The 228,081-nt window shown below is 59.4% G+C and carries 206 protein-coding genes, 1 pseudogene and 1 riboswitch (2 of these 208 cut by a window edge); of the genes and pseudogenes, 92 read left to right on the plus strand and 115 right to left on the minus strand.

Features of this window, described 5'->3' with window-relative positions:
- From AAHA39_RS05185 to AAHA39_RS05195, 3 genes are all read left to right on the plus strand, one after another.
- Positions 1–212 carry the end of a Bax inhibitor-1/YccA family protein gene (locus AAHA39_RS05185; protein WP_033113039.1) on the plus strand. The gene continues 445 nt to the left of window position 1, outside the view, so only the last 212 of its 657 coding nucleotides appear in the window; its start codon lies beyond the left edge, outside the window; the stop codon is at positions 210–212.
- Between the two features lie 164 nt (positions 213–376).
- On the plus strand, positions 377–2,530 hold the full coding sequence (gene yccS / locus AAHA39_RS05190; protein ID WP_320657186.1) for a YccS family putative transporter: 2,154 nt from the start codon (positions 377–379) through the stop codon (positions 2,528–2,530).
- Between the two features lie 24 nt (positions 2,531–2,554).
- On the plus strand, positions 2,555–2,905 hold the full coding sequence (locus AAHA39_RS05195; RefSeq protein WP_005347582.1) for a TusE/DsrC/DsvC family sulfur relay protein: 351 nt from the start codon (positions 2,555–2,557) through the stop codon (positions 2,903–2,905).
- 113 nt (positions 2,906–3,018) lie between these two features.
- Here the strand turns inward: AAHA39_RS05195 and AAHA39_RS05200 are convergent, their stop codons facing one another.
- Positions 3,019–3,933 carry a Gfo/Idh/MocA family protein gene (locus AAHA39_RS05200; RefSeq protein ID WP_320657187.1) on the minus strand — a complete coding sequence of 305 codons (915 nt, stop codon included), beginning with the start codon at positions 3,931–3,933 and terminating at the stop codon, positions 3,019–3,021.
- 128 nt (positions 3,934–4,061) lie between these two features.
- Positions 4,062–4,943: a LysR family transcriptional regulator gene (locus AAHA39_RS05205; protein ID WP_320657188.1), complete on the minus strand. Its 882-nt coding sequence runs from the start codon at positions 4,941–4,943 to the stop codon at positions 4,062–4,064.
- Between the two features lie 105 nt (positions 4,944–5,048).
- Between AAHA39_RS05205 and AAHA39_RS05210 the strand changes: the two genes are divergently transcribed.
- The gene (locus AAHA39_RS05210; protein ID WP_005347588.1) at positions 5,049–5,657 is read left to right on the plus strand and encodes a short chain dehydrogenase; all 609 of its coding nucleotides are present in this window, start codon (positions 5,049–5,051) and stop codon (positions 5,655–5,657) included.
- 184 nt (positions 5,658–5,841) lie between these two features.
- A complete protein-coding gene (locus AAHA39_RS05215) occupies positions 5,842–6,345 on the plus strand; it encodes a DinB family protein (protein WP_320657189.1) in 504 nt (167 codons plus the stop codon).
- Positions 6,346–6,446: 101 nt separating this feature from the next.
- Here AAHA39_RS05215 and AAHA39_RS05220 read toward each other — a convergent pair whose 3' ends face one another.
- Positions 6,447–7,628: a M28 family metallopeptidase gene (locus AAHA39_RS05220; protein WP_320657190.1), complete on the minus strand. Its 1,182-nt coding sequence runs from the start codon at positions 7,626–7,628 to the stop codon at positions 6,447–6,449.
- A gap of 643 nt (positions 7,629–8,271) precedes the next feature.
- On the opposite strand from AAHA39_RS05220, the gene AAHA39_RS05225 reads away from it, so the two are divergent.
- On the plus strand, positions 8,272–9,360 hold the full coding sequence (locus AAHA39_RS05225) for a DUF4297 domain-containing protein (RefSeq protein WP_320657191.1): 1,089 nt from the start codon (positions 8,272–8,274) through the stop codon (positions 9,358–9,360).
- On the plus strand, positions 9,357–11,009 hold the full coding sequence (locus tag AAHA39_RS05230) for a hypothetical protein (RefSeq protein WP_342690003.1): 1,653 nt from the start codon (positions 9,357–9,359) through the stop codon (positions 11,007–11,009). Before AAHA39_RS05225 ends, AAHA39_RS05230 begins: the two co-directional genes overlap by 4 nt.
- Positions 11,010–11,093: 84 nt before the next feature.
- Here AAHA39_RS05230 and AAHA39_RS05235 read toward each other — a convergent pair whose 3' ends face one another.
- From AAHA39_RS05235 to AAHA39_RS05245, 3 genes are all read right to left on the minus strand, one after another.
- Positions 11,094–13,505, minus strand: coding sequence for a YgiQ family radical SAM protein (locus tag AAHA39_RS05235; protein WP_320656628.1), 2,412 nt, complete (start codon positions 13,503–13,505; stop codon positions 11,094–11,096).
- A 194-nt stretch (positions 13,506–13,699) separates the two neighbouring features.
- On the minus strand, positions 13,700–16,828 hold the full coding sequence (locus tag AAHA39_RS05240; protein WP_320656627.1) for an efflux RND transporter permease subunit: 3,129 nt from the start codon (positions 16,826–16,828) through the stop codon (positions 13,700–13,702).
- Positions 16,828–17,877, minus strand: a complete 1,050-nt coding sequence (locus tag AAHA39_RS05245) for an efflux RND transporter periplasmic adaptor subunit (protein ID WP_320656626.1) — start codon at positions 17,875–17,877, stop codon at positions 16,828–16,830. The genes AAHA39_RS05240 and AAHA39_RS05245 overlap by 1 nt, the downstream gene beginning before the upstream one ends.
- A gap of 200 nt (positions 17,878–18,077) precedes the next feature.
- On the opposite strand from AAHA39_RS05245, the gene AAHA39_RS05250 reads away from it, so the two are divergent.
- On the plus strand, positions 18,078–19,631 hold the full coding sequence (locus tag AAHA39_RS05250) for a sensor domain-containing diguanylate cyclase (protein WP_320656625.1): 1,554 nt from the start codon (positions 18,078–18,080) through the stop codon (positions 19,629–19,631).
- A 33-nt stretch (positions 19,632–19,664) separates the two neighbouring features.
- Positions 19,665–20,531, plus strand: coding sequence for a patatin-like phospholipase family protein (locus tag AAHA39_RS05255; RefSeq protein WP_033115730.1), 867 nt, complete (start codon positions 19,665–19,667; stop codon positions 20,529–20,531).
- 78 nt (positions 20,532–20,609) lie between these two features.
- On the opposite strand, the gene AAHA39_RS05260 is transcribed toward AAHA39_RS05255, so the two are convergent.
- Positions 20,610–21,971 (minus strand): sodium-dependent transporter, encoded by a 1,362-nt coding sequence (locus AAHA39_RS05260; protein ID WP_320656624.1) that lies wholly within the window; start codon positions 21,969–21,971, stop codon positions 20,610–20,612.
- Between the two features lie 204 nt (positions 21,972–22,175).
- Positions 22,176–22,442, minus strand: a complete 267-nt coding sequence (locus tag AAHA39_RS05265) for a helix-turn-helix domain-containing protein (protein ID WP_026456659.1) — start codon at positions 22,440–22,442, stop codon at positions 22,176–22,178.
- 259 nt (positions 22,443–22,701) lie between these two features.
- On the opposite strand from AAHA39_RS05265, the gene AAHA39_RS05270 reads away from it, so the two are divergent.
- The 4 genes from AAHA39_RS05270 (at position 22,702) to AAHA39_RS05285 (ending at position 26,958) form a co-directional block, all read left to right on the plus strand.
- A complete protein-coding gene (locus AAHA39_RS05270) occupies positions 22,702–23,298 on the plus strand; it encodes a hypothetical protein (RefSeq protein ID WP_320656623.1) in 597 nt (198 codons plus the stop codon).
- 303 nt (positions 23,299–23,601) lie between these two features.
- Positions 23,602–24,627, plus strand: coding sequence for an OmpA family protein (locus AAHA39_RS05275; protein ID WP_041208197.1), 1,026 nt, complete (start codon positions 23,602–23,604; stop codon positions 24,625–24,627).
- Between the two features lie 338 nt (positions 24,628–24,965).
- Positions 24,966–25,964, plus strand: a complete 999-nt coding sequence (locus tag AAHA39_RS05280; protein ID WP_043849401.1) for a porin OmpA — start codon at positions 24,966–24,968, stop codon at positions 25,962–25,964.
- 208 nt (positions 25,965–26,172) lie between these two features.
- Positions 26,173–26,958, plus strand: coding sequence for an alpha/beta fold hydrolase (locus tag AAHA39_RS05285; RefSeq protein ID WP_320656622.1), 786 nt, complete (start codon positions 26,173–26,175; stop codon positions 26,956–26,958).
- Positions 26,959–27,021: 63 nt separating this feature from the next.
- On the opposite strand, the gene AAHA39_RS05290 is transcribed toward AAHA39_RS05285, so the two are convergent.
- Both AAHA39_RS05290 and AAHA39_RS05295 read right to left on the minus strand, forming a co-directional pair.
- Entirely contained in the window at positions 27,022–28,716 is a 1,695-nt protein-coding gene (locus AAHA39_RS05290) for an NAD-dependent malic enzyme (protein ID WP_320656621.1), read from the minus strand.
- Between the two features lie 69 nt (positions 28,717–28,785).
- Complete coding sequence (locus AAHA39_RS05295; RefSeq protein WP_320656620.1) at positions 28,786–29,643, minus strand: helix-turn-helix transcriptional regulator; 858 nt, start codon at positions 29,641–29,643, stop codon at positions 28,786–28,788.
- A 120-nt stretch (positions 29,644–29,763) separates the two neighbouring features.
- Between AAHA39_RS05295 and AAHA39_RS05300 the strand changes: the two genes are divergently transcribed.
- A complete protein-coding gene (locus AAHA39_RS05300; RefSeq protein WP_320656619.1) occupies positions 29,764–31,143 on the plus strand; it encodes an MATE family efflux transporter in 1,380 nt (459 codons plus the stop codon).
- 138 nt (positions 31,144–31,281) lie between these two features.
- The gene (locus AAHA39_RS05305; RefSeq protein WP_033115738.1) at positions 31,282–31,530 is read left to right on the plus strand and encodes a YciN family protein; all 249 of its coding nucleotides are present in this window, start codon (positions 31,282–31,284) and stop codon (positions 31,528–31,530) included.
- A 33-nt stretch (positions 31,531–31,563) separates the two neighbouring features.
- On the opposite strand, the gene AAHA39_RS05310 is transcribed toward AAHA39_RS05305, so the two are convergent.
- Positions 31,564–32,685: a GGDEF domain-containing protein gene (locus AAHA39_RS05310; RefSeq protein WP_071912107.1), complete on the minus strand. Its 1,122-nt coding sequence runs from the start codon at positions 32,683–32,685 to the stop codon at positions 31,564–31,566.
- A gap of 246 nt (positions 32,686–32,931) precedes the next feature.
- Here AAHA39_RS05310 and AAHA39_RS05315 point away from each other — a divergent pair, with 246 nt between their 5' ends.
- Entirely contained in the window at positions 32,932–34,329 is a 1,398-nt protein-coding gene (locus tag AAHA39_RS05315; RefSeq protein WP_042032987.1) for a nucleobase:cation symporter-2 family protein, read from the plus strand.
- 78 nt (positions 34,330–34,407) lie between these two features.
- Here the strand turns inward: AAHA39_RS05315 and AAHA39_RS05320 are convergent, their stop codons facing one another.
- The gene (locus AAHA39_RS05320; protein WP_320656618.1) at positions 34,408–35,784 is read right to left on the minus strand and encodes an alanine/glycine:cation symporter family protein; all 1,377 of its coding nucleotides are present in this window, start codon (positions 35,782–35,784) and stop codon (positions 34,408–34,410) included.
- A 106-nt stretch (positions 35,785–35,890) separates the two neighbouring features.
- A riboswitch (glycine riboswitch) is annotated at positions 35,891–36,001 on the minus strand.
- A gap of 507 nt (positions 36,002–36,508) precedes the next feature.
- Between AAHA39_RS05320 and AAHA39_RS05325 the strand changes: the two genes are divergently transcribed.
- Positions 36,509–37,675, plus strand: a complete 1,167-nt coding sequence (locus tag AAHA39_RS05325) for a type III PLP-dependent enzyme (protein WP_182927462.1) — start codon at positions 36,509–36,511, stop codon at positions 37,673–37,675.
- A gap of 70 nt (positions 37,676–37,745) precedes the next feature.
- Here the strand turns inward: AAHA39_RS05325 and AAHA39_RS05330 are convergent, their stop codons facing one another.
- On the minus strand, positions 37,746–38,714 hold the full coding sequence (locus tag AAHA39_RS05330) for a calcium/sodium antiporter (RefSeq protein ID WP_320656617.1): 969 nt from the start codon (positions 38,712–38,714) through the stop codon (positions 37,746–37,748).
- Between the two features lie 125 nt (positions 38,715–38,839).
- On the minus strand, positions 38,840–39,313 hold the full coding sequence (locus tag AAHA39_RS05335) for a peroxiredoxin (RefSeq protein WP_320656616.1): 474 nt from the start codon (positions 39,311–39,313) through the stop codon (positions 38,840–38,842).
- Between the two features lie 142 nt (positions 39,314–39,455).
- On the opposite strand from AAHA39_RS05335, the gene AAHA39_RS05340 reads away from it, so the two are divergent.
- Entirely contained in the window at positions 39,456–40,382 is a 927-nt protein-coding gene (locus AAHA39_RS05340) for a phenylacetate--CoA ligase family protein (RefSeq protein WP_219270006.1), read from the plus strand.
- A 53-nt stretch (positions 40,383–40,435) separates the two neighbouring features.
- On the opposite strand, the gene yfcD is transcribed toward AAHA39_RS05340, so the two are convergent.
- Positions 40,436–40,918, minus strand: a complete 483-nt coding sequence (gene yfcD, locus AAHA39_RS05345; protein WP_236764988.1) for an NUDIX hydrolase YfcD — start codon at positions 40,916–40,918, stop codon at positions 40,436–40,438.
- Positions 40,919–41,115: 197 nt separating this feature from the next.
- Here yfcD and AAHA39_RS05350 point away from each other — a divergent pair, with 197 nt between their 5' ends.
- Positions 41,116–41,334 carry a DUF1107 family protein gene (locus tag AAHA39_RS05350; protein WP_033115747.1) on the plus strand — a complete coding sequence of 73 codons (219 nt, stop codon included), beginning with the start codon at positions 41,116–41,118 and terminating at the stop codon, positions 41,332–41,334.
- A gap of 53 nt (positions 41,335–41,387) precedes the next feature.
- On the opposite strand, the gene AAHA39_RS05355 is transcribed toward AAHA39_RS05350, so the two are convergent.
- From AAHA39_RS05355 to AAHA39_RS05410, 12 genes are all read right to left on the minus strand, one after another.
- A complete protein-coding gene (locus tag AAHA39_RS05355) occupies positions 41,388–41,702 on the minus strand; it encodes a DUF2845 domain-containing protein (RefSeq protein ID WP_041208180.1) in 315 nt (104 codons plus the stop codon).
- 195 nt (positions 41,703–41,897) lie between these two features.
- Positions 41,898–42,509, minus strand: coding sequence for an FKBP-type peptidyl-prolyl cis-trans isomerase (locus AAHA39_RS05360; protein WP_033115749.1), 612 nt, complete (start codon positions 42,507–42,509; stop codon positions 41,898–41,900).
- A 171-nt stretch (positions 42,510–42,680) separates the two neighbouring features.
- Positions 42,681–43,403: a copper homeostasis protein CutC gene (locus AAHA39_RS05365; protein ID WP_320656615.1), complete on the minus strand. Its 723-nt coding sequence runs from the start codon at positions 43,401–43,403 to the stop codon at positions 42,681–42,683.
- A gap of 41 nt (positions 43,404–43,444) precedes the next feature.
- Positions 43,445–44,347 (minus strand): ROK family protein, encoded by a 903-nt coding sequence (locus AAHA39_RS05370; RefSeq protein ID WP_320656614.1) that lies wholly within the window; start codon positions 44,345–44,347, stop codon positions 43,445–43,447.
- A gap of 103 nt (positions 44,348–44,450) precedes the next feature.
- Positions 44,451–44,957, minus strand: coding sequence for a GNAT family N-acetyltransferase (locus tag AAHA39_RS05375; RefSeq protein ID WP_320656613.1), 507 nt, complete (start codon positions 44,955–44,957; stop codon positions 44,451–44,453).
- Positions 44,945–45,751, minus strand: coding sequence for a M48 family metallopeptidase (locus AAHA39_RS05380; RefSeq protein ID WP_042032971.1), 807 nt, complete (start codon positions 45,749–45,751; stop codon positions 44,945–44,947). The genes AAHA39_RS05375 and AAHA39_RS05380 overlap by 13 nt, the downstream gene beginning before the upstream one ends.
- A gap of 178 nt (positions 45,752–45,929) precedes the next feature.
- Positions 45,930–46,904 carry a PstS family phosphate ABC transporter substrate-binding protein gene (locus AAHA39_RS05385; protein ID WP_033115754.1) on the minus strand — a complete coding sequence of 325 codons (975 nt, stop codon included), beginning with the start codon at positions 46,902–46,904 and terminating at the stop codon, positions 45,930–45,932.
- Positions 46,905–47,081: 177 nt separating this feature from the next.
- Complete coding sequence (gene phoR / locus AAHA39_RS05390) at positions 47,082–48,377, minus strand: phosphate regulon sensor histidine kinase PhoR (RefSeq protein WP_041208174.1); 1,296 nt, start codon at positions 48,375–48,377, stop codon at positions 47,082–47,084.
- A gap of 8 nt (positions 48,378–48,385) precedes the next feature.
- Positions 48,386–49,075, minus strand: coding sequence for a phosphate regulon transcriptional regulator PhoB (gene phoB / locus AAHA39_RS05395; protein ID WP_033115756.1), 690 nt, complete (start codon positions 49,073–49,075; stop codon positions 48,386–48,388).
- A 95-nt stretch (positions 49,076–49,170) separates the two neighbouring features.
- Positions 49,171–49,590 (minus strand): VOC family protein, encoded by a 420-nt coding sequence (locus tag AAHA39_RS05400; RefSeq protein WP_320656612.1) that lies wholly within the window; start codon positions 49,588–49,590, stop codon positions 49,171–49,173.
- 62 nt (positions 49,591–49,652) lie between these two features.
- The gene (locus AAHA39_RS05405; RefSeq protein ID WP_320656611.1) at positions 49,653–50,933 is read right to left on the minus strand and encodes a GGDEF domain-containing protein; all 1,281 of its coding nucleotides are present in this window, start codon (positions 50,931–50,933) and stop codon (positions 49,653–49,655) included.
- Between the two features lie 132 nt (positions 50,934–51,065).
- A complete protein-coding gene (locus AAHA39_RS05410) occupies positions 51,066–51,893 on the minus strand; it encodes an AraC family transcriptional regulator (protein WP_320656610.1) in 828 nt (275 codons plus the stop codon).
- Between the two features lie 214 nt (positions 51,894–52,107).
- On the opposite strand from AAHA39_RS05410, the gene AAHA39_RS05415 reads away from it, so the two are divergent.
- Complete coding sequence (locus AAHA39_RS05415) at positions 52,108–53,007, plus strand: DMT family transporter (protein ID WP_320656609.1); 900 nt, start codon at positions 52,108–52,110, stop codon at positions 53,005–53,007.
- 81 nt (positions 53,008–53,088) lie between these two features.
- Here the strand turns inward: AAHA39_RS05415 and AAHA39_RS05420 are convergent, their stop codons facing one another.
- From AAHA39_RS05420 to AAHA39_RS05440, 5 genes are all read right to left on the minus strand, one after another.
- The gene (locus AAHA39_RS05420) at positions 53,089–53,781 is read right to left on the minus strand and encodes a response regulator (RefSeq protein WP_041208165.1); all 693 of its coding nucleotides are present in this window, start codon (positions 53,779–53,781) and stop codon (positions 53,089–53,091) included.
- Positions 53,782–53,784: 3 nt separating this feature from the next.
- Positions 53,785–55,350, minus strand: coding sequence for an ATP-binding protein (locus AAHA39_RS05425; protein ID WP_071912140.1), 1,566 nt, complete (start codon positions 55,348–55,350; stop codon positions 53,785–53,787).
- Between the two features lie 17 nt (positions 55,351–55,367).
- Entirely contained in the window at positions 55,368–56,918 is a 1,551-nt protein-coding gene (locus tag AAHA39_RS05430) for an NAD-dependent malic enzyme (protein WP_320656608.1), read from the minus strand.
- Between the two features lie 23 nt (positions 56,919–56,941).
- Complete coding sequence (locus tag AAHA39_RS05435; protein ID WP_320656607.1) at positions 56,942–58,258, minus strand: 2-hydroxycarboxylate transporter family protein; 1,317 nt, start codon at positions 58,256–58,258, stop codon at positions 56,942–56,944.
- A gap of 500 nt (positions 58,259–58,758) precedes the next feature.
- Positions 58,759–58,941 carry a hypothetical protein gene (locus AAHA39_RS05440; protein ID WP_225628274.1) on the minus strand — a complete coding sequence of 61 codons (183 nt, stop codon included), beginning with the start codon at positions 58,939–58,941 and terminating at the stop codon, positions 58,759–58,761.
- Between the two features lie 307 nt (positions 58,942–59,248).
- Between AAHA39_RS05440 and slyA the strand changes: the two genes are divergently transcribed.
- The 5 genes from slyA to AAHA39_RS05465 all read left to right on the plus strand — a co-directional run bounded on the left by slyA (position 59,249) and on the right by AAHA39_RS05465 (position 63,221).
- Positions 59,249–59,755, plus strand: a complete 507-nt coding sequence (gene slyA / locus AAHA39_RS05445; RefSeq protein ID WP_041208161.1) for a transcriptional regulator SlyA — start codon at positions 59,249–59,251, stop codon at positions 59,753–59,755.
- A 1-nt stretch (position 59,756) separates the two neighbouring features.
- On the plus strand, positions 59,757–60,812 hold the full coding sequence (locus AAHA39_RS05450) for an HlyD family secretion protein (RefSeq protein ID WP_320656606.1): 1,056 nt from the start codon (positions 59,757–59,759) through the stop codon (positions 60,810–60,812).
- Positions 60,802–61,869, plus strand: coding sequence for a DUF2955 domain-containing protein (locus AAHA39_RS05455; protein ID WP_320656605.1), 1,068 nt, complete (start codon positions 60,802–60,804; stop codon positions 61,867–61,869). The genes AAHA39_RS05450 and AAHA39_RS05455 overlap by 11 nt, the downstream gene beginning before the upstream one ends.
- Before the next feature lie 99 nt (positions 61,870–61,968).
- A complete protein-coding gene (locus AAHA39_RS05460) occupies positions 61,969–62,727 on the plus strand; it encodes a substrate-binding periplasmic protein (protein ID WP_043849375.1) in 759 nt (252 codons plus the stop codon).
- Between the two features lie 137 nt (positions 62,728–62,864).
- On the plus strand, positions 62,865–63,221 hold the full coding sequence (locus tag AAHA39_RS05465) for an MliC family protein (protein ID WP_042032947.1): 357 nt from the start codon (positions 62,865–62,867) through the stop codon (positions 63,219–63,221).
- Between the two features lie 49 nt (positions 63,222–63,270).
- On the opposite strand, the gene AAHA39_RS05470 is transcribed toward AAHA39_RS05465, so the two are convergent.
- From AAHA39_RS05470 to nrdD, 3 genes are all read right to left on the minus strand, one after another.
- Positions 63,271–63,663, minus strand: a complete 393-nt coding sequence (locus AAHA39_RS05470; RefSeq protein ID WP_320656604.1) for an energy transducer TonB — start codon at positions 63,661–63,663, stop codon at positions 63,271–63,273.
- A 190-nt stretch (positions 63,664–63,853) separates the two neighbouring features.
- Complete coding sequence (gene nrdG / locus AAHA39_RS05475; RefSeq protein WP_320656629.1) at positions 63,854–64,363, minus strand: anaerobic ribonucleoside-triphosphate reductase-activating protein; 510 nt, start codon at positions 64,361–64,363, stop codon at positions 63,854–63,856.
- A gap of 130 nt (positions 64,364–64,493) precedes the next feature.
- Complete coding sequence (nrdD, locus tag AAHA39_RS05480; protein ID WP_320656603.1) at positions 64,494–66,611, minus strand: anaerobic ribonucleoside-triphosphate reductase; 2,118 nt, start codon at positions 66,609–66,611, stop codon at positions 64,494–64,496.
- Between the two features lie 445 nt (positions 66,612–67,056).
- Here nrdD and AAHA39_RS05485 point away from each other — a divergent pair, with 445 nt between their 5' ends.
- A complete protein-coding gene (locus tag AAHA39_RS05485; protein ID WP_320656602.1) occupies positions 67,057–68,031 on the plus strand; it encodes an ABC transporter substrate-binding protein in 975 nt (324 codons plus the stop codon).
- Between the two features lie 61 nt (positions 68,032–68,092).
- On the opposite strand, the gene ligA is transcribed toward AAHA39_RS05485, so the two are convergent.
- The 3 genes from ligA to AAHA39_RS05500 form a co-directional block, all read right to left on the minus strand.
- Complete coding sequence (gene ligA / locus AAHA39_RS05490) at positions 68,093–70,099, minus strand: NAD-dependent DNA ligase LigA (RefSeq protein WP_201911822.1); 2,007 nt, start codon at positions 70,097–70,099, stop codon at positions 68,093–68,095.
- Positions 70,100–70,198: 99 nt separating this feature from the next.
- Positions 70,199–71,347, minus strand: coding sequence for a cell division protein ZipA (gene zipA / locus AAHA39_RS05495; RefSeq protein ID WP_033115774.1), 1,149 nt, complete (start codon positions 71,345–71,347; stop codon positions 70,199–70,201).
- Between the two features lie 15 nt (positions 71,348–71,362).
- Positions 71,363–74,737 carry an AAA family ATPase gene (locus AAHA39_RS05500; RefSeq protein WP_320656601.1) on the minus strand — a complete coding sequence of 1,125 codons (3,375 nt, stop codon included), beginning with the start codon at positions 74,735–74,737 and terminating at the stop codon, positions 71,363–71,365.
- Positions 74,738–74,847: 110 nt separating this feature from the next.
- Here AAHA39_RS05500 and cysZ point away from each other — a divergent pair, with 110 nt between their 5' ends.
- Positions 74,848–75,612 carry a sulfate transporter CysZ gene (gene cysZ / locus AAHA39_RS05505; protein WP_320656600.1) on the plus strand — a complete coding sequence of 255 codons (765 nt, stop codon included), beginning with the start codon at positions 74,848–74,850 and terminating at the stop codon, positions 75,610–75,612.
- A gap of 144 nt (positions 75,613–75,756) precedes the next feature.
- Positions 75,757–76,371 carry a trimeric intracellular cation channel family protein gene (locus AAHA39_RS05510; RefSeq protein WP_033115777.1) on the plus strand — a complete coding sequence of 205 codons (615 nt, stop codon included), beginning with the start codon at positions 75,757–75,759 and terminating at the stop codon, positions 76,369–76,371.
- Positions 76,372–76,455: 84 nt separating this feature from the next.
- On the opposite strand, the gene AAHA39_RS05515 is transcribed toward AAHA39_RS05510, so the two are convergent.
- The 3 genes from AAHA39_RS05515 to AAHA39_RS05525 form a co-directional block, all read right to left on the minus strand.
- A complete protein-coding gene (locus AAHA39_RS05515) occupies positions 76,456–76,707 on the minus strand; it encodes a lipoprotein (protein ID WP_041208149.1) in 252 nt (83 codons plus the stop codon).
- Positions 76,708–76,756: 49 nt separating this feature from the next.
- A complete protein-coding gene (locus AAHA39_RS05520) occupies positions 76,757–77,302 on the minus strand; it encodes a YcbK family protein (protein WP_033115779.1) in 546 nt (181 codons plus the stop codon).
- A 163-nt stretch (positions 77,303–77,465) separates the two neighbouring features.
- Positions 77,466–78,950 carry a L,D-transpeptidase family protein gene (locus AAHA39_RS05525; RefSeq protein ID WP_104015431.1) on the minus strand — a complete coding sequence of 495 codons (1,485 nt, stop codon included), beginning with the start codon at positions 78,948–78,950 and terminating at the stop codon, positions 77,466–77,468.
- Positions 78,951–79,608: 658 nt separating this feature from the next.
- On the opposite strand from AAHA39_RS05525, the gene AAHA39_RS05530 reads away from it, so the two are divergent.
- The 5 genes from AAHA39_RS05530 (at position 79,609) to AAHA39_RS05550 (ending at position 85,091) form a co-directional block, all read left to right on the plus strand.
- Positions 79,609–80,154: a hypothetical protein gene (locus AAHA39_RS05530; protein ID WP_033115781.1), complete on the plus strand. Its 546-nt coding sequence runs from the start codon at positions 79,609–79,611 to the stop codon at positions 80,152–80,154.
- A gap of 53 nt (positions 80,155–80,207) precedes the next feature.
- Positions 80,208–81,215 carry a glycosyltransferase family 2 protein gene (locus AAHA39_RS05535; protein ID WP_320656599.1) on the plus strand — a complete coding sequence of 336 codons (1,008 nt, stop codon included), beginning with the start codon at positions 80,208–80,210 and terminating at the stop codon, positions 81,213–81,215.
- Positions 81,215–81,586, plus strand: a complete 372-nt coding sequence (locus tag AAHA39_RS05540; RefSeq protein WP_033115783.1) for a GtrA family protein — start codon at positions 81,215–81,217, stop codon at positions 81,584–81,586. Before AAHA39_RS05535 ends, AAHA39_RS05540 begins: the two co-directional genes overlap by 1 nt.
- Positions 81,586–82,752, plus strand: a complete 1,167-nt coding sequence (locus AAHA39_RS05545; protein WP_320656598.1) for a hypothetical protein — start codon at positions 81,586–81,588, stop codon at positions 82,750–82,752. The genes AAHA39_RS05540 and AAHA39_RS05545 overlap by 1 nt, the downstream gene beginning before the upstream one ends.
- Before the next feature lie 227 nt (positions 82,753–82,979).
- Positions 82,980–85,091: an alpha-amylase gene (locus AAHA39_RS05550; protein ID WP_320656597.1), complete on the plus strand. Its 2,112-nt coding sequence runs from the start codon at positions 82,980–82,982 to the stop codon at positions 85,089–85,091.
- Between the two features lie 68 nt (positions 85,092–85,159).
- Here AAHA39_RS05550 and AAHA39_RS05555 read toward each other — a convergent pair whose 3' ends face one another.
- Positions 85,160–85,786 carry a glutathione S-transferase gene (locus AAHA39_RS05555; protein WP_320656596.1) on the minus strand — a complete coding sequence of 209 codons (627 nt, stop codon included), beginning with the start codon at positions 85,784–85,786 and terminating at the stop codon, positions 85,160–85,162.
- 168 nt (positions 85,787–85,954) lie between these two features.
- Here AAHA39_RS05555 and AAHA39_RS05560 point away from each other — a divergent pair, with 168 nt between their 5' ends.
- The 4 genes from AAHA39_RS05560 (at position 85,955) to AAHA39_RS05575 (ending at position 89,476) form a co-directional block, all read left to right on the plus strand.
- Positions 85,955–86,599: a response regulator transcription factor gene (locus AAHA39_RS05560; RefSeq protein ID WP_033115787.1), complete on the plus strand. Its 645-nt coding sequence runs from the start codon at positions 85,955–85,957 to the stop codon at positions 86,597–86,599.
- Between the two features lie 87 nt (positions 86,600–86,686).
- The gene (locus AAHA39_RS05565) at positions 86,687–87,268 is read left to right on the plus strand and encodes a TetR/AcrR family transcriptional regulator (RefSeq protein WP_320656595.1); all 582 of its coding nucleotides are present in this window, start codon (positions 86,687–86,689) and stop codon (positions 87,266–87,268) included.
- A gap of 71 nt (positions 87,269–87,339) precedes the next feature.
- Complete coding sequence (locus tag AAHA39_RS05570; protein ID WP_263084409.1) at positions 87,340–88,218, plus strand: alpha/beta hydrolase; 879 nt, start codon at positions 87,340–87,342, stop codon at positions 88,216–88,218.
- Between the two features lie 112 nt (positions 88,219–88,330).
- Positions 88,331–89,476 carry a patatin-like phospholipase family protein gene (locus tag AAHA39_RS05575; protein WP_320656594.1) on the plus strand — a complete coding sequence of 382 codons (1,146 nt, stop codon included), beginning with the start codon at positions 88,331–88,333 and terminating at the stop codon, positions 89,474–89,476.
- Between the two features lie 6 nt (positions 89,477–89,482).
- Here AAHA39_RS05575 and AAHA39_RS05580 read toward each other — a convergent pair whose 3' ends face one another.
- Positions 89,483–91,435 (minus strand): monovalent cation:proton antiporter family protein, encoded by a 1,953-nt coding sequence (locus AAHA39_RS05580; RefSeq protein ID WP_165791375.1) that lies wholly within the window; start codon positions 91,433–91,435, stop codon positions 89,483–89,485.
- A 120-nt stretch (positions 91,436–91,555) separates the two neighbouring features.
- On the opposite strand from AAHA39_RS05580, the gene AAHA39_RS05585 reads away from it, so the two are divergent.
- Positions 91,556–92,458 (plus strand): GGDEF domain-containing protein, encoded by a 903-nt coding sequence (locus AAHA39_RS05585; RefSeq protein ID WP_033115791.1) that lies wholly within the window; start codon positions 91,556–91,558, stop codon positions 92,456–92,458.
- Positions 92,459–92,513: 55 nt separating this feature from the next.
- Here AAHA39_RS05585 and tilS read toward each other — a convergent pair whose 3' ends face one another.
- The gene (tilS, locus tag AAHA39_RS05590) at positions 92,514–93,872 is read right to left on the minus strand and encodes a tRNA lysidine(34) synthetase TilS (RefSeq protein WP_320656593.1); all 1,359 of its coding nucleotides are present in this window, start codon (positions 93,870–93,872) and stop codon (positions 92,514–92,516) included.
- Positions 93,873–94,093: 221 nt separating this feature from the next.
- On the opposite strand from tilS, the gene AAHA39_RS05595 reads away from it, so the two are divergent.
- The 4 genes from AAHA39_RS05595 (at position 94,094) to AAHA39_RS05610 (ending at position 97,341) form a co-directional block, all read left to right on the plus strand.
- A complete protein-coding gene (locus tag AAHA39_RS05595; protein ID WP_320656592.1) occupies positions 94,094–96,127 on the plus strand; it encodes a M13 family metallopeptidase in 2,034 nt (677 codons plus the stop codon).
- A gap of 50 nt (positions 96,128–96,177) precedes the next feature.
- The gene (locus tag AAHA39_RS05600) at positions 96,178–96,429 is read left to right on the plus strand and encodes a hypothetical protein (protein ID WP_320656591.1); all 252 of its coding nucleotides are present in this window, start codon (positions 96,178–96,180) and stop codon (positions 96,427–96,429) included.
- Positions 96,426–96,848 (plus strand): hypothetical protein, encoded by a 423-nt coding sequence (locus tag AAHA39_RS05605; RefSeq protein WP_320656590.1) that lies wholly within the window; start codon positions 96,426–96,428, stop codon positions 96,846–96,848. The genes AAHA39_RS05600 and AAHA39_RS05605 overlap by 4 nt, the downstream gene beginning before the upstream one ends.
- A 61-nt stretch (positions 96,849–96,909) precedes the next feature.
- The gene (locus AAHA39_RS05610) at positions 96,910–97,341 is read left to right on the plus strand and encodes a PliI family lysozyme inhibitor of I-type lysozyme (protein WP_156852321.1); all 432 of its coding nucleotides are present in this window, start codon (positions 96,910–96,912) and stop codon (positions 97,339–97,341) included.
- A gap of 81 nt (positions 97,342–97,422) precedes the next feature.
- Here the strand turns inward: AAHA39_RS05610 and pdxY are convergent, their stop codons facing one another.
- From pdxY to cadC, 5 genes are all read right to left on the minus strand, one after another.
- Complete coding sequence (pdxY, locus tag AAHA39_RS05615; RefSeq protein ID WP_320656589.1) at positions 97,423–98,286, minus strand: pyridoxal kinase PdxY; 864 nt, start codon at positions 98,284–98,286, stop codon at positions 97,423–97,425.
- Positions 98,287–98,357: 71 nt separating this feature from the next.
- Positions 98,358–100,490 (minus strand): lysine decarboxylase CadA, encoded by a 2,133-nt coding sequence (locus tag AAHA39_RS05620; RefSeq protein ID WP_043849356.1) that lies wholly within the window; start codon positions 100,488–100,490, stop codon positions 98,358–98,360.
- Positions 100,491–100,566: 76 nt separating this feature from the next.
- The gene (gene cadB, locus AAHA39_RS05625) at positions 100,567–101,901 is read right to left on the minus strand and encodes a cadaverine/lysine antiporter (RefSeq protein ID WP_041208134.1); all 1,335 of its coding nucleotides are present in this window, start codon (positions 101,899–101,901) and stop codon (positions 100,567–100,569) included.
- 155 nt (positions 101,902–102,056) lie between these two features.
- A complete protein-coding gene (locus tag AAHA39_RS05630; RefSeq protein ID WP_320656588.1) occupies positions 102,057–102,299 on the minus strand; it encodes a hypothetical protein in 243 nt (80 codons plus the stop codon).
- Positions 102,300–102,712: 413 nt separating this feature from the next.
- Positions 102,713–104,245, minus strand: a complete 1,533-nt coding sequence (gene cadC / locus AAHA39_RS05635; RefSeq protein ID WP_320656587.1) for a lysine decarboxylation/transport transcriptional activator CadC — start codon at positions 104,243–104,245, stop codon at positions 102,713–102,715.
- Between the two features lie 630 nt (positions 104,246–104,875).
- On the opposite strand from cadC, the gene AAHA39_RS05640 reads away from it, so the two are divergent.
- Together AAHA39_RS05640 and AAHA39_RS05645 are read left to right on the plus strand one after the other, a co-directional pair.
- Positions 104,876–106,636, plus strand: coding sequence for an ABC-F family ATP-binding cassette domain-containing protein (locus AAHA39_RS05640; protein WP_320656586.1), 1,761 nt, complete (start codon positions 104,876–104,878; stop codon positions 106,634–106,636).
- 68 nt (positions 106,637–106,704) lie between these two features.
- A pseudogene (locus tag AAHA39_RS05645) lies at positions 106,705–107,241 on the plus strand (GNAT family N-acetyltransferase).
- A 41-nt stretch (positions 107,242–107,282) separates the two neighbouring features.
- Here AAHA39_RS05645 and yjeH read toward each other — a convergent pair.
- Both yjeH and AAHA39_RS05655 read right to left on the minus strand, forming a co-directional pair.
- On the minus strand, positions 107,283–108,560 hold the full coding sequence (gene yjeH, locus AAHA39_RS05650) for an L-methionine/branched-chain amino acid transporter (protein ID WP_320656585.1): 1,278 nt from the start codon (positions 108,558–108,560) through the stop codon (positions 107,283–107,285).
- Positions 108,561–108,661: 101 nt separating this feature from the next.
- Positions 108,662–109,561: a LysR family transcriptional regulator gene (locus AAHA39_RS05655; RefSeq protein WP_320656584.1), complete on the minus strand. Its 900-nt coding sequence runs from the start codon at positions 109,559–109,561 to the stop codon at positions 108,662–108,664.
- A 156-nt stretch (positions 109,562–109,717) separates the two neighbouring features.
- Between AAHA39_RS05655 and AAHA39_RS05660 the strand changes: the two genes are divergently transcribed.
- Both AAHA39_RS05660 and AAHA39_RS05665 read left to right on the plus strand, forming a co-directional pair.
- The gene (locus AAHA39_RS05660; RefSeq protein WP_320656583.1) at positions 109,718–110,740 is read left to right on the plus strand and encodes an MBL fold metallo-hydrolase; all 1,023 of its coding nucleotides are present in this window, start codon (positions 109,718–109,720) and stop codon (positions 110,738–110,740) included.
- Positions 110,741–110,831: 91 nt separating this feature from the next.
- Positions 110,832–111,551 (plus strand): substrate-binding periplasmic protein, encoded by a 720-nt coding sequence (locus AAHA39_RS05665; protein WP_320656582.1) that lies wholly within the window; start codon positions 110,832–110,834, stop codon positions 111,549–111,551.
- 79 nt (positions 111,552–111,630) lie between these two features.
- Here AAHA39_RS05665 and AAHA39_RS05670 read toward each other — a convergent pair whose 3' ends face one another.
- Positions 111,631–112,923, minus strand: a complete 1,293-nt coding sequence (locus AAHA39_RS05670; RefSeq protein WP_041208124.1) for an HAAAP family serine/threonine permease — start codon at positions 112,921–112,923, stop codon at positions 111,631–111,633.
- Positions 112,924–113,417: 494 nt separating this feature from the next.
- Here AAHA39_RS05670 and AAHA39_RS05675 point away from each other — a divergent pair, with 494 nt between their 5' ends.
- Both AAHA39_RS05675 and AAHA39_RS05680 read left to right on the plus strand, forming a co-directional pair.
- Entirely contained in the window at positions 113,418–114,356 is a 939-nt protein-coding gene (locus AAHA39_RS05675) for a LysR family transcriptional regulator (RefSeq protein ID WP_320657297.1), read from the plus strand.
- Between the two features lie 73 nt (positions 114,357–114,429).
- Positions 114,430–115,842: an MATE family efflux transporter gene (locus AAHA39_RS05680; RefSeq protein ID WP_320657296.1), complete on the plus strand. Its 1,413-nt coding sequence runs from the start codon at positions 114,430–114,432 to the stop codon at positions 115,840–115,842.
- An 86-nt stretch (positions 115,843–115,928) separates the two neighbouring features.
- Here the strand turns inward: AAHA39_RS05680 and alsS are convergent, their stop codons facing one another.
- A complete protein-coding gene (alsS, locus tag AAHA39_RS05685; RefSeq protein ID WP_320657295.1) occupies positions 115,929–117,599 on the minus strand; it encodes an acetolactate synthase AlsS in 1,671 nt (556 codons plus the stop codon).
- Between the two features lie 18 nt (positions 117,600–117,617).
- Positions 117,618–118,412 carry an acetolactate decarboxylase gene (gene budA / locus AAHA39_RS05690; RefSeq protein ID WP_033115811.1) on the minus strand — a complete coding sequence of 265 codons (795 nt, stop codon included), beginning with the start codon at positions 118,410–118,412 and terminating at the stop codon, positions 117,618–117,620.
- A gap of 108 nt (positions 118,413–118,520) precedes the next feature.
- On the opposite strand from budA, the gene AAHA39_RS05695 reads away from it, so the two are divergent.
- Positions 118,521–119,432, plus strand: coding sequence for a LysR family transcriptional regulator (locus AAHA39_RS05695; RefSeq protein WP_071912202.1), 912 nt, complete (start codon positions 118,521–118,523; stop codon positions 119,430–119,432).
- A 22-nt stretch (positions 119,433–119,454) separates the two neighbouring features.
- Here AAHA39_RS05695 and tyrS read toward each other — a convergent pair whose 3' ends face one another.
- On the minus strand, positions 119,455–120,654 hold the full coding sequence (tyrS, locus tag AAHA39_RS05700; RefSeq protein ID WP_024941863.1) for a tyrosine--tRNA ligase: 1,200 nt from the start codon (positions 120,652–120,654) through the stop codon (positions 119,455–119,457).
- A 109-nt stretch (positions 120,655–120,763) separates the two neighbouring features.
- Between tyrS and AAHA39_RS05705 the strand changes: the two genes are divergently transcribed.
- Together AAHA39_RS05705 and AAHA39_RS05710 are read left to right on the plus strand one after the other, a co-directional pair.
- Positions 120,764–122,101: a peptidoglycan DD-metalloendopeptidase family protein gene (locus AAHA39_RS05705; protein ID WP_320657294.1), complete on the plus strand. Its 1,338-nt coding sequence runs from the start codon at positions 120,764–120,766 to the stop codon at positions 122,099–122,101.
- Positions 122,102–122,225: 124 nt separating this feature from the next.
- Entirely contained in the window at positions 122,226–123,344 is a 1,119-nt protein-coding gene (locus tag AAHA39_RS05710; protein ID WP_320657293.1) for an anhydro-N-acetylmuramic acid kinase, read from the plus strand.
- Between the two features lie 81 nt (positions 123,345–123,425).
- Here AAHA39_RS05710 and AAHA39_RS05715 read toward each other — a convergent pair whose 3' ends face one another.
- Positions 123,426–123,887: a GNAT family N-acetyltransferase gene (locus AAHA39_RS05715; RefSeq protein WP_033115814.1), complete on the minus strand. Its 462-nt coding sequence runs from the start codon at positions 123,885–123,887 to the stop codon at positions 123,426–123,428.
- Positions 123,888–124,475: 588 nt separating this feature from the next.
- Positions 124,476–124,628, minus strand: coding sequence for a hypothetical protein (locus AAHA39_RS05720; RefSeq protein ID WP_320657292.1), 153 nt, complete (start codon positions 124,626–124,628; stop codon positions 124,476–124,478).
- 188 nt (positions 124,629–124,816) lie between these two features.
- Between AAHA39_RS05720 and AAHA39_RS05725 the strand changes: the two genes are divergently transcribed.
- The gene (locus AAHA39_RS05725; RefSeq protein ID WP_320657291.1) at positions 124,817–126,082 is read left to right on the plus strand and encodes a RidA family protein; all 1,266 of its coding nucleotides are present in this window, start codon (positions 124,817–124,819) and stop codon (positions 126,080–126,082) included.
- A gap of 72 nt (positions 126,083–126,154) precedes the next feature.
- On the opposite strand, the gene AAHA39_RS05730 is transcribed toward AAHA39_RS05725, so the two are convergent.
- The 3 genes from AAHA39_RS05730 to AAHA39_RS05740 all read right to left on the minus strand — a co-directional run bounded on the left by AAHA39_RS05730 (position 126,155) and on the right by AAHA39_RS05740 (position 128,755).
- Complete coding sequence (locus AAHA39_RS05730; protein WP_139735691.1) at positions 126,155–126,877, minus strand: PA1136 family autoinducer-binding transcriptional regulator; 723 nt, start codon at positions 126,875–126,877, stop codon at positions 126,155–126,157.
- Positions 126,874–127,737 carry a glyoxalase III HchA gene (gene hchA / locus AAHA39_RS05735; protein ID WP_320657290.1) on the minus strand — a complete coding sequence of 288 codons (864 nt, stop codon included), beginning with the start codon at positions 127,735–127,737 and terminating at the stop codon, positions 126,874–126,876. The genes AAHA39_RS05730 and hchA overlap by 4 nt, the downstream gene beginning before the upstream one ends.
- Positions 127,738–127,882: 145 nt before the next feature.
- Positions 127,883–128,755 (minus strand): LysR family transcriptional regulator, encoded by an 873-nt coding sequence (locus AAHA39_RS05740; protein WP_320657289.1) that lies wholly within the window; start codon positions 128,753–128,755, stop codon positions 127,883–127,885.
- A gap of 134 nt (positions 128,756–128,889) precedes the next feature.
- Between AAHA39_RS05740 and AAHA39_RS05745 the strand changes: the two genes are divergently transcribed.
- Complete coding sequence (locus AAHA39_RS05745) at positions 128,890–129,918, plus strand: NAD(P)H-quinone oxidoreductase (RefSeq protein ID WP_320657288.1); 1,029 nt, start codon at positions 128,890–128,892, stop codon at positions 129,916–129,918.
- Between the two features lie 196 nt (positions 129,919–130,114).
- On the opposite strand, the gene AAHA39_RS05750 is transcribed toward AAHA39_RS05745, so the two are convergent.
- Positions 130,115–130,573 (minus strand): hypothetical protein, encoded by a 459-nt coding sequence (locus AAHA39_RS05750; protein WP_320657287.1) that lies wholly within the window; start codon positions 130,571–130,573, stop codon positions 130,115–130,117.
- Positions 130,574–130,686: 113 nt separating this feature from the next.
- Complete coding sequence (tkt, locus tag AAHA39_RS05755) at positions 130,687–132,678, minus strand: transketolase (RefSeq protein WP_320657286.1); 1,992 nt, start codon at positions 132,676–132,678, stop codon at positions 130,687–130,689.
- Positions 132,679–133,028: 350 nt separating this feature from the next.
- Between tkt and metK the strand changes: the two genes are divergently transcribed.
- From metK to gshB, 5 genes are all read left to right on the plus strand, one after another.
- Positions 133,029–134,180 (plus strand): methionine adenosyltransferase, encoded by a 1,152-nt coding sequence (gene metK, locus AAHA39_RS05760; protein ID WP_342690004.1) that lies wholly within the window; start codon positions 133,029–133,031, stop codon positions 134,178–134,180.
- A 68-nt stretch (positions 134,181–134,248) separates the two neighbouring features.
- Entirely contained in the window at positions 134,249–134,788 is a 540-nt protein-coding gene (locus AAHA39_RS05765) for a SprT family zinc-dependent metalloprotease (protein WP_320657285.1), read from the plus strand.
- A gap of 73 nt (positions 134,789–134,861) precedes the next feature.
- Complete coding sequence (locus AAHA39_RS05770) at positions 134,862–135,566, plus strand: endonuclease (RefSeq protein WP_320657284.1); 705 nt, start codon at positions 134,862–134,864, stop codon at positions 135,564–135,566.
- A 119-nt stretch (positions 135,567–135,685) separates the two neighbouring features.
- Positions 135,686–136,417 carry a 16S rRNA (uracil(1498)-N(3))-methyltransferase gene (gene rsmE / locus AAHA39_RS05775; RefSeq protein ID WP_005343824.1) on the plus strand — a complete coding sequence of 244 codons (732 nt, stop codon included), beginning with the start codon at positions 135,686–135,688 and terminating at the stop codon, positions 136,415–136,417.
- 114 nt (positions 136,418–136,531) lie between these two features.
- On the plus strand, positions 136,532–137,485 hold the full coding sequence (gshB, locus tag AAHA39_RS05780) for a glutathione synthase (protein WP_320657283.1): 954 nt from the start codon (positions 136,532–136,534) through the stop codon (positions 137,483–137,485).
- A gap of 108 nt (positions 137,486–137,593) precedes the next feature.
- On the opposite strand, the gene AAHA39_RS05785 is transcribed toward gshB, so the two are convergent.
- Positions 137,594–139,219, minus strand: a complete 1,626-nt coding sequence (locus AAHA39_RS05785) for a methyl-accepting chemotaxis protein (RefSeq protein ID WP_320657282.1) — start codon at positions 139,217–139,219, stop codon at positions 137,594–137,596.
- 118 nt (positions 139,220–139,337) lie between these two features.
- On the opposite strand from AAHA39_RS05785, the gene AAHA39_RS05790 reads away from it, so the two are divergent.
- Both AAHA39_RS05790 and ruvX read left to right on the plus strand, forming a co-directional pair.
- On the plus strand, positions 139,338–139,892 hold the full coding sequence (locus tag AAHA39_RS05790; protein ID WP_043849418.1) for a YqgE/AlgH family protein: 555 nt from the start codon (positions 139,338–139,340) through the stop codon (positions 139,890–139,892).
- Between the two features lie 41 nt (positions 139,893–139,933).
- Positions 139,934–140,356 (plus strand): Holliday junction resolvase RuvX, encoded by a 423-nt coding sequence (gene ruvX / locus AAHA39_RS05795; protein WP_033116074.1) that lies wholly within the window; start codon positions 139,934–139,936, stop codon positions 140,354–140,356.
- 56 nt (positions 140,357–140,412) lie between these two features.
- On the opposite strand, the gene dtpB is transcribed toward ruvX, so the two are convergent.
- The 7 genes from dtpB to ampC form a co-directional block, all read right to left on the minus strand.
- Complete coding sequence (gene dtpB, locus AAHA39_RS05800) at positions 140,413–141,918, minus strand: dipeptide/tripeptide permease DtpB (protein WP_201909547.1); 1,506 nt, start codon at positions 141,916–141,918, stop codon at positions 140,413–140,415.
- Positions 141,919–142,398: 480 nt separating this feature from the next.
- Positions 142,399–143,364, minus strand: coding sequence for an HTH-type transcriptional regulator YidZ (gene yidZ / locus AAHA39_RS05805; protein ID WP_041208097.1), 966 nt, complete (start codon positions 143,362–143,364; stop codon positions 142,399–142,401).
- Positions 143,365–143,538: 174 nt separating this feature from the next.
- Positions 143,539–144,486 (minus strand): hypothetical protein, encoded by a 948-nt coding sequence (locus AAHA39_RS05810; protein WP_139396303.1) that lies wholly within the window; start codon positions 144,484–144,486, stop codon positions 143,539–143,541.
- A 19-nt stretch (positions 144,487–144,505) separates the two neighbouring features.
- Positions 144,506–144,856, minus strand: coding sequence for a Bor/Iss family lipoprotein (locus AAHA39_RS05815; protein WP_320657281.1), 351 nt, complete (start codon positions 144,854–144,856; stop codon positions 144,506–144,508).
- A gap of 415 nt (positions 144,857–145,271) precedes the next feature.
- The gene (yidZ, locus tag AAHA39_RS05820) at positions 145,272–146,243 is read right to left on the minus strand and encodes an HTH-type transcriptional regulator YidZ (RefSeq protein WP_041208095.1); all 972 of its coding nucleotides are present in this window, start codon (positions 146,241–146,243) and stop codon (positions 145,272–145,274) included.
- Positions 146,244–146,261: 18 nt separating this feature from the next.
- Positions 146,262–147,434: an MdtL family multidrug efflux MFS transporter gene (locus AAHA39_RS05825; RefSeq protein ID WP_342690005.1), complete on the minus strand. Its 1,173-nt coding sequence runs from the start codon at positions 147,432–147,434 to the stop codon at positions 146,262–146,264.
- Positions 147,435–147,728: 294 nt separating this feature from the next.
- Positions 147,729–148,877 carry an FOX/MOX family class C beta-lactamase gene (ampC, locus tag AAHA39_RS05830; RefSeq protein WP_320656721.1) on the minus strand — a complete coding sequence of 383 codons (1,149 nt, stop codon included), beginning with the start codon at positions 148,875–148,877 and terminating at the stop codon, positions 147,729–147,731.
- 212 nt (positions 148,878–149,089) lie between these two features.
- On the opposite strand from ampC, the gene AAHA39_RS05835 reads away from it, so the two are divergent.
- Genes AAHA39_RS05835 through AAHA39_RS05845 form a run of 3 tightly spaced genes read left to right on the plus strand, consistent with a single transcriptional unit; the run spans position 149,090 to position 152,947 of the window.
- Positions 149,090–150,010, plus strand: coding sequence for an AAA family ATPase (locus AAHA39_RS05835; protein ID WP_320656720.1), 921 nt, complete (start codon positions 149,090–149,092; stop codon positions 150,008–150,010).
- Positions 150,007–150,990 (plus strand): DUF58 domain-containing protein, encoded by a 984-nt coding sequence (locus AAHA39_RS05840; RefSeq protein ID WP_320656719.1) that lies wholly within the window; start codon positions 150,007–150,009, stop codon positions 150,988–150,990. The genes AAHA39_RS05835 and AAHA39_RS05840 overlap by 4 nt, the downstream gene beginning before the upstream one ends.
- Positions 150,977–152,947, plus strand: coding sequence for a transglutaminase TgpA family protein (locus tag AAHA39_RS05845; RefSeq protein ID WP_320656718.1), 1,971 nt, complete (start codon positions 150,977–150,979; stop codon positions 152,945–152,947). Before AAHA39_RS05840 ends, AAHA39_RS05845 begins: the two co-directional genes overlap by 14 nt.
- A 71-nt stretch (positions 152,948–153,018) precedes the next feature.
- Here AAHA39_RS05845 and AAHA39_RS05850 read toward each other — a convergent pair whose 3' ends face one another.
- Positions 153,019–154,449, minus strand: a complete 1,431-nt coding sequence (locus tag AAHA39_RS05850; RefSeq protein ID WP_041208088.1) for an alanine/glycine:cation symporter family protein — start codon at positions 154,447–154,449, stop codon at positions 153,019–153,021.
- Between the two features lie 711 nt (positions 154,450–155,160).
- Here AAHA39_RS05850 and tal point away from each other — a divergent pair.
- Together tal and AAHA39_RS05860 are read left to right on the plus strand one after the other, a co-directional pair.
- A complete protein-coding gene (tal, locus tag AAHA39_RS05855) occupies positions 155,161–156,111 on the plus strand; it encodes a transaldolase (protein WP_320656717.1) in 951 nt (316 codons plus the stop codon).
- Between the two features lie 159 nt (positions 156,112–156,270).
- A complete protein-coding gene (locus AAHA39_RS05860; RefSeq protein ID WP_005338547.1) occupies positions 156,271–156,453 on the plus strand; it encodes a DUF3545 family protein in 183 nt (60 codons plus the stop codon).
- Between the two features lie 155 nt (positions 156,454–156,608).
- On the opposite strand, the gene accA is transcribed toward AAHA39_RS05860, so the two are convergent.
- The 17 genes from accA to rpsB all read right to left on the minus strand — a co-directional run bounded on the left by accA (position 156,609) and on the right by rpsB (position 175,941).
- Entirely contained in the window at positions 156,609–157,559 is a 951-nt protein-coding gene (gene accA, locus AAHA39_RS05865) for an acetyl-CoA carboxylase carboxyl transferase subunit alpha (protein WP_033116084.1), read from the minus strand.
- Between the two features lie 15 nt (positions 157,560–157,574).
- Entirely contained in the window at positions 157,575–161,054 is a 3,480-nt protein-coding gene (dnaE, locus tag AAHA39_RS05870; RefSeq protein ID WP_320656723.1) for a DNA polymerase III subunit alpha, read from the minus strand.
- A gap of 68 nt (positions 161,055–161,122) precedes the next feature.
- A complete protein-coding gene (gene rnhB, locus AAHA39_RS05875) occupies positions 161,123–161,713 on the minus strand; it encodes a ribonuclease HII (protein ID WP_042030268.1) in 591 nt (196 codons plus the stop codon).
- Positions 161,714–161,866: 153 nt separating this feature from the next.
- Positions 161,867–163,006, minus strand: coding sequence for a lipid-A-disaccharide synthase (gene lpxB / locus AAHA39_RS05880; RefSeq protein WP_320656716.1), 1,140 nt, complete (start codon positions 163,004–163,006; stop codon positions 161,867–161,869).
- The gene (gene lpxA, locus AAHA39_RS05885; protein ID WP_320656715.1) at positions 162,999–163,790 is read right to left on the minus strand and encodes an acyl-ACP--UDP-N-acetylglucosamine O-acyltransferase; all 792 of its coding nucleotides are present in this window, start codon (positions 163,788–163,790) and stop codon (positions 162,999–163,001) included. Before lpxA ends, lpxB begins: the two co-directional genes overlap by 8 nt.
- Before the next feature lie 5 nt (positions 163,791–163,795).
- A complete protein-coding gene (gene fabZ, locus AAHA39_RS05890) occupies positions 163,796–164,257 on the minus strand; it encodes a 3-hydroxyacyl-ACP dehydratase FabZ (RefSeq protein ID WP_005338559.1) in 462 nt (153 codons plus the stop codon).
- Positions 164,258–164,281: 24 nt separating this feature from the next.
- Positions 164,282–165,301 carry a UDP-3-O-(3-hydroxymyristoyl)glucosamine N-acyltransferase gene (gene lpxD, locus AAHA39_RS05895; protein WP_005343790.1) on the minus strand — a complete coding sequence of 340 codons (1,020 nt, stop codon included), beginning with the start codon at positions 165,299–165,301 and terminating at the stop codon, positions 164,282–164,284.
- 3 nt (positions 165,302–165,304) lie between these two features.
- Positions 165,305–165,817, minus strand: a complete 513-nt coding sequence (locus tag AAHA39_RS05900; RefSeq protein ID WP_033116088.1) for an OmpH family outer membrane protein — start codon at positions 165,815–165,817, stop codon at positions 165,305–165,307.
- A gap of 149 nt (positions 165,818–165,966) precedes the next feature.
- Positions 165,967–168,498 (minus strand): outer membrane protein assembly factor BamA, encoded by a 2,532-nt coding sequence (gene bamA, locus AAHA39_RS05905; protein WP_320656714.1) that lies wholly within the window; start codon positions 168,496–168,498, stop codon positions 165,967–165,969.
- Positions 168,499–168,532: 34 nt separating this feature from the next.
- A complete protein-coding gene (gene rseP / locus AAHA39_RS05910; protein WP_320656713.1) occupies positions 168,533–169,885 on the minus strand; it encodes a sigma E protease regulator RseP in 1,353 nt (450 codons plus the stop codon).
- Complete coding sequence (ispC, locus tag AAHA39_RS05915) at positions 169,885–171,081, minus strand: 1-deoxy-D-xylulose-5-phosphate reductoisomerase (protein WP_320656712.1); 1,197 nt, start codon at positions 171,079–171,081, stop codon at positions 169,885–169,887. Before ispC ends, rseP begins: the two co-directional genes overlap by 1 nt.
- Complete coding sequence (locus AAHA39_RS05920) at positions 171,081–171,938, minus strand: phosphatidate cytidylyltransferase (protein WP_320656711.1); 858 nt, start codon at positions 171,936–171,938, stop codon at positions 171,081–171,083. Before AAHA39_RS05920 ends, ispC begins: the two co-directional genes overlap by 1 nt.
- Positions 171,939–171,965: 27 nt before the next feature.
- Positions 171,966–172,742, minus strand: coding sequence for a polyprenyl diphosphate synthase (uppS, locus tag AAHA39_RS05925; protein WP_320656710.1), 777 nt, complete (start codon positions 172,740–172,742; stop codon positions 171,966–171,968).
- A gap of 72 nt (positions 172,743–172,814) precedes the next feature.
- The gene (gene frr, locus AAHA39_RS05930; RefSeq protein ID WP_033116094.1) at positions 172,815–173,372 is read right to left on the minus strand and encodes a ribosome recycling factor; all 558 of its coding nucleotides are present in this window, start codon (positions 173,370–173,372) and stop codon (positions 172,815–172,817) included.
- 48 nt (positions 173,373–173,420) lie between these two features.
- A complete protein-coding gene (gene pyrH, locus AAHA39_RS05935) occupies positions 173,421–174,155 on the minus strand; it encodes a UMP kinase (RefSeq protein ID WP_041208077.1) in 735 nt (244 codons plus the stop codon).
- Positions 174,156–174,226: 71 nt separating this feature from the next.
- Positions 174,227–175,108 carry a translation elongation factor Ts gene (gene tsf / locus AAHA39_RS05940; protein WP_041208076.1) on the minus strand — a complete coding sequence of 294 codons (882 nt, stop codon included), beginning with the start codon at positions 175,106–175,108 and terminating at the stop codon, positions 174,227–174,229.
- A gap of 104 nt (positions 175,109–175,212) precedes the next feature.
- Entirely contained in the window at positions 175,213–175,941 is a 729-nt protein-coding gene (gene rpsB, locus AAHA39_RS05945) for a 30S ribosomal protein S2 (RefSeq protein WP_005303470.1), read from the minus strand.
- Positions 175,942–176,312: 371 nt separating this feature from the next.
- Here rpsB and map point away from each other — a divergent pair, with 371 nt between their 5' ends.
- The 4 genes from map to AAHA39_RS05965 all read left to right on the plus strand — a co-directional run bounded on the left by map (position 176,313) and on the right by AAHA39_RS05965 (position 181,336).
- The gene (gene map / locus AAHA39_RS05950) at positions 176,313–177,101 is read left to right on the plus strand and encodes a type I methionyl aminopeptidase (RefSeq protein ID WP_320656709.1); all 789 of its coding nucleotides are present in this window, start codon (positions 176,313–176,315) and stop codon (positions 177,099–177,101) included.
- Positions 177,102–177,187: 86 nt separating this feature from the next.
- Entirely contained in the window at positions 177,188–179,824 is a 2,637-nt protein-coding gene (gene glnD / locus AAHA39_RS05955; protein WP_320656708.1) for a bifunctional uridylyltransferase/uridylyl-removing protein GlnD, read from the plus strand.
- Positions 179,825–179,997: 173 nt separating this feature from the next.
- On the plus strand, positions 179,998–180,825 hold the full coding sequence (dapD, locus tag AAHA39_RS05960) for a 2,3,4,5-tetrahydropyridine-2,6-dicarboxylate N-succinyltransferase (protein ID WP_033116099.1): 828 nt from the start codon (positions 179,998–180,000) through the stop codon (positions 180,823–180,825).
- Positions 180,826–180,952: 127 nt separating this feature from the next.
- Positions 180,953–181,336 (plus strand): DUF3461 family protein, encoded by a 384-nt coding sequence (locus tag AAHA39_RS05965; RefSeq protein ID WP_033116100.1) that lies wholly within the window; start codon positions 180,953–180,955, stop codon positions 181,334–181,336.
- Between the two features lie 172 nt (positions 181,337–181,508).
- On the opposite strand, the gene ptsG is transcribed toward AAHA39_RS05965, so the two are convergent.
- From ptsG to AAHA39_RS05995, 6 genes are all read right to left on the minus strand, one after another.
- Positions 181,509–182,939: a PTS glucose transporter subunit IIBC gene (ptsG, locus tag AAHA39_RS05970; RefSeq protein WP_041208073.1), complete on the minus strand. Its 1,431-nt coding sequence runs from the start codon at positions 182,937–182,939 to the stop codon at positions 181,509–181,511.
- 420 nt (positions 182,940–183,359) lie between these two features.
- Complete coding sequence (locus AAHA39_RS05975) at positions 183,360–184,355, minus strand: MalM family protein (RefSeq protein WP_320656707.1); 996 nt, start codon at positions 184,353–184,355, stop codon at positions 183,360–183,362.
- A gap of 77 nt (positions 184,356–184,432) precedes the next feature.
- The gene (locus AAHA39_RS05980) at positions 184,433–185,683 is read right to left on the minus strand and encodes a maltoporin (RefSeq protein WP_041208072.1); all 1,251 of its coding nucleotides are present in this window, start codon (positions 185,681–185,683) and stop codon (positions 184,433–184,435) included.
- Between the two features lie 526 nt (positions 185,684–186,209).
- Positions 186,210–186,644 carry a flavodoxin gene (locus AAHA39_RS05985; RefSeq protein ID WP_198506482.1) on the minus strand — a complete coding sequence of 145 codons (435 nt, stop codon included), beginning with the start codon at positions 186,642–186,644 and terminating at the stop codon, positions 186,210–186,212.
- Between the two features lie 77 nt (positions 186,645–186,721).
- Complete coding sequence (gene truC / locus AAHA39_RS05990) at positions 186,722–187,495, minus strand: tRNA pseudouridine(65) synthase TruC (protein WP_320656706.1); 774 nt, start codon at positions 187,493–187,495, stop codon at positions 186,722–186,724.
- On the minus strand, positions 187,492–187,827 hold the full coding sequence (locus AAHA39_RS05995; protein WP_033113715.1) for a YqcC family protein: 336 nt from the start codon (positions 187,825–187,827) through the stop codon (positions 187,492–187,494). Before AAHA39_RS05995 ends, truC begins: the two co-directional genes overlap by 4 nt.
- Positions 187,828–188,086: 259 nt before the next feature.
- Here AAHA39_RS05995 and AAHA39_RS06000 point away from each other — a divergent pair, with 259 nt between their 5' ends.
- The 5 genes from AAHA39_RS06000 (at position 188,087) to AAHA39_RS06020 (ending at position 191,294) form a co-directional block, all read left to right on the plus strand.
- Positions 188,087–189,127, plus strand: a complete 1,041-nt coding sequence (locus AAHA39_RS06000) for a DUF3549 family protein (RefSeq protein WP_320656705.1) — start codon at positions 188,087–188,089, stop codon at positions 189,125–189,127.
- Positions 189,128–189,237: 110 nt separating this feature from the next.
- Positions 189,238–189,537 carry a DUF3301 domain-containing protein gene (locus AAHA39_RS06005; protein ID WP_041208068.1) on the plus strand — a complete coding sequence of 100 codons (300 nt, stop codon included), beginning with the start codon at positions 189,238–189,240 and terminating at the stop codon, positions 189,535–189,537.
- Between the two features lie 341 nt (positions 189,538–189,878).
- Complete coding sequence (locus AAHA39_RS06010; protein WP_043849317.1) at positions 189,879–190,115, plus strand: DUF2789 family protein; 237 nt, start codon at positions 189,879–189,881, stop codon at positions 190,113–190,115.
- A 93-nt stretch (positions 190,116–190,208) separates the two neighbouring features.
- Positions 190,209–190,505 (plus strand): DNA-binding protein, encoded by a 297-nt coding sequence (locus tag AAHA39_RS06015; protein WP_320656704.1) that lies wholly within the window; start codon positions 190,209–190,211, stop codon positions 190,503–190,505.
- A gap of 3 nt (positions 190,506–190,508) precedes the next feature.
- A complete protein-coding gene (locus tag AAHA39_RS06020; protein WP_320656703.1) occupies positions 190,509–191,294 on the plus strand; it encodes a Zn-ribbon-containing protein in 786 nt (261 codons plus the stop codon).
- A gap of 127 nt (positions 191,295–191,421) precedes the next feature.
- Here AAHA39_RS06020 and syd read toward each other — a convergent pair whose 3' ends face one another.
- On the minus strand, positions 191,422–191,970 hold the full coding sequence (syd, locus tag AAHA39_RS06025; RefSeq protein WP_215803222.1) for a SecY-interacting protein: 549 nt from the start codon (positions 191,968–191,970) through the stop codon (positions 191,422–191,424).
- 182 nt (positions 191,971–192,152) lie between these two features.
- Between syd and queF the strand changes: the two genes are divergently transcribed.
- From queF to AAHA39_RS06060, 7 genes are all read left to right on the plus strand, one after another.
- Positions 192,153–193,001: an NADPH-dependent 7-cyano-7-deazaguanine reductase QueF gene (queF, locus tag AAHA39_RS06030; protein ID WP_320656702.1), complete on the plus strand. Its 849-nt coding sequence runs from the start codon at positions 192,153–192,155 to the stop codon at positions 192,999–193,001.
- Positions 193,002–193,136: 135 nt separating this feature from the next.
- Positions 193,137–195,410, plus strand: coding sequence for a tetratricopeptide repeat protein (locus AAHA39_RS06035; protein WP_320656701.1), 2,274 nt, complete (start codon positions 193,137–193,139; stop codon positions 195,408–195,410).
- 88 nt (positions 195,411–195,498) lie between these two features.
- Positions 195,499–197,115: a GGDEF domain-containing protein gene (locus AAHA39_RS06040; protein WP_320656700.1), complete on the plus strand. Its 1,617-nt coding sequence runs from the start codon at positions 195,499–195,501 to the stop codon at positions 197,113–197,115.
- 150 nt (positions 197,116–197,265) lie between these two features.
- Positions 197,266–198,621 (plus strand): nucleotide 5'-monophosphate nucleosidase PpnN, encoded by a 1,356-nt coding sequence (gene ppnN, locus AAHA39_RS06045; RefSeq protein WP_033114234.1) that lies wholly within the window; start codon positions 197,266–197,268, stop codon positions 198,619–198,621.
- A gap of 130 nt (positions 198,622–198,751) precedes the next feature.
- Positions 198,752–199,552: a flap endonuclease Xni gene (gene xni, locus AAHA39_RS06050; RefSeq protein WP_320656699.1), complete on the plus strand. Its 801-nt coding sequence runs from the start codon at positions 198,752–198,754 to the stop codon at positions 199,550–199,552.
- A gap of 158 nt (positions 199,553–199,710) precedes the next feature.
- Positions 199,711–200,718, plus strand: a complete 1,008-nt coding sequence (locus AAHA39_RS06055) for an isocitrate dehydrogenase (protein WP_043849310.1) — start codon at positions 199,711–199,713, stop codon at positions 200,716–200,718.
- A 116-nt stretch (positions 200,719–200,834) separates the two neighbouring features.
- Positions 200,835–201,290: a hypothetical protein gene (locus AAHA39_RS06060; protein ID WP_320656698.1), complete on the plus strand. Its 456-nt coding sequence runs from the start codon at positions 200,835–200,837 to the stop codon at positions 201,288–201,290.
- A 74-nt stretch (positions 201,291–201,364) separates the two neighbouring features.
- Here AAHA39_RS06060 and rlmM read toward each other — a convergent pair whose 3' ends face one another.
- The 6 genes from rlmM to dinB all read right to left on the minus strand — a co-directional run bounded on the left by rlmM (position 201,365) and on the right by dinB (position 207,969).
- Positions 201,365–202,459, minus strand: coding sequence for a 23S rRNA (cytidine(2498)-2'-O)-methyltransferase RlmM (gene rlmM, locus AAHA39_RS06065; RefSeq protein ID WP_042030238.1), 1,095 nt, complete (start codon positions 202,457–202,459; stop codon positions 201,365–201,367).
- Complete coding sequence (locus AAHA39_RS06070) at positions 202,452–202,838, minus strand: DUF423 domain-containing protein (RefSeq protein ID WP_320656697.1); 387 nt, start codon at positions 202,836–202,838, stop codon at positions 202,452–202,454. The genes rlmM and AAHA39_RS06070 overlap by 8 nt, the downstream gene beginning before the upstream one ends.
- Positions 202,839–202,869: 31 nt before the next feature.
- Positions 202,870–203,508, minus strand: a complete 639-nt coding sequence (locus AAHA39_RS06075; protein ID WP_320656696.1) for an alpha/beta fold hydrolase — start codon at positions 203,506–203,508, stop codon at positions 202,870–202,872.
- On the minus strand, positions 203,501–204,421 hold the full coding sequence (locus tag AAHA39_RS06080) for a transcriptional regulator GcvA (RefSeq protein ID WP_005338622.1): 921 nt from the start codon (positions 204,419–204,421) through the stop codon (positions 203,501–203,503). Before AAHA39_RS06080 ends, AAHA39_RS06075 begins: the two co-directional genes overlap by 8 nt.
- A gap of 283 nt (positions 204,422–204,704) precedes the next feature.
- Positions 204,705–206,846: a methyl-accepting chemotaxis protein gene (locus AAHA39_RS06085; protein WP_201907837.1), complete on the minus strand. Its 2,142-nt coding sequence runs from the start codon at positions 206,844–206,846 to the stop codon at positions 204,705–204,707.
- Positions 206,847–206,913: 67 nt separating this feature from the next.
- Positions 206,914–207,969 carry a DNA polymerase IV gene (gene dinB, locus AAHA39_RS06090; protein ID WP_320656695.1) on the minus strand — a complete coding sequence of 352 codons (1,056 nt, stop codon included), beginning with the start codon at positions 207,967–207,969 and terminating at the stop codon, positions 206,914–206,916.
- 132 nt (positions 207,970–208,101) lie between these two features.
- Between dinB and AAHA39_RS06095 the strand changes: the two genes are divergently transcribed.
- Positions 208,102–208,308, plus strand: coding sequence for a hypothetical protein (locus tag AAHA39_RS06095; protein ID WP_320656694.1), 207 nt, complete (start codon positions 208,102–208,104; stop codon positions 208,306–208,308).
- A 111-nt stretch (positions 208,309–208,419) separates the two neighbouring features.
- Here the strand turns inward: AAHA39_RS06095 and AAHA39_RS06100 are convergent, their stop codons facing one another.
- Together AAHA39_RS06100 and AAHA39_RS06105 are read right to left on the minus strand one after the other, a co-directional pair.
- The gene (locus AAHA39_RS06100; RefSeq protein ID WP_320656693.1) at positions 208,420–208,980 is read right to left on the minus strand and encodes a DJ-1 family glyoxalase III; all 561 of its coding nucleotides are present in this window, start codon (positions 208,978–208,980) and stop codon (positions 208,420–208,422) included.
- A gap of 31 nt (positions 208,981–209,011) precedes the next feature.
- Complete coding sequence (locus tag AAHA39_RS06105) at positions 209,012–209,953, minus strand: ketopantoate reductase family protein (RefSeq protein ID WP_320656692.1); 942 nt, start codon at positions 209,951–209,953, stop codon at positions 209,012–209,014.
- A gap of 199 nt (positions 209,954–210,152) precedes the next feature.
- Between AAHA39_RS06105 and AAHA39_RS06110 the strand changes: the two genes are divergently transcribed.
- Positions 210,153–210,635, plus strand: coding sequence for a YajQ family cyclic di-GMP-binding protein (locus AAHA39_RS06110; RefSeq protein WP_005303589.1), 483 nt, complete (start codon positions 210,153–210,155; stop codon positions 210,633–210,635).
- A 99-nt stretch (positions 210,636–210,734) separates the two neighbouring features.
- Here AAHA39_RS06110 and AAHA39_RS06115 read toward each other — a convergent pair whose 3' ends face one another.
- The 5 genes from AAHA39_RS06115 to AAHA39_RS06135 form a co-directional block, all read right to left on the minus strand.
- Positions 210,735–211,580, minus strand: coding sequence for a nucleoside-specific channel-forming Tsx family protein (locus AAHA39_RS06115; RefSeq protein ID WP_320656691.1), 846 nt, complete (start codon positions 211,578–211,580; stop codon positions 210,735–210,737).
- A 156-nt stretch (positions 211,581–211,736) separates the two neighbouring features.
- Positions 211,737–213,110 carry an AmpG family muropeptide MFS transporter gene (locus AAHA39_RS06120; protein WP_320656690.1) on the minus strand — a complete coding sequence of 458 codons (1,374 nt, stop codon included), beginning with the start codon at positions 213,108–213,110 and terminating at the stop codon, positions 211,737–211,739.
- A gap of 164 nt (positions 213,111–213,274) precedes the next feature.
- The gene (locus AAHA39_RS06125; protein WP_033114219.1) at positions 213,275–213,850 is read right to left on the minus strand and encodes a peptidylprolyl isomerase; all 576 of its coding nucleotides are present in this window, start codon (positions 213,848–213,850) and stop codon (positions 213,275–213,277) included.
- 2 nt (positions 213,851–213,852) lie between these two features.
- A complete protein-coding gene (locus AAHA39_RS06130; RefSeq protein ID WP_033114218.1) occupies positions 213,853–214,437 on the minus strand; it encodes a YajG family lipoprotein in 585 nt (194 codons plus the stop codon).
- Positions 214,438–214,449: 12 nt separating this feature from the next.
- A complete protein-coding gene (locus tag AAHA39_RS06135) occupies positions 214,450–215,583 on the minus strand; it encodes a methyltransferase (protein WP_320656689.1) in 1,134 nt (377 codons plus the stop codon).
- A 206-nt stretch (positions 215,584–215,789) separates the two neighbouring features.
- Here AAHA39_RS06135 and AAHA39_RS06140 point away from each other — a divergent pair, with 206 nt between their 5' ends.
- From AAHA39_RS06140 to nqrM, 9 genes are all read left to right on the plus strand, one after another.
- On the plus strand, positions 215,790–216,104 hold the full coding sequence (locus AAHA39_RS06140; RefSeq protein ID WP_042032116.1) for a BolA family protein: 315 nt from the start codon (positions 215,790–215,792) through the stop codon (positions 216,102–216,104).
- Between the two features lie 437 nt (positions 216,105–216,541).
- On the plus strand, positions 216,542–217,885 hold the full coding sequence (locus AAHA39_RS06145) for a Na(+)-translocating NADH-quinone reductase subunit A (protein ID WP_041208046.1): 1,344 nt from the start codon (positions 216,542–216,544) through the stop codon (positions 217,883–217,885).
- A gap of 3 nt (positions 217,886–217,888) precedes the next feature.
- Positions 217,889–219,118: an NADH:ubiquinone reductase (Na(+)-transporting) subunit B gene (locus AAHA39_RS06150; RefSeq protein ID WP_041208045.1), complete on the plus strand. Its 1,230-nt coding sequence runs from the start codon at positions 217,889–217,891 to the stop codon at positions 219,116–219,118.
- Positions 219,108–219,896 carry a Na(+)-translocating NADH-quinone reductase subunit C gene (locus AAHA39_RS06155; RefSeq protein ID WP_320656688.1) on the plus strand — a complete coding sequence of 263 codons (789 nt, stop codon included), beginning with the start codon at positions 219,108–219,110 and terminating at the stop codon, positions 219,894–219,896. The genes AAHA39_RS06150 and AAHA39_RS06155 overlap by 11 nt, the downstream gene beginning before the upstream one ends.
- Entirely contained in the window at positions 219,889–220,521 is a 633-nt protein-coding gene (locus tag AAHA39_RS06160) for an NADH:ubiquinone reductase (Na(+)-transporting) subunit D (RefSeq protein WP_033114212.1), read from the plus strand. The genes AAHA39_RS06155 and AAHA39_RS06160 overlap by 8 nt, the downstream gene beginning before the upstream one ends.
- A 3-nt stretch (positions 220,522–220,524) precedes the next feature.
- The gene (gene nqrE, locus AAHA39_RS06165; RefSeq protein WP_041208043.1) at positions 220,525–221,121 is read left to right on the plus strand and encodes an NADH:ubiquinone reductase (Na(+)-transporting) subunit E; all 597 of its coding nucleotides are present in this window, start codon (positions 220,525–220,527) and stop codon (positions 221,119–221,121) included.
- A gap of 32 nt (positions 221,122–221,153) precedes the next feature.
- Positions 221,154–222,377 carry an NADH:ubiquinone reductase (Na(+)-transporting) subunit F gene (gene nqrF / locus AAHA39_RS06170; protein WP_033114210.1) on the plus strand — a complete coding sequence of 408 codons (1,224 nt, stop codon included), beginning with the start codon at positions 221,154–221,156 and terminating at the stop codon, positions 222,375–222,377.
- Positions 222,378–222,380: 3 nt separating this feature from the next.
- Entirely contained in the window at positions 222,381–223,418 is a 1,038-nt protein-coding gene (locus AAHA39_RS06175; RefSeq protein WP_203977306.1) for an FAD:protein FMN transferase, read from the plus strand.
- 9 nt (positions 223,419–223,427) lie between these two features.
- The gene (gene nqrM, locus AAHA39_RS06180) at positions 223,428–223,652 is read left to right on the plus strand and encodes a (Na+)-NQR maturation NqrM (protein WP_041208041.1); all 225 of its coding nucleotides are present in this window, start codon (positions 223,428–223,430) and stop codon (positions 223,650–223,652) included.
- 75 nt (positions 223,653–223,727) lie between these two features.
- Here nqrM and AAHA39_RS06185 read toward each other — a convergent pair whose 3' ends face one another.
- The 7 genes in view from AAHA39_RS06185 to AAHA39_RS06215 are tightly spaced (at most 14 nt apart) and all read right to left on the minus strand, a layout consistent with a single transcriptional unit that may run on beyond the window.
- Entirely contained in the window at positions 223,728–224,291 is a 564-nt protein-coding gene (locus tag AAHA39_RS06185) for a DUF3833 domain-containing protein (protein ID WP_320656687.1), read from the minus strand.
- Positions 224,292–224,305: 14 nt separating this feature from the next.
- Positions 224,306–224,848, minus strand: coding sequence for a chalcone isomerase family protein (locus tag AAHA39_RS06190; RefSeq protein WP_320656686.1), 543 nt, complete (start codon positions 224,846–224,848; stop codon positions 224,306–224,308).
- Entirely contained in the window at positions 224,805–225,023 is a 219-nt protein-coding gene (locus tag AAHA39_RS06195) for a TIGR02450 family Trp-rich protein (protein WP_033114239.1), read from the minus strand. The genes AAHA39_RS06190 and AAHA39_RS06195 overlap by 44 nt, the downstream gene beginning before the upstream one ends.
- The gene (locus tag AAHA39_RS06200) at positions 225,023–225,499 is read right to left on the minus strand and encodes a DUF2878 domain-containing protein (RefSeq protein ID WP_320656685.1); all 477 of its coding nucleotides are present in this window, start codon (positions 225,497–225,499) and stop codon (positions 225,023–225,025) included. Before AAHA39_RS06200 ends, AAHA39_RS06195 begins: the two co-directional genes overlap by 1 nt.
- A 2-nt stretch (positions 225,500–225,501) precedes the next feature.
- Positions 225,502–226,758 (minus strand): cyclopropane-fatty-acyl-phospholipid synthase family protein, encoded by a 1,257-nt coding sequence (locus AAHA39_RS06205; protein ID WP_320656684.1) that lies wholly within the window; start codon positions 226,756–226,758, stop codon positions 225,502–225,504.
- On the minus strand, positions 226,758–227,540 hold the full coding sequence (locus AAHA39_RS06210) for a DUF1365 domain-containing protein (protein ID WP_320656683.1): 783 nt from the start codon (positions 227,538–227,540) through the stop codon (positions 226,758–226,760). Before AAHA39_RS06210 ends, AAHA39_RS06205 begins: the two co-directional genes overlap by 1 nt.
- Positions 227,537–228,081 carry the final stretch of an NAD(P)/FAD-dependent oxidoreductase gene (locus tag AAHA39_RS06215; protein WP_320656682.1) on the minus strand. Its footprint extends 715 nt past the window's final position, so the window shows 545 of its 1,260 coding nt (coding positions 716–1,260); its start codon lies beyond the right edge, outside the window; the stop codon is at positions 227,537–227,539. The genes AAHA39_RS06210 and AAHA39_RS06215 overlap by 4 nt, the downstream gene beginning before the upstream one ends.

The following is a 228,081-nucleotide window of genomic DNA, read 5'->3' on the forward strand; positions in this document are numbered from 1 at the left end:
TGATTGCCAACATCTTCCTGCAGATGAGCGCCCTGAGCCTGGCTCTGTCCGCCATGTTCATGCTCTTCTCCTCCGGGGCCATCCTGCTGACTACCCAGCAGATCGTGCGCGGCGGCGAGACCAACTACATCTCCGCCACCGTCACCCTGTATGTCTCCATCTACAACATTTTCCTGAGCCTGCTGAGCCTGCTTGGCGGCAACCGCAACTAATCAAAAACCCCGCTTCGGCGGGGTTTTTATTGGCTCCTGTTTCTGTCAGGATAAGTTGCAAATCAAGGATATGATGCGAAGCGGCCCTGATCCAAATCAGGGCCGCTTCTCGCTTGGCGGGGTAACATCCTGCCCTCGTTTCGTTCAAGGGTTGTTCCTGTTTCATGCCGATGGATCTCTCTGGCCTGCTGCGCCGACTGCTGACCGATAGTCACATCTACTTCGCCCTCAAGGTGCTGCTGGCCATTCTCGGTCTGCTCGCCTTCACCCTGGCCACCGGCAATATCCAGCTCACCGTGCTGCTCTCTCTCGGGGTAGTGGCGGGCGCCATCGCCGAAACCGACGACAGCCTGTGGGGACGCCTTAAAAACCTCGCCATGACGCTCATCTGCTTCATGTTTGCGTCCCTGTGCGTGCAGTATCTCTACCCCACCCCCTGGCTGTTTGCCATCGGGCTCGCCAGCTCCACCTTTATCTTCGTGATGGTGGGGGCGCTCGGCGCCCGCTATGCCACCATCAGCTTCGGCTCGCTGCTCATCGCCATCTACACCATGCTGGGCGCCGCCAAGGCGCCGGATCTCTTCTACCAGCCGCTGGCCCTCGGCGCTGGCGCCCTCTGGTACGGGCTGGTCTCTTTCATCTGGCTCTGGCTGCTGCCCTACAAGACTCTGCACGAGCAGCTGGCCCAGAGCTACTTCGCCCTTGGTCGCTACCTGCTGGAAAAGTCCCGCTTCTTCCCGGCAGACGAGCATGGCGCCCAGGCCATTCGCCACAATCTGGCCCAGCTCAACATCAATCTGGTGAACGCGCTGACCCTCACCAAGTCGGCCCTCAACGCCCGTCTGAGCCGCCGCCATCCGGCCAGCCCCGAGCTTGCCAGCCTGCTGCGCCTCTACCTGCTGGCACTGGAAATTCACGAGCGCGCCACCTCCAGCCACTACCCCTACAGCCGGCTGGAAGCAGAGCTCAAGCAGGGCATCGTACTGGAAGGATTTCAGGAGGTGTTCCTGCAACTCTCCGAGGCGTGCCAGCGGCTCGGTTACGCCATTCTGGTGCACAAGCCCTATGCCCATAACAAGCGCATCCACTGGACGCTGGAAGCCCTCGGCGATCAGCTGGAGTTCACCAATCTCAAGCAGCACTACCCGAAAACCCTGCTGACGCCGATGAAGTTCCTGCGCCGCAATCTGGCCAGCATCAACCAGCTGCTGGGCAACGCCGAAGTGCTGCAAAACCCCGAGCAGCCAGAGCAGGAGCTGCCCGCGCTGGCGCGGCCGCCCCGCCTGCCGCTGCTGACCCAGCTCAAGCAGCACCTCACCTTGCACTCCATGGTGTTTCGCCACGCGCTGCGCCTCTCCTTGGGGCTGGTGATCGGCTACGGCATACTGCAAGCCTTTGATCTGGAAAAGGGCTACTGGATTTTGCTGACCGTGTTGTTTGTCTGCCAGCCCAGCTACAGCGCCACCCGCCGCCGACTGGTGCAGCGGATGCTCGGCACCTTCGCCGGTATTCTGGTGGGCATTCCGGTGCTCTGGCTCTTCCCCGAGCTGCACGTTCAGCTGGTGGTGATGGGGCTGGCCGCCTTCCTGTTTTTCACCCAGGTGCGCAACAACTACAGCGCCGCGGTCTGCTTTATCACCCTCTACGTGCTGATGGCGTTCAACCTGCTCGATGGCATCGGCTTTGCCATTCTCGGGCCACGGCTGCTCGATACCCTGCTCGGCTGCCTGATCTCTTACGGGCTGGTAGCCTGGCTCTGGCCGGACTGGCAGTACAAGCGGCTGCCGACCCTTATCGCCAATTCGCTCTCGGCCAACGCCCGCTACCTCTCGGCAGTGCTGGCAAGCCTCAAGCAGCAGCGGGACGAGTCCATCGACTATCGGGTGGCGCGCAAGAGCGCCCATCTGGCGGACAGCGAGCTGGCCACCGCCTGGCAGAGCATGCTGGTGGAGCCGCAAAAGCGCCGCCGCTTCCTCGATCTCTGTTTTACCCTCACCTGGCGCAACCACGCCCTGCTCTCCTACATCTCGGCGCTGGGGGCCCATCGCGACAAGCTGGAGGCCATCAGCGGGCTGGATGAGGTGCGCCACCACATCTGCCACACCCTGGAGCAGGCCGCTGGCCATCTGGCGGGCAACCCCTCCAGTTCCATCGGTGGTCAGTGTCCGGTGATAAGTCCAGACAGCAGCGAGGAGCAGCTGATGCTGACCCAGCAGCTCAACCTGATCAGCGAGCTGGCGGATCAGCTGCTGCATCTGGCCAACGAGAGCCGGTTGCTCACCGGGGATCAAGGCGCTACCATGCCCGCCCAATCCTGATAGCCCCATTAGCGAGGAGCCCTCATGTCTGCGTCCGAAAAACATCAGCTGGAATTCAACGGCCAACTCATCGAGACCGATGCCAAGGGCTATCTGCTCAACAGCAACGACTGGAGCGAGGAGCTGGCGCTGGTGCTGGCCGCGCAGGAGGGGATCGAGCTGGAGGAGCCGCACTGGGAAGTGGTGCGCTTTGTGCGCGCCTTCTATCTGGAGTTCAACACCTCCCCCGCCATCCGCGCGCTGGTCAAGGCGATGGAGAAGCAGTACGGCCCCGAGAAGGGCAACAGCCGCTACCTCTACAAGCTGTTCCCGGAAGGGCCTGCCAAGCAGGCAACCAAGATTGGCGGCCTGCCCAAACCGGTGAAGTGCATCTGATCCCATGCATCTCATCCCATAACAACGGGGGGCCGCAACTGCGGCCCCCCGTTGTTTTTGGTGCGCTATCTTCGCGCACCTCGTCTTCATATCCCTCAGGCTTCCAGCCAGCCTTAAATCCGCTTATCAGCCAGCGCCACCAACAGCTCCGCCAGCCGATGACCGTGCAGGTAGGAGGCGATCAGCTCACTATCGGCACGGCCCAACTCAATCTGTTGATACCAGTGCTCCAGCATGGCGGCAAAGCCGCGCTGGGCCAGCACCGGCTGCCAGTCGCTGGGGGCCAGCATCTGCGCTGCCTTGTCGCGGGCGATGCTGCCGCGGGTGCAGTTCTCAAGGTGCAGGGAGAGGTTATCGCCGTAGGCATCGATGCGCTCCTCGGTGATCCCCACGCTGCGGTTCATGCTGCCGCTGATGGCGCGATCGCCGCTCTGCCAGCTGACGCTCACCCCGGCCAACAGGCTCTTGTCCTGCGCATCCGGTCGCAATACCGCGTGAAAGTCGCCGTCCGGCGTGCCGCCATAGAAGCAGAGGCTGTCGAGCACATGGATAAAGTCGTCGAACATAAAATCCCGCGCCTTGCCCGGCAGGGCGAAGCGGTGTTTCTGCCAGTTCAGCTCGGTGAGCGGCTGAGCCCGCGCCTCGGCCATGGCGGGCAGATAGCGGCGGTTGAAACCGGTAAAGAGGGGGCAATCTTGCTCGATGGCGAGGTTGGCCAGCGCCTCGGCCTCGGCCAGATTGTCGCACAGCGGCTTGTCGACAAAGGTGGGGATCCCTGCCCGCAGGCACTGCTCGGCCAGCTCGCGGTGAACGGCGGTGGCGGCGTGGATCATCACGGCGTCGGGGCGGCTGGCCAGCATGGCCACCACATCGGTAAAGTACTCGGCGACCCGATACTGGCGGGCCAGCTTTTCCAGCACCGCTGGATTACGGGTGCAGAGCAGCGGGGTGACCCGCTCATCGCTGGCAAACAGCGGCAGATAGGCTTTTTGGGCGATATCCCCCAGACCAATCATGGCAATGCGCATCTCAACTCCTTTTCACTCGATAACGAGACAAGCGGATAACAGCCCGCACCATCGCAGGATTTACCCCGCAGATCCAGCCTGCCGTTAGCGCACGGGCTGGTGTGTGCAGCACTCTGCAAACGGCAACGTTATCCGGGCATGGCTGGAGTGCAGACCGACTTGATCACCTCGGCCAGCCACTCGATGGCGAGATTGCCCTGACTTTTGCGGTGTCTGCCGACCACCACCTCGAACTGCTGCGGCGCCCCAGCCAGCTCCAGCACGCGAAAATCCCCGAGGGCGGCGATGGCCGACGGAATGCAGGCCGCCACGTCATTGACCGACATAAAGGCTTGCAGCGAGGTGTAACAGGGGAGCGTCGCCACCGCCGCGCTGGCGACCTGCTGCGGGCTCATCTGCCCTTCGAAATTGCCGACGCTGTTGGCGAACTGCACAAAGGGGATGGCTGCCATATCCTGCGGAGCGTTGTCCGGAAGATATCGGGAGTCGCGGCGCAGCACGCAGCAGTAGTGATCCCGGCGCAGGGTGGCGCGCAGCAACCCCGGGTCGAGATAGGCATCAAAGCCAATCACCAGATCGACCTCGCCGCTGGCCAGCGCCTCCAGATGCTGCTCGGCCTGAAAGTCCACCACATCGAGCCGGATGGAGGACGCCTGAGTGCGCAGGGCGCTCGCCAGCCTTGGGATAATGGCGAGTTGGGCATACTCGTTGGCCATCACCCTGAAGGTACGCTCGCTGCTGGCGGGATCGAAGGGGGTTGCCACAAAGACCCCGTCGATATCGGCCAGGATCTGCTCGAACCTGGCGGCCAGCTCGCAGGCGTAATCGGTCGGCTGCAACCCGGCGCTCTGGCGGATAAAGAGCTCGGCGGGAAAGAGGTCGCGCAGCTTTTTCAGATGGCTGCTCACCCCCTGCTGGGAGATCTCCAGCAGCTCGGCCACCCGCGACACACTCTTGTATCTCACCAGCAGCACCAGCACCCGCATCTGCCTGATATCGATCCTCTCCACTCTCACCTCACCAATTTAAGTTGTATCACATACAAATCACCCATGATTTACATTGTATCAGTGGCTCTCTAACCTTGCAGCTCTTCCAGCAAAGCGAGGTTAACGATGAAAACTGTCATTCTGATTGGGGCTCAGGGGAAAATGGGGCAAGCCGCCCTCAGTGGTCTGGGCAAGCACAAAGTGATTACCGCCAGCCGCTCCGGCGAGGGGTGTGATTTTCAGGTGGATATCACCAGCCGAGAGTCTATCGAGCGGCTCTACCAAAACGTGGGCTCCTTCGATGCAGTGGTCAATACCGCAGGATTTTGCGAATACGCCCCCTTTGGCGAGATGAGCGACGAGCAGTGGCAAACCACCATCCAGAGCAAGCTGATGGGGCAGATCAATCTGGTCAATATCGGCCTCAACTACATCAATCAGGGGGGCTCCTTCACCCTGATCTCCGGCATCCTCAATATCAAGCCGATCCCGCTGGCCATTGCCGATGCCACCACCAGCGGCGCCATCGATACCTTTGTCCAGTGCGTGGCCCACGAGCTGCCACGCGGTATCCGCATCAATGTGGTCAACCCGACCGTGCTGGAAGAGGCGTGGGATGTATATGGCGAGATGATGCCGGGCTTCCAGCCGGTGCCGGGCGCTTTGGTCGGCAAGGCGTTTGAGCGCTCCGTCGATGGCTTTATTAGCGGTCAGGTGCTCTATGTCGATGCCTGATCCGGTTCAGGTGTGACCCCAATGCCTTTGCAATACCTTGTCGATGTTTTTCCTCTTCCCCGAAAGCGCCAGCTCTCGGGGCTTTTTGTATGGCGGGGGGCAGAACAGCAGCAGAACGGGTTTCGTATTGAACCCATTTTGGCTAACATGCCGCACTTCACGAAGCGATAAGGGCAAGGACGCGATGAGCAACGAGACACTGCAATCCCTCTTTCACTACAAACGCTGGGCCGATGACGAGCTGCTGGATGCCATCGCCACGCTCGATGCGCAGCAATATGGCGAGGCCCACCACACCTGCCTCAGGATCTTCAACCATATCCATGTGGTCGATGCCATCTTCAAGGCCAATCTGCTGGGGGAACGCCACGGCTTTACCGCCACCAATACCCCGGAGACGCCGACCCTCACCGCCCTGCACAGCGCAGTGACCGAGCTGGATAACTGGCTGGTGGATTACGTCGCGGCTCTGGGCCCGCAAGAGGGAGCAACCCCGCTCTCGTTTCGCTTTGTCGATGGTGACAAGGGGCAGATGAGCCGCGACGAAATGCTGCTCCATCTGGTGACTCATGGCGGCTATCACAGGGGCGCCATCGGGCGGATTCTGGTGCAGTGCGGCATCACGCCGCCGCGCGATACCCTGACCACCTTTCTGCATCGCAGCGAGCCGCAGCGGCGCAACCGCTGATCCCGACACCGGTTGCCACCACAGCTCACAGGTTTATGGAGATAGAAAAAAGGAAGGGAGTCGAGACTTCCTTCCTTTTGGCTTGCGCAGCGGCCTGTGACTCAGTTGATCTTGCCCATTTCGACGGCAAAGCTGGTCGCCAGCTGGGCAAACTTGAGAGCGTGGCCAGCCGAGGGATCCGAGTTTTGCAACGTATCCTGCGCCGTGTGGATCCTGGGGTTGTATTCACTAAAGCGTGACTCGAACGGCATGGCGGCGGGGTAGCCCTGATTGTGCCAGGAGGCGTGATCCGAGCAACCATAGCCACAGCTGTCATAGCCATAGCTGACTTGCGGCAGATAGGCATCGATCAGCTGGGTGAGATAGCCGGTCAGCCCCTTGTCGGTGTAGTCGGTCATAAAGACGATGTCGTTCGCCGAGCCCTTGTAGTTGGTCATGTCCAGCTGGAGCGCGGCCAATACTTTGGTGTTGGCTGCCTTGTAGCGGCTGGCGATATCCTTGGAGCCTCGCAAGCCCACCTCCTCTGCCGCATAGCCGATAAATTGCAGGGTGCGCTCCGGCTGGCGGCCCTGTTCGGCGATGACCCGCAACACCTCGGTCAGGGTGGCGATGCCGGAGGCATCATCATCGGCGCCGGGGGCCAGCGTCTTGCTGTTGGGGGCCGAGCCTGCGGTGGAATCGAGATGGCCACCGAGCACCACCACCTCGTCCGGATAGCGGCTCCCCTTGAGGGTCAGCACCACGGACTGTTGCGGGTAGCCGCTATGTTTGACCCGGCTGACGCTGGCCCATGGCAGGGTGCTGCCGAGGCTCTGCCACTGGCTGGCCACCCAGTCGGCGGACTGCGTGCCGGTGGGGGTGGTGTAGTAGCGGTTGCGCCAGCCGGACAGCTTGCTGATGGTGCTGGCGATATTGCCTTGATCCAGATGGGGCAGCAGCCGGTTGACACTGGCCCCCTGGGTCAACGGCGGGGCGCTGAACAGGTTTTGGCTAAGGGGCTGGGCCATGCTCTGCAGCGCATCGGCCAGGGTCGTGTGCACCACATAGCCACCGCAGCGCTGGTGCCCTTCGTGCATCAGGTGCGAGAGGGAGCCAAGCTCGCTTGCCTCAATCTGGGCCAGCTGGACGGGCGCCCCGCTGGCACTGAACAGGGGTGAGAGCTTGGCATTGACCTGCTTGAGTTCAACCCCGCTATCGGCCCCAATGGTGATCCACACGGGCGTCCCCGCCTGAACGGCAAGGGGGATCAGGGGGAGCAAAAGGGCTGCAGTCATCGCTTTCATGTCGGATCCTTCCGGTTATGGTTAACAGTAAACAGGCTTAATGGGTCTCATAAGAAGACCAAGCTAGTCTAGTCACCCATTGCCGTTAAATCGACCACTTCCTGCACCAAATGGCACCACCTGATGTAAAGCGCGCCAGCCGGGGGTTTTATCTCTAGCGGGCCTCCTGCTTTTCCCTCCCCGCCCCTGTTGCCCTGCCCGTACCGCCCCTTGATTGTTCCGCCTGCGCAACAGCTGCTCGCTGATTCGTTGCACCAGTAAAACAATTTAAGGGTGCCAGCATCCGGCCATAGCCGCAGGATGGCCAGCAGCCAGCGCCCGATCACTATCCGGTTGGCGGCAAGGCCGCAGAGCAAGAAGAGTTTGATAGAGGTCAAAAAACGAGACGTTTCTGATAGTTACATCACTTTAAGGCTCGCCTAAGCAGTTTCGTTTGGCTTACCATGGCCATCCAGAACCTGTTGAACTGCGATGGGTTACTGCCAGCGCGGGTCAAGGGAGCATATTGGAAGCTGTAATCCACGGGCGGTAGCATGGGATTTGGCTGCACTACACCTTGTTAAGAAACATAAGTGTCCCTGATTCTTCCTTATGCCTTTAATCCAAGATGAGCAAGTCAAATTAACAATAAATAAGGAAGTCTATGGGTTTAGCTGAAGCCTTAGTTGATATTCCACAATCTGAAAGAGGCGGAGAAATTGCTCAGCGCGGTTTTGATTATCAAGCTTGCTGGGCTTTATCTGAGATGCTGGAATATGAGCTAAATGGTAAAAATTATGTTTTTATTTTTGAGTATCACGATGATGTCCTTATTCTTGATGATCACTCAACCCCCCAAAATTTGACATTTGCACAAGTAAAAACAAATGAAAATCACTGGACAGCATCGTCACTGAGCAATAGCACCAGCAAAAAACCTATATCTATTATTGGAAAACTATTTGTTCATTACAAAAATTTTATTGAGTATTCACCGAAACTTTTGTTTGTTACAAACGCATCATTAAATTTATGTGGTAGTAATGGTGGAAAATCTTCTTTTAGGGCTAATGAAATAAAGAATGAATACCAGATAAAATTTAAAAAAGCAATAAAGAACCAGGTTAAGCTCGATGATTCATGTATTGACCTTTCAGTAATGAAGTTTATTCAGTCATCATTGAGCCTAGATGATCACATTATCCATCTCAAAGGTAAACTATGTGACTTCATTAGTAGGAAGTATGGTGATAGCTCTATTCTTAATATTAATGCGCTAGCATCATTACTGGATCAGGAATGTCGTAAAAAATCTAAGGTTAAGTCAGCAGATATAATTGACTTTTCAGATTTAATCGCAAGAAAAGGATTTTCATCTCAAGATTTCAACTCTGTTCTAGAAGAGTTGAATGCTATTAATAAAACTATACCTACTTGGGAAATGGCAAGGCAGGTATTTCATGACCTTCATAAGACTTCAATACAGCTCATTCTATTACAAGCAAACTTCTCACAGATTTGCATAGAAATAAACCAAGATGTAAATAATCCGACACGCACTTATCAAAAGTATGCCATTGCATTTTACGACGAATCAAAAATCAATTTAAATCTAGAAAAATATATACTTACAACCATAAACAATATTGATGCACGTTGCCCTGACTACAAATTGGCTTTAACATCAGGAAAAAAAGAATGCATCGTTGTTTATTCCATAATTCAGAAGTTGCTAGAAGGGAATAAGACATGAGACACATCTACTTTAAAAGTGCCCATATATTATCCCTTCGAGATAAAAAAGGCTTCTCTTATGAATTCTCACCCGATATAAATATTATTACTGGAGAGAATGACACAGGGAAGTCCAGTTTTATAAAGAATCTATATTATACATTAGGAGCCGATATTCGCTTAGATCAGAAGTGGAAGAAAGATAGCTTTGTTTCAAAGGTTGTCATTTGCGTAAAAAATCGAGACTATGCATTTATTCGTCACGGAAAACGTATTTCCATATTTGATATTACTGATGACAATGAACATCTCTTAGTGACTTCTAATTCTCGTACAGAGATCGCTTTGACCGTACGAGATATATTTGACTTTAATTTAGAGCTGGTTTTAAAGGATGCCTTGGTTCAAGGGCAAGCACACCCAGCAAGCCTTTATCTTCCGTTCTATATTGATCAGGATGACGGATGGGCGACAGTATTAGATTCATTTAGTAGCTTGAAGATGTACAAAGACTGGCAGAAAAACATCCTTAATTTTCATACTGGGATTAAGCCAAAGGAATATTATAGGCTTCAAGGTAAAATTAGTTTAATAGATATTGACCTTAAAGAAGCACGAGCAACATTAAAAGCTCTAGAAACTGCTAAGAAGCGCTTCGAAGATTCATTCGGAAGAGTACTATTTGATATTGATATTGAATATTATGAAATGTTATTGGAACGATTTCTGAGTAAGTGCCAGCATTTACATCAGGAAGAAACAGAGTACAGAATTAAACTCATAAAAGCTCTATCTCAACGAGATGAATTAGTAGCAGAGATAGACTCATCCAAAAGACAGCTTGATGACAGTAATATAGATTTTTTATCTCCGTCTGCAAGCTTAGAAGCCAAGTATGCCATCCTTGCAAACAGAGAAAATCTGTTGCAAATCATCCCTGAGTTGTATGATCAAAAATCATTATATGATGATCAAATTTCTAAAATAAAAGAAGACTTGAGAAACGCTCAAAAATTAAGCTCAGAACTTAAATGTATGCTTCAAGAAGTTAAAGAGCAACTGACACTTCAAGATGTTATAAAATCTCAAGCAAGTAAACAGGTTGAGTCAACATTCGATGAACAGATCGATGAACTACTAAGAAAAATTGGAGAACTAGATCAATCCAGAACTAAATTATCAGAGCGTTTAGCAGAGTTCGATGATAAAAAACGCACCCGTGAAATTAATGAAATATTTAAAGAGTCATTGATTTTTGCACAAACCGAACTAGGTATAAAAGACCCAAAAGTTGGAACTATTCTCCAATACGGTTCTATATCAAAAAGCGAAACTGGTAGCCGTGCTCCAAGAGCAATATTAGCTTATCATTATGCTCTTCTTAAAACGATAGAAGCTAAATCAACAAACCCGATGCTCCCAGTTATAATTGACTCACCTAAACAACAGGATCCTGATCCGCATACTACAAAAAAATTATTTGACTTATGTATTAATGGCCTATCTACTAACAATCAGCTTATTATCGGTTCTGTTTCTTTCGAAAGAGAAACTAATGCATTTAAAACACTTACAATGACTGAAAAATACAGCTTATTAAAAGCACATTTATACAGCGATGTTTATCAGCAAATCATGCCGTTATACCAAAAAGCATCTTTGTCTTAATCAGATTGCTTAGACAGCACAGCCTGTAAAAAGGCGACCATCCGGTCGCCTTTTTATTTCTATCGCTCTGCTAATCAGCAAATATCACCGAGCCGGTCGCTTGGCACCATTTCCTTTGGCCGCAGGCTTGCCGCCCTGAGCGGCGGGTTTGGCAGAGCCGGCACGGGTCGGCGCCTTGCCCTTATGGGCGGGTTTGCCGGTCGGTTTGCCCTTACCTGCACTCTTACCAGCACTATGACCTGCGCCTTGTCCGGCGGGCTTGCCGTTCCCCAGCTTGAGCTCGGAACCCAGCGGCTTGCCATTGCCCTTGCCGCTCTTGTTGGCGCTGCTGTTGGCGTGCTGGCCGTTGCTCTGGCCCGCCCCCTTGTTGCCTGCGCCGTTGCCACGCTGATGGGCAATGTTACTGTGGCGAGTCAGGGCCGGTTTCAGCCCCTTGCCAGTGGCGGCGCGCTCATTGCGCCGCTCATTCCTACCTTCTGCCGGCACCAGACAGCCCGGGCCGTTGCCAATCAGGTGGCCCTTGCCCATGGCGAGCAGGGCTTCGCGGATCATCGGCCAGCCAGCGGGGTCGTGATAGCGCAGCAGCGCCTTGTGCAGGCGGCGACGGCGCTCGCCCTTGGCGACAAACACATCGCCCCCTTCGCGGCTCACCTTGTTTAACGGGTTTTTCTCCGTGTAATACATGGTGGTGGCGTTGGCGAGGGGCGACGGGTAGAAGTTCTGCACCTGATCGAGCTTGAAGCGGTTCTCTTTGACCCAGAGCGCCAGATTGACCATGTCTTCATCTGTGGTGCCCGGGTGGGCGGAGATGAAGTAGGGGATCAGGTACTGCTGCTTGCCCGCCTCTTTGGAGTATTTGTCGAACAGCTCCTTGAACTGGTAGTAGCTGCCCATGCCCGGCTTCATCATCTTGGAGAGCGGCCCCTCCTCGGTGTGTTCCGGCGCGATCTTGAGGTAGCCGCCGACGTGGTACTTGGCCAGCTCCTTGATATAGCGGGGATCTTCGACCGCGATGTCGTAACGCACGCCGGAGGCGATGAGGATCTTCTTGATCCCCTTGAGGTCGCGCGCCTTGCGATAGAGGTTGATGGTCGGGCTGTGGTCGGTGTCCATGTGCGGGCAGATGGTGGGCCAGACACAGGAGGCGCGACGGCAGGTCTGCTCGGCCTTGGGGCTCTTGCAGCGCAGCTTGTACATGTTGGCGGTGGGGCCGCCGAGATCCGAGATGACGCCGGTAAAGCCCGGCACCTTGTCGCGGATATCTTCGATTTCTTTGAGGATCGACTCTTCCGAGCGGCTCTGGATGATGCGCCCTTCGTGCTCGGTGATGGAGCAGAAGGAGCAGCCGCCAAAGCAGCCGCGCATGATGTTGACCGAGGTCTTGATCATGTCGAAGGCCGGGATCTTCTCCTTGCCATAGGCGGGGTGCGGCACCCGCTGGTAGGGCAGGCCGAATACGCCGTCCATCTCCTCGGTTTCCAGCGGGAAAGCGGGCGGGTTGACCCAGACGATGCGATCGCCATGAGCCTGCGCCAGGGCGCGGGCACAGCCGGGGTTGGTCTCGTGGTGCAGAATGCGCGAGGCGTGGGCGTAGAGCACCTTGTCCTCTTTGACCCGCTCATAGGCGGGCAGCTTGACGTAGGTCAGCTCCCACGGCTTGGGCTTGGCCGGTTGCACCAGCACGGGCTTGGCCTCTTGCGCGGCGGGTGCCGCTTCGCTGGCGTCATCCGCGCAGGGCGCCCCTTCCATATAGGGGTTGGGGATGGGATCGATGCGGCCAATCTGGTCGAGTTTGCTCGAATCCACCCCTTTCCAGCCCGGCAGCGGCTCCTTGCGGATAACGGCGGTGCCGCGAATATCCTGCATGGTGTCGATGGTCTCCCCCGCTGCGATGCGGTGAGCCACTTCCACCAGCGGCCGCTCGGCGTTGCCGTAGATGAGGATATCGGCCTTGGCATCGAGCAGGATGGAGCGGCGGATGGTCTCGGACCAGTAGTCGTAGTGGGCGATACGGCGCAACGACGCCTCAATGCCGCCGATGACCACCGGCACCTCTTTGAAGGCTTCTTTACAGCGCTGGGTATAAACCAGAGTCGCGCGATCCGGCCGCTTGCCGCCCACATCCCCCGGGGTGTAGGCGTCGTCGTGGCGCAGCTTTTTGTCGGAGGTATAGCGGTTGATCATGGAGTCCATGTTGCCCGCGGTCACCCCGAAGAAGAGGTTCGGTTTGCCCAGACGCATAAAGTCATCCTTCGATGACCAGTCCGGCTGGGCGATGATGCCGACCCGAAAGCCCTGCGCCTCCAGCATGCGGCCGATGACCGCCATGCCGAAGCTCGGGTGATCCACATAGGCATCCCCTGTCACCAGAATGACGTCGCAGCTGTCCCAACCCAGCTTGTCCATCTCTTTGCGGGACATGGGCAGGAAGGGCGCCGTGCCGTAGCACTCGGCCCAATAGCGGGGATAGGAGAAAAGGTTGGTAACCGGCTGCATTTTAACCACCTGGAACAATTCGGGTCGCGCATTATACCGGTTGCGGCCAAGGGGGGCGATGGCTTTTTGCCCCCATAGTTCGCACGGGATAAGGGCTTGTTCCTCAATTCAGCTAGCCACTCTGCCTGCGATCAGCCAAAAGCAAGGGCGCCCGCAGGCGCCCTTGTTGGCAACAATCACCCTGACGACGGCTGTCAGTGGGCCGGGGTCTGTTCGTCCCCCTCCCCTTTGGCGGTCAATTTGGCGGCCAGCGCTTCGTCCACCTGCTGATCCCGCTGCCCGGTCATGCCGGCGTGGCGGGCAATCAGGTGGTAGGTGGCGGGCACCACCAGCAGGGTAACCAGGGTCGCCAGCGACAGACCGAAGAAGACCACTGTACCGACCGCCATCCGGCTCTCGTAGCCCGCCCCCATGGAGAGCATCAGCGGCACCGCACCGATAATGGCGGTGAGCGAGGTCATCAGGATCGGCCGCAGGCGGCGCACCGAGCCTGCGATGATCGCCTCCTCGAACCCTTCCCCGCGCTGGCGCAGCTGGTTGATGAACTCGACGATGAGGATGCCATTCTTGGTCACCATGCCGATCAGCATGATCATGCCGATCTGGCTGTAGATGCTCATCTCCTGCCCCGTCAGCCAGAGGCCGAGCAGGCCGCCGAAGATGCCGAGCGGCACCGTCATCATCACCACGGTCGGAGTGAGGGTGCTCTCGAACTGGGCCACCAGCACCAGATAGACCACCAGCAGGGCGAGGCCAAAGACCATCGCCATCTCCCCCTGATTGTCGCGGTAATCCTTGGAGTCACCGGCGTAATCGACCGTCATGCCGCTCGGCAGATGCTCGTTGGCCCAACCATCGAGGAAGTCGAGCGCCTCGCCCAGAGTGTGATCCGGTGCCACGTCGGCGGTCAGGGTCACCGCCTTCTGGCGCTGGTAGTGGTTGAGCCGATTGGCGGTCGCCACCTGCTTGACCGTCGCCAGGGTCGAGAGGCTCACCATCTCGCCATTGGCTGCCTTCAGGTAGATGCGGCCGAGATCGGAGATGCCGTTGAACTCCTTCTGGTTGGCGCGCAGGTAGACGTCATACTCCTCGCCCCTGTCCACATAGGTGGTCTTGCTCACCCCGCCCAGCATCGCCTGCAAAGTGCTGGCAACGGTGGAGACCGGAATGCCGAGCTGGCTGGCGCTGTCGCGCGAGACGGTCACTTGCAGCTCCGGGGTCTTCTCGGCGTAGTCGAGATCCGGGCTTATCATCAGACCGCTGGCCTGCGCCGCTTTTTGCAGCTCCAGCCCCTGCTGGTAGAGCTCGGCATAGTCGTTGCCCTGCAGCACGAACTGCACCGCGGCGGTGGAGCCGCCCCGGAAGCCCGGCTGGAAGGTGCGGATCATCACGTCGGGAATATCGGCGAGCTTGGCCCCGAGCGAGCGGGAGAACTGGGTGGCGGTGATGTCGCGCTCGGCCCAGTCGGTGAGCTGGATGATCACCATGCCGGTCTGATCGCCGCCACGGCCAAAGGCGGGGGTACTGAAGCTCATCGCCTTGACTACCCCCTTGCCCAGCATCGGCATGATGGCGGACTCCACCTGCTGCATGTTGCGCTTCATCCGCTCGATACTGGTCCCCTCCGCCCCCTTGACGAAGACGAAGACCACGCCGCGATCCTCGGTCGGGGTGAGGCTGCTCGGCAGCTGGGTAAAGAGGGCGCCGATACCGGCGAGACAAAGCAGCAGCGCCAGCGGCGTCCAGCGCGAGCGGCGCAGCAGCCCCAGCAACAGGCGGCGATAGTGCCCTTCCACCCAGCCAAGGCCGCGATCGAGGGCTGCCGTCAGCCGGTTCGGTTTATCCAGCGGGCGCATCAGCCAGGAGCCCATGGCCGGCGTGAGGGTCAGCGCCACCAGCGAGGAGCAGAGCACCGCCAGCGAAAGCAGAATCGCAAACTCGGTAAAGAGCCGACCCACCATGCCATCCATAAAGGCGATGGGGATAAAGACCATCACCAGCACCGCAGTGGTGGCGATGACCGCAAAGCCCACCTCGCGGGTGCCGTGCCAGGCCGCCAGCAGGGGGGGCTCACCCCGTTGCAGATGGTGGTGAATGTTCTCCACCACCACGATGGCGTCATCCACCACCAGACCGATGGCGAGAATAAGGGCCAGCAGGGTGATGAGGTTAATGGAAAAGCCGAGATACCAGGCGCCGATAAAGGCAGAGATAAGGGAGACCGGCACCGTGATGGCCGGAATAAGAGTGGTGCGCCCCTGGCCGAGGAACAGATAGAGCACCGCCACGACCAGCACGGCGCAGATGGCCAGGGTTTCATATACCTCGTCGATGGCCTGCTTGATAAAGATGGTGGAGTCGTAATCGACCTCCAGCTTGGCCCCCTCCGGCAGGAAGCGCTGCATCTCCACCAGCTTCTTCTCCACCCCCTGCGCTACCGCCAGCGGGTTGGCGGTGGACTGGGCGACGATGCCGATACCCAGACTCTCGCGGCCATTGCGCTGGTAGGCGCTGTCTTCGTTCTTGGCCCCCACCTCCACATCGGCGATATCGGAGAGATAGACGCTCTGGCCGTTGGCGGCGGTGCGCACTTGCAACTGCTGGAAATCTTCAGCTGTGTGGTAGAGCCGGGCAATCTGCACCGACATGGTCATGGAGTTGTTGCGGATCTCGCCGCCCGGCAGCTCGATGTTCTCGCGCTTGAGGGCATCCTGCACATCCGCCACCGTCACACCGCGCGCCGCCATGTCAGCCGGGCGCAGCCGCACATACATCACCTGGGTGAGATCGCCGGAGAGCTCCACTTCGCTCACCCCGTCCACCAGACTCAGGGGGTCTACCAGCACCCGGTTGGCGTAGTCGGTCATGGCGGTGCGATCCATCTGGCTGCTGCTGAAGTTGAGCCAGACCGCCACATCGCCGCTGCCGCTATCCTTGGTCACCAGCGGATCGTCGGCATCCTCCGGCAGCTTGCTCTTGGCACGGGTCAGGGCATCGCGCACATCGGAGACCCCCTCCACCATGTTCCAGCCGAGCTTGAACTCCACCGTGATCATCGAGCGCCCCTTGCGGGTCACCGAGTTGATGTTCTTGATGCCGCTGATGCCGGAGAGCTGATCCTCGATGGGTTTGGTGACCTGACTCTCCATCACCGCCGGGGCCGCCCCCTCATAGGTGGTGGTGATGGTGACCGACGGGGTCTGCACATCGGGCATCTCCCGCACCGTCAACTTGCTGAAGGCGACCAGACCGAACACGGTGAGCAGGGCGCTGAGCACCACCGCCACCAGCGGGCGGCGTACTGAGATATCGGAGAGCCACATCAGCCGTTTACCTCCGCCAGATCGTGGACTTTGGCGCCATCACGCAGATTGACCAGCCCCTCGACCACGATGCGATCGCCGACTTTCAGCCCCTCGGTGACCCAGACGGTCTCCCCTTCGGTCTCGCCGAGCACCACCGGCACCCGCTTGACCCGGCCATCGGCCTCGAGGCGATAGACGAAGCGCTGCTCGCCGGCATACTCCACCGACTGAGCAGGAATAAGGGTGAGCTGGCGGGAGGGGAGCGAGAGCTCGACGTTGAGCAGCATGCCCGGGCGCAGCTGGCCGTTGTGATTGGGCAACTCGACCCGCGCCTTGATGTTCTGGGTCTCGTTGGAGATGCGGCTGTCGAGGGTGGTGAGGGTACCGTTGAAGTGCTGATCCGGCCAGGCAGCGCTGGTGGCGGTGACCGCCATGCCGGGGCGCAGCAGGGCGAGGTAGCGCTCCGGCACCGCCAGATCGAGGCGCAGGGTGTCGATATCGTCGAGGTGCAGCAGGGTATCGCCGCTATTGACCAGCGCCCCTTCGCTCAGATCAATCAGGCTGACGGTACCGGCAAACGGCGCCTGCAAGTTGCGCAGGGAGAGCTCGTAGCGGGCGGCATCGACGCGCGCCTGCACCTGATCGACGGTGGCCTCCTGCCCCTCCAGCACCGACTGGGTGACGGCGCCACGGGCGACCAGCTTGCGCATCTCGTTAAGCTTGCGGTGCTCGTCGCGCAGGCTGGCGCTCTGCTCGGCCAGCTCGGCGCGCTGCTTGCCGTTGTCGAGGGCGATCAGGGTCTCCCCTTTGGCAACGCCCTGCCCGGACTTCACGGCGATATTGATGATGCGGCCGGTCACCTCGGGACTGATGACGACGGAGCGGTTGGCTTCCAGCTTGCCCACCAGCTTGAGGGTTGGCTCGGCCAGACTCTGCTTGACGGTCTGGGTGCGAATATTGATCTCGCGGGTCGGGACCTTGGCTGCCGGTTGAAAGTGACCCACCGCCCACCAGATGGCAGCCACCAGAGAGAGCAGGCCGAGGCCCAGCCAGATACGCATTTTCATCGAGCAATCCATGAAGAGTTGAGAGAGGGAAATCTGATTGGGGGCCATTTTAGCCCCAGACTATGCCGTGACTATGTATAAATGTGACAAAACGTAACAGGAGTGGCGCAAGATCACTGCAATCAAGCCTTTTCGATCCCTTTTTCAGCAGAGTCGCATACACTAGCGACAGTTTTCTTCGCAATATAGCCAAATCGCCTATGCCAAATGTGTCTGACCGACGTTTCCTCTCACGCCTGACCTGGCTGCTGTTTGCCTCCGTCATCCTGCTGGTTGGTCTGACCCTGCGGCAAAGTCTGAAACAGATAGAGGATCTCTATCTTAGCGATACGGCCAACAGCGCCATTCGCCTGCGCGATCAGTTCAAGCAGACCGAGATCTTCCTCGAGGCGATGCGCGGTCAGGCCGAAGAGCGACTGCGCAGCGATCCCCAGTCGGTACTGACCCGCCAGCTCTATCGCCATCTCGAACAGCTGCCGGAGGGACTGGCACTCGATCGCCCGCCAGCCGACCTGCCCGCGGGGCTGGTCGGCAACCTCACCGGGCTGGGGCCCCTGCCCCCCCGTGGCAGCGAGCGGGAGGCTCGCATTCATCTGGCCCTGAGTCTCTCGCCCCTGCTCTCCACCGCCAGCCAGCGCCTCGGCAAGGAGATCGCCTGGGTCTACTTCACCGGCGCAGACAACTTTGTCTACCTCTACCCCTGGCGCCCCTCCAGCCAGTACCGTTTTACCAATGCCATCTATGAGAAGTCCTACTGGCAGGATGCACAGGCGACCCCCAATCCGGGCCGCACCACCATTCTCTCGCGCCCCTATGAGGACTTTGCCGGCCTTGGCACCATGATCACCATGTCGCAACCCCTCTACAAAGGCTCGACACTGGTGGGGGTCATCAGCATGGATGTGCTGCTCTCGCGCCTGCACCAGCAGTTGCAGGCGCTCACCCCAAAGCTCGGTGGTTACCTGCTCATCAATCAGTACGATCAGGTGCTGGCCTGCAGCAACTCGGATCCCCATCCACAACAGCATCTGGCACCGGACGATCAGTACCGCTGGAATCAGGGGGGCTTTCAACTCACCCAGGCGCTGAGCGATACACCGCTGCGGCTGGTGCATCGCATCCCCCTGTTTGAGCTGCTCGTTGCGCTGATCTGCCAGTCGGCACCGACCCTGCTCGCCATCGCCTTCATGTTGCTGGCGGCCCTCTCCAGCCTGAGATCTCGCCGTCTCAACCTGCAGCTCAACTACCTCTCCTGCCATGATGCGCTCACCGGTGCCTTCAATCGGCACTATCTAAGCCAGCAGGAGCAGAGTGGCCAGCTGGCAAAACAGATGCCTGTCGGGGTGATCCTGTTCGATGCGGATCACTTCAAACGGGTCAACGACCGCTTCGGCCACGGAGTGGGTGATATCGTACTGATCCGGCTGGTGCAGATCTGTCAGGAGCAGATCGGCCCATCGGATTGCCTGATCCGCTGGGGTGGCGAGGAGTTTTTGCTGCTGGCCGCCCGCAGTGACGATGCTCGTCTCGCCGCGCTGGCCGAGCAGATCCGCATCGCGGTCGAGCATTATGACTGGCGCAGCATAGTGCCCGAGCTGGCCGTCACCATCAGCCTCGGTTACCACCCCCACGCAGACTCCATCCCGCTGCACGAGGCGATCCGCCGCGCCGATGTCGCCCTCTATCAGGCCAAAGGCAATGGCCGCAACCGCTCGGAAAGATGGCAGGGTGACGAGGCCCAGCTCACAGAGTAAGCTGGGCCCTCCACACTTTTCAGGAGTCACTTCGTGCCACGAAAACCCCGCGTAGGGCTCGCTCTGGGGAGCGGCGCCGCCAGAGGATGGGCCCATATCGGCGTCATCCGCGCTCTTGAACGACTCGGCATCAAGCCCGATCTCATCGCCGGCTGCTCCATCGGCAGTTTTGTCGGCGCCGCCTATGCCGCTGGCGAACTGGACAGACTGGAGAGCTGGGTGCGCGGCTTTACCCGCCTGCAGGTGGTGAGCCTGCTCGATCCGGCCCTCTCCGGCGGCCTCTTTCGCGGCGAAAAGGTGTTTGGCATTGCCGCCAACCATCTCGGGGATCCCGAGCTGGAGAGCCTGCCCATCCCCTTCGCCTGCGTGGCGACCGAACTCGATACCGGCCGCGAGATCTGGCTGCAACGGGGGCCGCTGCGCCAGTCGGTGCGCGCCTCCTGCGGCATGCCGGGGATCCTCACCCCGACCCGGGTCAACGACCGCTGGCTAGTCGATGGTGCCGTGGTCAATCCGGTGCCCATCTCGCTGGCGCGCGCCATGGGGGCCGAGGTGGTGATCGCCATCAACCTCAACACCGACATGCACCAACCCTGGACCGACGAGCCGGATCAATCCGGCGGCGGCCTGCTCAGCCAGTGGCTCAATCGCGGTGAAGCAACTCCGGCCACGCCCGGCATGTGGAGCGTGATGAGCGGCTCCATCAACATCATGCAGGAGCGGATCACCCGGGCGCGGATGGCAGGGGATCCCCCGGAAATCCAGCTCTGTCCGCGCCTTGGCAGCTTCTCCATCATGGACTTTCATCGCGCCAGCGATGCCATCGAGGAGGGTGAGGCCTGCGTCGAGCGCAACCTCGACCAGCTCAAGGATGAACTGGGTCGACTCGGGGTGATCTAGCCCGAAGTCCCATCGCCAAAACCACCAAAACAAAAAGAGCGCCTTGCGGCGCTCTTTTGCTATGCGGGAACAGTTGGCTTAGAAGAGCCCCAACCCCTTGAGCATCACGATCAGGATCAGCAACGGCGATACGTAACGGATGATGAAGAAGAGCGGCTTGAGGATCGGCAGCTCCAGCTCGCCACCATTGGTCAGGGCATCGCGCAGCTTCTCCTCGCCCCATACCCAGCCCACAAACAGGCAGAGGAAAATACCGCCCAGCGGCATCAGGATGTTGGAGGAGAGGTAGTCGAACAGATCGAAGAAGGTCTTGCCCGCAATATGGACATCCGCCATGGCGCTGTTGGAGAGCGCACAGGTGGAGCCGACGGCGCCCAGCACCAGCAGGTTGAGCAGGGTCGCCTTGGGGCGGCTCATCTTGAAGCGCTCGGAGAGCACGGATACCGGCACCTCCAGAATAGAGAGCATGGCGCCGGTGGCGGCGATGGCCGACAGCACGAAGAAGAGCACCATAAAGAGGTGGCCAAACGGGATGCTGGCAAAGACTGCCGGAATGGTGATGAACAGCAGCGACGGGCCGGCGGTCGGTTCGAAACCGAAGGCGAACACCGCCGGGAAGATGGCGATACCGGCCAGCATGGAGACGAACAGGTCGGCACACATCACCCGAAACGCAGTGACCGGGATGTTCTGGTCATCACGGAAGTAGCTGCCGTAAGTCATCATGCAGCCCATCCCGATGGAGAGCTTGAAGAAGGCGAGCCCCATGGCGGTGAGCACCACGGCACCGGTGATCTTGGAAAAATCTGGCGAGAAGAGGAAGGAGAGCCCCTGACTTGCCCCCGGCAGGGTCAGGCTGCGCACGCCAATCACCAGCAGCAGAATGAAGAGCACCGGCATCAGCTTCTTGGTGACCGCTTCGATCCCCTTGGAGACCCCCATCAGCAGGATGCCGCCCATCAGGGCCAGCACCAGCCACTGCCACAGCAGACTCTGCAACGGATTGCTGATCAGCGCGTTGAAGGCGTCGCCGGTGACCTTGGGATCGGTCGAAAGAATGGAGCCATCAACCGCCTTGAAGATATAGGCGAAAACCCAGGCTGCCACTTCCGAGTAGAAGGACATGATAAGGAAGGCGGCCAGCACACCCATGACGGCGATCAGCCACCAGGGTTGCCCTTTGGGCGCCAGCTTGCTCAGGGTGGTTACCGCATCGGTTTTGCTTTTGCGGCCCAGCATGATCTCGGAGATCATCACCGGCAGACCGACCAGCAGGGTCGCGATCACATAGACAAGCAGAAAGCCGGCACCGCCGTTCTCACCCGTCAGATAGGGAAATTTCCAGATGTTGCCAAGACCGACGGCAGAACCTAGGGTGGCGGCGAGTACGCCGAATTTGCTGGTAAAGCCGTCTCTGGCCTTGGGGGTGGTTTGACTCATGCTTGTCTCACTTTCTTTCGCATCATGCGAGATGAACCGGGTTTTGAGGGTCGGAATTTTCTGAGGTTTGCTGTGGTTTGCCAAGATGTTTTGCGTAAAAGCTCTATGCAGTGCACAGATACGGGAAACGTCTGGCCGGGCACTGTTTCAGGGACAAAAAAATGCCGCCCAGGGGCGGCATTTCTCTATCTGTCACAGTGACGATTACGCCTTGGCGAGATCGTCCGGACCAATCTGGCCGATTTCGGCGACTTTTTTGTCAGCCAGCAGCCAGAGAGTGAACTTGTGCAGTTCCGGGTGATGAGCCAGGGCAACCAGGAAGGCACCACCGACTTCACGATAACCCAGTTCGTAGTTCTTCAGGGTTGTGGGGGGAACACCCAGCAAATCAGCAAACTTCGGACGGCTCAAACCAACCGCTTCACGGATCTGACGGATCTTCTTGCCAACAGTGACGATATTTGAATTCATATTGTTCCATACTCCGTTTGGCGGATTTAATCCGCCTTTTATTTTTCGCGACGACTCGTAGTCAAGTGTATCAGTTTTGTTCGGACTCGTTATGGTCGAGCCTCTATCTTTATGAGCGCCTTTCGGCGACAACCCTTGCCTTCAAGGGGGGATGGTAATCGCTCAGCAGCCTCAGGTAAACAGTCTCGAAAAGAAACCTTTATTGTTGCCATCCCAATAAACCGTATAATTCGCCGGCTACCCATTAAGAGGAATAAGTATGGCGTTTCCCGGCATTATCTCTCGCCTGCACACGGTTTCCAGCGACATAGAATTGCAACTGCAGCTCCAGCAGGGAGCGCAATATCGCGCCGAAGCATTCTGGCTTCCCGCCTCACTGAGCGATCAGAGCGGCACCATTCTGACAACCCTGTCAGAGAAATGTTCACTCTTTCTGGAACAGGATGAACCAGCCCTTCAACTGCGCACTCATGACGGCGTGTTGCAGCAAAATGGTCTGCTGCTCACCGGTAATGGTCAGGAGATGATGCTGGCCGTCACGCCGGGAGATAAAGGTGTAGTGCCGGAATCAGAATTGGCTGACATGGCCAAATGGCTGGAAGCGGGCCACCAGCACTTTGTCTGCCCGGCTGCTATCCAGCCGGTCGCCCGTGCCATCCTCAATATCTGGCCACTGGATCCCTATCTGGCCCGCCATTTTCTGACCAGCCTCACTCCGCTGCTGCAAAACGCGACCGAGCAGGATTATCTCGCCGTCTTTGCCGCCAGGGCGAATCCGGCCAACCCGCAGCCAGACTGGGTTCAGGCCTATATGAAGCTCGAAAAGCGCCTGCACAGGGCCTATCTGGATCACTAATTAATCTGGATAAACAGCCAGTTATCGACACGACACAATTTGCCATCAGGTTCATTTGTGAGCTTGATCATGTTTCAAAATCGGCATAGAGTGCGCCTCGTCATCGGAATGACATCGTTGCTTGGCTGCGGTTTTTCACGCTCAGCGTGCCCTGCCAGCGCATCTGACACACCAGGAGAGTGTGCGACCCGACACCGGGTCACTGCCAGACTCGACGCCAGCAGTACGGCGGAGCCTGCAGCTTACATAAATTCAATAGTGCGAAGCATGTGAACAACGTGCGATCTCAACGAGGATTTTTTTATGATGAAAATGGCTCCTTCCCTGATTGCCATCACCATGGCTGCTCTGGGTGCCACCGCTGCTCACGCCGCTGACGACATCTACTTCGGTGCCGGTGTTGGTGCTGCTCACTTCAACGGTCTGAACAAGATCGAAAGCACCAACGTTGGTGAAGAAGATGCTGCTGCTGCCAACGCATTCGTAGGTTACAACTTCACCGAAAACTTCGGTACCGAGTTCGGCTACCAGTACGCTGGTCGTGGCAACACTGACGGCAACCGTTACGAGAACCAGGGTGCCACCCTGTCCGGTATCGCTCGTCTGCCGCTGGGCGGCGACTTCTCTGCCTTTGCTGAAGGCGGCGCCTACTGGGCTCACACCGATGGTCTGGGCGTAAGCGACACCAAGGTTTCCCCGCTGGCTGGCCTGGGCGTGACCTACAAGGTTAACGACGCGCTGGATCTGCAAGCTCGCTACCGCTACATGTGGGACGTGGCTGACCTGCACGCTGACAACGGTGACCGTTACAAGTCCAACCAGAGCGTTGCTACCCTGGAAGCCGTATACCACCCGTTCCGTTCTTCCTACGTAGCTCCGGCTCCGGCTCCGGTTGTTGAAGAAGCTCCGGCTCCGGTTGCTCCGCAGATCGTTGAGAAAAACTTCGCTCTGAACTCCGACGTTCTGTTCGCCTTCGGCAAAGACAGCCTGAAGCCGGAAGGTGTTGCTGCCCTGAACGCTCTGTACCAGCAGATCGTTGAGTTCCAGCCGAAAGATGGCAACGCTGTTGTTGTTGGTTACACCGACCGTATCGGTTCCGACGCTTACAACCAGAAGCTGTCTGAAGCGCGTGCCCGCACCGTTGCCAACTTCCTGGTCAGCAAAGGTATGGCTGCCAGCAAAGTTGCCATCGAAGGTCGTGGCGAAGCCAACCCGGTTACCGGCACCAAGTGCAACGGCGTGAAAGCTAAAGCTCAGCTGATCTCCTGCTTGGCTCCGGATCGTCGCGTAGAAGTTCGCGTATCTGGCGTACAAGAAGTTCAGAAGTAATCTGACTCTTGTGTGCGGAAAGGGGGAGCCAAGGCTCCCCCTTTTGTTTATCCCCAGTCATTTTTCCCCGCTTCATACTTCCCTGTTCTGCTTCTGACAATCCTGTCACCTTTTCCTGTGAACTTGCCTGCTCAGAGTCAAAGGCATACAGTAGTTGCGCCTGTAAGGGATTGGATAAGCGCGAGATAACGCTTCCCTTCCGGCCTGTTGTCCATGATGCCAATGCCTCATGAGTGTCCCGAAGCCATCCGCTATCCACTTTGCTGGCGAATTTTTCGCAGCTAATAAAAACGACTGTTTCGAATGCCCGCAAGGGCTGATGCAACGAGGATAATTCGATGAAAATCAACATGGCACCAACTCTGATCGCACTGGCGCTCGCCGCCGCAGCTACCACGGCACAGGCCGCCGATGACTGGTACGGCGGTATGGGCGCAGGCTGGGCCTATGCCCACAATCTCGATGATTTCGGCAAAGATGCCGACAAGGATGCTACCGCACTGAACCTGTTCGGTGGCTACAACTTCAACCAGAACTTCGCCGCCGAGCTGGGCTATCTCTACGCTGGCAAAGCTGGCGTAGACGGTACCGACTTCAAAACCCAAGGGGGCACCCTCTCAGGCATCGCCCGCCTGCCGCTGGGCGATATCTTCTCCGTCTTTGCTGAAGGTGGCGCCTACTTCAACCACGTCAACGGCAACGGTAACGACGCCAACGGCACTGCGCCGCTGGCAGGCCTGGGGCTGACAGCCAAGCTCTCCGACCTCATCGATGTGCAGGCTCGCTACCGCTACCTGTGGAATCTGGGTGACGAGCAGAAAACCTGGGAGAGCGACATGAGCGTCGCCACCCTGGAGCTGGTGCTGCACCCCAACCGGACATCTTATGTCGCACCGGTTGCCGCTCCAGCCCCCGAGCCCGTTCCCGAGCCCGTAGTCGTCGACAAGAACTTTGCCCTGAGCTCTGACGTGCTGTTTGCCTTTGGCAAATCCAGCCTCAAGCCAGAAGGTGTCGCAGCGCTCAATACCCTGTATCAACAGATCGTCGACGTGCAGCCGAAAGATGGCAGCGCCGTGGTGGTCGGTTATACCGACCGCATCGGCTCCGATGCCTACAACCTGAAGCTCTCCGAAGCCCGTGCCCGCACCGTGGCCGACTTCCTGGTGGGCAAGGGTCTGCCGGCAGGCAAGGTCTCCATCGAGGGTCGTGGCGAGGCTAACCCGGTTACCGGCACCCAGTGCGACGGCATCAAGGCCAAGGCCAAGCTGATCGCCTGTCTTGCCCCGGATCGCCGCGTCGAAGTACGCGTCACCGGCGTCCAGCAAGTAACCAAGTAACCAAGTTCTGTTTGCGTAGCGAACGCTGTATTACCTGAATCAAGGGGGATGTCTGGGCATCCCCCTTGTCATTTACCCTTCGCTTCCACACCACTCAAACCAGCTTGCCGTAGTTGCCTTGCCAGCATAAAGTCTGCACTCCCCGACCGGTTCAAGTCATAGATAAATACACAATGCATGACGTGCGTTATACCCCTCCCGCATTCGCATGAGATGCGTCTCGCGCTCGGCAGGCAAATACAACTGGCTGCTGCTTCCAGGTGGCCCGGGGCTCGGCTCGGAAAGCCTGCAGATGCTGGCAGAGCAGCTGACGGTCAACGGCACAGTCTGGCTAATTGATCTGCCCGGCGATGGCAGCAATACCGACATGATCGATCATACGACTGCGTACGAGCGCTGGCCGGATGTACTCATAGAAGCTGCCGATGCACTTCCCAACCCCGTTTTCATTGGTCATTCAACCGGTGGCATGTATCTGCTCTCGGTATCTGAACTGGCTACGCGGCTGGCTGGGCTGGTGTTGATAAGCTCGGCCCCCTCTGCTCGCCGGCAGGCCGACTTTGCAAGCATGTGTGAACAGCACCCCTTGCCCGAGAGCGAGACTGCCGCGCAAGCTTTTTCCCGCGAACCAAATATCGCGACCCTCAGGGCGCTCGTCATGGCAAGTGCTCCCTGGAACTTTTCGACGCACACATTGGCCATGGGGCGGGCCATGCTGGCGAGCCTCCCCTTCAACCTTGCGGCCATGAGCTGGTCGGCAGACCACTTTGATGAAACGTACGAGGCCCGCTGGTGGCCAGCGACTATCCCGGTGCTTATTATTTCCGGTGGTGATGATCGAGTCGTCGCTCAGCAGCAGTGGCAGGATCCCCGCTATCAGGGGGATAACGTTCGACAGGTAACCATCCCCAACGCAGGCCATTTTCCTTGGTATGAAGCACCAGATGAGGTCATGGAAGCAATCATTCAGTTCGATCGCTCACTATCGCAATAACTCACCGGATGCAAAAAGGGATGCCGAGGCATCCCTTTGTTTTTATGGATATTTAGCGCTGTATCAGAAGGAGGTGCGGCGGTAGCGGCGATACTCCGGATGCCAGAAGTTCACTTCGATGGCCTGATCGATCACCTCGTCCGGGGTCTGCACCGCCTTGCCCTGCAGCATGGCGGTCTTGGCCACCATCTTGGCGATGTAGCGGGAGACCTGATGGATATCCGCCAGATCCGGCAGCAGGGAGCCCTCCTCCCCTTTCACCAGCGGCGAGCACTCTGCCAGCGCACGGCTGGCCGACATCAGCATGGCGTCGGTCACCCTGGTGGCGCCGGAGGCGATGACGCCAAGGCCGATCCCCGGGAAGATGAAGGAGTTGTTGCACTGGGCGATGACGTAGCGCTTGCCCTTGTACTCCACCGGAGCAAACGGGCTGCCGGTTGCCACCAGTGCCTGACCGTCGGTCCAGCGAATAAGATCTGCCGGTGTCGCCTCGACCCGGGAGGTGGGGTTGGAGAGCGGGAAGATGATGGGACGGGCACAGTGCTTGTGCATGGTCTTGACCACCTCTTCGGTGAACAGACCCGGCTGGCCGGAGACCCCGATCAGAATGTCCGGGCGACCGTGCTCCATTACCTCCAGCAGGGAGATATTGTCCCCCACCGGCCAGTCGGCGATACGCTCCACCGGCTGGGAGAGTCGGCGCTGGAAGTCGAGCTGGTTGGGGATCTTGTCGGTGATAAGACCGAAGCGATCAACCATAAAGACCCGGCTGCGCGCCTGGGCATCGGTCAGCCCTTCGGCCTTCATCTGCGCCACGATCTGCTCGGCGATGCCGCAGCCGGCGCTGCCTGCGCCGAGGAAGGCGACTCGCTTCTCGGAGAGCTTGGCACCGGAGGCCTTGCAGGCGGCGATCAGGCTGCCCAGCGTCACCGCCGCAGTGCCCTGAATGTCGTCGTTGAAGCAGCAAAGCTCGTTCTTGTAGCGGTTGAGCAGCGGCATGGCGTTGTTCTGGGCGAAGTCCTCGAACTGCAACAGGATATCGGGCCAGCGGCGCTTGACCGCCTGAATGAAGGCATCGACGAACTCGGCATACTCTTCACCGGAGATGCGAGGATTGCGCCAGCCCATGTAGAAGGGGTCGTTCAGCAACTGCTGGTTGTTGGTGCCGACATCCAGTACCACCGGCAGGCAGTAGGCAGGCGAGATGCCGCCACAGGCGGTGTAGAGCGACAGCTTGCCGATGGGAATGCCCATGCCGCCGATGCCCTGGTCACCCAGACCCAGAATCCGCTCACCGTCAGTCACCACGATCACCTTGACGTTCTGCTTGGTGGCGTTTTGCAGCATGTCATCGATCCTCTCCTTGTCCGGATAGGAGATGAAGAGGCCACGGGCGCGGCGATAGATGTTGGAGAACTCCTCGCACGCCTTGCCGACGGTCGGGGTGTAGATGATGGGCAACATCTCGGTCAGATGGTTGTGCAGCAGCCGGTAGAACAGCGTCTCGTTGGTGTCCTGGATGTTGCGCAGGTAAATGTGCTTGTCCATGTCGTTGCCGAACGCCATAAACTGACGATAGGCACGCTCGGCCTGCTCCTCGATGGTCTCGATATTCTGGGGCAGAAGCCCCTCGAGGTTGAAGTTGCTGCGCTCTTCGCTGGTGAAGGCGCTCCCCTTGTTGAGCAGCGGAGTCTCCAGCAGGGCGGGACCGGCGTAGGGAATGTAGAGAGGACGTTTCTGGTTATTATCTTCAAACATGGATCTTGATACCTAAACGGTTAGCTAGACGCAGGAACCCGCCGATCCTAGGGGCTTGTGTCATTAATTTCAAAGAGTTTGCATGTCCGTTGCAAAAGGTTTGCGACCGAGTCGACGAAATGCTCCCGGGGTCTGACCAGTCAGGCGTCGAAACGAGTTGGCAAAGTTGGCGCCATCGCTATAACCGACCCGGGCGGCCAGCTCGCTGAGCGGCCAGTTGGTATAAAGCAGCAACTGGCGCGCCTTGTTCATTCTGAGCTCGGTCACCCTCGCCATTGGCCCCATACCAAAGTGCTGCTGACAGAGGCGGTGCAGATGGGGCACCGAGCAGGCCATCTGGTCGGCGAGCCGGGCCACACTCCAGGGCTCGTCGAGGCGCGCCTCCACCCGGCGAAACAGCGCCTGCAAGCGCAGCTCCGGTGTGCCGCGGACCTCTCCCTGCAGGGTGCGCTCCAGCAGTGCCAGCAGCAGAGTGAGCAACTGGGGCTGGAGCGGGGAACGAACCCCTTCGAGCTGGATCAGGTTGAGCAGATGATGAAGCTGATCGCCGCCATCCCCCTGCCAGATACGGTGACCAAGGCGATGCAGATGCTGCCAGCGCGGCACGTCATCGAGCAAAATCCAGCTCATCTGCCACTGCTCCCCCACCAACTTGAGGCCGCCGGGCACGGCGGCAGGCAAAAAGATGAGCGAACCATTCGGGACAGGCTGCTCACCCCGCTCGGTGAGCAGCGCCCCCCCCTCGCTGTGGCTCGCCATCAGGATGTGAAACTCGGGCCGATTGCGGCGAATGAGGTAGTGCTCCCGAATGGTCGAGAGGCCGGTCAGAAAGATACCGGCCTCGCCAAGCAGCGGCAGCCCTTCGCGCCCCAGCATTCGCTCATCGCAGGAGGGCGCTATCTCCAGACACTCGCTGACAAAGGGCATAACACCTCAACAGGATAGTTTCACACAATAAACCCGAGAGAGACTCACAGTGAAGCCGCTCGCCACTCCCCCTATCATACCCATGACAAACCTTGCTTTTCTCATACCCGGTTAACACTAATGAATTATTGGCAAGCGATTTTAAAACAAACCACCGATCGCGAGTTCATGACCCGATTGTGGCGGCTGGCCCTGCCGGTTTCGCTGCAATCAATGATGTTCTCCCTGCTTGGTCTCATCGATATCATGATGGTGAGCCAGCTTGGCACCACGGCTGTGGCGGCGGTCGGCTTGGGTAACCGGGTCTTCTTCTTCAATCTGCTGGTGACAGCGGGCCTCGCAGGCGGGGTCTCGGTGTTGGCAGCACAATATTACGGCCGCGGCGAGATGGCCGGGGTACGCCGGTCACTGGCGCTGGCACTGGTTGGTGCCCTGCTGGTGGCGCTGCCGTTTGCCCTCGTCTATGTGCTCGCACCGGGCGACGTGCTCGGATTTGCCAGCCAGGATCCCGAGCTGCGCGCGCTGGCCGACCAGTTTCTGATGATCACCGGCGCCACCATCCTCTGCACCGCCGTGGTGGTGCCGCTGGAGTCGGCGCTACGCTCGGTCGGCAATGCCGCCGCCCCCACCCGGATCGGCATCATCGCCATCATTGCCAACGTCATCCTCAACTACGCCCTTATCTTCGGCCACTTTGGCTTCGAGGCGATGGGGGTGGCCGGCTCGGCTTGGGGCACCACTATTTCCCGGCTGCTGCAGACGGTGCTGCTGCTCATCTATGTGCAGCGCAATGAGGCTCGCCTCGTGCCGCGCAAGGCTGACTGGCTGGCGGCATTTCGGCGCAAGGAGGTGGTGCGCTTTACCCTGATCGCCCTGCCACTGCTGTTTCATGACGGCCTCTGGGCGTTCGGCATGCTGCTCTACGGCTTTCTCTATGCCCATCTTGGCACCGATTCGCTGGCCATCATGACGACCCTGGGCACGCTGGAGAGCATCCTCATCTCCCTCTTCTTCGGGCTGGCGGTGGCCTGCTCCACCCTGCTCGGCCACCGGCTTGGCGCCGAAGAGTACGAGGTCGCCTGGCTGCACTCCCAGCTCTTCCTGCTGCTCGCCCCCATCGGCGCCCTGCTGGTGGGGATCGCTGTCTGGCTCTTGCAGACCAACCTGCTGCAGTGGGTCGGCAACCTGCCTCCCGAGCTGATGGCCGAGGCGGGTCAGGTGCTCGGCATCATGTGCTTTGGCATGCTACTCAAGGTGTTCAACATGGTGGGGATCATCGGGGTGCTGCGCTCGGGCGGCGACGTCAACTACACCATCTTCATCGATATCGTCGGCATGTGGTGTATCGGCCTGCCGCTGGCGTGGGTGGCAGTCTCTCTGCTCGGCTGGCCCCTCTCCTGGGTGGTGGCGGTGGTGCTGCTGGAGGAGATCAGCAAGATGGTGCTGGTGCAGCGTCGCATTCGCCAGCGCCGCTGGCTGAAGAATCTGGTGATGGGCTAATACGCGACAAAGCGGGGTCATATCAATGACAGAAAATCCCCATTTGCAGTATGCTAGCCCCCTCTTCAATCAGAGGCAGGGCGCCGCCACATGCAATGGCTCAATGCCCCTGCCCAGTAGTCGTTTAAGGAGACGAGCATGCAACCACAGAAAGAGCTGATCACCGAGACTGCCCTGCTGGAGATGGCCAACAAGATCATCAAGGAACACGAAGATTTCATCCACGGCATGCGCGCCGACTCGGTGGAGCAGAAGGGGGATATTCTGGTGTTCAAGGGGGAGTTCTTCCTCGCCGAAGATGGCACCCCGACCGGCAAGACCATGGCAGTGTTCAACATGTTCAAGCTGCTGGCCCAGCAACTCTCCGGCAAGTACAAGCTGAGCTGATTTCGTCAGCACCTTGCCAACAAGATGCCGCCCTCAGGCGGCATCTGTTTTTCCACTGTTCTGCCCCTCGACCACCACGCAGTTGCGCCCCGCCATCTTGGCCTGATAGAGGCACTCGTCGGCGCGGTTGATCAGAATATCAATGGTGTCGTCGGCACGAGCCATGGCAATCCCGATACTCACCGTCACCTCCAGCAACTCGTCCGAGGTGGGACTCTTTACCAGCCGCGCCTCGACCGCAATACGCAGCCGCTCGGCCATTCTGGTCGCCTGCACCGGATCGGCGTGGTTGTGCATCAGGATGGCAAACTCCTCGCCGCCGTAGCGACCCAGTACCATATCAGGTTCCAGCTGCTCACCCAGCGTGGTGGCCACCTCCTTGAGCACCGCATCCCCTGCCAGATGACCGTAGATATCGTTGATCCGCTTGAAGCGATCGAGATCCAGCAGCATTACCGCAAAGGGCTTCTTCTTGGTCTGCAGTCGGACTCTAGCCTGCTCCAGCTGCTTCATCAGCAGGCGGCGGTTCATCATGCCGGTCAGCTCGTCGGTGGTGGACTCCCGATAGAGCCGCAGCAGCATATTGAGCTGACCACACTGCACCCAGCAGCTGGCCAAGGTAAACATGCCGAGCACCCAGATCTGGTTCAGGGTGGCCTGGCTCCAGAGGCTCTGCCCCACCAGCAGCCAGTACCCCAACAGCATGGTCACCAGCACCACGCCAGCCAGCTGCAATCCGAGGGAGAGCGGGATGGGAAAGATGGCAAACAGGGTGATGAGCAGATAGGGGAAGACGGCATAACCGGCCTGCAGCTCCTGCTCGCTGCCAAAGCTGTGCAGGCAGAAGAGGGAGAAGATCATCATCACCATCATCAGATAGCCGAGAGCGAGCTTCATCCGCTCGCGACGAAAGTGAATAAGGTAAGAGAGGGGGATCAGCGGAGAGAGTGCCAGAGTGCAGAAGATGCGGGCCTGAAACAGCTGCTCGAAATGGGGGGCAGGCAGAGTAATCCAGTCCACCACGGCCCAGGCTGGCAACCCGGCCATCAGCAGACAGGTGAGCAGGCGCAACCGAACCGTCATAAAACCCATACGGGTACGGGTAAAGTCTTCGGAGTGAACCCTCGCACTCCAGAACTCTGACAACTTAAGCATCCAGAGTCTCCACGATTAATTACCGAGGGCTCATTCTACACCTACAAAGTGGTAAAAATGTCATTAACGAGGGGAATAAAAAGGAGAGGACGATCACACAAACCGACAGATGATAACGACACCGCGCAAACGTTTCAATACACAGAAAAATAAACCTTTTTTCTCTTCATTAACGCTGGCCATCCCCCTCTCGATCACTACAATAGCGCCCAATTTTTCCCCTCCCCCCACACAGTCGAGGTACATATGGAACAGGCAGCAGTCACACGCGCCAATCGAGAGGCACATCCACCCAGGCGAGCCCATAGCGAACTGGTCTATGGCATAGAGGATGTCCCGCCTCTGCCCCAGACGCTGTTCGCCGCCCTGCAGCATATGCTCGCCATGTTTGTCGCCATCATCACTCCCCCTCTCATCATCGCCAATGCCCTCGGCCTCCCTGCCGCCGACACTCGCTATATCGTCTCCATGTCGCTGGTCATGTCCGGCATCGCCTCCTTCATCCAGACCCGCCGCTTCGGCCCCATCGGTTCCGGCCTGCTCTCGGTACAGGGCACCAGCTTCAACTTTCTTGGCCCCATCATTGCCTCCGGTCTCGCCCTCAAGCAGGCGGCCATGCCCACCGACGATCTGCTGGGCACCCTGTTCGGCACCATGCTGGCGGCCGCCCTCACCATCGTAGTGATGAGCCGCTTCCTCCATCTGGTGAAACGGATCATCACCCCGCTGGTGACCGGCATCGTCGTGCTGCTCATCGGCCTGACCCTCATCAAGGTGGGGCTCATCAGCATGGGCGGCGGCTACGGCGCGCTGGCGGACGGCAGCTTCGCCAGCCATACCAACCTCTTCCTCTCCCTGCTGGTGCTCGGCCTTATCGTGTTGCTGCAGCGCAGCCGCAACCCCTGGTTGCGCCTATCCGCCATCATGATCGCCATGCTGGCGGGCTATGCCGTCGCGCTGCTGCTGGGCAAAGTGAGCGCCCCCACCTTCGATGGCCCGCTGGTGATGGTGCCCATTCCGCTCCACTACGGTCTCGGCTTTGACTGGCAGCTGTTCGTACCGCTCGCCATCATCTTCGTGGTGACGGCGCTCGAGGCTATCGGTGACATGACCGCCACCTCGGACATCTCCGGCGAACCGCTGGAAGGGCCTGTCTATATGGAGCGGATCAAGGGCGGTGTGCTGGCCGATGGCGCCAACTCCATGCTGGCGGCCCTCTTCTCCACCTTCCCCATGTCCACCTTCGCCCAGAACAACGGCGTTATTCAGCTGACCGGCGTCGCCAGCCGTCATGTCGGCCTCTTCATCGCCGCCATGCTGGCCCTGCTCGGCCTGTTCCCGGCTGTCGCCAGTCTGGTACAGCAGATCCCCGAACCTGTGCTGGGCGGCGCCACCATCGTCATGTTCGGCACTATTGCCGCCGCTGGTGTACGCATCATCTCCCGCGAGGAGCTGGATCGCCGCGCTCTGATGATCCTGGCGGTGTCGCTGGCCATGGGCCTCGGGGTCGCGCAGGTGCCGGAAGTGCTGCAACACCTGCCGGAGCTGGCCAGAAGCGTGCTCTCCTACGGCGTCGCCACCGGCGGCATCACCGCCATCGTGATGAACCTGCTGCTGCCCAAGCGCAGCAAACAGCCTCTCTGATCCCGCGACGAACAGAGCGCAATAAAAAAGCCACGACCCGGGTCGTGGCTTTTTTCGTTTGGATAGATTGTTGCGGGATCAGGCGGTCTGAGGTTCCGGCTCTGCTTCGCCATCCTGTTCGCGGCTAAAGTAGGCGCGGGTCTCGGCAATCACCACGTGGCGCAGGCCAATCAGACCGATAAGGTTGGGCACTGCCATCAGGCCGTTAACTATGTCGGCCAGCAGCCAAATCATATCCAGATGGAGGAAGGCACCGCTCGCCACCAGCACCAGATAGATGAGGCGGTAGGGCTTGATCGCCTTCACCCCGAACAGGTACTCGGTGCAGCGCTCACCGTAGTAGTTCCAGCCAAGGATGGTGGTAAAGGCGAAGAACAGCAGGCCGATGCTCACCAGATACTGGCCGATATGGGCATCGAGCCCCTGGGCAAAGGCCAGACTGGTCATGGCCGCGCCGCTCACATCGCCGCTCCACACCCCGGTGACCACCAGGGTCAGCCCGGTCATGGTGCAGATGATGATGGTGTCGATGAAGGTACCGGTCATGGAGACCAGCCCCTGCTCCACGCACGAATCAGTCTTGGCCGCCGCTGCCGCGATAGGCGCTGAGCCCAGTCCCGACTCGTTGGAGAAGACCCCGCGCGCCACCCCGGACTGAATGGCCAGCATGATGCCGGCACCGACGAAGCCACCGGTCGCCGCATGGCCGGTGAAGGCACTCCCGATCACCAGCGCGATCGCCTCCGGCAGGGCACTGGCATTGTTCATCAGCACACCCAGACAGGCGACGATGTAGAAGATGGCCATGAAAGGCACCACCTTGCTCGACACGCTGGAGATGGACTGGATGCCCCCCAGGGTCACCAGCGCCACGATCAGGGTCAGCACCACGGCCGTCGCTTCACGGGGCACCGAGAAGGAGAGGCTCATGGCGTCACTGATGGCGTTCACCTGCGGGAAGGTACCTATGCCGAAGAAGGCGACGCCGATGCCAAACAGGGCAAACAGCTTGGCGAGCGGCCTGGAGCCGAGCCCCTTCTCCAGATAGTACATGGGGCCGCCAGCCATCTGGCCGTTGGCATCCTGCTCGCGATATTTGACCGCCAGCAGGCACTCGGCGTACTTGGTGGCCATACCAAACAGCGCTGCCATCCACATCCAGAACAGGGCTCCCGGGCCCCCCAGCTTGATGGCGGTGGCCACCCCGACGATGTTGCCGGTGCCGATCGTTGCCGAAAGCGCGGTACAGAGGGCACCGAAGCTGGAGACATCCCCCTGCTTGCCCTGGCCCTGATCGCGGCCAAAGACCAGACGCAGAGCGAGCGGCAAGCGCACGACCTGAAGCAGACCCAGACGAAGAGTGAGGTAGATACCGGTCCCGACCAGCAGGATCAGCAGGGGGGGCCCCCAGATAAAGCTATCGATGGCGGTTAACGCCGATTGAATTGATGACATGCATCCTCCTTAAGAAACAAAAATTAAGGAGGAGAAGGATGATCTTCCCATAGGTGTCGCGATCCCCAGAGGCGATCGGATGCGGGCCAAGCCCAGGTACAACCATCCCATCCCCTCTGTCCTTTTGCCTGAGAGTTTCCGGCGCCAGATTGCGATGCAATCATGGTGCCTTGCTCCTTCGGCGCCCGATTCAACGGGTCTCTCCAGAGTATCGTCCAGTAGCAGTCCACACCGGTTGCCCGGTACCTGAAAGATTCACTTCTTCGGTGGATGGTTGCCCATCGCTCTCCTGCTACCTTCATCCGAACTAATTTGGATTAGGAAGCGGGCATGTTAATCCAAAAAATGTGAGCTGTCTCGCACTTGGAACCCCGCTGCCGCACTTTTTTGCCCTGCGCTCAAACCCTCACCAAGATGTTAAATGTTAGTTAACTATCAACAAGTTAAGCCCGAACAGCAGCGAAACGGTTCGATCAGGAAAGTGGCTGAATTGATAGCAATCCTCTCAATCGTTTCGGCCAGAAAAACTTGCCAACATATCCAATCAAATAGCTTGCACACAGAGTCAATAAGCAGATAATCCGACGCATAACCAAGCACTTTGCCATCAATTTATGCACTGTGTTCGGTTGGTCCCACCGGACCGCTCGCCTGACCCGGCCGTCGCCGGTTCAATCGCATATGGCTTGGGCATATCACGCCCCCTAAGGACTTTCAAAAGAGAATGAACGACGCCCTGGTTGCAAAAGATGTGGTCGCACAAGATTACCGTCAGCTGGTTGAACAATTCGGCTCCCCCCTGCTGCTGCTCGACAAGGCAGCCGTCCGCAAACAGTATCGGGCCCTGGCCGCCGCCCTGCCCGATGTACGATTGCACTATGCACTCAAACCCCTGCCCCATGAGGCGGTGGTCTCTGTCTTGAAGGAAGAGGGGGCCTGTTTCGATCTGGCCACCAATGGCGAAGTGGATCTGGTGCGCAGTCAGGGGGTTCGCCCGGGACGCTGCATTCATACCCATCCCATCAAGCGCGACAGCGATATCCGCTATGCGCTGGAGTTCGGCTGCACCGTGTTTGTCTACGACAACCCGCTGGAGCTGGAGAAGTTCATTCCCTACAAGGACGAAGTGAAACTGCTGCTGCGGGTCAGCTTCCCCAACCCCGAGACCAAGGTCGATCTCTCCAAGAAGTTCGGCTGCACCCCCGAGCAGGCGCTGCCACTGTTGCAACTGGCTCACGCCAAGGGGATCAAGGTGATGGGGCTGTCGTTCCACGTCGGCTCGCAGGTGCCTCACGCCCGTCGCCATGTGCAGGCCATCGACGCCTGCCGCGAGATCATGGAGCAGGCCTGGGCGCTCGGCCTCAAGCCCTGGGTGCTGGATATCGGCGGCGGCTTCCCGGTCGATTATGAGGGTGGCGAGTTCGATATCGACGGCTTCTGCGCACCGATCCGCGAGGCGCTGGCCAAGCTGCCCGCAACCGTACAGAAGATTGCCGAACCGGGCCGCTTTATCAGCGCACCGGCCATGACCTCGGTCGCCAGCGTGATGGGCAAGGCCCACCGCGGTGACAAGATCTGGTACTACCTGGATGACGGCCTCTATGGCAGCTACAACGGCCAACTCTACGACCACGTCACCTATCCGGTGAGTACGCCCTATGCCAGCGGCGAGCTGCACAACTCGGTACTCTCCGGCCCCACCTGCGACAGCGTGGATGTGATCCGCGAGGGCATCATGCTGCCGGATCTCGAGCTTGGCGAGCTGGTAGTGGGCAAGGTGATGGGCGCCTACACCTGGGCCTCCGCCTCCACTTTCAACTTCTTCCCCAAGGCGAGCATCCTCATTCTGGACAGCAGCCAGAAGGGCCAGAAACTGGTGGCTGTCGCTTAAGCGCCGTCAACCGAATGCAGAGAGGGGAAGCCATGGCTTCCCCTCTTTCGTTGCATCTTGCCCGATATGGCTAGACAAACTGGCTGCCCAGCAACCAGCCGGTGTAGGCGACGAAGCAGGTCAGCAGCACGCCCCCCTCCAACCGGTTGATACGGCCCTGCCCCTTGCGGCCCAGACACATCACCAGCAGCAGCAGGGTCAGCCCCATCATGATGCTCCAGTCACGGGTGAGCACTTCCGGCGCCACATCCAACGGATGAATACCCGCCGCGATCCCCACCACCGCCAGGGTGTTGAACAGGTTGGAGCCGAGCACGTTGCCAAGGGCCAGGTCATGCTCATTCTTGCGAATGGCGATAAGGGACGAGGCCAGCTCCGGCAGGGAAGTACCGATCGCGACTATGGTGAGACCAATCACCAGATCGCTGATACCAAGCGCCTGAGCGATGGTCACCGCTCCCCACACCAGCAGGCGGGAGGCGCCGATCAGCAGCACCAGCCCGACCACCAGCCAGAAGATGGCGCTCTTGAGGGACATCCCCTCACTCGCGATATCCTCTTCGGTCTCTACATCCAGCGCATCTCCCTTGCCATTCATGCCAGCCCAGATGGACCAGCCCATCAGGCCAACAAAGACGACACCCAGAATGGCGGCATCCATCCGGCCAAGATGGCCATCCAGCAGCAGGGCACCGGAGAGCAGGGTAATGCCGAGCAGGATCGGGATCTCCTTGCGCACCACCTGAGAGGCGACCGCGATGGGGCTGATAAGGGCCGTCAGACCCAGGATCAGCGCGATATTGGTGATGTTGGAGCCATAGGCGTTGCCAAGGGCCAATCCGGGATTACCCTGAGAGGCAGCCAGCGCAGAGACCACCATCTCGGGGGCCGAAGTACCGAAACCGATGATCACCATGCCGATCAGCAGCGGCGGCATGCCGGCATAACGGGCGGTTGCCGCCGCCCCGTCCACAAACTTGTCAGCACTCCAGACCAGCAGCGCCAGTCCGGCAATCAGGGCAACAAAAGCCAGGGTCATACAGTCTCTATCCCATCGCCAGTAAACAGGAGCGCCAGCAAAAGCTGCTGGCGCCATTGGAAAGTGGCGCCCAGTGTAACGGCGCCGCTTGTCAATTCAAGGGAAAATCAAACAACGATTAATCGCTACAGTCTGCTCAGCAGACTCGCCGCATCGGAGACCTCGAACTTGCCGGGCTCCTCCACAAACAGCTGCTCTACCACGCCATCGTTGGCGATCAACGCAAAGCGCTGGGCACGCACGCCGCCAAAGGCACCGGTCTCTTTGGCAAGTCCCAGCGCCCGGGTCCAGCTGCCATCACCATCGGCCAGCATGGTGATGGCTCCGGCGTTCTGGGCATCCTGCCACGCCTTCATCACGAAGGCGTCGTTGACCGACAGACAGCAGATGGTATCGATCCCCTTCTCCTTGAACTTGTCCGCCAGCACCACGTAACCCGGCAGATGGGCGTTGGAGCAGGTGGGGGTAAAGGCGCCGGGCACCGCAAACAGCACCACCCGCTTGCCGCCAAACAGGCTTTGGGTATCTCGCTGCTGCTTTCCCTCGGTGGTGATGAAGGTGAATTCGCCCGCAGGCAGGGTCTGACCAATCGCGATCATCGTGCTCGTCCTTTAGTTAAGGGGGGATCTGTGGATGAAAAGAGCCCCAGTCTACCTCACACCTGCCATGTGACACAGGCCCCTCTCTGCCGGGACCATTTGAACTAACCTTGAGCAGGATCTGCCGACTCAGGAGGCCTTCATGCATAACCATTACGACGGGCTGGAAATTCGTCCCCCAGCCCTGCGCGCACAACAGCAGCTGGACCAGCTTAATCATCAACTCGCCCATGTCAGCCAGTATTGTTCCGGCTACTCCAGCGCCTATCGCCACTGCCGTCTCGACGATTTGGAGCAGCTCGCCTCCCTGCCGCTGCTCGACAGCACGGATCTCTTTACCGCCCAGCAAGCCTATCCCCCCTTTGCCGGACTCACCGGTCGACCAGCCAGTCAGGCGTTGCGGGTCTTCTCCTGCCCCGGGCAGCTGGCCATTCCAGAATATGCCGGGGCCGACTGGTGGGGCGCCGCTCGAGCGCTCTTTGCCGCAGGCTTCAAGGCAGGAGAGGTGCTGCTCAACTGCCACGACTATCACGCCGGCCCCACCGCCTTCATCTTTGACAACGGGGCGCGCCAGCTTGGCTGCCCCGTGGTACCCTGCGGCCCCGACGACACCCAGCGCCAGCTCGAAGCACTGCGGCGCTATCAACCCACCGGGTTCGTCGGCCCGCTGGTCACCCTGCTCGATCTGCTGGAAGCCGCCGAGCTGGCCGAGACCCCCACCGAGTGTCTGCGCCACGCCCTGCTATGCGAGGTGACCCACCCCGAGACAGCACCGCTCGAAGCTATCCACGGCATTGCCGCCTTCAACTGTCTGGTGTGGCAGGATGTCGGGGTGGTTGCCTACGAGAGCCGCCCCGGTCAGGGCTTTATCGTCAACGAGAGCTGCATCGTCGAGATCATCGACCCGGCCAGCGGCAAGCCGGTAACGGGGGAAGATCCGGGACAACTGGTGGTGACCAGGCTCGATCTGGAGTATCCGCTGCTGCGCCTTGCCACCGACTGGCAGGGCTACTGGCTGGCCAGACCCAGCCGTTGCGGGCGCACCAACCGTCTGCTCAAGCTTGTCTAGCCCGCAACAAAAACGGGCAGCCCAAAGGCTGCCCGTTTTTTGTGGCGGCGCTCTTAACGCCGCGCCTGCCAGGTGGCGATAGCCAGCAGGGAGTCGGGGGTAAACTCGGCGGCGCGGGCCGCTATCTCGGCCAGGCTCATCCACTGCACCTCGCTCACCTCTTCGGCCTGCAGTTGCAGCGGCCCCTGATAACGGCAGCTGAAGAGGCCACCCCAGACCCGATATCCCTCCCCTTCGGCATAGAAGTCACCGAATGCCTCAAGCGGCACATCGCGGATCCCCAGCTCCTCGGCCAGTTCGCGCCGCGCCGAGGGTTCCATCTCCTCCCCGGTAGTGACCACGCCGCCGGCGCAGGCATCCAGCATACCGGGGCAGAAATCCTTGCTGAGGGTGCGCCGCTGCACCAGGATGCGGTTCGCCTCGTCGAGCACCAGAATGTAGCTGGCCCGATGGCAGAGATTCTCGCGCCTCACTCTGGCGCGCTCGGCCACGCCAATCACCCGGTTATCCGCATCCACTACATCAACCCATTCCACGCGCAGACCCTTTTGCTCATCCAGTCAAAGTGCTCGCAGTATATCGGGGCTGGGCCGCTGCACCGCACAACTTTTTCATGGCCGCATTGCCGCGCGTGATCGTGACCGGATTAATTGAACGCGTACAAAACCGTCATCAGCATGTCATATACGAGTCCCATCATCTCCCCCGTCCGGTTCAATCAGGGTTTGTTGTGATGAAGGTGTTCAAGCAGTTATCCCCGCGCCAGATCGCTCGCTACATCAAGAGCTTTCACCGAGGTTACTTTGCCATCGAGGCATTGGGGACATTTGAATTCAACGCCGGCAGGATCAGCCTTCACGGCCTGACCTGTCGCCAGCGACTGAGGCTGGCCCGCCAGATCAATCTGGCGGTCAGACAACTTGGTCACCGCGACCCCTTGCCGGACATGTGAGTCAAGGGACTTGCCCTTCTGTCTGTTGTGCATCCATGCCTTTCGCCCGCCGGCTACTCGCCGCGCGGGCCATTTTCGATGTCAATCACCTTGCCGTTGCGCACGGTGACAAAGCGCATGAACTCGTTCTTGCCGAAGTTGTAGGTCCAGCGTTCGCCATATTTGACCTCGACCACGTTGCCGTACTGATTCTCCTCGTTACGGGTAATATCTTCCCGCAACATCGGCTCGCCGCACTTGAGCAGCATCTCGGCGGTGCTGTCCCCTTCGGTTATGAGCGCATTCTTGCAGCGCATGGCGTCGGCGCTGGCCGGAATGCTGAGCAGCAGCAAGGCGGTTAGCACGGCGTTGTTCATATATCTGTTCATCCGGGTTCCTCGATTTGATCTGACGGTTTGCAGTATGCCTGCTGCCAGAGTGAAAAAATCAATCAAGAGTCGAAAAAGATGGCGGCTATCGTCCCCGATTTCATCTGGCCGCGACAACCGGTGTCTATTGAGGGGCCCCAAAAAACAGACGGCGACCCGAGGGTCGCCGTCTGCATCAAGATCAAGCCAACCGGATTACAGGATATCCAGCAGCTCTACTTCGAATACCAGCGCGGAGTAGGGCGGGATGGAACCGGCACCACGGGCACCGTAGGCCAGATCGTGCGGGATGTAGAGCTTCCACTTGGAGCCAACCGGCATCAGTTGCAGCGCTTCAACCCAGCCAGCGATAACGCCGGTCACCGGGAACTCGGCCGGCTGACCGCGCGCAACGGAGCTGTCGAATACGCCACCGTGGGTGAAGGTACCGTGGTAGTGCACGCGTACGGACTGACCCGCTACCGGCACAGCGCCATTGCCCTCTACCAGCACTTCGTACTGCAGACCGGAATCGGTCACAGTCACTTCGTCGCGCTTGGCGTTGTCGGCCAGGAAAGCTTCGCCAGCAGCGGCAGCGGCTTTGGCAACCGCTTCCTGCTCTTCCTGCATGCGAGCGGTGATGACCTGGAAGGCATCGTTGATATCGTCACGGCTGACCGCGAACTCCAGACCGTTCAGGGCATCTGCCAGACCTTGCTGCAGGGCCGGGATATCCAGACCGGCGAAGGCTTGCTGCGCCAGCTGATCACCCATGTTGCGGCCGATGCCATAACTGGCTTTCTGTTCGATAGAGTCGTATTGGGACATTGAGATGTGCTCCGGGTCCAGATGATAAAAGAGACGGGATGATATCAGACTTTTTCGCGAGGTGCTGCCGACCTCGCACCTGATTTCCCCGAGCGTGGGAGAGAGTTCACACAAGCAAAAAGAGGGTCGCCAGCAAGTGGCGCCCCTCTTTTGTCCGTTTTGTCCGAAAGGCTATCGATCCAGCAGGGCGCGAACTGCCGCGACCTTGGCACCATCGGTGATATTGACCCGGCCATCATCCGAGGTACCCATATTGACGCCATGGGGCACCATGCCGCCGCGCCAGCCCATGCCGGACATATGCACTTCGCTCACCCCGGTAAACTCGATGATGGTGCGCACGTTATCGGCATTGACCCCCGCCCCCGGCATCAAGCTGGCTCGCCCTGCCAGCGCCTGTTGCATCGCCTGCAGATTTTCCAGTCCGGCCAGCGCGGTCGGTGCATGACCGGAGCTGAGAATGCGCTCGCAGCCGGCAGCGACAATGATCTCCAGATCGAGCCGCCAGTCAGAAGAGAGATCGATGGCACGGTGGAAGGTGACTCCCAAGGGGCCAGCAGCATCCACCAGTTGCTTGAGCTTGGCAGCGGGGACCCGCCCCTCTTCGTCCAGCAGACCGACCACCACCCCTTGCAGACCGGCAGAGCGGGCCGCCGCGATATCTTGCAGCATCATCCCGAACTCACCGTCGTTGAAACAAAAATCTCCGGCGCGCGGCCGGATCATGGCATAGACAGGAACGGTGGCGTGACGAGCGGCCAACTGCATGAAACCATACGAGGGGGTCAGCCCCCCAAGCCCCAGCGCAGAGCAGAGCTCGATACGATCGGCGCCAGCCTCCTGAGCGGTGAAGAGGGATTCCAGATTGTCGATGCAGATTTCAAGAGAGGTCATGAGGACTCCTTTTATCGGGGAGATCAGACCTGCATCTGATCTCATAGATTGAGCAAGGCTGCGCCCCGCACTCCACCGGCACCGCCAAAGCGGGCTTCGCGGATTTCGGGCACTGCCACCCCGGGCAGCAGATGTCCGGGCAGGCGCAGCGGCAACTGTTCGTAAAGGGCTGGCAGGCCGCTCAGGCCGCCCCCCAGCACCACCACCTCGGGATCCATCACCGAAATGGCGGTAGCAAGTCCGGCCGCCAGGATCTCCAGCCAGCAGTCGATGGTGGCAACGGCATGGGGCTCATGAGCCTCGAAGCGCGCCACAATCTGATGGCCGGTGGCCCGGTGGCCGTGAAAATGGTAGTAGAGGCGCTCAAGGCCTGTACCGGATCCATAGGTTTCAAAACAGACCAGACGGCCACAGCCGCAGCGGGGACGAGGCAAGTCGGGATACTTCATCAGAATGGTGGCCGGCAGCGGATAGTGACCGATTTCGCCAGCCAGCCAGTTACGCCCCTGGATCAGGGTGCCTGCCAGATAGATGGCACCACCGATGCCAGTGCCAATGGTCATACCAAGCGCACTGTCGGCCCCCTCGGCCGCTCCCTTGTGCACTTCCGACCAGAGGAAGCAGTTGGCATCGTTATCGACCTTGACCGGCCGCGCCAGCAGCTCGGCCAGATCAGCCCCCAGATGGCGACCATTGATGGAGGGGAGGTTCGCCGCCACTATGCTCTGGTCGTGACGGTTTAGAATGCCGGGAAAACCGATGCCGACCGCCCCTTTGACGCCAAAGCGGGTATCGGCCTGCTCGACCCGGGAGCGAACCAGCTGCAACAGCCCCTGATAGTCATCACCGGGCGTACTCATGCGCTCTTCATGGCAGAGGTTCAGGGCGCCGTCGTAGACAGCGAACGCAATCTTGGTACCACCGATATCAAAGCCGTAATACATGCCGCACTCCCTGTCAGCGAGTTCTCATCCCATCTGTTTCGGGTGACATTGTATTAATTCGCTAAAAAAATAAAGTGACCGGGGGCGAAAAACGGGAGAGAGATCAGAGCAAACGGGACATTTCCCGCTGCAGACAGGGGTGGCCAAGGCTCATCAGGGTGCGCTCCTGACCATCAAACATGAAACCGCGGCGCAGGTAGAAGCCCTCGCCGATGTGATTGCCATCGAGCAGCCACAATTTGACGCAACTGCAACCGGCGCGGCGCATCTGCATCGCCACCGCCTGCCACAACCGCTTGCCATAGCCCTGCCGCCAGTGATCGGGGTGAAGATAGAAGGCGCGGATCCAGGCGATGGTCTCATCACCCTCCTGCACCGGTTGCCAGTAGAGCAACCCGATAACGACTTCGTCGAGACAGAGCAGCATGGGCCTTGGCCCAGCGTCAGCCAGCCGCTGCTGCCAGATCTGCAGATGGGAGGTCACCGCCAGCTGCTCCAGCAGATCCGGGCCCAGCACCTGACCATAGGCAGCGAGCCAGCTGGCTCGCTGCATCACCGTCATGGCGGCAGCATCCTCGGGCCGCGCCATGCGCAGGCTTATGCCTTGCATTGGGGCACCAGACCCGACGCGCGAGCCTGTTGATAGAGCGGCTCGACCTCAGCCTGCTGCGCCTGCAACTCGGCAATCCGGCTCTCGTTGCTCGGGTGGGTGGAGAGCAGCTGGGGCGGATTGTTGCCACCGGAGGCTGCACTCATGTTTTGCCACAGCGGAATAGCTTCAGCCGGGTTGAAACCGGCACGCGCCATCAGCTCCAGACCCAGCCGATCCGCTTCGCTCTCCTGGGTGCGGCCATAGGGGAGCATCACCCCCACCTGCATGCCAAGGCCAAGCGCCGCCATGGTGGCGCCACGGTACTCGCTGCTGCCGAGGGCAACATCGGCGGCCGCCATACCGATCCCGGCTAGCTGGCTGCGGGAGAGGCGCTCGTTGGAGTGCTGGGCCAGCACGTGGGTCAGCTCGTGACCGATAACGGTCGCCAGCTGATCCTGATTCTTGGCCACCTTGAGCAGGCCGCTGTAGACCCCGATCTTGCCGCCGGGCAGCGCAAAGGCGTTGACCTGCTTGGAGTCAAACACCACAACTTCCCAGTTGGTGATGCCGTAGCTGGCGGGCACCTGGGCTGCGACCGCCTTGGCGACGCAGGAGACATAGGCGTTCATTTTGGCATCCGTGCTCACCTTCTCCTGCTGCTTCATCTGGGCAAACGAGTCGGCACCCAGCTGGTTCATCTGCTGGGGAGAGTAGAGCAGCATCTGGCTGCGGCCGGTCGGCGACTGGGCACAAGCGACCAGCAGGGAACTGCAGAGGGCTACCAGGCCAAACTTGGAGAGAGACGCAATCATGAAGGGGTCCTTTGCCATAACGTTGCCCTATTCTCGGAAATGCCGCCCTGCTCTGCAAGGGAGCTGGCGCCATGCCGATGCAAAAAGATCCCGCGCCAACTATTAACAACATTGACAGTCACCAAAAACAAAACGAGCCCCGCAGGGCTCGTTTTTACACTCTCTGGATATCGAACTGTCAGTTGATGCCCAGCTTCTTCAGGTCAGCTAACGCGACCTTGGCCGGAACCGGTACGTAGCCATCTTTGGCAACGATATTCTGACCCGCCTTGGAGAGGATCATCTTGAGGAACTGTTGCTCCATCGGGGAGAGCGGCTTGTTCGGGTGCTTGTTCACGTAAACGTAGAGGAAGCGGGAGAGCGGATACTTGCCGGTGATGGCGTTGTCAGCGTTCGCTTCGATAAAGGTCTTGCCATCCTTGGAGAGCGGAACAGCACGCACGCCGGAGGTGACGTAGCCGATGCCGGAGTAACCGATGCCGTTCAGGGAGGCGGAGACGGACTGCACCACGGAGGCAGAACCCGGCTGCTCGTTCACACCGCTCTTGAAGTCGCCGTTACACAGGGCGTGCTCCTTGAAGTAACCGTAAGTACCGGATACGGAGTTGCGACCGAACAGTTGCAGATCCTTGCCAGACCAGTTACCGGTCAGCCCCAGATCAGACCACTTGGTGGCCGCCTTGGCTTCACCGCACTTGAGGGTGCTGGAGAAGATGGCGTCGATCTGCGGCATGGTCAGCCCCTTGATGGGGTTGTCCTTGTTGACGAACACGGCCAGGGCATCGACTGCGACGCGGATGGCAGTCGGCTTGTAGCCGTAGCGCTTCTCGAATGCCTCCTCTTCACCGGCCTTCATGGCGCGGCTCATCGGGCCAAACTGGGCAACACCCTCGGTCAGGGCAGTCGGCGCGGTAGAGGAGCCGGCAGCCTGGATCTGCACGTTGACGTTGGGATACATGCGCTTAAATTCTTCAGCCCACAGGGTCATCATGTTGGCCAGGGTATCCGAGCCGACAGAGGACAGGTTGCCCGAGATGCCGCTGGTCGGGGTGTATTCCGGCAGGTTTTTATCGACACCATAGGCCAGGGTGCTGGCAGAAAAGAGGGTTGCTGCGGTGAATCCGATTACACCAGCCAGTTTGTTGAGTTTCATCCAATCTCTCCAAAGTTACAGAAGGTCCGTTCTTAAAACGGCGCCAGTATCTGACCTGGCAGTGACAAATTTATGGATTTAATGTGACACTTTAATGACATGGCGGCGCTTTTGTCTAAATGGCAAAGGGCTGCCAACGCAGCCCTTCCCCTATATCTAACACCTTGTCATAAAAGACTATTTTATCACCACCATCCGGCCGGGGATGAGAAAGCTGAAGCGGCTGCCAAAGCCGACCCGGCTCTCGATATCGAGCTGGCAGTCGTGGTGACTCAAGGCATGCTTGACGATGGCAAGGCCGAGGCCGGATCCACCGGTGTGGCGCGAGCGCGCCTTGTCCACCCGATAAAAACGCTCGGTGAGCCGTGCCAGATGCTCGGGCGGGATCCCCTCCCCTTCATCACTCACTGCAAACAGCGCCATTGCCCCCTGCTTGCGCCACTCAACAGTCACCTTGCGCCCCGGCGGCGTGTAGTGAATGGCGTTGTAGACCAGGTTGGAGACGGCACTGCGCAGCTGCTCCTGATCCCCGCGTACCAGAAGATTGGGCTGCACCACGAACTCGATCTGATGGGCCCGCTCGCCCGAGAGCGCCCTCGCCTCCTGCTCCAGCAGCCCCAGCATGGCGGGCATGTCCACCAGATGGGAGAGATCAACGCTCGGAGCCGCCTCGATGCGTGACAGGGTGAGCAGCTGATTGACCAGATTGTCCATCCGGATGGTCTGCTCCATCATCACCCGATGTGCCTTGGCCCACATGGCGGGCGGCGGCGGCTCCTCGGTCATCTCCAGATAGCCCTTGAGCACGGTGAGTGGCGTGCGCAGCTCATGAGAAACGTTGGAGACAAAGTGTTTGCGGGTCTTCTCCAGACTGCGCAAGCGGGTGACATCGCGCACCACCAGCATCGCCTGATCGGAGGCGTAGGGCATGATGCGAAACTCGAGAAACTTCTCCTCGTTGACCGGGGAGTGCATCTCCAATGGCTCATCAAAGGCCTGTTTCGCCAGATAGGCGGTGAAGGCCGGATTGCGGATCAGGTTGCCGATATGCTGACCGGCATCTTCCGGCCAGCGAAAACCGAGCAGCTGCTCGGCCAGCCGGTTGCACCAGAGGATGCTGCCATCATCGCGCAATACTACGGCCGCGTCAGGCAATGCCTCGGCCCCTTCCCGAAAGCGGCGGATCAGACCCGCCAGCTCGCGGCGCCGGGCGCGGTGGCGCTGCTGCAACTTGTAAATGCCGTTGAAGATGTGCTCCCAACTGCCTTTGCCGTTGGGAGGAACCAGGCTGCGATCGTGCCACAGCCAGTCCGACAGCCGCTTCTGGAAGCGGTAGTGCCAGCCAAGATGGAGCAACGCAGCAACCAGCAGAGTGAGCGAGAGGTGATCAATCAGCCAGCCAACCAATGCGAAGGGCGCGTAAAAAAATGCCATTCGCCACAACTGTCGCCGCCAGGCGTAGGGTTGCAACATAACAGCCTCTAGAGACGGGTTGAGAAGCGGTATCCGGCTCCACGCACCGTCTGGATCAATCTATCGTGCCCTGTCTCTTCGATCGCCTTGCGCAGGCGTCGAATATGGACATCCACTGTTCTGTCCTCGACGTACACATTGGTACCCCAGACATTGTTGAGCAGCTGCTCGCGGCTGTAGACCCGCTCCGGGTGGGTCATGAAGAAGTGGAGCAGCTTGAATTCGGTTGGCCCCATGTCGAGGGCCCTCTCTTCGGCGCTGACCCGGTGGGAGACAGGATCGAGTTTCAGCCCCTGCACCTCGATTACCTCGTCCACCGAGGTGGGAGAGACGCGGCGCATCACCGCATGGAGGCGAGCTGTCAGCTCCTTGGGAGAGAACGGCTTGGTGATGTAGTCATCGGCCCCCGCTTCGAGGCCGCGGACCTTGTCCTCCTCCTCGCCGCGGGCGGTCAGCATCACCACCGGGATCTGGCGGGTCACTTCATCCTGCTTGAGCTGCTTGATGAACTGGATGCCGCTGCCACCGGGCATCATCCAGTCGAGCACGATGAGTTCCGGGTAGGGTTCGCGCACCTTCGCCAGTCCATCGGCAAAATCTTCCGCTTCAATCGTCTCATATCCCTTCTGTTCCAGCACGAAACAGAGCATTTCGCGGATCGGTGCTTCGTCCTCGACCACCAGAATTCGCTTAGCCATTCCCTTCTCTCTCCTCTGTGAAGATGGGTGCGCCAATTATTAGAATTTTCTGTGACACTTTTATGACTTTGTGACAGACGGGATGATAAACGTTTTCAAATGCCACTGGCAGATATCCGTTGCAGCAGATCCCAGCGGTTGCCACTGATATCTTCAAATACCACTACGGTGCCGTAAGGCTCTTCACGGGGCTGTTCACAAAAATGGACACCATACTGCTGCATCCGCCGGTAATCCCGCCAGAAGTCATCGGTCTCGAGAAACAGAAATACCCGCCCGCCGCCCTGCTTGCCGATGGCGGCACGCTGCTCTTCACTGGCGGCGCGGGCCAGCAGCAGCGCGGAACCCGTGCTACCCGCCGGAGCGACCCGCACCCAGCGCTTGCCCGGTTTGCCCGGCTCGTCGAGCCGGGTATCTTCCAGCAGCGCAAACCCCAGCCCCTCGGTGAAAAAGGCGATGGCCTCGTCGTAATCGGCCACCAGCAGGGTCAAGGCCCCGATGGTTTGTCCTGTCATAGGGTTTTTCCCGTTTTATTAGAGATTGTTGAATAGCGGTCTACACGGCGTGCAGCCCGCTCTCACTGCGCTTCCACCCGATTGCGGCCACGCTTCTTGGCTTGATAGAGCGCCTCATCGGCCCGCTTGAGCACCCGCTCCGGGCTATCTCCCGCCCGTTCGGCCACCCCGAACGAGGCGGTCACCTGCAGGGAGGCGGGCCAGTGGGGATACTCTTCCAGCCTGGAACGCAGCCGCTCGGCCAATGCACAGGCTCGCAGCAGGTCGTAATGAAGGCAGAGCAGCACGAACTCCTCGCCCCCCCAGCGCACCAGATGGCAGAGCGCATCGCTGTTTAGCTGGATTTCGCTGACCAGATGTTTGAGCACTTCGTCCCCCACCGGATGACCGTGGGTGTCGTTGATCTGCTTGAAGTGATCCACGTCGACATAGATGAAGGCAAACGGCAGATCGCCGATATCGGCCAACAGCCGCTCCCCGCCCAGACGGTTGAGGGCACCGGTGAGCGGATCGTAACAGGCCAGCTCGCGGGAGCGGCGGCTCTCTTCACTCAGGCTACGGTTGAGCGCCTCCACCTCCTCTTTGGCACGATTGGCGTGGCGCAGCCGCTGCTTCATATGCAGGTGGTTGACCATAAAGGTGGCGCAACCATAGAGAAACCAGACCAGCAGGATCAGGCGGTAGAAGAGAGTCGCATCCAGCCAGTCGCCATGAAACTGCAGCTCTTCGATCACCACGCCGTGCTCGCCCGGTGACATGTCGGACCCCGCCGCAATCTCGATGGCGTAGACCCGGCTCAAATCTGGCCCCTGCAACTGCAAGGGCACCTTGTAGCGCTTGATCCACCATGTGGCCGGGGTAAACACGTCGAGCGGCACCTCGTGGCTTCTGCCGTAGTCGGCGGGACGGAAGATGATCTCGTTGAACTTGGGCGACATGGGATCGCCGGGGATATTGAATGCCCGGTTGTAGTTGCGCAGATAGAAGCGCCAATCCTGCTGGCCATCGCCGGTCACGCTCAGACGCACATGGAGCGTCTTGAAACGCCCGAGGTTGAGCCCCTGCTCGGGAGCAGAAAGCGTCAGGATCAAACCGCAGCCGGGATAGGTACTGTGCTCTGCGGAACGGATACAGCTTACGCCGGGCTCCCCTTCCAGCGAGGGGGCATAGCGGGCCGATGCTTCGCTCGCACCGGGAGCCCGCGTCACCTCGACGGTGTGGGGCCAGTTTTTGATATCCAGTACCCGCTCGGGGCCGAATTCGAACAGCAGAATGGAACAACCTGTCAATGCCAGCAGATACCAGAAAACGGACTCGGCAAAACGGGAACCGGAAGCGAGCATGCTTACCCCATGGCATCAGGATGGATACACAAACCTCAGGATCAAGCCGGGCAACATAGCCCGCACCTCATCGTGGAATCTCGAAACAAGCCACTATGATACCCTCGATAACGACAATAAACATGTAGCTTATCAAGATGTTCGCGACTCTTTGTCCGGCACTCCCGCCAGCGAACTGCCTCGCGATTGCTGCCGATAGCGCTGAGGCGAGCAGCCCAGTTCCCGGTTGAACATGGCAATGAACGCGGAGGTGGCGCCATAGCCGAGCCGCCAGCTGATCTCCTGAATGGGCAACTCCCCCTTGAGCCAGGCCAGCGCCTTGATAAGCCGCAGCCGCGCTCGCCACTGGCCGAAGTTCATCCCGAGCTCGCGCAGACAACGGCGCGCCAGGGTGCGCTCTGTGGTGTGCAGCTGCTGCGCCCACTGGGCCAGGGTGCGGGGATCGGCCGGATCGTTGTGCAGCACCGCCAGCATGGGGGCCAGCAGTTTGTCCTGACTCATCGGCAGGTAGCTCTCCTGACAGCGGGTACGGCTCAGCTTGGCCACCAGCAGCTCGGCCTGACGCTGATCCCACTCATCCACCATATGACCCACCTTGCGCTCGCAAAAATCGGCGAGCAGGGCGCGGATGAGCGGCGTCATCAGCAGCAGGCGTGGCTCGGCCGGCAAGCGGGCGGCCAGCTCGTGACTGACATAGATGGAGGTGTAGTCGAGGGCCTGCTCGTTGTAGGCCGCGTGCTCCAGATCCGCCGGCACCCAGATCAGGTAGTCGGCGGGCACCTGCAAACGCTGGTTGGCCAGTCCCATCTCCATCACCCCCAGACTGATCATGCTGAGCTGCCCCCAGGGGTGGGAGTGCATCGCCATGACGTTCTCCGCCTGCAGCTGCTGGTAGCGAAAGTAGAGGGGATTGGGCGCTGGCAGCTCGCTGTCTGCCGGATGGTAGTGCCGGTTTGTCATGGTCTCTTCACTCTCCTCTCGATGTCCGCCTCTATACCTGCCTGATGTTCAATCTCGGCCCGTATCAGGCCAGCGCCATACCCTAACCGGTGGCGGTAGCCTTGCAACAGATAACGGGGAGTTGTCTTTTCTGCGGGATAGTTTGTCAGTTTTGCGCTACTTGACAATATACAGACAAGGTTAAACTTGTCGCATCTACTCCAAGGAGCCTTTGATGCGACTCTTCTCCCCCCTCCTGTTTCCGCTGATGGCGGTGCTGATCTGGGCCACCAATACCGTGGTCTCCAAAGCGGCGGCCAGCGTGCTCGACCCCGCGGCCATCTCCTTCTATCGCTGGGTGATTGCCGCCCTGGCGCTGACCCCCTTCTGCCTGCCCACCCTCTGGCGGCGACGCAGCGAGGTTCGCCCCTGGCTCGGCAAGCTGCTGGTGCTGGCGGCGCTCGGTATGGTGCTCTACCAGTGTCTGGCCTACTACGCCGCCCACAGCACCTCCGCCACCAACATGGGGGTGATCGGCTCCCTCATTCCGCTGCTCACCCTGCTGCAAGGGGCGCTCTTCTTCGGCCAGCGTCCAGGCAAACAGGCGCTGCTCGGCATGAGTCTCTCCCTGTTCGGGGTGCTCTGGCTGCTTGGCAAGGGCGAGCCGCTGGCCCTGCTGCACAACGGCATCAACCCGGGGGATGGCATGATGCTGCTCGGCTCCGCCAGCTATGCCCTCTACGGTCTGCTGATCCGCCGCTGGCAACCCCCCTTCGGCCCCTGGCTCAACCTCTACATGCAGATCCTGCTGGCCGTACTGCTGCTGGTGCCGCTCGCTCTCAGCGCCGACTCGATGACGGTGCCGGCCGAAGGGTGGGGACTGGTGCTCTTCGCCGGGCTCGCATCTTCCCTGCTGGCAGCCTACTGCTGGATGCGCGGCCTCGCCTGCATGGGCGCCGAACGCACATCGGTCTTTATGAACCTGATGCCACTCTGTACGGCGCTTATCGCTGTCGTCGGTCTGGGCGAGCCGATCCACGGCTACCACCTGCTGGGCGGCGGCCTCATTTTGGGGGGCGTGATGATCTCCCAGCTGAAAAAGCGTGTCCCACTGCCGGAGCGCAATGCGGCCTGACGGGCAACATGCCAAAAACAACAAGGGAGCCGCTGGCTCCCTTGTTCATTTCTATCGTGTTTGAGCGACGGTGAACCGACTTCACCCCGCCCGGCGCCAGCGGTAGCGCCGCTCCGGCCGCCCTCGCTGACCGTAGTTGAGATCCACATCCACCCGATCTTCCGACTCCAGATACTCCAGATAACGGCGCGCCGTGGTGCGACTCAGCGACAACCGCTGCGCCACCGTATCGGTCGAGAAGACGCTCTCGGGCTCGGCGGCAAGCAGGTCAAGCACCTGACGCAGGGTAATGCTGTCGATCCCCTTGGGAGTGGTACGCACCTCCTTGGGTTGGGCACGGCCCTTGCCGAGCAGGCGATCGAGATCCTCCTGCTCCAGCCGTCCCGGCTCGGAGAGCTTCTGATGAAGTTGCAGGATTTCGTCGAGACTCTGCTGGATGCGAAACAGCCGCAGCGGCTTGATGATGTAGTCATGCACCCCGAGATTGAGCGCCTGCTGGATGGTCTCCACATCGCGCGAGGCGGTCACCATGATCACATAAGCCTCGCGGTTGTGGCTGCGCAGTCGGCTCACCCACTCAAGGCCGGAACCGTCAGGCAGGGAGATATCCACCAGCAGCAGCTGCGGCACCACGCCGGCCATCATGGCATCGGCCTGGGCCAGCGTACCGGCCCGCCCCAGCAGGGAGAAACCGGAGGTGGAGGCCACCAGCTCGGACAAGATGGCACCAATCCGATCGTCATCTTCAATAACAAGGGTGAGTATTGGATCCATGGCTCACATTAATTTGTTTTTATTCAGGTAGATGCCAAACAAGGTGGTCTGCTCGACAGTTCGGCGCCATTCTATCACACCCTCGTAGCGCCCCACGGTTTCCTTGACCAGAAAGAGTCCTACGCCATGATCGCCGCTCTGGCGGCTCACCCCGTAATCGAACAGGTGATCGGCCAGATCCTCGTCCACCCCCTCGCCGCTATCCTCCACCTCGATCACCAAGCGGCGCCCCACATCGCAGAGCGAAAGCAGTACCCGCGGCGGACACTGCTGACGATTGCGCCAGGCCGCCTGCAGACCATTATCCAGCAGGTTGCCGATGAGGGTGATGAGATCGGCCGAGACGGCGGCCGGATACTCGCCAAGCGCCGAATCGGGATCGAGCTCAAGTGTGACCCCCAGTTCGCGGGCCCGGCTGAACTTGCCGAGGATAAGGCCGGCCACCGGCTTGTTGTCGATAAGTTCCAGCAGCTCCTGCAGCAGAGTCTGGCACGCCTCGTTCTCCTGCTGGATAAGCTCCACCGCCTGATCCACATGGCCCAGTTGCAGCAGGCCGGAGAGACTGCTCAGCTTGTTGGCAAACTCGTGGCTCTGCATCCGCAGCATCTCGGCGTACTGGCGCAGGTGGGTGACCTGCACCCCCAGACTGGTCGCCACTTCGGGACGACTGAAGATCAGGAGACGCCCGGGCTCCTTGCCATGCACCACCTGCCAGCGACCGACGAACGATTCGCCCTGAATGGTGAAGGCAACCTCGCCCTCCTGCTCGAGTACGGGCGCGAGCGGTGGCACAAGCTCGGCCAGCGCCTGCCCCTGCAGGGCGTGGCGACCGGTGGCAGGCAGCCGCAGCTGATAGATGGCGGTGCTGTTGATCATGGCGATGTGGCCGCGGCCATCCAGCGCGATCACCCCTTCGGCGATCTGCTCGAGCACCAGATCCTGCAGGGTGAAGCGGCGGACGATCGCCTCCGGCTCCAGATCGAGCAGAGTCTTGCGCAGCAGATATTGCACCCAGAGCGCCAGCAGCAGGCCGCAACCAAAGACGGCCCCGATGGCGCTGATGAGCAGGGCAATTCGCTCCATGTAGATGCCCTCCACCTGCTGCATCAGGTAGCCGACCACCACGGCCCCCATGGCGCGCCCGTCAGCCCCCACCACCGGAGAGAAGCAGCGGATCGCCGGCCCCATGGTCCCCATGTCGCGCGAGCAGTAGCTGCGCCGCTCGTGGATCGCGGGCCAGAGATCCTCACCGCGAAACTGTCCCCCCACCAGAGCGGAGTTGGGGTGGCTGAGGCGACGGCCATGCTCGTCGGTCACCACCATATAGGCGGCATCGGTACGGCGGCACACCTCCTCCATGTAATCGCGCAGCGCAGGCTCGCTCCCCTGATGCAGCGCCGCCACCACCCGGCTGTCAGCCGCCATGATGCGGGCCAGATCGCCCCCCTTCTCCTCCAGATTGCTCTCCAGCAGGTGGCGGATAAAGAGCGCAAGCAGGCTGCCCAGAATGATGATGAGCAACAGGGAGAGCCCAAGGGAGAGGGTAACCAGCTGGTGGCGAAGTTTCATGCACGGACCTTGCAACGTCAGGAAGCCACCCAATAGTGCGGATGCCACCAGGTCTGGTCAATCAAAGGTGCCGGATCACCGTCAAAATCGGCCACACCCTCCTCACGGGCGCAGAGCGCTACCGCTCTGGCGACGGCGCGAGCCACCTCCCCCACCTGTTCGATGGGAGGCAGCAGCCGACCCGCCAACAGCGGATAGGCACCGACTGCCCGTACCGCGGCCAGCAACATGCCATCGCTGATACGGCGGGCCTTGACGGCGCAGGCCCCGAGACCAATCCCCGGGAAGACATAGACGTTGTTGCACTGGGAGACCACCCGCCGCTCGCCCGCCACCGTCACCGGCGCAAAAGGGCTGCCGGTGGCCAGCAGGGCGCGGCCATCTGTGGCGGCCCACACCTGCTCGGGCGTCGCCTCGGCGCTGCGGGTCGGGTTGGAGAGCGGCAGGATCACCGGCTGATCGCACACCTCCCCCATCGCCTGCAACACCTCGCGGGTAAAGAGGCCACCCTGACCACTCACGCCAATCAAGACCGCCGGTCGCACCTGGCGGATGGTCTCCAGCAGCGAGCTGTTGGCCTCCTCCACGGCGCGGGCAAAGGGCTGTTGGGCGCGGGTCAGATTGGGACGATCGGCGCAGACTACCCCATCCTGATCAAACAGCCAGACGCCGTCGTGACTCCCCGCCAGCTGGGCCAGCATGGCAGCAATGCCGCAACCGGCAGAGCCCGCCCCGACGATCAGCACCGGGGCATCGCACAGGGCCGTGCCCGCCTGTTGCAACCCGGCCAACACGCAGGCCGAAGCCACTGCCGCCGTACCCTGAATGTCGTCGTTGAACATGCAGAGCTCGTCGCGATAGCGGGCCAGCAGGTTGGCGGCGTGCTTGCCGGCAAAGTCTTCAAACTGCAGCACCACCTGTGGCCAGCGCTTGCGAATGGCGGCCACCACCTTGTCCATGAAGTGGTAGTAGCTCTCGCCGTCAATGCGCGGGGATTGCCAGCCGAGGTAGGAGTCATCCTCCAGCAGCTCGGGGTTGTTGGTGCCCACATCGACGCAGAGCGGCAAGGTACGTGCCGGATTGATGCCACCCGCGGCAGAGTAGAGCGCCAGCTTGCCGATACAGATCCCCATGCCGCCGATACCGAGATCGCCGAGCCCCAGCACCCGCTCACCGTCGGAGATGACTATCACATCCACCTCCTGCTCCACCGACTCGAGGATGTCGTCAAGATCGTCCCTGTCATGCCAGGAGAGGTAGAGCCCGTGGCTGCGCAGATAGAGATCGCTGTGGCGCTGGCACGCCTCCCCCACCACCGGGGTGTAGATGATTGGCAGCAGCTCCGGCAGGTGGTGGCGCACCAGATCGTAGAAGAGCACAGGGTTGTCCTCCTGCAGCTGGCGCAGCAGCAGATGCTGGTCAAACGGACTCTGCATGGCGCTGACCAATCGGTAGATCCGGCGCCGCTGCTGGGAGAGAGACTCCTCCTTGTGCGGCATGCGGCCGCGTACCCCCTGACGCTTGCGTTCGGCATAGGGCAGGCTGGTGCCCATCATGATGTCGTTCATCTTGTTTGTTCCTCAATCCGGTATCAGGCAAGCAGGGAGATAAGCGCGGTCGCCAAAATCAGCATCACGGCACCGCCGAGACGGGAGGAGATCTGGGCAAAGGGCATCAGCTTCATGCGCTGGGCCGCCGAGAGCACGGCCACATCGCCGGTGCCCCCCATGTTGGCCATACAGAGCCCGCCTGTGATGGCCGCCTCGATGGGATAGAAGCCGATCAGCTTGCCGACCAACGCCGCACCGAGGGCGCCGCCAATCACGGTGACCATGACCAGCACGAAGTAGCTGATGGAGAAGGCGCTGATGAGCTCGGGAATACTGGTATAGGCGACGCCGATCCCCACCAGCAGTGAGGGGGTCAGGTTGCTCACCACAAACTGATACCAGTCGGCTGCCGCCTGCTCATAACGGCGCGGCAGCAGACCACTCACCTTGATAAAGGCGACTGCCAAAATCATCAGGGCGAAGGGGTGCATGGGGATAAAGTTGCCAAGCAGGGAGCCCAGCACAAACATGCTGGAGCTGATGAAAAGGCCCATGCCCAGGCTCTGCAGGGTCGGCGCTTCGGCCTGCTCGTCAGCAATGCTCTGGCTATTCTCTTTGACCATCAGCTTGCCATTGCCGGTCAGGGAGGGGTAACGGCGACCAAGGCGCGCCAGCAGGGAGCCCACCAGAATGGCCAGGGTATTGGCGATCACCACCGCCGGTACCATGCGTGACAAGAGATCCGCACTGGACATCTGCATCGGGCCGGAGAGGATCTCCACCAGAGGCACCGCGCCAGCGCCCATGCCACCGCCCATGATGGGCAGGCCAATCAGCAGCACCGCATTCTTGAAGCCATACCCCATCAGGGAGCCGACCAGCCCCACGCTCAGCAGCGCCAGTGCGACGCCACCGAGAATGACCGGCAGGTAGCGCATGGCGGCATTTTTCAGCAAAGCGCCGCTCATGCCAAACACCGAACCGGTCACCAGACTGGCGATGAAGAAGTTGAGAAAGCCCCCCTCCTTCATGAAGTTGGTGATGACCTGTCCGGCCTGTACCGGCAGCAACTGATATTCAAACAGGGCGGCACCGCCGAAGATGGCAAGGATGGTGCCGCCACCCAAATATTCGCGGATCGGCATGATCCGCTCGCCCAGCTCGGTCAGCAGGGTGCCCAGCACAAACATCAGCGCCAGCGCACCGACCATGCCGAGCGGCAGCGAGCCATTCCAGCCGGAAAAGAGAACGCAGGTCGCCAGCCCGAGAAATATAAAGAGCGGCATACCGGCAATTTGGTTGCCACCCATAAAAGCGGCCTTTTCTTGTGTGGTTGGTAGGGTAGAGAGGTTTTTCATTGTTATGGACTCTGCGTGTGATTGTGGCCGCTACTTTATTGATCCCCCTAGCCCCTGTCGGTTAGCCAGACTGCAAAGCCATATAAAAACATTAAAAACTTAAACGTCACGCCTCGAACAAATGTCATACATCCTGTATGGCAAGCGGGCGTTATATGAAGCTCAATCGAACAAACCGGACAATTATTTTCCAGCCAATCCCGGCTTGTGGATCGGGATAAGCAGAGGAGTCGGTAAAAATAGCAGAACCGGATGACAAACCCTGTGGGCAAATAATCTACGCTGGCAGCGAAACATATTGTAGGGGTCGGTGCCTGTCGACCAGCCGCGCCGCAGCCATCCGTGGCTATGGCCACAGAGACGCAGCAAGAGCAAGGCATCGCAAAAAACTGGCGGCTTGGCCAACATCAGGAAAGGGGAATATCGATATAGAGCGATGAGCCAAGCCAGTGCATACATCGGCACCGGCTTGAACTCACAAGGACTACACGTGGTCAGATCTATTCCATCAGCAGCAATGGAATATTGGCAGGGTCAAAATCATGGCAGATATCGGCATGCTTGCTGGCGCCCTTATTGGGCCCCTCCCGACTCACACCATAATGGGACTCTGCACCATATTCTCCATCACTCAGCAGAGCTTCTATTGCCAGATATACACATCCACTGTCATAGCCATCCACAACCCGTCTCTCCCTGTTTTATAACCTCATCAATATTAGCGGATAAAAAATAAGCTGCGCGAGCGATACAGATATTTTCTGAAAATAGCCTCGAAATTATTACGGTATTTCGTCACATATTCCCGCTCTTCCCTTTTTCCCCCGGACCTGGTCACGCCACAGCCAAGAAGTTCCAATCAAGCCCCACCCGTTCACGATTTGCTGCCACCTGCTGAAAAAGAGATCTGCATCACGCTATTTACTTAGCCTGCTAAACAAATGATAATAGTTAGCAGGCTAACAAATTTATGTGAGTGAGGAACAAGGGATGACGGATCTGGAGAGGTTGCGCGAACTGTCGCTCGCCGAGCAAATCGCACGCATGCACCGGTTGTGGCGTACCGCCGCCGATCTGGAGCTGGCCCCCCTTGGCCTGACCCACCCGCGCTGGACTGCGCTCTGGAAGCTCTCCCGCATGGGCAACCATGTCAGCCAGAAGACCCTGGCCGACGCCCTCGAAATCGAGCTCCCCTCCCTGATGCGTACCCTCGGCCAACTGGAAGAGCAGGGGCTGATCGAACGCCACTGCTGCAGTCAGGACAAACGGGCCCGCATCGTCTCGGTCACTCCCACCGGCCAGACCCTGCTCGACCAGATCGCCAACCGCATCATGAATATTCGCAGAGAGCTGCTGGCCGGTATCGACGAAGAGACCCTGAGTCTGTTTGAGGCGACGGTGCAGCGCATCTCGGCCAATGCCCTGAGCAAGATTGAAACACACAACGAGAACGGTGGGCAGAGCACCCCGCCCGATGCACAACCCGCAGAGGAATAAGATGACCCCGGATCAACAATTCAGCCGCTGGATCAAATGGTCTATGGCCGGCTTTACCGCCCTCTTTGCCTACTTTCTGATGGCAGACCTGCTGATGCCCCTCACCCCGCAGGCCATGGCCACTCGGGTTGTCACCAAACTGGCCCCGCAAGTGAGCGGCAAGGTGGTCGAAGTAGCGGTACACAACAACCAGCAGGTCAAAAAAGGTGACCTGCTCTTCAGGCTGGACCCGGTTCCCTTCGAGCTGGCGGTCGAGCAGGCCCGTCTTGCCCTGGCGCAAGCAGAGCAGCAGAACAGCGAGCTGGATGCGGCCCTCAGTGCCGCCAATGCCGAGCTCTATGCCAAGGAGACGCTGGCCAGCCAGAAGTGGCGTGAGGCTGAGCGGATCAATGCTCTGTTCCAGCGTCGCATGGTCTCGCTGCAGCAAAAAGATGAGGCGGATAGCGCCCTGCGCAGTGCCCAGGCCAGTCTGCGTGCCAGCAAGGCGAAGCTGAGCCAGCTTGAGGCCAGCCGTGGCTTGACCGGGGATGACAACCTGCTGCTGCGCCAGGCTCGCAACAAGCTGGCTCAGGCCGAGCTGGCACTGGCTTACAGCCAGGTACATGCGGATCAGGACGGCACCATCACCAACCTGCAACTCAAGCCGGGCAGCATCGCCAGTGCAGGCAATCCGCTGCTGGCGCTGGTGTCGGAACAAGTGGATGTCATTGCCGATTTTCGTGAAAAGAGTCTGCGCCACGTTGGTGACCAGACCAGGGCGCTGGTCGCCTTCGATGGTGAACCGGGCCAGCTCTATCCCGCCCGCGTCAGCAGTCTTGATGCAGGTGTGAGCGCCGGTCAGTTCGATGCCAACGGTCGGCTGGCCGCCCCGGTCGAATCGGATCGCTGGGTACGGGATGCCCAGCGGATGCGCCTGCATCTGGAGCTGGATGATCTCCCGTCCCACCTCCCCGCCGGTGCCCGGGCCACGGTACAACTGCTGCCGGACAACCCGCTGACCGCCATGCTGGCTCGTGCCCAGATCCATCTGCTCAGCCTGCTGCACTATGTCTACTAACCAAGCTGCGTCACCCAGTCCAGCCACAACCCATCTGTGGCATCGGCCCCTGACCGGTAACGAGCTGCGCCAGTGTCTGCGTATCGCCTTTGGCTGCACCACCGGCTTTCTACTCTGCAAGCTGTGTGGCTGGAATTACGGGGTCTTTTACACCGTGACCCCCGTGCTGCTGCTTGGCATGGTGCCGGTGATGAATGGTCATGCCGCGCGCCAGCTGATCGCCGCGGCAGCCATCTGCGGGGTGGAAGTGGGTCTGTTGGGGGGGCTGTTCGGCAGCCACCTCGGGCTGATGACCCCAATAGCCTTTCTGCTGTTTCTCTACCGCTTTGCCGCCATGTCGCGGGGCAGTCTGTTCCTGTTTGGTGCCAACGGTGTGCTGAGCCTCAGCATCATGCTCCACTTTGCCAGCTATCCGCAGACCGACCTCAACGACCTCATCTTCAATAACCTCTGGGCCAGCGTGCTGTCGGTGCTTATCGCCTACCTGATGATGGCCCTGATACCGGATGTGGAGGCGCGCCCCAAACCAACCCCAGCCCCCAAGGCACCGCACCGGATGCGCCATGAGGCTCTGCTGGGAGCAACGGTCGCCACCCTCTCGTTTCTGGTGTTTCAGGTGTTTGATCTGCGTGACTCCATGTCGGCGCAAGCCACCACCCTGCTGGTGCTCTTTCCCATGCACTGGAACGGGGCGCTGAACTACGCCCGCAAACGGGCCATGGGCACCTTGCTCGGGGTCACCTTCGGTCTGCTTGGCCAGCTGCTGCTCTATGACTGGTCGGGTCAACTGCTGCTGGTGGCTCCGCTGCTCTGGCTCGGCGCCATGCTGTTCAGCCATGCCCATGTGAAGGAGGCGAGCGGTTCCGGCGTCGGTTTTGGCGCCCTGACCACCCTCGGCATCCTGTTCGGTCAATATCTGACGCCGGGAAACGATCTGGTATTCAGTGCGCTCTACCGGGTCAGCAGCATCCTCTTTGCCATCGTGGCCACCCTGCTTATCTGCTATCTGGTGCACCAATTACTCAACCGCTTTGAGGCAACCCGCTTCGGCTGCTGACGGTTGGCGTACTCGAACGCCACTAACCACCTTGACCAGGCGGAGCAAGGACGCTAGCTATGCTTGTAGAGCTGCAATGTATGGGTGAGGAGCCGCGCTATGGTCGCTGAGTGGGGAAAATGGTTGGCAGGGGTGCTCTGGCTGGCGGCAAGCCAGACCGGCGCAGCACCATTGCTGATTGGCGCCGAAGATGACTGGGCCCCCTACAGCGTGCTGAACAGGGAGACGGGTCAGCCGCAAGGGCTGGCCCCCGAGCTGGTTCGGGCGGTATTCGCCGCCGAAGGCATCGAGGTCGCCTTTCGTACCCTTCCCTTTGCCCGCTGCATGCACGATGCCAAGAGCGACCAGCTGGCAGGCTGCTTCGATGCCACCATCACGGATGAGAATCACGACCAGTACTTTTGGCACAAGACCCCCATGTTCAGCGAGGATCTCGCCATCTTTGCCCTTGCCAGCGAGCCACGCCGGGACCTCGACCTCGCCTCTCTCAAAGGCAAGCGGGTCGGCATCACTCTTGGTTACACCTACCCCACCAGCTTTATGACAGATCCGCAGATCGCCCGCTTTCAGGCCAAATCCGACGCCCAGATCCTCGATATGCTGGCACGGGGCCGAGTCGACTACATCCTGATGAACGGCATGCCGGGCTATCTCAAGATCCGGGAGAAAGCGCTGACGGGGCAGGTGGTCAAGGTTGGCAAGCTCTCTACCGATGGCTTCTGGGTCGCCTTCTCTCGCCAGCACCCTCAAGGGGAAGAGATGGCCAGACGGTTCGAGAAGGGGCTACAGAAGATCAAAATGAACGGCACCTACGATGCGCTGATGCAGCAGTTTGAAACCCGGCTCGGGGCACGCTGAAAGGCGCTCCGGCCACATTCTCCCCCCGTCAGACATCAATCGACGCAACCCTCGCACAAAGTGATTACAGCAGAGCGTTGAGCTGTTAGGCTCACGCCCGTATGACACCACCGTATAACATCAGGAGAGCTGTAACCATGAACAAGGTCCATATGATGAGCGCGGGGGCACTGGCTCTCTCGCTGCTTGCCGGCTGCAATCAGGGCAATACCCTCACCGTTACCGGCGGTAACCCCGTCAGCTATCAGTGCGAGCAGGGCAAGAAGGTGCAGGTGCGCTACTTCTCCCTCTCCGACGAGAGCCTCAGCTTTATCAAGTTGTCTCTACCGGACGGCAAGGATTACACCCTGCCGCAGGCCATCTCGGCCTCTGGCGCCCGCTATACGGATGAGCGTGAAGCCGTCTGGTGGAACAAAGGGGATGAAGGGTTTGTCGAGATGCGCGGTCAGGACGATGATTGGCAGATCGTCTACAACAACTGCAAACAGCAGTAATAGAAGAGACCCCGGCCAAGCCGGGGTCTCTCTTTTGGTTGTTCTGGGATCAGTTGAGCTCTATTTCGAAGCGGTTGGTCACCACCACGGGAATGGCATCCGGATTGCTGTCCGCCGGACTGTAGCGCAGCCGCGAGAGGGTTGCCAACGCGCTCTGCTCCAGCTCTCCGGGCGGCTCGGCTGCGACGATCTCTGGTTTTATCGGGTTACCATCGGCATCGATCTGGTAGCGTACATCCACATGTCCCCTGACCGGTTTGGCAGGCACAACGACAGGCACGTCATCACCAAAGAATGAACGGCGGTTTTCCTGAATCCAGTAACTGGAGAGCTGCTCGAGGGGAATCGCGATCGGTGTACGGTTAACGGCGACCTCCTGCCGGGAGCTGCATCCTGCCAGCAGCAACACGGCACACCCCAACCACAATGCTTTCCATCCCATGCCAAGCTCCTTTTCGTCTCTTATGCTGGTTGTTTCTTGTTCTGCTCTTGGTCAGCAGACTGGCCGTCCACTGGTCAGTGACCCATCCTAGCGAAAAAGACCCGAGCTGGACATAAACAAAGGGCCAATCTGTGAAGATTGGCCCTGAAAACATCAAGTTGACGAAAGTTAACCCGGCAGAATGCCGGACTCAGGAGGCAAACAGACAAGGGATACGCTCCCCGCCCTCACGCCAGGCATTGAGGTCATGGATCCGCTGGTTGCTGCTGCCACGCCAAAGCAAGCCGGGATCCGCCAGCTCCTTCTCGAACTTGCCATCCACCAGCACATCAAGCAGAGCTACCAGCTCCCGTTGCGGTGCGGTGAGCTCGCCCAGCAGGTAGCCGGTCCAACACCAGATATCCTTGCCGGGACACTCGGCACGCACCCGTTTCACCAGCGCCAGCACATGAGGAACGTTGGCCGGGTGGAGCGGATCGCCGCCGGAGAGCGATAGCCCGCGCCGCTTGATGCGGCTGTCGTTGAGATCCGCAATGACGCGATCGCTCATCGCCTCATCGAACAGCTTGCCTCCGTCAAGGCGCCAGGTGCTCTGGTTGTAGCAGCCGGGGCACTGATGTTCGCAGCCCGAGACAAACAGGGTGGCACGGGTGCCGGGGCCGTTGATCACATCGACCGGGTAGTATTGGTGGTAGTGCATCATCTCTCTCTATTACGGCCCCCTCATCCCCGACCCTTCTCCCGCGAGGGGAGAAGGGAGCAAAGCAGCGCAAACATTACATCGGCCGGTTCCCTCTCCCCTTGGGAGAGGGCTAGGGTGAGGGCTCGGCTTACATATGTTTGACGCGGCGCTTCACCTCTTCCTGCTTGCCCGCATTGAAGGGGCGGGCATCCGGGCTGCCGAGGTAGCCGCAGACACGGCGGGTCACCGACACCTTGGCGGGGTCGTGGTTGCCGCAGCGCGGGCAGGTAAAGCCCTTGGAGGTGCACTCGAACTCGCCGGTAAAGCCGCAGTCGTAGCACTCGTCGATTGGGGTATTGGTACCGTAGTAGGGCACCTTGTCATAGCTGTAATCCCAGACGTTTTCGAGCGCTTCCAGATTGTGCTGGATGTTGGGGTACTCGCCGTAGCAGATGAAGCCGCCGCTGGCGATGGGCGGATAGGGCGCCTCGAAGTCCAGCTTGTCGTAGGGGTTGACCTGCTTCTCCACATCGAGGTGGAAGCTGTTGGTGTAGTAGCCCTTGTCGGTCACACCCGGCACCACACCAAACTCTTTGGCATCGATGCGGCAGAAGCGGGAGCAGAGGTTCTCGCTCGGGGTCGAGTAGAGGCTGAAGCCGTAGCCGGTCTCCTCCTTCCACTCATCGGTCGCGGCCTTGAGGCGCTCGATGATGGCGATGGCCTTCTGTTGCAATTCGGCGCTGTCGAACAGGTGTACCGAGTCACCAAACAGAGCGTTGATGGTCTCGTGTACCCCGATGTAGCCAAGGGAGATGGAGGCGCGGCCGTTCTTGAAGATCTCGCTGACGTTGTCGTCGGCCTTGAGACGCACACCGCAAGCACCTTCCATATAGAGGATGGGAGCGACCCGAGCCTTGACCCCGTCAAGACGTTCGATGCGATACATCAGCGCCTTCTTGGCCACCCGCAGGGCTGCGTCCAGCTTGTCCCAGAAGTCCGCTTCATCGCGGGATTTCAGGGCTATGCGTGGCAGGTTGAGGCTCACCACGCCGAGGTTGTTGCGACCTTCGTGGATCAGCTCGCCATTCTCCTCGTAGGCACCGAGGAAGGAGCGGCAGCCCATGGGGGTCTTGAAGGAGCCGGTCACCTTCACCACCTGGTCGTAGTTGAGGATATCCGGGTACATCCGCTTGGAAGCGCACTCCAGCGCCAGCTGCTTGATATCGTAGCTGGGATCGCCCTGCTTGTGGTTGAGGCCATCCCTGATGGCGAACACCAGTTTCGGGAATACGGCGGTCTTCTTGTTCTTGCCAAGGCCGGCGATACGGTTGCTGAGGATAGCGCGCTGGATCATCCGCGACTGCCAGCTGTCACCCAGGCCAAAGCCGAAGGTAACGAACGGGGTCTGGCCGTTGGCGGTGTGCAGGGTGTTGACTTCGTACTCCAGCGACTGGAAGGCGTCGTAACACTCTTTCTCGGTGCGGGCCATGGCATAGGCTTCCACATCGGCAATGCCCCACTCTTCGGCCACTTCACGGTGCTTCTGCCAGCTGATGGTCACATAGGGGGCCAGTACTTCATCGATGCGGTTGATGGTGGTGCCACCATAGATGTGGCTCGCCACCTGAGCGATGATCTGGGCGGTGACCGCAGTGGCGGTGCTGATCGATTTCGGGGTATCGATCTCCGCATTGCCCATCTTGAAGCCGTGAGTCAGCATCCCCTGCAGGTCGATCAACATGCAGTTGAACATGGGGAAGAAGGGAGAGTAGTCGAGATCGTGGAAGTGCAGATCGCCGCTCTCGTGGGCCTGAACCACATCACGGGGCAGCATGTGGCTGGTAGCATAGTGCTTGGCGACGATACCGGCCAGCAGGTCGCGCTGGGTCGGGATCACCTTGGAATCCTTGTTGGCGTTCTCGTTGAGCAGGGCCGCGTTGGTCTGCTCGACCAGACCGCGGATCTCCTGCGCCAGACGACCGCGCGCCTCGCGGGCCTGATCCCGATCGTGACGATATTCGATATAGGCGCGGGCAATGACCTTGTCATCGGAGGCCATCAGGTGGTTTTCAACCAGACGCTGGATCTCGTGGATATCAACCTCACCACGCCCTTCCAGCTCCTGACTCACCGCGCTTGAGATACGCTGTGCCAGTACCGGATTGGCCTGATTGACCGCTTCCGCAGCACGACTGACCGCCTCGCTAATCAACTGGGCATTGAATGGTGCGCGACAGCCGTCACGTTTGATCACAACCGGTTTCATGAATTTTCCCCGTTAAAAGGCCAGGCAATCTGCTCTGGGCTTACCCTTGTTGGTTCCCCTCCAACGTCTCGTCCTGGACGCAAACAAATTCAGCCGAGGCTTGACAAGCCTGGGCTGAAGAGAGGAAGGGAACAGCTTATACACAGCTTAATAACACAACATATAGGTATTAAAAATGAATGCAGCCCTATATGTGGTGTCTATTAGGCACCAAAGCAGGTAGCCATTTATTGATCCAAAACAGGTTTTACAGCGAGTGGGACAGTTCACGACCAACCAACAAAAGCCTCAAACAAGGCCATCCTCAACGGTGGTGCGGGCTGGCGTCCGATCTGCCCAAGCAGAAAAAAATTCGCAATAAACAGTCTGGATGGCGGAGTGACAGTGCCAAGCAAAACCACTCATACTGAACGGGTAGAGACGACGGTTCGACACAGGATACCCCATGCGTAAATCCCTCTTGCTGCTACTGCTGACTACCCTATCCCTGCCTGTGTGGGCAGCCCGCATACTGGTGATCAGCAGCTACCACCCCGACTATCTGTGGGACATCAGTTACAACCAGGGGCTGGTGGATGGTCTCAAGGAAACGCACCAGATCAGCCACTTCTACATGGATACCAAGCGCCGGCCACGGGAAGAGTTCGACGGGATCGCCCAACAGGCCATCGCTTTCTACCTCAAGAGCAAACCAGATATTGTGGTGCTCGGCGATGACAACGCCATCAACTATCTCGCCAGCGAGATATCGTCCCTCGGTACCCCCGTCGTCTTTCTTGGCATGAACGAAAATCCCCGGCTCAAGGGCTTTGTCGGCCACCCCAAGATCACCGGCGTGCTGGAGCGCCCGCTGCTCAAGCGCAATATCAGCGAGATGAGCCAGATGATGGGCGGTCTCAACAAAGCACTGGTACTGTTTGATTCCAGCAATGTGGCCCTCACCGCCATCGAGGATGAGTTCAAAACCCAGACCGAGCTGCGCGTTGGCCAGACCCGGGTCTACAGCCAGCTGCTCGGCGAGTATGACCTCTGGCAGGAGACGGTGCTCAACAGCAAGAAAAACGGCTATGGCGCCATCTTCCTCGGCCTCTACCACACGCTGCTGGATGAAAATGGCAAACATGTAGATGAGAAAACGGTACTGGAGTGGACCAGCAAGCACAGCCCGGTGCCAGTTTTCTGCTTCTGGGAGTTCACCGTGGGCAAAGGGATGGCCATCGGTGGTCTGGTGCTCGATGGCAAGGATCAGGGGCTGCAGGCGGCGGCGCTCATCAACAACATACTGGCAGGTGCATTGCCTAAAACCCTCTCTCCACGGGCAGCCCTGCGTGGCGAGTATGTCTTCAGCAAGAGCGAAGTCGCCCGCTGGCACCTCACAGTGCCGGAGAAGTGGCGCAACAAGATCCTCTGGCGTGAATAACAGCCAATAAAAGAGAACCCGGCCATGCCGGGTTCTCTTTTTATCTCAGCCTGCGGGCCACTCAGCCCTGCAACGCCTGTTGCAGCTCCTCTTCGCTCCAGACGGTGATACCCAGCTCCTGCGCCTTGGCGAGCTTGGAACCAGCCGCCTCCCCCGCGACCAGCACATCGGTTTTGGCTGACACAGAGCCAGCCACCTTGGCTCCCAGCGCCTGCAGTGCCGCCTTGGCATCGTTGCGCGACAAGGTGGTCAGGGTGCCGGTCAGCACGAAGGTTTTGCCGGCAAAGGGTTGCTCCGCGGCCTCTTTCTTCTCGATGGCCGGCCAGTTGATGCCGGCAGCCAGCAAGGCTTCAAGCACCTCCACGTTATGGGGCTGACGCAAGAAGTAGTAGACATGCTTGGCCACCACATCGCCTACGTCGGCCACTTCGAGCAATTGCTCCACCGAGGCTGCACGCAGGGCATCCAGGGTGAGGAAGTGGTTGGCAAGATTGAGCGCAGTCGCCTCCCCCACTTCGCGGATCCCCAGGGCAAACAGGAAGCGCGGCAGGGTGGTGCTGCGCGCCGCATCGATGGCGGCTACCAGATTGAGTGCCGATTTTTGCCCCATCCGCTCAAGCCCGGCCAGCTGGAGGGCATTGAGGCTGAACAGATCAGCGGGAGTCTTTACCAGCCCCTTGTCTACCAGCTGCTCAACAATCTTGTCGCCAAGGCCGTCCACATCCATGGCACGACGGGCGGCGAAGTGCTTGATCGCCTCCTTGCGCTGCGCCTCGCAGAACAGACCGCCGGAGCAGCGGGCAACCGCCTCTCCTTCCAGCCGCTCCACTGCCGAGCCACAGACCGGGCACTCGGTCGGGAAGAGAATTTCGCGCGCATCAACAGGGCGCTGCGCCTCTACCACGGCCACGATCTGCGGGATCACGTCCCCTGCCCGGCGCACGATCACGGTATCACCGACCATGACGCCAAGGCGCTCGATCTCGTCGGCGTTGTGCAAAGTGGCGTTGGAGACAGTCACGCCGCCGACAAACACCGGTTTGAGCTTGGCCACCGGCGTCACGGCGCCAGTACGGCCAACCTGAAACTCGACATTCTCAAGCAGAGTCATCTCTTCCTGCGCCGGGAATTTGTGGGCGGTCGCCCAACGCGGCGCGCGTGCCACAAAGCCGAGCTCCTCTTGCAGAGCGATGGCATCCACCTTGTAGACCACGCCGTCGATCTCGTAAGGCAGCTCGCCACGGCGGGCCAGAATGTCGTCGTGGAACGCCTGACAACCGGCAGCCCCCTCTTTGAGTTTCACCTCGGGACTAAGCGGTAGCCCCCACTCTTTGAGCTGATTGAGGCGACCGAAGTGAGAGCCACCGAGCTGCTCGCCGCCGACACCGACGCCGTAGGCGTAAAAGCTCAGGGGACGGCTGGCAGTGATACGTGAATCGAGCTGACGCAGGCTGCCGGCGGCGGCGTTACGCGGGTTGACGAACACCTTCTCGCCTGCGGCCAGTGCCTTGGCATTCATCGCCTCGAAACCAGCCTTGGGCATAAACACTTCGCCACGCACCTCAAGCCGCTCGGGCCAACCAGAGCCCCGCAATGCGAGCGGAATGGCCTTGATGGTACGCACGTTCTCGGTGATCTCCTCGCCGGTTGCGCCATCGCCCCGGGTAGCGGCCTGCACCAGCTGACCATTCACATAGAGCAGGCTCACCGCCAGGCCATCAAGCTTGGGCTCGCAGCAGAACTCGAAACGCACTTCACGCTTGAGGCGATCGCTCATGCGCAGTTCAAAGGCCAGCAGCTCTTCGCTGCTAAAGACGTTGTCCAGACTCAGCATGGGGATCTCGTGACGCACCTGCCTGAAGGCAGTCAGCGGCTGTCCACCCACCCGCACGCTCGGGGAAGCCGGGGTTTTCAGCTCGGGGTGGTCAGCCTCCAGCGCGATCAGTTCGCGCATCAGACGGTCGTATTCGGCGTCCGGTACGGTCGGGTTATCCAGCACATAGTACTGATGACCATATTCGGTAAGCAGTTCACACAGTTGACGGTGGCGGGAGAGGATATCGCTCATGAAAAAGTCTCGAAGTGTGATTGAAAATCCGGTCGGGGGTAGAAACAAAAATGCGGTACCTGGGTACCGCACTTTGATTCATTCGACCCGCATGGCGTATTAGTCGCGGCTGGCCTCGTAGGCAGCCAGCTCATGACGGTAACGGGCGATAGTCTCGTCACTCAGTGGGCTGCGCTCCATATCGGTCAGCATCGCATCGAGATCACTGGCCAGCTGATCGGCTGCCTGCAGCATGTCCTCGAAGGCAAACGCGGCATTGCTGCGCAGGGGCAGCTGCATGAACAGGGAGACACCCGGCGTGGTGAACTGCTCCATCCGATAGGGATTGAAGGTGCCCGGCTTGACCATGTTGATCATGGAGAAGAGCACCTCACCCTTGCCGTTGGCATCTTCGTGACGGTGGAAGATATCCATCTCGCCAAACTTGAAGCCAAGCGCCATCAGGGAGGAGAGCAGGGTCGCCCCTTGCAGCTCGTGGCCCGGACGTCCCATCAGGTTGATGACATAAACATCCTGCCAAATCTTCTCGACCGGCTGGGCAGCAACGCGCGGCTCTTCGACCGGCGCTTCGTAGACCGGCTCCTCATACACGGGCTCGGGAGCAACGTGACGGGGCTGCGGCTTGTATTCGGGTTCGGCAGCGCGCACCGGCTCGGCACGCACGCTCTCGTTGCGCACGCCAAAAGTCGGCGCAGTTGCATAGGCTGGCTCGACCAGCGGCTCGTCATCCTGAACCTGCATGACAGGCTCGCGCTGGGGACGGGAGCGGTAAACCGGGGTACGACGATTGACCTGCGCCGGCTTGCGCACGGGTGCAGCAGGCTCTTCCTCTACCACTTCGGGCTGAGGCTCATCGTATGCTTCCTCTTCTTCATAGACAGGAGGCGGCGGGGGAACCGGACGGGCAGCAGGCTTGCGCACAACGGGTGGCGGCAGATCGTCCTCGTCATCTTCATCATCAAAGGCGGGCAATGAGGAGCGACGGCTGAGTTCCGGCTGGCGGCTCTCTTCGTCACGATGGAGCTTGGGCTCGGCGCGACGACCACTGCTGACCACACGCACCTGACCGATACCATCGCTGTCGAACGCATCATCGTCACGATTACGTGACTTGGACTCCATCCGGCCAAGCGGTTTCTCTTTGATCGGTGCCTGACGATTCTTTTTGTTGCTCCACAACCCGTGAATGAGCAATGCCGCAATAGCAATACCGCCCAGGGCAACCAAGATGTAACGCAATTCCTGCATTAGCTGCTTCTCTTTCTAGTTTTGCTCAGCCAAAGCGACGGCTTCACCGATATCGACCGACACAATGCGAGAAACTCCAGGCTCTTGCATTGTGACGCCAACCAGCTGCTCAGCCATCTCCATGGAGACCTTATTATGACTGATGTAAACGAACTGTACTGTGCTCGACATCTCTTTGACAAGAGAACAGAAGCGACCGACGTTCACTTCATCGAGCGGTGCATCCACCTCATCCAGCAGACAAAAAGGTGCTGGATTGAGTCTGAAGATGGCAAAAACCAGCGCAAGTGCGGTTAACGCCTTCTCCCCCCCGGAAAGCAGGGCAATGGTAGCATTCTTCTTACCCGGAGGTCTCGCCATGATGCTCACTCCGGCCTCCAAAAGATCATCGGAGGTGAGCTCAAGCCAGGCACTGCCCCCACCAAACACTTTTGGAAAGAGGGATTTTAAATCTTCATTGACCTTATCGAAAGTGTCCCGGAAGCGTATTTGTGTCTCTTTATCAATTCTTTTAATGGCTTGGCTCAAGGTTTCCAGCGCTTGCTCAAGATCCTGGCACTGGTTTTCCAGATAAGTTGCTCGCGTTTTCGCCTCTTCGTACTCTTCCAGCGCAGCCAGGTTGATGGCGCCAAGTGCCTCCACTTGCGTCTCCAGCGTCTGGATCTCCTGGCGCAGCTTGCCGCGATCAGCGGCAATCAGCACAGCCTGATCGAGATCCACCAGTCGAACCCCCAGCTCTTCGAACTGTTCGTGCAGCCCTTGCCGGCGGGTGAGGTTGCGCTCGCGTTCAAGGCGCAGGGTCGCTAGCTTCTCCTGCAGCACCACCAGCTGCTTGTGATCGGCGCTGCGCGCCTGATCCAGCTCGCTCAATTGACGTTCCAGCTCCGCCAGCCGTTGATGGCAGGCCAGTTGCTGCGCCTCCAGATTGCGCTGCTCTGCTAGCAAAGGGGCGAGATCAGGAATCGCTTCGTTCTCCGGGTTCTTGAGTCCGGCCAGCTCCAGCCCGAGCCTTGCCAACTCCTCCTCACCAAGCGCAATCAGTTGGCGCAGGTTGCCAAGCTCAAGCTGCAAACGCTGACAGGTCGCCTGCTGCTGCTCGCGCCGCCCGCGTGTCTCTTCCTGTGCTCGCTCGCAGCGCCCCATCAAATCCTGAGCCGCCTGCAACGCTTCGCTCAGGGGCTCGCCCTGCTCCTGCAATTCGGCCAGACGCGCCTCTTCGAGCGCCAGCTGTTGCTCGGTCTCGGCCAGCCGCAGCGCCTCTTCGGCCTGCTCTTTATCGAGGCGGATCAGCTCTTCGCCAAGCTGGCCGAGCCGCAGCAGCCGCTCTTGTCTCTGACCTTGCTGCAAGCTCCAGGCTTCGCGCAGTTGCTGCCATTTTTGTTCCTGCCCGCGCAGGGTTCGCTGCGACAACTCCTGCGCATTAACGATGCGAGCCCGCCGTTCATAGGCGGCTGCCAGCTGCTCGCTCAATTGTGCCAGTGCGTCGGCTGCAGCGCGTTGCTCGGTGTGCAACCGCTCACGTTCACCCAGCAGCGCCATGGTACCGAGCGCAGCGCCCTGTCCAATATCCGCCCAGTTCGGCCCCAACCAATCGCCGGCAGGAGTCAGTACCGACTCACCGGCCAGCAGGGTTGGCTGGCGAGCCAGTGCCTCTTCCCTGTCATCGGCCAGCCAGATGGCGTTGAGGAAGGCGGGAACGTGATCACCGCTGATCAAGGAGGCTAGCGTGCCGGCAACGGCTGGCAGTGCCGGGCCAATCCAGAGTCCGTCCAAAGCCGGATTGCACTCGTCCGCAGGGGTCGCGGTGAGCCAGCGACCCAGCACCTTGTCGAGCGCCTGTGCCCATTCGGGGACAACTTGCAGCCGATCAGCCAGAGTCGCCCCCTCCATCTGCTCGCCAAGGATCTGATCCAGCGTCGTTAGACGCGCCTCCAGTTCCCGCAGCAACCCCTGTTGCTGGCTGTGGGCGAGTTTGAGCGCTTCATGCTCCTCAATGGCCTGCGCAAGCTGCGCGGCCAGCTCCCCGGCCGCCGCCCGGCCCAACTCCAGTTCGCCCCCCAGCATATCGAGGGCCGGTTGCAGATCTGCATCCTCTGCGCCGATGGGGCCGGAGCGCTCATCCTCCAGCTTGAGGCGGGCAAGTCGGGTTTTGGCTTGCAGCTCATGCAGGCCACCGAGCCGGGCCCGGGTCTGGTTTAGCTCGCCCTGCAGTCGGGTCACCTGCTGCTGCCACTGTTGCTGCTGCTGGCGGGTCTGCTCAAGCTGCTCGCTGGCCCGCAGTCGCGCTTCCTGTTGCTCGGTGAGCAACTGCTCACACTGCTCCAGCCGCGCCTCTTCCAGCTCGCTTCTCAACACGCCTTCAGTCAGCTGCTCCTGCTGGCTGGCCAGCTGCGCCTTGCGGCTGGTGATGCGCTCCCCGAGAGCCTGGGTTCGTGCTTGCAAGTCACGGCCAAGCTCGCTCTGGTGCAGCTGTTGCTGTTCAAGACGGGCGATGGCCTGCCCGCCAAGGAAAATCTGTTGTTGCCGATTGGCTTGCTCGGCCTGCGCCTCTTGCCGGGCCACCGAGAGGGTGACGTGGCGTCCCTCGTCGGCGGTACGCTTGGCATCGAGCGCCGCCAATGCCTGTTCGACCTGCGCCAGCTCGCTCTTGGCCTCGCCAAGACGATTCTCCAGCGCCCACAGCTCGGAGCCAATCAACTCGGCGCGAGCGGCGCGTGAACGGCTCTTGAGCTGTTTGTAGCGCTCTGCGGTTTCGGCTTGGGCCTTGAGGTGGTCGAGACGGGAGCCCAGCTCGCCGCGGATATCGCCCAGACGCTCCAGATTCTCCTGGGTATGGCGAATGCGCTGTTCGGTTTCGCGGCGCCGCTCCTTGTAACGGGAGACGCCGGCCGCCTCCTCCATAAAGAGCTTGAGATCGGCGGGACGGGACTCCACCAGCCGGCTGACAGTACCCTGCTCGATGATGGCGTAGCTGCGGGGCCCAAGGCCGGTACCGAGGAAGAGGTCGGTCACATCCTTGCGACGGCACTTCTGGCCATTGATCTGATAGTGGTTGGTGCCGTCGCGCAGCACTTCGCGACGCACCGAGATCTCGGTAAAGCGCCCGAACTCGCCGGGCACCCGGTTATGGGGATTGTCGAACACCAGCTCGACCGAGGCGCGGGCATGGGCGGTGCGGTTGACGGAGCCGTTGAAGATGACATCCGTCATGTTCTCGCCGCGCAGATGGCGGGCCGAGCTCTCGCCAAGCACCCAGCGCACTGCGTCGATCACGTTGGATTTGCCACAGCCATTGGGCCCGACCACTGCGGTCATGTCGGCATTGAGCTCGATGCGGGTCGGCTCGACAAACGACTTGAAGCCGGCGAGTTTGATCAGTTTCAGACGCATGGCGACCTGTATCAGTGGCTAAATAAAGGGGAGGCGGGCAGGCGACTTTACCAAATCAAAAGCTTGTTTGTAATATGCTGACTGTCTTCCCATGCACAGATGGAGCTCATATGAGCCAATCACCCCATATGGTCAAAGCATCAATCAGCGGTGCAGATTACTTCCTGCGCGGTTTTTCCCTCATCCGCCAGCCCGGCATCCGCACCTTCGTGCTGATCCCCCTGCTGGTCAACTTCGTGCTGTTCGCCGGCGCCTTCTATGCTCTGCTGTTGCAACTCGACGACCTGTTCGCCTGGCTGCACCAGCAGATCCCGGCCTGGCTCAACTGGCTGGACTACCTGCTCTGGCCAATCGCCCTCATCACCATACTGGTGGTCTTCTCCTTTATCTTCAGCTCGGTCGCCAACTGGATTGCCGCACCCTTCAACGGCCTGCTGGCTGAAAAGGTGGAACAGATCCTGACCGGCGAGGCCCCCAACGACAGCGGCATGCTCGATATCGTCAAGGATGTGCCGCGCACCTTCGGTCGAGAGTGGAAGAAGCTCAAGTATTACCTGCCCAAGGCGATCGGCTGTCTCATCCTTTTCCTTATTCCCGTGGTCGGCCAGACTTTAGCCCCCGTGCTCTGGTTCCTGTTCAGCGCCTGGATGATGGCGCTCCAGTACATCGACTATCCGTTCGACAACCACAAGATCGACTTCATCACCATGCGCGATGCCTTGAAGCAGCGCCGTGGCCAGTGCCTCAGCTTTGGCGCTCTGGTGACCCTCTTCTCCGCCATTCCGGTGGTGAACCTGTTCGTGATGCCGGTCGCCATCTGTGGCGCTACCGCCATCTGGGTCGATCACTATCGGCAGGAGCAGCTGCGCCGCTGATCCTCAAACGGTGATTAAAAAGGCACCTTTCAGGGTGCCTTTTTGCTTTTTCGCATGAATTAAAATAATGGATATATTGCTTTGCTTGTCCCATATAGTCCGAGTTGTTAGGATGCTCGCCTTTCTCGTACCCTGGGATATCTCATGTTACATGCACTCTTCTTGCTGGGCCTGGTGGCCGAAGGGATGACTGGTGCGCTGGCAGCGGGCCGGCGACGGATGGATCTGTTTGGTGTGGTGATCATCGCCTCGGCAACCGCCATCGGCGGCGGTACCATTCGCGATGTGCTGCTGGGGCACTATCCCCTGCTCTGGGTCGAGCATCCGGAATATGTGCTGCTGGTTGCGGGCTCGGCCATGGCCGGGGTCATCTCGGCGCCGCTGATGCGCTACCTCGGCAAGCTCTTTATGGCGCTCGATGCGCTGGGTCTGGTGGTCTTCTCCATTTTCGGCGCAGCAAGAGCGCTGGAGATGGGACATGGCGCCGGCATCGCCTGCATCATGGCGGTAGTGACCGGGGTCTTTGGCGGGGTGCTGCGGGATCTGCTCTGCCAGCGCATTCCACTGGTGTTTCGCCGCGAGCTCTATGCTGCCATTTCCCTCATCACGGCAGCCCTCTACTGCCTGGCGCTGGATCAGGGGCTGCCGACCAACTGGGCGGCCTTTGGAGCGATTGGTATCGGCTTTGTGTTGCGCCTCCTGGCAGTTCGCTTCAAGTGGGGATTGCCCACCTTCAACTACCAGTACGCAACCCACTGAATACGCCAGCTTTTGACGAGAGCGTCCGGATTGCGGACAACAAAAAAGCGCCGGTATGGCGCTTTTTCATGGGCTCTTGCAGCCTCAGTTAATCCCTTCCGAACTGAAGAAGGTCGCCTTGTCGGCGATGAAGCGGATCTTGATGTTCTTGCCATCACTACCCCAGATACAGCTGGTGGTTCCCAGTGCATCGTCACAACGCTCGGCTTTGCCCAGAATAGCGCTGGCCTCGGCGTAGCTCATCCCCATCTTCAGCTTGTCGTAGTTGTCGCGGTTGAGCTTGCTGCAACCGGTCAATGCCAGGGCGATCAGGATCCCCGTTACCAGACGTTTCATCTGTCTCTCCTCTCTCAATCATTGGAGCCTAACAGGTTGGCCCGGGTGATCACCAGCTTCGTACAGGGCCAGTGTCGAGGTGAACAAAGTTGTCATGGGGGTAGTAGCCGACACCACCGACCTTGAGATGGAGCGCAGCCTTGCGTAGATTGGCCAGCTGCACGCCGGGAATGCGCACATCCACCGCCTGCCCCAGGGTGTGGTAGCTATGCTTGGCAACCCCGCGGCTTCTGCGGCGCTTCTGGCGATTGGTCGCCGGCGCCCGATAACCGGAGATGAGCTGGATCTCTCCTCGCCGCCCCAGCTTGTGCTGCAGCAGGAAGAGCTGATCGAACAGCTTGGTATCGATGTCGAACACTTCGTTACGACGATAGTCGCGGAAGATATGGTTCAGTTCGGCCAGCCCGTCATTCAGATAGCGGCCATTCTCCCAATAACTGACCCTTGCCCGCTCACCGGTGTTGAGATTGAAAAAACTCAGTTCACGACCGGTAGTACTGCGGCTTGCCAGTGCAGGGAAAGAGACCAGCGAGCTGCCCAGCAGGCAACCGGCTCCCAGCAACAGGCGACGACGACTTATCTCTTGTTCCAGCATAAGGGGTCCGTCCATCGCAGATTCAAGCGACATGGTTGAATAAAGATTGTTCAATGAATTCGGTTCAGGCGCTTGAAACTACCTCCCGACCGGGATCATGTCAAACCTCTCTCGCCCATGAAAAAGCCCGGCCATGGCCGGGCTTTTCACTCTGTGGCAGGGATCACAGCAGACGGCTCTGGAAGCTGACCCGATCAAATCCGTAGATGTCATTGCGCAGTTGCTGGCGACCATCTTCGTCGATCCAGCTGCTCCAGTAGACAGTAAACACCGGAATTGGCTTGGTCAGCGGCAACCACTTGGTCTCGCTCTCCTTGAGGATCGACGCCACCTTGTCCGGCTGGTAGCGGGAGTCCGCCAGCAGCAGTTCGGCCAGATCATCGGCATGTTCGACCCGGATACAACCCGAGCTGAAGGCGCGAGCCCCCTGCTCAAACAGGGATTTGCGCGGAGTCGAGTGGAGGTAGATGGCCTCGTTGTTGGGCAGGTAAAACTTATAGCGACCGAGCGCGTTGTGATCGCCCGGTTTTTGCCGCAGACGATAAGGGAAACCGGCGGCCAGCGCCTGACGCCACCCCTCTTCGGTAAACTGGACCGGATTGCCCTCACCATCGATCACATCGAACTGCTCACGACTCAGATAGGCAGGATCGCGACTCAGCTTGGGCAGAATATCCTTGCTCAGAATGGAGCGCGGCACATGCCAGGAGGGGTTGAGCACGATGGAACGAATTTCGCTGGCGAGGATGGGCGTAGCACGCTGCTCCTTGCCGACGATGACCCGGCTGGTAAAGACCTCGTTACCGGACTCCACTACGCTCAGGCGATAGTCAGGAATGTTGACCAGCACATAACGGGGCTTGCTCAGCTGATCGACCAGATCACGGCGCCAGAGGTTACGCAGCAGCAGGCTGGCACGTACTTGCGGCCCGGTATTGAGCCAAGAGCGGGTCTGACGGCCGATCACGCCGTCGGCGGTCAGGCCGTGACGACGCTGGAACTGCTTGATGGCCTGCTCGGTATCTGCGTCATAGATGGCATCGCCGTGCCTGGGCGCGCTATCTCCCAGCTCGTTGAGCATGGTACGGATCTGGCCAAGCTCGTCCGAGCTCTCGCCGGCACGCAGGGTCGGCATGTCGAGGGTTGGCCACTTGTTGGCCATCGGCATCGCCAAAAGCTTGTGGACCTTCTCCCGAACCGCATCATATTCAGCCACCTGAGGGCGCAGCGATTTCACCTGAGTGAGCAGGTCATCATCGCTTGGTTTGGTGACCACGGGACGATTCAGATCGAACTTCAGCGTCTTCATCTGTTCCCGGGAGACCAGATCCATCGAGCGCCAGGCATACTGAAAGCGACTCAGCTTGGCGAACGCTTCATCATAGATAGCGCCCCGCGCCGCAGCAGGAGTTGCCTGCATCCGTCGCCAGAGCTTGAAAAAATCGGGATGGAGCTGGGCAAGTACCGCTTCCTGCAGCTGCTGCTCCAACTCGATACGGGCCTGTTCGGCCTTGCTGCCCTGATACCAGTCATGCTGGGTTTTGCTGGCAGCGACTACCACCTGTGCCTCGGCCGCATGCACTACTCCGGCAGGCAAACAGCCAAACCAGACCAGATTGGCAAGGGCCAGCCAATACTTCATCCCCATGGATACCTCAAAACGATGTGTTCACTCTGTCAGACCCTCTGGTCCGGCTGCTCATGATGCGTGAATGGCTATCACTTTGCCAGCACCCCGGAACATAGCGCCACCAGATAATTTCATTGTCATTGATTGAATCGCAATCGGCCAATTCACCCGCTGCTGCGAGCGGAAGAGCCAGCATCCGGCCGCCAATCGCCATATAAAAGCAAGGTGCTCACCAGTGCTGCACCGACATGCGTAAAGCCGCTACAGAGCAGGTGGTCAGCCGGTGTGTGATAACCACGCCCTGGCTAATGAGGTCAGCCCGCAACGCTCCAGGTTTATCGACTGCCACCTCGACTGACTGAAGGGGTAAACCGGTAAAAAAGGGGCTCGTATCAGTGCTATTGGAACTATCAGTAACGCCAGTGACGCCATCCGCAAGAAAATGACGCAGCAAACAGCACCCTTTTCTTATGCCAAAGAGAAGCATTCCTTTGTAATCAGCCACTTCCATAATGTTTGTTTTATCAACAAACAGTCGCGTAGGGTTTGGAGCATCGAGCAAAAGGGGTTAATATGTGACCAAATATTTTTTTGTGATCCACTATGCTTTTTTTGCAATTGGATTAGCATATGCGCGAGATCTGCCTACCAATTTCAGTCAGGCGTAGAGAGTGATATGACGTATAAAAAGTTTGGTTTTCTGACCGCCATCCTGGCGCTGAGCGGTTTCTATCTTTACACCCTCTATCTGGCGGCTCACCCCAACGTGAGTCTGGCCTACCGACTCTATTATCTGGAGGGGAAAACCCGTTTTTGGGAACACAACTCCAGCATGACCTATCTGCCGGGCAACGAGCTCAACCTCACCAAGCCGAGCCGTTTCCTGTCGAGCGAAGGCTGGGCTAAAAAGCCGAGCGAGGAAGGCACCCAGCTGAGCGGCAAGGGCGGCCTCTACTTCGTGCTGCCCAAGCAGGCTGCCAATCCGGAAGAGCTGACCATCCACGCTCGCGTCAACAGCCCGCAAGCGGGGGCTCTGCTGCAGGTGGCGCTCGGTCACGACTTTACCACCACGGTCAAACTGGCCAAGGCCGGAATTAACGAAATCCGCCTCAGCCTGCCGGGGGATTCACTCACCGCAGATCCCAAGCGCCCCAATTTTCTGGCGCTCTCGGCACCAACCCCCATCAACGTTCAATCAGTGCGCCTGACCGTTGCCCAGTGATATTTGCCCTGAACACCGTTTTATAAAAACTACTATCCAATAAGGACGTTCTTATGTCGTATCCAGATTTTCGACTCTCTCTGGTCGTTCCCGTTTACAACGAGGAAGAGAGCATCGATGCCTTCATCAACGCGATAGACAACGAACTGGCCCCGCTGAAAGACCAGCTTGAAATTGTATTCGTCAACGATGGCAGCCGTGATCGCACCCGTGAAGTGGTCGAGCAGGCCATCGCCCGCGATCCCCGCGTAACCCTGGTCAACCTGGCCCGCAACTTTGGTAAAGAGGCAGCCCTCACCGCCGGTCTGCATCAGGCCAAAGGGGACGCAGTAGTGCCGATGGACGTGGATCTGCAAGACCCGCCCGCCCTGATCCTGGAGTTCGTCAAACTGTGGCAGACCGGTGACTACGACACCGTCTATGGCATCCGCGTCGATCGTAGCGCCGATACCCCGATGAAGCGCCTGACTGCTGGCGGCTTCTACCGCTTTTTCAACGCCCTCTCCACCAGCACCAAGCTGCCGGAGAACGCCGGTGACTTCCGTCTGATCGACCGCAAGGTGGTTGAGGCGATCAAGCAGCTGCCGGAGCGTAACCGCTTCATGAAGGGGCTGTTTGCCTGGGCCGGTTTCCGCGCTATTGGCGTTCCCTACGAGCGTCCCGCCCGTCATGCCGGCGAGACCAAGTTCAACTACTGGAAACTGTGGAACTTCGCTCTCGACGGTCTGCTCAGCTTCTCCAGCTGGCCGCTGCGGGTGTGGAGCTACGTGGGCGTGAGCGTCTCTCTGGTTGCCTTCCTCTACATCCTGAAAATCATCACCCAGGTGCTCTTCTTCGGTATCGACGTACCGGGTTATGCCTCTCTGATGTCAGTGGTGCTGTTCCTCGGCGGTATCCAGCTGCTGTCCCTCGGTATCATCGGCGAGTATATCGGCCGCATGTTCGTGGAGGTGAAACAGCGCCCTGTCTACCTCATCGAGGGAGTCTACGGCCAGTACGCCAAGGAGGCGGGCAACAAGCAGGATGACGAGCAACAAGAGCAGCAGGAGCAAGCGTCCTGATGATCTCCCGCGAGGAATTCTGGCGGCTGGTTCGTTTCGGTTTTGTCGGCGGGGGGGCTACCCTCGTCGATCTGGGCACCTCCATCGCCCTGTTTCACACCTGGCCAACCATCTCCGAACATCTGGTGACGACGCTGGCTTTCGCCGTCGCCTTCTGGTTTTCGTTCTTCGGTCACCGTTACATCACTTTCCAGAAGCAGGGAGCCGCCAGCAAGTTTCTGTTGGTCGCCCTCTTCTCGCTGGCGGTGCGTAACCTGATCCTGAGCGGTCTGCTGTTTGCGGGTCTCTCCGGTCTCGTCCCGGTGGTCATTGCCACCCTGACCGTTACTGTACTCACCTACATCCTCTCTCGCGTCTGGGTTTTTGCCTGATGAATGACATGACCAATACCGCTTCCCTGCCCGGGGACAGCCTCCCCTATCGCCCGTCACTGCGCATCAGCGGTCGTGACTGGCTGATGATCATTGCCGCCTTCGTGCTGAGCCGCGTTGTCCTCTATGGCATGGGTTACTTCGGTGTCCAGCTCTATGGCACTCCCGGTATCGGGCCACTGCAGGCCTATTGCCAGTTCGACTGCGTCTGGTTCCAGCGCATCATCGAAAACGGCTACGACCTCTACCCGCGCTGGCTGAGCAAGGGCAATGCGGCCAACTGGGCCTTCATGCCGCTCTATCCGATGGTCTCCGGCGCCATCTCCAACCTGCTCAATGTCGAGAGTCTGATCGGCCTCATCATTGTCGCCAACGCCTCCTTCTTCGCCAGCCTGCCGCTGATGCTGCTGGTGCTGCGCCAGCTCAAGCTGGGTGACGATACCGCCCGTTTCGGCGTCTGGCTGCTGGCCTTCTCCCCCTTCTCCGCCTACTTCGTCTCCGGTTATACCGAGTCAACCTTTATGGCGCTGATGCTGGGGATGTTCCTGTTTGCCTACCGGCAGCAGTGGCTGATGGTGGCACTGCTCGGGGTGTTCATCTCCGCCACCCGCAACCTGGGTGTGATGATGGTCTTCCCGGTGCTAATCCTGGCGCTGCAGGCTTACGGCTGGCGCGAGTTCTTCCGCTTCACCGAGCGCGCCTTCAAGGTGGTCTTCACCCTCTGGATGATCCCTTTTGGCCTGTTTGCCTACATGCTTTACCTCTATCACCTCACCGGTGATGCGATGGCCTTCAAGCACATTCAGGTGGCATGGGGCCGTTACATGGACAGCCCGCTGGACTGGTGGCTAAGCGGTTTCGAACTGGGCGGTCGCAAGGCCTACCTCTCCATCATGGTGATCTTCGGCTGGGGTCTGAACCTCTACCTGTTCAGCCAGAAGCGCTGGGCCGAAGCGACCCTGATGTTCATCTGCTGCACCATTCCGCTGATGACCGGCCTCAACGCCATGCCGCGTTACATGTTCGGTCTCTACCCGACCATGCTGGCGCTGATCCTGCTGACCCATCGCTGGCCCGCCATGCGCCCGGCTGTGCTCTGCATCAGCGGCATGGTTGCCTCCTTCATCGCGGTGGCCTTCGTCAACTTCAAGTTCTTCACCGTCTGATATGACGGCGATGGCTGAAACTCAAATGCCGGTCAACTGACCGGCATTTTTTATGGCCGCTCTTTTTATCGGCTGCGTTCCCCTGCCACTCCCCGTCACACTTTGCTCGGCTTGAAAACGTAACCATTTGAACTGATGTCACAAATCGGCATTTTGTCGATCCAAGGCTCTCTTTGCTCCTCCTAGAATGGGCCCTTATCCGAACTGCCCTGCTCAAGGAATGGCTTATGCGTCGCGCTCCCAACTTATCCCCTCTCTGGCTCGCCCTGCTTGCCAACCCTCTGCTGATCGGTCAGGCCATGGCCGCTCCCGAGGTTCACCTCTATGTGGATGGCCAACCGGTAGCGACCCCGATCGCGCTGGACAAGGGGGCGGTCGAGCTGACCCACACCCTCGCCAAGGGGAGCCACCAGATCCGCATCAGCGACGCGGGCAACAGTTGCGGTACCAGCTTTGGCCCGAGCGAGAGCAAACCGCTCCCCTTCGGCACCGCCCAGCCCATGGACAAATGCAGCAAGGGGCAAAGCTTTAACCTGCGAGTGATGCTGGCGGGGGACTATCAGTTCACCTTCAACCCGGATACCCCCAGCCTCAAGGTGCTGCGGGCGACCAAAAAGAGCGAGTTCAAACGCCAGCCGCCAGAGGAGCCCTGCATCAGCTGGGATGGCGGGCCGGTCACGGTATCGCTGAAAGGAGTCTGGCCCGACGGCACCCAACTGCGGGATGCCTACTCCGGCCAGCAAGGGGTGGTCAAGGGCGGTAAGCTGACCCTGACGCCGAGCAAAGAGAGCGGCGGCCTGCTGCTGCTTGAGCCAATCAAGGCGGCCAAGCCAGCACCGTTCAGCTGGGATCAGGCGAGTGTCTATTTCCTGCTGACCGACCGCTTCAACAACGGCGATCCCGCCAATGACCACAGCTTCGGGCGCCAAAAGGATGGTCAGGACGAGGTGGCCACCTGGCACGGTGGTGACTTCAAGGGGCTGACCGCCAAACTCGACTACATCAAGCAGCTCGGCATCAACGCCATCTGGATCACCCCCATGGTGGAGCAGGTGCACGGCTTCATTGGCGGCGGCGAGCAGGGCAACTTCCCCTTCTACGCCTATCACGGCTACTGGGCGCTCGACTTCACCAAGATAGACCCCAACTACGGCGACGAAGAGAGCCTCAAGACCCTGGTGGACGAGGCGCACAAGCGCGGCATGCGCATCATCCTCGACGTGGTGATGAACCACGCCGGCTACGCCACCCTTGCTGACCTGCAGGATTTGGGGCTCACCGATCTCACCCGGAACACAGACAAGCTGCCGACCGTCTGGAACCAGTGGCACCCGAGCGGCGGCCTCAACTGGCATGGCTACAACCAGTTCATCGACTACCAGTCGCCAAAGTGGGACAAGTGGTGGAGCGGTGACTGGGTGCGCGCCGGGCTGCCCGGCTACCCGCAGCCCGGCACTGACGACGTCACCGGCTCGGTGGCGGGGCTGCCGGACTTTCTGACCGAATCGACCAAGCCGGTGGGGCTGCCGCCGCTGCTGACGGCGAAAAAAGATACCAAAGCCAAGCCGCTGCCCGACGCCACCGTGAGCGACTACCTCATCGCCTGGCACACCGACTGGGTGCGCCGCTTTGGCATCGACGGTTTTCGAGCCGATACCGTCAAACATCTGGAGCCCGAGGTCTGGGCCCGCCTCAAGCAGGCTGGCACTGCTGCTCTCAAGGAGTGGAAGGCCGCCAACCCGACCAAGAAGCTCGACGACCTCCCCTTCTACATGGTGGGTGAGGTGTGGGATCACGGGGTGGCCAAGGATTTCTGGTATCAGAACGGCTTCGATTCGCTGATCAACTTCGACTATCAGCGCGAGTTCGCCCTGCCCCAGGCCCAGTGTCTGGCCAGCGCCGAGCCCACCTATGCCAGCTACGCCAGCCGCATCAATCAGGACCCCGAGTTCAACGTGCTGAGCTACATCAGCTCCCACGACACCAAGCTGTTCTTCGGCGACTATCAGGACGTACCGCTGCAGCGCCGGGTCGCCAGCAGCTTCATGCTGCTGCCGGGCGGCATCCAGATCTACTACGGCGATGAGTCAGGGCGCGGACTCGCCAGGGATGGCGGCGTGTTCGATCAGGCACTGCGCTCGGACATGAACTGGCAGGAGCTGGCCGGCGGCGACAAGGCCGAACTGGTCAAGCACTGGCAGCGGCTCGGCCAGTTCCGTGCCGCCCACCCGGCGGTAGCGGCGGGCAGTCACAAGAAACTGGCCGACAGCCCCTATGCCTTCGTGCGGGAGAAGGGGGATGACAAGGTGGTCATCGTGTTCGCCGGCCGGGAAAAATAGAGGCGAAGAGGCTGAGAAAACAAAAGAGGGGAGCCAGTGGCTCCCCTCTCTTTTGCACGTCTATCGGCTTACTGCGTCTGGCGTACAGCCGCTGGCCACTGCAGGCGCGCTTTGACCAGGGTCTCCTGCCACAACGGCCAGGCCAGCAGTGCCTGCTGATAGACCCCCGCCTGACCGGGCAACTGGATACCGTAGCTGGCCAGCCGATAGGCCATCACCGCATAGAAGGCGTCGACAATGCCCGCCTCGCCAAAGTAGAAGGGGCCCCGCGCCTGCGACCAGATCTCCTGCAAACGGGCCAGTTCGCCCACCGCCTCAACCGGCGGCTCGCTGCGGGTGGGAGCACCAAGAAAGAAGGGCAACAGAGTGCGGATCTGGCGAAAACCGGCGTGCAGCTCGGCGCAGAGGCTGCGAGCCAATGCCCGCTCGGCCTGAGATGCGGGATAGAGTTGGCGATCGGGGCACAGCTCGTGAACATATTCGGCGATAGCCAGCGAGTCGTGTACCCGCACGCCATCGTGTTCGAGCAAGGGCACCAGCCCGGCCGGCGCCACCCGCTTGAGCCGCACCAACGACTTGGCATCTTCCAGATCGAACACCTGCTCCTGCCATGTCAGGCCGCTCATGGCCAGCACCAGTGCCGCCCGCATCGCCCAGGTGGAGCCCGTGCCCACCGTCAATACCAGAACTCCCATCTTTGCCTCCTGCAGGGACTTGCGCTTTACGCCCCGTCGGCCTCTTGGCACGACATCCGGCGCCCGCTTCACATTTGCGCACAGGCAGGTTTGACCCTCCCGATGAGCGATGCTAGTTTGATTTTTCAAAACAATCAGTTAGCAACCATGTGAGCCATTAACTGAGATATGGACAGCCAATTTACCATCGTCATCGCAGATGACCACCCCCTGTTTCGGGGCGCCCTCTATCAAGCGGTGCACATGGCCATCAACGATGCCCATCTGCTGGAAGCGGACTCCATCGACAGCCTTACCCACCTCCTCGGCGAGCATCCGGAGGTCGACCTGCTGCTGCTCGATCTCAAGATGCCGGGCGCCAACGGCTTTGAAGGGCTGGCTCACCTGCGCGGCCAGTATCCCGACCTGCCGGTCGTGGTGGTATCTGCCTCGGAGGACCCCGCCATCATCCAGCAGGTGCTGCGCCTTGGCGCGCTCGGCTTCATCCCCAAATCGGCGCCGATGAAGGAGCTGGTCACCGCCCTCAATACGGTGATCGGGGGCGATAACTGGGTGCCGGAGGGGATCTCGCTCCATCCCGAATCGGAAGATGGTCCCGATTTCGCCAGCAAGCTGGCCAGCCTCACCCCCCAGCAGTACAAGGTACTGATCATGCTGCGCGACGGCAGCCTCAACAAGCAGATTGCCTGGGAGCTCAACGTCTCCGAGGCCACCATCAAGGCCCATATCACGGCGATTTTCCGCAAACTCGGGGTCAAGAACCGAACTCAGGCGGTCATCGCGTTGCAGCAGATGGATATCAAGGAGGGTTGAGCCCTCCCATCCAGCCAGCAACTTATCTGCCGCTCGACAAATAGCACGATCGTACTTTATGCTGCCACCAGCCATGAGGAGATCGTGATGAGCAAGGGGCGCCTGACCCGAGAAAACATTTTGCAGACAGCCTTCGAGCAGGCGAGCCAGCAAGGGCTGGAGAGCCTGACCATCGGCTCGCTGGCCAATGCCTGCGAGATGTCGAAAAGCGGCCTGTTCGCCCACTTCCACTCTCGCGACAATCTGCAGATCGCCGTGCTGGAGTACGCTGCCGAGGTGTTTCGGGCGCGGGTGATCCAGCCGGTGCGCCAGCAGGAACACCAGAGCCAGCACGACAAGCTGATCGCCCTGCTGCAGGCCTGGCTGGCCTGGAACCAGAGCTTTGCCGGACGCTGCATGTTTCTCGATGCCTGGACTTCGGCGCAGGAGGGTGAGGTGCAGCAGGCCGCCCGCCAGCTGGTGCGCTTCTGGCTCGACTATCTGGCTCGTCAGGTCGCACAGGGACAGCTGGAGGGGGAATGGCGCGAGGGGATGGATCCCTGGCGTGCCGTCTACCGCCTCTATGGCCTCTATCTGGCGGATCAGGTGTTCAACGCCCTCAATCTGTGTCAGGATCCGGCCCGCCACTTCTGGCCCGAAGTGGAAGATCTGCTCGCCAGCTGGCGCTGATCTCCTGGCAATCCTTTTTTAAAACCGACAAAAAAGCACGACCGTTCGAACATAAAAACGACAGGATGACCATGAGCAGCAAGATCTACTTCAACACCCGCCGCTTCAGCCCGAGCAAATGGCTGCTGGGGATCGGCACCCGATTGCACCATACCCTGGCCCCCGGCCATGCCAAGCGCACCGCCAGCAAGTTGCTGCTGACCCCCCAGCGCAACCAGCGGGACAACGCAGCGCCAGCCGGTCTGGTCAAGCAGGCCGTCCATACCAGCGAAGGGACGCTGATGAGCTACCGGCTCGGTCAGGGGCCGCTCTGGCTGCTGATGCACGGCTGGTCAGGCAGTGCCAGCCAGTTCTACCCGCTGATGAGCCATATCGCCGCACAGGGTTTTACGGCAATAGCCTACGATCACCCGGCCCACGGCCACAGCGCCGGTCATACCGGCCACCTGCCTCGCTTCGTGCGCGCCTTCGACGAGTTGACCGCCCGGCTGGCAACGGAAGTGGGCCCTGTCCATGGGGTTATCGCCCACAGTATGGGGGGCGCCGTCACCCTCTCCAGCCGCCAGCAGCATCTTGACGGGCTGCCGCTGCTGCTCATCTCGCCAGTGCTCGACTATGTGCCCCAGCTCTACGGCATGGTGGCACGCTCCGGCTACTCCATCCGGCTGTTCGATGCGGTGGTCAAGGAGATTGAACAGGAGTATCAGCACCCCTTGAGCACGGTCGATCCACTGGGTCGCCTTGCCAGTCGCAACGGCGAGGCCATCATAGTGCACGATGAAGAGGACAGATTCGCCCCCCATAGCGACTCCCTGCGGGCCAGCCAGGATGGGCATACCCGGCTGGTGAGCACCCGGGGTCTGGGCCACGGTCGAATTCTTGCCAGTGCGCCGGTATTCGCCGCCTTCGATCAGCTGGCACGACCGGAAAATCCTCTCCGGGCCCTTTGACCGGGGGCCATGAAAAAAACGGGCAAGCGCCCGTTTTTATATTTGATACAGCGCCTTATAGTTAATTTGTCAGTGGGAGCATCCTTATCAGAACACTATAAGGCGTCAGCATATGGCCAGACCCAATACAGCGTTGTTGCTCACCGGAGGCGGAGCGCGCGCCGCCTATCAGGTCGGTGCCCTCAAGGCCGTGGCGGAGCTCTATCCGCGCAATCTCGGCATCCCCTTTCCCATTCTGTGCGGCACCTCTGCCGGGGCCATCAACGTCACCGCACTCGCCTGCTACGCCTCCAGCTTTCATCTGGGGGTGCGCAAGCTGGAGTGGGTCTGGCGCCGCTTCGAAACCCACCATATCTTCGATTTTCACCCGGGGCGCCTGCTGTGGCGACTGATGTACGAAGGCTCGGCCGGCCTCATCAATCCCGATACCAACCACGCCTTTCATCTGTTTGACAATGCGCCGCTGCGCCGCCTGCTGGATCAGCTCATCGACTATCACCGCATCGATGACAACATCCTCTACGGCAGTCTGGAGGCGCTGGCCATCACGGCATCCGATTACGACGACGGTCTCTCCACCACCTTCTTTCAGGGACGGGCCGACCACCATCCCTGGGAGCGAGCCAGACGGCGCGGGGTGCGCACCCTGCTCACCTCGGATCATCTGCTCGCCTCCTCGGCGCTCCCCTTTGTCTTTCCGGCCACCCATATCGGCGACAAGTTCTACGGCGATGGCTCCATCCATCAGCTGAGTCCGCTCAGCCCCGCCATCCATCTGGGTGCGGAGCGGATCCTGCTGATCACGCTCGATCCGCCGGCGCACTCGGCACCGACTCACCACCATGGCCACCTCACCAGCTCCAATATCGCCAGCCATCTGCTCGATACCGTCTTTACCGACACCCTCAACTCCGATCTGGAGCGGCTGTGGCGCATCAACCAGACTCTTGACCTTATTCCGGAGCGGGAGCGCAATCGCCTCAAGCTGAAGCGGGTGGAGACCTGCGTGCTCAAGCCAAGCGAAGATCTCGATGCCATCGCGCTGGCCTATCTGCGCAAGCTGCCGGTGCAGTTGCGCCGTCTGTTGCGCGTGTTGGGGGTGAAGGGGGATGAGACCAGCAGTCTGGCCAGCTTTTTGATGTTTTATCCGGGCTACTGCCAGCAGCTGATCAAGCTGGGCTATCGGGAAACCCTGAGAGAGCAGGCCCGGGTGATCGACTTTCTCGGTATCGAGCCTCAGCCGAGGGAGAGAGAGTAACCCTTCTCAGCGCCCCTCCAGCAGGCGCTGCTCCGCCTGCTCGATGGCGACCGCGGTACCAAACAGGATCAGCCGATCACCAGCCTGCAGGGTCAGCTCATCTCGAGGCTCCAGCATCTGATCGCCACGCTGCACCTCCTTGATCCTCACCTCATCCAGCGGCAGCTCACGCACTTCGCGCCCCACAGCCCACGCCTGATCATGCAGCATCAATGGGTGGAGGCGCTCCAGCAGCTGATCAGCTTCCAGATTGTTGGCGCTCTGATCCCCCCAGTAGAAGCCGTGCAGAAAGCGATACTGGCTGCTGCGCTCATGCTCCATGCGCCGGATCACCCGCCCGAGGGGAATATCGCAATTGACCAGCAGATGGGAGACCAGCATCAGAGCCCCCTCCTGGGATTCCGGGATCACCTCAAACGCCCCCGCCTGCTTGTACTGCTCGAGAAAGCTGTCATCCCGGGTGCGTACCAGCACCTTGAGCTCCCCCGCCAGCTCGCGGATCAACGCCAGCATCGCCTCCACCCGCTTGCGATCGTCGAAGGTAATGATCACCAGCCGGGCCCGCAACAGACCGGCCGCCAGCAGGATGTCGCGCCGGCTGGCATCGCCAAAGGCCACCTGCTCCCCTGCCTGCTTGGCCTCGCTCACCCGCTCCGGGTCAAGGTCGAGCGCCAGAAACGGGATCTCCTCGAGCTTGAGAAAACGGGCGCAGGTCTGCCCCGCCCGGCCAAACCCGGCGATGATGACGTGCTGGCTCTTGCTGAGCCCCGACTGGGCGACTTCGGAGCGGGTCAACAGCGCCGGGTCGGTCAGACTGCGGGCCAGCGAGTGGGCCTGAGTGACCAGCCAGGGGGTCATGGCAATGGAGATGATGCCGATGCCGATCAGCCGGGAGACCAGTTGCGGATCCAGCAGGCCGTGGTGGAGTGCCAACGCCAGCAGCACAAAGCCGAACTCCCCCACCTGACTCAACATGATGCCAGCCGCCATGCTGTCGCGCTTGCGCTCTCCCATCAGCCGGCCGGCCAGCAGCACCAGCAGGGATTTGCAGAGCACCAGCACCACCACGCAGAGCAACACCTGCCACCAGGCCTGAGCCACCAGCACCCAGTCCATGTTCATCCCGATGGTGATGAAAAAGAGCCCCATCAGCACGTCGCGAAAGGGCTTGATGTCCACCTCAAGCTGATGGCGATAGTGGGACTCCCCCAGCATCATGCCGGCCAGAAAGGCTCCCAGCGCCATCGAGAGACCGAGCGAATAGGTCATGAAAGCGGCCAGCAACGCCACCAGCAGGGCGCTCAGCACGAACAGTTCATCGGAGCGGGCCCGCGCCACCTCGTGAAACAGCAGCGGCAACAACCACTTGCCCACCGCCAGCAGGCTCAACAGGGCGAAGAGCCCCTTGAGAATTGCCCAGGCGATCTCGGCAGCCAGCGCGCTGCCCTGCACCTGTGGCTCAGCCAGAATGGGGATCATCACCAGCAGAGGCACCACCGCCAGATCCTGAAACAGCAGCACACTCACCCCCAACTGGGCACGACGGGTGTGGAGCTGCTTCTGCTCGCCCAGCTGCTTGATCACCACCGCCGTCGAGGAGAGCGCCAGCGTGCCCCCCACCACCAGCGCCTGCGCCAGACTCAGCCCCAGATGCCAGCCAAACCAGAAGAAGAGCAGCGAGGTGAGCAGCACCTGCAAGCCGCCCACTCCCAACACCAGATAGCGCATCGCCAGCAGCTTGGGGAGGGAGAACTCCAGCCCCAGCGAGAACATCAGAAAGACGATCCCGAGCTCGGCGATGGTCTGCATGATCGACTGGCCGGTGATCACCGCCAGTCCGTGCGGGCCCAGAAGTACGCCGGCAATCAGGTAGGCGAGGATCACCGGCAATCCAAAGCGTCGGAAAATTGCCACCAGCAGGACGGCGGCGAAGAGCAGGATCAGCAGGTCTGTGTACAAATTTTCCCCTCCTTTTTATCAACTTAAGTCTAGTCAGCCGATCCTTGGCTCAGGAAACATATATTGGGCATGCCAATTGCAGGTGAAGGGGAGCAGTCAAGTGGTTACAGGTGGAAGACCATGGAAAACAGATCGTCACTCAATGGCTTTAGCCATGGCATCGAGCAGTGGGTTCGCCAGATGGAGCGGCTCACGCCCTTGCCCAGCGTAGAACGCAATCAGTTGCTGGAGCAGTTGCTGGGGCAGCACGAGCTCGGCGGCCTGCTGACAACTTTTGCCGATCGAGCGGCAAAAATTGTCAGGATCCACAGTCTCTATATGGACGGTAGCCACCCCCATGTACTGATCCAGCACCCACCGATGGCCACCCTCAACCTGCACAGCTACCTGTTCGAGCTGCGCGGCCAGCATGAGCAGCTGCTCGGCCAGCTCCACTACGAGCTGGAACACCCGCTGAGCGGCAGCCAGCAGCGTGTGCTGCTGCAGTACCATCAGCTGCTCAGCCTGTTGCTGCCCCTCTACATGCGGCTGGAGAAACTGGATCAGCAGGTACGCCTCGATCACCTGACCGGCCTTGGCAACCGCTCCTATTTTGACGAAGCCATTGGCCGCGCCATCGAGCAGCACAGCCGCGAGCCCCATGGTCTGGTGCTGGTGCTGCTGGATCTCGACCGCTTCAAGCAGATCAACGACACCTGGGGCCACCCGGTCGGGGATCTGGTGCTGAGCCGCTTCGCCCAGCTGCTCAAGGGGTGCATCCGCAGTACGGATCAAGCCTTCCGGCTCGGGGGGGATGAGTTCGCCCTGCTGCTGCAACCGGCCGAACCCGAAGCCTGGCGTCCGGTCTGGCTGCGCCTGCAACACATGCTGATGACCAACAAGGAGCTCAGCACCTTCTCGGTCGGTTGCAGTCTGGGGGCAGCCAGCTGGCAATCAGGCGTCAGTGTACAAGCTCTTTACGAGGCGGCAGACAGCCACCTCTACGCCCGCAAAAAAGCCGGCAAAGCCGGCCTCGCGGAATAACCGGGTACTCTTCTTTGCTCCGGCACATGAAGCCATGTGACCGGAGCCCTTTTTTTCACTCCGATTCCTGCTCAGGCAACAGCAACCCCTCTTGCGTTGGCAACCATTGGCATGAGAGCCCCCCCTGCTCTGCCATAAATCCGTCGCAGACAAAGAGTCCGACCACAGCCGCCACCTGCTCGCCATAGTAGAGGATAGGGATCCGCCCCCGCTGCCACGAAGGAACGCCGTACTCCTGCAGCAGCTTCTTCAAGCGGCGGCTGCCACCACGTCCCACCGGCTTCAGCATGGCCCCCGGCACCACGCCAAAGCGCACCGACAGAGGCTCCTCCGGTCTGGGCAAACGCAGCAACCCCTCTCCCGCTTTTTCCATACGTACCACCAGTTCACCCAACCCATCCGGCAGGGTCAGCGGCTCGCCCACGGTGAGCGGCAACAGCTGATGGCAGGGTTGCAAGTCCGGGCTCACCAGATAGAGGCGCTCCTGAAAACGGCGGCAACTCAGGTCGCCCCAGTTGAGCTGCGGATTGGCATCGGGCCGCGCCAGCGCTACCTCCTGCCACAGCCGGGCAAGCTGCTCGCGCGATGGCATCTCGCCCCCCTGACGGCGGATCCAGTAGCGCAGCAGGTTGTTGCGCCGGGTCGGCGAGAGTGCATGCAGCGGGCCGATATGGAGCGCCTCCCCTTCGCCAGCCAGATGCCAGTCGCTCTCGGCCAGCTCGTCCAGCAGCGCTTCCTGCTCGGCGCACAGTGCCATGCTGCGGACGGCTGTGCGGGCAATGGCAGGCCAGCGCGCCTTGAGTTGGGGGATAAGCGTCTGGCGCAGAAAATTGCGGTCATAGCTCACGTCCTGATTGCTCTCATCCTCGACCCAACCATAAGGCAGGGTGGCGGCAACCTCGGCCAGTTCGGCTCGGCTGATATCGAGCAGCGGCCGCAGCAGCAGACCGCCAGCAAAGGGCTGGCTTGGCAAGATGCCGGCCAGACCGCGCAGACCGGCGCCGCGCTTGAGGGCCAGCAGCAGAGTCTCCAGCTGATCGTCCTGATGGTGGGCAGTGAGCAGCCACTCCCCCTCCGTCATGTGCGCCATCAGCCGCTGGTAGCGGGCGGTGCGTGCCTGCGCTTCCAGACTCTCGCCATTGCCGCGGGCAAGGGTTACCCGCTCGACAATGAGCGGCACCGCCAGCTGCTGGCAGACCGACTCGCAGTGAGCCACCCACTCATCGGCATGGGAGCTGAGACCGTGGTGCACGTGCAGCGCCCGAAGCGGCAAGCCGTGCTCACGGGCAAACTGCGCCGCCAGCGCCAGCAGCAGGGTTGAGTCGAGGCCACCGCTGAAGGCCACCAGCAGGCGAGTGGAACCTTCCGGCTCTGGCAGAGTCTGACAAAAGCGAGAATAAAGATGAGAAATCATAGGCTTCCCCAAAACGGACCGGCCGATCTTAGCAGAGTCGCGGCTGGCAAGCTGCACTGTGGCAACTCGGGGCTCGTTCGGGAGCATTCATCCTGACGACGCCGCTTGCGCCGGCACGGCAACCCACCCTAGAGTAGGGCTCGCCTGCGCAGACCCGAAAGTCACCAGTTCAGAAGAGGCGCAGGCAGGGAAGCAAACAACCCGATGTGGAATCAGATCCCATGAACAACAAGAAAAGCATTCTGGTCGGCCTTATCGGGCTGGCCCTGTTGGCTGGTTGCAGCCAGGCGCCCGAGAGCGCGCCGAAACACTCCGGACTGGCGCTGGCCAATATGGACACCCGAGTCAAACCCGGCGATGACTTCTTCCGCTACGTCAACGGCAAGTGGCTCGCCACCGCCAAGATCCCCGACGATCGCCCCGCCGATGGCGCCTTCTACATGCTGCGGGACAAATCCCTTGCCGACGTGCGGGTGCTGGTCGAGGGGCTGGCCCATCAGCAGGCCACTACCGGCACGCCAACCCAGCAGATCCGCGATCTCTACGCCAGTTATCTGGATCAGGCTGGCCGCGACGCCAAGGGGCTCACCCCGCTGGCGCCAGCGCTGGCCGACATCGACCAGATCCGTGATCAGGCGGCGCTGGCCCGCGCCTTTGCCCAGTCAGGCCGCATGGGCGGCGGCGCACCGTTCGGCATCTGGATAGATGCCGATGCCAAGGCGCCGGATCGCTATGCAGTCTACCTCTATCAGGGTGGGCTGGGGCTGCCGGATCGCGACTACTACCTCAAGCAGGATCCCGACAGTCAGGCGCTGCGCCAGAAGTACCAGCAACATATCGCCGCCATGCTGAGCCGCCTCGGTGAGTCTGACCCGAGCGGCAAGGCCAAGCGGATTCTGGCCCTCGAAACCCGGCTCGCCACCATCCAGTGGGACAACGTCGCGCTGCGGGATCGGGAGAAGAACTACAACAAACGCCCCGCCAGCGAGCTGGCACGCCTTGCCCCTCACCTCGACTGGCAGGCCTATCTCGATGCGGCCGGCATTGCCGCCCAACCGGATCTCGTCATCGGTCAGCCGACCTATCTGAGCGCGCTGGATCAGGTTGTGGCCCAGACCCCCATCGCCGACTGGCAGGCCTACCTCAAGTGGCAGCTGCTGACCGACTACGCCCCCTATCTCGACAGCGAGACCGACCGCGCCAACTTTGCCTTCTACGGCACCACGTTGAGCGGCACGCCCAAACAGCGCGCCAGCTGGGAGCGTGGACTGGGGGTGTTGAACGATCATCTGGGTGAAGCGGTTGGCCAGCTCTATGTGGCCCGCTACTTCCCGCCTGCGGCCAAGGAGCGGATGGAGCAGCTGGTTGAGAACCTGCGCACCGCCTATCGCCAGAGCATTGAAGAGCTCGACTGGATGTCGCCGGAGACCAAGACCCAGGCGCTCGAAAAGCTGGCCAAGTTCCGACCCAAGATCGGCTATCCGGACAAGTGGAAGGATTACAGCGCCATCGCCATCAAACCGGATGATCTGGTCGGCAACCTGCAGCGCTCGCAAGCCTTCGAGTATGCCGACAATCTGGCTCGCCTCGGCAAGCCGGTCGATCGGGACGAGTGGCACATGTCGCCGCAGACGGTGAACGCCTACTACAACCCGAGCAACAACGAGATCGTCTTTCCGGCGGCCATTTTGCAGCCCCCCTTCTTCGACATGACAGCGGATGACGCAGTCAACTACGGCGCCATCGGCGGGGTGATCGGCCACGAGATGGGTCACGGTTTTGATGATCAGGGGGCCAAATCCGACGGTGACGGCATGATGCGTGACTGGTGGACACCGCAGGATCTCAAGGAGTTCCGCTTCCGCACCAGCCGGCTGGTGGCCCAGTACAACCGCTTCGAGCCCATCAACGGCCAGTTCGTCAACGGCCAGTTCACCCTGGGCGAGAACATCGGCGATCTGGGCGGCCTCACCATAGCCCACAAGGCCTACGAGCTGTCATTGGATGGCAAGGAGGCGCCGGTGCTGGATGGCTTCACCGGCGAGCAGCGCTTCTTCCTCGGCTGGGCGCAGGTGTGGAAAGGAATGTATCGCCCCGAGCTGATGCAGATGTTGCTGCGCTCCGACCCCCACTCGCCGCCCGAGTACCGGGTCAACGGCGTGGTGCCGAACATTCCCGCCTTCTACGAGGCATTCAACATCCAGCCGGGGGACAAACTCTATCTGCCGCCCCAGAAACGGGTGAAGATCTGGTAATGATAAAAAAGCAGGGCCCAATCATGGGCCCTGATACAAAAGAGAAAAATATGAACAAGACGCTTCTGGCTCTGGGACTTCTTTCCCTATGTGCGAGTGCTACTGAAGCTTGGGCCAGTACCATAAAACAGCGAGAGTGCTATCCCTCACAGGATCTTCGTATTTGTCTGTATCAGGATTCTCGCGTTGCATCGGATCCAAATGCGGGTTTTTATTCTGAAGCAGAAGGCCCCTGGGAACCACCTCTGGTCAACGCAGAAATACGCATTTTTGGCAAAAAAATGAACAACTTGCTCGATTGAAAGTATTTCGTTTAGCAAAAATCCGTCCTACCAAGTTGATAGATCAAACAAAACCAGTTTTTCTTCTGGATGAAGATCGCTCTATGGGAGCCGGAGGATTTAATGGTGTGGAATCACGACCTTTTACTGCATCACCCAAAGGCATCCATTTTTTACCGCTAAAAGGATCTGATATAAACAAAACCTGGACACTTTTATCAGCACTCAGGGCTAATTGGCGCGAAGTTCCCTCCGGTTTTTTGGTAGTAAGTTCTTTCCCAGATATCCCTAAACAAGGTGAGTGGGATGGCGAGTCGACCAAAACCACATTTAGCAGACTAACTCTCGACAAAGGCATATTTACTATTTCAAGTAGAAGCGAACCCATATATTGGGAAAGCGAAAGTGATTTTCCAGAAGAACAGTTGTTTCCAAAGTAGTGAACTCAAGAAACAAATGAATACCTTTCATCCAAATAGCCAACACATGACAGGAGCTGCCATGAAGCGAGCATTATTATTTCTTTTGGTTATTGGTACATCAGTTCAAGCCGAAGAGGGATTTAGCAAACAGCTGACACTCCCCTCCGGTCAGGTGATCACGGTGGCCGAAGGACGCGGTGAACCCGCCTCCATAGGCAGCTACGATGTGCGCCTCTACTCCGGCGCCAATCCCCAGTTCCCGCTGGATCAGTTCATCGACGGCAAGGTGCTGCCGCGCGATGGCTCTATCAAGGAGCTGAAATTGCTGGATCTCAACGGTGACAAGCAGCCCGAGCTGGTGGTCATCATGGAGAGCGCCGGCAGCGGCAGCTACCTGAGCGCCGACGCCTTTACCATCAGTGCGCAGGAGGGGCTCGACACCTTCAACCATGTCGAGGGACTCGGCCCCAAGGAGGATGTGATCGAGGCGCTCAAGGATCCCAAGGATTAAGGCGCGACTGCCCCACATCCTTCAGAAATAGAAAAAGCCCTGACCAGCAGGGCTTTTTTGTATCCAGAATCGGCGACGCTGCTACTCAAGGCGAGTGGCCTTTGTGCGCACCAGCGGCAACGCCATTTCGTGCTGGGCCGCCACCAGTTGCAGCTCGTAGGCCCCCGTCAGCCAGGTGCGAGCCAGCACCGCATCGACACTGGCATTGGTGCGCTCGAACGCCACCACCGGAGTGAAACCGGCCAGCAGATTGGCCAGCATGGTGGCACTCAGCAGATCCCCGACCCCGATGGGGTGGCGGGCAAAAGGGTAGAGCGGACGCGAAAGGTGAAACGCCCCCTCCTCGCACACCAGCAGCATTTCGAAGCGGTCCATGGCAAAGCCGGCTTTGCCCAGATGTTTCACCAGTACCATCTTGACCCCCTGCTCCCGCAGCTGCTGGCACGCCGCCTGCGCCTGCGAGACATTGCCGATATCGCGACCGGTCAGCTGCTCCAGCTCCAGCAGGTTGGGGGCCAGGAGGTCGGCGCGGGGCAAGGCCCGCTCCCGGAAAAAGTCGGTGACGCCGGGCGCCACTATGCACCCCTTGTCCGGGTGACCCATCACGGGATCGCAGAAGTAGAGGGCGCCGGGATTGCACGCCTTGAGCCGGGCCACCGCTGCCAGGATCTCCTCCCCCTGCTCGGCCGAGCCGAGATAGCCGCTGAGCAGCGCATCGCACTGGGCCAGCACGCCAATCTCCGCCAGCCCATCCACCAGCTGGGCGATATGGCCCGCCGGCATCACCATCCCCTGCCACCCCTCACTGTACTGGGTGTGGTTGGAGAACTGCACCGTGTTCATCGGCCACACCTCGATGCCGAGGCGACGCATGGGAAAGACGGCGGCACTGTTGCCGGCACAGCCAAAGACCACATGGGATTGAATGGAGAGCACTCGCTTCATGATGACTCACGCAAGAAAAGAGAAATTCCGGAGGGAAAAACGGGCCTTGCGGCCCGTTGTTGTCACTGTGATTAACGCAGCACCTTGACGGTGTAGCTGCCATCGGCCTGACGATAGAGGCCGTGGATGTCGGTCTCGAAGCCCGGGTAGTGGGCACCGATCTCGCACAGCATCTCGAGGAACTCGAGCACCGGCAGAGAATCCTGGGTCACCATCTCGCCCGGCAGAACCAGCGGTACTCCCGGCGGGTACGGCAGGATCATGTTGGCGCTGATGCGGTCAACCATGTCACGCAGCGGTACTTCCACCACGTTGCCGGCCAGCTCTTGCTGCCATGCGGCGTGCGGAGTCATCTTCATCTCCGGCAGTACGTCGAACGCCTTGAACATCAGCTCCGGCAGACGGTACTTGCTGGTCAGCTCGTGAATACGCTGCGCCAGCTCCTGGATACGCATCCCTTCGTAGAAGCTCGGGTCTTCACGATAGAGGCTCGGCAGGATGCTCTTGATGGTCAGGTTCAGATCGTAACCACGCTTGAACTCGGTCAGGGCGCGCAGCAGCTGCATCGCCTTGGACTGATCGATACCGATGGAGAAGAGGAACAGCATGTTGTAGGGGCCGGTCTTCTCGACCACGATGCCGCGCTCGTCCAGGAACTTGGAGACCAGTGAAGCAGGAATGCCCTTCTCCAGCAGTTGGCCGTCACGACCCATACCCGGAGTCAGCAGGGTGACCTTGATCGGATCCAGGTACATGTGGTTGTCATCGATGTCCTTGAAGCCGTGCCAGTCATCTTTCGGATCCAGCTTCCAGCACTCGACGGTGTCGATATTGTCCGGCTGCCATACGTCGAAGAACCAGCCTTCGCTCTGATCACGCAGACGCTTGATCTCTTTGCGGAAGGAGATGGCGCGATCGATGGAGTCCTTGATCAGACGCTTGCCGGTGTTGCCACGCATCATGGCAGCAGAGATCTCGGTAGAGGCCACGATGCCGTACTGCGGCGAGGTGGAGGTGTGCATCATGAAGGCTTCGTTGAAGGTCTCTTCCTCCACGTCCCCCTTGATGTGGATCATCGACGCCTGGGAGAAGGCCGCCAGCAGCTTGTGGGTGGACTGGGTTTCGTAGAACACCTTGCCCGGCATCGCTTCACCGCTCATGCCGCACTTGCCTTCATAGATCGGGCTGAAGTTGGTGTAAGGCACCCAGGCACTGTCGAAGTGGATGTAAGGAGTATCCAGACTCTCCTTGATGAAGCCGGTGTTGTAGAGCAGGCCATCATAGGTGGAGTTGGTGACTACGGCGTAACGGGGAGCCTGGGCACCCGGTGTCGCGGCAACCTTGGCAGCGATGGTCTCGCGGCTGAATTCGCTCTGCGGGATACCACCCAGAATGCCGTAGGCGTTGCGGGTCGGACGGAAGTAGATCGGCGTCACGTCGTTCATCATCATCAGGTGAGTGAGCGACTTGTGGCAGTTACGGTCAACCAGCACTGTGCTGCCGGCCGGCGCGGAGTACATGCCGACGATCTTGTTGGCAGTGGAGGTGCCGTTGGTAACGATATAGGAGCGATCGGCGTTGAAAGTACGGGCGATGTACTCTTCGGCTTCCTTGTGCGGACCTGAGTGATCCAGCAGGGAGCCCAGCTCCGGCATGGAGATGGAGACGTCAGCCTTGAACGCGTTCGGGCCGTAGAAGTCATAGAAGATGCTGCCGGCCGGGCTCATCTGGAAAGCGGTACCACCCATGTGACCTGGAGTACAGAAGGTGTATTTACCCTCTTCCACGTACTTGAACAGTGCCTTGGTGAACGGCGGCAGGATGGCGTCCTGATACTCCTGAGTGGCCTGACCCATCTTGAGGGCGATGTCGTCAGCCATGCCGAGACGGTACTCAAAGAAGTGCACGTTCAGACGCAGGTCGGTCAGGTGAATATCCAGGGTAGATTGGTCGTTGGCGAAGGCGAAGATCGGCAGCTTCTCGTTGCGATCGTGGATCTCCTTGCACAGACCCAGAGAGTATTTGTCCCAGTCGAAGATGGCGCCGCAAACGCGGGGGTTCTTCTCAATCAGTTTCAGCAGGTCGGCGACGTCGACCGGATAAACAACCTCGAAACCCTTGCGCTCGAGGGAGGCTTGCAGCTGGCGAATGGGTTCTTCTTTAAAGAAAACGCCGAGGTGGTTGAGGATGGCAATGATATTCATCGTAATGCTCCACACGTAAAGGGGCGCTCTCCATCAGGGATGGTGAGTGAAGAGCGCTCGGAAGATAAAGGGGAAATCAGTTGCTGGGTTGTTCGTTCAGCAGGGCATCGTGCTGACGCAGACCCAGTTTTTTGGCGTAGAACATCAGGATGATGAGCGACACCACGAAGGTAGCTGTGAGGTTGGAACCCTTGGCACCCATCAGGGCTACCAGACAGAAGACGCAGGCCACACCGGAGAAGATCATGGCGCCGATGCTGCGGGAGGTCATGCCTTCAAAGCGGATCAGGTTAATGCTGGAGTAGAAGTAGGGCAGCATGGTCAGCAGCACCGCATCGGTAGTCAGCACATTGAAGAGGTCGGCAGCGTGAGCGGACTGGGAGGTGAAGGCGGTCAGGCCAATCATCAGAGCAGTCATCTTCAGGGAACCCAGGATCAGACCCTTCTTGGCCACGCCGTTCTTGTCCACTTCGCCGTAGATTTTCGGGAAGTTGCCGTCGTTGGCGGCACGCTTGCCCGCCTCGCCTACCAGCATCATCCAGGAACCGAGCGAGGTGAAGCAGGCCAGAGCGGTGAAGGCAGAAACGAACGGTGCAGACCAGCTACCGAAGATGGCGGAAGAGGCCATGGCAAACGGGGCGCCGGAAGCAGCCACTTCACCGGCCGGGAACATGCCGCTGATCACCTGGGTAGAGAGGATGTAGATAACACCCGCGATACCGGTACCCAGCATGGTGGCGAGCGGTACGGTGCGCTTCGGATTCTTCACCATGCCGGAAGAGACGGCGGCAGATTCAACACCGACGAAGGACCAGAGGCAGATCAGCACGGCGCTGATGACCGCATGCAGGTCGCTGCCACTGGTGGTGTTCCAGTTCTGGCTGTAGACGGCGCTGTCAAAGTGAGTCCAGCCTACCAGAGCGGTACCCACCACCGGCAGCAGGATCAGTACCAGACCCAGAGTACAGAGTCGGCTCACCCAGCTACCGCCAAGCAGGTTGACAAAGGTGAAAATCCAGACGGCGGCGATGGTGGCTGCAGCGGCCGGGATCGGGCTGTTGAGAATGGGGAAGAAGACCGAAAGGTAGGAGACGCCGGTAATGGCGATGGCCAGGTTACCGATCCAGTTGGCGTGGTAGTAGAGCACACCGGTCTGGAAACCGAATACCGGAGAGATTTCACCGGCGTAGGCAATGGGGCCACCCTCTTGCGGGTTCTTGGTAGCGAGGCGGGCGAAAACGAAGGCGAGGCCCATGGCGCCTACCAGACAGATAGCCCAGCTGAATACAGAAATGGAACCTATGTTGGCCAGTGCCGAAGGCAGCAGTGCGATACCGCTCCCCATCATGTTGCCGGCCACTACACCTGTACAGGCGATAAGGCCGATCTTCTTGCTCGTATCTAGGGACATAAGATCTCCGGGTCTTTAAAAAGGTCGGGTCGTCACATACACAGTTGGCACAACGTCCGGCCAACGAATGGGCACAGACTAGGCCTCTCGTCCCCGAAAAACATAAGGAGCAGCTAACGGATAAAAATATGAGGCAACTTTTTTCACCCTCCTCGCTAAATCGATAAAAAACCTTTAAAAACAGTAAATTGATGATGACCAACCGAGCTTTCTTGATAAAACCTTGATATCCGACAGCCCGGTTTTTTCGCCTTGATAACCCCTTTATCTCGCCGTCTTGATATTTTTCCCGCGATAACCCCGGGATAAAGGGGCTCGCACAGAACCTCCCCGCTCTCGCCTACCCTGTCCATCTCATCGACCCGGCCAATCCCATCGCCATAAGCACTATCCGGCATGCACTTCACTCTCTCCTTTCATGGCTGCCGCTCCTCAGATGAAGGTGCATCTGCCTGCTCAATGCACTGTTGGCAACCCGTGCGGCGCCAAGGCCACACACGCTAAAAGACGTAATCGGAAGAAGTTCGCTCCGGCTGGGCATAGCTGGAGGCACGGGAATTCAGGAACGCAGGAATGCAGGAATGCAGGAATGCAGGAAATGGATGATGCGAAGAAACGACTAGAACCAACGGTGTACCCGGCACGGTTCGCCGGAAGATCACCCTGGGTAGCTCACCACGATATGGCTTGCAGATAACCTCTTTCAGGAGTCGCAAGCCTGATGAAAGGCGGCCAGAAACGGCTCAGGCCACCCGAAGGTGGCCTGAGCGAAGGGCCGGATGTCATGCCGGCAGCAACAAAGGGCGCGGAATTAGAAGAGCTTCACCTTGCTCTGACCCAGTGCATCGAACAGCGCCGGGGTGAGGGTCTCCATATTGCTGTAGAAACCGAGCTGCTGGCAGAGCAGATAGGTCTGCTCGGTCGCCTCCATCAGAAAAGCCTGACTGTAGGCGTCCCCCGCCTCTTCCGGACGGCCATCCAGCTCCGCCAGCTTGCCCTGCAGTATGTAATAGAGCACCGAGCGGCCGCGTTTTGCCGCCTGCTCCAGCAGATAGTTGGCCTGCTGCTGCTCGCTGTTGAGCACCGCCTGCAGCGCCAGCGCCTCCCACACCCGGGATGGCAGGGCACCGCCAGTTTGCACCACGCGGGCGAGATGGGTTCCCACCTCCTGCAGCCGCTCGCTCTCGGACTTGCCAGCCAGGGTAGCCAGCACCTCACCGGCCAGATAGCGCTCCGCCAGCAGCAACGGCTGATCAGGCTGGAGCGCCAGCGCCTCCTCCAGCAGCTCGATACCGCGCTTGAGAGCGACCGGATCCCGGCTGTTGGTGTAGTAGTGAGCCTCCATCATCGCCATCAGGGAGGCATCATCGGTGGGCCACCCCATCCCCGGCTCGGCATCCGGCTGGTCGAGGGCGCGCAGCAAATCCTGACTGCTCTCTTGCAGCACGCCGTGCACGTTGTGGCGGCTCAGCTGGTACTGGTGGCTGAACAGCACCCGGTTGGTGTTGATATTGCGGTATTCCAGATCGAGGTAGGTGCCGCGCGGCTGGCGCGAGACCCGCACGCTCAGCTCCTTGCCGGGCATGATGCCCCCCATCAGGGTGGTGGCGCCATACTGCACCCGCAGTGGCGTCGCCGCCGCCACCTCGGCCATCAGGGCGCGAGTGATGCCGTCGGCAAGGCGGACGTTCTCGTTGTTGTCATCCATACCGGAGTGGAAACGGAACACCAGCAGGTTGGGATCCAGCATGGAGTGCACCTGCGGCGCCGTGTGCTGGTAACTGAGCAGGCTGACGATGGCAACCAGAATGACGGCCACGAAGATATCGAAACTCACCATCTTCCAGCGGCTGCGGGCATCCTTGGCATGGTTGGAGATGGCGCGGGTCAGGGGCCCGGCGGGAAAAGGGGCCACATTGGCGAGTGGCTCATCCTCAGCGGGCGGACTGAGATCGGAGAGGGTCGGATTGAGTTGGGAATTGGCAGAGGAGACTGCATGCTCATCGGCAGCGACCAGCTCCTGCTGCGGCCGTACCGGCGCAACCAGCTTGTAGCCACGCTTGGGCACGGTGACGATATAGTCGGTCGCATCGGTGCGACCATCTTTGAGGATCTTGCGCAGTTCGAAGATGGACTGGGTCACTACCTGATCGGTCACCTCGGCGCCATCCCACACCTCGTTGATCAGGGCATCGCGACCAAACACGGTGCCGGCATTGCGGGCCAGAAACCGCAACAGGTTGACCAGCCGGGGTTCGAGGTAGACCTCGCGGTCGGGACGGCAGAGCGTGTTGTCGTCAACGCTCAGGGTCCAGTCATGGATCTCAAAAACCGATTCGCTCATGATTCACTCGCAGCAGATGGAGACAATGCTCGATGAGAGTGACGCAGGACCTGGGCTGACTGAACGGAACGAAGCGCTGTCACGCAAGGGCGACAGAGAAGAAGAGAACCGAAGCAGTAACATCTCTGTGAGCCAGTCTGGCCAGGCCATCCTGTTGACGTCTGAAGGGCATCCTTGCGGGCATTCCGGGCTGAGCCGGAAAAGAGTCACTTTAAGCAAAACGAGAGCCGGATCCCACTTTTTTTGCCGACAAATCACCGATGAGTTGATCCAACAGGGGGTTTGGGGCCTGGGATAAGAGAATAGAGGGCCCATATGGGCAACCTCTCCATAGCCCCTTCCACAACGATGATGAATTGTTGAACTGGATCCGGCTCTCTTCTTATAATCGCCGCACCGTGCCATAACGAAACACAAGGAGGTAAAACATGGTTATCCAAGCGTGCCCGATCATTTCGGCCCGCCTGTTCGGCACATTTGCCTGCTCTTGCCTGCATACCATCGCGCTGCGATAGCGGGTTCGAGCAAAGCCGACTCCCCTCCATACCGAGACCTTTCTCGACTCTGCCGTTGTCGCCAGCGCTCCTGATGACAGGGATTTCCGATCCCGCGATTTAAGAGAGCAAGAGCATGACAACCCTGATGAGTACCCATTCCCTGCAGATGAGTGCGGGGCACCTTCCGTTATTTGACAATCTCGAACTCGGCATCCGCGCAGGCGACAGGCTCGGTCTGATTGGCGCCAACGGCTGCGGCAAGAGCACCCTGCTGGCGCTGCTGGCGGGCGAGCGCACGCCTCAAGCCGGCCGTGTCGTGCAGGCCGCAGCCTGCCGCTGCGAGTTCGTGGCCCAGCAACTACCCGCCGGGCTCTCTACCCTCAGCACCCGCGCCGTGCTGTTTGACGTGCTGGGCAACGACCCCGCCGCCGAATGGCAGGTGGACAAGCTGCTGACCGAGTTGCAGCTGGAAGCTCAGGCCACGCTGCCGGTCAGTGCACTCAGCGGCGGCCAGCACAGCCGACTGCAGATAGGCCGTGCCCTGCTGCGCCAACCCAACCTGCTGCTGCTCGATGAGCCCAGCAACCACCTTGATCTGCCCGCCCTGCTATGGCTCGAGCAGTTTCTGCTGGGCTGGCGCGGCGCCTTCGTGCTGGTCTCCCACGATGGCCGCCTGCTGGATCGGGTCACCGAGCAGACCCTGATCCTGCGCGATGGCGAGCTGCACCGCTTCGCCCTGCCCTGCAGCGAGGCGCGAGCGGCGCTGGCCGCCGAGGATGAGCAGGCCCTCCTGCGCCGGGCTGACGAGCAAAAAGAGATAGACCGCCTGAGCGCCAGCAGCAAACGCCTCGCCATCTGGGGGCGAGAGCATGACAACGAGAAGCTGGTGCGTCAGGCCAAATCCATGGAGAAGCGCATCGCCCGCCTGCAGGAGGAGCAGAGCCAGGTGGCAGCGCTGGCCCCCTGGCGGCTCGAGCTGCGCGGAGTGAGCCTGCCTGCCGACACGCTGCTGCGACTGGAGACCCTCGACGTATCGCCAGCGCCAGCATTGCCGCCGCTGCTGCGCGCCGAAGGACTCTGGCTGCGGGCGGGAGACAAGGTCGCGCTGCTCGGAGCCAACGGCACCGGCAAGTCCTCCCTGCTGCGCCAGTGCTGGCGCGAACTGGCCGCGCAGAGCCCGCAGGCGGGCTGGTACTGCCACCCCGGCGCCAGCATCGCCTATTACGATCAGTCCCTGCAGCAGCTGGCTGACGACGCCGCCCTGAGCGATGCCCTCTACCCGCTGGCTCCTCTGCCGGAGACGACCCGGCGTCAGGCGCTGATCCGGGCGGGCTTCCCTTATGCCCGTCACGGCCAGCAGGTACGTACCTTGAGCGGGGGCGAGCGGGCACGGCTGCTGTTTCTCGCCCTGTCGCTCGGCAGCCACCACATGCTCTGGCTCGACGAGCCCACCAACCACCTGGATCTGGCAGGCAAGGAGGAGCTGGCCGAGGCGATTGCCACCTTCCCGGGCGGCGTGCTGCTTGTCTCCCACGACCGGGAGCTGATCGAGCGCAGCTGCAACCGCTTCTGGCTGATCAGGGACGGGCAGATCCGGGAGGCCCACAGCGCCGAGCGGGCCTATGCCGAACTGCTCGGCGATGCCCCCTTGCCGGCAGCAGACAAGGCAAGCAGGGCCCTCCCCGCAACAGCGCAGGCACTGGCCGACCCCGCCATGGGGAAGGCCCCGGCTGGACAGGCAGATGACGAAGAGGCGCTGCTGGCACGCTGGTATGAACTCGATGCCCTGCTCGCCGCCGATCTGGCCCGCAAGCCCAGACACCAGACCCCGCGCCTGCAGCAGCAGTGGCAGAGCGAGCTGGCGCACCTTGCCGAGCGGCTCGGCTTTGTCTGATGCCAGCATCATCCATCCCGCATTACTCAACTAACGCGGCCAACCCGGGTTGGCCGCAAGGAGTCATCATGACAGCAACACAACCCGACATCAGGCTGGACCCCGTTACCGATGCCGACCTGCCCCACATCTTCCGCGGTCTGTCGGATCCGCGAGTCGTCGCCTACTACGGCGTCAGCTACGACAGCCTGACGGCGTGCCAAGTCCAGATGACGTGGTATGCAGAGTTGACCCGTACCGGCAGTGGCGCCTGGCACCTCATTCGTGACCGGCACACGGGCGAACCACTCGGCGCCATCGGTTACAACGATGCCGACCCGACTCACCAGCGGGCCGAGCTGGGCTACTGGCTCTATCCCGAGCATTGAGGTAAGGGGGTGATGAGTGCGGCGCTGCAACTGTGGCTGCCGCTCAATTACCGCACTACCGACCTGCACCGGCTGCTGGCGGTGGTGGAGGAGCCCAACGTCTCCTCCGCCCGCCTACTGGAGCGGGTGGGTTTTCACTACGAGGGCACGGCGCGGGAGTGTGAACGCAAGGGGGATGACTTCATCTCCCTGCGCCACTACGCCATCTTGCGCAGCGACCTGCCCGCAAGCCGCTGACAGGCAACAACAAGCCCCGCACTGCGGGGCTTTTTCGGGGGCTACTTGATGGCGCAAATATCGTCAGAGGTCAGCAGGCGGCGTCTGCGCCGCCACAGGGAGAAGCAGCCGTAGCCAAGAGTGAGCACTACCGCATAGAGCACCTGAGTGGCGAGCGCCACCAGCACCAGAGCACAGAGCAGCACGCTCACCCCAGCCAGCCCCTTGCCGACCCCACCGAGCAGGCGCCAGCCCGCCGCCATGCAGAGCAGGTAGACCAGCACGAAGTTACCGTTGGCGTAGCGGATCAGCTCATCGAGCGGCAGTCGCAGCCAGATGATCAGGGTGATGCAGAGCAGACAGATGGCGAGCACCAGAGTAAGCGCCCGCAGCGGTGCGCCGCGGGCGGTGAGCACGGCCAGCGAAGCGGGCAGCTTGCCTTCGCGCGCCATGCTCCAGATCAGCCGGGCAAAGCCCTGAATGTAGATGTTGATGCTGGCAAAACAGGAGAGGTAACCGAGCACCGCCACCAACCACTTGGCGGTGGGGCCGAACAGCAGCGCCAGCAGGGAAGGGATAGCAGTGGCGTTTTTCGCCTCATCGCCGTAGAGGCCATATTTGAGCACCACCAGCGAGTGGATCCAGTAGATGAGCCCCGCCAACAATACCCCGCCGAGCAGGGCGATGGGGTAGTCCCGCTCCGGTCGCTTGAACTCCTCCCCCATGTGGGCGAAGGCTTCCAGCCCGACGAAACACCAGAACATCACCGCCAGCGCGGTGGCCATGGCGGGCCACTCGTCCGCGCTCGGCAAGGGCCGCGCTGCGTCACGCCAGCTCACCTCCCCTTTGAACCAGATAAGCAGGGTGAGCCCCAGAATGGCCAGCGCAATCAGCAGTTGCAGATTGCCGGAGGATCGCGCCCCGCGTAGCCCCAGCAGAAAGACCCCGAGCAGGGTCAGCAGCTGGATGGCCCAGAGGGTCCACTCCCCCATCTCGAACAGGGCGTGCCAGAAACCGGCGGCAATCATCAGGGCGGCGGGCAGCCCCACCGGCAGCACTGCCAGAAACAGGAAGGCGGAGAAGCGCTCGGCGCCGTTGCCAAAGGCGAGGCCAATCAGGTGCGGCGCCCCGCCCGCATGGGGATAGCGGCGGCCGAGGCGGGCGAAGGTAAAGGCGATGGGCAACACCAGCGCAATCAGCAGCAACCAGGCCCAGAGCGAGGCCCCGCCCGCCAGCGAGGCGGCGGTCGCCGGCACCACGAAGATCCCGGTGCCGAGCAGCGAGGTGGCGAGCAGCCCCATCCCCTGCCAGAGCCCGAGATCCTTTTTCAACCCAGACATATCCTTTTGTCCCGACTAGAAAAACATCCCGCCATGTTAGGCCTGCCCCGCCCCTTTGTTAAGTACGATGGTTAAGCGCGGTGGCGAAAATATGCAGCCTTTTATTCAGGCTCGGGCTCAGCTTGCAGGGATTCGGCCAGAAAATCCCCCAGCAGGGTGATCTTGAGCACCTGCCGCCGCGCCGCCGGATAGATGAAGTAGAGGGTCTTGGCCGGGCTCTGATAGTTGCCAAGCAGCGGCAGCAGACGTCCCGCAGCGATATGGTCACGCACCTGTTCGGCGGGCTGCAAGGTGATGCCGGCCCCCGACAGCGCCGCCGTCAGCAGCGCCGGCCAGTGGTTGATGCGCAGGCGCGAGGCGACCCGCACCTCCTCGCTCTGGCCATCCTCGCCGACAAACTGCCAGCGCTCGTGCTCGCCCCAGTTGCCGTGCAGACACTGGTGGCGGGCGAGATCGGCCGGATGACGGGGCACGCCGTGACGATTGAGGTAGTCGGGCGCCGCGCAGAGGCGGTAGTGCTGGGTCAGCAGCGAGCGGGCAATCAGCGCCTCATCCTGCGGGCGCAGGGTACGGATGGCGGCGTCAAACCCCTCCTCCACCAGATCGACCCAGCGCGGGGTAAGCTGCAGATCCACCTCCAGCTTGGGATAACGGTCGAGAAAAGCGGGCAACAGCGGCACCAGCCGGTGGTGGCCAAAACTGAGGGGGGCGGTGATGCGCAGCCGTCCGGCCGGCTCGGCCAGCAGATTCTGGGTGAGTGACTCGGTCAGAGCCAGCTCCTCCAGCACCCGCTGGCAGCGAGCGAGAAAGAGCTGGCCCAGCTCGGTCAGGGTCTGCTGGCGGGTGGTCTTGTGAAACAGCTTGCCCCCCAGCCACTGCTCCAGCCCCAGCACATGCTTGCCCACCATCTGGGCGCTGATCCCCTCTTCGCTCGCCACCGCGCTGTAGGAGCCGAGATCCACTACCCGGGTGAAGATACGCATGCTGGTCAGTCGGTCCACAACCCCTCCTTTTTGCCCGTTTCAAGCCCGTTTGGCCCGCGACAAGGGCTCTGATTCACAACCAAAAGTTTAGTAAGAAATGATTTTTAGCCAATTTATCGCACTTTTGGTTACCAATATAGTGGCCAGCAACGCCACCAAACAGGACATATCCCCATGAAAAACACCTATCTGGCCGCCCTGCTGGTCGGTCTGCTGGCCACCGGTGTCAGCCAGGCGGCCGAAAGCAGCTTTATCAGCAACCTCGATCACGCCCCGGCCACAGCAACTCAAGCCCGGCCCGATATCTTCCGGGTCAGCCTGCTCGGTACCGGCACCCCGGTGCCCCAGATCAGCCGCGGCGGCTACAGCACCCTGGTCGAGGCGGGCAACCAGAAGCTGGTGTTCGACTTTGGCCGCAACTCCGCCACCCGCCTGTGGCAGCTGCATATTCCCATCGGCCGGGTCAACGCCTTCTTCCTCACCCACTTCCACTCGGATCACACCAACGGACTGGCGGATCTCTGGCTGACCGGCTGGCTGCAACCGGCCTATGGCCAGCGCCACGCACCGATGGAGCTTTACGGGCCCAAGGGCACCGATGCCCTGGCTCACGGCCTGCAGCAGGCCTACGCCACCGATATCGCTACCCGGGTCAAGGATGAGGGGACGCCGCTCGACGGGGTAAAGATCAACAGCCACGAGGTGACTGCCGGGGTGGTCTACGACCGGGATGGGGTCAAGGTGACCGCCTTTGACAACGACCACGGGGTCAACATCAAGCCGTCGTTTGGCTATCGCATCGACTACCACGGCCACAGCGTGGTGCTCTCCGGCGATACCCGCTACAGCCCGCAGGTGGTGAAAGAGGCCAAAGGGGCGGATCTGCTGGTGCACTGCGTCTCCATGACCTCTGCCGAGCAGATGCAGGCCAACCCGGGTTACAAGGCGATCGCCGGGCACCTCGCCTCCCCCGAGCAGGCCGCCCGCGTTCTGAACGAAGCCAGACCGGCCCTGACCGTGTTCAGCCACATCGGGCTCAACGGCAAGATCACGGTCAAAGATCTGGCGCAAGATCTGCGTGCCCGCTACACAGGGCCGTTCGTCATCGGCAATGACCTGATGCAGATTGACCTGCCCACCACGCCCTCCGGCAAGGGCTACGCCCTCTGGCAGGCGGAGAATATCGACAACAAATAGGTGACATGGATGGCGGTCAGTCATGACCGGCATCCGCAATCGGCACCACAGGGCTATCTTTAAGAGGTGTTTGACCACAAGGAGTTATCTCATGAGTCTGAAATGGAAGCACCTCGCCCTGGCCACCCTCCCCCTGCTCGGCATGTCGGCCGCTCAGGCGGCGCAGTTGACCAGCCTTGAATGGCCACCCTACACCAGTGCCAGCCTGCCTGAACAGGGCAAGACCAGTCAGGTGGTGACCGCAGCCTTTGCCCTGGCCGGCGACCCGCTGACCATCAAGTTCTACCCCTGGCAGCGGGCGGTGGACGAGGCGACCAACAACCCCGAGGTGCTCGGCTACTTCCCCGAGTATCTCGATCCCAAGAGCAGCTGCCTCTTCTCCGATCCCATCGGCCACGGCCCTCTCGGCTTTGCCCAGCGGGCCGATCAGCCGGTGAGCTGGCAGACTCTGGACGACCTCAAGGGCAAGAAGATCGGGGTCGTCACCGGTTACGTCAACACCACCGAGTTTGACCAGAAGGTGGCCAGCAAGGAGCTCTCGGCCGATGCCACCACCTCGGATAGCCAGAACCTGCTCAAGCTGGGCAACGGCCGGCTCGATCTGGCGGTCATCGACCAGAACGTAATGACCTATCTGCTGGAGAGCGATCCCCATCTCAAGGGGGTCGCCGCCAACCTCGCGTTCAACAGCAAGATCCTCGAGGACAAGTCGCTCCACGTCTGCTTTACCAACTCCGCCAAGGGCAAGGAGGCGCGGGACAAATTCAACAAGGCGCTGGCCAGCGACGAGGTGAAGAAGCTGATGAAGTAACGCGCTACGCCGCAAACAGCCATAAAAAAAGCCGCCTCTTGCGAGGCGGCTTTTTCATTCAACAGATTGACCGGCGTTATCAGGCAATCAGCTTGTAGATGATACCGGACATGGCGATCAGGCCGATGATGGTCACGAAGCCGTTGCTGATGTTGCCAGCGTATTTGCGCATGGCCGGAACCTTGGCGATGGCGTACATCGGCATCAGGAACAGCAGCATCGCGATGATGGGGCCGCCCAGATCTTCGATCATGCCGAGGATGCTCGGGTTGATGGTAGCGATGGCCCAGGTGGTCAGGATCATGAAGATCGCGGTCACTTTGTTCAGCTGCTTGACGTCAACGTTCTTGCCCTTTTCACGCAGAGCCTTGGCCATCAGGCCGTTCATGCCCTCTTGCGCACCCAGGTAGTGACCCAGGAAGGATTTGCTGATGGCAACCATGGCGATCAGCGGAGCCACAGTGGCGATAACCGGGTTGTCGAAGTGGTTGGCCAGATAGGACAGGATGGAGATGTTCTGTTCTTTGGCAGCAGCCAGGTCAGCCGGGGAGAGGCTCAGTACGCAGCTGAATACGAAGAACATAACGGTCATCACCATCATGACGTGGGCGCCCAGCAGGATGTTGCTGCACTTCTTCTCGGCGTTCTCACCGTAGCGACCTTTGTTGTCCACCGCGAAGGAGGAGATGATCGGGGAGTGGTTGAAGGAGAACACCATTACCGGGATAGCCAGCCACAGGGTCTTGATGAAGTCGCCGTTGAAGGCATCACCCAGCGCCGGAGCTTCAGTGATGATGGCGCCGTTCCAGTGCGGGATCAGGTAGAGCGCCAGGCCCATCAGGGTGATCACGAACGGGAATACCAGCACGCTCATCGCTTTGACGATAACCTGGCCGCCGAGGCGAACGATCGCCATCAGACCGAGGATCAGCGCCAGAGACAGGATGGCACGGGGAGGTGCAGTCATGCCCAGCTGGTGAACCATCAGGCTCTCGACGGTGTTGGTGATGGCTACTGAATACATCAGCAGGATCGGGTAGATGGCAAAGAAGTAGAGCAGGGTGATGAACTTGCCTGCGGTCTTGCCGAAGTGCTCTTCTACTACTTCGGTGATGTCGCCATCACGGGTAGAACCGGACAGCACGAAGCGGGTCAGGCCACGGTGGGCGAAGAAGGTCAGCGGCAGGGCCAGGATCAGCATGGCAACCAGCGGCCACAGGCCACCTACACCGGCGTTGATCGGCAGGAAGAGCACACCGGCACCGATTGCGGTACCGTACAGGCCCAGCATCCAGACCACATCGGCCTTGTTGATGCCACGAGCGGCGTTGCTGGCTACACGACCATCAGCTGCAATATTCATGTCAGACATAAGTTGTTCCTGTCATCTAGGAAAAATGGGATTCTTGTTCATTCGGGCCTTGGCCCGGTTCCATCTCCCTGGAACGCCTGCTCTTCTTCCCTGTAGCTCTCACGCCCCGGCAATCTGGTCATCACTCCATGTAACAACAAGAATGCAACAAACAACGGCATGAGTTTTTGACTCTGAGGGGGGACACCTGCTCGCCTTAACAACTCGACAACATGCGTCTCTCTCGATGGGGTGACTTTAATTAAATGACCTTATTAATCACAGCGTTTTTTTGAATTAATCAACCAAAGTTTGATTCGAGTCGCCTTTCGGACGACTAAGATCACACTCAAGGCGCCTTGTTGTGAGTTTTTTTTAACATTTAAAATTAGTTTCACTGGATTCAATGAATTTTGATAATTTACATTTTTAAAACAAGCGGCCATTTCCGGGTGGATTGTATGCAACATCCCCTTGGCGTACCCTTGTGATTCACGCCTTTTTGTTGACTCAAGATGACCATAACCCGTACCGATCTCGCCGAACTGGCGGTGTTTGCCGCCGTCGCCCGCCACCGCAGTTTCAGCAAGGCCGCTCTCGAACTCGGCGTCTCCGCCTCCGCCATCAGCCACAGTCTGAAGGGGATGGAGGAGCGACTGGGGGTGCGGTTGCTCAACCGCAGTACCCGGGCCGTGGTGCCGACCGAAGCGGGCCAACGGCTGCTCAAGCAGCTGCTCCCCACCCTCAATACCCTCGAAGAAGCGCTTGCCGAGCTGGCCCGCAACAGCGATGAACCGGTGGGCAGGCTCAAGCTCTGCGCCCCGCGCAATGCCATCGACAGCCTGCTGGCACCGGTGCTCATCGACTATCTGGCCCGTTATCCGCGGATGCAGGTGGAAGTAGTGGAGCAGGAGCTGATGCCGCGCATGATCGAGGATGGCTTCGATGCCGCCCTCTTTTACGGGGATCTGCTGCCCAAGGAGATGATCGCCATTCCGCTCGGGCCGCCACAGCGCTATCTGGTGGTAGGCTCCCCCGCCTATCTGGCGCAAAACGGCACGCCGGAGCACCCGAGCGAGCTGAGCCGCCACGCCTGCATCGGCTATCGCCTCACGCCACACCACCACTACCGCTGGGCCTTTGCCGCCGATGGCAACCTGCTGGAGATAGAGGTAACAGGGCCGCTCACCACCAGTACGCCGGCCCTCTATCTGGGCGCTGCCGAGGCGGGGTTGGGGCTGGCCTACTGCCTTGAGGAGGAGGTGAGCCAGAAGGTTGCAGAGGGGAAACTCATCACGGTGCTGGAGCCATGGAGCCCCACCTTTGCCGGCTTCTATCTCTTCTATCCGAGCCGCCATCAGCTTGGCAGCGGGCTGCGCATCCTGATCGACATGCTCAAGGCGCACTATCAAAACAGCGGATTACTGAGTAACATTCAGCAATTCATCAAGTAGAAACCAGATTATCACCAAAAAAGTATTAATCTAGACTAACTGTTCGATAACCGAGCACATCGAGAGAACAGATATGTCTGCCTACTTCACATTACGGCAACGGGCCATGACCCGTCGCTTCTGGGCCTATGCCCTCCCTTCGATCCTTGCCATGCTGGTGTCCGGTGCCTACTACCTGGTCGATGGCATCTTCGTCGGCCACTATGTGGGGGCGGCCGGTCTTGCCGGCATCAATCTGGTCTACCCGGTCATCATGGTGCTGCTCGGTCTGGCCGCCATGATCAGCATGGGTGCCGCCACCGGCATCTCCTACCAGCAGGGTGCCCGCAACTTCGCACTGGCGCGCAAGACGCTGGTCAATGCCCTCTGGCTGCTGCTGGTGCTCGGTATTACCGCCCCCATCCTGCTCTATTACCTCCACACCGATATCCTGCTGGGGCTCGGCATCGAGCAGGGCACCGAGACCTGGAAGCAGGCGAGTGACTATCTGCTCTGGATTGGCGGCGGTACCCTGCTGCTGGCAAGCAACCTGGCGGTGCCCTATCTGCTGCGCAACGACGGTCGCCCGAAACTGGCCATGGTGCTGGTGAGCAGCGGCGCCGTGCTCAACATCCTGCTCAACTACGTGATGGTGGCCAGACTGGGGCTGGGACTGATCGGTACCGCCCAGGCGACCCTGATGGCGGAAGGGGCAGTGAGCCTGATCGGCCTTGGCTACTTCTTTACCCCCTGGGCCCGACTGCGCCTCGGTTGGCGCGACATGGTGCCGAGCCTGCCCACGGTGCCGAACCTGCTCTTTACCGGTCTGCCGAGCCTGATTGCCCAGTTCAACCTCGGCCTGCTGCTGATGCTGCACAACAGCCAGCTGATGGTGTATGGCAATGTGAAGGATCTCGCCGGCTTTACCGTGGCCGGTTACACCGAGGCGGTCTTTATCGTCATCCTGCAGGGGCTGGCCTTCGGCATTCAGCCGCTCATCAGCAAGGCGGCGGGGGCCAAGCGCAATCGCGACCTCAAGTACCTGATGGAGATGGGGCTCAAGTTCACCTTCATCTACGGCATGCTGGTCTGGATCACCATCCAGCTGCTGCCCCAGCAGGTAGCCATGCTCTATACCGGCGATGACGACCCCGAGCTGCTGGCCGCCGCCGTCAGCAGTCTGCTGCTCAATCTGGGCGCCATTCCGCTGGAGGGGATCATCATGTTCGGCATCGTTCTGCTGCAATCCATGGCCCGTACCCGTCAGGCGCTGGTCATCTCGATTGCCAAGACCTTGCTGCTGCTGCCGCTCATCTTCCTGCTGCCGCTGCTGTGGGGCCGTGATGGGGTGCTGATGGCCCAGCCGGCCACCGTTCTGCTGCTCACCCTGCCGCTCTGCTGGCTGCTGTGGCGTGAATGGCTGCGCCTCAAGCGCGCCTGCGCCCCCACAACCAAGCGCCGCGCCAAGCCGGTCAGGGCCGACGGGGCCATTCAGCTGGCTCGCTAAATTCTGCCCAAACCCTGCCTGCAATCGGCATAAAAAAACCGGCATCCCTGATGCCGGTTTTTTCATCTCTCACTGCCCGAGCCAACTCAAGCCATCACTTCCGGCCTGAGCTGAGCCATCAACCCGGGGTTGTCGCTGTAATCCACCGGAATGGCCACCACGGCCGGCCCCTCCACCGCCAGCGCGGCACGCAGGGTGGCGCGCAGCTCGTCGGCCGAGCGCACCGCAAAACCGGCCGCCCCGAACGACTCGGCGTAGCGCTTGAAGTCGATGGCACCGAACGACACGCCCGAGGTACGGCAATACTTCTGCTGCTCCTGGATCGCCACCATGTTGTAGCCGTTATCGACCCAGATGATGTGGACGATATTGCTCTTGAGCCGTACCGCCGTCTCCAGCTCCATGCTCGACTGCATAAAGCTGCCATCCCCCGATACCGAGATCACCTTCTCCCCCGGCCGTACCAGCGCGGCACCGATGGCCCACGGCAGGGCGACCCCCATGGTCTGCTGACCGTTGGAGATAAGCACCTGACGGGCGCGGAAGCTGTAAAGGTAGCGGGCGATCCAGATATGGAAGCTGCCCATGTCGACGCAGAGGGTCATGTCATCGCGCACCAGATCCTGCAGCTCGCGCACGATCCGCAGCGGGTGCACCGGCGTGCCGTGCAGATCGTCGGCCCGCATCGCCAGCCGCAGCCGCTGCTGGCGCACCCCTTGCAGCAGGCGATCCACCTCGGGGATACGCAGCTTGGGCGAACCCATCCGGCGGGTCAGTTGCAGCAGGTTGGCACGGATCGACCCCAGCAGCTCCGCCGCCGGGCAGTAGCAGCTGTCGATATCGGCGGGCAGCACATCGATATGGAGGATGCGGCGCACCCGGTCGCCATTCCACAGCACGGGGTCGTACTCGATGGGGCTATAGCCGATGGCGATCACCAGATCGGCCCCCGCCAGCAGCTGATCCCCCGGCTGGTTGTTAAAGAGCCCCACCCGCCCGGCGAAATCATCGAAGTGGCAACTGTCGACCACCCCGGCCGCCTGATAGGTACCTGTCACCGGCAGCCGCGCCTTGTCGAGGAAGGCGCGCACCGCCTCGGCGTTCTCCGGCCGGCTCGCCATCAGGCCGAGCAGCACTACGGGATTGTCCGCCTCGCGAATGAGCTCGAGCGCCTGGGTCATGCTCGCCTCGTCGGCGGTGCCAGGCTCCGGCATCTCGCGCGGCACCAGCACCTCCCCCAGCACCGGCTTGTTGATGATGTCCATCGGCAGGCTGACAAAGGCAGCACCCGGGCGGCCAAACTCGGCGGCACGAAAGGCGTTGGCCATCACCTCGGAGAGGGCGGCCCCGCTGTTGACCTGAGCGCTGAACTTGGTCACCGGACGGCAGAGGTTGACCGTATCCATGCTCTGGTGGGTGAGCTTGAGGCAGTCGGCGCGGCGCACCGCACCGCCCAGCGCCACCATGGGATCCCCCTCCGAGGTGGCGGTCGCCAGCCCGGTAATAAGGTTGGAGCAACCGGGACCCGAGGTGACCAGCGCCACCCCCGCCTTGCCGGTCAGGCGCCCCACTGCGGCAGCCATAAAGGCGGCGTTGGCCTCATGGCGCACCACGATGGTCTCGATGGGAGAGTCCTCCAGCGCATCGAACACCCGGTCAATCTTGGCACCGGGAATACCGAACACCTGCTTGACCCCCTGCGCCTCCAGATGGCGCACCACCAGCTCGGCGCCGCACTTCCACTGTCTGTTTTCCATGATATTGCTCCTTCTATATCAGCCTTCTGCGGCCTGAATGGCGCGATCGAGATCGGCGGGGTTGAGGTCGGCCTGCCGGAAAGCGGGATCCGATGGCAGGGCCAGATTGAGATGACGCACCACCGAGAGACGCAGGGTGCCGTGGGCCATGGTGTAGTCGAGCAGATGGCCGCCGCCGCTGCGATCGGCGGTGATCATGTGTTCGTGAAAACCCGCCACATTGATCCCCTGCACAAACGGCGGGCAGCGAAAGCCCACCAAGGTCCCCGCCACCGCGGCAAAACGGAACAGCGGCTGCTGCTCGATGGCCTCCAGCATGGGGCGATAGGGCGGCTCCTGACGCGGCACGGTGCGCACCTTGGCCGACTCGAACTGGCCGTCGAGGCGCATGGCGACGAAGACGTTGTCGGAGCCCACCAGCCGATCGACCCACTGGTGAATTTCGTCGCGGCTGAGCGGATGGTCGAAGCGGCGCTCCAGACAGGGGCGAAAGTGGGTCATCACCGCAAAGGGGGTCTTCTGATCGGCGCGGGCGGGCCGGGCCGAGCCATCGGCCCGCAACTGGTGGATCTGGCGCTCGAAGGCGATCAGCTCGCCATCGAGGTGGTTGAAGGTACCGAGACCAAAGTCGCCGTGGCGCAGCAGCTCGCTCATGGTGGTCTCCCCTTCGTAGACCCCCGCCAGCAGGGCGCTCATCAGCGAGCTTTGGTAGATCTCGCCGCCATCGTGCTGCCTGCGCCAGCGGGAAAACTGCTGGCTAACTTCGAGGGCACACGCGCATCCGGCACTGTCAGATGTTGCAATACGTTCCATTCGGGTTTCACCTCCGGCCTGAATCCTGTTAGCGTTCGGATTCAATGGTGACCCGGATCACATTTCAACGCCAATACACCGATCCCGCGACTTTGAGACTCTTTCGATATGGAACTGCGAACCCTGCGCTACTTCATGGCGGTCGTCGACAAACAGAACTTCACCCGGGCAGCCGAGGTGCTCAACATGGCCCAGCCGCCCCTGAGCCAGCAGATCCGCAAGCTGGAAGAGAGCCTCGGCACTCCGCTGCTGCGCCGTCTCACCCGCGGCGTCGAACTGACCGAGGCGGGTGCGAGCCTCTATCGGGATGCCACCCAGATCCTGACGCTGGCCGATGCCGCCAAACAGAAGGTGAAGCGGATCGCCCGCGGCGAGCAGGGGGCGCTGCGTATCGGCTTTGCCGGCTCTACCGTGCTCCACCCCGCGGTGCTGACCCTGTTGCACGACTATCGCGAACGCTACCCCGAGGTGGCGCTCACCCCGCAGGAGGGCACCATGCCGGCACTGGTGGAGGCGCTGCGCCACGACCGGCTCGATGCCGCCATCCTGCGCCTCCCCTGCAGCGGCAGTCAGGGGCTGGATCACCACCTCATCGAGCAGGAGCCGCTGCTGATCGCCCTGCCCACCAGCCACCCCAAGGCCAAGCTCGGCCCCATCGCCCTCGCCAGCCTGCGCGATGAGAGCTTTATCCTGTTCCCCCGCGAGATTGGCCCGGGCCTTCACGACGGCATCATGGCCCTCTGCCGGGAGGCGGGATTCGAGCCGCAGCTCGGCCCCGTCTGCCCGCAGGTGATCTCCACCGTCGGCATGGTGCAGGCGGGTTTTGGCGTGACCCTGGTGCCAAGCTCGGTGGCTGCGTTGCGTCCGGTCGGAGTGAGCTATCACCCCATCGCCGGCAGCGGCCTGATGACCGCCATCAGCCTCGCCACCCGCCCCCACCCCGGCAGCGCCGTGTTGCGCCGCTTTATCGCCCAGATACAAAAAAGGCCTCCCGAAGGAGGCCTTTTACGGCAATCTTGATGCCTTGCTTGACAGTCGCGGTTTACTTGACGGTCACGCGGGCAAACTTGCGCTTGCCGACCTGATAGACGGCGGTACCGGCACCGATGAGCGCCTTGCCATCTTCCAGCTTCTCGCCATCAACCTTGACCGCGCCCTGCTTGATCATCCGCAGCGCTTCGGAGGTGGTGGCCACCAGATCGGCATCTTTCAGCAGGTTGGCAATGGCCAGACCTTCGCCTTCCAGAGCCAGCTCGACTTCCGGCATTTCGTCCGGAATGGCGTTCTTGGAGAAGCGCTGGGTGAAATCTTCGTGGGCCGCTTCGGCTGCCGCTTCGTCGTGATAACGGGCGATGATCTCTTTGGCCAGCCAGATCTTCACGTCGCGCGGGTTGAGAGTGCCGGCAGCGATGCCCGCCTTGAACTCTTCAATTTCAGCCAGCGGACGGAAGGAGAGCAGCTCGTAGTAGTTCCACATCAGATCGTCGGTGATGGACATGATCTTGCCGAACATCTCGCCCGGAGCGTCGTGGACGCCGATGTAGTTGCCTGCGGACTTGGACATCTTCTTGACGCCGTCCAGACCCACCAAGAGCGGCATCATCAGCACGCACTGGGTCGCCATGCCGGCATCTTTTTGCAGCTCGCGGCCCATCAGCAGGTTGAACTTCTGGTCGGTACCGCCCAGCTCAACGTCCGCCTTCAGCGCGACCGAGTCATAGCCTTGCAGCAGCGGATAGAGGAATTCGTGAATCGCGATGGACTGGCCGTTGCTGTAGCGCTTCTTGAAGTCGTCGCGCTCCATCATGCGGGCCACGGTCTGCTTGGCCGCCAGCTTGATCATGCCGGTCGCACCCAGCTCGCTCAGCCAGGTCGAGTTGTACTCGATGCGGGTCTTGGCCGGATCGAGGATCTTGAACGCCTGCTCGGCATAGGTGAGGGCGTTGTGCTTGATCGCCTCTTCGGAGAGCGGCGGACGGGTGGCGTTCTTGCCGGAGGGGTCACCCACCATGGCAGTGAAGTCACCGATCAGCAGGATCACTTCATGGCCCAGATCCTGGAAGGTTTTCAGCTTGTTGAGGATCACGGTGTGACCCAGGTGAATGTCGGGGGCCGTCGGGTCCATGCCCAGCTTGATGCGCAGCGGGCGCCCTTCCTTCAACTTGGCAACCAGTTCCTCTTCAACCAGAATTTCTTCCGCTCCGCGCTTGATCTCGGCTAGCGCCACCTCGAGCTGGGACATTTTTTGACTCTCCATCACGATTCCACAGGGCCAAACATATTACTGGAATGGCGGGCCAATTGGAAAGGCTGTAAAATCCGTCCATTCTGCCCGACTTCATCTGCATCTCATGGTTATTTGGCACGCCTTCAACTCTCTCCCTCACTGGCACCGCAAGATGGTGCTGATTTTGAGCATCATGATCATGATGCTGGCGGCCTGGCCCAGCGAACAGGCGGTCGCTACCCGGGTCGATGAAAACGGCAACGAGATTGCCCTGCGACAGCAACAGGAAGAGAACAGCGACGACAATCTGCCCCAGGACGACATCACCGCAGATGCCGTGCAACCGGCCACCCCGCCCAAGCCGAGCTATGTCACTAAGCATGTGAAGGTGCGCCGCGGCGACAACATGGGGGTGATCTTCCAGCGTCTGGGGCTCAGCACCACGGATCTGCACCTGATCGACCAGCTCGATGACAGCAACCCGCTGCGCATGTTGCAGCCGGGGCAGGAGCTCACCTTCAAGCTGACCGAAGATGGCCAGCTGCACAGCCTCTACTACCCCCACAGCCTCGAACAGGCGCTCAAGGTGAGCCGCAAGGATGACACCTTCGTCGCCCGCAGCGTCAAGATCGCCCTCGACACCCGTGAACAGGTGACCAAGGGGGAGATCCGCTCCAGCTTCTGGGGCTCCGCCGTCGAGGCGGGCATGACCGAGGATCAGATCATGGACTTGGCCGCCATCTTCGGCTGGGACATCGACTTTGCTCAGGACTTGCAACCGGGCGACAGCTTCCGGGTGGTCTACGAAGACAAGTTCCGCGATGACGAGCGGGTAGCCTCCGGCGATATTCTGGCCGCCGAGTTCGTCAACCAGGGTACCGCCTACCGCGCCGTGCTCAATGAAGATGGCAACTACTACACCCCGGAAGGCAAAGCGATGCGCAAGAGCTTCCTGCGCGCGCCGGTCAACTTCAAATACATCAGCTCCAACTTCAACCCGCGCCGCCTCCATCCGGTGACCGGCAAGATCCGCCCCCACAACGGCATCGACTATGTGGCGCCGGTGGGCACCCCAATCATGGCGGCGGGCTCCGGCAACGTGGTGGCGGCGGGCTACAACCAGTTCAACGGCAACTACGTCTTTATCAAACATGCCGGCAACTATGTGACCAAGTACCTGCACCTCTCCAAGCGCACCGTCAACAAGGGGCAGCGGGTCAAGCAGGGGCAGACCATCGGCCTGTTGGGGGGCACCGGTCGCGTCACCGGCCCTCATCTGCACTATGAATTCGTGGTGGGCGGCGTACACAAGAACCCGCGCACCCTCAACCTGCCGCAGGCGGAGTCCCTGAGCGGACGCGAGCTGGCCAACTTCAGAAAACTGGCGACACCGCAACTGGCCAAGCTCGACAGCCCCGAGCTGCAGCTGGCCCAGAACAAGCGAGAGAGTCGCGGCAACTAAAGCCTTCGGGGCTGGCGGGGTAGCGGCCCCGTCAGCCCTTTTTATTTTGCCTGCGCATGGCTCTGCGCCATGTTGCATCGGTGTCGGGAAGCGGACTATCCCGACCAGCGAGTGAGGAGAGCCAATGGCTGAACGCTATATCGGATTGATGTCAGGCACCAGCATGGACGGCATCGACGCCGTACTGGTGGTGATCGACGGGGATCAACTGCGGGTCGAGGCGGCCCTCAGCCACCCCTGGCCCACCGCCCACGAGCTCCATGAGCTCTGCACGCCAAGCGACAACGAGATCGATCGCATGGGGGTGGCCGACAATCTGGTGGCGCGCGAATTTGCCGCCGCCACCCACGCCCTGCTGGCCAAGACGGGCCTCACGCCCGCCGATATTCGCGCCATTGGCAGTCACGGCCAGACCATCCGCCACCGCCCCCAGCTTGGCTTCACCCTGCAGATTGGCAACGCGGCCCTGCTGGCGGCGCTGACCGGCATCGATGTCATCGCCGACTTTCGCACCATGGACATGGCCCTCGGCGGTCAGGGAGCGCCGCTGGTGCCCGCCTTCCATCAAGCCTTTTTTGCCCGCCCCGGCGCCCTGCGGGTGGTACTGAACCTCGGCGGCATCGCCAATATCTCGGTACTGCCGGGTCATGCCAACGGGGTCTATGGCTTCGATACCGGCCCGGCCAACACCCTGCTCGACGGCTGGTATCGCCGCCATCACCCCAAGGGAGCCGGTTATGATGCCGGCGGCCAGTGGGCAGCCTGTGGCCAGATCATTCCCGAGCTGCTGGAGCAGCTCTTGGCCCACCCCTACTTCGCCGCCTCCCATCCCAAGAGCACCGGACGGGAGATGTTCACCCTGGCGTGGCTCGATGGTGAGCTGGCTGGCCGCCCCTATGCTCCGGCGGACGTGCAGCGCACCCTGCAGGCGCTCACCTGCCACAGCATCGCCCGCCAGCTGCCCGCGACTCCCGAGGCGTTCGGGGCCAGCCAGCCCAAGACCGAGCTCTTTGTCTGCGGCGGGGGTGCCTACAACACCCCGCTGCTGGCGGAGCTGGCCAGCCTGCTGCCCGGCTGGCGCATCGCCAACACCGCCGAGCTGGGGATTGCTCCCGACTGGATGGAAGGGGCTGCCTTTGCCTGGCTGGCGGAGCGCTTTATCAAGCGCAAACCCGGCAACCTGCCCGCCGTCACCGGCGCCAGCCGTCCGGCGGTGCTCGGCGCCCTCTATCCGGCGGGCTGACGGGCCCATATCCAACCTTGCTATCGCCTGTCAGCACGCGGCTGGCAGGCTTGTTCCCCCTCTTCGATTCACCTGCGCCAGTTAATGCAGCCCCTCGATATTGAGGCTGTAGTAGTGTTCATCCTTCTCGATCTTGCCGGTAAAGCGAAAACCGAACGAGGCGTAGAGCTCTTTGGCAATCCGGTTATCCTCGTCGATCATCAGCAGCACCTCCCGATACCCCTCGCGGCCAAAATGGGCCAGCAGCTCGCCAAAGACCTGCCGCCCCAGCCCCTGCCCCATAAAGCGGGCATCCAGCATAAAGCGGAAGATCTCGACCATGTCGCCCGGCGCATCACACCCCTTGTACATGACAAAGCCCACCAGCTCCTCCCCGCGATAAATCGCTCTGGGCTCAAAGCCCGGGAAGTAGGCCGCCTCCACCAGCGAGATGGCATTGCAGCAGAGATACTGCTCGAACAGGGTGCCCACCCCGTCCTTGTTGGTTGTCAGCTCGCACACCTCGAAGCAATTCGAGGCGTCGATCTTCTCGATCCTGATCATCTACATCCTTCCGTTGTATCCGGCCCGCTGGCCGCGCTAAATAAGCCCTCTCCTCTCTTTGCAGTGTCATAACGCGGCACAGTCATAACGCTTGCACCGTCATCACGGGCAAAACCGGAGGGGTCGCCTGCCACAACAACACAGGGTTGTGCGCCCGATGGCAGGCTCAAATTGTTTCACCTGAGTAACAAAGAACAGAAACACCATTTCACTGGTGCAAAAATAGCGGGGGGCTCTGACGGCAACCGGTCGGGAAACCGCGGTCAGGGCCGGTGGCCGATCCTGACATGCAGGGGTGAAGGGAGTCTGAACGAGCCCGTTTGCCCGGCTCGGCGCCGCTGAAAATTCATGGCATACGGCTGATGCGCTGGGCTCCTTGCAGCGGCGTGCCATGGGATATTCAGAAAACCTTTTCACCGGCCCCATGCAAAAGCGCTGAATTATATTCCCGTTACATCTTTGCAGGGGCCTGAATATCCCGCGGCTACCATATTTTCGCTCTGCCAGATAGTGCTTATAAAAAAGCAAAAATAGATATTTATGCGGCAAAAAATGAATGCACTGCCAGCAAGCCTGAATAATTGACAATTATCCTGAGTGCCAGCCACCCATATTTCTGGCGCCAATACCGTTGGCGCGGGCCTCGCCCTGCAGGGTGCTAAAGATGGCCGCCAGATGCTTCTTATCATCCCTGAATTGATCCGCACCGGAGATATATTTCAGGGCGTTGAGCCATCTCATAGAAACGCGATCCCGGTTTGCATCGCTATTTTGCGGTTCATAGAATCGCGCTTGTCTGAACCCTCTCCCCCTCTGGTGTCGCAATGGTTGCCGGGCGCGCTATATCGCCGCGCCCTGCCCACATTTTTTGTCGCTGGCGGGAGGAACCCCTGACCCCAATAACGATGATTACAACGAGGTGTATCCCAATGAGTGGCACTATTATCAAGTCGGCCCGCAATACCCCCAATGCTCCGCAGCATATCGGCCCCTATACCCAGAGCGTGGCCTTTTCCCACTACAACAATATCTCCGCCCAGCTGCCGGTCGACCCGAAAAACGGCGCCCTGATCGAGGGTGATATCAAGGCGCAGGCCAGACAGTGCCTCACCAATATCAAGGCCATCGTCGAGAGCATCGACCATGTGATGGACGACGTGGTGAAAGTGACCCTCTTCCTGCAAGAGATGGCCGACCTCGAGGCAGTCAACGAGGTCTATCGCGAGTTCTTCCCCCGCAACCTGCCGACCCGCACCGTGCTGGCCGTGGCGGGTCTGCCGCTGCACGCCAAAGTGCAGATGGATGCGCTCATCTCCAACGGCGAAGGCACCTTCCCGCAAGCTCCGTGCCCGCTGGTGAAGCTCGCCCGCAACAGCGCCCGTGCGCCGCAGGACTCGCTCTCCACCCAGACAGTCGCCTTCTCCCACTACAACAATATCGGCGCCCAGCTGCCGGTTGAGCCCGCATCCGGCGCCCTGATTGGCGGCGGCCTTCGCGAGCAGGCGGCCCAATGTCTGCACAATATCAAGGCGGTGCTGGAGGGGATCGACGTGCCCTTCGACGATATCGTCAAGGTGACCGTCTACCTGACCAATCTGGCCGATCTGGATGCCGTCAACGAGGTCTACACCACCTTCTTCCCCGACTCCGCCATTGCCCGCGCCGCCGCCTATATGCCGGCCCGCAGCGTGATTGCCGCCTCCGCCCTGCCCATGGGTGCGCTGGTGCAGATGGATGCGGTCATCTCCCACGGTGACGGCACCCCGCCACAACTGGTGGAAGACAGACACAATCTGGTGATCCGCCCGCGCAATACCGACAAGGCACCGCGCAGCCCGCTGCATACCCAGACCGTCGCCTTCTCCCACTACAACCATATCGCCGGTCAGCTGCCGGTTGATCTGGCCACCGGCAAGATCCTGACTGGTTGCGTGCGGGAGCAGACCGCCCAGTGTCTCAGCCATATCAAGGCGATTGTGGAGAGCATCGGCCATGTGATGGACGATATCGTCAAGGTCAATATCCAGCTCGCCGATATCGCGGATCTGGCCGAGGTGGATGCCATCTATACCAAATACTTCCCGGCCTACCTGCCGGCCCGCACCGTGATCGCGGTGCGCGAACTGCCCGCCGGCGCGCGAATCCAGATGGATGCGGTGATGTCCAACGCCGAAAGTACCCCGCCGCAGGCGTAAGGTTTGCGGAAATAACAAAGAGACCGGCTATATGCCGGTCTCTTTTTACATGCCAGACAAAGGGATGGCCCCTCAGCCCTCGATATCGCGGTTCCTGATCGCCACTCTGACCGCCTCCGCGGTGGTGGCCACCCCCAGTCGACGGCGGGCACTGCGCAGATGGTTCTCGACCGTGCGCACCGAGAGCTTCAGGGTGGTGGCGATATCGGCATGGCGCCAACCCCGGGAGACCCACTCCAGCACTTCGCGCTCACGCCCAGTGAGGCCACGCTCGTGACCCGCTACCGGCATCTCCATCAGGCGACGGGCTGCATGAAAAGCCGCTGCCGCGATCAGCGCAAGGCCAACCCGAGTGTGGGCACTGGCATCGATCTGATCGCCGCCAAAGCTCATCGCCCCTTCCAGCCCCAGCGGCCCATAGACGGGTACCTGCAAGCCATGTCGGCCCGGCCCCTCAGGCTGGCGAACGATACGGTACTGCTCACCAACGGCACCAACCGTTTTGCTCCAGAAGAAGGGCTGGTCTCGCTCCCTGATATGCATCGCCATCGGGCACTCGCGCATATAGGCATGCAGGTCGACCACCTCACCGCTCTCCAGCCACTCCCCCTCCAGCCAGTAGAGATGCTCGACCACCCCCTCCTCGCTGGCGCTGATGGAGAAAAGCGCAAAGCGGTGATACCCCAGCGGAGTGGCAAAGGCGCGCACCAGTTGCTGGATCTCCTCCAGCCGCTGGCACCCTTCCAGCGCCACCGCGACCTGCAACGCATTCGCTGGCGATGACGACAACCTCATCGCTTGGCAACCGCCTCCAGCAAGGTGGTGGCGGCCAGCTTGCCGAGGTTATTGCCCGCCAGCGGGCTGTCACCGGTCAGCAGATTGCGATCCCGGCACACCTCCCCCGAGATGCCGTTGTTGACGATCTCAAAGCCAATCTCTTTGAGCTTCTCGCCAAACTTCCAGGTGAGGTGGCCCGGCATATAGCCAATTGCCGGGGTCTGGGCATCCAGCTCGTCGGGGAAAGCGCAGACCTTGTAGCCCGCGAAGGTCTCTGGATTGGCCACCGCCAGCAGCGCAGCAGGCCCGTGACAGAGGGAGATGATGAAGCGATCGTTGGCCATCGCCCACTCCAGCAGCGCTTTCACCTCGGCACTCTCCGGCAGCCCCATCAGGGCGCCGTGCCCGCCGGGAATAAAGACGCCGATATAATCCGAGTCGGCGGCCAGCGCCTCTTTCAGCAGATCGGCCAGCTTGGCCGGTTGGCGGAACTGCGCCTGATATTTGGCATAGAGCCCCAGCACCTCTTCATCTTCGCCGGGCATGGCCCACCACTCGAACTTGACCGAATTGCCGGAAAGGGTAGCCACATCAAAGGCAAAGCCCGCCTTGTCGAGGTGATACATGGGCAGCAGGGTTTCGACCGGATGGTTACCGGTAGAAAACAGGGTGCCGTTGTCGGTGGGCAGATAGCGCTCATCGGCCCCGATCAGCAGGATCTTCCAGCGCCCCTCCCGATAGGGAGCGGGATAGTCAGCCCCGGCAAGGTCAGATTTGCGCGAGGTGAACTGGCTCAGGGAGTAGGGCGACGGGAAGAAAGCATTCTGCTCTGCCGGATCCGGGGTCGGTTGTTTATCGTCAACAAGCATATCGGTCATGGGTCAGGCTCCAGTAGTGGTGGACTCGGTCTCACAGTATTGACTGTCAGAGACCAAGTAAATGAGGGTTTTCCCTCAACCGCCATGACTATGGCAAGGGATGTGACAGCGCTGCGACAAAACCTGAACAGAGCGCCCGCCAGACTTAGGCCACTGCGGCAAATGCCCTGACGATGGCATCCATGACCGCCCTAACCCGCGCAGCATGTTGCACATCCTGATGGGTCACCAGCCACACATCGTAGGATTGCTGTAACTGCCGCTCGGGCCAGACCCGCATCAACCCGGCTTGCTCGGCGAGCGGAACCGCCACCTCGCCAAGCCCCAACCCCATCAACAGGGCCTGACGCAGCATCAGGCTGGTATTGACCCCCGCGGCGACCGTGGCCCCCTCGGCCGCCTCTTCGAGCATCATGGGCGAGCGCGCGCTCTGCCAGTGGGGCTCATACACCACCAGCGAATGGCCCGCAAAACCGGTGCCCGCTTCGGGAATGCCATGGCGAGCCAGATAGTCGGTGGAGGCATACAACCCGACCGGCCAGGAGGCCAGCTTGCGAATAATCAGGTCGGGATTGTCCGGCTTCACCGTCCGGATCGCGATATCCGCTTCCCGCAGAGACAGATTGACCACCTGGGTCGAGGTATTGAGGATGACCCTGATATCGGGATAACGCTGATGCAGATCGGTCAGGGCCGGTATCAAAAAATCCATCCCCAGGGTGTCTGTGGTCGCCACGCTGACCTCCCCGACCAGACGGTTGTCGACCCCTTGCGCCGCCCGCACGAAATCAATAGCTGCCAGCTCCATCTGCTGGGCGCTGGCCAGCACTATCTCTCCGACATTAGTCAGCACATACCCTTTGGATGTACGGAGAAACAGCGTGGCCGCCAGACGATGCTCCAGTGCGGCAATCCGTCTGCCAATGGTGGCCTGATCGACCCCGACCACACGGGCAGCGCCCCTCAGGCTACCTTCCCGATGCAACGCCAGAAAAATTTTCGCATCATCCCAGTTCATCACGACTCCCGGTTGAAATGCATTTTTGCATTACAGGTGAGGGATAATACTGCGTTTATTCATCAGCAATCTCCACTATCTTGGTGCTCATCCCACTAGGGGAACCTCATATCACCTCGTTACAGGAGCAGCTGATGTCTCATTCTCATTTCATTCCCGCCACCATGAACGCGGTAGAGATTACCCAGCCCGGTGGCCCCGATGTCTTGCAACTGACCACCCGCGCCACACCAGCGCCCAAGCCCGATGAGGTCTTGATCCGGCACTATGCGACCGGCATCAATGGACCGGATGTGATGCAGCGCAAGGGGCTCTACCCGCCTCCGGCAGGGGCATCGGATATTCCCGGGCTGGAGGTCGCCGGGGTCGTGGTCGCCAAGGGGGAGCAGGTGGAGCATCTCAAGGTTGGCGACAAGGTCGCCGCGCTGATTTCGGGTGGCGGCTATGCCGAGTACAGCGTCGCCCACCAGAGCAATGTCCTGCCCCTGCCGCCCGGATTGAGCTTTGTCGAAGCCGCGGCACTGCCGGAAACCTTTATGACGGTCTGGTCAAATATGTTTGAACGGGGTCAGTTTAAAAAAGGGGACATTATCTTGATCCATGGCGGCGCCTCCGGCATCGGCACGACCGCCACCATGCTGGGCAAGGCATTTGGCGCCGCAAAAATCATCACCACGGTCGGCTCACCCGAGCAGCAGGCCGCCAGCATCAAGCTGGGCGCGGATGTGGCCGTGCTCTACAAGGAGGAGGATTTTGTCGAGGCCGTGCATGCCGCCACCGATGGCCATGGCGCCGACATCATTCTCGATATCATTGGCGGGGAGTATGTCGCGCGCAACTATGCTGCAGCTGCCATCAATGGTCGCATAGTCCAGATCGGCATAATTGCGGGCGCCGCCCCCAATCTGGATCTGTTTCCCATGCTGCAAAAGCGGCTGACCCATATCGGCTCTACCCTGCGCTCGCGTACTCCGCAGGAAAAAGCCGATCTGATCGCCCAGCTGCAAACTCATGTCTGGCCATTTATCGAACGCGGTGAGGTCAAACCGCAGGTTTACCAGACCTTCCCGCTGCATGAGGCCGCCGCCGCCCACCATTTGCTTGATTCAGGCCGTCATATCGGCAAGCTGGTATTAACCATGGAGCCGTTGTCGTCAGATTGATAAAGCCCATAGTGGAGCAGGCCTAGGTGGATGCGGTGATATCCAACGCGGAAAGTACCCCGCCGCAGGCGTAAGGGGTGCGATAAATAAAAAGAGACCAGCTGAGAGCCGGTCTCTTTTTATTTAACATGTGAGGCATTATTTTTATGGCATCGTCTTAAAGAACGCGAATGTTCAATTACGCCTAACTAATCTACTAAATGTTGTCACCATCACCACATTCATCAAGTTGTTTTAAAATTTCCTGATGTGCACTCATCAGTTTTTCATATGTATTAGAATCATATATTTCATAATCAGCATCACTTACATCCTCAACCGTAAAGGTAGAATGAAACGAAGATCCCATACCAACAAATACCTTGTGTGAGAAATCTGAAAACTGATCTGCTGTAATATCAACAATTAACCCTTGACGTTCTAACCAAACATGAGAACACCAAGAGCCGTCCTCTTTATCCCCTCGACAAGCTAATACATATTTAAACCCACCATAGCCTAAATCCTTCAAATGCCTACCTAAAATTAGGGCTGTATCTCCACAAGCTCCAAAAGGGAAATCATGAAAAGTAATTGGCAAGCGTTCTCGAAGCGTTTTTTCTATTGCATATCGTATATTTATAGCGATCAATTCTATTTTTTCATTAGCTGTCATAATGTCATTTCCTTCATTTTATACTTTTTAACAAAAATAAAACGCCCCCCATCTTGCGATGGAGGGCGTTTTATTTTCCGGCTATTGGGCCAGAGTGGCCCAATGGTCAGCTATTACAGGGATTCAGCGGTCGCAACCACGTTTTCCACGGTAAAGCCGAATTCCTTGAACAGCAGCTCGGCCGGTGCGGACTCACCGAAGGTGGTCATACCGATGATCTTGCCGCCAAAGCCCACGTACTTGTACCAGTAGTCGGCGATACCCGCTTCGATGGCCACACGCTTGGTGACGGACATCGGCAGGACGGACTCTTTGTACTCGGCAGACTGGGCGTCGAACACGTCGGTAGACGGCAGCGAGACCACGCGCACGGCACGGCCCTTGGCAGTCAGCTGCTCATAGGCGGCAACGGCCAGTTCCACTTCGGAACCGGTGGCGATCAGGATCAGCTCCGGAGTACCGGCGCAATCCTTCAGCACGTAGCCACCCTTGGCGGTGTCGGCCAGCTGCTGGGCAGTACGATCCATCTGGGCAAGGTTCTGACGAGAGAAGATCAGAGAGGTCGGGCCGTCGGTACGCTCGATGGCGTGTTTCCAGGCGATGGCAGATTCAACCTGGTCACACGGACGCCAGGTGCTCATGTTCGGAGTCAGACGCAGGGAGGCGATCTGCTCAACCGGCTGGTGAGTCGGGCCATCTTCACCCAGACCGATGGAGTCGTGGGTGTAAACGAAGATGGAACGCTGCTTCATCAGGGCGGCCATGCGCAGTGCGTTGCGGGCATACTCCATGAACATCAGGAAGGTGGCGCCGTAGGGGATGAAACCACCGTGCAGGGCGATACCGTTCATGATGGCGGACATGCCGAACTCGCGGACACCGTAGTGGATGTAGTTGCCGGAGGCGTCGTCGTTGGTCAGGGACTTGGAACCGGACCACATGGTCAGGTTGGACGGAGCCAGGTCAGCGGAGCCACCCATGAATTCCGGCAGCAGCTTGCCGAACGCTTCCAGTGCGTTTTGGGACGCTTTACGGGTTGCGATCTTGGCCGGGTTGGCTTGCAGGGTTTCGATGATCTTGGCGGATTCGGCAGCCCAGTTGGCCGGCAAGTCGCCTGCGGTGCGGCGCTTGAATTCGGCAGCCAGAGTCGGGTGAGCGGCTTCATAGGCGGCGAACTTGGCAGCCCAGTCGGCTTCCAGTTTGGCGCCCTTCTCCTGACCGTTCCACTCGGCAGCGATGTCGGCCGGGATAACGAACGGAGCGTGGTCCCACTTCAGGAACGCGCGAGCAGCGGCGATCTCGTCGTTGCCCAGCGGTGAGCCGTGGCAGTCGTGAGAACCGGATTTGTTCGGGGAGCCGTAACCGATGATGGTACGGCAGCAGATCAGGGTCGGCTTGCCGGTCTCGGCCTTGGCGGCTTCGATGGCAGCATTGATCGCTTCCGGGTTGTGGCCGTCAACAGCCGGGATAACGTGCCAGCCGTAGGCTTCGAAGCGCTTGACGGTGTCGTCGGTGAACCAGCCTTCTACGTGACCATCGATGGAGATGCCGTTGTCATCCCAGAACGCGATCAGTTTGCCCAGTTGCAGGGTACCGGCCAGAGAGCAAGCCTCGTGGGAGATACCTTCCATCAGGCAGCCGTCGCCCATGAAGGCGTAGGTGTAGTGGTCAACGATGTCGTGACCCGGCTTATTGAACTGGTCAGCCATGGCCTTCTCGGCGATCGCCATACCAACGGCGTTGGTGATGCCCTGACCCAGCGGGCCAGTGGTGGTTTCAACGCCCGGCGCGTAACCGTACTCCGGGTGACCCGGGGTGCGAGAGTGCAGCTGGCGGAAGTTTTTCAGATCGTCGATGGAGAGGTCATAACCGGAGAGGTGCAGCAGGGAGTACAGCAGCATGGAGCCGTGGCCGTTGGAGAGGATGAAACGGTCGCGGTCGGCCCACTTGGGGTTGTTCGGGTTATGTCTGAGGTGGCTGCGCCACAATACTTCGGCGATATCCGCCATTCCCATGGGGGCGCCCGGGTGACCGGAGTTGGCTTTTTGAACGGCATCCATACTCAATGCGCGAACGGCATTGGCAAGCTCTTTACGAGAAGGCATCTGTATCTCCTGCGATTGCTTCATTTGATGGCCAAGATGTAAGGCGCGTTATTGTCCCAGCAGGGCGCGCGGCGTGCAAATGTTATCTGGACGAATAAAGCCGCTTTGGGAGGACAATCGCTTTTCTTGGCAGCGTTTGACCAAACAGAACAGCCGCAAACGTTTGATTTCCATCCCCTTGGGGATAGTAAGGAGCCAATGGTGGCCTTCTTGCGACACAGCGACAAAATAGTGCTGGCAATCGGGGGGGGCGCTAACTAAAATAGACGTCCAGATGTAGATACCTCTACACCGTCCTATTCATCCGGTTATTGCCGTGGCGATAACCCAGACAAGCTGAGATTAAAATCATGGCAAAGCTGTTTACTTCCGAGTCGGTCTCCGAAGGCCATCCCGACAAGATTGCGGACCAGATCTCCGATGCGGTACTGGACGCCATCCTCAAGCAAGATACCAAGGCACGTGTTGCCTGTGAGACCCTGGTCAAGACCGGTATGGTCATGGTGGCCGGTGAAGTAACCACCTCTGCCTGGGTAGACATCGAGCAGATCGTGCGCGATACCGTGCGTGAAATCGGCTACACCCACTCCGACATGGGCTTCGATGCCGACTCCTGCGCCGTGCTGAACGCCATCGGCAAGCAGTCCCCGGATATCAACCAGGGTGTTGACCGCAGCGATCCGCTGGAGCAGGGCGCTGGCGACCAGGGCCTGATGTTCGGCTACGCCACCAATGAAACCGACGTGCTGATGCCGGCCCCCATCACCTACTCTCACCTGCTGGTGAAGCGTCAGGCTGAAGTGCGCAAGAACGGCACCCTGCCGTGGCTGCGTCCGGATGCCAAGAGCCAGCTGACCTTCGCCTACGACGATGCAGGCAAGATCATCGGTGTGGATGCCGTGGTTCTCTCTACCCAGCACGCCGAATCCATCAGCCACAAAGATCTGGTTGAAGCGGTACGCGAAGAGATCATCAAGCCGGTGCTGCCGGCCGAGTGGGTCAACAAGGACACCAAATACTTCATCAACCCGACCGGCCGTTTCGTTATCGGCGGCCCGATGGGTGACTGCGGTCTGACCGGTCGCAAGATCATCGTCGACACCTACGGCGGCATGGCCCGTCACGGTGGTGGCGCCTTCTCCGGTAAAGATCCGTCCAAGGTTGACCGCTCCGCTGCCTACGCCGCCCGTTACGTTGCCAAAAACATCGTCGCCGCAGGTCTGGCCGATCGTTGTGAAATCCAGATCTCCTACGCCATCGGCGTGGCCGAGCCGACCTCCATCAGCGTCGAGACCTTCGGTACTGCCAAGGTCGCCGAGGAGCTGCTGGTCAAGCTGGTACGCGAGCACTTCGAACTGCGTCCGTATGGCCTGATCCAGATGCTGGATCTGAAGCGCCCGATCTACCAGGCTACCGCTGCCTACGGTCACTTCGGTCGCAACGAGTTCCCGTGGGAGCAGACCGACAAGGCCGAGCTGCTGCGCTCTGCCGCTGGCCTGTAAGGTTCACGGTTGTGATAAAAGGGGAGCCTGGCTCCCCTTTTGCTTATCCGCCATTTGACGAGAACCCGATGTCTGCCACCTCTACCCGCCTCGACCCCGCCCTGCACCAGCAGCTGCTCGCACGCGTCGACGCCTGCTTTGTGCAGGCCGAAGCGCGCCTTGGCCGCACCTTCCCCCGCCCGCAAGTCCATTGCAACATGCGCGGTCGGGCGGCGGGATCGGCGCGGCTGCAAACCTGGGAGCTGCGCTTCAATCCCGCCCTCTGTCAGGCCAACCAGCAGGCGTTTCTGGCCGAGGTAGTGCCCCACGAGGTGGCCCATCTGCTGGTCTATGCCCTGTGGGGGGAAGGTCGCGGCAGATCGCGGGTGCTGCCTCACGGCCGCCAGTGGCAATCGGTGATGCGGGAGGTGTTCGGCCTTGAGCCCAGAACCACCCACAGCTTCGACCTGGCGGTTCTGGCCCAGCGCACCATCCCCTATCGCTGCCTCTGCCAGCAGCATCAGCTCTCTATTCGCCGCCACAACAAGGTGGTGCGCGGAGAGGCCCGCTACCACTGCCGCCGCTGCAAGCAGCCGCTGGAGCGGGAACGGCCGGAGCCCGAACAGTAAGCCAGCCGGTGTCGCGCTCTTGTGATAGGGTGCCTGCCATCGTTCGTCAATCATCCCGTTTGCAAGGAATCCCATGCGTTTCATCTCCTCCCTCGCCCTGACCCTGCTGGCCGGTTTACCGCTGCTCAGCTCGCCTCTGCACGCCCAGACCTTTCGCGAAGCCAAGCAGGATCTGGTCAAGCTCTACCGCAGCCAGCCAGACGCGACCACCTTCTACTGCGGCTGTGACATCAACTATCAGGGCAAAAAGATGAGCCCTGATCTCGCCAGTTGCGGCTATGAGCCGCGCAAGCAGCCCAAACGCGCCGCCCGCATCGAGTGGGAGCACGTAGTGCCCGCCTGGGAGTTCGGCCACCAGCTGCAGTGCTGGCAGGATGGCGGTCGCAAGAACTGCGAGAAGGTGAGCCCGGAGTTCAACAAGATGGAGGGGGACATGCACAACCTCTTCCCCGCCATCGGCGAGGTAAACGGCGATCGCGCCAACTTCCGCTTCTCCGACTGGAACGGCAAGCCGGATCAGTACGGCCAGTGCCAGATGCTGGTGGATTTCAAGGAGCGTCGGGTGCAGCCGCCCAAGGGGCCGGTACGGGGCCAGATCGCCCGCGCCTACCTCTACATGAGCGAGCAGTATGGGCTGCGTCTGGCAGCGCAACAGCGTAAACTGTTCGAAGCTTGGGATCGCCAGTACCCGGCAGAAGGCTGGGAGTGCGAGCGCAACCGCCGCATCGGCAAGCTGCAGGGCAATACCAATCCCTTTATTGAAAAGCAGTGCCAATAACCCCATTTGACCAAGGAGGGGGATCGCCCCTCCTATCATGAAACTCTTTCCTTCTGCCGCGTGAGCCTTGCTCGCCGCAGGATATGAAGGGTTTCCAAGCAAGAGACTGACTAGCAGACATGCGCATTCCACGTATCTATGAACCGGCCACCCTGCAAGTTGGCCAGACCATCGCCCTGTCGGAAGACGGCGCCAACCATATCGGCCGGGTACTGCGCATGCAGCCGGGCCAGCAGCTCGAGCTGTTCAACGGCGATGGCAATCAATATCCCGCCACCATCGCCAGCGTCGGCAAGAAGTCGGTGGAAGTGACCATCGACAGCTGCGACGTCCAATCAGTGGAGTCACCGCTGGCCATCCACTTGGGTCAGGTGATCAGCCGCGGCGACAAGATGGACTTCACCATCCAGAAATCGGTGGAGCTGGGCGTCACCTGCATCACCCCACTCTTCTCCGAGCGCTGCGGCGTCAAGCTGCCGGCCGATCGGCTGGAGAAGAAACGCGAACAGTGGCAGAAGGTGGTGATCAGCGCCTGCGAACAGTGCGGCCGCAACGTGGTGCCCGAGGTGCGCATGCCGATGGAGCTCGACGCCTGGCTCGCGGAAGAGACCAAGGAGCTCAAGCTCAACCTGCACCCGCGCGCCGAGTACAGCATCAACACCCTGCCCGTTCCCGAGCATGGCGTGCGCCTGCTGATTGGCCCGGAAGGGGGATTGTCGAGCGACGAGATCGCCCGTACCGTGCAGGAAGATTTCAAAGAGATGCTGCTGGGGCCGCGGGTGCTGCGCACCGAAACCGCCGCCCTGACTGCGATCACTGCGCTGCAGTGCCGCTTTGGCGATCTCGCTTGATACTATCGGCCGCATCAATCAGCCCCATGGCTGCATCGACGCAGCCGCAAGCGGCCGATTACGCTGCGCTAATCGACCCTACAACCCTATCGAGCCATTAAGAAGGAACAGCGGATGACCATTAAACTCGGCATCGTGATGGACCCCATCTCGGCCATCAACATCAAGAAAGATTCCAGCTTTGCCATGCTCGAAGAGGCGCAAAAGCGCGGCTATGAGCTCTTCTATCTGGAGATGAAGGATCTCTACATGGAAGCCGGTCGCGCCTTTGGCACCATGCGCCCGCTCACTGTCAAATATGACTATGCCGACTGGTACACCCTGGGCGAGGTGGTGGACCAGCCCCTCTCCAACCTCGATGTGATCCTGATGCGCAAGGATCCGCCGTTCGACACCGAATTTATCTACGCCACCTACATGCTGGAGCGGGCCGAGGATGAGGGTTGCCTTATCGTCAACAAGCCGCAGAGCCTGCGTGACGCCAACGAGAAGCTCTATACCGCCTGGTTTGCCGAGCACACCCCGACCACACTGGTGACCCGCCGCGCCGACAAGCTGCGCGCCTTCCACGCGAAACACAAAGACGTGATCCTCAAGCCGCTGGACGGCATGGGCGGCGCCTCTATCTTCCGCATGAAGGAAGATGACGCCAACGTCGGTGTCATCATCGAAACCCTGACCGCCCACGGCAGCCAGTACTGCATGGCGCAGACCTATCTGCCCGCCATCAAGGATGGCGACAAGCGGGTACTGGTGGTGGATGGCGAGCCGGTTCCCTACTGTCTGGCCCGTATTCCGGCGCAAGGCGAAACCCGTGGCAATCTGGCTGCCGGTGGCCGTGGTGAAGCGCGTCCCCTGAGCGAAGCCGACTGGGCCATCGCCCGCGCAGTGGGCCCGACGTTGAGAGAGAAAGGGCTCATCTTCGTCGGCCTCGATATCATCGGCGATCGGCTGACCGAGATTAACGTCACCAGCCCGACCTGCATTCGCGAGATTGAAGCAGCCTTCGACGTGCACATTACCGGTATGCTGATGGATGCCATCGAGCGCCGGCTGGCCAAGGCCTGAGCCAGCCACAGTTAAATTACTGCTCGATGTAGTGAGCGAGTGTTAATGCAAAGAGGCGGCCCCGGGGCCGCCTCTTCTATTTCATGCCTTGCTCATTGGTATGAAGGCTTAACAACGGAACTGCCCCACCTTCAGCTTGAGATCGCTCGATAGCTGCTCCAGCTCGTGACAACTCTGGTTCATCTCGGAGGCAGCCGACGTCGACTCGGTCGCAATCTGGGCGATATTGACTACGTTGCGGGTGATATCTTCAGCCACCTTGCTCTGCTCCTCGGCGGCGGTGGCGATATGGGTATTGAGCTCGTTGATCATCTCCACCGAGGTGACGATCTCGCCGAGCGCCTTGCCGCAAGCGAGCACGGTGCGATTGGACTCCTCGACCTGCTCCAGCCCGTGCATCATGCTGTTGGCGGCCTCGCTCGCCCCCTGCTGCAGCTTGACGATGGTCTTGCCAATCTCTTCGGTCGAGCGCTGGGTACGCTGGGAGAGTGTACGCACCTCATCCGCCACCACCGCAAAACCGCGTCCCTGATCCCCTGCCCGAGCCGCTTCGATGGCAGCATTGAGTGCCAACAGGTTGGTCTGCTCGGCAATGCCGCGAATGGCATCCATCACGCTGCTGATATCGCGGCTGTCATCGGCCAGCTGGGTGATCATCGCCGCCGTACTCTGGATATGGGAAGAGAGGGAGGACATGTGCTGGATGGCATCTTCCACCACCTCATGACCGTGACGGGCACTCTGGTCGGCCACCCTGGCCGCATCGGCCGCTCCGGACGAGCTGTTGGCCACCTCGGCCACGGTCGCGCTCATCTGGTTCATGGCCGTCGCGCTCTGATCGGTCTCGGCCTGCTGCTGGGCAAAGCGCTGGCGGCTTTCTACGCCGATATGAGCAAGACGAGCGGACTCCTTGGCAAGGTGCTCCGCCATCTCGTTGATCTGGTTAATCAAACCGCGGAAGTGGCTGATCACCTGATTAAGCGATTGGGCCAGCGCCCCCATCTCGTCCTTACGCAATACCGGCGCCTGTTGGCTCAGATCGAGCTCGGTCTGCATGCCGCGCAGCACCTGACTCATGGCCGCCAGCGGCTGACTCACGCTGCGGCCGGCCCACATGCCGAAGAAGAGCACGCAACCGCCCCCGATCAGAAACAGCAGGAGAAAGAGCTGGAAGAGGCGATCCTTGAGCTGGGTCAGCTCGGTCATGCTCTGTTCGGCAGCGGTCAGCTGATACTGCACCAGAGTGCTGACCGCATCGCTGAGGGGGTCGATGGCACCATAGAGGAGCATGATCCGGGCACCAAGATTCGCGCGTACCTCGTCCGGCCCGCCATCAAGCACCTGCAATACGGCGGCAATCTGCTGATCGGCCGCAGCGAAGAGCATCTGCACCCGATCCGCCTCCTGCGTCTCCCCCTGACCCATCGCCATGTTGCGGTAATTCTGCCATCCCTGGGTCACATCGTGCTGAGCCTGCGTGATGGCCGCTTTCGCTTTCTCCGGCGTAAAGCCGCCCACATTGGCCTTGTTGGTGGCATCAATGACGTTGACGGCGTAGAGATCGGCAATGTGCTTGAGCTCTTTCAGTTGCACCACCTCCCCCTGATACATGGCGTTCATGCCTGCCATCAGCTGGGACATCGCCTGGGTTGCCCCCACCAGCAAGGCCAACAGTGCCAGCAGAGGCACCACGCAACCCAGAATCAACTTCTGCCTGATTGAAATCCCTTCCATGGTTTTCTCTCCCTACCCGGATAAATGGCGGGCCGGCACGCCTTCGATAAAAAGCGGTTTTGCCCACAGAGGCGAGCTGCCATAATTGCCGCAAATACCTTTGCAATATCTGGCCCATATGCAAACACTGCAAAATCACTTTCTTCTTGCCATGCCAAGCCTCTCGGACCCCTACTTCGAGCGTTCGCTGGTCTACTTGTGCGAACACAACGAAGAGGGCGCCATGGGGCTGGTCGTCAACATCCCGGTCGACATGTCCGTTGAGGCCATGCTGACCCAGCTCAAGCTCACTCCCCCGACCGTTGCGGAACTCAAGCAGCCGGTGGTGCAAGGGGGGCCGGTGCACGCCGATCGTGGCTTTGTACTGCACAGCTTCCGCCCCGGTTTCGGCTCCACGATGCAGGTGGGGGACGAAATGATGGTGACCACTTCAAAGGATATACTGGAAACCCTGGGTACGAGTGAGGCTCCCGATCATTGGCTGGTGGCACTTGGTTACGCTGGCTGGAGTGCCGGACAGCTGGAACAGGAGCTGGTTGATGGCGCCTGGCTGGTGATCCCTCCCAATCCTGACCTTATATTCAAAACCCCCATCCACAAGCGGTGGCAGCAAGCTGCGGCCAGCATCGGGGTTAACCCGATCCACCTATCAAGCGATGTCGGCCACAGCTAACCCCTGCGACGCATATTGCGTTGTATTTCGAGGATTTTTTCATGTCATCACGCAGTATCATGGGCTTTGACTACGGCACCAAGAGCATTGGCGTTGCCATCGGCCAGGAGCTGACCGGCACTGCCCGTCCCTTGCGCGCCCTCAAGGCCAATGACGGCATCCCCAACTGGGACGAAATCGAGAAGCTGCTCAAGGAGTGGCAACCGGATCTGCTCATTGTCGGCCTGCCCCTGAACATGGATGGCACCGATCAGGAGATCACGGTTCGTGCCCGCAAGTTTGGCAATCGCCTGCACGGTCGCTTCGGCAAACCGGTCGAGTTCAAGGATGAGCGACTCACCACCACGGACGCCCGTGCCCGCCTCTTCGAGCAGGGTGGATATCGCGCGCTGGAGAAGGGCAGCGTGGACGGCGTATCGGCGCAGCTGATCGTTGAAGCCTGGATGGAAGAGCAGTACAACTAAGCCATCAACAACAAGGCAGGGGATGTGCCCCTGCCTTGTTTGCATCTCTCTCCCCGTCACGCCTGTGACTGCGGCGCCAGCAACCCCTCTTCCTCCTGCGGTGCGGCGTTCATCATCCGGTTCAGCCATGGCACCATCAGGCCCATCACCACGGCGATAATCAGGGTCGCTATCCCAATCTTGCCAAACACGCCGGTGTAAATGGGCAAAGTCAGCAGCGGATCCGTGACCCCTTGCGGTACGGCGGTGAAGGTGGCGACATAGCCCCCGAGCAGCGATGCCATCGCCTGAGTCAGGAACCACATCCCGAGGATAAAGCCCATCAGGCGTTGCGGCACCAGTGCAGCCACCATGGCCAGACCCAGCGCACTGATCATCAGCTCGCCGATACTCTGGAACAGGTAAATAAGCACCATAAACCAGGGCGAGGTGAGCCCCTGCTCATCGGCAAACCACCAGCCGGAAGCAGCGGCGGTCAGGAAACCGAGCGAGCAGAAGAACATCCCGAGGGTAAATTTGAGCGGCATGGTGAGATCCCGCCCCTTGCTGCCCATCCGGGTATAGATCACCGCCAGCACCGGGCTACCAACCACCACCCAGAAGGGGTTGAGCGCCTGGAAGCTGACCGGGTTGACGCTCATGCCCAGCATCTCGTGATGCATGTTGTTGATGGCAAAGAAGTTCAGTGAAGTCGGCATCTGGGCGTACAGCACATAGAAGAGCACCGCCTCCAGCATCAGCACGAAGGCCACATACATCTTGTTGCGACCCACGCTGTCGAGCTTGAACGCCTCGCGAAAAAAGACAATTACCACGGCGATAGTCACCGTCATCAGCACCATGTTGGCGATCACCACGTGGTGCATCAACCAGGCACAGAAGAAGACCATGACCACCGAGCCAGCCAATACCATCAGCAACTTGCCGTAGTTGAGGGGCAGATGATCCGGCTCTGAGCCGATATCTTTCACCATATTGCGGCAAGCAAAGAAGGTGAGCAGCGCAATCACCAGCCCGACACCGCAGAGGTTGTAGGTGACGGTATAGCCGTAGTGATCGGCGATGACCGGAGCCAGCGACAGGGAGATAAGCGAGCCGATATTGATCGACATGTAGAAGAGGGTAAAGGCACCATCCAGCCGCGGATCCTTCGGGGCATAACATTTGGAGAGCAGACTGGCCGGGTTGGCCTTGAACAGGCAGTTGCCGACCGCGATGGTACCGAGCGCATAGAAAATCAGGTCAGGATTGTAAATCGACATGCCGGTCATGAAATAGCCGATAACCAGTACAACCGCCCCCAACACCATGGTGCGCTTGGTCCCGAGAATATGGTCGCCAACATAACCACCGATCGAGATAAGGCCATACACCAGCGCCGAGAAAGCGCCGAAGGTGATAAACGACTGCTCCTGGGAAAAACCCAGTTGCTGTACAAAGAAAACTGCCAGGATCCCCTGCACGCCGTAATAACCGAAGCGCTCCCAGAGTTCGACAAAAAATATCATGAAGAAGGGTTTGGGCTGTTGTAACAACCCGGTCGGTGCTGTTGCTGGACGCATAGTAACCTGCCTTGATAGCTGCTTATTGTTATTAATCTGATGGCGGTGAGCCCATGAAATGAAATACCTGCCAAGCCACCCGGCTGCGACCTTGCCCTGTGCCGGCAAGCCGCCGCTCGATATCTGGCAACAGATGTTTCATTCGTCATCTTCAAGGTGCTAAGTGGGGCAAGAAGCGACACTGATGCACCGCAAAGGGGCGAGCAGAAATAAGGGGGCACGCCCCGTCATTTCAAGGTGAGGCATGTTATGTCACTGGCAATTAACTGACTTAATGGTTGATCACACTTTAAAACCCGACTTTCATGATGTTTTCTAATGAAACAGGATTACAAATTCTCTTGCAAAGAGTGTCACTCGAGACGTGATTTATCTTCAATTCTGTGTATTGAACGACAGCAAATGGCTCTCTGTGCTGCTATCGCAGACTCAGGACAACTGGCAGGCACAAAAAAGCCGGCGCAGATCCGCCGGCTGAATTCAGGTAGCCCCCCGGGCTGGCGCTCGCTGATAGAGCCGCCTTATCTCCTGCAGTAACCACCTAACCTTTGAGTCCTGATTATGCCGCTTGTGCCAAAGCAGAATAAAAGTGAGTTCCAGCTTGCTGTAGAGGCGCTCGGGCAGAGGTAGCGGCAAGGTAACGAGATTGGGATGATATTTGGCCGCAAACGCGGTGCAGTAGGAGGGCGCAACCGCAATAAGCTCCTGCTGCGACTGGGCTGCCATATACAGCGCCTGCTCAAAGCTGGATACCATCACGGATACATTTCGCTTGAGCCCTTCATCCTCCAGCAACATATCCAGACTCCATGTCTCTTTGACCTCCAGCACCACGCTGCAATGGGAACAGGCCAAAAAGTTCTCCAGCGACCACAGTTGCCGAAGCAGCGGATGATCTCTGCGCAGGAAGACTACGGGCCTGTCGCAAAAGAGCTCTTCATGATCGATGTAGTAGGGAAGATTACCCAGTTTGAGCAGAGAGCGGTCGTAACTTTCGCGCACACAGACACCCAGATCTGCGTCGCCATTGACAAGGTCGCCAAGGGAGTGGCGATTCCATGCCAGCATCTTGACTATCGAGTTGGGGTACTTTTCATGAATTTTGATGGGCAGGTCACTGAGTAGATAGAAAGGGGATTGCACCATCAGACTGAAGCGAGCCCCATCGGGGATAGCATCACGATTAAGCGAGGCGATCACCCCGGTAAGCTGGAACCAGAGTTCCAGCTCATCCCCCAACGTCAAGGCAAGATTGGTAGGTTGCAACCCCCTGCGCCCTCTCACAAAAAGCGGATCGGCAAACCACTCCCGCAACTTGGCCAATCCCTTGCTCACAGTGGAAGGCGTCACATTGAGCAGCTTGGCCGCACCGGCCACACTGCGCTCAGCCAGCAGGTATTTGAAAAGCACCAGCAGATTCAAATCAAGATCTTTGAGCGCACGCATATCTCTTCTCGTCAGGCATTAGCCATAGCTGCCTTGATACAATAGCGGCCCGTCATAACGCTTGCCATCGCAGCGTAATGACGGGCCGATAGAATGGCTTGCCGTTGAACCTCAACAGCAAGAGACTAATTCCCGTACTGCCATCAACCTGATTTGTGACGACTCAAACTTTGCCTAGCTCTTTGGCACCACAAAGAAGAGACCTTCCAGATTCGGGAAACCAATCACCAGCATCTCTGCCCCCCCGTCATTTTTAAAGGTTGCCATATAAGCGACCACACCATCCATGGCCTTGGCTAACGCGTCGTTATTGTAGTAATCATTAGGCGTCCAGTTAGCCCCCTTTGCCGGGTCAAACTGGCATTGTTCAAATCCACTAAAATATATTATGTCACGACGAGAGCGTGGTACATTATTACGGCCAAATAATGTACATCCGGCAGCAGGCAACTCCAGGGTAACTGTCACCATATCCCCATTGCGGGTAGTCTCTACATTCCCCAGCATATCGGTTGCAAGCCCATTATTGGGATGCCAGCTGGCTGTATTAACAAGGCTGGTTTCTATCGGTGTTAACTTTATTTTACCAGACCAGTTGGCATAACTGGCCGTCCCAATCAAAGATAAATTAAGCCCATTAGTGGCCTTTTTCACCTCATCAACCATGCTCAACTTATTGGATGCAATAGATATTTTTTGCCTGCTCTGTTCGACTGATGGTGCGCTATGACTTCTGCTCACCCTATTCACAACCAGCTCGCCCGGCACCTTGGTTACTTGATTAAAACCAGTAAACCATGAACTAAATATTTGACCGTCGTCCACCATAACTTGCCAATTATATTTCTGTCTTGACCCAAAGTTATAGTTTAAAGCTAAACCTGCCAAACCTAATGTACTATCACTATTTATTAGTTCAGACTTATAAAAAATGGCCGACTTGGGATCGATGTTTTTAACATCGTGGGGGGTTATTTTACCATCGATATTAACCAATTGTTGCGGAGTGTCTGGATTACTCTGCTTTACTACAGTGACTTTGGATTCTTCGGAGCCACCGCCACAACCATACAAAGCCCCCACACAGCTCACAACCAACAATATACTCTTCAGTTTCATCACACCTTGTCTCCTCTCTTTGTCATCCTGCGCAATCAATTCTTGTCGTACGAGGCGCATACAGGCCTGCGCTCAAACTGCCAAACACAGAGTCCCAAAATCCCCGTTTTGTCTCTATCTGCACGACATTTTCAACACCATGACAAATAGCTGCTGCATCAATTTTGTCATTTAGACCGAAGTCGACATCAGAAAAGAAGAAATGGCTGGTAATCTCTTCTGAATGGATAATCGCACCTTTATTAAGTGCAATAGTCTGTGAGCCATCAGAGTGAACAGTATTCTTGGCACAGCCACAGAGTAATACGGTCAATAAACTGGTGACCATTATAGTTTTGCAATTAATCATATAAACAACCTTTTTCAGTTCCACTCACCAACTACATCGAACCTTTACTGCCATAACCAAGGGGTCAAATAGAGCTTCTCTGGTAAAATAAAAGTCGTAATGATTTACTTCATGAGAGTTCAAATACTAATAGACGCTCCCCTGAATAAACATCCAGATGTAAAACAGGGTAATAATGTCAAAAAAGCCAATATTATTAATGTTGTAATTACTGCGTAGCCTCTGGCATACACAGAAAACAATATTTTCAGTGCAATGCAGAGGCGTTTATTATAAGTGGCAGTATCTAACAGAGGGAGGTATAGAGTCTATAGCAAAACAGGAAGTCAGAACGTTCCATTACGGAATCAGTGTTAAGATAATGTATCAATATAAATACATTTTTATCAGTATCAGCTATTCAGCGCGCATAAAAAAACCGGAGCAAACGCTCCGGTTTTTATCCATTCGATTGTTCCGACTCGCGATTGTAGAGCCGCCTTATCTCGTTGCGCAGCCACATTACCTTGGCATCCTGATTGTGCCGCTTGTGCCAGAGCAGGATAAAAGCGATCTCCAGCTGCTGATAGAGTTTCTCCGGCAGTGGCAAGGGCATGGCAATCAGGTTGGCATGGTGCCTGGCCGCATACCCCCCGCAGTAGGAGGGCGCCACCGCGATAAGCTCGTGACTAGACTGGGCGGCAATATGCAGCGCCTGCTCGAAGCTGGAGACCATGATGGGCACCTCCCGCTTCAGCCCCTCGTCCTCCAACAGACTATCAAGAGCCCAGGTATCATTCGCTTCCCACACCATGCTGACCTGGGGACAAGCCAGAAAATTCTCCAACGACCACTTCTGCTGCAGCAGGGGGTGATCCTTACGCAGAAAAGCGACTGGACGATCGCTGAACAGCACTTCGTGATCGATGTAATAGGGCAGCCGGTTTACCTTGGCCCGGGAGCGGGAATAGGTCTCCCGGGCACAAAAACCGAGATCGGCATCGCCATTGACGATGTCGTTGAGCGAGTGATGATCCCAACCCAGCATCCTGACCACCGAGTTGGGATACTTTTCGTAGATGGTCATCGGCAGATCGCTCAGGAAGCTGATGTAGAAGGGGGACTCCATCACCAGACTGAAGCGGGCACCATCAGGGATCGCCTCGCTGTTGAGCGAGGTGATGCTGTCGGTCAGCTGATACCAGACCTTGAGCTCCTCTTCCAGCGTCAGGGAGAGATTGGTCGGCTGCAGCCCCTGTCGTACCCGGACAAAGAGGGGATCGTCAAACCACTCCCGCAGCTTGGCCAACGCCTTGCTGACCGCCGACGGGGTGACGCAGAGCCTCTTGGCTGCACCGGCGACACTGCGCTCCTGCATCAGATACTTGAAGACGATCAGCAGGTTCAGATCGAGCTCAACCAACGTACGCATATCCCTCCTCATTCCCGTTTATCCCCGCGATTGCGCTTCGCGAGCAGCAAGCCATGGTACCAGCCCTTTCACTCCCAGGTAACTGAGCAACGTCAGCAGCAGGGAGCAGAAAAGCATAGCCAGCGGGGAAAAGCCCAGCTGCCCCGTCAGCCAAATATAGAGGCCGGACAGGCTGATCTGCATGACGCAGAGCACCGCGCTGGCGAAGGCCACATTGTGCTGGCAGCCATCCAGCGCTTTTCCCATGGCCACCCCGAAGCCGCAGGAGAAGCCGACACAGACCAGTGCAAAGCCGGCCAGCAGCAGTGCGACATCATTGCCCCGCAACCAGCTGCCCAGCAGCAGGCATGCCGCCATCAGATAGGCAAGGTGGGAGATCGCCAGCACTCGCTGTTTGCCCAGCCAGCGCAACAGCAGAGGCGTCAGGAAGGAGGTCGACATGCTCACTCCCGCCATCACCATCATGACGACGGAGTACTGCTCGGGGGAGAACCCATACTCCTGCATCAGGATCAGGGGAGAGACGCTGACGTAGACCAGAATGGCGGTCACGCTGGTGCTGGTCAGCAGCGAAATCAGCATAAAGCGCGGGGAGCGCAACAAGGCAAATGGCAAACCTCCAGCGCTCTCCTGCCTGTTTGCCGGCCGGGTCTCCTTGAGCATCAAGAAGTTGATCAGACCGGTCAATACCGCCACCAGAGCCATCGTGACGAAGATCCCCTGCCATTGAAAACGGGAGAGGATGAGGTAGCCCAACACCGGCGCCAGTACCGGAATGACGCAGATAACCCCGTTGATCATGGAGAGGGCCATCGCCAGCCGCTCTTCGCTCAGCACATCCCGTAACACGGTAAAAGTCATGATATAGAGTGCCCCCGCCCCGACCCCCTGCCAGAATCGCCCCAGATAAAACTGGGTGACATCGGTTGAATGGGCTGCCACCAGCGAGGCGGCAAGAAAGATGATGGCTCCGCCCAGCACCACGGGGCGACGGCCATAACGATCGGCAATCATGCCTCCCAGCAGGACTGTCGCAGCCATGCCAAAGAGATAAATGGAAAAGGCGGTGTGGATCTGCGCCTCATTGGCCTGCAGGCTCTCGGCAATCCGGGGGACGGCGACCAGATAGAGATCAATGCCGACCGGATAGAGGATGATCATCAGAAAGGCGCACAGCAGAAAAGTTCTCATGGAGGCTCCGTAACAGAAATCTGGCCCCTGTTCTGCCAAAAGCGCGGCAAACAGCAGGCAAGCAAGTGACTATGCGGAGCACTATAGGGGGGGCTTACCACCACACCTAGTGAAGAGATGGCGATCGATACATTCCAAAATGGAAATATTGTTTCTGCCAATGTGCGATTAAGGCAACTGAATGGACAAGCCGCCGGGCAGAAGAAAACTATGAGCTGAGTAAAAATAAACGCGATAAAAAGTGCGCCGGGCAATCCCGGCGCACTTGCTTACGGTAAAACGCTATCCCCGTGATCAGTCGGCCAGCTTGCTCAAAATGGCGTAAGCCGCCTTGACCCGGGCATCATTGGGATAGTTGCGGTTGGCCAGCATGACGATGCCAATCCCCTTGGCCGGGACAAAGGCAACATAGGCACCAAAGCCGTTGGTCGAGCCGGTCTTGTTGTAGAGTCGCGCCCCCCCCGTCTCTTGGGACGCGGCAACAGGTTTGACCGGGTTGGCATTGTAAATCACCGCCGAGGAGTTGCCCGCCAGCAGCGCCTGCTCGGTGACAGGATAGGCATAACTCTCCCAGCCCAGCCCCTGAGTCATCTCTCCTACCGAGAAGAAACCGGTGTGAGTCATGGCAATGGCCTGCTGTATGACGACGTCACTCTGCTTGGTCATGTTGGCCTCGACAAACTTGATGAAATCCGCCGAGCTGGTCTTGATGCCATAGGCCTCGTCCGCCAGCACTCCCGGATTGACCCGGATCGGTTTCTCCTCTTTGGCATAGCCGTAGGCGTAATCACCCATGGCTGCCGCAGGCACCTTGAGGTAGGTGTGGGCAAGGCCTAGCCCCGGCAACAGAGTCTGGCTCATCAGTTGCTCGAAGGGTTGGCCCAGAGAGCTCGCAGCCAGATAGCCGAACAGACCTATGCTGGGGTTGGAGTACTCCCGCTGGGTACCGGCGGCAAAGAGCGGCGTCCACTGGCGGTAGTAGGCTTGCATCTTCTCCGACGAGTCGAGCGCATCGGGGAACTGCAGGGGCAAGCCGCCTGCACTGTAGGTGGCAAGATCGGCCATGGTTACGCCATCGAAGGCAGACCCTTTCAGCCAGGCTGCGTGCTGGCTCACCTTGTCATCCAGCTTGAAGCCCCCCTTGACCACGGCGTAGGCACCGAGGGTAGCGGTCAGGGTCTTGCTGACCGAGCCGATTTCAAACAGGGTCTGCTCGCTGACGCGCTGACCGCTCTCCCGGTTGGCAACGCCATAGTTGAAATAGTGGGCCTTGCCATCTTTCAGTACAGCAACCGCCATTCCCGGGATCCGGTACTCCTTGAGCACGGGTTGAATGGTGCCGTCCACGATGGTAGCGAGCGGAACATCCTGCGCGGCAGAAGCGAATGAAGAGATCAGCAGGGAACCCAGCGCCAACCGCGAAAGAGTTGTTGGTTGTTTCATGACATCTGTCTTGTGGTGAGTTGAGAAGTGCATCATAAGGACGCTTGGTGAGCTGAGCGTGAACAACTGTGAAGTCGGTGTGAAGTCATTGAAAAAATGGGCCATTTCAATGGTTTTACGGCGTACTGAGCCCTACCAGAGCGACTCGCGTATAAGCTGTAGGTGCCAAAAGAGAGAAGCAAGATACGGACAAGCCGAAAGCGGGAGGAATAGTGAAATCACAGGAACAGATCACGGCGGTGCTGAGAGCGCTGGAACAGGTGATTCTGGGTAAACCGCTGCAGCTCAAGGTTGCACTGGTCACCCTGCTGGCCCGTGGCCACCTGCTGATCGAGGATCTGCCCGGCATGGGCAAGACCACTCTGGCTCAGGCGCTGGCACAGGTATTGGGACTGAGCTGCCGCCGGATGCAGTTTACCGCCGATCTGCTACCCGCCGATTTGCTGGGCCTGCAGATCTTTGATCCCCGCCAGCAGCACTTCACCTTTCACCCCGGCCCCATCTTCACCCAGGTGCTGCTGGCCGACGAGATCAACCGCGCCAGCCCCAAGGTGCAGAGCGCGCTGCTGGAGGCGATGGCCGAGCAGAAGGTGAGCATCGAGGGCCACACTCACCCGCTGCCAACACCCTTCTTCGTCATCGCCACCCAGAACCCGGCCGATCAGGCGGGTACCTATCCCCTGCCCGAATCCCAGCTCGACCGCTTTGCCGTGCGGCTTTCACTCGGTTTTCCTCCTCGCGAGACGGAGCGCAGACTGCTGCGCGGCCAGCAGCTGAGCCAGCCTCTCCCCTGCCTGCTGGACGCCGATGCCCAGGCCCTGTTGCAAACCGAAGCCGAGGCCATTCACCTCTCGGATGCCACCCTCGACTACCTGCTGGCACTGGTACAGCAGAGCCGCTTTGATGGCGAGCTGCCACAGCCCCTCTCCCCCCGGGCGGCCCAGACCCTGCTGGCGGTGAGCCGGGCTTGGGCGCTGGTGGCCGGACGACGCTTCGTCACGGTGGAGGATGTGCAGGCGGTCTTTCCCTATGTGGCGGAGCATCGGCTGCGGGGCAGCTTTGGCGTGCAGCACGGCGAAGCCTGCCCCCTGAGCCAGCGGCTGCTGGCCAGCGTCGATCCGGATCGGCCATGACTGACTGGCGCCGGCTAAGGGATCGCTGGCAGCTGCGCTGGCTTGATCGCCGCATCCCTCCGGCACGCCAGATCACGCTGGGGCCGCGCAGCCTCTTCATCCTGCCCACCCGCATGGGGTTGCTCTATCTGCTGGTACTGCTTGCCATCTACCTGCTCGGCACCAACTACCAGAACAATCTGGTGCTGCTGGTCGCCTACTGCCTCGGCAGCCTGTTTATGACGGCCATGTGGCTCACCCATCGCAACCTGCTGGGTCTGGCCTTGATGGGCGGGCCCACAGCTACCGGCGAGGCGGGCAGCCAGCTCCCCATCAGAATACGGGTACAGAGCCCGCGCCCGCTCTACGGCGTTCAGTTCACCCTGGGTGACGGCGTGCTCTGGCAGGCCGAGATAGGCTCCACGCCCCTCGACCTGCTGTTGCCGGTCACAGGTCGGCGCCGCGGTCGCCTCCCCCTTGGCCGGCTTAAAGTCGAGAGCCGCTATCCCCTCGGCCTCTTTCGCTGCTGGTCGTTGCCGGATCTGCAACTGGAAGGGTGGGTCTACCCCAAGGCTGTCTATGGCCCGCTGCGGGAAGGTGAGAGCACCACAGCCGACGAACAGCAGGGGGATATGTTGCCAGCCGCCATTGGCGACTTTGATACTCTTCGGGTTCACCAGCAGGGTGAAGCCATGAGCCGGATCGCCTGGAAACAGCTGGCACAGGGGCGCGGCCTGCTCAGCAAACAGTTTTGTGAGCCGCATCGGGCTGGCCGCCATCTCACTCTGTCGCGGGTAGCTGTCGGCAATCTGGAGCAGCGGTTAGCGGTACTCGCCTGGTGGTGCTGCAACTATGGCAAACAGGGGCTTCCCTTCTCCCTGACGCTGGCCCGGGAGACGTTGGGGCCTGATAGTGGCCCCGCATTTGTGCAGCGCTGCCTGCTGGCACTGGCGCAACTGGATAACCCGGCAGACGAGGGCAGAACGGATGCTGCTCGATAACCGGCGCCTGCTGCCCCTCATCGCCCTGCAACAGCTGCTGATCATTGCCGCACTCTGGCCCCAGCTACAGCTATGGGTCATGGCGGTGGGCGCCATCACCCTGTTTACCCGCGCCATGATGCTGTGGCGCGGATGGCGGCCTCCACCGGCACGAGTGCTGGCGATACTGGCCATCGGCTGTTTGCTGATGCTCCTGCTGCAGTGGCGGGGATTGGGCACCCTGCCCGCGCTGGTCAACCTGCTCTGGCTCGGCTATAGCCTCAAGCTCATCGAGGTTAGGCGCGATCGGGATGTCGAACAGGTGCTGCTGCTCGCCTTCTTTCTGATTGCGCTGGCACTGGTGCAGCGCCAGAGCATCGGCTGGGCGCTGTTGCTGGCACTCTCGCTCTGGCTGGCGGTCACGGCACTGGTCAATGCCGCGGCCCCGCAGCAGAAGCACCCATGGCGCAGCGCAGGCGGCGCAATGCTGCTCGCCCTTCCCCTGCTGCTGACCCTCTTTATCGTGCTGCCAAGGTTGCCACCACTCTGGCAGATGCCGACCGCAAGTCGAGCCCTGACAGGCCTCTCGGAAGAGGTGGCCCCCGGCGACATCAACGAGCTGGTCAGCTCCTCCGAGCTGGTGTTTCGCGTCACCTTTGCCGATGGCCCGCCGCCGGCGCAGGAGCGCTACTTTCCAGTTATGCGGCAGGAGTATTTTGACGGACGGCGCTGGCAACTGAGCGCCGAGGTGAAAAGATGGCAGCAAACAGTCCCCTTGCTGAACGTGACATCCACGTTGTCAGATAGCCCCCTGCCCGCGGGGAGCTATGAGGTGCTCGCCGAGCCGCAGCGCCATCGCTGGGCCTTCGCCATGACGGCGCCCCGTGTGGTGGCGGGGCCGGTACAAACCACTCCGATCGCGACCCTCTATCGACAGGGGAGCAACGAGCTGGCCATCCGCTATCGGGCAAGCACAGCGACGCTCCCCGACGCTACGGAGCGTGAACGGCAGCGTAATCTCCAGCTAGCTGCCGAAGGCAACCCGCAGGCGCGGGCCTATGCCCGGGAGCTTGCCACCCGTTATCCCGAACCGAGCGCGCTGGTCGGCGCCCTGATGGCCCGATTTCGCAACCAGCCTTACACCTATACCCTGACGCCACCACGACTGGGCCCGGATGGGGTGGACGATTTTCTGTTCGATACCCGGCGGGGATTTTGTGGCCACTACGCCATGGCAACTACCTTTGTGCTGCGGGCAGCCGGTATTCCGGCACGACTGGTTACCGGCTACCTCGGTGGCGAGTGGAATCCGCAGGGCAGCTATCTGGCAGTCCGCCAGTTCGATGCCCACGCCTGGGTGGAGTATCTCGACCGGCAGAAGCATTGGCAGCGCATCGACCCGACCGCAGCCGTCGCACCGGAGCGGATCGAGGGCAATATGGCGCAGGCGCTAGGCGAGCAGTTTGCCGCCGCCGACCCCCTCTCTTTGCAGCGCTATCGCAGCTGGGCCCTGCTCAACCAGTTGCGCTGGTGGGGCAACAATCTCGACTACCAGTGGAGCCGCTGGGTATTGGGACACGATGCCAGCCAGCTCTGGCAACAGGTTGTGCTGCGCTGGCCATCGCTGGCCGGGCAGATCCCCTGGCTTATCCTGCTCAGTTTGCTGCTGGTCGCTCTGATGGTCAGCCTGCCGCTCCTCTGGCCTGCCCGTGAACCCGCAACCCTGCGGATCTGGCAGCCACTGCTGCGCCGGGGCAACGCGGCCGGCTGCACAGTGCAAGCGGGCGAGACGCTGGGCCAGTGGTGTGAACGACTGGCAACGCTGCGCCCCGCTCTATCCCGCCCCTTGCTGCAGGCGGCCTGGCTCTACCGGCGCTGGCGTTATGGGCCGCTCACCCCCCATCAGCAGAAACGCTGCCTGCGACAGCTGAAACGGCGAGTGCGCCAGATTTGCCAGAGCTGGGATCGCCAGCCATAAGCGCATCACACAAGGCATAAAAAGAGAGGGGAGCCACCGGCTCCCCTCTCTTGCACATCATGCAACACGGATTACTTTTTGACGGGATTATCCCAGATACCCTCTTCCAGCTGGGAGCGGATCTCGGGGTACTTGTTGGCATCAAAGGTAGGCACCTTGCCCAGCCTGAGCTGATCGTTGTAATCCTTCGCCAGCTTGATGGCAACGCCGGAGAGCAGCAGGATGGCCACCAGGTTGACGATGGCCATCAGCCCCATGGAGACATCCGCCATCGCCCAGACGGTCGGCAACTCTCCTACCGAGCCGAACATCACCATCCCCAGCACAAACATCCGGAACAGCATCAGGCCGCCCTTGTGGTTGTGCTCGAGGAACACCAGGTTGGTCTCGGCATAGGAGTAGTTCGCCACGATGGAGGTAAAGGCGAAGAAGAAGATGGCCGCCGCGATGAAGATATTGCCGCCATGACCAATCTGGGAGGAGAGCGCACGCTGGGTCAGCTCCACCCCGGTCACGCCGGAGCCCGGCTCAAACTGGCCTGACATCAGAATGATGGCTGCGGTACAGGTGCAGATGATGATGGTGTCCATAAAGACCCCCAGCATCTGCACATAACCCTGTGAGGCCGGGTGCGGCGGATAGGGCGTGGCAGTAGCCGCTGCGTTGGGAGCCGAGCCCATCCCCGCTTCGTTGGAGAAGAGACCGCGCTTGATACCGTTGATCATCGCCTGGGAGATGGCATAGCCGAGCGCCCCCGAACCTGCCTGCTCAATGCCGAAGGCAGATTTGAAGATCAGCATCATCACGTGGGGCAGCTCGCTGATGTTCATGGCCACGATGACCAGCGCCAGCAGGATGTAGGCCAGTGCCATAAAGGGTACCACCAGCTCGGCAAAACGGGCGATACCGCGAATGCCGCCGAAGATGATGAGACCGGAGAGCGCCACCAGTGCCAGACCGCTGACCCAGTCAGGAATGCCGAAGGCCACCTTCATCGCCAGACTGATGGAGTTGGCCTGCACCGCATTGAACACCAGACCAAACGCCAGAATGAGGCAGAGCGAAAAGAGCACCCCCATCCAGCGCATGCCAAGCCCCTTCTCCATGTAGTAGGCAGGGCCGCCACGGTAGTTGCCATCCTCATCCTTGACCTTGTAGAGCTGGGCCAGAGTGCTTTCGACGAAGGCGGTCGACATGCCGATAAAGGCGATCAGCCACATCCAGAAGATGGCACCGGGGCCACCCAGATAGATGGCAACGGCCACACCGGCCAGATTGCCGGTACCGACCCGGGCGGCAAGGCTGGTGCAGAGTGCCTGGAAGGAGGAGATGCCGGCGTTGTCCGATTTGCGGCTGTTTTTCAGCACGGAGAACATGTGGCCGAAGTGGCGGATCTGGATAAAACCCAGGCGGAAGGTGAAGAAGATACCGACCCCGATGAGCAGGTAGATGAGCACGGCTCCCCACATCAGGTCGTTTAGCATCGCAATCAAGGTGTCCATAATTCTCTCGTTGTTATTCACATCCATGGCCAGTGCAAATCTGCGTACACAGGCCGCTTTCTGTCTGTTGTTTAATTATCGTGTCGCTAAAGGGGCGGAATCTAGCACAGCGGAAGAACCCGGAATAGTGATCCCGATCACGCTGGACACAAAAAACGAACGGAAAACGCCACTAAAGCTCCATTTAAATCGCAAACTTTCAACAAATCCAATAATTTAATCAGACAAACGCGAATATAGCTCCATAGGAGTATTTTTCTGCCGGCCTATTTCTCTCCGTCAGAAACAGGCAAACGCTTGCATGAAACGCCTTTCAAGAGGGGATATTTCGCAAAACGTTTTCGCTGTAAGAAAATTTCAAGTGCGCAACTCAATAATTTATGTGATCGGCCACGCAAATATGAATATTGGCTAAAAAAAATGGCTTGGCGGCAAACCGGAAACAGTCCGCCGAAAAATATAAAAAACCTTATTAATCAGTATGTTTTGTGCATTAAAACGGAACTTCTCAACAGCCTGAATATTTAACAGCCAAGTGCCCCTATTGCAGGAAGCACCACATAAGTATTAATTAGGCAGGCAATGATGATGGGTCATACCCATCGCGCTTTTCTGAGCCTGAGGCATCAAGATCCTGTAATTTTATTTCAGAACCACCGTCTCAAGCCCGCAACCCAGGGATTACTCCCTCATTAAGAGATGACATTCGCTATGGCCGATAAATTAACCCAGCTGAAAGCCCTGACCACTGTTGTTGCCGACACCGGCGATATCGAAGCGATCAAACGCTATCAGCCCATCGACGCCACAACCAACCCCTCTCTGGTACTGAAAGCCTCCGAGATCCCCGAGTACGCACCGCTGATCGAAGATGCCATCAAGTGGGCCAAATCCCAGAGCCAGGACAAGGCACAGCAAATCATCGACGCGGGCGACAAGCTGGCAGTCAACATCGGTCTGGAAGTGCTGAAGATCGTTCCGGGCCGGATCTCCACCGAAGTGGATGCCCGTCTCTCCTTCGATACCGACGCCAGCATCGCCAAGGCCCGCAAACTGATCCGTCTCTACAACGAAGCCGGCATCAACAACGACCGCATCCTGATCAAACTGGCCTCCACCTGGGAAGGGATCCGTGCCGCCGAAGTGCTGGAGAAAGAGGGTATCCAGTGCAACCTGACCCTGCTGTTCTCCTTCGCCCAGGCTCGCGCCTGTGCCGAAGCCGGCGCCTTCCTGATCTCCCCGTTCGTGGGCCGCATCCTCGACTGGTACAAAGCCAAAAATGGCCGTGATTACACCGCCAGCGAAGATCCGGGCGTGGTCTCCGTTACCTCCATCTACAACTACTACAAGCAGCACGACTACCCGACCGTGGTCATGGGCGCCAGCTTCCGCAACACCGGCGAGATCCTGGAGCTGGCAGGCTGCGACCGTCTGACCATTGGCCCGGCCCTGCTGGAAGAGTTGAGCAAGGCTGAAGGCGCTGTGGTACGCAAGCTGGACTACACCGGCGAGCGCAAAGCGAAACCGACCCCGATGACCGAGGCCGAATTCCGCTGGGAACTGAACCAGGACGCCATGGCTCACGAGAAGCTGGGTGAAGGTATCCGCATGTTTGCCATCGACCAGGGCAAGCTGGAAACCATGCTGGCTGGCCGCCTGTAATCGGTTAATTTTTCTACGAAAAACCGGGCCCTCTCAGGGGAGCCCGGTTTTTTTGTACCCGACTTTTAGCACGGTCATAGAGCTGTAACGAAAACGTTTTATTTTCAACCTCGTTATGTTATACGGATGGTGAAAACGATAAAAACCAAGGAGGGAGCCATGGAAATGTTCAACTTCGATTATGACGAGGTAGTTGAGCTCGGTTCACGTAGCCGCGGGACAACGGGAAAAAAACGCAAATGGCGCGAGATTGAGGCGTTGAAAGACAAGCACCGCCTGCAGAAGGAGCTGCAATCAATCGATATCGCCTATGAAGGTCTGACCGACGAGATTGAGCTGTAATCGAGCCAATCTTGGTAAAAGCGCCCCGCTCACCCGGGGCGCTTTTTTGTTGCCTCCAACCGGCGTTCAGAAACACGCCTGACTGCTTGTTAAAGGGCCATAAAACAAAAGCCCCCGTATCGACGGGGGCTTGGTGCAGAGCAGAGCAAGTGGACTTAGCAGTAGCCGTAGCCCAGCAGACGCTGGTAACGCTGCTCCAGCAGCTGCTCGCTATCGAGCGGGCGCAGGGCATCCAGATCCTGCTTGATGCGCGCCTTGAGGTTTTTGGCCATCTTGGCGACATCGCGGTGAGCGCCACCAAGCGGCTCCTCGACGATGGAGTCGATGAGCTTGAGCTCTTTCAGGCGCTGGGCAGTGATGCCCATCGCATCGGCCGCCACGGAGGCCTTGTCGGCACTCTTCCACAGGATGGAAGCGCACCCTTCCGGCGAGATGACGGAATAGGTGGAGTACTGCAGCATGTTGACGCGGTCACCCACGCCGATGGCCAGTGCGCCGCCGGAGCCGCCTTCACCGATCACGGTGCAGACTACCGGCACGGTCAGACCGGCCATCACCTTCAGGTTGCGGGCAATCGCTTCGGACTGGCCACGCTCCTCGGCACCCACGCCCGGGTAGGCGCCCGGAGTGTCGATAAAGGTGATGATCGGCATCTTGAAGCGCTCGGCCATCTCCATCAGGCGCAGGGCCTTGCGGTACCCTTCCGGGCGCGGCATGCCGAAGTTACGCTTGATCTTCTCCTTGGTCTCGCGACCCTTCTGGTGACCAATCACCATCACCGGCTCGCCGTCGAGACGGGCGATACCGCCGACGATGGCCTTGTCGTCGGCATAGGCGCGATCGCCAGCCAGCTCGTCAAAATCGGTGAAGATGTGCTCGAGGTAGTCGAGGGTGTAAGGGCGCTGGGGATGACGCGCCATCTGGGATACCTGCCAGGCACCCAGATCACCGAAGATCTTCTTGGTCAGCTCTTCGTTTTTCTTCTCCAGCCGATGGATCTCGTCTTTAAGATCCACGGCACGATTGCCTTCACTCACATGTTTGAGTTCATCAATCTGCGCCTGCAACTCGGCAATCGGCTGTTCAAAATCCAGAAAAAGACTCATAGGGCCTTAGAACCTCTAATCAAAAACCAACTCGACCCGCTCTCGCCCAAGCAGGACGCGCAAGTCATCTAACAGTTGATCGGTGGGCGTCACCCGCCACTCGGTACCGAGCGTCAATCGCACCCGGGAACCGGGGCGACGATAGTTTACCTGAACCGGACAGACTCCGGCACGGGCGGGCTCCAAAATCTCGCACAAACGCGGAAAAAAGCGATCATCGATACGCTGTTCATCAAGGGAGATGCGAATTGCTCTGGCAAAACGCTCCCTCGCATCGTTGATATCCAGTAATTCACGGGCCGACATTTTAAGGCCACCGGAGAAGTCATCAAAGCTGACCTGTCCAGAAACCACCAAAATACGGTCTTTTTGCATCAACTCTTCGTACTTTTCCAGCGCTTCGCTGAAAAGTGTCACATCGAGACGGCCGGAGCGGTCGTCCAGAGTGAAGATCCCCATCTTGTTGCCGCGCTTGGTCACCATGCTGCGGGCGGCAATCACCAGCCCCGCCGCCGTGGTCACCGTATCGCGGGAAGTAGGATGCAGATCGCACAACCGGCCCGACGTATAACGACGCAGCTCGCCGCTGTACTGGTTGATGGGGTGGCCGGTGAGATAGAGCCCGAGGGTCTCGCGCTCCCCTTCCAGCCACACCTTGTCAGGCCAGTGCGGCACATTGGCGAACGCCTTCTTGACGTCGTCAATCTCTTCGGTAAGCACGCCGAACATGTCGACCTGCCCCACAGCCTGCGCTTTGGCATGCTGCTCGGCGGCGCGCATCGCCTCTTCCAGGGTCGCCATCAGGGCAGCTCGGTGGGGGCCGAGCCGATCCATGGCACCGGAGAGAATAAGCTTCTCCATCACCCGCTTGTTGAGCTTCTTGATGTCGACCCGGTTGCAGAAGTCGAACAGATCGCGGAACGGGCCATCCCGATCCCGCGCGTCCAGAATCGCGTCGATGGGGCCTTCACCCACCCCCTTCACCGCGCCGATACCGTAGACAATGTGACCGTCTTCGTTGACCGAGAAGCGATAGCGGCCGGTGTTCACATCAGGCGGGATCACGGTCAGCCCCATCCGCTGGCACTCGTCCACCAAGGTCACGATCTTGTCGGTGTTGTCCATATCGGCGGTCATGACCGCCGCCATGAACTCGGCCGGGAAGTGGGTCTTGAGCCAGAGGGTCTGGTAGGAGACCAGCGCATAGGCGGCGGAGTGCGACTTGTTGAAGCCGTAGCCCGCAAACTTCTCCACCAGATCGAAGATCTTCATCGCCAGTTCGCCGTCGACGCCATTTTTGATGGCGCCCTCTTCGAAACCGGCTCGCTGCTTGGCCATCTCCTCGGGCTTTTTCTTACCCATCGCCCGACGCAGCATGTCCGCGCCACCGAGCGTGTAGCCCGCCAGCGTCTGGGCAATCTGCATCACCTGCTCCTGATAGAGGATGATGCCGTAGGTAGGCTCAAGGATGGGCTTGAGGCTCTCGTGCTGCCACTTCTCATCCGGGTAGGAGATAGCTTCATTACCGTGTTTACGGTCGATGAAGTTATCCACCATGCCTGACTGGAGCGGGCCCGGTCGGAACAGGGCCACCAGTGCGATCATGTCTTCGAAGCAGTCGGGCTGCAGCCGCTTGATGAGGTCCTTCATGCCGCGGGATTCAAGCTGGAATACCGCTGTGGTCTCGTAGCGCTGCAGCAGATCGAACGAGCGCTTGTCATCGATGGGGATGGCGGCGATGTCGACCGGCGGCTTGCCCTCTTTGGCAAGACGCGGGTTAATCATGCCGAGCGCCCAGTCGATGATGGTGAGCGTTCGCAGACCGAGGAAGTCGAACTTCACCAGACCGGCGTATTCCACGTCGTTCTTGTCGAACTGGGTGACCGGGTGATGACCCTCGTCATCGCAGTAGAGCGGCGCAAAGTCGGTGATCTTGGTGGGCGCGATCACCACGCCACCGGCGTGTTTACCGGCGTTGCGCACTACCCCTTCCAAGCGGCGGGCCATGTCGATGAGGTCTTTGACCTCCTCATCCTGCTCGTAGAGCTCGGGCAGCTTGGGCTCGGCCTCGAACGCCTTGGCCAGCGTCATGCCGGGATCCGGCGGGATCAGCTTGGAGATGCGATCGACAAAACCGTAGGCGTGGCCCAGCACCCGGCCCACGTCCCGCACCACCGCCTTGGCCGCCATGCTGCCGAAGGTGATGATCTGCGACACCGCCTCCCGACCGTACATATCGGAGACGTGCTCGATCACCTCGTCGCGCCGATCCATGCAGAAGTCGACGTCGAAGTCGGGCATGGATACCCGCTCGGGGTTGAGGAAACGTTCGAACAGCAGGTCAAATTCCAGCGGGTCGAGGTCGGTGATCTTGAGGGCGTAGGCCACCAGAGAGCCCGCACCCGAACCCCGGCCCGGGCCAACGGGAATACCGTTGTCCTTGGACCACTGGATAAACTCCATCACGATGAGGAAGTAACCCGGGAACCCCATCTGGTTGATTACTTTCAGCTCGATATCGAGACGCTCATCATACTCGGGACGGCGCTCGGCCCGCACCGCCGGATCCGGGAACAGGAACTCGAGACGCTCCTCCAGACCCTCTTTCGATTTGGCCACCAGAAAATCTTCGGTGGTCATGTCGCCGGTCGGGAAGTTGGGCAGGAAATATTCGCCAAGACGCACCGTCACGTTGCAGCGTTTGGCGATCTCCACCGTATTCTCCAGCGCCTCGGGGATGTCGGCAAAGAGCTCGCACATCTCCTCCTGACTGCGCAGGTACTGCTGCGGGCTGTAGCGACGGGGACGGCGTTTGTCCATCAGGGTATAGCCATCGTGGATGGCGACCCGGATCTCGTGGGCGTCGAAGTCATCGGCGTTGAGGAACACAACCTCGTTGGTGGCCACTACCGGCAGCTCGAACTCGGTGGCAATGGCCACCGCCATGTGCAGATAGACCTCCTCGTCAGAGCGGCCGGTGCGCAGCAGCTCGAGGTAATAGGCATCCGGGAAGTGGGTCTGATAGAAGGCGACACACTGCTCGGTCATCTGGCGGTTACCCTTGAGCAGGAACTTGCCCACATCCCCCTCACGCCCGCCGGAGAGGACGATCACCCCCTTGGCGTGTTCGGCAAGCCAGGCCTTGTCGATGACCGGACGCCCCTGCACATGGCCGCGCTGATAACCGCGGGAGATGAGCAGGGTGATGTTCTGGTAGCCCTCGTTGTCCATGGCAAGCAGGGTGAGGCGGAACTGTTCGTCGCCAAGCTCGTCACTCTGAACCCAGAGGTCGGCGCCGACGATGGGTTTGATCCCCTTGCCGTGGGCGGCACCATAGAAGCGCACCAGACCGCACATGTTCATCTGGTCGGTCAGGGCAATTGCCGGCATGTTGTCGGCCGCGGCAGCCCCGACGATGGGATTGATCTTCTGCAGTCCATCCACCATGGAGAAGTCGGTGTGGACTCGCAAATGGATAAAACGGGGGTCAGCCATCGTCATGCCCTCTCATTACGCAAGCAGAACCAGCCAAGGCAGAAATCGTTCTGACAGATCAGCATGGATTATTCGAGCCCCAGTGCGCGGCGCACCGGCTTGAAGCTTTTGCGATACTCCGGCAGTGGGCCGCGCTCGGCCAGAATGGCGAGGTGCTCCGCAGTCGGATAACCCTTGTGGCGGGCAAAACCGTACTCGGGGTGACGGCTGTCCAGCTCGGTCATCTCCGCATCACGGGTCACCTTGGCGAGGATCGAGGCGGCGCTGATGGCGGCCACCAGACTATCGCCCTTGACCACGGCACGCGCCTCCATCGGCAGAGCCGGGCAGCGGTTGCCATCGATAAAGACCAGCTCGGGGGTCACCTTCAGCCCCGCTACGGCGCGCTGCATCGCCAGCATGGTAGCATGCAGGATGTTGAGCTCGTCGATCTCCTCCGGGGTGGCGCGGCCGATAGCGAAGGCCAGCGCCTTCTCTTTGATCTCATCAAACAGGGCGAGTCGCTTCTTCTCGGAGAGCTTCTTGGAATCCGCCAGCCCGGCAATCGGATTGGCCGGGTCGAGAATGACCGCGGCGGTGACCACGTCACCCACCAGCGGGCCGCGGCCCACTTCGTCCACACCGGCAACCAGCTTGTCGTCAGGAATATCGATCATCATCTTGTAGCCTTGAATCAAAACAAGGAAGGTAGGTTCGAATAGCGAAGCGTATTCGAACGTTCCCTGGGCATCTATTAGTTAGGTGAGCGTTCGGTGACACAGTGACGCGATCGTCCGATTACGCCGCAGCGCGGCTAATCGAACCTACCGCTGCTACCTGCCGAGCAACTCTGCTACCGCCTCGGCAGCCTGCAGATCGGCGTTGCAGCGAATGAGTTGATGGAGCTCGGTGAAGGTGTTGACCAGCGCACTGTTGTCGTGCTCGAAATATTTGCTCACCTCTTCCACCAGATTCTCCGGGGTGCACTCGTGCTGGATGAGTTCCGGCACCAGCATGCGCCCGGCCAGCAGGTTGGGCAGGGAGACAAATTCGGTCTTCACCAGCCGCTGGGCCAGCCAGTAGCTGAAGGGCTTGAGCTTGTAACCCACCACCATCGGCTTTTTCACCAGCATGGCTTCGAGCGCTGCGGTGCCGGAGGCGAGCATCACCACATCGGCTGCGATCATCGCCTCGCGGCCCTGCCCTTCCAGCAGCACCATCTCGAGATCCGGCGCCACTTCGGCCTTGATAGCCATGAATTGCTCACGTCGTTTCTGGTTGACCAGCGGCACGATGAAGCCGAGATCCGGATAGCGCACCGTCAGGTGTTTGCACGCTTCGAGAAACAGAGGGGACATAAAGCCCACTTCCGCCGTGCGGCTGCCCGGCAGTACCGCCAACCAGCGGCGGTTGGCATCGATACCCAGCTTGCGACGCACGGCAGCCTGATCCGGCACCAGCGGAATGTCATCCGCCATGGTGTGGCCAACAAAACGGCAAGGGGCCTCGAAGCGGTCGTAGAAGGCTTTCTCGAACGGCAGGAAGGCGAGCACCATGTCGGTGGCGCCCTTGATCTTGTGAATGCGGTTCTGACGCCATGCCCACACCGAGGGGCTGACATAGTGAACCGTCTTGATACCGGCGCGGCGCAGTTTCAGCTCCACCCCGATATTGAAATCCGGTGCATCCACACCGATGAAGATATCGGGCGGATTGGCGATGAAGTGGCGCAGCAGTTCGCGACGAACCTTGAGGATACGCGGCAGACGGCCCAGCACCTCGGTGATCCCCATGACGGAGAGCTCTTCCATCTCGAACAGGGCCTTGACGCCCAGAGCCTGCATGCGCGGCCCGGCGATCCCTTCAAACTGCGCGTCCGGGTAGCGGACTTGCAGCTCGCGCACCAGACCGGCAGCCAGAATGTCGCCGGAGACCTCTCCGGCGACGATACCGATACGAACCGGATCAGGCACGGATGATCCCGCGCTCGTTGTCTTTGAGGAAGTCCACATAGAGCTGGACGGCCGGCTCGGCTTGCGCCATCTCGATCAGCACCGGCAGCACCTCTTCGATGGTCTTGCCAGAGCGGAAGATCTCTTTGTAGGCACGCTTGACGGCGGAGATAGCATCGGCGCTGAAACCGCGGCGACGCAGACCTTCGGAGTTTACCCCGAACGGCTTGGCGTAGTTACCGGCGGCCATCACGTAGGGCGGCACGTCCTTGTTCAGGGCGGCACAGCCACCGACGAAGGCGTGGGAACCGACACGGCCAAACTGGTGAATGGCAGAGAGACCGCCGAAGATCACGAAATCGCCGATCACCACGTGGCCCGCCAGGGTCGCGTTGTTGGCGAAAATGCAGTTGTCACCGATGATGCAGTCGTGGGCAACGTGAACGTTGACCATGAACAGGTTACCGCAGCCCACCTTGGTCAGGCTCTGATCCTGGATGGTGCCACGGTGCACGGTGCAGTTCTCGCGAAAGACGTTGTTGTCGCCAATCTCGAGGAAAGTGCGCTCGCCGGCGTACTTCTTGTCCTGGCAATCCTCACCGATGGAGGTGTGCTGGAAGATCTTGTTGCCGCGACCAATCTTGGTCGGGCCCTTGATCACAACGTGGGAGCCCACCCAGGTGTTGTCGCCGATTTCTACCTCGGCGCCGATGACAGAAAAGGGGCCGATTTCAACCCCTTTACCGATCACGGCAGACTCATGGACGATAGCAGTATCGTGAATGGTGGCAGTCTGGTCGATCACGTGTGTTAAACCTCGCGTTTGGCGCACATCAGCTCGGCGGTACAGACCACTTCACCGTCGACGGTGGCGACACCGGTGAACTTGGCAATACCGCGACGCTCTTTCAGGAACTCCACGTCGAGCACCAGCTGGTCACCGGGGCCGACCGGACGCTTGAAACGAGCGTTGTCGATTGAGGCAAAGTAATAGAGTTCATTGGGGGACGGCTTGCCCACCATGGTAAAGGCCAGGATACCGGTGGCCTGCGCCATCGCTTCGAGGATCAGTACGCCCGGGAACACCGGCTTGGCCGGGAAGTGCCCCTGGAAGATCGGCTCGTTGAAGGAGACGTTCTTGATGGCGCGCAGGGTTTTGCGCTCATCGCTGATCTCGTAGTCGTCTACACGATCCACCATCAGGAACGGATAACGGTGGGGCAGCAGATCCATGATTTCCTGGATGCCCAGGCTCTTCTTTTCAGTAGTCAAAACAGTACCCTATACCAATCGTGATTATTCTTGATCCAGCTTCTTCTCAAGCTTGCTTAACCGCTTGTGCATCTCTTCGATACGCATCACCCGGGCGGCGGTCTTGCGCCACTCTTTATTGGTTTGCAGAGGGATGCCGGAAGAGTAGACACCGGGCTCGGTAATGGGTCGCATCACCATGGCCATACCGGTAACGGTGGCCTGGTCGCAGATCTCCATATGCCCGTTAAAGACGGAAGCGCCGCCAATGATACAGTATTTGCCGACCTTGAGACTACCTGCCATCACGGTGGAGCCCGCCACGGCGGTGCCGTAGCCGATCTCGACGTTGTGGGCGATCTGGCACTGATTGTCGATGATGACGTTGTCAGCGATGCGGGTATCTTCCAGCGCACCGCGGTCGATGGTGGTGCAGGCACCGATCTCGACCCGGTTGCCAATAGTCACGCCGCCGAGCTGGGGGATCTTGATCCACTCGCCACGTTCGTTGGCATAACCGAAACCATCGGCACCGATCACAGTACCGGATTGAACCAGACAGTCGGTACCCATGGTCACATTGTGATAGAGGGTGACGTTGGCCCACAGCCGGGAGCGAGCTCCCAGCCGGGTATTCTTGCCAACGAAACAACCCGGGCCAATGCGGACATCGTCACCCAGCACAACGCCGGATTCGATCACTGCATTGGCACCGATGGCCACTCTCTCACCCAGCTGGACGTCGGCTGCGATGACGGCACTCGGATGGATATCCATTGCCGGCTGCGGGGTAGTATCCAGCAGTTGGGCTACCCGGGCAAAACCCACGTATGGATCCTTGAGCACCAGTGCATTGGTGGGACAGAAAGGGAGATCCGCCTCTGTGATAAGCACGGCAGTCGCCTTGCTCTGCTCCAGATAAGAGCGGTACTTCTTGTTGGACAGGAAGGTAATCTCACCCTCCCCGGCCTTTTCCAGTGTCGCTACCTTGCGGATTTCCAGGGTTCCGTCGCCATGGACCTGGGCCCCCAGTTGCTGGGCCAGCTGTGCGAGAGTAAATGCCATCAATTAGTTGCTCTTGCTTACCTGAGAAATAACCTGGCCGGAGATGTCCAGCTTGCTGGCGGCATACGGGGCAGCGTTACGCTCCAGCACCAGATCGTAACCATTGCTCTTGGCGATGGAGTCGATGGCAGCTTGCACCTTGGTCAGGATCTTGTTGCGCTCTTCAGACTGACGACGGCCGTTGTCCTGCTCGAATGCCTGGCGCTTCTGGTTGAACTCCATCTGCAGCTTGGCCAGCTTCTCCTGGCTCTGCTTCTTCTGCTCGGCGCTCATGAAGGCTTCATCCTTGCGGAACTTCTCGACCAGCTTCTGGCCTTCCTGTTCCAGCTTCTGCAGCTCGCGCATGCGCGGCTCGAATTCGCCTTTCAGCTTGGCGGCAACGGCTTCACGCTGGGGCAGCTTTTGGAAAACTTCGCCCATGTCGACCACGGCGATCTTGGTCTCAGCGAAGGCAGAACCCATGCCGGCAGCCATCAGTGCAAAGCTCAAACCAGCTACTTTCAACGCTTTATTCACACTTACTCCTTGTTCCCTCATGGCGAGGGCTACCTGATTTACCCGATTATGCAAGCGGCATTGACACCGTCTTGTTACCTGGTGAGGCACGCAAGCTGCGCGTCCCATCATTGAATACCCCCACAGCATGGGTGGGGGTGAAACACTCATCAGAAGGTACGGCCGATGTTGAACGAGAAGAACTCGGTACGGTCACCCTCATATTTCTTGATCGGCTTGGCCAGTGCGAATACCAGCGGCCCCATCGGTGAGAGCCACTGCAGGGAGACACCGGCAGAGACCCGGATGTTACCCGGGCTGGAGTAGTCCTGGCTCAAGTAGTTGCAATCCGCCCCGGAAGCACAGGGGTAGGCACCATTGGCAAAATCGGTGCTCCAGACAGTACCGGCATCAATAAAGGCGGTAGAGCGGATCTGCGGACGATAGGTCTCGGAGACGAACGGAGTCGGGAAGACCAGTTCGAACGAGGCCACCGCCAGTGCATTGCCACCGACCGAGGTGTCGGAACCTTCGTAATACCCGGTCTCACACGGCTGATTGCCGGTACAGGTTCCGGTACCCGGCTTGTTATAGGTCTTGTAGATCGCCTTGGGACCGATGGTATTGCTCTTGAAGCCACGCACCGTATCGAAACCACCGGCGTAGTAGTTTTCGAAGAAGGGGAGCATGGAGTCATTGCCATAGCCATTGCCGTAGGAGACGCGCCCCTTGCCGATCACTACCCAGCTGTGATCCGCATCGAGCGGGAAGTAGTGGGCATCTTCGGCAGAGAGCTTGTAGTACTGCAGCTCCATGCCCGGCACGGTCACCTTGGCGTTTAAACGCTGGCGATCACCGGCGGTCGGGAACATCCCCTTGTTCAGGGTGGAGCGGGTCCAGCCAGCGGTCACATCGACGGTCACGAAGTCGAGGTTGGAACCATCCTGCGAGTAGAGGTTCCAGAACTGATCCATCTGCACCGACTGGCGGTTGTCGTTCCACTGATCCCAGCAGTAGGTGTTGCCATCGGTATCGGGGTTGTCTTTCAGACACTCCTGATAGTTCTGGGCATTGAATGACGGACGGCTCAGCTTGGTGCTCTCGACACCGGTACTGAAGTCGAGACGGTTGAACTCGTTGACCGGGAAGCCGCTGGAGAGACGGAAACCGATGGTTTCGTTTTCGTAATCAACGATATCCGCATCATCGGCACGGAACTGGTTATAGTAGACCCGGCCACCCAGGCTGACGCCATCGACGGTGAAATAGGGGTCGTTGTAGCTCAGGTCAACGTTCTTGGAGTAGTCGTTGGTGCTGGCATTGATGGCAACTTTCTTGCCGGTTCCCATGAAGTTGTCCTGGGAGATCCCCGCCTGCAGGCTCAGACCAGACTCGGTACCGTAACCAATACCGGCGTTGATGGAGCCGGCTGGCTGCTCCTTGACCTTGAAGTCGAGATCGACCAGATCCTCGTTGCCCGGCACCCGCTTGGTATCCACTTCCACACTCTCGAAGTAGCCAAGGCGGTTGAGGCGGCTCTTGGATTGCTCGATGTTGTCGGAAGAGAGCCAGGTGCCCTCCATCTGACGCATCTCGCGGCGCAGCACCTGATCTTCGGTGGTGGCGTTGCCGGTGAAGTTGATGTTGCGCACATAGACGCGCGGACCCGGCTCGACGTTGACGATGAGCTCGACTTCCTTGGTCTTGTCATTGATCTGCGGGAAAGTGACCACTTTCGGATAGGCATAACCATAACGACCGAGGAACTTGGAGAGCACCTCTTCGGTGTGGGTGACCTGGCTCGCGGAGTAGGTGCTGCCCGCTTCGATGGGGATCAGCCCCTTCATCTCGCCGCCGCGATCGATCAGCTCCCCCTTGAGTTGGACGCCGGAGACCTTGTACTGATCCCCTTCCTTGATGTTGAGGGTGACGTAAACGCCCTTCTTGTCCGGGGTCATGGAGACCTGGGTGGACTCCTGCTGGAAGCGGATATAACCGCGGTCCATGTAGTAGGAGCGCAGGGTTTCGATATCACCGGCCAGCTTCTGCTTCTGATAGCGCTGATCCGCAGTGAAGTTCCACCAGGGCACCTCGTCACGCAGGGAGAGCTGGGCAATCAGCTTCTCTTCCGGGAAGACGCTGTTGCCGACGATGTTGATCTGCTGGATCTTGGCAGCCTGACCTTCGACGAAGGTGAACTTCAGGTCAACCCGGTTGCGCGGCAGCGGGGTGACGATGGCCTTGACCTTGGCGGAGTACTTGCCCACGCCATAGTAGAAATCTTCCAGCCCTTTCTCGAGGGAGGTAAGCACGGTGCGATCCAGCGGGTCGCCGACACGGATGCCGGAGGACTCCAGACTCTGGGTCAGCTGCTCCTCTTTGATATCCTTGTTACCGGAGAACTCGATGCTGGAGATGGTCGGACGCTCCTTGACCATCACCTGCAGCACCTGACCATCACGGTAGACCTTCACATCCTCGAAATTGCCCGAGGAGTAGAGCTTCTTGATGGCATTCGCCAATGCAACGGAGTCGACAGAGTCGCCAACCCGGATCGGCAGGTTCAACAGTGCCGCACCCAGGGTCACCCGTTGCAAACCTTCGACCTGGATGTCTTGCACCACAAAAGAGGCAGGGGCCGCCTGGGCCAGGAAACTGGCGCCCAGCAGGCAACTCAACACCAATGCTTTTTTAACAGCCATTTTGTTCTTATGTGTCCTTGTTGATGCTCTGGCCTCAGAGGCGAGCGAAATCGTTAAACAGCGCAATGCCCATCAATAACATCAGAATGGCGGCACCGATCCTGAAACCCACTTCCTGAATTCTCTCCGACACTGGTTTGCCAGTGACCGCTTCGATAAGGAAATAGACCAGATGGCCACCATCGAGCACCGGCAGGGGGAACAGGTTGATGATCCCCAGGTTGACGCTGATCAGCGCCAGAAAACTCAAGAAATAGACCAGACCATAGTCGGCACTGCTGCCCGCCCCCTTGGCAATGGAGATGGGGCCGCTCAGGTTATCCAGCGACACTATGCCAGCAACCAGCTTGCCGATCATGTCAAAGGTGAGCGTGATCAGGCTCCAGGTCTTCTGGGCTCCCTGCCACAGGGCCTGCAAAGGGCCATACTGTAACAGAATTCGGTATTCATCCGGTAATGGAACCAGTTGCGGCGAGAGACCGACAAAACCAACCAGTTTGCCCTGCACCTTTCTGATATCCGGGGTCAGGGTCACATCAAGGTCGCGGTTGTTGCGCTCGACCACCACCTGCAACGGTGCGCCCGGTGCGTGCTGCACCAGCTCGACGAACTGGGCCCACTCGGTGATCTCCTGCTCGCCGACCCGCTTGATGCGATCGCCAACCTGCAAACCCGCCTTTTCACTTGCACTCTTGGCCACCACGGCCGACACCACAGGCAATACCTTGCCACCAAGGGGCACGATCCCCAAGCTGCCGATCGGGGATTCCCGGTCCGGATCAAACTTCCAGCTCTCCAGCGACAGATTCTTGTCGGTGGCATAGCTGGTCTGGGGGGCTTTGACCTTGAGGGTGACCGACTGATCGCCCAGATGGCTCAGCAGGGCATAAGTGACGCTCTCCCAGTCGCCGGTCTGCTCATCACCCACACCGACAATCTCCATGCCTGGCAGGATGCCCGCCTCGGCCACGATGGAAGCAGGGCGCACCTCGCCAATCACCGGTTTTACCGCCGGTACGCCGATCATGAACATCAGCCAGAGGGCAAACAGGGCAAAGACGAAGTTGGCCATGGGGCCAGCCGCAACGATGGCCATCCGGGCCCATACCGATTTGTGATTGAAGGCATGCTGCTCGTCACCGGGTTTGAGCTCATCCACCCGGCCATCGAGCATCTTGACGTAACCACCCAGCGGGATCAGGGCCAGCACGTATTCGGTGCCGTCCTTGCCAAGACGACGCCAGATCGCCTTGCCAAAACCGATGGAGAAACGCTCAACCTTTACCCCGCAACGGCGGGCAACCCAGAAGTGGCCAAACTCGTGCACTGCGACCAGCAGGCCAAGGGCAACGACAAAGGCCCCGATATTCCACAACACACCGCCCATCAGCCAAGCTCCTCAATCAGGTGGCGGGCACGGGCACGCGCGACGCCATCCAGGGCAAACAGATCGTCGAGGGAGCTCACGGCACTGCTCTCCAGCGCCAGCATCACCGCCTCGTTGATCCGGGCAATATCCATAAAGCCAATCCGCTCGGCCAGGAAGGCGGCAACCGCCTCTTCATTGGCCGCATTGAGCGCAGTGGTTGCAGCCTGCCCCTTGTGGCAGGCATTGATGGCCAGCGCCAGGCAGGGATAGCGATCGTAATCAGGCCGGATAAAGCTGAACTCTCCGACACTGAAGAAATCCAAAGGTTCCACGCCGGAAGGGATGCGATTGGGATAGGCCAGCGCGTGGGCGATAGGAGTGCACATATCGGGGTTGCCGAGCTGGGCCAGCACGGAGCCATCCTTGTACTGCACCATGGAGTGGATCACCGACTGCGGGTGGATCACCACCTGGATCTGCTCGGGCGCCGCATTAAACAGCCAGTGCGCCTCGATATACTCCAGCCCCTTGTTCATCATGGTGGCGGAGTCGACCGAAATCTTGGCCCCCATCGACCAGTTGGGGTGAGCGATGGCTTGTGCCGGCGTGACATGGGCCAGCTCGCCAACCTCGGTATAACGGAACGGGCCACCGGAACCGGTCAGCAGGATTTTGCTGATCCCCGCCGCCGCCAGATCGCAGAAACCGGGTTGGCGCTGCACCTCGGTCGGCAGGCACTGGAAGATGGCGTTATGTTCGCTGTCGATGGGCAGCAGCTCGGCACCATGCTCACGCACGGCTTCCATGAAGAAGGCACCGGACATCACCAGCGCCTCCTTGTTGGCCAGCAGAATGCGCTTGCCGGCACGTACCGCAGCCATGGTGGGGGCGAGTCCGGCCGCACCGACAATGGCCGCCATCACGCTGTGAGCATCGGGGTGAGCGGCTACGTCGCACAGGGCGGCGGCACCAGACATGACCCTAGTCGCACTGCCGTGCGCTTGCAGACGAGCAGCCAGCTCACGGGCGGCCTCCTCATCGACCATCACGGCAAAACGGGGGGAGAATTCGAGACAATCCCGCAACATGGCATCCACATTGCGGGCGGCGGTCAACGCCAATACTTGCCAACTGCCCGGGTTGTGGCGCAGCACCTTCAGGGTACTCTGACCAATGGAGCCGGACGCTCCCAGAATAACCAGAGACTTGTGCATCAGAACTCCTGGCTGAGTAGCAGATAGCTGAGCAGGAACACCGGCAGAGCGGCCGTCAGGCTGTCGATCCGGTCGAGGATGCCGCCATGGCCAGGCAGCAGAGAGCCGGAATCCTTGATGCCCGCTTCACGCTTGAACATGCTCTCGGTCAGATCGCCGAGTACAGAGGCGAGCACCGCCAGCAGCGAGCAGAACAGCACGATCCCCATCTTGGCTGGCACAAAGCCCATGAACCAGGTCACCCCTACCGCCAGCAGGCTGGCAGTAAAGAGGCCGCCACACATCCCTTCGATGGTTTTACCCGGGCTCACAGCCGGTGCCAGCTTGTGTTTGCCGAACGCCTTGCCGAAAAAATACGCGCCAGAATCTGCCGCCCAGACCAGTCCCATGACGAACAGCAGGATCCAGGCCCCCATCATGGGGTCGTGATAGAAGTTGTAACCACGGATGGCCACCAGTGACCAGAAGAAGGGAACCAGAGTCACCAAACCAAACAGGGACTTGAGCCAGACCGACTCTTTCCACAGCTTGGCGCTTTGCGGATAGCGCAGCACCAGCAGCAAGCCGAGCAGCCACCAGCTGACAGCGGTCCAGAGTACGCCCATCACCAGCGGGTGCAGATGGGGAGTCCAGAGCTGCTCCACCGGCAGCCAGAACAGGCTAGCCCCGAGCAGCAGGCAGAATAGGATGGGTAACCATTGTTGCGGGGCGGCAGAGACAAAGCCGCTCCATTCACGGCTGGCCAGCAAAAAGACCAGTGCAGCCAACAGGGCAAAAAACTTCAATGGCAGAAAGAAAAGTGCCCCCAATACCAGGGGGATCAACATCAAAGCAGTAATAATTCGTTGTTTTAGCAAAAGAAACCTCTCTCTTGGGAGCGGGGTTTAGCCGATCTGCTGCTCGGCGATCAATTCCCGGATCTGTTCACCCGTACAACCGAAGCGGCGTTCGCGGGCAACAAAGGAGGCAACGGCCTCACTGAACTCGGCCTCGTTGAAATCGGGCCACAACACCGGGGTAAAGTAGAGCTCGGCATAGGCGAGCTGCCATAAAACAAAATTACTGATGCGATGGTCACCACCGGTACGGATCAGAAGATCCACCGGGGGCAGATCGGCCATGCATACCTCGCGGCCAAGCATGGACTCATCAATCTGGTCGGCTGACAATTCACCGGTCGCCACGGCAGTGGCCAGCTTGCGGGCCGCCTGGGCTATATCCCACTGGCCGCCATAGTTGGCCGCAATGTTCAGGGTCAAACCCTTGTTGTTGGCGGTCAGCGCTTCCGCCTTGGCGATCTTGGCCTGCAGCCGCTCGCTGAAGCGGGCGGTATCGCCGATCACCTTGAGCCGGATGCCGTTGCTGTGAAGCTTGCTCACCTCACGGCCCAGCACGGTAATGAAGAGCTCCATCAAGGCACTGACCTCCCCTTCCGGGCGACGCCAGTTCTCGCTGGAGAAGGCGAACAGGGTTAATGCTTCTATCCTGGCCCGGGCGGCAAAGGCCACCGCCTCACGCACCGACTTGACGCCAGCTTTGTGCCCATAGACCCGCATCTTGCCACGGTTCTGGGCCCAGCGGCCATTGCCATCCATGATGATGGCGACGTGACGGGGCAAAGAGGTGTTGGCACAATCACCCAACGCAGCCAAAAGCGACATGGTTTTCTCCCACAAAGACAAAAGCGCCGTGCAGGGGCACTACACGGCGCTCGTAATATACCTTTCAGGCGCTTAGATTTCCATTAGCTCCTTCTCCTTTGCAGCAAGGGCCTCATCGACCAGCTTGATGAAGGAGTCGGTCAGTTTCTGGATCTCTTCCTGGGCGCGACGGTCGTCGTCTTCGGAGATCTCTTTGTCCTTCAGCAGAGCTTTCAGATCGGCGTTGGCATCGCGACGGATGTTGCGCACGGCAACACGGGCGTTCTCCGCTTCACCACGAACAACCTTGGTCAGGTCACGGCGACGCTCTTCGGTCAGCGGCGGCAGCGGCACACGCAGGCTCTGACCGTTGCTGGAGGGGTTCAGGCCCAGATCGGAAGTCAGGATCGCTTTCTCTACCGCCTGGATCATGGAGCGGTCAAATACGGAGATGGAGAGGGTGCGAGAGTCTTCGGCTACCACGTTGGCCAGCTGCTTCAGCGGAGTGGCCGCACCGTAGTACTCAACCTGGATACCGTCGAGCAGGCTCGGGTGAGCACGGCCGGTACGGATCTTGGACATCTGGGTCTTGAGTGACTCGACACTCTTGCCCATGCGCTCCTTGGCGTCGTTTTTAATCTCGTTGATCACAGCGGTTTTCCTTTTGGCGAACGAGCCGCCACGCGGCTCGCATCTATCTTATTTGCTGACGTGATGGATCAGGGTACCTTCCGGCTCACCCATGATAACCCGGCGCAGGGCACCCGGTTTGTTCATGTTGAACACGCGGATCGGCAGATCATGGTCACGTGCCAGAGTAAAGGCAGCAAGATCCATCACCTTGAGCTCTTTTTCAAGAACTTCATCATAACTCAATTCATGGTACAGCACGGCATCCGGATTCTTGACCGGATCTTCGTTGTATACACCATCAACCTTGGTGGCTTTCAGCACCACGTCGGCTTCGATTTCGATCCCGCGCAGACAGGCCGCAGAATCGGTAGTAAAGAAGGGGTTGCCAGTACCGGCAGAGAAGATCACCACTTTGCCTGCACGCAGCTGGCTGATGGCTTCGGCCCAGACGTAGGAGTCACAGATCCCCTGCAGGGAGATGGCAGACATCAGACGGGCATTCACATAAGCACGATGCAGGGCATCACGCATGGCCAGACCGTTCATCACGGTTGCCAGCATACCCATGTGGTCGCCCACCACGCGGTTCATGCCCGCTTTGGCAAGACCGGCACCACGGAACAGGTTGCCGCCACCGATGACCAGACCGACCTGAACACCCAACTCAACCAGCTCCTTGATCTCTTGGGCCATCCGATCCAGCACCGCCGGATCAATGCCGAAACCCTCGGCGCCTTGCAGGGCTTCACCACTCAACTTCAGAAGAACACGTCTGTATGCAGGTTTGGGATTGGTACTCATGTCACTGATTCCTGGTCATATAAAGACCGCGACATAAGTCGCGGTCTGGGGAAACGGAAAAACCGGTTCGATTAAGCCTTCTGAGCGGCCGCGATTTGAGCTGCAACTTCAGCAGCGAAATCGGTCTCTTGCTTCTCGATGCCTTCGCCCACTTCGAAACGGGTGAAGGAGACAACGTCAGCGCCTTCTTTCTTCAGCAGCTCGGCAACGGTCATGGAAGGATCTTTCACGAACGGCTGACCAGTCAGGGAAACCTCACCGGTGAACTTCTTCATGCGGCCTTCAACCATCTTCTCGGCGATCTCTTTCGGCTTGCCGGAGTTGATGGCGATGTCGATCTGGATTTCGCGCTCTTTGGCAACGACGTCAGCGGAAACATCTTCCGGCTTGACGAACTGCGGGCTGTTGGCAGCTACGTGCATGGCCAGATCTTTGGCCAGCTCGTCGGTACCGCCAGTCAGCTTGGTGATAACACCGATGCGGGAACCGTGAACGTAGGTACCCAGGTTGTCACCTTCAACCAGCATCACGCGACGCAGGTTCATGTTCTCACCGATCTTGGCGATCAGGTTGGTGATGGTCAGCTCTACGGACTCACCGTTGCCGAAGTCAGCGGCTTTCAGCGCGTCAACATCAGCAATCTTCTGGGTAGCAGCGATCTCGACGATCTTCTGACCCATGGCCAGGAAGCCGGCATCCTTGGAAACGAAGTCAGTCTCGCAGTTCAGCTCGATCATGACGGCAACGTTGCCTTCGGTACGGGCGAAGATCACACCTTCAGCGGCGATACGGCCAGCTTTCTTGGCGGCTTTGGCCTGACCGGATTTGCGCATGTTCTCAATTGCCAGCTCGATATCACCAGCAGCTTCTTCCAGTGCTTTTTTGCAATCCATCATGCCAGCGGCGGTGCGCTCGCGCAGTTCTTTTACCAGGGCGGCAGAAATGTTTGCCATGTCCAGTATCCTCGGTCTTGAATTGACAAGAAACAGGGGCCACAAGGGCCCCTGCTAACCAATTACATCAGCTTGGTTAATAAGGGCTTTGCAGTCCTTATCAATTACTCAGCTTCAACGAAGCCATCTTGTTCAGCTTGAACAACGATGTCCTGAGCGCGAGCTTCCAGTACGGTGTCAGCAGCAGCATTCAGGTACAGCTGAACAGCACGGATAGCGTCGTCGTTACCCGGGATAACGTAATCAACGCCGTCCGGGTTGGAGTTGGTATCAACGATGGAAACTACCGGGATACCCAGGTTGTTGGCTTCTTTGATAGCGATGTGCTCGTGGTCGGCATCGACAACGAACAGAACGTCAGGCAGGCCGCCCATGTTCTTGATACCACCCAGGCTCTTCTCCAGCTTTTCCATTTCGCGAGTACGCATCAGCGCCTCTTTCTTGGTCAGCTTGTCGAAGGTACCGTCCTGGCTCTGGGTTTCCAGATCTTTCAGGCGCTTGATGGACTGACGAACGGTTTTCCAGTTGGTCAGCATGCCGCCCAGCCAGCGGTGGTTAACATAGAACTGGTCGCAACGCTCAGCGGCTTCTTTTACGGCTTCAGACGCGGCACGCTTGGTACCTACGAACAGTACCTTGCCTTTCTTGGCAGCTACGGAGCTGATGAAGTTCATGGCATCGTCAAACATCGGAACGGTTTTTTCCAGGTTGATGATGTGAACTTTGCTGCGAGCACCGAAGATGTAGGATTTCATTTTCGGGTTCCAGTAACGAGTCTGGTGACCGAAGTGAACGCCGGCTTGCAGCATGTCGCGCATAGAAACTTTAGCCATTTTATACCTCTGTATTGGGGTTAGGCCTCCACACATCCCATATAACCGACCCGTTAAGGCACCCCGGCATATGTGTCGATGTGTGTGTGTTGTTTAAGTAAGGGTGATGAAATCGGGACGCAAGTTCCCCATTCCGGCGCGCTTTATATCATAACTTTGGCCACGACACCACCGGAGCGAGGCTAAACGACTGCTAAATATGGATCCCGTCAACGGAGGTTGCGACTGCCATTTGACGTTGTGATGACAATCACACTGGAAGTACGCGGGGGTTGCGGATAAAATTTTGGCCTGATTGCAAACGCATCTATTTTTCATTACCTGTCCAGCCTGCCCTCGCAGGCCCGGTGGCAGGCCGCAAGAGAGATCCCATGTCCATTAAAATCAAGACACCGGAAGAGATTGAAAAGATGCGCGTTGCCGGCCAATTGGCCGCCGATGTGCTGGTCATGATTGCGCCCCATGTCAAAGCAGGCGTCACCACTGACGAACTGAACACCCTTTGCCACAACTACATCGTTGACGTGCAGCAGGCTATCCCGGCTCCGCTCAACTACCACGGCTTCCCCAAATCCATCTGCACCTCGGTGAACGATGTGATCTGCCACGGCATCCCGAACCACAAGAAGTTGCGTGATGGCGACATCATCAACCTCGACATCACCGTCATCAAGGATGGCTACCACGGCGACACCTCCGCCATGTTCATCGTGGGCGAGACCACTCCGCTGCGTCGTCAGCTCTGCAAGGTTGCGCAAGAGAGCCTCTACGCCGCCATCAAGAAGGTGCGCCCGGGCGCCTGCATCACCGAGATCGGCGCCGTGATCCAGCCCATCGTCGAGAAGGCAGGGTTCTCCGTGGTGCGTGACTACTGTGGCCACGGCATCGGTGCCGAGTTCCATGAAGAGCCGCAGATCCTCCACTACCGCAACGGCGGCAAGCTGGAGCTGAAGGCGGGCATGTGCTTCACCATCGAGCCGATGGTCAACAGCAAGAAGTACCACAGCAAGGTCAATCCGAAGGATGGCTGGACCGTCACCACCAAGGATGGCGGCGACTCCGCCCAGTGGGAACACACCCTGCTGGTGACCGAGGATGGCTGCGAAGTGCTGACCCTGCGCCCCGACGACACTATCGACCGCTTCATCAAACACAGCTAACATCGAACCCCGGCCCTTTAGCGAAAAGCGCCGGGGTTTTTACTGCCCGTTTCAGCCATATGCCTGCCACTTGTGTGTGAGATGCCATGGACGCCAGCCTGCTTTCCCCCCACCTGTTACCCGACGACCAGCTCACCCGCGACAACTGCAAAGAGTACCTGAGCCGCTTTCTCGGCTGGCTGCACGCCCGCTTCGATGCCGGTGACAACATCATCGAGCTGGTTGCCACCCGCTCCGAATATATGGATCAACTGCTCTGCCGCCTCTGGCAGAAGTTTGGCTTCGACAAGAGCGACCTCACCCTCATCGCGGTGGGGGGTTATGGCCGAGGCGAGCTGCACCCCCACTCCGACATCGACCTGCTGATCCTCTATGACGGCGACGAGCTGGACGAAGTGCTGGGGCTGCGCATCGGCGAGTTCATCACCCTGTTGTGGGATCTCAAGCTGGAGGTGGGTCAGGCGGTACGCAACGTGGCGGAGTGCATCGAGCAGGGCAAGGCCGACATCACGGTCGCCACCAACCTCATCGAGGCGCGCTACATAACCGGTCGCAAGGAGGGTTTCCGGCAACTCAAGGAGGCGACCGGCCCCCAGCACTTCTGGCCGAGCGAAGCCTTCTTTCGCGCCAAGCGCCAGGAGCAGGCGGAGCGGCACCAGCAGTTTCTCGGTACCGCCTACAAGCTGGAACCGGATCTCAAGTGCAATCCGGGCGGCCTGCGCGACATCCAGACCCTCGCCTGGGTCGCCCGTCGTCACTTCGGCGCCACTACCCTGTTCGAGATGACCAGCCATGGCTTCCTCAACCGGGCCGAGTACCGCGAGCTGCTCGACTGCCAGAATTTCCTCTGGAAGGTACGCTTTGCCTTGCACATGGCCATCAACAAAGGCGACAACCGCCTGCTGTTCGACCGCCAACGCACCGTGGCCCAGATGCTGGGCTTCGAGGGGGAAGGCAACGCGCCGATCGAGCAGATGATGAAGCGCTTCTACCAGACGGTGCGGCGGGTCGCCGAGCTCAACGAGATGCTGCTGCAGCTATTTGACGAGGCAATCCTTGGCAACAGCGCCATGGATGTACGCCGCCTCTCCGACGAGTTCCAGCTCCGTGGCCGCCTCATCGATGCAGTAGATGCCGAGCTGTTCGCCCGCGAGCCCGCCGCCATCCTGCGCCTCTTCTACCAGATGGCCCAGCATCCCGAGATTGCCGGTATCCACTCCGCCACCCTGCGTCAGCTGCGCGAAGCGCGGCGCAAGCTCAACTGCTGGCTGCAGGATCTGCCGGAATGCCGCCGCCTGTTCATGGCGCTGCTGCGCCACCCCAACGGTATCGGCCTGCCGATGAGCCTGATGCACAAGTACGGCATTCTGGCGGCCTACCTGCCGCAGTGGAACCTCATCGTCGGCCAGATGCAGTTCGACATGTTCCACGCCTACACGGTAGATGAGCATACCCATCGGCTGCTCAAGAACATTCACGGCTTTCCCAATCCGGCCAACCGCCAGAGTCACCCGCTCTGCCACGAGGTGTTCACCCGATTGCGCAAACCGGAGCTGCTCAGCATCGCCGCCCTGTTCCACGATATCGCCAAGGGGCGGCGCGGCGATCACTCGGAACTTGGCGCCGTCGATGCACTGGAGTTCTGCCAGCTGCACGGCCTCGATCGCTACGAGAGCCGGCTGGTCGCCTGGCTGGTGCGCCATCATCTGCTGATGTCGGTTACCGCCCAGCGCCGCGATATCTATGACCCCGACGTGGTCACCGACTTTGCCCAGAAGGTGCGCGACGAGCAGCATCTCGACCTGCTCTACTGCCTCACCGTGGCCGATATCTGCGCCACCAACGACACCCTGTGGAACGACTGGAAGGGCACCCTGCTGCGCGAGCTCTACTTCGCTACCCAGAAGGCGCTGCGCCAGGGGCTGGAGAATCCGCCCGACATGCGGCTGCGCATTCGCGAGAACCAGCGCCAAGCCAAGCAGCTGCTGGCACAGCGTGACGTGCAGGAAGAGGCGATCAACCAGCTCTGGAGCGACTTCAAGGCCGATTACTTCCTGCGTCACAGCCCGGAACAGATCGCCTGGCACTGCCGCCACATCATCGAGCATGGCGACAACCCGGCACCGCTGGTGCTGATCGGCAAACACCCGACCCGCGGTGGCAGCGAGGTGTTCATCTACTGCCGCGACACGCCGAACCTGTTTGCCACCGTCGCCTCGGCGCTGGATCAGAAGAACCTCAACATTCACGACGCCCAGATCATGAACTCGCGCAGCAACTTCGTGCTCGATACCTTTGTGGTGCTGGAGCCCAATGGCGAACCCATCAGTCCCAACCGCACCGCCACCATCAAGAAGGCGCTGGAGAAGGCGCTGCAGGAGCCGGGCAAGCTGGTGCTGCGCAACAAGCCACTGTCACGGCGCCACCGCCAGTTCAGCGTACCGACCCGGGTCGTTTTTCTGCCGCACAAGGGGGAGAGCCGCCACACCCTGATGGAGCTGACCGCCCTCGATACTCCCGGCCTGCTGGCGCGGATCGGTGCGGTATTCCAGCAGTGCGGCCTGTCGCTGCACGCCGCCAAGATCGCCACCTTTGGCGAACGGGTCGAGGACTTTTTCAGTCTGACCAGCCTTGATGGCGAGCCATTGACACCGGAGCAACAACTGCAGCTGGAAGAGCGGCTGGTGCATCAGCTCAATCCGCAGCAATTTGCTATGGAGTGAGTGCGATCTGATTCGAAAGAGGCTGTTTTCACCTCCATTTTCCTATACCAAACAAATGGTTGGCTGGGAAATATGAAAGAAATGGTCGCTGGCCGGAAGAATTCCGGTCAGCCACTTAAAAACAGTCGGAAAAGTGTGATACAACAAACAGAATTTTTTAAAGGAAACCTGTCATGACCGAGTTGCAACAGATCATTGAAGCGGCCTTCGAGCGCCGCGACACCATTACCCCGAGCACTGTGGACAGCGCTACCAAATCCGCCATCCTGCAAGTCATCGAGCTGCTGGACTCCGGCAAGGCCCGGGTTGCCGAGAAGATCGCCGGTGAGTGGGTTGTTCATCAGTGGCTGAAGAAGGCGGTACTGCTCTCGTTCCGTATCAACGACAACGGCATCATCAAGGGCGACGACGCCCAGTACTACGACAAGGTTCCCCTCAAGTTCTCCAACTACACCGAAGAGCAGTTCAAGGCTGCCGGTGTACGTGTGGTGCCGCCGGCAACCGCCCGCAAAGGCTCCTTTATCGCACCAAACACAGTACTGATGCCCTCCTATGTCAACATCGGTGCCTACGTTGACGAAGGCACCATGGTCGACACCTGGGCCACCGTAGGTTCCTGCGCCCAGATCGGCAAAAACGTGCACCTCTCCGGCGGTGTCGGCATCGGTGGCGTACTGGAGCCGCTGCAGGCCAACCCGACCATCATCGAAGACAACTGCTTTATCGGTGCCCGCTCCGAAGTGGTTGAAGGGGTGATCGTCGAGGAAGGTTCCGTTATCTCCATGGGCGTCTTCATCGGCCAATCCACCCGCATCTATGACCGCGAAACCGGCGAAATCCACTACGGCCGCGTACCGGCTGGCTCCGTAGTCGTCTCCGGCTCCCTGCCCTCCAAGTGCGGCAAGTACAGCCTCTACGCTGCCGTGATCGTCAAGAAGGTGGATGCCAAGACCCGTGCCAAGGTCGGCATCAACGCCCTGCTGCGCTCCATCGACGAGTAAGCCGTTTTACCGTGATTTAAAGGGCGCCTGATGGCGCCCTTTTGATTTTGGCGCCGCTGTCACAGGCAAGCAGCACAAGCTCGGTTAAGATAGATGGGACAGGATCGTTTCAAACCGAGGAAGCCTGATGTACGAGAATCTCAAGAGCCTGGGGATCCAGGATCCCGCCTCCGTCGACAGCTACACCCTGCGCCAGGAGGCCAACCACGACATCCTCAAGATCTACTTCAAGAAGCAAAAGGGCGAGTTCTTCGCCAAGAGTGTCAAATTCAAATACCCGCGCCAGCGCAAGACCATGCTGGTCGACTCGGGCACCCATGAGTACAAGGATGTCACCGAGATCAACGCCAACCTCAAATACGTGGTGGACGAGCTCGACAGCCTGACCCAGGGTGTGCATGTTCATGCCGACCCCGATATCAAGCAGAAGATCCTGCGCGACCTGCGTCATCTGGAGAAGGTGGTGCAGAACAAGATCAGCGAGATTGAGCGGGATCTGGAGAAACTCTAACCCTCCCCCTCTTGCTTAAAGAGCGCCCGCTGTGGCGCTCTTTTTATTGCCGCGTACCAGCAATACCGGTCAAGCGCTTCATGGCAGACTCCGTTCCCAGTCACCAAACGGCACAAAAAGAAGAGGGAGGCTTGCGCCTCCCTCTTCCGGAACCTGATGTCAGGCAACTGAATTAGTTGCTCTTCATCCAAATATCCATGTCGGTTTTCAGGTTGTCGGACTTGGTACCGAAGATGGCTTGTACGCCGGAACCAGCCACTACCACACCGGCAGCCCCCAGTTTCTTCAGACCAGCCTGGTCAACCTTGGCTACATCTTTCACGCCAACACGCAGACGGGTGATGCAGGCATCCAGAGAAGCGATGTTCTCTTTACCACCGAAGGCAGCAACCAGAGCGGCGGACATTTCGTCTTTACCTTGGCCAACAGTGGACTCGGTGCTCTCGTCTTCACGACCCGGAGTTTTCAGGTTCATGGCACGGATAACGAAGCTGAATACCACGTAGTAGATGGCAGCGTATACCAGACCCAGACCAACCAGCAGCATCATGTGGCTGGCACGCGGGGACTGAACAACGAAGTCGATGAAACCGTTGGAGAAGGTGTGACCGTGTACGATACCCAGGGTGTTGGTCAGTACGTAAGCCAGACCAGCCAGTACAGCGTGGATGGCGTACAGTACCGGAGCAACGAACAGGAAGGAGAACTCGATCGGCTCGGTAATACCGGTCAGGAAAGAGGTCAGGGCTGCAGAGGCCATGATACCTACTACCTTGGCACGGTTTTCCGGCTTGGCGGCGTGAGCGATGGCAAACGCAGCAGCAGGCAGACCGAACATTTTGAACAGGTAGCCACCAGCCAGCTGACCGAAGCCGTTACCGGCAGCGCGGGACGCGTCATCAGCGGTCAGGAAGCAGGTCATGATGCCGTGAACAGTTTCACCGGCACCGTTGACGCAGGTACCAGCCTGATAGAAGAACGGTACGTTCCAGATGTGGTGCAGACCGAACGGGATCAGAGAACGCTCAACCACACCGTAGATACCGAAGGCCAGTACCGGGTTCTGGTTGGCAGCCCAGTCAGAGAAGGCACCGATAGCGCCACCAACTGGCGGCCAAATGACGGAGAGGATGACACCCAGACCGATGGAGAGGAAACCGGTGATGATGGGTACGGCACGTTTGCCGGCGAAGAAACCCAGATACTCGGGCAGCTGGATTTTGTAGAAGCGGTTGAAGGCCCAGGCAGCGATACCACCGGCCAGGATACCACCCAGCACACCGGTCTCGATGCTTTCAACACCCATCACAGGTGCCATGACCTTCAGAGTGGCGACCATGATGCCGTAGCCAACGATGGCAGACAGACCGGATACACCGTCGTTATTGGTAAAGCCAAGAGCGACACCCACTGCGAACAGCAGGGCCATCTGGCCAAATACGGAACCACCGGCCTGTTCCATCAACTGAGAAACAATTTCCGGCAGCCAGCTGAAGTGGGCAGCACCCACCCCCAACAGAATACCTGCGACTGGCAGGACTGATACTGGCAGCATCAGCGCCTTACCAACCTTTTGCAGATTAGCGAAAGCATTTTTCAACATTGTGTGCGCTCCTGAATGGATTGTCGTCCCTGAACGATTTATTAGGATGAACTAACGACTCTTCATCGAAATATTATCGAATGGGGTTTGCTTATTTTGACCATCAGAATATAACCCAGCAGGTCGTAAATTTCTGCTTTCGATGGGTGTGGAATATTGATTTTGGAGGGAAGATCACAACTTGTTCTGGAGGGAGAATTACACATATTTTTAGAATGAAATTCTGCACACTCACTCTATTACACTTAAATATAAACTACAGTTTCATTTTGTATTTTTATCATTCCAAACAATACACGCGGAAACGACGTGTAACACAGCGTAACACGCTTATTCTGTATTATTACAGTCTACCGATTAAAAAGGCCTCCAACAAGGGAGGCCTTAATAAATATAGTGATCACTCAAATTTGCTTGAGCTTATTTTTGTGAGCGCTTCACCGCATCGACAAATACCTGTTTCGCTTTGGCCGAACCGGCACGCTCAGCTTCATTGACCAGCTGCATCGCCTTGTCGATATCGCCCGCTTTCACCGCCTTCTCGATCTGTGATTGATAGAAGGCTTCGGTTTCACTCAACATGGCCGGAGCCGGTTTGGCAGGGGCAGCTGCACTCGTTGCAACAGCAGCTGCTGTTGCTGCAGGAACAACAAGCTTGTTTGGGGCTGGATCGACGATCGATGTGTTGGCATCGATCGCTTCCTGGTAAACCGGTTTGTAGAAGTTATCGCCGAGCTTGGTGGAGCTCATGTCTTCCACATCAATGCTAACCACACCCCAGGCAGAGTGAGGGATCAGCGGATCCTTGGCGCCATAATCCTGAACACTCAATGACTTGGCCATCATCTTGGAGGGGCTCATCGCTTGGGTGGTTTGACTCAAAGTAGCCTGAGTGGTGTAAATCACCATGTAGGTTTCGTTGTTCGGGTTACCCACATAGGAGCGGTCAATGGTAAAGACCCCCTCAACCCGATCACCATCCAGCAGTCTGGCCGGCTTATAGGTAATGATGTCGGAACCGATAGTACGAGTCGGTTTGAACTGAGAGTCCAGCATCAATACAGTGGGGTTGAACAGGGTCTTGTCGATCAGACCAGCAACAGTAATTTTGAGATCGCCGGAATTGGTCGGCAACTTGAACGCTGCGTAATAGCTCTTGCCTTCCGGGAAGTTGAACGCCGGAGAGCTGCCATCAATGGCAATCAATTTTTTCTGCTCAGCGGCCAACGGCTGATACCGTAACTCACTGATACCAGAGCAACATACTGTGGCAGTGCCGAGTTGCTGCAGTGCGCTGGCACGGCTATCGAGGATACTCTTGTACTCCTGGGTGGGAGCCACAGTAGCCTCAAGAGACGCACACGCCGTCATCAGAGTGGAACACAAAATCGTCAACGCTACCTTGCTATATTTCATCTGCATACCCTACACGCCATCTTGAAAAAAAGAGCCCCCGACAAGCGGGGGCGACTTGATATCAGGTGATGGTGAGATTACCACCAAGCTTCAGCTTGTACACCGAAGTTCCAAGCATTGTCTTGTGCCTTGCCGTTGCTGTCAGCACGGAAAGCACCGTCCTGATCCACGTAAGAGGCGAATACACGGATTTCCGGACGAGCCCAGAAGCTGGAACCAGCAGACCAAGCCTGTGCGATGGTGTACTTGCTACCTTCCGTGGACTTGTCTGCAGTGTTTTTAGCCTTCTCGTTATCCTTGAAGTAACCCACTTCGACGATGGTCTTCATGACGTCGTTCCACTTGTACATCGGACGAGCGACGATGGAGAAGGTATCCAGATCTTTATCCTTGCTACCTTCCAGACCGTTGGCTTGTGCGTAGATGATCTGGTGGCCAAACTCGACCTTGTCACCTACCGGCAGTACACCCCAGTTGATCAGACGGAAACCATCGCCGCTTTCACCGTTGGCTTGCAGACCACTGCCTGAACCACCTTGGTAGTTAACACCTTGAGCAGCCAGACCATCCTTGAAGTACTGAGCAACAGTCTTGTTAAAACCGCCCAGCATGGATTGGGTCAGCTCAGCAGTCACCATGTGACCATCTTTCAGGTCCGGATACTTTTTCTTCTGCTGGTCGGTCGGGTTGCTCTTGGCAAAGTCATAACCCAGTTCCAGAGAGGCATCAGTCCAGAGCGGGATACCGGCATAACGGATATCAAAAGTATTGGTATCCAGAGTGTTAGTGTTGTCGCCCGCATCATACTTGTCCCACGGATCGTTACGAACAACAGCGACAGAGAGCTTGCCCGGACCAGCTTCGATATTTTCTACACCAGCACCAGCACCGGATACATCCCAGTAGTAGGTGTCGGAGATATGGATGTCATGACGCTGGTAGTAGCGCTTACCGGCCCACAGGGTTTCGTTGCCACCAAACAGGTTTTTGGCTTGCACGTTGAACTGACGCAGAGCGAAGGTAGCATCACCATCTTTGCCGTCACCTTCCCAGTCGCGCTTCTGACCAGAGGTCATGGCAAACATGGAGTCTACATAGAAGGTCTGGTTGTTCTTGTTGTAAACCTCTTGGCCCAACTGAACTTCACCATAAGTTTCGTTCTCGTTACCCAGACGACCCACTTTCTGCTTAGTGATGGTCTGCATGTCGCCGTTATCGGAAACACCAACACCGGAACGCATATAACCGTGGAAATCTACGGCAAAGGCGGCTTGGGAAGCCAGGGCGGCAGTAACAGCTGCAGCAATCGGGAGCCACTTCATTTTCATTGTCATATTCCTTATTTCCCGCTGTGAGGAGTGTGATCCTGAATATTTATCACCGGGCAATCCTGCTGGTGATAACCGAGGTCGATTATAGGGAGCACATATCACGACAAATATGAACCGACTCACAAAATGGCGACAAATCGCTCGGCAAACGATCGCCTCACACCAATGACGCAAAAAATCCAAAGACAAAGCAATAACTAGCTAATCACATCAAGAATAAAGCAATCAAGATCAACCTGAAACCGCTCTCATTGATTAATTCGCGACGAGATGAAAGTGAATATTTGAACACTCATTGGCAAAAACATGACTGAAATCGCTTTCATGATTGAACTTTTATTTGCCTGATATGTCTTGCTGCCTTTTGGAACAGCACAAACAAGAAAACGGTGTCAGTGAGAAATATGTCGTTATTGTCAGTGCGGATATTTGATGGGCATGGGGAGAATGGCGCACAAATAATAATCCCCTGCCGAACCGGACAGGGGACTTATATGAGGCAAATTACAGCGTAATTTTCCGGCTATATATGCCAGCTTTTTAGCCAGGCCAGAGCGACCCGTTCCGGCTCATCGTGCAGAGTCGCATCCAGCTCAAGGCGCGGGACAACCGCTGTCGCTCCCAGCTCCTGCAACTGGCTATCCAGCCGACGGCCGGCACCGCAAAAATGGTCGTAGCTGCTGTCCCCCATGGCAACCAGAGCGTACCGCAACCCCTTGAGCCAGGGGGCGCGCTCAGCCAGATCGGTAGCAAAGGGCTGCAGATTGGGGGGAATATCCCCCTGCCCCGTGGTGGCGCTGACCAGCAATAAAAAACGGCCGGGGTCGATATCCTCCAGCCGTGCCTCTTCATAAAGCGCGGTCTTGTGCCCTTGCCGTGTCAGCTCATCAGCCAGCGTCTCGGCCACCAGCATGGCCGCACCATAGACGCTCCCTACCACGATATCGATCTGTGCCATCACCTGCTCCCTGCCATTCCAATCGGATGATGAGTCACTTTATCGACAAGCTGGCGCCAGATGCAACCTGATGCGGATCAGTAGTCGCTCTCGCTGGCAGGCCAGCCCAGCTCGGCAAACAGGCTCAACACATCCTGACCAAGCGGCGCCTGGATCCGCATCGGCACCTTGAGGATCGGGTGGGTAAAGCTCAGGGTACGGGCCACCAGCAGCAGACGCTCGCAGCCATAGTGCTCGCGGAAGAAGCGGTTATGGCGGCCATCGCCGTGGGTGGTGTCGCCCACAATCGGGTGGAACAGATGATCCATATGGCGGCGCAGCTGATGCTTGCGGCCGGTTTTCGGGAACAATCTGACCAGACTGTAGCGACTGGTGGGGTGTTTCTTGGAGACCGCATGGGGCAGCTCGACCCGATGCAGCCGGCGGAAGGTGGTGACCGCCTCCTGCGCCGGACGATCCGGGTCGCTCATGGCGTCGGCAATCTTGTCCAGCTGCTCCTTGAGGGGGTAGTCGATCACCCCCTGCTCGGGCGCCCAGCCGCGCACCAGCGCCAGATACTCCTTGTGCACCTGACGGTTGGCAAACGCCTCGGTCAGGGTACGAGCCACCGCCGGATCGAGGGCGAACAGCAGCACCCCGGAGGTGGGCCGGTCGAGGCGATGAACCGGATAGACATGGCGACCGCCGATCAGATCCCGGGTCATCTGCATGGCAAAGCGGGTCTCGGCCTTGTCGAGCCAGCTGCGATGCACCAACAGGCCGGAGGGCTTGTTGACCGCCACCAACCACTCATCCTGATAGAGCAGGGTGAGCTGCAGCGCTTTCTCTTCTTTGCTCTGCTCGTCCATCATTGCTCGACCACTTTGCCGGAGAGCAGCAGGTCGAAGCGGGCGATCAGCCGCAGCAGGGCCTCCACCTCGGCCAGCTCCTCTTTATAGACTTCGCTGGCCATGGGGTAGAGGGAGACGCTGCTCGGCAACGGCGCCTGCATCACCACCAGCTGCTCCATGCGCGGGATCAGCACGAACTGCAACCACTGGTCAAAGCTCAGGGTATCGACACAAAAAGGCAGGGTACTGGCCAGTGCCTCCTCGCCCGGATGCTCCGCCTGCCAGCGCTCGAGGCGCTGCAGCTCGGCCGTGAGTTCCCCCAGCAAGCCGGCGACCAGCAAATATTGATTCATATCGTGCACTTCCTCATCACCACAGGTTGATCCGGGATGGCCGTGCGCTTGCCGAGCAAGGCAACAACAAGACACCAGCCAGAGCGGCAGCCTTCGCAGCCAACCGCCCGTAAAAAAGGGCGATACTATACACCTCCTCCCGAGCGGCTGCCATGCAGAGATCCCGCCGCAGACTCGCCATCAGGGCCGGAGCCAACGCTGGCTATCCGTGGCCATGGCCTTATAATCGGCCCGCATCATATTCAAGCCGGAGCTCTCCATGTCTGCGACGCCGACCGCCATCAATACTCTGACCGACTTTCTGACCCAGGCTGGCACCCAGTTCCAGCTGTTTGACATGGGCCGCCAGGTGCGGCCGCTGGCCAGCGACACCTTTGTGCGCATCGAACAGCAGCAGGAGCCCTACCCCTGGCCGCTGCAGCAGCACGCCTGGCTCGGCGTTCACTTTTTCCAACCGAGCGAGTCACGCCACTACCTCTGGTTCCTCAAGTTTGCCCTCGACGAGCGCGGCCTGCTCATCTCGAGCGGCCCCAAGCACTTCATGGATCAGGTGGTGGAGACGCTGGGCTACAAGCTGACCGGCGAGCTCGACGAGGAGAAAGCCAAGCGACTGGCTGACAACCCCTACACCTTCCGCCCGGCCGAGGCCAAGATGGCCAGCCTGCACGCCAAGCTGGCGCGCCAGCTGGAGCAGGCTCCGTCTGCCTATTACGAAGCGCTCTGCCACTATCTGGCTGCCCCCAACGACACCGGCTGGCAGACGCTGGGGTTGCAGGGTTTTGCCGATCTGGCGGAGCGGCTGCATGATGAGCGCAATCTGGCGCTGGTCTGCAAGGCGCTGCCCAAGCTGCCGCAAGAGCCACTCTACGCCCTCTGCCAGAGTCTGGAGAGCGCCCCCTTGCCACCGGCCGTGCAAGGCGCCCTGCTCGAGCGGATCGGCAAGGAGCAGGAGTGTGCCGCCCCCAACCCGGAGACCCTGGCCTACCTCTGCCGCGCCATGGCCTCCTGCCCCGGCAGCGCGCTGCGCACCAACAAGCTGCTGACCCTGCTGCAAACCCAGCCGAGCCCGGCGCTGCTGCTCGCTATCGCAGGCCGGCTCTGGCCCGATCTGCAGGATGCCAGACTGCTCGGCGACTATCTGGAACAGCTCGCCCTGCAACCGACCCAGTTCTTCAATCAGGTTTTTGCCGAGCTCGTCACTTTACCGACCCTGCGCAATGATATGCTGGCCAGACTGCGTGACCCGGAGCGCAGCGAGGAGCTGGGCAAGGCGATTGGCCGCCTGTTTGCCTCTGCCTGATCTGCAGGCCCATTGGCCACGGTTTGGGCAACAAGGGAGTCTGACCACAGGCTCCCGCTATCTGGCTGACAGCCGACTCTGACAATGATCCGACAACAAGGAAGCTGCCTATGGGAGAGATGCTCGGAATTCTGGCGCTGATGGCGATAGCCGGCGCGTTCTGGCTGCAACGCCGTCAGGCCGAACTGGCGTGGCAATATATGCGCCGCTACTGCCAGCACCACGACCTGCAACTGCTGTCGCTGGCCCGCAGCCGCCGTGAAGTGGCCGGCAAGCCGCTCAGGCTGCTCACCCACTACCAGTTCGAGTTCTCCAGCGATGGCGAGAGCCACTATCAGGGCACCCTCAAGATGCAGGGCCTGCACGTTATCGGCGTCGAGCTGCCGCCCCATCGCATTCCCACGGTTTGACATCCCCTTGCTTCATTACCCGGCCTGCTTATCCCCCTCCCAACCCGGGTCGGGGCCGGCCAGCCATATGGCACAGGTCGGGCGAACCCTTCTGGTGAGCACAAACGGTGTGCTGGATGCCGCCCGCGGTGCGCTCTCCTCGGTATAAGCTGAAGCTGGGTCATTTTCCTAAAACCCATAAATTTTGTTTATAGCGACCAAGCCGGGCCATCTCTCCTCTCTTCAGCCCTCGTCATAAGCGGCGCAATGCCCCCTCCGCCATCAGGATGAAACCCCAGCCCGCCGCGGGGGAAGAAATTCGCCTGTCTATAATCTCAGGGATTAGCCAAGGGAGAGACGAGATGGACCCCCTGCACCACGATTTGCCCGCCCTGTTCGCCCAGCTCGGCATGGCCAACGACGAGCTGAGCCTCTATCGCTTCGTCCACGAGCATCATCTCGACAACGAGACTCTGCTGCCGGAAGCGCAGTTCTGGAGCGCCGCTCAGGCCAGCTTTCTGCGCGATGCCCTCTGGCACGACTCCGACTGGTGCGAGGCGATCGACCAGCTCGATCTGATGCTGCGCCAGCCCCGCTGAGCCCTCCCCTTTTATCCCCTGCGGGCTTTGGTTAAGATCCTGCCCCGACCAGCCACTTCGGCCCCCCATCCATCCATTCAGCAGAGCACGCTTATGTCCGCCCACGAGATCATCCGTATCGCCAACGAACTGGCCGCCAAGGGGATCACCCCGACCACCGCCATGATCAAGGCTCGCCTGAGCCAGCCGGTTGCCATGGCCGAGCTGCTGAAGGTGCTGAGCCAGTGGAAACAGCAGCCCGCCGGCGCCCCGGAAGCGGCCAGCCAGGAGCAGGCAGCCCCCACCCCCGTTGCCGAGCCCACCCTGCTGCAGCTTGCCGAACAGCTCAATCGTCTCGAGCGCAAAGTGGATCGGCTCACCGACCTGCTCATCCAGCAGGGGAAAAACTGAGCCATGTATATCGTCGAACTCTGCTTTGAGTGCTATCGCGACACCTCCCTCGGTGAAGCCGAGCGGGCCATCGTCAACTATCTGGACATGCTGCGCTATCAGGGCCAGATCCTTGGCCGCGAGTTTCCCACCAGCATGCACGAGGGCTATTTCGTCAGCCGGGTGGTATGCCCGGAGCAGGACAGCCTGCACCCGGACAACCAGAGCGAGCAGGTCAAGCTGGCCGAGCAGCAGCTCAATCAGGCGGGGTTGCTGGCACCGAAACTCCATCTGCAAGGGGCGGATCTGCTCTCCGACAGCACAGATCCTTGCGGCCAGCAGGGCGAGCGCCCAAGCTGGATGATGCTCTACACCAGCTTCCTGCACACCTGCTCGCCACTGCGCTGCGGCGACCACTTTGCCCCCATCCCGCTCTATCAGGTGCCGGCCATCGCCAACGGCGATCACAAGCAGATCATCAAGTGGCAGGAGGATTGGGAGGCGTGCGACCAGCTACAGATGAACGGCTCTATCGCCGAACATGCGGCGCTGCACGAGATTGGCGAAGTGGGCAGTCGTCTCTACCGGCGCGGCAGCGATCTCGCCAAACGGCTGGAGGTGCTGACGGGCATCCCCACCTACTACTACCTCTACCGGGTGGGCGGCGTGAGCGCGGCCGAGGAGAAGGCGCGCCCCTGCCCGAGCTGTGGCGGCGAGTGGGCGCTGGCAGCGCCACTGCACGAGATCTTCGACTTCAAATGCGACTGCTGCCGGCTGGTCTCCAACCTCTCCTGGGATTTCAAGGATTAAGCGTGACCTGCCCGTGACCCCATAAAAAAGAGCCTTGCCGCGTGGCAAGGCTCTTTTTGTTGCGATATTCGTTTCGGCATTTCGTTTCGAGATCTGTTCCGCCAAGCGGTGGTGGCTCGAACCGGCGCTATTGCGGCAGGGTCTCCAGCCGCTCCAGAAACGCCGGCAATGAGGGAGCCAGCGGCAGCCGGCGGCCTGAGTCGAGCCACTCCAGCCACACCTGACCGCTCTCGTTATCAAGGGAGATGAGGGTCATCTCGTTGCGGGTGGTGGCAAGGAAGATGGAGGGAGTACGCTTGAGCTTGCGCAGCATCAGCAGGTGGCCGATGAGGTTCTCCTTGAGCAGGTCGAGATCCGCCTCGTTCCACGGCAGGATCAACTCAAGGCGCAGCCCCTTGAAGAGGCAGGGGACAGGGCGGCTGAACCAGTGGCCAAACAGGGTGGTCGCCGCAGGATGAAGCTGCAGCTCCAGCGCCTCGTTCATGGCGCTGAAATCGCCAGGCTCACTGCGCTGATGGGGGCGCCAGCTGATCTGACCGTCGACCGGTTCGCCAAGCTGACAGGGGGAGCGCCACTCCGACTCCCACTGACACAGGGGCAAGCCTCGTCTGGCCTCGCCGTCACGCTGCCAGCGAGTAAAAAAGTGCTTCAGGGCAGACAAAACTTGATCCGACATCGAAAATCCCCACAATTGCTGGCAAAGTCCGCTATTGCACCATCAAACCGGGTGACAGACAAGGTTGCCAGCGCCCCGTTGCAGCTCGGGGTTATCCCCGCTGGCAAGGCTGCGAGCACGCTCTGGCCATGCAATGGCCCGCTTCCTCCCAATCATGATGAACACATTAGGTGAGCAAACCTGTGAGCAAACAAGATAGATACGCCGGCGCCAGCGCCCTCAAGGGCTTGAGTCTGGGCCAGCAATCCGACTACATCAGCCAGTACACCCCCTCCCTGCTGCAACCGGTTCCCCGCAGCCTGAACCGGGATGATCTGAAACTCGGTGACGACCTCCCCTTTACCGGTTGCGATGTCTGGACGCTCTATGAGCTCTCCTGGCTCAACAGCAAGGGCAAGCCGATGGTAGCCGTGGGCGAAGTGACCATTCCAGCTACCAGCCCGAATCTTATCGAGTCCAAATCGTTCAAGCTCTACCTCAACTCCTTCAACCAGACCCGTTGCGACTCCATCGATGCGGTGGCGGCCATGCTGGAGCAAGATCTCGGCGCCTGCGCCGGTCAGCCGGTCAAGGTGACCCTGTTCCCGCTCGATCGCGCCCCGCACCAGATCGCCACCCTGCCCGGCGAGTGCATCGACGAGCTGGATATCGAGGTCGACCACTACGAGTTTGATGCCGACCTGCTGCAGGGCGCAGCCAGCAGCGAGCTGGTCGAGGAGACCCTGCACAGCCACCTGCTCAAGTCCAACTGTCTGGTCACCAGCCAGCCGGACTGGGGCTCTGTGGTGATCCGCTACAAGGGGCCGAAACTCGATCGGGAGAAGCTGCTGCGCTACCTCATCTCGTTTCGCCAGCACAACGAGTTCCACGAGCAGTGCATCGAGCGCATCTTCATCGACCTCAAGCACTACTGCCAGCCGGAGCTGCTCACCGTCTATGCCCGCTATACCCGTCGCGGCGGCCTCGACATCAACCCGTTCCGCTCCGATTTCGAGGCGGTACCCGCCAATCTGCGGCTGATCCGTCAGTAAAACGGGCTGACAATAGAAATGAGAGGGCGTCGGTTGGACGCCCTCTTCTTATCTGCAGGGGAAGCATGAGTAAACTCTGGACGCACAGGGGGGCGTTGGATAACATGCCCTCACCCCTGTGCCGTCCTTAATCCAATGAATCAACTGTTTTTTCTGGCCATGATGATGTCTTCCCTGTCCGCTCCGAATCTGGATCTGGACAAGGAGCAGCTCTCTGTCGACCTCCAGCAGGCTCAGTCGCTGGTTCAGACCGATCCCGCCAGATGCGTCCAGATCACCTCCGCCTTCCTGACGCGCGCAGCCAACAATCCCCAGCAGATCATCAGCAACCGGCAGGAGTTCGGCTATCGCGAACCGATCCTGAACTACAGCACCATCGCCCAGTCCGTCGGCGCCTATCTGCTCAAGGGGGAGTGCCTGTTGCAGCTGGGCCAGTATCAGGCAACCCAACAGGCGCTCGACAAGGCGATGGTTCTGGCGGACAAGGAGAATCTGCCAGAGCTCAAGGCACACGGCCTCTATCTCAAGATCCGCAGCCAGCTGCTCAAGCCTGACCACCAGAGCAGCAGTCGCCCCTTGCTCAGCGAGCTTGAGGAGCAGCTGACAGCCCCCAATCTCAAGCAGAGCCAGCTGCAGATCTACAGCCGGTTGCTACGCACCAGCTATGACATCGACAATCAGCAGCTCGAGGATGCCAAGGTGCATCTGGCCGAGGCACGCAACTGGGCAGCGAAAGCGGGCTATCCACTGGCCAGCGCCTGGGTCAGCGCCATCAGTGGCGACCTCTACCGCGCCCTGCAGCAACCCCAGCTGGCCCTTGGTGAATATATCGATGCCCAGCAGCAGGCGAGAAACCTCAACGATCCGCTCTTCCTCGGCCTGCTCTCCAACCAGATCGTCAAGCTCTACCAGCAGGAGCAGGAGCCCCAGAAGGCGCTCCAGTATGCCAATGAAGCGGCCAACTACTTCCACTCCATCGGCAATCCCTCCCTGCTGTGCGACTCGCTCATCGTGCTGGCGCGCCTCAACCGGGATCAGGGAGACCTCAATCTGGCGCTGGTCTACTTCTTCAACGCCCTCGACCTCATCGATGAAGGGAGCAACCGGCCACAGTCCTCCCTGCTCAAGTACGAGATTGGCAAGACCTACCTGCAAAGCGGCAACCTCTCGCTGGCCAGCAACTACCTCAATGCGGCACGCCAGTCCCATGAGCTGAACGATGCCAAAGAGCCGCTGATCGATACCCTGCTGCTGCTCGGCGAGCTCTATCTGAAAAAGCAGGAGGCCGCCATCGCCATCCTGCAGCTGGAGAATGCCCGGGCACTTGCCGACCAGATCGGCGATACCCGCCGCCAGTACGAAGTGTTCCGCCTGCTCTCGCTGGCCTACGAACAGAAAGGATTCCTGCGCCAGGCGCTGGACAGCTACAAGCGCTTCCACCGACTGGGTGAGGAGGTGCGCCAGCAGGAGATCGCCCAGGAGCAGGCTGCAATCCGTGACAACTATGTCCACGTCGAACGGGTGCAGCACATCAAGGAGCTGGAGCAGCAGCTAAGCCAGAGTCAGCACCAGCAGGAGCGCTATCTCTGGTCGAGCATCACCACCAGCCTGCTGCTCGCCCTTTTTATCTATCTCTTCTTTACCCTCTGGCTCAAGCTGCGCACCGCCCGTCTGCAGGCCAAGCGCACCGGGGAAGCCCTGCTGATCGAACCCCGCTCGGGACTGGCCAACTGGCAGCGCCTGATGAACCGCTGGCCGCGGGAGATGGCCAAACGCCAGCTCAAATCGGAGCGCTGGTATCTGAGCGAAGAGCCCACCAGCGAATTTGACGACAAGCTGCACTATTTGCTGTTCCGGGTTCCCTTCCTGATCAATGTGCGGGAGCAGCACGGCTATCAGGCCAGCAGCGAGATTGAACAAGCCTTTGGCGCCTATATCGAGACTCTGACTCCGCAGGATGGCCGCATCTACGATTTGCGCGAAGGGCACCTGCTCTATGTGGTACCGCAGCGGCATGTGGCCAATCTGCATCAGCTGGCCGGCGATCTGCTGATTGCCATCGCCGCCTTCCCCTGCGACTACCCTATCGATCGCCGGGTCAGCCTTGGCATCGTCAGCCACCCCTTCCTGCCGAAGGCAGCGACCGCACTCGATCACCATGGCCTGTTTGACCTCTGTTATCTCGCCCTGTCGGGAGCCATTCAGCTCAGTGAAAAACACCAGCAAAACGTCTGGCTGGAGCTGGCCGCCATCGATTGCCAACAGGCAGCATTTTTTAATGGGGATGTGTGGCAATGCGCCCTGATGGCAATTGACAAGGGACTGGTAAAAGTCAATTCTTCTCATGAAAAGCAATGGGTTAATTGGCACCAGCTTGCAAGGAAGCAAGACACCGGCCCACAACCGTAAAATAGATAACAGACGAGGCTCGATAACGGGTTTGGTCACTGTTGCTATCTGACACGAAAAACAATAATGACAACAGGGCGACCTGATAATGAATGACATCGCTGCCGTAGCAGGACAATTGGCAAGGCTAAGGGAATCCCTTCAGCAGAAACAGCTGGAACTCGACGGAGTACTCTCATTCTCCGATGCCGAGCGTGCCCGCGGCATTCAGTTTATCAACAAGCTGATGCTCTCCTGCCGTGGCTTCGACCGTGAGCTCGACAACCGCTTCGCCAAACTCAAGCAGAAACTGGACGGCAACCCCGCATTCACTTCTCTTGACGCCGATCTGCTGGCTATCGAAAAACTGCTGCAGCAGCACAGTAATGCCATCGAAGAGTCGATGACCCTGACCCAGGCTGCCATCGATCTGGGCTCCAGGCAGCTCAAGACCATCAAAGGTTTCCCGGAAGAGACCCGCAAATCCCTCAAGGAGTTTTTGGCCAGTCCTGCCGGCTACGGCATTGCCGACCATCAGAAGAAGGTGATCCGGCTGCTGGAGTTCTACCAGCAGGCCATCAAGATCCAGCTGCTGCCGAGCCAGCCTCTGCTGGCCAATCCGGGGCAATCAATAGCCGAGAGCGAGTACAACCCAAGCGAAACCCAGACAGAAAACGATGCTTTCGATCTCAAGGAGCATGTCCGTCTGGCCGACGAGTTGCAGCGTCTCATCACCGAGCTCGATTTTGCCGGTTCCATCGGCGAGAGCCTGAGTGACATTCGCCGCCAGCTGCTGATCGGGATCAACCCCGCTCTGCTGGCCGAAACCAGCCTGCAGGTGATCGAACTCATCATTGAGGGCACCCGTGAGGAGCGCAAAGCCTCCCGCGCCTTCCTGAGCACCCTCAACGAAAGCCTTTCCGCCGTTCACGTCGGTTTTACCGAGTCGCTGGATGAAGGGCGCGCTCTGCACAACGAGACCAAAGAGACCCGCGAGGCACTGGTGAACGAGTTGCAGGCCATCGATCAGACGCTTGCCAGCCACAACACCCTCGATGCGCTTAAAGAGGCGATTTCCGGCCATATGGGCGCCATCAACCAGCTGCTTCAGGAGCGCGAAAACACGGCGGCAAGGGAGCGCCATCTGCTCACCCGCCTCTCCACCATGGAGTCCAAGCTCAGGTTGATGAAGGAGGAGACTGCCGAGTACAAGAAGCGGCTCACCATCCAGAAGCACAAGCTGTTCCTCGACAGCCTGACCCAGGTGCACAACCGTGCTGCCCTCGACGAACGGCTGGAGCAGGAGTACAAACGTTGGCTTCGCTATCGCACTCCGCTTTGCATGGCCATTATCGACATTGATCACTTCAAGAACATCAATGACAACTACGGTCATATGGCGGGCGACAAGGCGCTGAAAGTGGTTGCCAAGGCGCTGCAAAGCGCACTGCGTGACACCGACTTCATCGCCCGCTTCGGCGGCGAGGAGTTTGTGGTGCTGCTGCCCAACATCAATCCGGACAAGTTCCAGAAGCCCCTTGAAACATTGCGCCAGACCATCAAGAGCATTCCGTTCCGCTTTCGGGATGCCAAGGTGGAGATCACCATCTCCATCGGTGCCACCCTGTTCAAGGAGGGGGACAACCCGTCCGATGTGTTCGAGCGGGCGGACAAGGCGCTATACCACTCCAAGCATACCGGCCGGGATCAAGTGACTCTGGCCTGACTAGCGGTCAAAAAAACAGCGAACAGTCGTCCCCCTATTTCCCTCCCCCCTCAGTTACCACTACTATCGAAGTCAGGGGATGCAAGAAGGCATCCCCTTTTCTCCCCAGGGAAAAGCACAACGATAACAAGATGAGTAAAGGGGAACCCTATGATTACGCATATAAATCCGGTCGGCAGCATGGATTTGCTGTCACAGCTTGAGGTCGATCGCCTCAAGCAGACAGCCTCCAGCGATATCTATCAGCTGTTTCGCAACTGTTCACTGGCGGTGCTCAACTCTGGCAGCCACACCGATAGCTCCAAAGAGATACTTGAGCGTTTCAAATCGTTTGATATTCACGTGATCCGGCGCGAGCGCGGGGTCAAACTCGAGCTGTTCAACGCGCCGGAGCACGCCTTCGTCGATGGCGAGATCATTCGCGGCATTCAGGAGCACCTCTTCTCGGTGCTGCGCGATATCCTTTATGTCTCCAACCAGCTCGAATCGAACCGTCAGGTCAATCTGACCAATTCGACCCACATCTCCAACGTGGTCTTTGCCATCCTGCGCAACGCCAAGGTGATCCAGCCAGGCGCCGATCCCAACCTGATCGTCTGCTGGGGCGGCCACTCCATCAACGAGATCGAATACCAGTACACCCGGGCAGTCGGCAACGAACTGGGTCTGCGCGAGCTCAACATCTGTACCGGCTGTGGCCCTGGCGCCATGGAAGGCCCGATGAAGGGTGCTGCTGTTGGCCACGCCAAGCAGCGGGTACGCAACGGCCGTTACATCGGCCTGACCGAACCCTCCATCATTGCAGCCGAGCCGCCCAACCCCATCGTCAACGAGCTGGTGATCCTGCCGGATATCGAGAAGCGACTGGAAGCCTTCGTACGCCTTGGCCACGGCATCATCATCTTCCCGGGTGGAGTAGGTACGGCAGAAGAGCTGCTCTATCTGCTCGGCATCATGATGAACCCGGCCAACGAACGCCAGCCGATGCCCATCATCCTGACCGGACCGAAAGAGAGTGCGGACTACTTCCGTGCCATCGACGACTTCGTCAAGGCGACCCTCGGTGAACCGGCTACCCGCCTCTACCGGATCATCGTCGGCGATGCACCGGAAGTGGCGCGGGTGATGAAAGAGGCAATGCCGAAAATTCGCGAATATCGCAAATCGGTCGGCGATGCCTACTCCTTCAACTGGTCGCTCAAGATTGAGCCGGAATTCCAGCTCCCCTTCGAGCCGGATCACGCCAACATGGCCAGTCTGGATCTGCACCGCAACCAGCCGCCCCAGCTGCTGGCAGCCAACCTGCGTCGCGCCTTCTCCGGCATCGTCGCGGGTAACGTGAAAGAGGGCGGCATTCGCGCCATCGAGAAGAAGGGTCCCTTCAAGCTGCACGGCGACAAGGAGCTGATGCACCTGATGGACAAGCTGCTGGAGAGCTTCGTCAAGCAGCAGCGGATGAAGCTGCCGGGCAGTCAGTATGTGCCTTGCTACGAAATCGTACGCTGACGGGTACAGCAGGTAAATCGAGGGGCGCAATGCGCCCCTCTCTTTTGCCACTCAGCTGCCAACGGCCATCAATCCCCATCAGGCTCGCGGGTTTGTTACAATGGGGCGTTCCGACTGCCAAGAGTGCCCCATGTCAAATCCAAGGCCACACCTGCTTATCATCGATGCCCTCAACCTCATCCGCCGTCTGCATGCGGTGCAATCACAGCAGGCGCTGACTCCTGCCCAGGCGCTGGTTGCCACCCGCGCCAACCTCGTCAATACCTGCCGCAAGTTGCTGACCAATAGCGAACCAACCCATGTCATCGCGGTTTTCGACGGGGAGGTGCATAGCTGGCGCAAGGAGATCTATCCGGCCTACAAGGAGGGACGCACACCCATGCCACCCGAGCTGCGCGAAGGGCTGGGTACACTGCAGGATGCCTTCTGGGAGTGCGGCATCGACGCCCTGCTTTCAGAAACCGATGAAGCAGACGATCTCATCGCCACCCTTGCCTGTGGCATTGCCCAACACGGGGCAAGAGCTACCATCATCTCCACCGACAAGGGGTTCTGCCAACTTATCTGCCCGCAGATCCAGATCCGCGACTACTTCAACAAGCGCTGGCTGGATGCCGCCTTTGTCGAACAGCAATACGGGGTTGCGCCGACACAACTGGTCGATTTCTGGGCGCTGACCGGTATCGGGGGCTCCAACATCAAGGGTGTTCCGGGGATTGGCCCCAAGACCGCTACCCAGCTGCTGCAGCAATATGGCGATCTGGCCGCCATGCTAGCTGCCAGCGAGCAGGAAGAGACAGCGAAAGCACTGCTCAAGCTGCGTCAGCACAGGGAAGAGGCGCTGCTGGCCCAGCGATTGGTGCAGTTGCAACAGGATATTCCGCTAGGATTCAACCTGCGGGACATCCGTTACCCGCCCCAGCCCGAATAACGCCCGCACAAAAATGCAGGCAAGGGCGCGAACCATGACGAGACTCACCCTCGCCGTTGATGAAAATGAGTAGAATGTAAAGGAATGTGGTTGGATTGCTAAGTAAATGATATAAAGCAGCCCCATCCTCCCCTATACCCTGGAAGTGGAACCCTCTCATGTCCAAAAGAACAATTACCGTTATCCCGGGCGACGGCATTGGCCCCAGCATCATCGAATCAGCCATCCAGATCCTGACCCACGCAGGCTGTGATTTCGAATATGAGTATGCAGATGCGGGTCTGGTTGCCCTTGAAAAGCATGGCGAACTGCTGCCACAGGCGACGCTGGATCTGATCGAGAAGAACAAGGTCACCCTGAAAGGGCCGCTCACCACTCCGGTTGGCGGCGGTTTTACCTCCATCAACGTCTCCCTGCGCAAGAAATTCAACCTCTACGCCAACGTGCGTCCGGTCATCTCCTTCAAAGGCACCAAGAGCCGTTACGAAAACATCGATATCATCACGGTGCGCGAGAATACCGAAGGGATGTATTCGGGCGCGGGCCAGAAGCGCAGCGATGACAACAAGAGCGCCGAGGCGATGAGCATCATCACCCGCGAGGGGGCCGAGCGCATCGTCAAATTCGCCTTCGAGCTGGCCCGTCAGGAAGGGCGCAAGAAGGTCACCATCATCCACAAGGCCAACATCCTCAAGTCAACCTCCGGCCTGTTCCTCGAAGTGGCTCGTGAAATCGCCAGCCACTACCCGGATATCCAGAGCGAAGAGATGATCGTCGATGCCGCCTGCATGAATCTGGTGATGTATCCGGAGCGCTTCGATGTGATGGTCACCACCAACCTGTTTGGCGACATTCTCTCGGACCTGTGCGCCGGTCTGGTTGGCGGTCTCGGCATGGCGCCGGGTGCCAACATCGGCGATGGTGCAGCTATCTTCGAAGCGGTGCACGGCTCGGCGCCGGATATCGCAGGCAAGAATATCGCTAACCCGACCTCGGTGATCCTCGCCTCCATCCAGATGCTGGAGTACCTCGGCATGCAGGATAAAGCAGAGCGGATCCGCGAGGCGGTACGCACCACTATCGAATCCGGTGATCGGGTTACCCGGGATCTGGGTGGCAGCGCCTCCACCAGCGAATTTACTCAGGCCATCATCGATCGGTTATAAGTTAATCCATTGATATTGAAAGGGAGCTGCGGCTCCCTTTTTTATCTTCGCAATGACCTCACCCAGCTGTCTTTTGCCGTCTATTTTCATAGGAGAGGTGACAGGGAGGGTCTCCGATGCGTACTACCGGAATGGTATTTTTGACAGGGTTGTTACTCTTGACTGACCGAGCTGTCGCATTGGAAAACAGCACCAATCCGGGGGCAATGCTCCCGCGCCAGCAGGCGCTGACCAGTCGCGAAGTGTGGCGCTCTACGCTGGAGACCAACGATCTGCTCAAAGCCCCCAAAGCGCTCTCGTTCGGCATCGAAGTCACCACCGACAACTACGGCAATCAGCAGATCACCTCCTACCCGCAGCTCAATCTCACCCCGGAAAAGAGTGTCAGCCTCTCTTTCGAGCGCTACAAACCCAAGGTCAAGTTCAGAACCGGCACTATGAATACGGCGATAAAACTGAGGGGCAACGGGGTAAAGCTGCAGCTCAATCCGGTCGACAAGAGCATTCCCCTCGAGATCGAGCTGAAGGTCACCAATGACGAATCCTCCCTGCGCGTCGATTATCGCTTCTAGCCGGTGCCAGATAGCAAAAGACCGGTGAGTTTCCTCGCCGGTCTTTTTACTATCTCGGATGTGCGTCCTGTCTATCAGGCCTTGGGTTGCAGTTTGGAAACCCAGTACTTGTTGTAGACATGCACGGTGATCTCTTCACGATCGTGGTAGAGCTGCTTGGCCTGGATCACGAACGCGTTGTCGATCTCCTTGAGCATCTCGCGCAATACCTCGATATTGTGCACCGATTCGGCATAACGCTTCTTCATCGGCAGCTTGAGGTTGAACATCGCCTCCTGGCAATCATTCTCCCGGAACCAGTCCGCAATCATGTGAACGACCCGCGCCGGTTTATCGACCATGTCACACACCAGCCAGTAGGTGTTCTTCTTGCTCGGGCGCCAGACAAAGCCGTCATCGCGCACATGTTTGACCTGACCGGTATCCATCAGAGATTGCGCCATCATGCCGTTGTCGACCGCAGTCACCATCATGCCACGACGCACCAGCTGATAGGTCCAGCCACCCGGGCAGGCACCCAGATCCACCGCCTTCAGACCAGAGCAGAGACGCGTATCCCACTCTTCTCGCGGCACGAACACGTAAAACGCCTCTTCCAGCTTGAGGCTGGAGCGGCTCGGCGCATCGGCCGGGAAGCGCAGACGCGGGATCCCCATATGGAATCCGGAGTTGTTGAAGGAGTAGGAGTAACCCAGCAGCACGTGATCATTGGCCATGAAGAAGGCGTGGAACACCGGGCGGTTCGGCGTCTCCTTCTTGGTGAGGATTTCGTTGTTGCGCAGCGCCTGACGCAGCGGCACGGTGAACTTGCGGCAGAAGGCCGACAGCTCTTTCGCTTCGTTGGTGTCAGCAGTCTCGACCCGCAGATCGCCGCAAATGGTGTATTCGCGAACAGCGTCGATGATGGGGGTGATCCGATCCGCAACATCCAGATCCTTCAGATCGTGGGTGACCACCAGCATCTGACGGATAAAGATAAGCTCGCGGAACGGCAGCTTGCGAGCCAGCAGGTCGGCCTGCTCCTCGTCATACAGTTCGAATATCACATAACCACTGTCGTCCTTGACCCGGGCGAAACCGTAGCACTGCATGTTACCGGCACGCTCGGTGATCTCTGCAGCCGCCTCTTTCTCAAAACCGGGGCGGCAATAAAGCAGCAGATTATTCATTTTTTCCTCCAAGACGACAGCCAGCCCAGATAAGAGCCGCCCATCCCAACATAAAACAGAGGCCACCGGCCGGGGTAATGAGCCCCAGCCCCTTGCTGCCAAGCAGCACCATGGCGTAAATACTGCCGGAGAATCCCAGGATTCCCAGCACAAATGCGGTGCCGGCAACGGTAATCACCTTGCTGCGCACCCCGCACCAACCCAGTACCAACAGGGTCAATGCGTGAAGAAACTGATACTGCACGGCGGTATTAAAGGCCGCCAGACGCTCGGGAGCAATGCCGGTGGCGGCCAGTCCATGGGCGCCGTAAGCCCCCAGCATGGTTGCCGTCAGGCCGAAAAAACCGGCCAGCACCAGCCAGTGTCGATGGATACTCATCCTGACTCTCCTTCTGTAATTCCCCGACGGGTCAAACCGGCACCGGCACAACACCAACGAATTGCCGTATCCGGCTGGCGGCCTGTTGCAGATTATCCTGCTCGCAAAGACCACTGCTCTTTCTCGGCTTGAAACCATGATCACCATCGGTCAGCCAGTGGACCAATACGGCGGATGAGAAAGGAAAATCGGCCAGTTCGACGCGAGAACCGAAAGTGTCGCGCTCCCCTTGCAGCAGCAGGGTCGGCGTCTTGATCTGCTTGAGAACCTCGCCCCGCCAGCGGTCGGGCCGAGCCGGGGGGTGGAAAGGATACCCGAGAATGAGCAAACCTGCAGCATTCATCTCGCAATAGATCTCGTCACTGATCTCGGCCGCCATCCGCCCTCCCATCGACTTGCCAGCCAGAAACAGCCGGGGATGGGCAAATTCCCGCACCATCTCGCGCCAGTGGGCAAGCAAGACGGGTTGCCGGTCTGGCGGGCGACGCTTGCCATCCAGAGCCCGCTTGCTCATATAGGGAAAGTTGAAGCGCACTACCTCGATATCCGGCCCGGCCAGCAGACGCGACAGCTCGGCGAGAAAGGCGTGTTCCATTCCGGCGCCGGCACCATGTGCCAATAAAATGCGAACGGGGGCATCAACTGCCCCCTCACGGATCACCTCATGCATCGGCGAGTCGCGCTCTGCGGCGAGCCTCTTCCTGCTCCACCAGCTCCAGCATCCAGTCGCGGAAGGCTACGATCTTGCCCTGATCAGACTGCTGCTCCTGACAAACCAGATAGAAGGCATTTTTGCTCACCAGCACCTGCTCGAACGGACAGATGAGGCGGCCAGCCTCAATCTCGGGCTGAGCCAGCACGCTGTGACCAAGTGCCACTCCCTGACCGTGGATCGCCGCCTGGATCACCATGGTGGAGTGGCTGAAGATGGGGCCCTGATTGACGTTAGGCGCATCGATGTCGAGCTGGCGGAACCACGCCTTCCAGTCGCGGCGGGAAGTGTCGTGCAACAGAGTGTGCAAGGTCAGATCCTGCGGAGTGCGCAGTGGCTTCGGGCCAGTCAGCAGCAAGGGGGAGCAGACGGGGATCAGGTATTCGGTGTGAAGCTTGTCCGAGCGCAGACCCGGCCAGTTGCCGCGACCGTAGTAGATGGCCACATCAACATCATCGGTCAGGGAGCCTTCATCCAGATCGACCGCCTTGATCCGCACATCGATGTCGGGATGGCGCTCGCTGAACTTCACCAGCCGCGGCACCAGCCACTGGATGGCAAAACTCGGCTGCAGACTCACCGTCAACGCCCCTTTGGCGCTGCGTGCCAGCAGCTTGTCGGTCGCTTCCGAAATGGAGGCAAAGATATCCTTGATATCGAGGAAGTAGCCCTGCCCCTCTTCCGTCAACAGCAGGGAGCGGTTCTTGCGGCGGAACAGCTTGATGCCAAGATACTCCTCCAGCGCCTTGATTTGATGACTGATGGCAGCCTGGGTAACGAACAGCTCTTCCGCAGCCCGGGTAAAGCTTAAGTGACGAGCCGCAGCTTCGAACGCCTTGAGGGCATTGAGCGGGGGTAAACGACGAGACATGACACCAGCCGACGATGAGTTTTTCTAATGGGGCGCATTATAATTTGTCGGTTGCGGGTCGACCAGTGAATAAACATAATTCGCCCAGCAATCAGTCGCCATATGGCTCACATTTTCTACTACATGTTGGTTTGCATGGGTTTTTCGTGAGTCGTTCGACTGTGATTGTGGTGTTGTGTTTCTTCCTCTGCGGGAAGAGGGGTTTAAATCTTATCGATTTGACCCAGTCTGTCATCTGAATGTGTTTGGCGCCTCCTGTCGGATGGCGCCTTTTTTCATTCCCCTACACCTTGAACTGACCCACCAGCTGCTGCTGCTTGTCGGCCAGTGCCGACAATTCGCGACCGTTTTCGGCGGAAGTCGCAGCCTCGGCGCGGATGGTGTGGCTCACATCGCGAATGTTGCTGACGTTGCGGTTGATCTCGTCTGCTACCCTGCTCTGCTCCTGCGCCGCCCGGGCAATCTGCTCGTTCATCTGGTGGATGGTGGAGACCGACTGGATGATCTGCTCCAGCACCCGCACCGAGAGATCGACCTTGCCCAGCGTCTGGTCAGCCTGACCATGACCATCGTGGATCGCCTTGACCACGGCCCCGGTGCCGGACTGCAGCTCGCTGATCAATTTCTGGATCTCGACAATCGCATTCTGGGTTCGTCCCGCCAGATTGCGCACCTCGTCCGCCACCACGGCAAAACCACGGCCCTGCTCACCGGCCCGCGCAGCCTCGATGGCCGCATTGAGCGCCAGCAGGTTGGTCTGCTCTGCAATTCCCTGGATCACGGTGAGAATATCGTTGATGTTGTCACTGTTGGCGGAGAGCCGCTCAACCACCGGCAGCGCATTGTTGATGATGGCCATCAGCTTGCGCATCGCTTCCTGGGTATCGGCCACCACATACTTGCCCTCTTGGGCGGCAGCGTCGGTTTCATTGGCCGCAGCCACCGCCGAAGAGGCGTTGCCGGAAACCTGCAGAGCCGTTGCGCTGAGCTCTTCAAAGGCAGTAGCAACCAGATCGACCTCCTGATACTGGGTCTGCATGCCGCTGCTGGTGCGCTCGGCAACGTGAGCCGCCTGCTCGGCACTGGTACGCGTTCCTTCTACCGTGGCGATGACCTGACTGATGGTCGATTGCAGTTTGTTGAGGAAGCTGTTGAACCACTTGGCCAGCTCGCCGATCTCGTCCTGACGATGAATTTCGATACGCTGGGTCAAATCCCCTTCACCGGTGGCAATATCCTTGAGTCGGGCAACCACGGCACGGATAGGGGCAACGATTTGACGGGCCATCAGCCAGATAAAGCTCAAAGCCAGCAAGGAGATAAGCGCGCCAATCCCGAGCTGGGTAGCGACGCTGCGGCTCGATTCACTGGCGAGATCCTCTTGCAGCTGCTGGGCCGATGCGAGCACCACGGCTCGGGGCAATTCGATATAGATACCCCACTTGCGATCGGTACCACGCATGGTCACGGGGACAAAGGTTTGCAGTATGGAGCCGTCGCTGCTCCAGCGGCTCAACTCTCGCCCTTGGTTGAGCCACCCTTTCAGGTCAGCAGCAAGCCCCTGATACTTCTGATCCAGTGCTCGCCCCAGCGTGACATCGAATTGATCAGCCCCTGCCACACGCCCTTCATGGCTGACCAGCAAGATCCTGCCTTTGCCGTCATAGAGCTCCTTGTCCATGGTAGAGACCAGATTCTGCAATGCAGTCAGAGAGATGTCGACGCCAACCATCCCCAGCAAGTTGCCGTTCTCCAATAGAGGGGTGCTCACCGATGTGATCAGAACCTTTTTATCGCCGACGTCATCCAGATATGGTTCAAGCAGGCAGAGCGCCTTGGTGCGGATGCTGCAACGATACCACTCGTTTTCAACGCCGCCAGATGCGGTCGGTGTTTCGTCAGCCAGCACATCCTCGTTTTGCACCTCAGGCACCAGCTTGCCGTTGTCATAGGCCCAATAGGTTGAGAAACGCCCTTTGTCATTGGAGCCAATCTCGCTGGAGCCCTGATAGTTGCTGTCCTCTCCGTCCAGCTGATCGGGTTCAAACACAGCGTAAACGCCGAGCAGATTGGTGGAAGATGCTGCAGCATCGTGCAGCTGCTGGTTGATGGCGCCACGTAGCGCCTCGGAGTGAACAAAGTTGTCGGCCGCATTCTTGCGTTGGAACAGCACATTTTCAGCAAGCAGAGTCGCCCGGAAATAGGCCTCGTCCAGATAACTGGTCACCTTGGCAGCCTGCTCAGCACCCATCGCTTTCATCCAGTTTTCTGCCGATTGCTGCGCCTCGTGCATTGTTGCTTGTCGCACTTGCTCCTGCATCTTGTTGGCATTGTAAAGAGATGAAGCAACCAGAGCGGCTGCAGTAACCAACAAACAACAACCGGCAATCAGGGTGATCCGACCCTGGACAGAAAGAGCACTCATGCCAATATTCCTAACGTCATAGCGATATGGATAGTTTATCGACTTTATAAACAAAAACTTAACTATCTCAGAGCAAATCCAGCGATAGTTGGTTAACTTCTCCCTCTTTCGGCAAACCCACCACCAACCCCAGCAGACGTACCGATCGCCCTTGCGCCCGCAGCAACCCCTCTTTTAATAAGGGTATGAACAACTCGGCCTGATATCCTCCCTGACTGCGATAAACAGTTGTCTGGTGAAAATCGGCAAATTTGAGCTTGATCCCCTGCCCCATAAGCTGTTCTGCCGGGTAAACCTGCTGGAAACGGCGCTCCAGCTCGGGCAACAGTCGATTTAGCACCTCCATACAGGCCAATTCATCACAGAGATCGCTTGCCAGTGTGGTTTCCACGCCCACCGTCTTGCGAACCCGCTGTGCCTGCACCGGCTCTTCATCCAGACCCCAGATGCGGCTCGTCAGCATCTCGCCCAGCTTGCCGAACCGGCTTTGCAACTCCTCAGGCGCCAGTGCCCGGGCATCCTCACAAGTGAACAGACCTTGCGCCTCCAGCCGTTCTGCCGTCTTGCGCCCGACGCCGGGCAACTTGCCAAGAGGAAGCAGGCAGGTAAACGCCTCCACCTCGTCAGGGCGGATAATGAACAGACCATCCGGTTTGCGCTGCTCCGAGGCGAGCTTGGCCAGAAACTTGTTTGGCGCGACCCCAGCCGACGCGGTCAGCCCCAGTTCGGTGACGATGGCATGCCGGATCTCCCGGGCCATCAGGGTAGCACTGCCGCCGCAGCAACGACTGTGAGTGACATCGAGATAAGCCTCATCCAGCGACAAGGGCTCCACCTGATCGGTATAGCGATGAAAAATGGCTCTTAACTGGCGGGAAATATCCTTGTAGAGCGCCATCCTTCCCGGCAACAGCACCAGCGGCGGACAGAGCTTTTTCGCCAGCGCAGTGGGCATGGCCGAGCGCACACCAAAGCGACGGGCAACATAATTGCAGGTCGAAATGACGCCACGCCGCTCGGACGCCCCCCCTATCGCCAGCGGTACTTCTCGCAATGCGGGGTTATCCCGCATCTCCACCGCGGCAAAAAAGCAGTCCATGTCGATATGGATGATTTTGCGCATACCACTGTATAAATAAACAGACATCACATCATATTACTGCAAGCCCGGGAGGAGCTCTATCTCAATCAATGGCTGCGTTCCTGTTAGACTCCAAAGAGACCTCATCAATCACTGCAACAAGGAGTGTTGGCAATGAAATACCTCTGGTTGGGACTCTGTCTGCTGCCACTCGCCGGGATCGGCAAAAACAATCCGCCCGCCGAGTGCCGTTGGCTCTACGATCGCATCGCGGCACTGGAACAAGCCATCAAGAAGGGGGACAAGCTGGGCACGCAGGAAGAGCTCTCCCGCTGGCGCACCGAGTTCAAAGAGAAACAGTGCAAAGAGTACGACTACTGACCCAGGGTATCGTTCGTGCATAGAAAAACGGGCCCCTGCCGATATGGCAGGGGCCCGTTGTCAGACAAGATGAGAGCGCAGCTAAAGGCTCATGAAGCAGATAACCCTTGGCTAAGGCAACACCATGGGCGCCGCTACCGCCGCAGCCAGCTCATCACTACGCAGCACCCGCACCAGTTCGAGGGCAAACTCGATGGCGCTGCCCGGCCCCTGACTGGTGATCAGGCGATGCGCCTCATCCCTCACGACCCGAGCCGTAGAGAGCTGCGTTGCCGGTAACCGAGCCTGAAAAGCGGGGTGACAGGTCACGCAAGCCTTATCCAGCAAGCCGTGGTGGTGCAGCACGACGGCAGGAGCCGCGCAGATGGCAGCTCGCCAGCGACCCGCGCTTGCCTGCGCTCTGAGCAGCTCGATAGCAAGCGGGGTATCGCGGATCACTTCGCTGCCAGGCAGGCCACCCGGCACCACGATAGCCTCGAAATCACGAGGAACCAGCTCATCAATGTGGCAGTCGGCCACCAGCAGCACCCCGCGCGATGCCTTGATCTGGCGCTTGCCAAACGGGCAACAGGAGGCCAGTACCACCTCCAGCTGGGCACGCACCAAGGTATCGACAATCGCCACCGTCTCGATCTCTTCCGATCCGGGCGCAACCAGAACCAGTACGCTCATCTTTGCCTCCTTGCTGTTGACCTCGTCAGAGTCAGGCTGTCTGACTCTTCTCTTTGACCGCCTGATAGAGTCCCTGATTGACCGGGACCGCGATGCCATGCTCGGCCGCTTTGGCCAGGAGGAATCCGGTGATCGCTTCAATCTCGGTCTCTCGCCCCAGCTCCATATCCTGACACATGGAGGAGTAGTTGTCGGCGGTCAGCTCGACCACTGTCATCACCCGGCGCAGCAACTCTTCAGCGGTCGTGGCAATGCCTTGCGCGCTCATCACATCGGCCACCTCGACGCACACCTGCTGCAGTGCATCAGCAAAACGGGGGCCAGCCAGCTCACCATTTTTCAGCTTGTGCAACGCAGTCAGCGGGTTGATGGCGCAGTTGATGGCCAGCTTTTGCCACTGACGCTGCAAAATCTGCTCATCCCAACCGGCCTGACCGAGCGCCAGTGCCAGTTCGTCAGCCAGAGCGGCATGTGTCCTGGCGGCCTCATTGACCGGCCCGAGCCAGGTTTCGCCCTTGCCGGTGTGGCGAAACACGAAGTGGCCCAGCTGCATGGCACCATGGCTGGTCACACCGGCAATAACCGGATTGTGGGGAAACATGGCAACAACCTGCTCGGCAATCCCCATGCCGTTGTGCAGCAGTATGATAGGCACTTCAGCAGCCAGCTTACCAACCAGCGGCGCCAGTGCGGCCACCACCTGACTGGCTTTGGTCATCACCAGCAGACGCTTGATCTTGCCCGGTTTGCTGGCGAAACCACGCTCGATATTGAGCAGCTGAACGTGCCCTTCCAGCGAGGTGAAATCAAACCCCGGATGCAGGGTGGATTGATGATGCTCGCGCAACAACACTCGGGTTGACTGACCGCTTTGGGTCAACAGGGAGGCAAAAACGCCGCCGAGAGCACCGCAACCCAATATGGACCATTGAGTGGTGGCAGGCTGTCGGGAATTCTTTAATCCGCTTGGCATGGTGTGACTCTGTCAGGGTAAGGGTTGCAATCCTCTCAACCTGTTACCGGGGATAAGTGAAGCTGTCGCTGGCGGACACTATCGGGTCCACCCATCCTGTGCGCACAGGATTCTAGCAGAGCAGCCCCATCAAAATCAGCAAATTTGCCTTATTTCTGGTAGATTTGGCCCCCGATAATGCAACATGAGGAGCCCGGCTATGCCGTCATTCGATATTGTCTCTGAAGTCAAAATGAACGAGGTGTTGAACGCCGTCGACAACGCCAATCGTGAACTGGCCACCCGTTTCGATTTTCGTGGGGTAGAAGCCAGCTTCGAGTTGAACAAGGAAGAGGTCAAGCTGGAGGCGGATGCCGATTTCCAGCTCAAGCAGATGGTTGAAATCCTGCGTGGCGCCCTGCTCAAGCGCAATATCGAAAACAGCTCGATGGACGTGGGCGATTCCGTTCACTCCGGTAAGCGTTTCCACCTGACCGTCAAGTTCAAGCAGGGGATCGACAAGGAAGTGGCCAAGAAGCTGGTCAAACTGATCAAAGATTCCAAGATCAAGGTGCAGGCTGCCATCCAGGGTGATGAAGTGCGTGTCACCGGCAAGAAGCGTGATGATCTGCAAGAGACCATGGCACTGGTTCGTGGCGCCGAGCTGGGCCAGCCGATGCAGTTCCAGAATTTCCGCGACTAAATAATGTTGTTGCGTGGCGCCGCTACCGAGCATGTCACGCAATAAGCGCGAAAATAAAAAACCGGAGCCAAGGCTCCGGTTTTTGTACCTCAAGTTTGATTAGAACTTGTAGGTAACAGAGAAATAGTGACCGAAACCGGTAGTATTCAGAACACCAAAGGCACCATTGTTCAGGCCATAAATTTCGTTGAAGTACTTCAGGCCGTAACCAACAGCGTAACGATCGGAGTGCCAGTAGATACCATGGAAGGTCCCCAAACCATTGGATGAGTAGAAATCATCACCATGGGTATCGCGGTCAAACAGATAATCCAGATAACCTTGGTAAGATACGAAGCTGCCGTTGGAGAAAGTATAGAAAGGCTTGAACCAGTTCATGGAGAACTGATAGCCATTCCAGTCACCCTCTTCAGCCGCGAAGCCACTTTCGGTTGCATGGCGAGCATACAGGTTCATGCCAACTTTACCGAACCAAGGCACCTGAACGTCAGCACCCAGACCGACCATGTTCTCCATCATGTTGGCATCGTTTTTGTGACCGGTTTCAACGTTGTTCAAGGTGGCAATATAGAGTTCTTGTACTGGGCCAAAGGAGAGGTCTTTACCAGTCAGGGCGTCCAGAGAGAGACGCGGAGCAAACTTCATGAAGATGTTGCTACCATTGTGCTTGTCGCTGTGGCTGCTTTGGAAAATATCGAACACATCGACATAACCATACAGGTCAAACAGACCAGAACGACCACCAAACTCCATTTCAAAGTAGGTATCGTTGTAATCACCATTAGACTTCAGAAACGGACGTTGGTCGATGGTATGCATTACGTTGAACTGCATCCATTTGTAATCGTTTTTATGGATGTCACCGCTATAGTCAGCAGCGAAGGCCGGAGTGGCAGCAGCAGCCATCAGGCCGGCAGCGATCAGAGTCTTGGTAAATTTGGCCATTTTATTGGTCTCTTGTGCGTTAGTTGAGGTTTTCCGTAGCCTGCCCACAAGGAGCGAGAGGAATTCTAATCAAATAAAATAGGGGGAGAAACAACTTCTCGGGAACTTTATCCGGAAGTGTGAATCTAATCACCCCCGATTCTACGCAAACGCTTGCTATTTGTCAGCCGCTGAGAGCAACGCACTCCCCTTTCTGGCTACCAGCACAATCAACAACAACACAGGCAAGCCCAATAAACTGGTTCCGACAAAGAAGGCACTGTAGCCAATCTGCTCCACGATTTGGCCAGAAAAACCGGCCAGCAGTTTGGGCAACAGCAACATCACCGAGCTGAACAGGGCGTACTGGGTCGCCGAAAAGGCGACATTGGTAAGGCTCGAGAGATAGGTGACAAACGCAGCAGTCGCGATACCGGCGCTGAGGTTGTCGAGGGAAATGATCAGCGTCAGCAGCTCCAGATTGTGACCCACCTGATGGAGCAGAGCGAACAGCAGGTTGGTACTGGCTGTGAGCAGCGCGCCAAGAAACAAAATGCGCAAGGTGCCAAACCGCATCACCAGCACGCCACCCACAGCGGCCCCCGCCAGCGTCATGATCACCCCGAACACCTTGGTGATGGTGGCCACCTCGGTCTTGCTGAACTGCATGTCTACATAGAAGCTATTGGACATCACCCCCATCACCACATCGGCAACCCGATAACAAGCGATAAGCGCCAGGATCAGCATTGCCGAGTGACCGTAGCGACGGAAGAAGTCGGCAAAGGGGCTCCAGACCGCCTCATAACCCCAGGCCCCCACACTGGCCAGCGGTGCAGGCCAGCCACGGGCCAGCAACAGAGCCTTGCGTTCCCCCTGCTGCTGGCTCTGTCCTGCCAGATCGATTTCCGGTTCGTGACACAAGAGGGTTGTAATCACCCCAAGGGACATCAGCGCAGCCATCAGCAGATAGGTCACCTGCCAGCCGTGATAGTCATACCCGCTGTTGCTGCCAAACCAGGCCGCCAGCGCCAGTGCGCCGGCACCGGCGATGATCATCGCCAACCGATAACCGGTCATGTAGGAGGCCGCCATCGCAGCCTGCAGCCGCTCCGGTGCCGACTCGATGCGATAGGCGTCGATCACAATATCCTGCGTCGCCGAAGCAAACGCCACCAGCAGGGCGAACAGCGCCAGCTGGGTCAAACCACTCTTGGGATCACAAAACGCCATACCGACCAGCGCCCCGGCGATCAGCAGCTGGGAGAAGAGCATCCAGCTGCGGCGACGCCCCAGCAGGGTAGAGAGCAGTGGCAGCGGCATGCGATCCACCAGTGGCGACCACAGCCACTTGAAGCCATAGGCCAGTGCCACCCAGCTCATGTAGCCGATATCGGTCAGGCTGACATCCGCTTCCCGCAGCCAGTAAGAGAGGGTGCCAAAGACCAGCAACAGGGGCAGACCCGATGAGAAGCCCATGGCAAAAAGGATCAGCACTCTGGGTTCGAGATAAACGGCGAGGGATTCTCGCCAGCTCGGCTTGCGGATCATGTTGAACTACCTGACGAATCTGGGAAAAGTGCGCCATTTTGGCAGGTTGAAGCGCGATAGCCAAGGCAGGGAGATAGATGAACAAAAGGCTCACCCCGAACGGGATGAGCCTTCAAAACAGTTACCGGACCAGCCAAAGAGAGCGCGGCAGGGAAAACTGGCACCTACTTCTTGGCTTTCTTCTCTACCGGGGGTTCAGCCAGCAACACCACCTTCTTCAGGATGATGGGACTGGTCGGCACATCATTGGCACGCAGAATGGGGCTGTAGCCAGTCTGTACCTGCGCCAGCTTGTCGAGCACTTCCATCCCCTGCACGACCTGACCAAATACCGTGTAACCGGCACCGCCATCGGCGTTGAGGTTGTTGTTGTCGACCAGATTGAAATAGAACTGACGCGTGGCGCTATCGACCGCCTGGGTACGGGCCATGGCGATGGTGCCGCGCTTGTTGGGCAGGCCGCCACGGGATTCGTTGACTACCGGTTCATAGGTCGGCAGCTGCTGGAACTGCTGGTTGTACCCGCCGCCCTGCACCACGAAATCCTGGATCACCCGGTGGAAGATGCTGCCATCGTAGCTGCCATCCGCCACGTAGCGCAGGAAGTTCTTCACCGTCTGCGGTGCCTGTTTGGATGCCAGCTCCACCACGATATTGCCGTGGTTGGTTTCCAGCTTCACTTTCGGACCAGCGAACGCCAGCGGGGCGATCAACATGGCCAGCAACCAGAGTTTTTTCATCTTTACACCCCTGTGGTCGCAGGCTGACCTTTCAGATAACCACGCAGCGCCTCGTCGGCCATGATCTGCTGCAGTGCGCTACCCAGTTGCAGGTTGAGGGTGGATTCCAGATCCGCCATGCCCGGCTCGCTCGGGCTCTCCTTGCTGGAGGACATGTTGAACTGCTTGGTCAGACGGTTGCCCTGAAAATCAGCGATCACCTGCAGGCTGACACGGGACTTGGTGACATAGGTAAAGGTCTTCTCTTCCACATTGACCGCGGCGTTGGAGATGACCAGGGTCAGGTTGGTGGTACCGCTGTTGCCCACTTCCAGTCCCTGACTGCGCAGCCCTTCCGCCAGCCGCTCGGCCATCAGCAGGTTGAGCGGACGTTCGCTGTTGACCAGCACCGGCGCTTTCTCCTTGTACTTGATGGAGAAGACATAGGCGGCTTCACGCTTGTCCACCCCTTCCATGGTGATGCGGTTACCGGAGTAGACTTGCTGGTTGGCGGGGATCACCTGCGGGTTGAGCATCGCCGTCTCCGGCCAGTGAGTGGCACACCCGCCCAGCATCAGGGCGGCCAGCAGCAAGAGTGACTTTTTCATCATGGGTTTCCTTTAGCGTTTGATGGCTTTCAAAATAACGAATTTGCTGTTCGACGCAACGACTTGTGCGTTGGCAAACAGACGCTTGAGCTTGTTGTGATAGTCCAGATGACGGTTGCCTACTATCCAGAGTTCGCCCCCCCGAGGCAACACCCGGTGCGCATCGCAGAACATCTGCCAGGCGATATGATCGGTGATTGCCTGCAACTGATGGAAGGGAGGATTGCAGAGGATCCGATCCGCCGAACCAGCCGCGACACCGTCGAGACAGTTGTTGACCATAAAGCGGGCGCGCGGCAGCGCATCGGCCAGATTCTGTTCCACATTGAGCCGAGCCGAGGCAACCGCCATGTAGGACTCATCGATAAAGGTCACCTCCACCTCGGGATCCCGCGCCAGCAGCGAGAGTCCCAGCACGCCGTTGCCACAACCGAGATCGATCACCTGACGTGCGCTGTGGATGGGCAAGTTGTCCAGCATAAAGCGGGCACCGATATCGAGACTGGTGCGCGAAAAGACATTCGCGTGGTTGTGGATGAGCATGTCGGTGCCCTCCAGCGGCCAAACGGTCGGAAAGGGGTTGGCCAGCGCCGGCAGGTCAGCCTGCGGCTCGCAGTGGATGAGACGCGCTTTTTTCCAGGCCAACGAGGTACGAGTCGGCCCCAGATACTTTTCGAACAGCTTGAGGGTCGAGGTATGAATATCCTTCGCCTTGCCGGCTGCGATGACGCGGGTCGCCGGTGTCACTACCTCCCGCAGCGCCAGCAGTTGCTGCTCCAGCAGCGCCTGATATTTGGAGACCTTGATTACCACCAGCGCGGGGGCAACCGGTAGCGGCGCCAGCGCATCCTGCTGGGTGATCCCGCCAACATCCAGTCCGTTCTCGGCCAGATTGGCCAGGATCCCGCGCTCGCTGATGTAGGAGTCGGTCACGCAGCAGGGAGCATGGTCATGCAGAAAAGCTGTCAGTGCTCCGAAGCTGTCATTCATGATGATGACGGGGCCAGCCTGCTCGAGGGGAGACTCCGCCAGGGTATTGATCAGATACTCGTCTGCCGCATCCCATGCTTGCAGGGTCTCCTGGCTCAGGCGCGGATAACGATAGAGCGTGAGCTGGCAATGGGGCGTCTCGAGAAGGGTTTGCATAGGATGAGTCCAACCTCGGCTTGATTCGGATAACAGGCGCCAGGGACGACGCAAAGTGGCGCTATTCTAGCGAGGAGCAGGAATTTCACCAGTTGCAAGCGCGTCAGAGCGCGCTGCTGATGGATGATTTCCCTCGCAAGGGGGGTTATTCAGCCCCGCAACTGCCGATAGAATGGCCCGACATTCACGTTTCGGAAACAACACAGATGACCATGCAACAACTGATCGAAGCCAAGCTGACCGCAGCCCTCTCCCCCAGCCTGCTGGAAGTGATCAACGAAAGCCATATGCATCGGGTTGAACCGGGCTCGGAGAGCCACTTCAAGGTCATCATCGTCAGTGAGCAGTTTGCCGGAGAGCGCCTGCTTGCCCGCCATCGCCAGGTCAACGCTATTCTGGCCGACGAGCTGGCAGGGCCGGTTCATGCGCTGGCGCTGCACACCTACACCGGCAGCGAGTGGCAGGAGAAAGGCAATGCCCCGCGTACCCCGAGCTGTGTGGGCAAACCGTCGCTCTCCTGACGGAATTGACCTCCCGATAACCTGAACATCGGCAAATAGCCATAAATTAAACAAATCCTGTGCATTTCCAGCCTTTTTGACGGGTTGGAAATGCAATTTTCCAAGACGATGTTCAAGGCTGCTCCATCCAGGTCTCCCCCTCCAATTTCCTCGACAAAGCGCAAATAAAAAACCTTTAAAACCACGAGTTACAAGGGGTTTGGCGATTATTCATTGCAGGTTAATTTTGTGATGCCACGGGGATTTTGCCCATTTGGCATGGAAAAAAATGCACCTTGAGTGGTAAACTCAGGCGCTTTTGAATGACCTCGCATGTTTAATAATCGTTGTGTCAGCCCGCCTGGCACGGCTGCAATGCCGATTCATTCAACCACCCGTCGTGATGTATTTCTCGGCGCTAACCAACCTCTCTTCCCGTAACGGTAGTGCAATTAAGTATGATTACAATCAAAAGAGGACTGGACATCCCCGTGCTGGGTGCGCCAGAGCAAGTAATCTACGATGGCCCCGCCATCACCCGTGTTGCTACACTGGGCGAGGAGTTCGTGGGGATGCGACCTACTATGTTCGTCAAAGTAGGTGATCGCGTCATCAAAGGTCAGGAGCTCTTCGAAGACAAGAAGAATCCGGGCGTTAAATTCACAGCTCCCGCCACCGGTGTGGTCTCAGAGATCAACCGTGGTGCCAAACGTGTTCTCCAGTCCGTGGTCATCGACCTGGACGGCTCCGATGAACAGGTTACCTTCGAGCACTTTGCCTCTGCCGAGCTGGCCAAGCTTGAGCGCAGCAAAGTACAGGAGATCCTGCTTGCATCCGGCCAGTGGACCGCGCTGCGCACTCGTCCCTTCAGCAAAGTTCCCGCGGTAGGCACAGCCCCGCGCGCCATCTTTGTGACCGCCATGGACACCAACCCGCTGGCCGCCAACGCAGAGCTGATCATTAAGGAGCAGTCTCAGGCGTTCCTCGACGGTCTGGCCGTGCTGACTCGTCTGACCGACGGCACCGTCTATGTCTGCAAGGGCGAAGGCAGCCTGCCTCACTCTCCTCTGGCCAAGGTCAAGGAAGAGATCTTTGTTGGCCCGCATCCTGCCGGTCTGCCAGGTACCCACATCCACTTCCTGGATCCGGTCAGCAGCACCAAGGTGCAGTGGCACATCAACTATCAGGACGTGATCGCATTCGGCAAGCTGTTCACCACCGGCCAGATCTTCACTGACAAGGTGATCGCTCTGGCAGGCCCGAACGTGCTCAAGCCGCGTCTGTTGCGTACCCGCATGGGTGCCTGCATCAGCCAGCTCACCAACAACGAGCTGCGCGCTGACGAAAACCGCGTCATCTCCGGTTCTCTGCTGAGCGGTGCCAAGGCTGACGGTGTTCACGACTATCTGGGTCGCTACCACAATCAGGTTTGCGTACTGGGCGAAGGTCGCGAGAAAGAGTTCCTGGGCTGGATCAACCCCAGCGCCAACAAGTTCTCCATCACCCGCACCACCCTTTCTCATCTGATGAAGGGCAAGCTGATCAACTTCACCACCACTACCAACGGTAGTGACCGTGCCATGGTGCCTATCGGCAACTATGAGCGGGTGATGCCACTCGACATCCTGCCGACCCTGCTGCTGCGGGACATGATCTCCGGTGATACCGACGGTGCTCAGGCACTGGGTTGTCTGGAGCTGGATGAGGAAGATTTGGCCCTCTGTACTTTCGTCTGCCCCGGCAAGACCGAGTACGGCCCCATCTTGCGTGAGTGCCTGACCAAGATTGAACTGGAAGGTTAAGCGATGAGTTTCAAGCAACTTCTTGAAAAAATGGAACACCACTTCGAACCGGGTGGAAAGTACGAGAAGTACTACGCCCTGTTCGAAGCAGCGTACACCCTGTTCTATACCCCGGGTTCCGTAACCCGCAACGCCTCCCACGTTCGTGATGCGCTCGATCTGAAGCGCATGATGATCATGGTGTGGCTGGCCGTGTTCCCGGCCATGTTCTGGGGCATGTACAACGTTGGTAACCAGGCCATTGCCGCGATCGCTCACATGGGCTCGGCAGCCGGTGCCAGCAGCTGGCAATATGCGCTGGCAACCATGCTGGGTGCCTCCCTCGATCCCGCTGTTGCCGGTATTGGCAGCAAGATGATGATCGGCGCCGCCCACTTCTTCCCCATCTACCTGACCGCCTTCCTGGTCGGTGGCTTCTGGGAAGTGCTGTTCGCCATGGTACGCAAGCACGAGATCAACGAAGGCTTCTTCGTGACCTCCATCCTGTTTGCCCTGATCGTGCCGCCCGAGCTGCCCCTGTGGCAAGCTGCTCTGGGTATCACCTTCGGTGTGGTGATGGCCAAGGAAGTGTTCGGTGGTACCGGCAAAAACTTCCTGAACCCGGCGCTGGCCGGTCGTGCCTTCCTGTTCTTCGCCTACCCGGGCCAGATCTCCGGTGACGCCGTATGGGTTGCTGTTGACGGCTACTCCGGCGCAACCGCGCTGAGCCAGTGGGCACAGGGCGGCCAGATGGCACTGATCAACGGTGCAACCGGTCAGGCTATCAGCTGGATGGACGCTTTCCTGGGGAACCTGCCGGGTTCCATCGGTGAAGTCTCTACCCTGATGATCCTGCTGGGCGCAGCCATGATCGTCTACATGCGCATCGCCTCCTGGCGCATCATCGCCGGCGTGATGATCGGTATGATCGCCACCTCCCTGCTGTTCAACGTCATCGGTTCCGATACCAACCCCATGTTCAACATGCCGTGGCACTGGCATCTGGTGCTGGGTGGCTTTGCCTTCGGTATGGCCTTCATGGCAACCGACCCCGTCTCCGCCGCCTTTACCAACAAGGGCAAGTGGTGGTACGGCGCCCTGATCGGCGTGATGGTCGTGCTGGTTCGCGTAGTCAACCCGGCGTTCCCGGAAGGCATGATGCTGGCCATTCTGTTTGCAAACCTGTTTGCTCCCCTGTTTGACCACTTCGTCGCTCAGGCAAACATCAAGCGGAGGATTGCTCGTGGCGTTTAATAAAGACTCAACCTTCGGCACCATCAGCGTGGTAACCGGCCTCTGCCTGGCCTGTTCCATCGTGGTATCCGTTGCTGCCGTTGGCCTGCGTTCTACCCAAGAGGAGAACAAGGCGCTGGACAAGCAGAGCAACATTCTCTCCGTAGCCGGCGTCGATATCAGCGATGTGGCCAAGCGCGATCTGGCCAAGCTGTATGGCGACAAGATCGAAGCCCGTCTGGTGGATCTCACCACCGGTAACTTTGTTGACGGCGATGCCGACAACTTCGATACCAAGCAGGCTGCCAAAGATCCGGCGCAAAACATCCGTCTGGCTGCTGCCGACGACAAGGCTGGTCTGCGTCAGATCTCCAAGCTGGTTCCGGTGTTCTTCGCCAAGGATGCCGAAGGCAAGATCGACAACATCATCCTGCCCATTTACGGTCAGGGTCTGTGGTCGACCATGTATGCCTTCGTCGCGGTTGCCGCTGATGGCCAGACCATCAAGGGCATCACCTACTACGACCACGGTGAAACCCCGGGTCTGGGCGGTGAAATCGAGAATCCGGCCTGGCGCGAGCTGTTTGTTGGCAAGAAGCTGTTCGATCAGGATGGCATGCCGGCGCTGCGCGTCATCAAGGGTCACGCTCCGGCGGGCTCCGAGCACGAGATCGACGGTCTCTCCGGTGCCACTCTGACCGGTAACGGCGTACAGCATACCTTCGACTTCTGGATGGGTCCCAAGGGCTTCGGTCCTTTCCTGGCCAAGGTTCGTGCAGGAGAAATCAACAATGGCTGACAAGAGCGAAATGAAAAAGTTGCTGTTGACCCCTGTGCTGGGCAACAACCCCATCGCCTTGCAGGTGCTGGGTGTCTGTTCTGCACTCGCGGTTACCAGCCAGATGAAGACAGCGTTTGTAATGACCCTCGCGGTTATGGCGGTCACCGCCTTCTCAAACCTGTTCATCTCTTTGATCCGCAACCAGATCCCGAACAGCGTGCGGATCATTGCCCAGATGGCCATCATCGCTTCGCTGGTTATCGTGGTTGACCAGGTGCTCAAGGCCTATGCCTATGACATCTCCAAGCAGCTGTCGGTCTTCGTCGGCCTCATCATCACCAACTGTATCGTGATGGGTCGTGCCGAAGCCTACGCCATGAAGAGCGCGCCGCTCCCCTCCTTCCTGGATGGTATCGGCAACGGTCTGGGCTATGGCGCCATTCTGCTGAGCGTCGCTACCGTGCGTGAACTGCTGGGCTCCGGCACCTGGTTCGGCATCGAGCTGCTGCCGCTGGTGAACAACGGTGGCTGGTATGTACCCAACGGTCTGCTGCTGCTGCCGCCGAGTGCATTCTTCATCATTGGTCTGATCATCTGGGGCGTTCGCACCAAGGATCCCAAGCAGGTGGAGGCGAAGGATTAAGGTATGGAACACTATCTGAGTCTGTTGATTAAATCGATCTTCATCGAAAACCTGGCACTCTCCTTCTTCCTGGGGATGTGTACCTTCCTGGCGGTGTCCAAGAAGGTCAAGACCTCCATGGGTCTTGGTATTGCCGTTATCGTGGTGCAAACCATCGCCGTACCGGTCAACAACCTGATCTACAACTATGTGCTGAAAGCGGGTGCCCTCTCCCCTGACCTGGATCTGAGCTTCCTGAGCTTCATCACCTTCATCGGGGTGATCGCAGCGCTGGTGCAGATCCTGGAGATGGCGCTGGACAAGTACTTCCCGGCTCTCTACAACGCCCTGGGTATCTTCCTGCCGCTCATCACCGTGAACTGCGCCATCTTCGGTGGCGTCTCCTTCATGGTGCAGCGTGACTACAACTTCATGGAGTCTGTGGTCTACGGCGTGGGTTCAGGTGCAGGCTGGATGCTGGCGATCGTTGCGCTGGCAGGTATCCGCGAGAAGATGAAGTACTCCGATGTTCCGGAAGGCCTGCGTGGTCTGGGCATCACCTTCATCACTGCCGGCCTGATGGCGCTGGGCTTTATGTCCTTCTCTGGTATCTCCCTGTAATCGGCTTTCCTGCAATCAGAAAGGAACGATAGATGGAAATTATTTTGGGTGTGGTCATGTTTACCGTGATCCTGCTGGCACTGGTGGCAGTCATTCTGTTCGCCAAGTCCAAGCTGGTGACCGCGGGCGACGTGACAATCAGCATCAACGGTGACCCGGCCAAGGCTGTGACCAGCCCGGCCGGTGGCAAGCTGCTCGGCGTTCTGGCCGGCAACGGTATCTTCGTCTCCTCCGCCTGTGGCGGCGGTGGCTCCTGCGGTCAGTGCAAGGTGCGGGTGAAGTCTGGCGGCGGCGACATCCTGCCGACCGAACTGGATCACATCAGCAAGGGCGAAGCCCGTCACGGCGAGCGTCTGGCCTGTCAGGTCACCGTTCGTGGCGACATGGACATCGAACTGCCGGAAGAGATCTTCGGGGTGAAGAAGTGGGAATGTACTGTTATCTCCAACGATAACAAGGCCACCTTCATCAAGGAGCTCAAGCTGCAGATCCCCGATGGCGAGAGCGTACCGTTCCGCGCCGGTGGTTATATCCAGATCGAAGCGCCGGCTCACCACGTCTACTACAAGAACTTCGATATTCCCGAGGAGTATCGCGGTGACTGGGATCGCTTCAAGATTTTTGAGCTGGAGTCCAAGGTCGATGAGCCGATCATCCGTGCCTACTCCATGGCCAACTATCCGGAAGAGTTCGGCATCATCATGCTGAACGTACGTATCGCTACGCCGCCGCCCAGCAACTGGACTGCCCCTCCGGGACAGATGTCCTCCTACATCTTCAACCTGAAAGCGGGTGACAAGGTGACCATCTCCGGTCCGTTCGGCGAGTTCTTCGCCAAGGACACCGATGCCGAAATGGTATTCATCGGTGGTGGTGCGGGTATGGCGCCGATGCGCTCCCATATCTTCGACCAGCTGCGTCGCCTGAAGTCCAAGCGCAAGATGAGCTTCTGGTACGGTGCCCGTTCCAAGCGCGAAATGTTCTATGTCGAAGACTTCGACATGCTGGCCGCCGAGAACGAGAACTTCACCTGGAACGTCGCCCTGTCCGATCCGCAACCGGAAGACAACTGGGACGGCTACACCGGCTTCATCCACAACGTGCTCTACGAGAACTATCTCAAAAACCACGAAGCGCCGGAAGATTGCGAGTTCTACATGTGTGGTCCTCCCGTGATGAACGCAGCCGTCATCAACATGCTCAAAGATCTGGGCGTTGAAGACGAAAATATCCTGTTGGATGACTTTGGTGGTTAATCCATGCACAGTGTTGTAAAGACCTGGCTAGCCCTCGGGCTAGCCTTTTTCTTGACTGGGTGCGGTCAGGAAACGGTCCAATCCAAACCGGAGATCCACATCACCGGTAGCACCATGGGCACTTACTACTCCATCAAGGTGGCGGACAGCGTCATCACCGATCCGGCCAAGCTTCAAGCCGAGGTCGATGTCTTGCTGGAGCGGGTCAACGATCAGATGTCCACCTATCGTCCCGACTCCGAGCTGTCACGCTTCAACCAGCATCGCGGCTCCACGCCGGTGGTGGTCTCGCGGGATACCGCCCGGGTAGTCACAGAGGCCATTCACATTGGCCGTGAGAGCCAGGGGGCGCTGGACGTCACCGTCGGCCCCTTGGTCAATCTGTGGGGCTTTGGCCCGGACAAGCGACCTACCAAGGTACCGTCCGACGAGCTGATCACCCAGACCCGTCAGAAGACCGGTCTTGGCAACCTGCACGTCATCACCTCGGTGGATGCCGATACCCTGCAAAAGGATATTCCCGACCTCTACGTCGACCTCTCCGCCATCGCCAAGGGCTTTGGTGTCGACAAGGTGGCCGAGTATCTGGAATCCCTGGGGGCGCGCAACTATCTGGTGGAGATTGGCGGCGAGCTGCGGATCAATGGCGTCAACGGCAAGGGTCACCCCTGGCGCGTCGCCATCGAGAAGCCGACTGCCAATGCCGGCTCGGTGCAGGAGGTTATTGTCCCGGGTGACAATGGCGTTGCCACCTCCGGCGATTACCGCAATTACTATGAGCTGGATGGCCAGCGCTTCTCCCACACCATAGACCCGCGCACCGGCAAACCGATCCAGCATCGTCTGGTGTCGGTGACCGTGATCCACCCCTCCTGCATGACCGCAGACGGGCTGGCGACCGTGTTCATGGTGATGGGTACCGAGAAGAGCCTGGCCTATGCCAACGAGCGGGGTTTGGCGATCTTTGTCATCACCAAGACCGACAAGGGCTATGAAGAGGCCTACTCCGAGGCCTTCAAGCCTTATCTGGTCAAGAAGTAAGAGGTAGAGATGCAGATTTTTCTGATCACCTTCGGGGTATTCATGCTGGTGATTGTGGCCATGGCCATTGGCTACATCTTCCAGAAGAAGACCATCTCGGGCTCCTGTGGCGGCTTGGGTGGCGTCGGCATCGAGAAGGAGTGCGACTGCCCCGAACCTTGCGACAATCGCAAGAAGAAGATGGCCAAGGAAGAGGCCCGTCGCAAGATGCTGGAGGAGAACCGGATCATCTGATCTGTCTGCCTTGCGATAGACAAAAGCGCGCCATCGGCGCGCTTTTTTTATTGGCTTTCACACAGAGCACACCGGTCAGGATGTTCGCTCGATATAGAGGATCACCTCGCCCAGATGGATGCCGAACTTGCTGATGGCAGCGCGATTGATCAGGCGCTCCTCATCCAGCAGATACATCCAGTCATCGAAGCTTACCCGCACCACCTCACCGTCCGGCAGCGCCAGATCGAGTTGATAGCGCCAGTTGAGGGCAAACCCTTCGCTTTTACCTACCGCCTCTCCCACCACATCCGATGCTGTCCCACGCCAGTGGCCATCTGCCCCCTTGCTGAGATACCAGGTGCGAGTCTGCTGGCGACCATCGTCAAAATAGAACTGCTCGAACAGCTCGCCCTTGCCGTTCTGCCAGCGCCCGGTCATCTCGACCCGAAAGCGGCTGGTCACTTCGCCGCTGCGATCGGTCACCAGACCATGGGCCACCAGCTTGCCATTGAAGAAACGGGCGAGATCCCACTGCGGACTCTGGCCCCGATAACTGTCGAGACTGGCGCCACAACCACTGAGCTGCAGGGCGAGGCACAATACAAATAGACGCCGCCCGGGTAGCAGGGAGCGTAGCAACGACGGGATACACAGCATGGCAGACTCCACTATCAGGATTGGCCGCGCAGACGGCGGGTCAGTGCAGGATCCAGACTGTTGTCAGCCAGCCAGATTGCGAGAAAGGCGGCCGAAAATCGGGGATCGTCGAGGGAACCAAGGCGTTTGTCTTGCCACCAGAAGTGGCCATGCCCCGCCTCATCGACATAGAAGGTGAGCCGATCGCCCGCAGCGACATCAGGCCAGATTGCAGCAAGTTGCTCCAGCCACTGTTTGCGCTCGGCATCGCTCCCCACCCCGAGGCGCTGCCACTCGGACGAAGTGGCGCCGAGCAGATCATCCCGCTCGATGGCTCTGGCATAGGTGAGGGTAAGCGCTTGTGGATAGTGGCCCGGCTGGTAGCGACCACTCTCGCTAAACAGGGTGGCGTCGTAGAGCTTGAACCAGAGCCAATGCATCTGCCCCTGCCCGACCGGACGCAGCTTCTGCCAGGGGAGTGTTGCCGCATCGCTGGTAGTCGCAACGAGCAGGCTCAGGGCGGCAAGGTGGAGGCTAATTCCACCCCATATGCCAGTGATTGGGGTCTTCGAGTTCATGCCAGTCCATCTCCTGTTCCTGCAGGGTATTGATATCCTGCATCACCACCTGCACCAGCTGGCCCTGCGCATTCCGCTGGCAGGCAACCACCAGATAGAAGCGATCTGTCAGCTCGTGCTGGCTCTCTTTGGTCCACTTGGAAAAAAGCAGCGTGTCGGTCGAAAAGGAGTTCATCATGACTCACCCTCCAGCTTGACCATTACCCACAGGAGTACGGGTAACCACCACATCCAGATCACTGCCAGCAGCGCCGCACTGATCCCGATGCCCCAGGGTAAGTGTACTGCCCCCATGACGGCTCCCGCCACATAGGAGGAGGTGCAGCCAACCATGCCAAACAACGCCTGCTGCCAGCGGGGCAGACGCAGCAGCCAGCGCATACCGTGGGCCAGCGTCAGGGCAAAACCGAGCCAGAGCAGAGCCAGCCAGAGGGGAAAACCGGCGGGAAAGCGGAACAAGCCGAGCTGCCAGAGCAGGGCATCCAGCAGACAGCCGGCCACCGCGATGGGGAGCAGCCGCCAGTCACACTGACGGCTGGGTGAGAAGAGAAAATGCAGCAGCAAGATCACCAGCAGCGGGCCCGGCTGCTGCCACTTCACCGCCAGCAACCAGTAGAGGTTGAATCCCAGCAGGTGAGCCCACTGCCACATGGTCAGTGACCGCTTACTGGCAAATCACCCGACCAGCCAGCGGGCCCCGGCTTGGCGGCCTCCAGCTGCACCAGACTGATGGTGCGCTCCCAGAATCCCCCCTCGCAATAGGCGAAGTAGAAGTGCCAGAGCCGGATGAAATCCTGGCTGTAACCGAGCTTGGGCAGCTCGGGTGCCAGCGCCAGAAAGCGCTCGCACCAGTGAGCCAGGGTTCGGGCATAGTGATGACCGTGATCGTGCAGCCGCACCAGCTGCATATCGGTCTCCCGTGCCAGCAACCCCGCCATCTGGGAGATGCTCGGCAGGCAGCCACCGGGGAAGATGTAGCGCTGGATGAAATCAACCCCGCGCAGATACTGGGCATGACGCTGATCGGCGATGGTTATGGCCTGAATGAGCAGACGGCCACCGGGCTTGAGCAGCCGCGACAGCTGGCGGAAATAGTCGGGCAGAAAGGCGTGGCCCACCGCCTCGATCATCTCGATGGAGACCAGCTTGTCATAGGTCCCTTCCAGCTTGCGGTAATCCTCCAGCAGCAAGGTGATGCGATCCTCCAGCCCCTCCCGCGCAATCCACTCCTTGGCATAGTCATGCTGAGCCCGGGAGATGGTGGTGGTGGTCACCCGGCAACCGTAGTGGCGCGCGGCATAGACAGCGAGGCCACCCCAGCCGGTGCCGATCTCCAGCAGATGATCGTCAGGCCCCAGCTCCAGCCGCTCGCAGATGGTGTGCAACTTGGCTTGCTGACCCTCTTCGAGAGTGGCCTCGGCGCTCGGATAGATGGCGCTCGAGTACTGCATATGGCTGTCGAGAAAACCCTGATAGAGGGTATTGCCGAGATCGTAGTGGGCGGCGATGTTGGAGCGCGAGCCGGTCAGGGTATTGCGATTAAGCCAGTGACGCACCTTGTTGAACGGGAAGCTGAGCCAGCCGAGGCGCCGTTCAAGGGAGTCAAGCAGGGTCAGATTGCGGGCCAGCAGACGCACCAGCGCCACCGGATCCGGACTAGTCCACAGCCCCTCCACCCAGGTTTCTCCGGCGGCAATGCTGCCCCCCAGCAACAGGCGGCGATAGAAGGCCGGATCCTGCACCACCAGTTCGGCATGCAGATCGGTACCCGCGACGCCAAAGCTGTAGCGCTCACCGCCATCTCGCAGCAGCAGCTGGCCATGTTCGAGGCGACCCAGCAGATTGAGCAGCAGTTGCCTTGCCCCCTTGTCGATAAAAGAGGCAGAGAGGGTTGATTGAGCAAGTTCCATTAGCGGCTCTCCGGATGGGTAAAAATCGGGGTTCGTTTGATAAAAAGACGCAGGGCCTGCCAGTAGATCCCGAGCAGCACCTTCATGGTCATCCATGGCCAGCGGGCCAGCAGGGCCACCAGCCCCTTGCGCGACAAGGGTTCGCGAGTGAGCGCCAGGGTGGCGTCAAACAGCTTGGCTTCACCGGATACGGGATGACTCTCGATGTGGATCAGTGTCTCCCGTGCGGGCGGCCTGATCCGCCAGTGATAACGCATCGCGAGCCCCATAAAGGGGGATACGTGAAAATCCTTGTCATGGGGTGCCAGCGCCGCCAGATCCAGCAGGTAGTAGTGACGCTCATTCCAGGGGGTGTTCGACACCTCCGCCAGCAGATAGCGCGCCTCTCCCTGCCGGTAGCAAAAGTAGAAGTTGACCGGGCTGAAGTAGAAGCCCAGACAGCGCACATTGCCGAGCAGTAGCACCCGCCCCTCAGGATCGGCATCGCCACCCAGCTCGCTCACCTTCTGCCACACCGCCTGCTTGAGGCTCCCCTCGCTGCCCTTGAGATAGTCATGGCGGTGAAACGAGAGCAGCCCAACCCGCTCCACCCCGAACCAGCGCCCCTGATCGAGCTGCGGCAGCTCGTCGAGATCCAGTCCCAGCATAAAGAGGCTGTAGGAGAAGGTGTGAGCCCGCGGTGCAAAACGGCGGTGGCGCACCGACCCCTGCCAGATGGCGCTGGTGACGCCAACCAGTTCGTCTGTACGCTCATGTTCGGTGGCCACGGTGGCGCCGTTCATAGCTCGGCTCCGAAGCGCCTGGCGACATCCAGCGCGCTGCGTACCCCATCCTCATGGAAGCCGTTATACCAGTAGGCGCCGCAGAAGTGGGTATGCTGTTGGCCACAGATCTCCGCACGCCGCTGCTGGGCAGCGATGGAGGCCTGATTGAACACTGGATGGTGGTAGACGAAGCGGCGCAGTACCTTGCTCTCATCCACCTTGCCCCTGGGGTTGAGGCTGACGCAGAAGGGCTCCGGCGAGTTAACCCCCTGCAGGATGTTCATGTTGTAGCTCACCAGCGGCCGCGCCTCGTCGTTGCCATCGAGCTGATAGTTCCAGCTGGCCCATGCCTTGCGGCGGGTGGGCAGGCAGCGCGCATCGGTGTGGAGCCAGACATCGTTGGCCTGAAAGGGCATGTCGCCGAGGATTGCCTGCTCCCGCTCGCCGGGATCCGCCAGCAGCGCCAGCGCCTGATCGCTGTGGCAGGCGAAGATCACCTCGTCAAACCGCTCCTCGCCGTAACTGCTCAGCATCACCACACCATCCGCTTCCCGTCGCA

The sequence above is a fragment of the Aeromonas sp. SE22 genome, assembly GCF_038739755.1.
GTDB classification, from domain to species: domain Bacteria; phylum Pseudomonadota; class Gammaproteobacteria; order Enterobacterales; family Aeromonadaceae; genus Aeromonas; species Aeromonas jandaei.

What these genes read in the sequence shown, in the direction of transcription:
- AAHA39_RS05995 (WP_033113715.1), bottom strand. Translation starts at nt 187,827, where the DNA reads ATGAATCAATATTTGCTGGTCGCCGGCTTGCTGGGGGAACTCACGGCC.
- AAHA39_RS06055 (WP_043849310.1), top strand. Translation starts at nt 199,711, where the DNA reads ATGTCCAAAAGAACAATTACCGTTATCCCGGGCGACGGCATTGGCCCC.
- zipA (WP_033115774.1), bottom strand. Translation starts at nt 71,347, where the DNA reads ATGCAGGAATTGCGTTACATCTTGGTTGCCCTGGGCGGTATTGCTATT.
- syd (WP_215803222.1), bottom strand. Translation starts at nt 191,970, where the DNA reads ATGTCGGATCAAGTTTTGTCTGCCCTGAAGCACTTTTTTACTCGCTGG.
- lpxD (WP_005343790.1), bottom strand. Translation starts at nt 165,301, where the DNA reads ATGGCATTTACTCTCGCACAGCTGGCCCAGCAACTGGGGGCCCAGGTC.
- AAHA39_RS05290 (WP_320656621.1), bottom strand. Translation starts at nt 28,716, where the DNA reads ATGTTTGAAGATAATAACCAGAAACGTCCTCTCTACATTCCCTACGCC.
- AAHA39_RS05980 (WP_041208072.1), bottom strand. Translation starts at nt 185,683, where the DNA reads ATGAAAATGAAGTGGCTCCCGATTGCTGCAGCTGTTACTGCCGCCCTG.
- AAHA39_RS05630 (WP_320656588.1), bottom strand. Translation starts at nt 102,299, where the DNA reads ATGCCGGATAGTGCTTATGGCGATGGGATTGGCCGGGTCGATGAGATG.
- AAHA39_RS05540 (WP_033115783.1), top strand. Translation starts at nt 81,215, where the DNA reads ATGATCTCCCGCGAGGAATTCTGGCGGCTGGTTCGTTTCGGTTTTGTC.
- AAHA39_RS06070 (WP_320656697.1), bottom strand. Translation starts at nt 202,838, where the DNA reads ATGAGTATCCATCGACACTGGCTGGTGCTGGCCGGTTTTTTCGGCCTG.
- AAHA39_RS05750 (WP_320657287.1), bottom strand. Translation starts at nt 130,573, where the DNA reads ATGACAGCTAATGAAAAAATAGAATTGATCGCTATAAATATACGATAT.
- dnaE (WP_320656723.1), bottom strand. Translation starts at nt 161,054, where the DNA reads ATGGCTGACCCCCGTTTTATCCATTTGCGAGTCCACACCGACTTCTCC.
- AAHA39_RS06210 (WP_320656683.1), bottom strand. Translation starts at nt 227,540, where the DNA reads ATGAACGGCGCCACCGTGGCCACCGAACATGAGCGTACAGACGAACTG.
- AAHA39_RS05710 (WP_320657293.1), top strand. Translation starts at nt 122,226, where the DNA reads ATGGCTGAACGCTATATCGGATTGATGTCAGGCACCAGCATGGACGGC.
- AAHA39_RS05595 (WP_320656592.1), top strand. Translation starts at nt 94,094, where the DNA reads ATGAACAACAAGAAAAGCATTCTGGTCGGCCTTATCGGGCTGGCCCTG.
- AAHA39_RS05965 (WP_033116100.1), top strand. Translation starts at nt 180,953, where the DNA reads ATGTACGAGAATCTCAAGAGCCTGGGGATCCAGGATCCCGCCTCCGTC.
- AAHA39_RS06005 (WP_041208068.1), top strand. Translation starts at nt 189,238, where the DNA reads ATGGGAGAGATGCTCGGAATTCTGGCGCTGATGGCGATAGCCGGCGCG.
- ampC (WP_320656721.1), bottom strand. Translation starts at nt 148,877, where the DNA reads ATGAAACAACCAACAACTCTTTCGCGGTTGGCGCTGGGTTCCCTGCTG.
- AAHA39_RS06080 (WP_005338622.1), bottom strand. Translation starts at nt 204,421, where the DNA reads ATGTCTCGTCGTTTACCCCCGCTCAATGCCCTCAAGGCGTTCGAAGCT.
- AAHA39_RS05450 (WP_320656606.1), top strand. Translation starts at nt 59,757, where the DNA reads ATGACCCCGGATCAACAATTCAGCCGCTGGATCAAATGGTCTATGGCC.
- AAHA39_RS05740 (WP_320657289.1), bottom strand. Translation starts at nt 128,755, where the DNA reads ATGAACTGGGATGATGCGAAAATTTTTCTGGCGTTGCATCGGGAAGGT.
- AAHA39_RS06140 (WP_042032116.1), top strand. Translation starts at nt 215,790, where the DNA reads ATGACCATGCAACAACTGATCGAAGCCAAGCTGACCGCAGCCCTCTCC.
- glnD (WP_320656708.1), top strand. Translation starts at nt 177,188, where the DNA reads ATGGACGCCAGCCTGCTTTCCCCCCACCTGTTACCCGACGACCAGCTC.
- AAHA39_RS05300 (WP_320656619.1), top strand. Translation starts at nt 29,764, where the DNA reads ATGAATTATTGGCAAGCGATTTTAAAACAAACCACCGATCGCGAGTTC.
- AAHA39_RS06085 (WP_201907837.1), bottom strand. Translation starts at nt 206,846, where the DNA reads ATGAGTGCTCTTTCTGTCCAGGGTCGGATCACCCTGATTGCCGGTTGT.
- AAHA39_RS05460 (WP_043849375.1), top strand. Translation starts at nt 61,969, where the DNA reads ATGGTCGCTGAGTGGGGAAAATGGTTGGCAGGGGTGCTCTGGCTGGCG.
- AAHA39_RS05530 (WP_033115781.1), top strand. Translation starts at nt 79,609, where the DNA reads ATGACGTATAAAAAGTTTGGTTTTCTGACCGCCATCCTGGCGCTGAGC.
- ptsG (WP_041208073.1), bottom strand. Translation starts at nt 182,939, where the DNA reads ATGTTGAAAAATGCTTTCGCTAATCTGCAAAAGGTTGGTAAGGCGCTG.
- AAHA39_RS05295 (WP_320656620.1), bottom strand. Translation starts at nt 29,643, where the DNA reads ATGCCCTTTGTCAGCGAGTGTCTGGAGATAGCGCCCTCCTGCGATGAG.
- AAHA39_RS05310 (WP_071912107.1), bottom strand. Translation starts at nt 32,685, where the DNA reads ATGCTTAAGTTGTCAGAGTTCTGGAGTGCGAGGGTTCACTCCGAAGAC.
- AAHA39_RS05470 (WP_320656604.1), bottom strand. Translation starts at nt 63,663, where the DNA reads ATGGGATGGAAAGCATTGTGGTTGGGGTGTGCCGTGTTGCTGCTGGCA.
- AAHA39_RS05565 (WP_320656595.1), top strand. Translation starts at nt 86,687, where the DNA reads ATGAGCAAGGGGCGCCTGACCCGAGAAAACATTTTGCAGACAGCCTTC.
- cysZ (WP_320656600.1), top strand. Translation starts at nt 74,848, where the DNA reads ATGAGCCAATCACCCCATATGGTCAAAGCATCAATCAGCGGTGCAGAT.
- AAHA39_RS05245 (WP_320656626.1), bottom strand. Translation starts at nt 17,877, where the DNA reads ATGAAAATGCGTATCTGGCTGGGCCTCGGCCTGCTCTCTCTGGTGGCT.
- AAHA39_RS05220 (WP_320657190.1), bottom strand. Translation starts at nt 7,628, where the DNA reads ATGAAAGCGATGACTGCAGCCCTTTTGCTCCCCCTGATCCCCCTTGCC.
- AAHA39_RS05465 (WP_042032947.1), top strand. Translation starts at nt 62,865, where the DNA reads ATGAACAAGGTCCATATGATGAGCGCGGGGGCACTGGCTCTCTCGCTG.
- gshB (WP_320657283.1), top strand. Translation starts at nt 136,532, where the DNA reads ATGACCATTAAACTCGGCATCGTGATGGACCCCATCTCGGCCATCAAC.
- AAHA39_RS05600 (WP_320656591.1), top strand. Translation starts at nt 96,178, where the DNA reads ATGAACAAGACGCTTCTGGCTCTGGGACTTCTTTCCCTATGTGCGAGT.
- AAHA39_RS06110 (WP_005303589.1), top strand. Translation starts at nt 210,153, where the DNA reads ATGCCGTCATTCGATATTGTCTCTGAAGTCAAAATGAACGAGGTGTTG.
- rlmM (WP_042030238.1), bottom strand. Translation starts at nt 202,459, where the DNA reads ATGAATAATCTGCTGCTTTATTGCCGCCCCGGTTTTGAGAAAGAGGCG.
- bamA (WP_320656714.1), bottom strand. Translation starts at nt 168,498, where the DNA reads ATGGCTGTTAAAAAAGCATTGGTGTTGAGTTGCCTGCTGGGCGCCAGT.
- AAHA39_RS05425 (WP_071912140.1), bottom strand. Translation starts at nt 55,350, where the DNA reads ATGAAACTTCGCCACCAGCTGGTTACCCTCTCCCTTGGGCTCTCCCTG.
- AAHA39_RS05335 (WP_320656616.1), bottom strand. Translation starts at nt 39,313, where the DNA reads ATGATCGCGATTGGTCAGACCCTGCCTGCGGGCGAATTCACCTTCATC.
- tkt (WP_320657286.1), bottom strand. Translation starts at nt 132,678, where the DNA reads ATGCCTTCTCGTAAAGAGCTTGCCAATGCCGTTCGCGCATTGAGTATG.
- AAHA39_RS06105 (WP_320656692.1), bottom strand. Translation starts at nt 209,953, where the DNA reads ATGCCAAGCGGATTAAAGAATTCCCGACAGCCTGCCACCACTCAATGG.
- AAHA39_RS06035 (WP_320656701.1), top strand. Translation starts at nt 193,137, where the DNA reads ATGAATCAACTGTTTTTTCTGGCCATGATGATGTCTTCCCTGTCCGCT.
- nqrF (WP_033114210.1), top strand. Translation starts at nt 221,154, where the DNA reads ATGGAAATTATTTTGGGTGTGGTCATGTTTACCGTGATCCTGCTGGCA.
- AAHA39_RS05535 (WP_320656599.1), top strand. Translation starts at nt 80,208, where the DNA reads ATGTCGTATCCAGATTTTCGACTCTCTCTGGTCGTTCCCGTTTACAAC.
- pdxY (WP_320656589.1), bottom strand. Translation starts at nt 98,286, where the DNA reads ATGAAGCGAGTGCTCTCCATTCAATCCCATGTGGTCTTTGGCTGTGCC.
- pyrH (WP_041208077.1), bottom strand. Translation starts at nt 174,155, where the DNA reads ATGAGTACCAATCCCAAACCTGCATACAGACGTGTTCTTCTGAAGTTG.
- AAHA39_RS05640 (WP_320656586.1), top strand. Translation starts at nt 104,876, where the DNA reads ATGACAACCCTGATGAGTACCCATTCCCTGCAGATGAGTGCGGGGCAC.
- yidZ (WP_041208097.1), bottom strand. Translation starts at nt 143,364, where the DNA reads ATGCGTGCGCTCAAAGATCTTGATTTGAATCTGCTGGTGCTTTTCAAA.
- AAHA39_RS05515 (WP_041208149.1), bottom strand. Translation starts at nt 76,707, where the DNA reads ATGAAACGTCTGGTAACGGGGATCCTGATCGCCCTGGCATTGACCGGT.
- AAHA39_RS06100 (WP_320656693.1), bottom strand. Translation starts at nt 208,980, where the DNA reads ATGAGCGTACTGGTTCTGGTTGCGCCCGGATCGGAAGAGATCGAGACG.
- AAHA39_RS05420 (WP_041208165.1), bottom strand. Translation starts at nt 53,781, where the DNA reads ATGGATCCAATACTCACCCTTGTTATTGAAGATGACGATCGGATTGGT.
- AAHA39_RS05680 (WP_320657296.1), top strand. Translation starts at nt 114,430, where the DNA reads ATGTCTGCCTACTTCACATTACGGCAACGGGCCATGACCCGTCGCTTC.
- AAHA39_RS05790 (WP_043849418.1), top strand. Translation starts at nt 139,338, where the DNA reads ATGCAAACACTGCAAAATCACTTTCTTCTTGCCATGCCAAGCCTCTCG.
- AAHA39_RS05455 (WP_320656605.1), top strand. Translation starts at nt 60,802, where the DNA reads ATGTCTACTAACCAAGCTGCGTCACCCAGTCCAGCCACAACCCATCTG.
- nqrE (WP_041208043.1), top strand. Translation starts at nt 220,525, where the DNA reads ATGGAACACTATCTGAGTCTGTTGATTAAATCGATCTTCATCGAAAAC.
- AAHA39_RS05405 (WP_320656611.1), bottom strand. Translation starts at nt 50,933, where the DNA reads ATGCTCGCTTCCGGTTCCCGTTTTGCCGAGTCCGTTTTCTGGTATCTG.
- truC (WP_320656706.1), bottom strand. Translation starts at nt 187,495, where the DNA reads ATGATGGACGAGCAGAGCAAAGAAGAGAAAGCGCTGCAGCTCACCCTG.
- AAHA39_RS05330 (WP_320656617.1), bottom strand. Translation starts at nt 38,714, where the DNA reads ATGACCCTGGCTTTTGTTGCCCTGATTGCCGGACTGGCGCTGCTGGTC.
- AAHA39_RS05280 (WP_043849401.1), top strand. Translation starts at nt 24,966, where the DNA reads ATGAAAATCAACATGGCACCAACTCTGATCGCACTGGCGCTCGCCGCC.
- AAHA39_RS05670 (WP_041208124.1), bottom strand. Translation starts at nt 112,923, where the DNA reads ATGTCTGACATGAATATTGCAGCTGATGGTCGTGTAGCCAGCAACGCC.
- AAHA39_RS06115 (WP_320656691.1), bottom strand. Translation starts at nt 211,580, where the DNA reads ATGGCCAAATTTACCAAGACTCTGATCGCTGCCGGCCTGATGGCTGCT.
- tyrS (WP_024941863.1), bottom strand. Translation starts at nt 120,654, where the DNA reads ATGTCCCAGCTCGAGGTGGCGCTAGCCGAGATCAAGCGCGGAGCGGAA.
- AAHA39_RS05660 (WP_320656583.1), top strand. Translation starts at nt 109,718, where the DNA reads ATGAAAAACACCTATCTGGCCGCCCTGCTGGTCGGTCTGCTGGCCACC.
- AAHA39_RS06160 (WP_033114212.1), top strand. Translation starts at nt 219,889, where the DNA reads ATGGCTGACAAGAGCGAAATGAAAAAGTTGCTGTTGACCCCTGTGCTG.
- AAHA39_RS05840 (WP_320656719.1), top strand. Translation starts at nt 150,007, where the DNA reads ATGACTGACTGGCGCCGGCTAAGGGATCGCTGGCAGCTGCGCTGGCTT.
- nrdG (WP_320656629.1), bottom strand. Translation starts at nt 64,363, where the DNA reads ATGCACTACCACCAATACTACCCGGTCGATGTGATCAACGGCCCCGGC.
- hchA (WP_320657290.1), bottom strand. Translation starts at nt 127,737, where the DNA reads ATGACCGATATGCTTGTTGACGATAAACAACCGACCCCGGATCCGGCA.
- AAHA39_RS06075 (WP_320656696.1), bottom strand. Translation starts at nt 203,508, where the DNA reads ATGCATGAGGTGATCCGTGAGGGGGCAGTTGATGCCCCCGTTCGCATT.
- AAHA39_RS05410 (WP_320656610.1), bottom strand. Translation starts at nt 51,893, where the DNA reads ATGACAAACCGGCACTACCATCCGGCAGACAGCGAGCTGCCAGCGCCC.
- AAHA39_RS06040 (WP_320656700.1), top strand. Translation starts at nt 195,499, where the DNA reads ATGAATGACATCGCTGCCGTAGCAGGACAATTGGCAAGGCTAAGGGAA.
- AAHA39_RS05215 (WP_320657189.1), top strand. Translation starts at nt 5,842, where the DNA reads ATGAGCAACGAGACACTGCAATCCCTCTTTCACTACAAACGCTGGGCC.
- tsf (WP_041208076.1), bottom strand. Translation starts at nt 175,108, where the DNA reads ATGGCAAACATTTCTGCCGCCCTGGTAAAAGAACTGCGCGAGCGCACC.
- AAHA39_RS05235 (WP_320656628.1), bottom strand. Translation starts at nt 13,505, where the DNA reads ATGCAGCCGGTTACCAACCTTTTCTCCTATCCCCGCTATTGGGCCGAG.
- AAHA39_RS05500 (WP_320656601.1), bottom strand. Translation starts at nt 74,737, where the DNA reads ATGCGTCTGAAACTGATCAAACTCGCCGGCTTCAAGTCGTTTGTCGAG.
- AAHA39_RS06020 (WP_320656703.1), top strand. Translation starts at nt 190,509, where the DNA reads ATGTATATCGTCGAACTCTGCTTTGAGTGCTATCGCGACACCTCCCTC.
- AAHA39_RS05985 (WP_198506482.1), bottom strand. Translation starts at nt 186,644, where the DNA reads ATGGCACAGATCGATATCGTGGTAGGGAGCGTCTATGGTGCGGCCATG.
- ruvX (WP_033116074.1), top strand. Translation starts at nt 139,934, where the DNA reads ATGTCATCACGCAGTATCATGGGCTTTGACTACGGCACCAAGAGCATT.
- ligA (WP_201911822.1), bottom strand. Translation starts at nt 70,099, where the DNA reads ATGAGCGATATCCTCTCCCGCCACCGTCAACTGTGTGAACTGCTTACC.
- rseP (WP_320656713.1), bottom strand. Translation starts at nt 169,885, where the DNA reads ATGGGCGGTGTGTTGTGGAATATCGGGGCCTTTGTCGTTGCCCTTGGC.
- AAHA39_RS05400 (WP_320656612.1), bottom strand. Translation starts at nt 49,590, where the DNA reads ATGACAGGACAAACCATCGGGGCCTTGACCCTGCTGGTGGCCGATTAC.
- AAHA39_RS06205 (WP_320656684.1), bottom strand. Translation starts at nt 226,758, where the DNA reads ATGGAACTTGCTCAATCAACCCTCTCTGCCTCTTTTATCGACAAGGGG.
- AAHA39_RS06135 (WP_320656689.1), bottom strand. Translation starts at nt 215,583, where the DNA reads ATGCAAACCCTTCTCGAGACGCCCCATTGCCAGCTCACGCTCTATCGT.
- AAHA39_RS05665 (WP_320656582.1), top strand. Translation starts at nt 110,832, where the DNA reads ATGAGTCTGAAATGGAAGCACCTCGCCCTGGCCACCCTCCCCCTGCTC.
- AAHA39_RS05275 (WP_041208197.1), top strand. Translation starts at nt 23,602, where the DNA reads ATGATGAAAATGGCTCCTTCCCTGATTGCCATCACCATGGCTGCTCTG.
- AAHA39_RS05560 (WP_033115787.1), top strand. Translation starts at nt 85,955, where the DNA reads ATGGACAGCCAATTTACCATCGTCATCGCAGATGACCACCCCCTGTTT.
- AAHA39_RS06060 (WP_320656698.1), top strand. Translation starts at nt 200,835, where the DNA reads ATGCGTACTACCGGAATGGTATTTTTGACAGGGTTGTTACTCTTGACT.
- AAHA39_RS05585 (WP_033115791.1), top strand. Translation starts at nt 91,556, where the DNA reads ATGGAAAACAGATCGTCACTCAATGGCTTTAGCCATGGCATCGAGCAG.
- AAHA39_RS05360 (WP_033115749.1), bottom strand. Translation starts at nt 42,509, where the DNA reads ATGTCCCAATACGACTCTATCGAACAGAAAGCCAGTTATGGCATCGGC.
- slyA (WP_041208161.1), top strand. Translation starts at nt 59,249, where the DNA reads ATGACGGATCTGGAGAGGTTGCGCGAACTGTCGCTCGCCGAGCAAATC.
- tilS (WP_320656593.1), bottom strand. Translation starts at nt 93,872, where the DNA reads ATGATTTCTCATCTTTATTCTCGCTTTTGTCAGACTCTGCCAGAGCCG.
- ppnN (WP_033114234.1), top strand. Translation starts at nt 197,266, where the DNA reads ATGATTACGCATATAAATCCGGTCGGCAGCATGGATTTGCTGTCACAG.
- AAHA39_RS06125 (WP_033114219.1), bottom strand. Translation starts at nt 213,850, where the DNA reads ATGAAAAAACTCTGGTTGCTGGCCATGTTGATCGCCCCGCTGGCGTTC.
- AAHA39_RS05545 (WP_320656598.1), top strand. Translation starts at nt 81,586, where the DNA reads ATGAATGACATGACCAATACCGCTTCCCTGCCCGGGGACAGCCTCCCC.
- AAHA39_RS06000 (WP_320656705.1), top strand. Translation starts at nt 188,087, where the DNA reads ATGTCTGCGACGCCGACCGCCATCAATACTCTGACCGACTTTCTGACC.
- AAHA39_RS05485 (WP_320656602.1), top strand. Translation starts at nt 67,057, where the DNA reads ATGCGTAAATCCCTCTTGCTGCTACTGCTGACTACCCTATCCCTGCCT.
- AAHA39_RS05620 (WP_043849356.1), bottom strand. Translation starts at nt 100,490, where the DNA reads ATGAATATCATTGCCATCCTCAACCACCTCGGCGTTTTCTTTAAAGAA.
- AAHA39_RS05240 (WP_320656627.1), bottom strand. Translation starts at nt 16,828, where the DNA reads ATGTGGCTCTCCGATATCTCAGTACGCCGCCCGCTGGTGGCGGTGGTG.
- AAHA39_RS06095 (WP_320656694.1), top strand. Translation starts at nt 208,102, where the DNA reads ATGAAATACCTCTGGTTGGGACTCTGTCTGCTGCCACTCGCCGGGATC.
- AAHA39_RS05225 (WP_320657191.1), top strand. Translation starts at nt 8,272, where the DNA reads ATGGGTTTAGCTGAAGCCTTAGTTGATATTCCACAATCTGAAAGAGGC.
- AAHA39_RS05305 (WP_033115738.1), top strand. Translation starts at nt 31,282, where the DNA reads ATGCAACCACAGAAAGAGCTGATCACCGAGACTGCCCTGCTGGAGATG.
- AAHA39_RS05550 (WP_320656597.1), top strand. Translation starts at nt 82,980, where the DNA reads ATGCGTCGCGCTCCCAACTTATCCCCTCTCTGGCTCGCCCTGCTTGCC.
- AAHA39_RS05320 (WP_320656618.1), bottom strand. Translation starts at nt 35,784, where the DNA reads ATGTCATCAATTCAATCGGCGTTAACCGCCATCGATAGCTTTATCTGG.
- AAHA39_RS05315 (WP_042032987.1), top strand. Translation starts at nt 32,932, where the DNA reads ATGGAACAGGCAGCAGTCACACGCGCCAATCGAGAGGCACATCCACCC.
- phoB (WP_033115756.1), bottom strand. Translation starts at nt 49,075, where the DNA reads ATGGCTAAGCGAATTCTGGTGGTCGAGGACGAAGCACCGATCCGCGAA.
- AAHA39_RS05380 (WP_042032971.1), bottom strand. Translation starts at nt 45,751, where the DNA reads ATGATTGCGTCTCTCTCCAAGTTTGGCCTGGTAGCCCTCTGCAGTTCC.
- AAHA39_RS05860 (WP_005338547.1), top strand. Translation starts at nt 156,271, where the DNA reads ATGGAAATGTTCAACTTCGATTATGACGAGGTAGTTGAGCTCGGTTCA.
- AAHA39_RS05610 (WP_156852321.1), top strand. Translation starts at nt 96,910, where the DNA reads ATGAAGCGAGCATTATTATTTCTTTTGGTTATTGGTACATCAGTTCAA.
- alsS (WP_320657295.1), bottom strand. Translation starts at nt 117,599, where the DNA reads ATGGAAAACAGACAGTGGAAGTGCGGCGCCGAGCTGGTGGTGCGCCAT.
- tal (WP_320656717.1), top strand. Translation starts at nt 155,161, where the DNA reads ATGGCCGATAAATTAACCCAGCTGAAAGCCCTGACCACTGTTGTTGCC.
- AAHA39_RS06175 (WP_203977306.1), top strand. Translation starts at nt 222,381, where the DNA reads ATGCACAGTGTTGTAAAGACCTGGCTAGCCCTCGGGCTAGCCTTTTTC.
- AAHA39_RS05675 (WP_320657297.1), top strand. Translation starts at nt 113,418, where the DNA reads ATGACCATAACCCGTACCGATCTCGCCGAACTGGCGGTGTTTGCCGCC.
- AAHA39_RS05520 (WP_033115779.1), bottom strand. Translation starts at nt 77,302, where the DNA reads ATGCTGGAACAAGAGATAAGTCGTCGTCGCCTGTTGCTGGGAGCCGGT.
- AAHA39_RS05845 (WP_320656718.1), top strand. Translation starts at nt 150,977, where the DNA reads ATGCTGCTCGATAACCGGCGCCTGCTGCCCCTCATCGCCCTGCAACAG.
- AAHA39_RS05715 (WP_033115814.1), bottom strand. Translation starts at nt 123,887, where the DNA reads ATGATCAGGATCGAGAAGATCGACGCCTCGAATTGCTTCGAGGTGTGC.
- AAHA39_RS05770 (WP_320657284.1), top strand. Translation starts at nt 134,862, where the DNA reads ATGCGTTTCATCTCCTCCCTCGCCCTGACCCTGCTGGCCGGTTTACCG.
- AAHA39_RS05725 (WP_320657291.1), top strand. Translation starts at nt 124,817, where the DNA reads ATGAGTGGCACTATTATCAAGTCGGCCCGCAATACCCCCAATGCTCCG.
- AAHA39_RS05975 (WP_320656707.1), bottom strand. Translation starts at nt 184,355, where the DNA reads ATGAAATATAGCAAGGTAGCGTTGACGATTTTGTGTTCCACTCTGATG.
- AAHA39_RS06190 (WP_320656686.1), bottom strand. Translation starts at nt 224,848, where the DNA reads ATGAACTCGAAGACCCCAATCACTGGCATATGGGGTGGAATTAGCCTC.
- accA (WP_033116084.1), bottom strand. Translation starts at nt 157,559, where the DNA reads ATGAGTCTTTTTCTGGATTTTGAACAGCCGATTGCCGAGTTGCAGGCG.
- yccS (WP_320657186.1), top strand. Translation starts at nt 377, where the DNA reads ATGCCGATGGATCTCTCTGGCCTGCTGCGCCGACTGCTGACCGATAGT.
- rsmE (WP_005343824.1), top strand. Translation starts at nt 135,686, where the DNA reads ATGCGCATTCCACGTATCTATGAACCGGCCACCCTGCAAGTTGGCCAG.
- AAHA39_RS05510 (WP_033115777.1), top strand. Translation starts at nt 75,757, where the DNA reads ATGTTACATGCACTCTTCTTGCTGGGCCTGGTGGCCGAAGGGATGACT.
- nrdD (WP_320656603.1), bottom strand. Translation starts at nt 66,611, where the DNA reads ATGAAACCGGTTGTGATCAAACGTGACGGCTGTCGCGCACCATTCAAT.
- AAHA39_RS06010 (WP_043849317.1), top strand. Translation starts at nt 189,879, where the DNA reads ATGGACCCCCTGCACCACGATTTGCCCGCCCTGTTCGCCCAGCTCGGC.
- xni (WP_320656699.1), top strand. Translation starts at nt 198,752, where the DNA reads ATGTCAAATCCAAGGCCACACCTGCTTATCATCGATGCCCTCAACCTC.
- dtpB (WP_201909547.1), bottom strand. Translation starts at nt 141,918, where the DNA reads ATGCGTCCAGCAACAGCACCGACCGGGTTGTTACAACAGCCCAAACCC.
- yidZ (WP_041208095.1), bottom strand. Translation starts at nt 146,243, where the DNA reads ATGCGTACGTTGGTTGAGCTCGATCTGAACCTGCTGATCGTCTTCAAG.
- AAHA39_RS06185 (WP_320656687.1), bottom strand. Translation starts at nt 224,291, where the DNA reads ATGCTGTGTATCCCGTCGTTGCTACGCTCCCTGCTACCCGGGCGGCGT.
- AAHA39_RS05745 (WP_320657288.1), top strand. Translation starts at nt 128,890, where the DNA reads ATGTCTCATTCTCATTTCATTCCCGCCACCATGAACGCGGTAGAGATT.
- AAHA39_RS06195 (WP_033114239.1), bottom strand. Translation starts at nt 225,023, where the DNA reads ATGAACTCCTTTTCGACCGACACGCTGCTTTTTTCCAAGTGGACCAAA.
- rpsB (WP_005303470.1), bottom strand. Translation starts at nt 175,941, where the DNA reads ATGGCTAAAGTTTCTATGCGCGACATGCTGCAAGCCGGCGTTCACTTC.
- AAHA39_RS05325 (WP_182927462.1), top strand. Translation starts at nt 36,509, where the DNA reads ATGAACGACGCCCTGGTTGCAAAAGATGTGGTCGCACAAGATTACCGT.
- cadB (WP_041208134.1), bottom strand. Translation starts at nt 101,901, where the DNA reads ATGTCCCTAGATACGAGCAAGAAGATCGGCCTTATCGCCTGTACAGGT.
- dapD (WP_033116099.1), top strand. Translation starts at nt 179,998, where the DNA reads ATGACCGAGTTGCAACAGATCATTGAAGCGGCCTTCGAGCGCCGCGAC.
- AAHA39_RS05765 (WP_320657285.1), top strand. Translation starts at nt 134,249, where the DNA reads ATGTCTGCCACCTCTACCCGCCTCGACCCCGCCCTGCACCAGCAGCTG.
- rnhB (WP_042030268.1), bottom strand. Translation starts at nt 161,713, where the DNA reads ATGATGATCGATATTCCTGACGACAAGCTGGTTGCCGGTGTGGACGAA.
- AAHA39_RS05785 (WP_320657282.1), bottom strand. Translation starts at nt 139,219, where the DNA reads ATGGAAGGGATTTCAATCAGGCAGAAGTTGATTCTGGGTTGCGTGGTG.
- AAHA39_RS06015 (WP_320656704.1), top strand. Translation starts at nt 190,209, where the DNA reads ATGTCCGCCCACGAGATCATCCGTATCGCCAACGAACTGGCCGCCAAG.
- AAHA39_RS05200 (WP_320657187.1), bottom strand. Translation starts at nt 3,933, where the DNA reads ATGCGCATTGCCATGATTGGTCTGGGGGATATCGCCCAAAAAGCCTAT.
- AAHA39_RS05230 (WP_342690003.1), top strand. Translation starts at nt 9,357, where the DNA reads ATGAGACACATCTACTTTAAAAGTGCCCATATATTATCCCTTCGAGAT.
- AAHA39_RS05570 (WP_263084409.1), top strand. Translation starts at nt 87,340, where the DNA reads ATGAGCAGCAAGATCTACTTCAACACCCGCCGCTTCAGCCCGAGCAAA.
- budA (WP_033115811.1), bottom strand. Translation starts at nt 118,412, where the DNA reads ATGGAACGTATTGCAACATCTGACAGTGCCGGATGCGCGTGTGCCCTC.
- AAHA39_RS05385 (WP_033115754.1), bottom strand. Translation starts at nt 46,904, where the DNA reads ATGAAACTCAACAAACTGGCTGGTGTAATCGGATTCACCGCAGCAACC.
- AAHA39_RS05340 (WP_219270006.1), top strand. Translation starts at nt 39,456, where the DNA reads ATGCATAACCATTACGACGGGCTGGAAATTCGTCCCCCAGCCCTGCGC.
- AAHA39_RS05430 (WP_320656608.1), bottom strand. Translation starts at nt 56,918, where the DNA reads ATGAACGACATCATGATGGGCACCAGCCTGCCCTATGCCGAACGCAAG.
- AAHA39_RS05210 (WP_005347588.1), top strand. Translation starts at nt 5,049, where the DNA reads ATGAAAACTGTCATTCTGATTGGGGCTCAGGGGAAAATGGGGCAAGCC.
- uppS (WP_320656710.1), bottom strand. Translation starts at nt 172,742, where the DNA reads ATGTCGCTTTTGGCTGCGTTGGGTGATTGTGCCAACACCTCTTTGCCC.
- AAHA39_RS05435 (WP_320656607.1), bottom strand. Translation starts at nt 58,258, where the DNA reads ATGAAAAACCTCTCTACCCTACCAACCACACAAGAAAAGGCCGCTTTT.
- AAHA39_RS05575 (WP_320656594.1), top strand. Translation starts at nt 88,331, where the DNA reads ATGGCCAGACCCAATACAGCGTTGTTGCTCACCGGAGGCGGAGCGCGC.
- AAHA39_RS05720 (WP_320657292.1), bottom strand. Translation starts at nt 124,628, where the DNA reads ATGAGATGGCTCAACGCCCTGAAATATATCTCCGGTGCGGATCAATTC.
- AAHA39_RS05265 (WP_026456659.1), bottom strand. Translation starts at nt 22,442, where the DNA reads ATGAATTCAAATATCGTCACTGTTGGCAAGAAGATCCGTCAGATCCGT.
- AAHA39_RS05825 (WP_342690005.1), bottom strand. Translation starts at nt 147,434, where the DNA reads ATGAGAACTTTTCTGCTGTGCGCCTTTCTGATGATCATCCTCTATCCG.
- AAHA39_RS06200 (WP_320656685.1), bottom strand. Translation starts at nt 225,499, where the DNA reads ATGTGGCAGTGGGCTCACCTGCTGGGATTCAACCTCTACTGGTTGCTG.
- dinB (WP_320656695.1), bottom strand. Translation starts at nt 207,969, where the DNA reads ATGCGCAAAATCATCCATATCGACATGGACTGCTTTTTTGCCGCGGTG.
- AAHA39_RS05285 (WP_320656622.1), top strand. Translation starts at nt 26,173, where the DNA reads ATGAGATGCGTCTCGCGCTCGGCAGGCAAATACAACTGGCTGCTGCTT.
- AAHA39_RS05375 (WP_320656613.1), bottom strand. Translation starts at nt 44,957, where the DNA reads ATGCAAGGCATAAGCCTGCGCATGGCGCGGCCCGAGGATGCTGCCGCC.
- AAHA39_RS05415 (WP_320656609.1), top strand. Translation starts at nt 52,108, where the DNA reads ATGCGACTCTTCTCCCCCCTCCTGTTTCCGCTGATGGCGGTGCTGATC.
- AAHA39_RS06150 (WP_041208045.1), top strand. Translation starts at nt 217,889, where the DNA reads ATGAGTTTCAAGCAACTTCTTGAAAAAATGGAACACCACTTCGAACCG.
- AAHA39_RS05370 (WP_320656614.1), bottom strand. Translation starts at nt 44,347, where the DNA reads ATGTATTACGGCTTTGATATCGGTGGTACCAAGATTGCGTTCGCTGTC.
- nqrM (WP_041208041.1), top strand. Translation starts at nt 223,428, where the DNA reads ATGCAGATTTTTCTGATCACCTTCGGGGTATTCATGCTGGTGATTGTG.
- AAHA39_RS05850 (WP_041208088.1), bottom strand. Translation starts at nt 154,449, where the DNA reads ATGGACACCTTGATTGCGATGCTAAACGACCTGATGTGGGGAGCCGTG.
- AAHA39_RS05350 (WP_033115747.1), top strand. Translation starts at nt 41,116, where the DNA reads ATGAAGGTGTTCAAGCAGTTATCCCCGCGCCAGATCGCTCGCTACATC.
- ispC (WP_320656712.1), bottom strand. Translation starts at nt 171,081, where the DNA reads ATGCACAAGTCTCTGGTTATTCTGGGAGCGTCCGGCTCCATTGGTCAG.
- AAHA39_RS06145 (WP_041208046.1), top strand. Translation starts at nt 216,542, where the DNA reads ATGATTACAATCAAAAGAGGACTGGACATCCCCGTGCTGGGTGCGCCA.
- metK (WP_342690004.1), top strand. Translation starts at nt 133,029, where the DNA reads ATGGCAAAGCTGTTTACTTCCGAGTCGGTCTCCGAAGGCCATCCCGAC.
- AAHA39_RS05250 (WP_320656625.1), top strand. Translation starts at nt 18,078, where the DNA reads ATGCCAAATGTGTCTGACCGACGTTTCCTCTCACGCCTGACCTGGCTG.
- AAHA39_RS06120 (WP_320656690.1), bottom strand. Translation starts at nt 213,110, where the DNA reads ATGATCCGCAAGCCGAGCTGGCGAGAATCCCTCGCCGTTTATCTCGAA.
- cadC (WP_320656587.1), bottom strand. Translation starts at nt 104,245, where the DNA reads ATGAGCGAATCGGTTTTTGAGATCCATGACTGGACCCTGAGCGTTGAC.
- phoR (WP_041208174.1), bottom strand. Translation starts at nt 48,377, where the DNA reads ATGTTGCAACCCTACGCCTGGCGGCGACAGTTGTGGCGAATGGCATTT.
- AAHA39_RS05555 (WP_320656596.1), bottom strand. Translation starts at nt 85,786, where the DNA reads ATGGGAGTTCTGGTATTGACGGTGGGCACGGGCTCCACCTGGGCGATG.
- AAHA39_RS05270 (WP_320656623.1), top strand. Translation starts at nt 22,702, where the DNA reads ATGGCGTTTCCCGGCATTATCTCTCGCCTGCACACGGTTTCCAGCGAC.
- map (WP_320656709.1), top strand. Translation starts at nt 176,313, where the DNA reads ATGTCCATTAAAATCAAGACACCGGAAGAGATTGAAAAGATGCGCGTT.
- yjeH (WP_320656585.1), bottom strand. Translation starts at nt 108,560, where the DNA reads ATGTCTGGGTTGAAAAAGGATCTCGGGCTCTGGCAGGGGATGGGGCTG.
- AAHA39_RS05355 (WP_041208180.1), bottom strand. Translation starts at nt 41,702, where the DNA reads ATGAACAGATATATGAACAACGCCGTGCTAACCGCCTTGCTGCTGCTC.
- AAHA39_RS05365 (WP_320656615.1), bottom strand. Translation starts at nt 43,403, where the DNA reads ATGACCTCTCTTGAAATCTGCATCGACAATCTGGAATCCCTCTTCACC.
- AAHA39_RS05260 (WP_320656624.1), bottom strand. Translation starts at nt 21,971, where the DNA reads ATGAGTCAAACCACCCCCAAGGCCAGAGACGGCTTTACCAGCAAATTC.
- AAHA39_RS05730 (WP_139735691.1), bottom strand. Translation starts at nt 126,877, where the DNA reads ATGAGGTTGTCGTCATCGCCAGCGAATGCGTTGCAGGTCGCGGTGGCG.
- AAHA39_RS06130 (WP_033114218.1), bottom strand. Translation starts at nt 214,437, where the DNA reads ATGAAAAAGTCACTCTTGCTGCTGGCCGCCCTGATGCTGGGCGGGTGT.
- AAHA39_RS05695 (WP_071912202.1), top strand. Translation starts at nt 118,521, where the DNA reads ATGGAACTGCGAACCCTGCGCTACTTCATGGCGGTCGTCGACAAACAG.
- AAHA39_RS05195 (WP_005347582.1), top strand. Translation starts at nt 2,555, where the DNA reads ATGTCTGCGTCCGAAAAACATCAGCTGGAATTCAACGGCCAACTCATC.
- AAHA39_RS05525 (WP_104015431.1), bottom strand. Translation starts at nt 78,950, where the DNA reads ATGGGGATGAAGTATTGGCTGGCCCTTGCCAATCTGGTCTGGTTTGGC.
- AAHA39_RS05705 (WP_320657294.1), top strand. Translation starts at nt 120,764, where the DNA reads ATGGTTATTTGGCACGCCTTCAACTCTCTCCCTCACTGGCACCGCAAG.